General features: G+C 38.0%; 199 protein-coding genes, 2 tRNA genes, 2 pseudogenes, 1 riboswitch and 1 other annotated feature (1 of these 205 cut by a window edge). Of the genes and pseudogenes, 37 read left to right on the top strand and 166 right to left on the bottom strand.

Features of this window, described 5'->3' with window-relative positions:
- The 8 genes from LY28_RS02440 to LY28_RS02405 all read right to left on the bottom strand — a co-directional run.
- Nucleotides 1-389 carry the start of an FtsK/SpoIIIE family DNA translocase gene (locus LY28_RS02440; RefSeq protein ID WP_110460579.1) on the bottom strand. 2,209 nt of this gene lie to the left of the window's left edge, so the window shows 389 of its 2,598 coding nt (coding positions 1-389); its start codon is at nucleotides 387-389; its stop codon lies off the left edge, out of view.
- Between the two features lie 400 nt (nucleotides 390-789).
- Nucleotides 790-1,254: a DivIVA domain-containing protein gene (locus LY28_RS02435; protein ID WP_110460578.1), complete on the bottom strand. Its 465-nt coding sequence runs from the start codon at nucleotides 1,252-1,254 to the stop codon at nucleotides 790-792.
- Between the two features lie 136 nt (nucleotides 1,255-1,390).
- On the bottom strand, nucleotides 1,391-2,176 hold the full coding sequence (locus LY28_RS02430) for a YlmH family RNA-binding protein (protein WP_110460577.1): 786 nt from the start codon (nucleotides 2,174-2,176) through the stop codon (nucleotides 1,391-1,393).
- A 24-nt stretch (nucleotides 2,177-2,200) separates the two neighbouring features.
- Nucleotides 2,201-2,488, bottom strand: coding sequence for a YggT family protein (locus LY28_RS02425; RefSeq protein WP_110460576.1), 288 nt, complete (start codon nucleotides 2,486-2,488; stop codon nucleotides 2,201-2,203).
- A 30-nt stretch (nucleotides 2,489-2,518) separates the two neighbouring features.
- On the bottom strand, nucleotides 2,519-2,989 hold the full coding sequence (locus LY28_RS02420; protein WP_110460575.1) for a cell division protein SepF: 471 nt from the start codon (nucleotides 2,987-2,989) through the stop codon (nucleotides 2,519-2,521).
- Nucleotides 2,990-3,058: 69 nt separating this feature from the next.
- Nucleotides 3,059-3,766, bottom strand: coding sequence for a YggS family pyridoxal phosphate-dependent enzyme (locus tag LY28_RS02415; protein WP_110460574.1), 708 nt, complete (start codon nucleotides 3,764-3,766; stop codon nucleotides 3,059-3,061).
- Nucleotides 3,763-5,016: a biotin/lipoyl attachment domain-containing protein gene (locus LY28_RS02410; RefSeq protein WP_110460573.1), complete on the bottom strand. Its 1,254-nt coding sequence runs from the start codon at nucleotides 5,014-5,016 to the stop codon at nucleotides 3,763-3,765. The genes LY28_RS02415 and LY28_RS02410 overlap by 4 nt, the downstream gene beginning before the upstream one ends.
- A gap of 51 nt (nucleotides 5,017-5,067) precedes the next feature.
- Nucleotides 5,068-6,363: a methionine gamma-lyase family protein gene (locus tag LY28_RS02405; protein ID WP_110460572.1), complete on the bottom strand. Its 1,296-nt coding sequence runs from the start codon at nucleotides 6,361-6,363 to the stop codon at nucleotides 5,068-5,070.
- Nucleotides 6,364-6,596: 233 nt separating this feature from the next.
- Here LY28_RS02405 and LY28_RS02400 point away from each other — a divergent pair, with 233 nt between their 5' ends.
- Both LY28_RS02400 and LY28_RS02395 read left to right on the top strand, forming a co-directional pair.
- The gene (locus LY28_RS02400) at nucleotides 6,597-7,496 is read left to right on the top strand and encodes an RluA family pseudouridine synthase (protein WP_110460571.1); all 900 of its coding nucleotides are present in this window, start codon (nucleotides 6,597-6,599) and stop codon (nucleotides 7,494-7,496) included.
- Nucleotides 7,497-7,653: 157 nt separating this feature from the next.
- Nucleotides 7,654-8,244, top strand: a complete 591-nt coding sequence (locus LY28_RS02395) for a MerR family transcriptional regulator (RefSeq protein WP_110460570.1) — start codon at nucleotides 7,654-7,656, stop codon at nucleotides 8,242-8,244.
- On the opposite strand, the gene LY28_RS02390 is transcribed toward LY28_RS02395, so the two are convergent.
- From LY28_RS02390 to LY28_RS02340, 10 genes are all read right to left on the bottom strand, one after another.
- Nucleotides 8,245-9,282: an SIS domain-containing protein gene (locus tag LY28_RS02390; RefSeq protein WP_110460569.1), complete on the bottom strand. Its 1,038-nt coding sequence runs from the start codon at nucleotides 9,280-9,282 to the stop codon at nucleotides 8,245-8,247.
- Between the two features lie 96 nt (nucleotides 9,283-9,378).
- Nucleotides 9,379-10,890 (bottom strand): argininosuccinate lyase, encoded by a 1,512-nt coding sequence (gene argH, locus LY28_RS02385; protein ID WP_110460568.1) that lies wholly within the window; start codon nucleotides 10,888-10,890, stop codon nucleotides 9,379-9,381.
- A gap of 11 nt (nucleotides 10,891-10,901) precedes the next feature.
- Nucleotides 10,902-12,044, bottom strand: coding sequence for an ROK family protein (locus tag LY28_RS02380; RefSeq protein ID WP_110460567.1), 1,143 nt, complete (start codon nucleotides 12,042-12,044; stop codon nucleotides 10,902-10,904).
- 61 nt (nucleotides 12,045-12,105) lie between these two features.
- Nucleotides 12,106-13,365 (bottom strand): L-serine ammonia-lyase, iron-sulfur-dependent, subunit alpha, encoded by a 1,260-nt coding sequence (locus LY28_RS02375; protein WP_110460566.1) that lies wholly within the window; start codon nucleotides 13,363-13,365, stop codon nucleotides 12,106-12,108.
- Nucleotides 13,366-13,367: 2 nt separating this feature from the next.
- Nucleotides 13,368-14,303, bottom strand: a complete 936-nt coding sequence (locus tag LY28_RS02370) for an amidohydrolase family protein (protein WP_110460565.1) — start codon at nucleotides 14,301-14,303, stop codon at nucleotides 13,368-13,370.
- Nucleotides 14,304-14,315: 12 nt separating this feature from the next.
- Nucleotides 14,316-15,128, bottom strand: coding sequence for a carbohydrate ABC transporter permease (locus LY28_RS02365; RefSeq protein ID WP_110460564.1), 813 nt, complete (start codon nucleotides 15,126-15,128; stop codon nucleotides 14,316-14,318).
- A gap of 23 nt (nucleotides 15,129-15,151) precedes the next feature.
- Nucleotides 15,152-16,057 (bottom strand): carbohydrate ABC transporter permease, encoded by a 906-nt coding sequence (locus LY28_RS02360; protein ID WP_110460563.1) that lies wholly within the window; start codon nucleotides 16,055-16,057, stop codon nucleotides 15,152-15,154.
- A gap of 194 nt (nucleotides 16,058-16,251) precedes the next feature.
- Nucleotides 16,252-17,577, bottom strand: coding sequence for an extracellular solute-binding protein (locus LY28_RS02350; RefSeq protein ID WP_110460561.1), 1,326 nt, complete (start codon nucleotides 17,575-17,577; stop codon nucleotides 16,252-16,254).
- Nucleotides 17,578-17,790: 213 nt separating this feature from the next.
- Nucleotides 17,791-18,720 carry an ROK family protein gene (locus LY28_RS02345; RefSeq protein WP_110460560.1) on the bottom strand — a complete coding sequence of 310 codons (930 nt, stop codon included), beginning with the start codon at nucleotides 18,718-18,720 and terminating at the stop codon, nucleotides 17,791-17,793.
- Nucleotides 18,721-18,993: 273 nt separating this feature from the next.
- Nucleotides 18,994-20,094 (bottom strand): tetratricopeptide repeat-containing glycosyltransferase family 2 protein, encoded by a 1,101-nt coding sequence (locus tag LY28_RS02340; RefSeq protein WP_207658049.1) that lies wholly within the window; start codon nucleotides 20,092-20,094, stop codon nucleotides 18,994-18,996.
- Nucleotides 20,095-20,268: 174 nt separating this feature from the next.
- Between LY28_RS02340 and LY28_RS02335 the strand changes: the two genes are divergently transcribed.
- The 6 genes from LY28_RS02335 to LY28_RS02305 all read left to right on the top strand — a co-directional run bounded on the left by LY28_RS02335 (nucleotide 20,269) and on the right by LY28_RS02305 (nucleotide 26,508).
- Entirely contained in the window at nucleotides 20,269-21,393 is a 1,125-nt protein-coding gene (locus LY28_RS02335) for a glycosyltransferase (protein WP_207658046.1), read from the top strand.
- Nucleotides 21,394-21,624: 231 nt separating this feature from the next.
- Nucleotides 21,625-22,530, top strand: coding sequence for an alpha-helical endospore appendage domain-containing protein (locus LY28_RS19470; protein ID WP_242981124.1), 906 nt, complete (start codon nucleotides 21,625-21,627; stop codon nucleotides 22,528-22,530).
- 128 nt (nucleotides 22,531-22,658) lie between these two features.
- On the top strand, nucleotides 22,659-23,771 hold the full coding sequence (locus LY28_RS19650; protein ID WP_110460557.1) for a BclA C-terminal domain-containing protein: 1,113 nt from the start codon (nucleotides 22,659-22,661) through the stop codon (nucleotides 23,769-23,771).
- Between the two features lie 40 nt (nucleotides 23,772-23,811).
- Nucleotides 23,812-24,924: a BclA C-terminal domain-containing protein gene (locus tag LY28_RS02315; RefSeq protein ID WP_110460556.1), complete on the top strand. Its 1,113-nt coding sequence runs from the start codon at nucleotides 23,812-23,814 to the stop codon at nucleotides 24,922-24,924.
- Nucleotides 24,925-25,053: 129 nt separating this feature from the next.
- Nucleotides 25,054-25,899 carry an alpha-helical endospore appendage domain-containing protein gene (locus LY28_RS19335; protein WP_207658045.1) on the top strand — a complete coding sequence of 282 codons (846 nt, stop codon included), beginning with the start codon at nucleotides 25,054-25,056 and terminating at the stop codon, nucleotides 25,897-25,899.
- Between the two features lie 219 nt (nucleotides 25,900-26,118).
- Nucleotides 26,119-26,508, top strand: a complete 390-nt coding sequence (locus tag LY28_RS02305; protein ID WP_110460555.1) for a bacteriohemerythrin — start codon at nucleotides 26,119-26,121, stop codon at nucleotides 26,506-26,508.
- Nucleotides 26,509-26,741: 233 nt separating this feature from the next.
- Here the strand turns inward: LY28_RS02305 and LY28_RS02300 are convergent, their stop codons facing one another.
- From LY28_RS02300 to LY28_RS02290, 3 genes are all read right to left on the bottom strand, one after another.
- Entirely contained in the window at nucleotides 26,742-27,404 is a 663-nt protein-coding gene (locus LY28_RS02300) for a flavin reductase (protein WP_110460554.1), read from the bottom strand.
- 216 nt (nucleotides 27,405-27,620) lie between these two features.
- Nucleotides 27,621-28,004: a desulfoferrodoxin family protein gene (locus tag LY28_RS02295; protein WP_110460553.1), complete on the bottom strand. Its 384-nt coding sequence runs from the start codon at nucleotides 28,002-28,004 to the stop codon at nucleotides 27,621-27,623.
- 107 nt (nucleotides 28,005-28,111) lie between these two features.
- On the bottom strand, nucleotides 28,112-29,467 hold the full coding sequence (locus LY28_RS02290; RefSeq protein ID WP_110460552.1) for a citrate/2-methylcitrate synthase: 1,356 nt from the start codon (nucleotides 29,465-29,467) through the stop codon (nucleotides 28,112-28,114).
- Between the two features lie 383 nt (nucleotides 29,468-29,850).
- Here LY28_RS02290 and LY28_RS02285 point away from each other — a divergent pair, with 383 nt between their 5' ends.
- Nucleotides 29,851-30,291, top strand: a complete 441-nt coding sequence (locus tag LY28_RS02285; protein ID WP_110460551.1) for a MarR family winged helix-turn-helix transcriptional regulator — start codon at nucleotides 29,851-29,853, stop codon at nucleotides 30,289-30,291.
- A gap of 22 nt (nucleotides 30,292-30,313) precedes the next feature.
- Here LY28_RS02285 and ligA read toward each other — a convergent pair whose 3' ends face one another.
- The 4 genes from ligA to LY28_RS02265 all read right to left on the bottom strand — a co-directional run bounded on the left by ligA (nucleotide 30,314) and on the right by LY28_RS02265 (nucleotide 35,932).
- A complete protein-coding gene (gene ligA, locus LY28_RS02280) occupies nucleotides 30,314-32,284 on the bottom strand; it encodes an NAD-dependent DNA ligase LigA (protein WP_110460550.1) in 1,971 nt (656 codons plus the stop codon).
- A 67-nt stretch (nucleotides 32,285-32,351) separates the two neighbouring features.
- The gene (locus LY28_RS02275; protein WP_110460549.1) at nucleotides 32,352-33,062 is read right to left on the bottom strand and encodes a M50 family metallopeptidase; all 711 of its coding nucleotides are present in this window, start codon (nucleotides 33,060-33,062) and stop codon (nucleotides 32,352-32,354) included.
- Nucleotides 33,063-33,275: 213 nt separating this feature from the next.
- Nucleotides 33,276-34,283 (bottom strand): GPR endopeptidase, encoded by a 1,008-nt coding sequence (gpr, locus tag LY28_RS02270; protein WP_110460548.1) that lies wholly within the window; start codon nucleotides 34,281-34,283, stop codon nucleotides 33,276-33,278.
- A 185-nt stretch (nucleotides 34,284-34,468) separates the two neighbouring features.
- Nucleotides 34,469-35,932, bottom strand: a complete 1,464-nt coding sequence (locus tag LY28_RS02265) for a methyl-accepting chemotaxis protein (protein WP_165835467.1) — start codon at nucleotides 35,930-35,932, stop codon at nucleotides 34,469-34,471.
- A gap of 387 nt (nucleotides 35,933-36,319) precedes the next feature.
- On the opposite strand from LY28_RS02265, the gene rpsT reads away from it, so the two are divergent.
- Nucleotides 36,320-36,580 (top strand): 30S ribosomal protein S20, encoded by a 261-nt coding sequence (gene rpsT / locus LY28_RS02260; RefSeq protein ID WP_110460546.1) that lies wholly within the window; start codon nucleotides 36,320-36,322, stop codon nucleotides 36,578-36,580.
- Between the two features lie 64 nt (nucleotides 36,581-36,644).
- Here the strand turns inward: rpsT and hemW are convergent, their stop codons facing one another.
- The gene (gene hemW / locus LY28_RS02255) at nucleotides 36,645-37,787 is read right to left on the bottom strand and encodes a radical SAM family heme chaperone HemW (RefSeq protein WP_110460545.1); all 1,143 of its coding nucleotides are present in this window, start codon (nucleotides 37,785-37,787) and stop codon (nucleotides 36,645-36,647) included.
- A gap of 147 nt (nucleotides 37,788-37,934) precedes the next feature.
- On the opposite strand from hemW, the gene LY28_RS02250 reads away from it, so the two are divergent.
- The 4 genes from LY28_RS02250 (at nucleotide 37,935) to hydG (ending at nucleotide 42,731) form a co-directional block, all read left to right on the top strand.
- A complete protein-coding gene (locus tag LY28_RS02250; RefSeq protein ID WP_110460544.1) occupies nucleotides 37,935-39,302 on the top strand; it encodes an MATE family efflux transporter in 1,368 nt (455 codons plus the stop codon).
- A gap of 417 nt (nucleotides 39,303-39,719) precedes the next feature.
- Entirely contained in the window at nucleotides 39,720-40,010 is a 291-nt protein-coding gene (locus LY28_RS02245; protein WP_110460543.1) for a TM1266 family iron-only hydrogenase system putative regulator, read from the top strand.
- 72 nt (nucleotides 40,011-40,082) lie between these two features.
- Complete coding sequence (gene hydF, locus LY28_RS02240; RefSeq protein ID WP_110460542.1) at nucleotides 40,083-41,279, top strand: [FeFe] hydrogenase H-cluster maturation GTPase HydF; 1,197 nt, start codon at nucleotides 40,083-40,085, stop codon at nucleotides 41,277-41,279.
- Between the two features lie 24 nt (nucleotides 41,280-41,303).
- On the top strand, nucleotides 41,304-42,731 hold the full coding sequence (gene hydG, locus LY28_RS02235) for a [FeFe] hydrogenase H-cluster radical SAM maturase HydG (protein WP_110460541.1): 1,428 nt from the start codon (nucleotides 41,304-41,306) through the stop codon (nucleotides 42,729-42,731).
- Nucleotides 42,732-42,855: 124 nt separating this feature from the next.
- Here hydG and thiC read toward each other — a convergent pair whose 3' ends face one another.
- From thiC to LY28_RS02185, 10 genes are all read right to left on the bottom strand, one after another.
- The gene (gene thiC / locus LY28_RS02230) at nucleotides 42,856-44,172 is read right to left on the bottom strand and encodes a phosphomethylpyrimidine synthase ThiC (protein WP_110460540.1); all 1,317 of its coding nucleotides are present in this window, start codon (nucleotides 44,170-44,172) and stop codon (nucleotides 42,856-42,858) included.
- Between the two features lie 619 nt (nucleotides 44,173-44,791).
- On the bottom strand, nucleotides 44,792-45,178 hold the full coding sequence (locus LY28_RS02225; protein WP_110460539.1) for a hypothetical protein: 387 nt from the start codon (nucleotides 45,176-45,178) through the stop codon (nucleotides 44,792-44,794).
- Between the two features lie 83 nt (nucleotides 45,179-45,261).
- Nucleotides 45,262-45,450 carry an MBL fold metallo-hydrolase gene (locus LY28_RS02220; protein WP_110460538.1) on the bottom strand — a complete coding sequence of 63 codons (189 nt, stop codon included), beginning with the start codon at nucleotides 45,448-45,450 and terminating at the stop codon, nucleotides 45,262-45,264.
- 73 nt (nucleotides 45,451-45,523) lie between these two features.
- A complete protein-coding gene (locus tag LY28_RS02215; RefSeq protein ID WP_110460537.1) occupies nucleotides 45,524-45,898 on the bottom strand; it encodes a DUF1667 domain-containing protein in 375 nt (124 codons plus the stop codon).
- A complete protein-coding gene (locus LY28_RS02210) occupies nucleotides 45,891-47,129 on the bottom strand; it encodes an NAD(P)/FAD-dependent oxidoreductase (RefSeq protein ID WP_110460536.1) in 1,239 nt (412 codons plus the stop codon). Before LY28_RS02210 ends, LY28_RS02215 begins: the two co-directional genes overlap by 8 nt.
- A gap of 29 nt (nucleotides 47,130-47,158) precedes the next feature.
- Complete coding sequence (locus LY28_RS02205) at nucleotides 47,159-48,625, bottom strand: NAD(P)/FAD-dependent oxidoreductase (protein WP_110460535.1); 1,467 nt, start codon at nucleotides 48,623-48,625, stop codon at nucleotides 47,159-47,161.
- Nucleotides 48,626-48,745: 120 nt separating this feature from the next.
- Nucleotides 48,746-49,066 (bottom strand): hypothetical protein, encoded by a 321-nt coding sequence (locus tag LY28_RS02200; protein ID WP_110460534.1) that lies wholly within the window; start codon nucleotides 49,064-49,066, stop codon nucleotides 48,746-48,748.
- A gap of 282 nt (nucleotides 49,067-49,348) precedes the next feature.
- Nucleotides 49,349-49,435, bottom strand: a tRNA-Leu gene (locus LY28_RS02195).
- Between the two features lie 178 nt (nucleotides 49,436-49,613).
- On the bottom strand, nucleotides 49,614-51,026 hold the full coding sequence (locus LY28_RS02190; RefSeq protein ID WP_110460533.1) for a PH domain-containing protein: 1,413 nt from the start codon (nucleotides 51,024-51,026) through the stop codon (nucleotides 49,614-49,616).
- Nucleotides 51,027-51,188: 162 nt separating this feature from the next.
- On the bottom strand, nucleotides 51,189-51,674 hold the full coding sequence (locus LY28_RS02185) for a PH domain-containing protein (protein WP_110460532.1): 486 nt from the start codon (nucleotides 51,672-51,674) through the stop codon (nucleotides 51,189-51,191).
- Nucleotides 51,675-51,984: 310 nt separating this feature from the next.
- On the opposite strand from LY28_RS02185, the gene LY28_RS02180 reads away from it, so the two are divergent.
- Complete coding sequence (locus LY28_RS02180) at nucleotides 51,985-53,346, top strand: MATE family efflux transporter (RefSeq protein WP_110460531.1); 1,362 nt, start codon at nucleotides 51,985-51,987, stop codon at nucleotides 53,344-53,346.
- 9 nt (nucleotides 53,347-53,355) lie between these two features.
- On the opposite strand, the gene LY28_RS02175 is transcribed toward LY28_RS02180, so the two are convergent.
- From LY28_RS02175 to murA, 51 genes and pseudogenes are all read right to left on the bottom strand, one after another.
- Complete coding sequence (locus LY28_RS02175) at nucleotides 53,356-53,904, bottom strand: ABC transporter substrate-binding protein (RefSeq protein ID WP_110460530.1); 549 nt, start codon at nucleotides 53,902-53,904, stop codon at nucleotides 53,356-53,358.
- Between the two features lie 199 nt (nucleotides 53,905-54,103).
- On the bottom strand, nucleotides 54,104-54,886 hold the full coding sequence (locus LY28_RS02170; RefSeq protein ID WP_110460529.1) for a DUF6115 domain-containing protein: 783 nt from the start codon (nucleotides 54,884-54,886) through the stop codon (nucleotides 54,104-54,106).
- A 15-nt stretch (nucleotides 54,887-54,901) separates the two neighbouring features.
- Nucleotides 54,902-55,189 carry a hypothetical protein gene (locus tag LY28_RS02165; RefSeq protein ID WP_110460528.1) on the bottom strand — a complete coding sequence of 96 codons (288 nt, stop codon included), beginning with the start codon at nucleotides 55,187-55,189 and terminating at the stop codon, nucleotides 54,902-54,904.
- 30 nt (nucleotides 55,190-55,219) lie between these two features.
- On the bottom strand, nucleotides 55,220-56,611 hold the full coding sequence (locus LY28_RS02160; protein WP_110460527.1) for a DUF342 domain-containing protein: 1,392 nt from the start codon (nucleotides 56,609-56,611) through the stop codon (nucleotides 55,220-55,222).
- Nucleotides 56,612-56,738: 127 nt separating this feature from the next.
- Nucleotides 56,739-57,503: a FliA/WhiG family RNA polymerase sigma factor gene (locus tag LY28_RS02155; RefSeq protein WP_110460526.1), complete on the bottom strand. Its 765-nt coding sequence runs from the start codon at nucleotides 57,501-57,503 to the stop codon at nucleotides 56,739-56,741.
- A gap of 34 nt (nucleotides 57,504-57,537) precedes the next feature.
- The gene (locus LY28_RS02150; protein ID WP_110460525.1) at nucleotides 57,538-57,915 is read right to left on the bottom strand and encodes a hypothetical protein; all 378 of its coding nucleotides are present in this window, start codon (nucleotides 57,913-57,915) and stop codon (nucleotides 57,538-57,540) included.
- 262 nt (nucleotides 57,916-58,177) lie between these two features.
- Nucleotides 58,178-58,666 (bottom strand): chemotaxis protein CheD, encoded by a 489-nt coding sequence (locus LY28_RS02145; protein ID WP_110460524.1) that lies wholly within the window; start codon nucleotides 58,664-58,666, stop codon nucleotides 58,178-58,180.
- Nucleotides 58,666-59,286 (bottom strand): chemotaxis protein CheC, encoded by a 621-nt coding sequence (locus LY28_RS02140; RefSeq protein WP_110460523.1) that lies wholly within the window; start codon nucleotides 59,284-59,286, stop codon nucleotides 58,666-58,668. Before LY28_RS02140 ends, LY28_RS02145 begins: the two co-directional genes overlap by 1 nt.
- Before the next feature lie 27 nt (nucleotides 59,287-59,313).
- On the bottom strand, nucleotides 59,314-59,760 hold the full coding sequence (locus tag LY28_RS02135) for a chemotaxis protein CheW (RefSeq protein WP_110460522.1): 447 nt from the start codon (nucleotides 59,758-59,760) through the stop codon (nucleotides 59,314-59,316).
- A gap of 338 nt (nucleotides 59,761-60,098) precedes the next feature.
- Nucleotides 60,099-62,168, bottom strand: a complete 2,070-nt coding sequence (locus LY28_RS02130; RefSeq protein WP_110460521.1) for a chemotaxis protein CheA — start codon at nucleotides 62,166-62,168, stop codon at nucleotides 60,099-60,101.
- A gap of 1 nt (nucleotide 62,169) precedes the next feature.
- On the bottom strand, nucleotides 62,170-63,237 hold the full coding sequence (locus LY28_RS02125) for a protein-glutamate methylesterase/protein-glutamine glutaminase (RefSeq protein WP_110460520.1): 1,068 nt from the start codon (nucleotides 63,235-63,237) through the stop codon (nucleotides 62,170-62,172).
- A 98-nt stretch (nucleotides 63,238-63,335) separates the two neighbouring features.
- Nucleotides 63,336-64,259, bottom strand: a complete 924-nt coding sequence (locus tag LY28_RS02120) for a MinD/ParA family protein (protein ID WP_110460519.1) — start codon at nucleotides 64,257-64,259, stop codon at nucleotides 63,336-63,338.
- 225 nt (nucleotides 64,260-64,484) lie between these two features.
- The gene (gene flhF / locus LY28_RS02115; RefSeq protein ID WP_110460518.1) at nucleotides 64,485-65,651 is read right to left on the bottom strand and encodes a flagellar biosynthesis GTPase FlhF; all 1,167 of its coding nucleotides are present in this window, start codon (nucleotides 65,649-65,651) and stop codon (nucleotides 64,485-64,487) included.
- Nucleotides 65,652-65,891: 240 nt separating this feature from the next.
- A complete protein-coding gene (gene flhA / locus LY28_RS02110; RefSeq protein WP_110460517.1) occupies nucleotides 65,892-67,916 on the bottom strand; it encodes a flagellar biosynthesis protein FlhA in 2,025 nt (674 codons plus the stop codon).
- A gap of 228 nt (nucleotides 67,917-68,144) precedes the next feature.
- The gene (flhB, locus tag LY28_RS02105) at nucleotides 68,145-69,281 is read right to left on the bottom strand and encodes a flagellar biosynthesis protein FlhB (protein ID WP_110460516.1); all 1,137 of its coding nucleotides are present in this window, start codon (nucleotides 69,279-69,281) and stop codon (nucleotides 68,145-68,147) included.
- Between the two features lie 44 nt (nucleotides 69,282-69,325).
- A complete protein-coding gene (gene fliR / locus LY28_RS02100; RefSeq protein WP_110460515.1) occupies nucleotides 69,326-70,114 on the bottom strand; it encodes a flagellar biosynthetic protein FliR in 789 nt (262 codons plus the stop codon).
- Between the two features lie 88 nt (nucleotides 70,115-70,202).
- Complete coding sequence (gene fliQ, locus LY28_RS02095; protein WP_110460514.1) at nucleotides 70,203-70,472, bottom strand: flagellar biosynthesis protein FliQ; 270 nt, start codon at nucleotides 70,470-70,472, stop codon at nucleotides 70,203-70,205.
- Nucleotides 70,473-70,603: 131 nt separating this feature from the next.
- Nucleotides 70,604-71,410, bottom strand: a complete 807-nt coding sequence (gene fliP / locus LY28_RS02090) for a flagellar type III secretion system pore protein FliP (RefSeq protein WP_110460513.1) — start codon at nucleotides 71,408-71,410, stop codon at nucleotides 70,604-70,606.
- The gene (locus tag LY28_RS02085) at nucleotides 71,388-71,900 is read right to left on the bottom strand and encodes a flagellar biosynthetic protein FliO (RefSeq protein WP_110460512.1); all 513 of its coding nucleotides are present in this window, start codon (nucleotides 71,898-71,900) and stop codon (nucleotides 71,388-71,390) included. The genes fliP and LY28_RS02085 overlap by 23 nt, the downstream gene beginning before the upstream one ends.
- Nucleotides 71,901-72,344: 444 nt before the next feature.
- Complete coding sequence (locus LY28_RS02080) at nucleotides 72,345-72,707, bottom strand: response regulator (RefSeq protein WP_004621994.1); 363 nt, start codon at nucleotides 72,705-72,707, stop codon at nucleotides 72,345-72,347.
- A gap of 38 nt (nucleotides 72,708-72,745) precedes the next feature.
- Complete coding sequence (gene fliY / locus LY28_RS02075) at nucleotides 72,746-73,978, bottom strand: flagellar motor switch phosphatase FliY (RefSeq protein WP_110460511.1); 1,233 nt, start codon at nucleotides 73,976-73,978, stop codon at nucleotides 72,746-72,748.
- Between the two features lie 2 nt (nucleotides 73,979-73,980).
- A complete protein-coding gene (fliM, locus tag LY28_RS02070) occupies nucleotides 73,981-74,967 on the bottom strand; it encodes a flagellar motor switch protein FliM (protein ID WP_110460510.1) in 987 nt (328 codons plus the stop codon).
- 11 nt (nucleotides 74,968-74,978) lie between these two features.
- Nucleotides 74,979-75,485 carry a flagellar basal body-associated FliL family protein gene (locus LY28_RS02065; protein ID WP_110460509.1) on the bottom strand — a complete coding sequence of 169 codons (507 nt, stop codon included), beginning with the start codon at nucleotides 75,483-75,485 and terminating at the stop codon, nucleotides 74,979-74,981.
- A 93-nt stretch (nucleotides 75,486-75,578) separates the two neighbouring features.
- Complete coding sequence (locus LY28_RS02060) at nucleotides 75,579-75,800, bottom strand: flagellar FlbD family protein (protein WP_110460508.1); 222 nt, start codon at nucleotides 75,798-75,800, stop codon at nucleotides 75,579-75,581.
- A gap of 127 nt (nucleotides 75,801-75,927) precedes the next feature.
- Nucleotides 75,928-77,235 carry a flagellar hook protein FlgE gene (locus LY28_RS02055; protein ID WP_110460507.1) on the bottom strand — a complete coding sequence of 436 codons (1,308 nt, stop codon included), beginning with the start codon at nucleotides 77,233-77,235 and terminating at the stop codon, nucleotides 75,928-75,930.
- A 101-nt stretch (nucleotides 77,236-77,336) separates the two neighbouring features.
- Nucleotides 77,337-77,735 carry a TIGR02530 family flagellar biosynthesis protein gene (locus LY28_RS02050; protein WP_110460506.1) on the bottom strand — a complete coding sequence of 133 codons (399 nt, stop codon included), beginning with the start codon at nucleotides 77,733-77,735 and terminating at the stop codon, nucleotides 77,337-77,339.
- 19 nt (nucleotides 77,736-77,754) lie between these two features.
- Entirely contained in the window at nucleotides 77,755-78,636 is an 882-nt protein-coding gene (locus LY28_RS02045; protein WP_110460505.1) for a flagellar hook capping FlgD N-terminal domain-containing protein, read from the bottom strand.
- A gap of 19 nt (nucleotides 78,637-78,655) precedes the next feature.
- Nucleotides 78,656-80,236, bottom strand: a complete 1,581-nt coding sequence (locus tag LY28_RS02040; RefSeq protein ID WP_110460504.1) for a flagellar hook-length control protein FliK — start codon at nucleotides 80,234-80,236, stop codon at nucleotides 78,656-78,658.
- Between the two features lie 90 nt (nucleotides 80,237-80,326).
- Nucleotides 80,327-81,229 carry a MotE family protein gene (locus LY28_RS02035; protein WP_242981123.1) on the bottom strand — a complete coding sequence of 301 codons (903 nt, stop codon included), beginning with the start codon at nucleotides 81,227-81,229 and terminating at the stop codon, nucleotides 80,327-80,329.
- Between the two features lie 18 nt (nucleotides 81,230-81,247).
- Nucleotides 81,248-81,688: a flagellar export protein FliJ gene (gene fliJ, locus LY28_RS02030; protein WP_110460503.1), complete on the bottom strand. Its 441-nt coding sequence runs from the start codon at nucleotides 81,686-81,688 to the stop codon at nucleotides 81,248-81,250.
- Nucleotides 81,689-81,709: 21 nt separating this feature from the next.
- Entirely contained in the window at nucleotides 81,710-83,014 is a 1,305-nt protein-coding gene (fliI, locus tag LY28_RS02025; RefSeq protein ID WP_340162526.1) for a flagellar protein export ATPase FliI, read from the bottom strand.
- A 71-nt stretch (nucleotides 83,015-83,085) separates the two neighbouring features.
- The gene (locus tag LY28_RS02020) at nucleotides 83,086-83,856 is read right to left on the bottom strand and encodes a FliH/SctL family protein (protein WP_242981121.1); all 771 of its coding nucleotides are present in this window, start codon (nucleotides 83,854-83,856) and stop codon (nucleotides 83,086-83,088) included.
- Nucleotides 83,849-84,877 (bottom strand): flagellar motor switch protein FliG, encoded by a 1,029-nt coding sequence (gene fliG, locus LY28_RS02015; protein WP_110460501.1) that lies wholly within the window; start codon nucleotides 84,875-84,877, stop codon nucleotides 83,849-83,851. Before fliG ends, LY28_RS02020 begins: the two co-directional genes overlap by 8 nt.
- 59 nt (nucleotides 84,878-84,936) lie before the next feature.
- Nucleotides 84,937-86,529, bottom strand: coding sequence for a flagellar basal-body MS-ring/collar protein FliF (gene fliF / locus LY28_RS02010; protein WP_242981120.1), 1,593 nt, complete (start codon nucleotides 86,527-86,529; stop codon nucleotides 84,937-84,939).
- Between the two features lie 96 nt (nucleotides 86,530-86,625).
- Complete coding sequence (fliE, locus tag LY28_RS02005) at nucleotides 86,626-86,934, bottom strand: flagellar hook-basal body complex protein FliE (protein WP_110460499.1); 309 nt, start codon at nucleotides 86,932-86,934, stop codon at nucleotides 86,626-86,628.
- Between the two features lie 132 nt (nucleotides 86,935-87,066).
- On the bottom strand, nucleotides 87,067-87,510 hold the full coding sequence (flgC, locus tag LY28_RS02000) for a flagellar basal body rod protein FlgC (RefSeq protein WP_110460498.1): 444 nt from the start codon (nucleotides 87,508-87,510) through the stop codon (nucleotides 87,067-87,069).
- 6 nt (nucleotides 87,511-87,516) lie between these two features.
- The gene (flgB, locus tag LY28_RS01995) at nucleotides 87,517-87,888 is read right to left on the bottom strand and encodes a flagellar basal body rod protein FlgB (RefSeq protein ID WP_110460497.1); all 372 of its coding nucleotides are present in this window, start codon (nucleotides 87,886-87,888) and stop codon (nucleotides 87,517-87,519) included.
- Between the two features lie 128 nt (nucleotides 87,889-88,016).
- Nucleotides 88,017-89,324: a methylenetetrahydrofolate--tRNA-(uracil(54)-C(5))-methyltransferase (FADH(2)-oxidizing) TrmFO gene (gene trmFO, locus LY28_RS01990; RefSeq protein WP_110460496.1), complete on the bottom strand. Its 1,308-nt coding sequence runs from the start codon at nucleotides 89,322-89,324 to the stop codon at nucleotides 88,017-88,019.
- A 143-nt stretch (nucleotides 89,325-89,467) separates the two neighbouring features.
- Nucleotides 89,468-91,741: a type I DNA topoisomerase gene (gene topA / locus LY28_RS01985; protein ID WP_110460495.1), complete on the bottom strand. Its 2,274-nt coding sequence runs from the start codon at nucleotides 91,739-91,741 to the stop codon at nucleotides 89,468-89,470.
- A gap of 199 nt (nucleotides 91,742-91,940) precedes the next feature.
- Complete coding sequence (locus LY28_RS01980) at nucleotides 91,941-92,930, bottom strand: CBASS cGAMP-activated phospholipase (RefSeq protein WP_110460494.1); 990 nt, start codon at nucleotides 92,928-92,930, stop codon at nucleotides 91,941-91,943.
- Nucleotides 92,931-93,147: 217 nt separating this feature from the next.
- The gene (dprA, locus tag LY28_RS01975; protein ID WP_110460493.1) at nucleotides 93,148-94,284 is read right to left on the bottom strand and encodes a DNA-processing protein DprA; all 1,137 of its coding nucleotides are present in this window, start codon (nucleotides 94,282-94,284) and stop codon (nucleotides 93,148-93,150) included.
- 45 nt (nucleotides 94,285-94,329) lie between these two features.
- The gene (locus LY28_RS01970) at nucleotides 94,330-95,865 is read right to left on the bottom strand and encodes a YifB family Mg chelatase-like AAA ATPase (RefSeq protein WP_278302478.1); all 1,536 of its coding nucleotides are present in this window, start codon (nucleotides 95,863-95,865) and stop codon (nucleotides 94,330-94,332) included.
- A 455-nt stretch (nucleotides 95,866-96,320) separates the two neighbouring features.
- A complete protein-coding gene (gene nrdR, locus LY28_RS01965) occupies nucleotides 96,321-96,791 on the bottom strand; it encodes a transcriptional regulator NrdR (RefSeq protein ID WP_110460491.1) in 471 nt (156 codons plus the stop codon).
- 205 nt (nucleotides 96,792-96,996) lie between these two features.
- A complete protein-coding gene (gene sigG, locus LY28_RS01960) occupies nucleotides 96,997-97,770 on the bottom strand; it encodes an RNA polymerase sporulation sigma factor SigG (protein ID WP_110460490.1) in 774 nt (257 codons plus the stop codon).
- A gap of 135 nt (nucleotides 97,771-97,905) precedes the next feature.
- A complete protein-coding gene (gene sigE / locus LY28_RS01955) occupies nucleotides 97,906-98,637 on the bottom strand; it encodes an RNA polymerase sporulation sigma factor SigE (protein ID WP_110460489.1) in 732 nt (243 codons plus the stop codon).
- Nucleotides 98,638-98,677: 40 nt separating this feature from the next.
- Nucleotides 98,678-99,577 carry a sigma-E processing peptidase SpoIIGA gene (spoIIGA, locus tag LY28_RS01950; protein ID WP_110460488.1) on the bottom strand — a complete coding sequence of 300 codons (900 nt, stop codon included), beginning with the start codon at nucleotides 99,575-99,577 and terminating at the stop codon, nucleotides 98,678-98,680.
- 721 nt (nucleotides 99,578-100,298) lie between these two features.
- A complete protein-coding gene (gene ftsZ, locus LY28_RS01945) occupies nucleotides 100,299-101,426 on the bottom strand; it encodes a cell division protein FtsZ (RefSeq protein ID WP_110460487.1) in 1,128 nt (375 codons plus the stop codon).
- A gap of 145 nt (nucleotides 101,427-101,571) precedes the next feature.
- Nucleotides 101,572-102,807: a cell division protein FtsA gene (gene ftsA, locus LY28_RS01940; protein ID WP_110460486.1), complete on the bottom strand. Its 1,236-nt coding sequence runs from the start codon at nucleotides 102,805-102,807 to the stop codon at nucleotides 101,572-101,574.
- A 45-nt stretch (nucleotides 102,808-102,852) separates the two neighbouring features.
- Entirely contained in the window at nucleotides 102,853-103,215 is a 363-nt protein-coding gene (locus LY28_RS01935; RefSeq protein WP_110460485.1) for a small basic family protein, read from the bottom strand.
- A gap of 121 nt (nucleotides 103,216-103,336) precedes the next feature.
- Entirely contained in the window at nucleotides 103,337-104,173 is an 837-nt protein-coding gene (locus LY28_RS01930) for a cell division protein FtsQ/DivIB (RefSeq protein WP_110460484.1), read from the bottom strand.
- An 8-nt stretch (nucleotides 104,174-104,181) separates the two neighbouring features.
- Nucleotides 104,182-105,105: pseudogene (murA, locus tag LY28_RS01925) on the bottom strand (UDP-N-acetylglucosamine 1-carboxyvinyltransferase); the annotation flags it as partial.
- 348 nt (nucleotides 105,106-105,453) lie between these two features.
- Between murA and LY28_RS01920 the strand changes: the two are divergent.
- From LY28_RS01920 to aroF, 3 genes are all read left to right on the top strand, one after another.
- Nucleotides 105,454-106,857 carry a Mur ligase family protein gene (locus tag LY28_RS01920; protein WP_110460640.1) on the top strand — a complete coding sequence of 468 codons (1,404 nt, stop codon included), beginning with the start codon at nucleotides 105,454-105,456 and terminating at the stop codon, nucleotides 106,855-106,857.
- Complete coding sequence (locus LY28_RS01915; protein WP_110460482.1) at nucleotides 106,857-107,603, top strand: type 1 glutamine amidotransferase; 747 nt, start codon at nucleotides 106,857-106,859, stop codon at nucleotides 107,601-107,603. Before LY28_RS01920 ends, LY28_RS01915 begins: the two co-directional genes overlap by 1 nt.
- A gap of 77 nt (nucleotides 107,604-107,680) precedes the next feature.
- Nucleotides 107,681-107,932: a binding site (T-box leader), on the top strand.
- Nucleotides 107,933-108,058: 126 nt separating this feature from the next.
- On the top strand, nucleotides 108,059-109,072 hold the full coding sequence (aroF, locus tag LY28_RS01910; RefSeq protein ID WP_110460481.1) for a 3-deoxy-7-phosphoheptulonate synthase: 1,014 nt from the start codon (nucleotides 108,059-108,061) through the stop codon (nucleotides 109,070-109,072).
- Between the two features lie 116 nt (nucleotides 109,073-109,188).
- Here the strand turns inward: aroF and LY28_RS01905 are convergent, their stop codons facing one another.
- The 6 genes from LY28_RS01905 to LY28_RS01880 are packed head-to-tail and all read right to left on the bottom strand — an operon-like array spanning nucleotide 109,189 to nucleotide 115,433.
- Nucleotides 109,189-109,530 carry a hypothetical protein gene (locus LY28_RS01905; RefSeq protein WP_110460480.1) on the bottom strand — a complete coding sequence of 114 codons (342 nt, stop codon included), beginning with the start codon at nucleotides 109,528-109,530 and terminating at the stop codon, nucleotides 109,189-109,191.
- Nucleotides 109,531-109,581: 51 nt separating this feature from the next.
- Nucleotides 109,582-110,160: a lytic transglycosylase domain-containing protein gene (locus LY28_RS01900; protein ID WP_110460479.1), complete on the bottom strand. Its 579-nt coding sequence runs from the start codon at nucleotides 110,158-110,160 to the stop codon at nucleotides 109,582-109,584.
- Between the two features lie 35 nt (nucleotides 110,161-110,195).
- Complete coding sequence (gene coaE, locus LY28_RS01895) at nucleotides 110,196-110,840, bottom strand: dephospho-CoA kinase (RefSeq protein ID WP_110460478.1); 645 nt, start codon at nucleotides 110,838-110,840, stop codon at nucleotides 110,196-110,198.
- A complete protein-coding gene (polA, locus tag LY28_RS01890; RefSeq protein ID WP_110460639.1) occupies nucleotides 110,827-113,499 on the bottom strand; it encodes a DNA polymerase I in 2,673 nt (890 codons plus the stop codon). The genes coaE and polA overlap by 14 nt, the downstream gene beginning before the upstream one ends.
- A gap of 57 nt (nucleotides 113,500-113,556) precedes the next feature.
- Nucleotides 113,557-114,816, bottom strand: coding sequence for an anti-sigma factor family protein (locus LY28_RS01885; RefSeq protein WP_165835465.1), 1,260 nt, complete (start codon nucleotides 114,814-114,816; stop codon nucleotides 113,557-113,559).
- 20 nt (nucleotides 114,817-114,836) lie between these two features.
- On the bottom strand, nucleotides 114,837-115,433 hold the full coding sequence (locus LY28_RS01880) for an RNA polymerase sigma factor (RefSeq protein WP_110460476.1): 597 nt from the start codon (nucleotides 115,431-115,433) through the stop codon (nucleotides 114,837-114,839).
- 728 nt (nucleotides 115,434-116,161) lie between these two features.
- Here LY28_RS01880 and LY28_RS01875 point away from each other — a divergent pair.
- Nucleotides 116,162-116,575, top strand: a complete 414-nt coding sequence (locus LY28_RS01875) for a response regulator (RefSeq protein WP_110460475.1) — start codon at nucleotides 116,162-116,164, stop codon at nucleotides 116,573-116,575.
- 8 nt (nucleotides 116,576-116,583) lie between these two features.
- On the opposite strand, the gene LY28_RS01870 is transcribed toward LY28_RS01875, so the two are convergent.
- The 6 genes from LY28_RS01870 to LY28_RS01845 all read right to left on the bottom strand — a co-directional run bounded on the left by LY28_RS01870 (nucleotide 116,584) and on the right by LY28_RS01845 (nucleotide 121,137).
- The gene (locus LY28_RS01870; protein ID WP_110460474.1) at nucleotides 116,584-116,943 is read right to left on the bottom strand and encodes a UDP-N-acetylglucosamine 1-carboxyvinyltransferase; all 360 of its coding nucleotides are present in this window, start codon (nucleotides 116,941-116,943) and stop codon (nucleotides 116,584-116,586) included.
- A gap of 416 nt (nucleotides 116,944-117,359) precedes the next feature.
- The gene (locus LY28_RS01865) at nucleotides 117,360-117,626 is read right to left on the bottom strand and encodes a spore coat protein (protein WP_110460473.1); all 267 of its coding nucleotides are present in this window, start codon (nucleotides 117,624-117,626) and stop codon (nucleotides 117,360-117,362) included.
- Between the two features lie 18 nt (nucleotides 117,627-117,644).
- A complete protein-coding gene (locus LY28_RS01860; protein WP_110460472.1) occupies nucleotides 117,645-117,839 on the bottom strand; it encodes a hypothetical protein in 195 nt (64 codons plus the stop codon).
- Nucleotides 117,840-118,118: 279 nt separating this feature from the next.
- Nucleotides 118,119-119,348, bottom strand: coding sequence for a tyrosine--tRNA ligase (tyrS, locus tag LY28_RS01855; RefSeq protein WP_110460471.1), 1,230 nt, complete (start codon nucleotides 119,346-119,348; stop codon nucleotides 118,119-118,121).
- Nucleotides 119,349-119,816: 468 nt separating this feature from the next.
- On the bottom strand, nucleotides 119,817-120,473 hold the full coding sequence (locus tag LY28_RS01850) for a potassium channel family protein (RefSeq protein WP_110460470.1): 657 nt from the start codon (nucleotides 120,471-120,473) through the stop codon (nucleotides 119,817-119,819).
- A 46-nt stretch (nucleotides 120,474-120,519) separates the two neighbouring features.
- Entirely contained in the window at nucleotides 120,520-121,137 is a 618-nt protein-coding gene (locus LY28_RS01845) for a potassium channel family protein (RefSeq protein ID WP_110460469.1), read from the bottom strand.
- Between the two features lie 252 nt (nucleotides 121,138-121,389).
- On the opposite strand from LY28_RS01845, the gene LY28_RS01840 reads away from it, so the two are divergent.
- Nucleotides 121,390-122,073 carry a DUF421 domain-containing protein gene (locus LY28_RS01840; RefSeq protein ID WP_110460468.1) on the top strand — a complete coding sequence of 228 codons (684 nt, stop codon included), beginning with the start codon at nucleotides 121,390-121,392 and terminating at the stop codon, nucleotides 122,071-122,073.
- Entirely contained in the window at nucleotides 122,073-122,474 is a 402-nt protein-coding gene (locus LY28_RS01835) for a DUF4363 family protein (RefSeq protein ID WP_242981118.1), read from the top strand. The genes LY28_RS01840 and LY28_RS01835 overlap by 1 nt, the downstream gene beginning before the upstream one ends.
- A gap of 17 nt (nucleotides 122,475-122,491) precedes the next feature.
- Here the strand turns inward: LY28_RS01835 and LY28_RS01830 are convergent, their stop codons facing one another.
- The 11 genes from LY28_RS01830 to LY28_RS01780 all read right to left on the bottom strand — a co-directional run bounded on the left by LY28_RS01830 (nucleotide 122,492) and on the right by LY28_RS01780 (nucleotide 129,735).
- Nucleotides 122,492-123,499, bottom strand: coding sequence for a sodium:calcium antiporter (locus tag LY28_RS01830; protein ID WP_110460467.1), 1,008 nt, complete (start codon nucleotides 123,497-123,499; stop codon nucleotides 122,492-122,494).
- Nucleotides 123,500-123,857: 358 nt separating this feature from the next.
- Nucleotides 123,858-123,933: transfer RNA gene (locus tag LY28_RS01825), tRNA-Val, on the bottom strand.
- A gap of 148 nt (nucleotides 123,934-124,081) precedes the next feature.
- Nucleotides 124,082-124,861, bottom strand: a complete 780-nt coding sequence (locus tag LY28_RS01820; protein ID WP_110460466.1) for a YciC family protein — start codon at nucleotides 124,859-124,861, stop codon at nucleotides 124,082-124,084.
- A gap of 19 nt (nucleotides 124,862-124,880) precedes the next feature.
- The gene (locus LY28_RS01815) at nucleotides 124,881-125,864 is read right to left on the bottom strand and encodes a magnesium transporter CorA family protein (RefSeq protein ID WP_110460465.1); all 984 of its coding nucleotides are present in this window, start codon (nucleotides 125,862-125,864) and stop codon (nucleotides 124,881-124,883) included.
- A gap of 237 nt (nucleotides 125,865-126,101) precedes the next feature.
- Nucleotides 126,102-126,845 carry an elongation factor P 5-aminopentanone reductase gene (ymfI, locus tag LY28_RS01810; protein ID WP_422784976.1) on the bottom strand — a complete coding sequence of 248 codons (744 nt, stop codon included), beginning with the start codon at nucleotides 126,843-126,845 and terminating at the stop codon, nucleotides 126,102-126,104.
- Nucleotides 126,846-126,956: 111 nt separating this feature from the next.
- Nucleotides 126,957-127,538, bottom strand: a complete 582-nt coding sequence (locus LY28_RS01805) for a DJ-1/PfpI family protein (RefSeq protein ID WP_110460464.1) — start codon at nucleotides 127,536-127,538, stop codon at nucleotides 126,957-126,959.
- Between the two features lie 118 nt (nucleotides 127,539-127,656).
- Entirely contained in the window at nucleotides 127,657-127,908 is a 252-nt protein-coding gene (locus LY28_RS01800; RefSeq protein ID WP_110460463.1) for a YkgJ family cysteine cluster protein, read from the bottom strand.
- A 38-nt stretch (nucleotides 127,909-127,946) separates the two neighbouring features.
- On the bottom strand, nucleotides 127,947-128,411 hold the full coding sequence (locus LY28_RS01795) for a CYTH domain-containing protein (protein ID WP_110460462.1): 465 nt from the start codon (nucleotides 128,409-128,411) through the stop codon (nucleotides 127,947-127,949).
- Between the two features lie 107 nt (nucleotides 128,412-128,518).
- A complete protein-coding gene (locus LY28_RS01790; protein WP_110460461.1) occupies nucleotides 128,519-128,962 on the bottom strand; it encodes a GatB/YqeY domain-containing protein in 444 nt (147 codons plus the stop codon).
- 36 nt (nucleotides 128,963-128,998) lie between these two features.
- Nucleotides 128,999-129,175 carry a 30S ribosomal protein S21 gene (gene rpsU / locus LY28_RS01785; RefSeq protein ID WP_004622093.1) on the bottom strand — a complete coding sequence of 59 codons (177 nt, stop codon included), beginning with the start codon at nucleotides 129,173-129,175 and terminating at the stop codon, nucleotides 128,999-129,001.
- Between the two features lie 188 nt (nucleotides 129,176-129,363).
- Nucleotides 129,364-129,735 carry a histidine triad nucleotide-binding protein gene (locus tag LY28_RS01780; RefSeq protein WP_278302476.1) on the bottom strand — a complete coding sequence of 124 codons (372 nt, stop codon included), beginning with the start codon at nucleotides 129,733-129,735 and terminating at the stop codon, nucleotides 129,364-129,366.
- A gap of 405 nt (nucleotides 129,736-130,140) precedes the next feature.
- Between LY28_RS01780 and argJ the strand changes: the two genes are divergently transcribed.
- Both argJ and LY28_RS01770 read left to right on the top strand, forming a co-directional pair.
- Nucleotides 130,141-131,343 carry a bifunctional glutamate N-acetyltransferase/amino-acid acetyltransferase ArgJ gene (gene argJ, locus LY28_RS01775; RefSeq protein WP_110460459.1) on the top strand — a complete coding sequence of 401 codons (1,203 nt, stop codon included), beginning with the start codon at nucleotides 130,141-130,143 and terminating at the stop codon, nucleotides 131,341-131,343.
- Nucleotides 131,344-131,480: 137 nt separating this feature from the next.
- Entirely contained in the window at nucleotides 131,481-131,897 is a 417-nt protein-coding gene (locus LY28_RS01770; RefSeq protein WP_110460458.1) for a chemotaxis protein CheW, read from the top strand.
- Nucleotides 131,898-132,064: 167 nt separating this feature from the next.
- Here LY28_RS01770 and pstA read toward each other — a convergent pair whose 3' ends face one another.
- The gene (pstA, locus tag LY28_RS01765; RefSeq protein WP_110460457.1) at nucleotides 132,065-132,919 is read right to left on the bottom strand and encodes a phosphate ABC transporter permease PstA; all 855 of its coding nucleotides are present in this window, start codon (nucleotides 132,917-132,919) and stop codon (nucleotides 132,065-132,067) included.
- 24 nt (nucleotides 132,920-132,943) lie between these two features.
- Nucleotides 132,944-133,879, bottom strand: coding sequence for a phosphate ABC transporter permease subunit PstC (pstC, locus tag LY28_RS01760; RefSeq protein WP_110460456.1), 936 nt, complete (start codon nucleotides 133,877-133,879; stop codon nucleotides 132,944-132,946).
- A 523-nt stretch (nucleotides 133,880-134,402) separates the two neighbouring features.
- Between pstC and pstB the strand changes: the two genes are divergently transcribed.
- The 4 genes from pstB (at nucleotide 134,403) to pnpS (ending at nucleotide 138,504) form a co-directional block, all read left to right on the top strand.
- Entirely contained in the window at nucleotides 134,403-135,161 is a 759-nt protein-coding gene (pstB, locus tag LY28_RS01755; protein WP_110460455.1) for a phosphate ABC transporter ATP-binding protein PstB, read from the top strand.
- A 14-nt stretch (nucleotides 135,162-135,175) separates the two neighbouring features.
- On the top strand, nucleotides 135,176-135,874 hold the full coding sequence (gene phoU, locus LY28_RS01750) for a phosphate signaling complex protein PhoU (protein ID WP_110460454.1): 699 nt from the start codon (nucleotides 135,176-135,178) through the stop codon (nucleotides 135,872-135,874).
- Nucleotides 135,867-136,577 carry a winged helix-turn-helix domain-containing protein gene (locus LY28_RS01745; RefSeq protein WP_110460453.1) on the top strand — a complete coding sequence of 237 codons (711 nt, stop codon included), beginning with the start codon at nucleotides 135,867-135,869 and terminating at the stop codon, nucleotides 136,575-136,577. Before phoU ends, LY28_RS01745 begins: the two co-directional genes overlap by 8 nt.
- Nucleotides 136,578-136,713: 136 nt before the next feature.
- Nucleotides 136,714-138,504, top strand: coding sequence for a two-component system histidine kinase PnpS (gene pnpS / locus LY28_RS01740; protein ID WP_110460452.1), 1,791 nt, complete (start codon nucleotides 136,714-136,716; stop codon nucleotides 138,502-138,504).
- Between the two features lie 257 nt (nucleotides 138,505-138,761).
- Here the strand turns inward: pnpS and LY28_RS01735 are convergent, their stop codons facing one another.
- From LY28_RS01735 to uvrA, 14 genes are all read right to left on the bottom strand, one after another.
- Entirely contained in the window at nucleotides 138,762-141,197 is a 2,436-nt protein-coding gene (locus LY28_RS01735; RefSeq protein ID WP_110460451.1) for a glycoside hydrolase family 94 protein, read from the bottom strand.
- 54 nt (nucleotides 141,198-141,251) lie between these two features.
- The gene (locus LY28_RS01730; protein ID WP_110460450.1) at nucleotides 141,252-142,298 is read right to left on the bottom strand and encodes a LacI family DNA-binding transcriptional regulator; all 1,047 of its coding nucleotides are present in this window, start codon (nucleotides 142,296-142,298) and stop codon (nucleotides 141,252-141,254) included.
- 168 nt (nucleotides 142,299-142,466) lie between these two features.
- Entirely contained in the window at nucleotides 142,467-144,002 is a 1,536-nt protein-coding gene (locus LY28_RS01725; RefSeq protein ID WP_110460449.1) for an ABC transporter substrate-binding protein, read from the bottom strand.
- A 57-nt stretch (nucleotides 144,003-144,059) separates the two neighbouring features.
- Nucleotides 144,060-144,986 carry a carbohydrate ABC transporter permease gene (locus tag LY28_RS01720; protein WP_110460448.1) on the bottom strand — a complete coding sequence of 309 codons (927 nt, stop codon included), beginning with the start codon at nucleotides 144,984-144,986 and terminating at the stop codon, nucleotides 144,060-144,062.
- 14 nt (nucleotides 144,987-145,000) lie between these two features.
- Entirely contained in the window at nucleotides 145,001-145,990 is a 990-nt protein-coding gene (locus LY28_RS01715; RefSeq protein WP_207658044.1) for an ABC transporter permease, read from the bottom strand.
- 250 nt (nucleotides 145,991-146,240) lie between these two features.
- Nucleotides 146,241-147,863, bottom strand: a complete 1,623-nt coding sequence (locus LY28_RS01710) for a response regulator (protein ID WP_110460447.1) — start codon at nucleotides 147,861-147,863, stop codon at nucleotides 146,241-146,243.
- Entirely contained in the window at nucleotides 147,841-149,685 is a 1,845-nt protein-coding gene (locus tag LY28_RS01705) for a sensor histidine kinase (RefSeq protein WP_110460446.1), read from the bottom strand. The genes LY28_RS01710 and LY28_RS01705 overlap by 23 nt, the downstream gene beginning before the upstream one ends.
- 18 nt (nucleotides 149,686-149,703) lie before the next feature.
- Complete coding sequence (locus LY28_RS01700; protein ID WP_110460445.1) at nucleotides 149,704-151,011, bottom strand: ABC transporter substrate-binding protein; 1,308 nt, start codon at nucleotides 151,009-151,011, stop codon at nucleotides 149,704-149,706.
- A 466-nt stretch (nucleotides 151,012-151,477) separates the two neighbouring features.
- Nucleotides 151,478-153,829, bottom strand: coding sequence for an ATP-dependent Clp protease ATP-binding subunit (locus LY28_RS01695; protein ID WP_110460444.1), 2,352 nt, complete (start codon nucleotides 153,827-153,829; stop codon nucleotides 151,478-151,480).
- 767 nt (nucleotides 153,830-154,596) lie between these two features.
- A complete protein-coding gene (locus tag LY28_RS01690) occupies nucleotides 154,597-155,595 on the bottom strand; it encodes an inorganic phosphate transporter (protein ID WP_110460443.1) in 999 nt (332 codons plus the stop codon).
- Nucleotides 155,588-156,211, bottom strand: a complete 624-nt coding sequence (locus tag LY28_RS01685; protein WP_110460442.1) for a DUF47 domain-containing protein — start codon at nucleotides 156,209-156,211, stop codon at nucleotides 155,588-155,590. Before LY28_RS01685 ends, LY28_RS01690 begins: the two co-directional genes overlap by 8 nt.
- A 227-nt stretch (nucleotides 156,212-156,438) precedes the next feature.
- The gene (locus LY28_RS01680; RefSeq protein WP_110460441.1) at nucleotides 156,439-157,437 is read right to left on the bottom strand and encodes an inorganic phosphate transporter; all 999 of its coding nucleotides are present in this window, start codon (nucleotides 157,435-157,437) and stop codon (nucleotides 156,439-156,441) included.
- The gene (locus tag LY28_RS01675; RefSeq protein WP_110460440.1) at nucleotides 157,430-158,053 is read right to left on the bottom strand and encodes a DUF47 domain-containing protein; all 624 of its coding nucleotides are present in this window, start codon (nucleotides 158,051-158,053) and stop codon (nucleotides 157,430-157,432) included. The genes LY28_RS01680 and LY28_RS01675 overlap by 8 nt, the downstream gene beginning before the upstream one ends.
- A 260-nt stretch (nucleotides 158,054-158,313) precedes the next feature.
- Entirely contained in the window at nucleotides 158,314-161,172 is a 2,859-nt protein-coding gene (gene uvrA, locus LY28_RS01670; RefSeq protein WP_110460439.1) for an excinuclease ABC subunit UvrA, read from the bottom strand.
- Between the two features lie 428 nt (nucleotides 161,173-161,600).
- Nucleotides 161,601-161,711, top strand: a riboswitch (TPP riboswitch).
- 210 nt (nucleotides 161,712-161,921) lie between these two features.
- On the opposite strand from uvrA, the gene thiT reads away from it, so the two are divergent.
- Nucleotides 161,922-162,470 carry an energy-coupled thiamine transporter ThiT gene (thiT, locus tag LY28_RS01665; RefSeq protein WP_110460438.1) on the top strand — a complete coding sequence of 183 codons (549 nt, stop codon included), beginning with the start codon at nucleotides 161,922-161,924 and terminating at the stop codon, nucleotides 162,468-162,470.
- Nucleotides 162,471-162,642: 172 nt separating this feature from the next.
- Here thiT and LY28_RS01660 read toward each other — a convergent pair.
- From LY28_RS01660 to LY28_RS01620, 10 genes and pseudogenes are all read right to left on the bottom strand, one after another.
- Nucleotides 162,643-162,927: pseudogene (locus LY28_RS01660) on the bottom strand (sporulation stage IV protein A); the annotation flags it as partial.
- On the bottom strand, nucleotides 162,915-164,558 hold the full coding sequence (locus LY28_RS01655) for a recombinase family protein (protein ID WP_110460436.1): 1,644 nt from the start codon (nucleotides 164,556-164,558) through the stop codon (nucleotides 162,915-162,917). The gene LY28_RS01655 and the pseudogene LY28_RS01660, both read right to left, overlap by 13 nt.
- Before the next feature lie 218 nt (nucleotides 164,559-164,776).
- Nucleotides 164,777-164,926 carry a hypothetical protein gene (locus LY28_RS19005; RefSeq protein ID WP_165835464.1) on the bottom strand — a complete coding sequence of 50 codons (150 nt, stop codon included), beginning with the start codon at nucleotides 164,924-164,926 and terminating at the stop codon, nucleotides 164,777-164,779.
- A gap of 372 nt (nucleotides 164,927-165,298) precedes the next feature.
- Nucleotides 165,299-165,784: a C40 family peptidase gene (locus LY28_RS01650; protein ID WP_110460435.1), complete on the bottom strand. Its 486-nt coding sequence runs from the start codon at nucleotides 165,782-165,784 to the stop codon at nucleotides 165,299-165,301.
- 284 nt (nucleotides 165,785-166,068) lie between these two features.
- On the bottom strand, nucleotides 166,069-166,512 hold the full coding sequence (locus LY28_RS01645) for a GNAT family N-acetyltransferase (RefSeq protein WP_110460434.1): 444 nt from the start codon (nucleotides 166,510-166,512) through the stop codon (nucleotides 166,069-166,071).
- A gap of 245 nt (nucleotides 166,513-166,757) precedes the next feature.
- Nucleotides 166,758-168,500 (bottom strand): ABC transporter ATP-binding protein, encoded by a 1,743-nt coding sequence (locus LY28_RS01640; RefSeq protein ID WP_110460433.1) that lies wholly within the window; start codon nucleotides 168,498-168,500, stop codon nucleotides 166,758-166,760.
- Nucleotides 168,493-170,310 carry an ABC transporter ATP-binding protein gene (locus LY28_RS01635; RefSeq protein WP_110460432.1) on the bottom strand — a complete coding sequence of 606 codons (1,818 nt, stop codon included), beginning with the start codon at nucleotides 170,308-170,310 and terminating at the stop codon, nucleotides 168,493-168,495. The genes LY28_RS01640 and LY28_RS01635 overlap by 8 nt, the downstream gene beginning before the upstream one ends.
- Nucleotides 170,311-170,916, bottom strand: a complete 606-nt coding sequence (locus LY28_RS01630; RefSeq protein ID WP_110460431.1) for an MptD family putative ECF transporter S component — start codon at nucleotides 170,914-170,916, stop codon at nucleotides 170,311-170,313.
- Nucleotides 170,917-170,933: 17 nt separating this feature from the next.
- Nucleotides 170,934-172,340 carry an ABC transporter ATP-binding protein gene (locus tag LY28_RS01625; RefSeq protein WP_110460430.1) on the bottom strand — a complete coding sequence of 469 codons (1,407 nt, stop codon included), beginning with the start codon at nucleotides 172,338-172,340 and terminating at the stop codon, nucleotides 170,934-170,936.
- 12 nt (nucleotides 172,341-172,352) lie between these two features.
- On the bottom strand, nucleotides 172,353-173,042 hold the full coding sequence (locus tag LY28_RS01620) for an energy-coupling factor transporter transmembrane component T family protein (protein WP_110460429.1): 690 nt from the start codon (nucleotides 173,040-173,042) through the stop codon (nucleotides 172,353-172,355).
- A gap of 170 nt (nucleotides 173,043-173,212) precedes the next feature.
- Between LY28_RS01620 and LY28_RS01615 the strand changes: the two genes are divergently transcribed.
- The 3 genes from LY28_RS01615 (at nucleotide 173,213) to LY28_RS01605 (ending at nucleotide 176,577) form a co-directional block, all read left to right on the top strand.
- On the top strand, nucleotides 173,213-174,187 hold the full coding sequence (locus LY28_RS01615) for an AraC family transcriptional regulator (protein ID WP_242981117.1): 975 nt from the start codon (nucleotides 173,213-173,215) through the stop codon (nucleotides 174,185-174,187).
- Nucleotides 174,188-174,638: 451 nt separating this feature from the next.
- Entirely contained in the window at nucleotides 174,639-175,976 is a 1,338-nt protein-coding gene (locus tag LY28_RS01610) for a hemolysin family protein (protein WP_110460428.1), read from the top strand.
- 190 nt (nucleotides 175,977-176,166) lie between these two features.
- Complete coding sequence (locus LY28_RS01605) at nucleotides 176,167-176,577, top strand: hypothetical protein (RefSeq protein ID WP_110460427.1); 411 nt, start codon at nucleotides 176,167-176,169, stop codon at nucleotides 176,575-176,577.
- 240 nt (nucleotides 176,578-176,817) lie between these two features.
- Here LY28_RS01605 and LY28_RS01600 read toward each other — a convergent pair whose 3' ends face one another.
- The 23 genes from LY28_RS01600 to pta form a co-directional block, all read right to left on the bottom strand.
- The gene (locus LY28_RS01600) at nucleotides 176,818-177,240 is read right to left on the bottom strand and encodes a hypothetical protein (RefSeq protein ID WP_110460426.1); all 423 of its coding nucleotides are present in this window, start codon (nucleotides 177,238-177,240) and stop codon (nucleotides 176,818-176,820) included.
- Between the two features lie 510 nt (nucleotides 177,241-177,750).
- Nucleotides 177,751-178,941 (bottom strand): L-lactate MFS transporter, encoded by a 1,191-nt coding sequence (locus LY28_RS01595; protein WP_110460425.1) that lies wholly within the window; start codon nucleotides 178,939-178,941, stop codon nucleotides 177,751-177,753.
- 219 nt (nucleotides 178,942-179,160) lie between these two features.
- Nucleotides 179,161-179,772 (bottom strand): S-layer homology domain-containing protein, encoded by a 612-nt coding sequence (locus tag LY28_RS01590; protein ID WP_110460424.1) that lies wholly within the window; start codon nucleotides 179,770-179,772, stop codon nucleotides 179,161-179,163.
- 53 nt (nucleotides 179,773-179,825) lie between these two features.
- Nucleotides 179,826-180,191, bottom strand: coding sequence for a hypothetical protein (locus tag LY28_RS01585; protein WP_110460423.1), 366 nt, complete (start codon nucleotides 180,189-180,191; stop codon nucleotides 179,826-179,828).
- 579 nt (nucleotides 180,192-180,770) lie between these two features.
- A complete protein-coding gene (locus tag LY28_RS01580; protein WP_110460422.1) occupies nucleotides 180,771-181,202 on the bottom strand; it encodes a hypothetical protein in 432 nt (143 codons plus the stop codon).
- A 38-nt stretch (nucleotides 181,203-181,240) separates the two neighbouring features.
- Entirely contained in the window at nucleotides 181,241-186,844 is a 5,604-nt protein-coding gene (locus LY28_RS01575; protein WP_110460421.1) for an RHS repeat domain-containing protein, read from the bottom strand.
- A complete protein-coding gene (locus LY28_RS01570; protein ID WP_110460420.1) occupies nucleotides 186,844-187,716 on the bottom strand; it encodes a hypothetical protein in 873 nt (290 codons plus the stop codon). The genes LY28_RS01575 and LY28_RS01570 overlap by 1 nt, the downstream gene beginning before the upstream one ends.
- 69 nt (nucleotides 187,717-187,785) lie before the next feature.
- Entirely contained in the window at nucleotides 187,786-194,475 is a 6,690-nt protein-coding gene (locus LY28_RS01565; protein WP_110460419.1) for an RCC1 domain-containing protein, read from the bottom strand.
- A gap of 861 nt (nucleotides 194,476-195,336) precedes the next feature.
- Nucleotides 195,337-195,627 (bottom strand): peptide maturation system acyl carrier-related protein, encoded by a 291-nt coding sequence (locus tag LY28_RS01560; protein ID WP_110460418.1) that lies wholly within the window; start codon nucleotides 195,625-195,627, stop codon nucleotides 195,337-195,339.
- Nucleotides 195,628-195,781: 154 nt separating this feature from the next.
- A complete protein-coding gene (locus LY28_RS01555) occupies nucleotides 195,782-196,909 on the bottom strand; it encodes a TIGR04066 family peptide maturation system protein (protein WP_110460417.1) in 1,128 nt (375 codons plus the stop codon).
- 117 nt (nucleotides 196,910-197,026) lie between these two features.
- A complete protein-coding gene (gene ccpM, locus LY28_RS01550; RefSeq protein WP_278302474.1) occupies nucleotides 197,027-198,457 on the bottom strand; it encodes a Cys-rich peptide radical SAM maturase CcpM in 1,431 nt (476 codons plus the stop codon).
- A gap of 105 nt (nucleotides 198,458-198,562) precedes the next feature.
- The gene (locus tag LY28_RS01545) at nucleotides 198,563-198,724 is read right to left on the bottom strand and encodes a CLI_3235 family bacteriocin precursor (RefSeq protein ID WP_110460415.1); all 162 of its coding nucleotides are present in this window, start codon (nucleotides 198,722-198,724) and stop codon (nucleotides 198,563-198,565) included.
- A gap of 101 nt (nucleotides 198,725-198,825) precedes the next feature.
- The gene (locus LY28_RS01540; RefSeq protein ID WP_242981115.1) at nucleotides 198,826-199,611 is read right to left on the bottom strand and encodes an ATP-binding cassette domain-containing protein; all 786 of its coding nucleotides are present in this window, start codon (nucleotides 199,609-199,611) and stop codon (nucleotides 198,826-198,828) included.
- Nucleotides 199,572-199,898: an ABC transporter transmembrane domain-containing protein gene (locus tag LY28_RS19455; protein WP_242981114.1), complete on the bottom strand. Its 327-nt coding sequence runs from the start codon at nucleotides 199,896-199,898 to the stop codon at nucleotides 199,572-199,574. The genes LY28_RS01540 and LY28_RS19455 overlap by 40 nt, the downstream gene beginning before the upstream one ends.
- 688 nt (nucleotides 199,899-200,586) lie before the next feature.
- Nucleotides 200,587-201,975, bottom strand: coding sequence for an AAA family ATPase (locus LY28_RS01535; protein WP_110460414.1), 1,389 nt, complete (start codon nucleotides 201,973-201,975; stop codon nucleotides 200,587-200,589).
- A 301-nt stretch (nucleotides 201,976-202,276) separates the two neighbouring features.
- Nucleotides 202,277-203,545, bottom strand: a complete 1,269-nt coding sequence (spoIVA, locus tag LY28_RS01530; RefSeq protein WP_110460413.1) for a stage IV sporulation protein A — start codon at nucleotides 203,543-203,545, stop codon at nucleotides 202,277-202,279.
- 234 nt (nucleotides 203,546-203,779) lie between these two features.
- Nucleotides 203,780-204,778 (bottom strand): NAD(P)H-dependent glycerol-3-phosphate dehydrogenase, encoded by a 999-nt coding sequence (locus LY28_RS01525; RefSeq protein WP_110460412.1) that lies wholly within the window; start codon nucleotides 204,776-204,778, stop codon nucleotides 203,780-203,782.
- 234 nt (nucleotides 204,779-205,012) lie between these two features.
- Complete coding sequence (gene plsY, locus LY28_RS01520; RefSeq protein ID WP_110460411.1) at nucleotides 205,013-205,675, bottom strand: glycerol-3-phosphate 1-O-acyltransferase PlsY; 663 nt, start codon at nucleotides 205,673-205,675, stop codon at nucleotides 205,013-205,015.
- 38 nt (nucleotides 205,676-205,713) lie between these two features.
- Nucleotides 205,714-207,036 (bottom strand): ribosome biogenesis GTPase Der, encoded by a 1,323-nt coding sequence (gene der / locus LY28_RS01515; RefSeq protein WP_110460410.1) that lies wholly within the window; start codon nucleotides 207,034-207,036, stop codon nucleotides 205,714-205,716.
- Between the two features lie 503 nt (nucleotides 207,037-207,539).
- A complete protein-coding gene (gene rpmF, locus LY28_RS01510) occupies nucleotides 207,540-207,722 on the bottom strand; it encodes a 50S ribosomal protein L32 (RefSeq protein WP_110460409.1) in 183 nt (60 codons plus the stop codon).
- Between the two features lie 42 nt (nucleotides 207,723-207,764).
- Nucleotides 207,765-208,262, bottom strand: coding sequence for a YceD family protein (locus LY28_RS01505; RefSeq protein ID WP_110460408.1), 498 nt, complete (start codon nucleotides 208,260-208,262; stop codon nucleotides 207,765-207,767).
- A gap of 236 nt (nucleotides 208,263-208,498) precedes the next feature.
- Nucleotides 208,499-209,692 carry an acetate/propionate family kinase gene (locus tag LY28_RS01500; RefSeq protein WP_110460407.1) on the bottom strand — a complete coding sequence of 398 codons (1,194 nt, stop codon included), beginning with the start codon at nucleotides 209,690-209,692 and terminating at the stop codon, nucleotides 208,499-208,501.
- Between the two features lie 132 nt (nucleotides 209,693-209,824).
- The gene (pta, locus tag LY28_RS01495) at nucleotides 209,825-210,820 is read right to left on the bottom strand and encodes a phosphate acetyltransferase (protein WP_110460406.1); all 996 of its coding nucleotides are present in this window, start codon (nucleotides 210,818-210,820) and stop codon (nucleotides 209,825-209,827) included.
- Nucleotides 210,821-211,213: 393 nt separating this feature from the next.
- Between pta and LY28_RS01490 the strand changes: the two genes are divergently transcribed.
- The 5 genes from LY28_RS01490 (at nucleotide 211,214) to LY28_RS01470 (ending at nucleotide 218,451) form a co-directional block, all read left to right on the top strand.
- Nucleotides 211,214-211,411, top strand: coding sequence for a hypothetical protein (locus LY28_RS01490; protein WP_110460405.1), 198 nt, complete (start codon nucleotides 211,214-211,216; stop codon nucleotides 211,409-211,411).
- A 499-nt stretch (nucleotides 211,412-211,910) separates the two neighbouring features.
- A complete protein-coding gene (locus LY28_RS01485) occupies nucleotides 211,911-213,512 on the top strand; it encodes a spermidine synthase (protein ID WP_110460404.1) in 1,602 nt (533 codons plus the stop codon).
- Between the two features lie 480 nt (nucleotides 213,513-213,992).
- Complete coding sequence (gene gltX / locus LY28_RS01480) at nucleotides 213,993-215,465, top strand: glutamate--tRNA ligase (protein WP_207658048.1); 1,473 nt, start codon at nucleotides 213,993-213,995, stop codon at nucleotides 215,463-215,465.
- Nucleotides 215,466-215,467: 2 nt separating this feature from the next.
- Nucleotides 215,468-217,189, top strand: a complete 1,722-nt coding sequence (locus tag LY28_RS01475) for a glutamine--tRNA ligase/YqeY domain fusion protein (RefSeq protein ID WP_110460402.1) — start codon at nucleotides 215,468-215,470, stop codon at nucleotides 217,187-217,189.
- Nucleotides 217,190-217,233: 44 nt separating this feature from the next.
- The gene (locus LY28_RS01470; protein WP_110460401.1) at nucleotides 217,234-218,451 is read left to right on the top strand and encodes a cofactor-independent phosphoglycerate mutase; all 1,218 of its coding nucleotides are present in this window, start codon (nucleotides 217,234-217,236) and stop codon (nucleotides 218,449-218,451) included.
- Between the two features lie 182 nt (nucleotides 218,452-218,633).
- Here the strand turns inward: LY28_RS01470 and LY28_RS19330 are convergent, their stop codons facing one another.
- The 6 genes from LY28_RS19330 to LY28_RS19000 all read right to left on the bottom strand — a co-directional run bounded on the left by LY28_RS19330 (nucleotide 218,634) and on the right by LY28_RS19000 (nucleotide 229,177).
- On the bottom strand, nucleotides 218,634-222,644 hold the full coding sequence (locus tag LY28_RS19330) for a hypothetical protein (protein WP_207658043.1): 4,011 nt from the start codon (nucleotides 222,642-222,644) through the stop codon (nucleotides 218,634-218,636).
- Complete coding sequence (locus LY28_RS01460) at nucleotides 222,641-224,929, bottom strand: PKD domain-containing protein (RefSeq protein ID WP_110460400.1); 2,289 nt, start codon at nucleotides 224,927-224,929, stop codon at nucleotides 222,641-222,643. The genes LY28_RS19330 and LY28_RS01460 overlap by 4 nt, the downstream gene beginning before the upstream one ends.
- Before the next feature lie 12 nt (nucleotides 224,930-224,941).
- Complete coding sequence (locus LY28_RS01455; RefSeq protein WP_110460399.1) at nucleotides 224,942-226,225, bottom strand: S-layer homology domain-containing protein; 1,284 nt, start codon at nucleotides 226,223-226,225, stop codon at nucleotides 224,942-224,944.
- Between the two features lie 90 nt (nucleotides 226,226-226,315).
- Nucleotides 226,316-226,798, bottom strand: a complete 483-nt coding sequence (locus LY28_RS01450) for a copper amine oxidase N-terminal domain-containing protein (protein WP_110460398.1) — start codon at nucleotides 226,796-226,798, stop codon at nucleotides 226,316-226,318.
- 531 nt (nucleotides 226,799-227,329) lie between these two features.
- Nucleotides 227,330-228,505 (bottom strand): recombinase family protein, encoded by a 1,176-nt coding sequence (locus LY28_RS01445; RefSeq protein ID WP_242981113.1) that lies wholly within the window; start codon nucleotides 228,503-228,505, stop codon nucleotides 227,330-227,332.
- Between the two features lie 504 nt (nucleotides 228,506-229,009).
- A complete protein-coding gene (locus tag LY28_RS19000; protein WP_165835463.1) occupies nucleotides 229,010-229,177 on the bottom strand; it encodes a hypothetical protein in 168 nt (55 codons plus the stop codon).
- A gap of 186 nt (nucleotides 229,178-229,363) precedes the next feature.
- On the opposite strand from LY28_RS19000, the gene LY28_RS01440 reads away from it, so the two are divergent.
- A complete protein-coding gene (locus tag LY28_RS01440) occupies nucleotides 229,364-230,083 on the top strand; it encodes a class I SAM-dependent methyltransferase (RefSeq protein ID WP_110460396.1) in 720 nt (239 codons plus the stop codon).
- 46 nt (nucleotides 230,084-230,129) lie between these two features.
- On the opposite strand, the gene LY28_RS01435 is transcribed toward LY28_RS01440, so the two are convergent.
- Nucleotides 230,130-230,462, bottom strand: coding sequence for a hypothetical protein (locus LY28_RS01435; RefSeq protein ID WP_133250169.1), 333 nt, complete (start codon nucleotides 230,460-230,462; stop codon nucleotides 230,130-230,132).
- Between the last annotated feature and the right edge of the window lie 224 nt (nucleotides 230,463-230,686).

Raw genomic sequence — 230,686 nt, 5'->3', positions numbered from 1 at the left:
AAATTTGAAAGGCTGCTGAAAAATGCTCTGCCTGCATATTCCTCGTAGTCAAATACAGCAACCTGTAAAAATGCGGAAAGCAAAACTACTAATATACCGGAATAAATTATACGCAGCTCAAATATATGCGAATTCTTTTTAAATATCATTGACACCCCGTATACAATAAGTATCAAAGGGCATATGTATGCCGGCAGTCCTAAAAAACCCAGCAGCAAATTTGTAATTCCTTTTCCGAAAACTCCCATGGAATTAGAAAAAACAAAACTAAACAGCGAAATAATCCCAAATGCAAACAGAATCAACCCGAATATTTCATTTCTATATTTTGAAAAGCCGCTTTCAACTCTTTTATATTTTTTTTTCTTTTGTGTTTTTTTGACCTGCATTTTTGCACCTCACAATTTTTTATGCAAATTAAGCTTTTTAAGCCGGCTTGGGTTTAAATGTGCTGTCTTTAAAAAGACTTCAACACCACCCCCGAACTATCGGCTGGTGACATCGGTTTTCAACCGATAGCAATTGACTTTAAGAATTATACCACATTTTTCTTAATTTAGCCAGATTGTGTTTGCGGAGTATTATGTTAACATCAGATTTTTGCATTTTAATGGGAGAAACAGAAGTACAATGTGAAGCATTGTATAAGATAAAAACATGAAAATGACAGCTAAAAAGAGCTTATAAATCAGCCCGCCATAAATAGCCTCCATGCCCGGTATCAGTAAATCAAGACTCCGTTATTATACCGGCATGGATTTGCCGCTTGATATAAAGGTTTCCAGAGGCTTATTCCAAATCAGTATCATCACTGAATAACTGCTTTGACAGCTCAAGCTGGGATAGTATCAAGGTCTCCGACTTAGTCTTATAAAGGTGAAGTCTTTTCCTTAATTCTTCATACTCAAACCTGATTTTAATAACCTCCTGATTTGCATCATTTATTATCTTCTGAGCCCTTATTTCAGCCTCCTTAATGATATTATCAGCCTTTTCATATGAGTTCTTCTTAATCTCCTCACCTGTCTGCTGTGCGACAATCAAGGTATTTTGAAGGGATTCTTCGATATTTTTGTAATGCTGGATTCCCTCGTTTAAAACAGAAATCCTGTCTTTAAGCTCAATATTTTCCTTTATATAAAGCTCATAATCCTGTATTACATTATCCAGAACGCCATTTACCTGATCCTCATCATAGCCTCTGAAATTCTTTTTAAACTTCATATTATCAAGATCATTCGGAGTATAATTCATAGCCGCCATCCTCTCTTTAATTCAATATTTTTGGGGAAATATCTTAATCAAGCAATACAGTACTGCTTGTACCAATCAAAATATATTTCTCAGCAGCTCCGCCGTTCAAAACCTACATACCTTATTCGGAATAGCTCTACTCAAACCGCTTTATTATTATATTTACCCTGTCCTTTTTAGTAGTTCCCGCAACCTTATCCAACACAATCCTGCCCTTGCCCCGAATGGAGATTGTATCTCCTTCAGACAGCAGTTTAGAAGGATTCTGAACCAATTCCCAATTAACATTCACTCTCTGTGCTTTGAAATAATCCGTTATCTTTGTTCTGGAAACCCCGAATCCGCAGGCCGAAACTGAATCTGCCCTAAGAGAAGCTACTGTGGTATTTATGAGCTTTTCCTTCTTCTGCGGAGCTGTATATTCGTACATATTCAGCGTTTCACAGCTAACCCTTACATTACCGATTTTATCCAAATTATATAAAACGTATTCTGCAATTTTGTCAATTATAAAAACATCTGCAAAGGATTCACAAACAAGAATGTCACCTATTTTTTCTCTTTTTATTCCAAGCCCCAGTAAAGAGCCTAAATAATCCCGGTGAGACAGCTGCTTATCTGACGTATGCTTTATCCTCAGAAAGCTTAAAGGCATCTTCAGATAAGCATCCTCTTCATCTGTAAAATCAGTGCTGATAAAAGCTATAACCCTCTCCGCACCTTCATATCCTCCTATGAATATGTAAGAAACATTGCTCACCTTGCCTAAAATCCTTTTTGCAATAGCAGCTTCATATGGAGAAAGAAAATCCGAATACACAAAAGAGGAATAACGGCATTGTTCAACCTTATCTAGAAGTCTTGAAACAAGTACCTTATCCTCAAGCTTTGATACCATTTTTATTAAAGTATTTTTATCCATAATTATATATTAAATCTTAACAGATTATATAAACATTCTTAAAATCATTACAACAACATTTCTTACCACATCACAAAGCAAAAAAGCAACTATGGGAGAAAAATCAATCATTGAAAGGGCAGAGTTATTTAAAAAGCTGGACCTGTTCAACATATTACGGATTGGTGCCAGTACAGGCTCCGTAATTGTATACAGCAATTCCACAAACTTATTGTTTCTGGATATAGGCAGCCATGATAACAATACTCTTGCAATAAGAGCAAACTCAAAAATCTTTAATACTATATCTATAGCTCTGTAAACTGAATACATCAATTATCCTCCAATAATTATGTTAAATACCTACTTAGCCCACGGAAAAACAGTCTTATTTCTGATTTCATCGTCCAAATCACCGCTTACATCTACACTGTTTGGAGCTATAACAAATATATCACAGGAGACCTTTTGAATAGAACCATCCAGAGCATAGATAGCTCCGCTTAAAAAGTCGATAATCCTCTGCGCATCATGCTTTTCAATTCCCTCAAGATTTATAACAACAGGCTTATTGCCTTTCAAGTGATCACAAATATCTTTTGCATCATCAAAAGTATCGGGCTGAGCCACAACCATCTTGAATTGATTTCCGTTATGGATGTTTACGACCTTTCCGGATTGCTGCTTCTTTGAATTGTTGAAAAAGTGTGTTTGAATAGGTTCGCTTTTCAGATTTTCATTATACGCTCCATCCTGGAGTTCTAATTCCTCTTCATCCTCATCTACAGCTTCCCACCCAACAAAATTAAACACTTTATTAAGAAGTTTTGACATTTCAAATACCTCCTGCGTCTTTAGTAAATTATTTTTTTTATCTCTCGAACGTAAAAAATATTTTAAAAATTATACGTTAGCATAATCTCTCTTTCCAAAAATATCAGTACCGATTCTAACTATATTTGCGCCTTCTTCTATAGCCACTTCAAAATCGTTGCTCATACCCATGGAAAGATAATCCATAGTAACATTATCTAATTTTTTCTGCTTTATGTCAATATATTTATCATAAAGTTTTTTAAAAACATCCCTCACAGCCTCTGCATTATCAGCATATGGCGCTATTGTCATCATACCTCTCAAGGAAATATTACCAAATTCAGAAATTATTTTAACAAATTCATCTACCTCCCTTGTATCTATCCCAAATTTGCTCTCCTCACCGGACACATTAACCTGCAGGAGAATATTCATTTTCCTTCCAAGCCTTGCCGCGCGAGCATCAATCTCCTTGGCCAGCTGTATACTGTCTACAGAATGTATCATATCTACCTTGTCTATAATATATTTAACCTTATTTGTCTGCAAATGCCCTATCAAATGCCACCTGCACGACCTGTCAAGCTTATCATGCTTCTCAAGCAGCTCCTGTACCCTGTTTTCTCCCATGTCAAGAATTCCATATTCATAGGCACTCTTTATTCTATCAACATCAACAGTTTTGGTTACGGCAATCAGCTTAACGTCTTCCGCATTTCTGCCGCTTTTTTCAGCGGCAGCCTTGATTCTTGACAATATGTTATCTAAATTTGCCTTAATATTCAAATCAATCAATTTATTATCTGCCCCTCCCGTATATTTATTGGATTTAATATATATGTTTTATATAATAGGACTGCAGTCTGCCCGTCAAGGTCATCAATAATCACCGCATCGTTATTCATACCTGCAATCCGGACTTTTACTATTGCGGCACTCATCCCCTTTACCAACGCAATTTCCGCAGTCTTGTTTTTGTTATCTATATTCATCAGACAGCTGTGAGGAACCTTTAATCCGCTTGAACCGGATAAAACTATATCAGCATTAATCCTTCTCAGCCCAACAGTTTCATTCAGGCCTGTGTCAAACCTGAGGGCAATGATTCTCTTACCGTCTATAACGTCAGAGCTGTATACAATTTCGGCATCCATACTGTAACCGGTATCGTTTATTCTTATTTTAACCTTTCTGTCTAGATTTAAAAGCTTACTGTCACTTTCATTAACTGCTGTAACAAAATAACTTTCCAAGCCGCTTACAAGCTTTGCAACAGGCTTTCCTTTCTGTGCATCTATTACATTAAAATCTCGGTTTGTTTCCTTTACGGTTATGTTTTCAAGGGTCTTTGGTGTGGCATTCCTTATGGAATCAGGAGTCAATATACTTTCATATCCATCTACCGCAAAGGATAAAAGACCTGCGGATTTTGTCCTTATTTCGGTGATATTATTACTCAATTTACTTTCTATGGTTGCCTTTTCATTTTTTAATTTATTTATATAAGCTGCTGATTTACTGCTGTCTCCAAAAATATCAGACTTTTTGTAAACAATAGCATCTATTTTTGTAATAGTATCATTGCTGTCAACCAAGCTTCCTCTGATTGACTGCTGAGCCAAATCCTTTACTTTGTCAATAATTTCGTTATCCAATTTGTTTATATCTCCGGAAAAGGCTGACACATTTTCTTTTTGTGCCTCCTGTGCCTTGGCTATTTCCATTTCCTTTTTCTTCAGCTCTTCATATGCTGAAACAGGAACATTTTTTACTACTGAAGCAATTCTGTAAAATGCAGGTACCTTTTCACCCTCCGCAGCATCCATAACACAGCTGCCGGTATCCGGAGAATTAATAATCTCCTCCTTTCGGATAAATACCCCGTCAACATTTTGTATTTCCTCAATCGTTCCCAATCTCAGCAAATCTGTCTTTATCCCGTTGCTATTAACAAGATACAGCAATGACGGCAGGTATATTAATAAAAATACTATTAGTATCAGTGTACCTATTCTGAAGCTCTGCCTTTTGAATATACCCTTCATTGTATTTGCCTCCGCTAAAAATCTTATAGTATAAAATCTGACAAAGCAGCCTTATTCATGCTGTCCCATGCCTTTTGCAAACAGCTTCTGAAGCGCTATCATATTCCCGAGCTTGACATGCTCATACACCAGACCTCCCTGCATATATGCAACATAAGGCTCTTTAAGCGGTGCATCAGCACTCAGCTCTATTGACGAGCCCTGAACAAAAGCTCCGGCTGCCATAATAACCGGAGAATCATATCCCGGCATATCCCATGGCTGCGGCGTTACATAAGAATCCACAGGAGAACCCTTCTGAATTCCCTGACAAAAGGCAATTAAGCAATCTGCATTATTAAACCTGACTGCCTGGATAATGTCGCTTCTCCTGGAGTCCACAGCAGGTAAGGTTTCAAAACCGGCGCGCTTCATAAGTGCCGCACAGAAAACTGCTCCCTTGAGGCTCTCAGATACTACATGAGGTGCCATAAACAGCCCCTGAAACATCAATCTGTTATTTCCAAGGGAGGCCCCCACCTCTTTTCCCAATCCCGGTGAAGTCAGCCTGTATGCACACTGCTCAACCAGCTTGCGTTTCCCTGCAATGTACCCTCCCGTAACAGCCAGTCCTCCTCCCGGATTCTTTATAAGAGAACCTGCTATTATATCTGCTCCTGCCTCTATCGGCTCAACCTCTTCCACAAATTCACCGTAACAGTTGTCTACCATGATAATAATATCGTTATTCACAGCTTTTACAGTTTTTACAATACTTCTGATATCCTCTATACAAAGCGCATCTCTCCATGAATATCCTCTTGAGCGCTGAATCATTGCCATTTTGGTCTTAGAAGATACGGCCTTCTTAATGCTGTCCAAATCAGGCTTCCCGTCCTGTTTCAAATCCACCTGCCTGTAGGTTACCCCAAATTCCTTCAGTGAGCCGCAATTTTCACCTCTGATGCCTATTACTTCTTCAAGGGTATCATATGGCTTTCCGGTAACAGCTGCCAGCTCGTCACCGGGCCTGAGATTACCAAAGAGGCACAGCGAAAGTGCTTGTGTTCCTGATACAATATGATGCCTGACAAGTGCATCCTCTGCTTTAAAAACCTCTGCATAGACACTGTCCAGCACGTCTCTTCCCCTGTCATCATAGCCGTACCCGGTTGTGCCGTTAAAATGCGAATCACTCAGCTTGTTGTCCTGCATTGCCTTAATTACCTTCAGCTGGTTTATCTGCTTTATCTCATCTATTCGGTCAAATACCTGCTTTGCATCCTTTTCAGCCTGCTCCGCCAGCTCAATAACTCTATCTTCTATTTCAAAATTATTCTTTAAATATTCTCTTGTGCATAAATTCATTTTGTATTTAATCCTCTTTCGTATATTTTTACCCTTCCCGATTCTCAAGCTTTCCTAAAAGCATTATATACCATTGCCGCAGATATAACCATATTTAATCTTGCAAAATATTTACCGGTAGCCTTTTAGTTTTTAGTATCAAACACTTTGCAAGGCTTTGTTAAAACTGTATAATAAATATACTTTTATGAATATTAAAGCCACTTATTATAAAGAAATTATTGGAGGCAAATATGATTTTAGAGCATACAATTGACAAGGATGATGCCGGCAAGTCTGTAAGAGCTGTCCTAAAAAGCAGACTGCAGCTCTCGACAAGATTTTTAAACAAGCTAAAATTGCAAAACAAGATATTAATAAATGATGTGCCCGTAAAGGTTAATTATATTGTGAAAGAAAGGGATGTACTTAAAGCCGAGCTTGAACTTGACGAGAACTGTGAAAATATCGAGCCTCAGGATATACCTATAGATATCATATTTGAAGATGAGTGCCTTATTGTTCTTAATAAGCAGTCTGGAATTGTTGTGCATCCTACATTTAACCATCCCGACCATACTATTGCAAACGGAATTGTCTATTATCTAAAGCAGAAAGGCATTTCAAAAAAAGTCAGGCCGGTCAGCAGACTAGACAGAGAAACCTCGGGCATAATTATTTTTGCAAAGAATCAATTTGCCCAGGATATGCTGATCAAGCAAATGCAGGAGAAAGTATTTGAAAAGGAGTATTCAGGGATCGTTCAAGGTATTCCCGGCAGAAGCTCCGGTACTATAGACCTGCCTATCGGCAGAAAGCCCGAAAGTATTATGCTCAGATGGATTTCAGAAAGCGGAGCACCATCAATTACTCACTATGAGGTTGCGGAGAGTTTTCCCGCATACAACACCGCTCTGCTTAAATTTAAGTTAGAGACAGGCAGAACACATCAAATCAGAGTCCACTGTCAGGCAATGGGCTTCCCTATCTATGGAGATACCCTGTATTCAGAGAATTCTGATTTTATGCTTTCGAGGCAGGCTCTGCATTCTCACACTACAAAAATTCTTCATCCCGAGACAAAAAAACAGCTTATTTTTAATGCGGAGCTGCCTGAGGATATGAAAAGGCTGTTGGAAATAATGAGGCATTAATATGGTAATATTTTACATGTAATACTTCCTGTGTTATACTGGGTTTCATAAAACTGCAGAATCCGTTTAAATGAATCGGTATTTAACCGAACTGCCGGAATATGCAAATACAAATGAGAAACCAATCATGCTACAGTGATTCAGGAGGTATGTAAATATGGATGTTTTAAAGGAAAGATACTCGATAACAGAGCTAAGTGAATATTTAAATATTACAGACCATGCTTTGAGATTTTATGAAAAGGAGTTTGGTCTGAATATTCCTAAGGATTCAAGAGGAAGACGGTATTATACCACCAATCATGCAAACTTAATGTATCAGATTAAAACAATGCGTGATCAGGGACTTGAACTTAAAGCAATCAGAAAAATTCTTGAAGACGAAAACATTATAAGGTCCGAGGAAAAATTTACTCAATGCAATGAAGAAACCCTGCCGGCAGTCATAGGCTCTCAAACTAAACAAATAAGAACGCCTGAGTTCAATCTGATAATGGAAGCCCTGAATAGCATAAAAAGCGATCTTCTGGACAGTGTCTCAACAGAGATTATGTCCTCCAGAGAATACCTGTCCAAGGATATCTTTAAATCAAAGCTAGAGCTCGGAGCCTGCATAGAAAACAGCAATCGCAAGCTGGAGCTTAAGATGGACAGGCACTTTCAGGAGATAGACAGATCTATTACCGAATGGCGTGAGCGAAAAAGCTCTTCGTTTACCGGAAAACTGAGGAAGCTAATCGGTAAATAGCTACCTTGTAATAGTAACCTTGTTTAATCCTCTAGGGCTGTCGGGATTTAATCCCTTCAGCAAGGAAAGCTTGCATGCAAACATCTGAGCAGCTACCGCATTAAACAGCGGAGATATATAGTCACTGCAGTTTTCAGGTATTTTAATACGGCTATTGCCCAGCTCCAACAAGCCTTGATTGTTAGATACTATTAATATATCGGCCTCATTGTCCTTTAATTTATTGACCATTTCCAGAACATCCTTACTTGAGGGGCCCTCAGGTGCATATACTATGACAGGCATATCTCTTTCAATCATCGCAAAAGGCCCATGATGAAAATCTGACGTTGCAAATGCTTTTGCACGAACATAAGCTGTTTCCTGAATTTTCAGAGCAGCTTCCAAAGCAATTGAGTAGTTGATGCCTCTTGCGAGCACAAAGCATTCCTTCATAAATCTGTACTTCTGTACCGTTTCTTTAATATTATCTTCCTGTGCAAATAAATCCTTCATTATATCAGGTGTCTTTTCAAGTTCCTTCAATAGCTCTTCCTTTTGCGCCCACCTTGCAATAAAGTTTATCAAAAGAAATACTGTGGAAGTAAATGTCTTTGTAGCAGCCACACTTTTTTCAATGCCGGCATCACAAAAAAGATGATATTGTGATGCTGCTGCCATAGGTGAATCAACAAAATTAGTCACGCTCATGGTTACAGCCCCCTGTCCGGCAGCAGCCTTTACTACCTCTATTGCGTCAGCAGCCTTGCCCGACTGGGAAATACCAATTACAAGACAATTCTTCATATTTATTTTTTTATTATACATTGTAAACACTGACGGCGCCGCCAAGGAAACAGGTATCCCTGTAAGTGTTTCAATAGCATATTTTGCGTAAACTGCAGCATGGTCTGAGGTACCTCTCGCAGCAATAATAACCGTTGAAATATCCCTGACCTTCAAGTCTGCCGTCAAGCCTTCAATAACTGCCGCATTGGTTTCAGCGGTTTTCTTTAAAACTTCCGGCTGTTCTAATATTTCTTTCCACATATTAACCATAAAACTCACCTCTTCTTTTTTTTGCCTGAACTGTAAATACACCAAGAAGTCTTAAGTACCGGCAGCTGATTTTATTTCCGGGCTATGGCATAAACATTATTCAGCCTTTCTTATATTCGCTGCTGCTTCCAATTTTTTATCGGATGCTTCTAAGCCTTCAATATATTCCTTGAATAACTGCTGATTTTTTTCAAGTGTTTTTAATCTGTTTTCCAGCATTCTTTCTGTTTCAACCGGAGCAGGACCGCCTGTTACAGTTCTGATGCCGACAAAATTCACAGGATCAAGTGCCCTTTCTATTTCGGCAACCTCCAAATCAATAGCTCTTCCCAGTATTTCCTCCGAAATATCCGCAATAAGCTGAGGAGTAATGTCTTTTGCCTTTTTGCCGTTTTTAACCAAATGCTTCACAATTAAGCTGGTAATCTTATGGCTGTGGCGGAAGGACAAGCCCTTATCTCTTACCAGAATGTCGGCCAGCTCTGTAGCCGTAATAAAGCCCTCGTGCGCCCGTTCAAACAGTATCTCCTTATTTACCTGCAGGGTTGTAAAAACAGAGCTCAGCATTTTAAATGCCCTGACAGTATATTTTACTGAATCATACAAATGCGGCTGCAGCTGCTCTTCCGTGTCAACAATATCTCCAAAGGGAGTATTGTGAAGTATGTCAAATACACATTTAGCCTCGGCAATCGCTTTGCTTACAGCAGGCCTTGTCTGCTCAAGAGAGGACGGATTCCTTTTCTGAGGCATTATACTGCTTACCTGAACATAAGGATCCGATAGATAGAATACATTAAACTCCTTTGTGCAAAAATCTAATGTATCCTTCATAAATCTTGACAGGCTGGTGTTCATAATCATTAATGCGGAAGCACATTCCGTAAGATAATCACACCCTGCGATGCCGTCATAGGAATTTTCCACAAGCCCGGCAAAGCCCAATAATTCCGCTGTCCTCTGCCTGTTAATAGGAAAGCCGGTGGTTGTAATAGCTGCCGCGCCAAGGGGACTCAGATTAATAGTATTATACAGGTGTACAAATCTGTCAAAATCCCTTTCCAAGGAATCCTGATATGCAAGAATATAATGTGCTAAGGTGGTCGGCTGTGCAGGCTGAGTATGTGTATAGGCAGGCATAACGGTCGTTATATTTTCTTTTGCAAGAGAAAGCAGCACCTGCCTGAAGGTATTCAAAGCCTGTATAACTTCAAGGACCTTTTCTCTGAGCACCATACGGAATTCACATATGTCTATGTCATTTCTGCTTCTGGCTATATGCAATCTTCCTGCTTTATCCCTGCCTATTAAATTTTCAAGTTCATGCTCTATCATAAAAAACATATCCTCATAGGAAGGATCATATTTTCGGTCACCCATATCTATTGAATCTATTTTATTAAGTCCTGACAATATTTCATTGGCTTCATCTGATGTAATTATCTTTTGCTCATACAGCATTACGGCATGAGCCTTGCTGATTTTAATAAAAGGCTTTGCATAATAATTTTTCTGGGTATCGAATATCGGGGCCAGAACACAGTCCTGAAATGTTTTGCCCGGAAAATTGATACCGTCAATTTCTTCAACATATTCTTTTGTGTACATAGAATTCCTCCCTAATAAAAGCTGATTCCATATTTATTTGCAAGCACTGAGCCCACACACCCCATAACACCGGCATTTTCTTCGAGCTCAGAAAGAACTATTTCTGTTTTGACAGGCGTAAGTCTGGATACTTCCTTTCTGATTGACAATAACAAGCCCAATCCGGCCTTTGAAACACCGCCGCCTATAATCACTGCCTGAGGGCTGAGCACACTGACTATATTTGCAATTCCCATACCCAGATATTCCGTCATTTCATTGACTGCTTCAATACACTCTATATCGTTGTGGGAGGCTTTTTCAAAAACCTCCTTGCAGCTTATTCCAAATTTTCTCTCAATGGCACTTCCGGAAGCAACAGATTCAAAATATCCGTAAGCATCGGGAGTATACCTTTCGGTTTCAAGCGCATCCTTTGACAGCACAAGGTATCCGATTTCTCCGCCTGTATAATTGTGTCCTCTGTAAATTTTGTTATCTATAATAATTCCGCTTCCGATACCATCTCCTATGGAAATAAATACAAAATTATTATATTCCTTTCCCACACCAAGCCATTTCTCTCCATAAACAGCCATATTGACATCATTATCAATAAAGACATCTAAACCAAACTCTATTCTAAGTACATCACGGATTGGATAGTCCACCCAATCAAGCTTCGGAACAAACAGAGCTATACCGTTTTCAATGTCAACCGTACCTGGAATACCCACTCCGATTCCGATAAGCTTATCCTCTGTATTCAGCCTTGCAGCCATTTCCTTAACTGTTTGCATAATCTGATATAAATAATTATTGTTATCGTAATTTTTTTTCTGTATTATCTCTTTTAATAATATTTTACCTGACAAGTCACATATTACACAGATGCTTTTCGAGGCACCTATGTCAATGCCGATAATATATCCGGCCGATGGATTAAACACAAGTTCTATTGGTTTCCTTCCGCCAAGCTTTGTTGAAATACCTTCTCCTTTTTCTCTGATAATATTTTCACCCAGTAATTCCTCAACGATAGATGAAACAGTTGACTTACTCAAATTAGTAAGATTCGAAATCGCGGCTCTGGATATTGATTTTTCTTTAACAATCAGCGAAAGAACAGTATTTCTATTCATCACCTTCATATATTCCGGCGTTCCCTTTATCATTCTCTGACACTCCTTCTTAAATTCACATGTCTACTATTTTATAACAACTTCTATAGAATTTCTACTTCTTCTGTGTGCTGAGAATCTCTAACATTATGTTGTCCGCTTCCTTCATCCCCAAATTATTTATGAGTCCGATGTTTCTAATATTTTCATCTATGTTATCTGTGATAATACCGCTGCCTGTTCGTATCCCGGTTTTATTCACAGCCATATTTCCGCTTATAACTGCACATTCCGCCGCAAAGCCTACCTTCAAGGCACAGCTTTCCTTTGCGCCGTCGCAAAGCATACCTCCGATACTTCCTATAACAGTATTTATTGCGTTTTCAGCTTCCTCCAGCCCTCCTCCAAGCAAATATGCCGTCGCAGCTGCCGCTCCTGCTGCTCCTGCTACCGCAGTTCCGCACATTACCGTCAGCCGGTTCATGTTGCTTTTCAAATAAATTGCAGTTAATACTGACAGGCATATTGCCGTCTGCCTTTCCTTAGCAGTCTTTTTAAGTGCGTCACATACCGCAGATACTGCAAGTATGCTCAAGATTCCGAGATTTCCGCTTCCGGCAACACTGACTATGGGAAACCTTTCACCTGACATTCTCATGCGTGAAGCATTTAATACATAGAGCCTTGCCACATTTGCCAGATCATTTACGGAAACGGAAGCAAGACGTGACAGCCCTTGGAGATAAATTTCGTTTTCCTCTGACATCGCAGCCATTGCCGCTTTTTTATTAACAGCTTCATATCTGATTATGTTCTCATCATCAATTTGACCCTTTGCCGCACTATAAAAAAGATTCCTGAAATTCCAGCCCTCATAAGAATACTTTTCAGATATTTTTTTTGGTTCACTATGGTATAATATCTCATTATCCTTTTCAATATGACATATCCAATCGTAGTCTCCCTTTATTACAACATTGACACAGGATATATCACTGCTGCAGGTGACACTTATATAAAGAGGCTCATCTATATCGGAATAAGCCACCTTTACAGGAATACACTCCAAATAACCCGAGACCTCATTTTGCATATCCAGAGTAACTTCACTTAATACAGCCAGTTTTAACTCGGGCTTCTTAATAACGGCGCCTAAAATCGCGGCATATTCAATACCAATTTTTTTTATAACCGGGATACCTACGTACACAGCATTTTTGTATATATTTTTACTGAGAATTATATCTATGCCTTTTAAAGCTCCATCAAGCAGCACTGCTGCCTGAGAAGCCGCAAAAGCTATTGCACCCGGGTCAGTACAGCCCATTGTCATCTTTATCTCGTTTTCTAAAATACTGCGTATTTTTTCATCCATAATTATTCCTCCAGCCTTAACAGTCTGGCAATATTGCCTCTGAATATCAGCTTTAATTCCTCCTGATTCATGCCTGCTTCAATACAATCCTTACGCTGTTCGTCATAATACTGCCTTACAAAGCCTCGCGGAAACCATTCCGAGTCGGTACCGAATATTATCCTCTCAGGACCTATAGTTTCATAATACTTTTTAAAAAGCTCCTTGATAGTAAGAGGATATGGCATCCAACGAACCCATTGGTTGCTGCCGGAGGTATCAACATAAATATTAGGGCACACCCATGCCAGCTGCAGCAGCTCTTGAGGATAGCCGCAGCCGAAATGCGGTATTATAAAGGATATATCCGGATGAGCCCTTGCTACGTCGTGTATCATCATAGGATTAATATTAGCATGAGAGGCAAGCCCTCCTGCCGCACCCAATATGCCGAAATGAATCAAAACAGGGATTTGGTGCTTTTCAGCTGTTTTCCACACCGGTTCAAGAGAAATATCATTTATTCTTCCCGGTAAATCAGGTGCTATGATTTTATACCCCTTTAATCCCTGTTCGGCTATTGCAAGCTCTAATTTTTCCGCCGCAGCCCTTTCAAAAGGATTATGATGTGCGTATCCAATAAAATGTTCAGGATAGCTTGCGATTATCCTGCTTAAAATTTCATTGCTTCCGCCTGTCACAAATATCAGCTTTTCAATATTATGCTTCTTCATTTCTTCCAGCCATCGGACACAGGTTGTTTTTACATCATCGTCTGCAGGCTCCCTTTGGGGAAAGCCCCATGCCTGTGCCCATTTTTTGCTTTGATACTCATTTTTAGCTTGAAGCTTAAGCCATTTTTCCTTGCCGTATTCCTCTATATAGCGTTTTTCAATTTCTACAATAGCAAAGCCCTTTACATCAAAATGGACATGGGAATCAATCAATTTAAATTCCATTCTTCTCACCTCTTACGCTTTTAATCCTGTCATGTGTATTCCTTCAATTATCTGCTTCTGGAAGAAGAAAAATACTATCAGTACAGGTATTGTTGCCAAGCTGGCTGCCGACATTACAAGATCCCATTGATTGTAGGATTCACCTGAAAACAGTGCCAAGCCAACCGGCAGAGTATATATATCGGGCTTGTCAACAGCAATTACAGGCCATAGAAAGGCATTCCAGTTTCCTAAGAATGTGAATATCCCCAATGCCGACATAGCAGGCTTTACCATTGGCATTGCAGTTCTTAAAAATATACCGAATTCAGAAAGACCGTCTATTCTGCCTGCTTCAAGGATATCATCAGGAACACCGAGGAAGAACTGCCTCATCATAAATATTCCGAAGGCAGAGGTCAGCCCCGGAAAAAGCAAGGACCAATAGGTGTTTAACCAGCCTAAGCTTGTACTCATCATATACCACGGAATAATCAACATTTCGGTAGGAATCATAAGTGTTGATAAAATCAGTATAAACAAAGGGCCCTTGCCTTTAAACGGCAGCTTTGCAAACGAATATCCTACAAGAGTATCAAAGCACAGAACCGAAATTGTTGTGATCGCCGCAATTATAAAGCTGTTTTTAAACCATACCAGAAAACTTGAATTTTCAATTACCCTTAAATAATTGTCGAAGGTTACCTTTTCCGGTATAATTGACGGACTGTAAATATCGACCCCTGTCTTTAAGGAAGTGGATATCATCCATAAGAACGGGAATATCATTATAAAACCTATTATAGTAAGAAATATATAAGTTAACGCTTTGTAATACTTACGCATTTTCCCCCTCCTTTTCCGATAAATTAATAATCATATTTTTTGTCCAATACTTTCATTTGGAATAGAGATATACATAGTATAATAACGAACAGAACTACTGTTGCAGCACTGGCATAGCCCATTTTGTAATTAATAAACGCCAGCTGGTAAATATAAAGAACAACACTTACGGTGGAGTTCAGAGGGCCTCCTGCAATACCCTGTCCGCCGGAGGTAATATTGAATACCTGTGTGAATACCTGCAAGGTCTGAATTGAAGCCATTACTGTCAGATAAACAATAGTCGGATTCAGCATAGGAATTGTAATATTCCTAAATCTCTGCCAGGGTGAAGCTCCATCAATTTTTGCCGCTTCATAATATGTCTGTGGTATTTGCTTGACTCCCGCCAGAAATATAATTGTGTAGAATCCCAATGCCTGCCATATTACATTTGAAATTACGACAAATATCGCCTGTGATGTGCTGTCAAGAAACGGCTGGTTTCCAATTCCAAACAAACCGATAATATTATTTACCACACCGCCCTGCTTCATGAACATCCATCTCCATACCCATGATACGGCAACAACAGATGTCACGTAAGGTATAAATACAACCATCCTGTATATTGATGCGCCCTTGGTGACAGTATTCAGCAAAAGTGCTATACATAGGCTGAGAACAAGTCCTATCGGTACTGCAAACAATATATACTTTCCCGTATTAATTAATGCGGCTAAAAAAACTTCATCATGGAATAATTCTTTAAAATTATCCAGAAATACAAAGGGTTTTTCTTTTGAAAGCAAATCCCATTTGTGCAGGCTGACGTTAAACGCATATAATGTGGGTACTATCCTTATACATATGAAGAACAATATAGGTACCGATATGAATATATAAGCCCACATGGATTGTCTTCCCTTAATTGAAAGCTTCAGCTTCATAGAGCCCTCCTTTTTTAAGCTTAAGGCTAAAGGTTTTTATACTTTTTACGGATATATTGCCCGATGTGCCAATTTTCAGGCCCACCCCGCCTTTAAAGTAATCTCGAGGGCTTCCGGCCATGATTGACCGTGGCAGCACACCGGGCAATACCATAATATAAAAGCTAAACAATAAACCTTAAAAGCTTGATTTTCTACTTTTTCCAGTATTCATCCAATAAGCCCTGTACCTTTTCGACTGCCTGATCAAGTGCCTTTTTAGGATCCATATTATTCAAGAGAACCTGGTCTATGGCATCCATTAACGCTTTTCTGTCCGCATCCTCATCAACATAGAAGTATGAATCGGCAACAGGCAGCTGCTTAATAAACGGAGCCAGCTTCTCATCCTTTAACAGCTCAGGATCCTCTGCAATTTCATTCTTTGCTCCGATTTCACCAATTTTTTCAGTCCAGGCCTTCATGGTTTCAATTGATGTTAAGTGTTCAAGGAACTTAACTGACGCATCAAGCTTTGCTCCTGTGGCATTAGTAGTTATACCATTTGTCCAGAAAGAACCGAAGGAGGTTTCAACACCATTATATGAAGGAAGAACAGTAACACCGTAGTTCAGATCCTTAGCCTGGCTCTTTAATGAACCCAAACGGTAGGAACCATCAATATGAAGAGCTGCTTTGCCGCTTATAAAGGCTGTCGAGTCATCAGTAAAGAAATCTTTTTCTCCGACCTTCTCAACCTTTGCAAGATTTACTAAAAATTCAAAGGCCTTATATCCGCCCTCCGATGCATTCCACTGAACGGTCTTCTTGTCCTCGCTTATAGGCTCCTGCCCGAACTGCTTGAGAAGAACAGGACGGAACCATGCATGTAATTGTCCTGACGGCTGGAAGGTAAGCCCTTCCACTTCAAGCTTTCCATTTACAACCTTTGTACATTTCTTGGCCATTTCAACCAATTCTTCAATGGTTTTAGGCGGCTTTTCAGGATCCAAGCCGTTTTCCTTGAAAATATCCTTATTCCAGAAGAGACCTAAGGTACGAACTGCCGTTGGTACAGTATAATATTTTCCGTCAATTTTATTAACCGTAACCATTGGAGCGAATGTACTCTCTATTTTTTCTGCCGAGAAGGAAGCTTCGGGAAGCTCCTGCAAGGTTCCTGATTTAACGTACTTCGGCACCCATCCATAGTATAAGTTTATGATATCCGGTCCCGTTCCGGACGAAATGGCTGCTGCGACCTTCTGCTGGTATGAATCATAAGGGAAGTGCTTCTGAACAACTGTTATATTGGGATTTTTATCCTGGAAGTCTGCTATCAATTCATCCATAAGATTTACCTTTGTTTCATAAAAATATTGCCAGTATTCAATTGTAACCGGCTCCGCTTTTGTCAATGATGAATTTGAAGCATTAGTGCCTTTTGATGAATCCTCAGTAACCTTCTCACTTACGCATCCTGCTAAAAGTGAAACGGTCATGCAACCTGCCAAAATCATAGATAAAATTTTTCTAATCATAGTATCCTCCTTATTTTCTATAAATACATTCCAACTGCTACCAATTCCCAATCAACTGATTAAATTATGTCAGATTAGAAAATATATAAAAAAGCAACTCATTCCCTCCTTTCACTAGCTTTTTGCATTATATGCATTTTATACATTTTCCTGTATCTTAACTGGTATTTTGAGTACTTAACCTGCCGATGATATTTAATAAATCATCTCATATCAAATAAATTGCAAGTTAGTTTGTTTAGTTTCCTTACTATCCTTGCCATAAAAAAAACTCAAAGCACTTCCTACAGCTCCGCCATATTTTTTTGTTTGTGTCAAACTAAGCTTTACGTCCAAAGGTATCAACCTTTTTATGTTCCTTGTCAATTCATTCAGAAAATCTATGCCCTCTTCGGCCATCCCGCCGCCAACTACAACAATTTGAGGATTAAGTATGCAAAAAATAGAGCTTAGCCCCAAGCCTAAATACCTGTAAACATCCCGCACCACTTTTTCAGCAATTTTGTCACCCTGCTTTGCCTGTAAAAAAATTTCCTTGCAATCGATATTTCTATTTGTAAGCTCTCTGTATATCCGGCTTGCTGCAGATGCAGAGGCTTTACTTTCAAAGAAACCGAATTTATTCTCACTGAAGGTTTCCTTGTATGCTTCAATTGATAAAGGCAAATACCCTATTTCGCCTGCCTCAAAGCTATGCCCCCTGTACAGCTTACCCCCAAGGTATAATCCGCAGCCGATACCTGTTCCTATAGTGAGCATTACAAAATCATCATACTCTTTTGCCACTCCCAGATACTTTTCTGCTAAAGTCCATACATTTACGTCATTATCAACAAATGTGCCTATGCCGAATTTTTGTTCTATAAAAGCCCTTAATTGAACATTTTTCCAATTAAATGCCGGACAAACTATAACATTACCTGTATTATAATCAACGGTACCCGGTACTCCGATACCAATGCCGCATATATCAGCGTTACTCTCTCTTATAATATTTTCTATGATTTCCTCAATATTTTTCAGGTATTGATCTCCATAATAGTCACTCTTTCTTGTGCAGGAGTAAATAATGTTACCATTGTCATCGCAAATTACAGCAGAGATATTCGTACCCCCAATGTCTAAACCAATACTTGTCGGCATATTTCATTTCCTTTCATTAGTTCGTTTTGCATACTAACTATCGTTTTGAAAAAAAACTAATCTATAGCTTTTATAATTAGTTTTTTTATATGTCTTTATTTTAATTCAGATTTCCTTCCACGTCAAGACAAAAATCGATATTATTTTATGTTTTTTTCAGCATTTTAGCAACACATTATATTTGCAGCCCGGCCTCAGTCCTTAACAAGCCTTGATAAACCGCCTTCTGCACAAATATAACACCGGGCAGCTCCTAACTGCGCATAAATATATTTATTCCGGTGTATCATCTTTACCCTCGGTATTATTAATCCCTGGAACCTCCGGTCCTAAAATTTCCTCTAAAAACTTCTGATTTTGAAGCATTCTTTGGTCATTAGGACGATATTGCAGAGCAACCTCATTATGAAGATAGGCCATTTTATATTCGCCAAGCTGACTGTAGCATAAGCATAGCTGCAAATACGGAAGCCATGTGTAAAAGGATTGGTTTTGAAAACCTGCCTGCTCCCTTGTCGGTTTGAGCATTGTAGCCAGCTTATACCAAAATATTGCAGAAGAAAGGTCTTTGTCTTGCAGAAAGTGGTAGCCTAAACGGCAGCTGAATTCAGCTCTGGCTCCTCCGTATCTGAAAGATTTCAGTACAGCGTCCAATTCATTGTCATAATCCCCCAAATAATGATAGCAATCTGCCAGCTTACTGCAGCTGGAGATATTATCCTCCACCCATCCTTTGCCTGTACCGAGAAACTGTTTGTAATACTGAGTAGCTCGCTTATATTTTTTGTGATCCATCAGCTCATTCGCAAAATAATACATATCTCTCGGAGAAAACTTTTCGCCCTTGGACAAACGTTTTTCATATATCCTCAGATTCCTGTCGCTGTCATGGTGCAGGCTTTTATGCGCGATGGAAACATCGCTGTTATATATTTTCCCTCCGACCTCAAGATATTCATGTACCGGACCTATCCAGCGAAATTTATTGGCTCTTTTTACAAGACGGTTACGGCGTAAGCTAAAGATTACATTTCCATACTCATCAAAGGAAAGCTGGTATTCCATTGTCACTGAATCCACATCAGTCTCCAGACTTTCTTTTAACGCTGAAAATCTGTTCCGGTTTATATCATCCATAACATCATCCGCATCCAGCCACAAAATGTAATCCATCGTTGCTTTGTCAAAAGCTGAATTGCGGGCTGCCGCAAAATCATCTATCCACTGGAAGTCATAGATATTATCTGTAAACTTACTTATAATAGCTTTCGTTTTGTCAGCAGAGCCCGTATCCAGAATAATAATTTCATCAACTAAATCAGATACAGACGAAAGACAGCGTTCAATAACCTCTTCCTCATTTTTGACAATCATACAAAGGCTGACTGTAATCACGTCATTTCTCCTATCATCTATATTATATTTATATGTATATTCTTTAATTTACCGAGTAGAGCTTTTCCAGAAAAAAAATCCTTTTTAACAAATATTCCCATACTTGATCATATAATAAAATAGTATGCAAATTTACACACAGGAAAGGCTTCCATGAATAAAAATATTTTTTTATCGCTGTGCATGATTGTAAAGAATGAAGAAGCGTGGCTTGATAATTGCCTGCAAAGTGCCGGTAATATAGCTGATGAAATAATTATTGTGGATACCGGATCTACAGATGGCACAAAAGAAATATGCCGCAAATACAATGCTTGTATATATACTTTCCTTTGGAATGAAAATTTTTCCGAAGCAAGAAATTTCGGGCTGGAAAAGGCTTCCGGCAAATGGATACTTTGGCTCGATGCTGATGAAGAGCTGGAAATAGATGATACGGCAAGCTTTTTAAATATGCTTGAGAAAAGCGATACAGATTTTCAGATGATTTCCCTTATTAATTATTTCGGTTCTCCTCCCCCCGATCCAAATAAATCATATCTTTTTTCAAGCTACAGGCTTTTCCGGAATAACAGGGGCATCCGCTTTACCGGCAGTATACACGAACATCTGGATATACAAATCAGTTCCGCTTCTGCCAATTATGAGGTTATCCCCAATGCACGCATATATCATTACGGTTATATGGAGCATGTAGTTGAAATCAAAGAAAAGCATAAAAGAAATCTATACTTACTACAGAAGGAAAAACAGGGTTCTGATTACAGCCCATGGATAGATTACCATATTGCAAGTGAATATTACAGGGTGAAAAAGTATATTGAAGCCTTTAATAATATTAATTTATCCCTTAAACGCTTTCTTGAAAAAAAAACAATCCCGCCCTCTCTGCTATACAAACTTAAATATGACATATTGCTTGCTCTTGGAAGCTTTGAAGGGGCATGGCCAGGCATAAACAATGCTATCGCCTTATATCCGGAATACGTAGACCTCCACTTTTACAAAGGTCTTATCCTCTTTGAAAAACAAAAGCCGGAAGAAGCAATCTCAGCCTTTCAGCAATGCGTCAAGCTGGGGGATAATAATCCCCGGTATCTTACTATGACAGGCTGCGGAGGCTTTCGTGCATGGTATTTTATCGGAAGATGTTCAGAAGCTATGGGGAATCCCTCCGAAGCAATTAACGCTTATTCCCGGGCAATTTCCTTATATCCTGATTGTCAGGAAGCATCGGACAGACTTTTTTATTTAAAGTCAATTACTATCGGCCAATAGCTTGGGTAGTAAAGCTCAAAGAACAAAATTCAAATCCAAGCTGGATAGCAGCTTAAAAGCTTAATTCTCCTAAAAAACGATATTATAAATATCGTCCCGAAGGCTTGACCATAATTGACTTTAGTCAAAGCATAAAAAAATAGTGTATTATGTATGCATACTGTGGGAATCGGACATATATCCAAAGGCATATAATATAAACATACTAACAATATTATTTAGGAGGTTCTTATGTCTCAGCCTACTTTCCCGACCATAAGCCCCGCTATTACAAGGGAAAATGCAATTAATCTGATTCTTTCTTCAATAGCTATGGAAGAGCTCGGATTAAGTCATGTGATAAATGCCGAAGGCGAAAAGCTCCAGTATGTACTTGGCACAATTCCCGGATTGAGCGGTCCCGGTGCGACAATCAATGATATTCTGGCAGTGAATGAAAGTGTACAAGGAGTACTCAACAGTGCTTTACAAAACCAGCTCTTTTTAAACGCTAAAATGCAAAACGCCCTTAATTCATCAGTGACACAAGGCTTAACAGGGCCTACGGGAGCTACAGGAGCAGCCGGACCTGCCGGGGCAACAGGTGCCACCGGAGCCACAGGGGCTGCGGCTGGTTCTTGCGGAGACCCTACAATCATGACAACAGATATAGGTACAATTAACACTGTTATCTCCTTTAATGAAGGAGGAGGAAGCAATCAAGCCTTTGGCGCTCTGGTATTTAACAGCGGTATCGAACGCACTGCCGAAAGTATCGCTGCTTACATAGTCCAAGTAGGGTGCTCTTCGGGAGAATTTCAAATGGCAATATTGGAGCCTCAGTCCAATATCAGTGCTGTTGTAGTAGCCGTAACTCCGCTGATTAATTCAATTTCGGCAGGTATATTCTCATTGCCTCTGGTTAACAGCTATACAATGCTCGCCAATAAGCCCTACTTTCTTGCTGTACTCAACAAGGTCAATGGCTGTGAAATAGGTGCGATTTCCGCAGGCCTTGGCACTACTCTTAATGCACCTCCCATAAATTTCAGGATACAAAATATATCCGGGTTTTCTATAGGGGATATAATATCAACTTGTGATGTAAGCGTACATAAAACAGGCTGGCTCGTTACTCTTTCCAATATATGCGCGTGAGAATAGCAGATTTGATTGCCGAGCAGCTTTAAGCTTATAACAAGGAACTTAAAGTAAATTCAAATCATATATTAAAAGCATAATGTACTGATATGTACTTTATGTATACTTTATAAGGAGGTTTTTTTATGTCACAGCCAAGTTTTCCAACTATAAGTCCTCCAATTACACGAGATGATGCAATTAACATGATTCTGTCTTCAATAGCCATGGAAGAATTAGGATTAAGTCATGTCCTTAATGCAGAAGGGGAGAAGCTTCAGTATGTGCTTGGAACTATACCGGGAATAAGCAGTCCCGGAGCAACTATAAGTGATGTTCTTGCAGTAAATGACAGTGTACAGGACATACTTAAAAGCGCTGTCCAAAATCAGCTTTTTTTGAATGCAAAAATGCAAAACGCACTTGACTCATCAGTAATGCAAGGGCCTACAGGCGCCACAGGCGCCACAGGTGCCACAGGCCCTTCCGGTGGTCCGACCGGGGCTACCGGTGCCACTGGGGCTACAGGTGCCGTTGGAGCCGCCGGAGCTGCCGGAGCTACTGGTGCTACAGGGGCTACAGGAGCTGCCGGACCAACCGGTGCTACAGGACCAGCCGGAGCTACTGGCTCCACCGGACCTACTGGAGCTACCGGTATAACAGGTGCCACCGGAGCTACAGGAGCCGCCGGGCCAACAGGCGACACCGGGGCCACTGGTTCTGTGGGGCCTACCGGCTTGGCAGGATCTACCGGTGCAACGGGACCTGCCGGAGCTGCCGGAGCTACCGGGGCTACCGGAGCTACAGGGGCTACGGGGGCTACCGGACCTACCGGGCCTACCGGTACCAATGTAACTGCAACAACAGCCTTTGCAGCCAATACCAGCGGTTCTTCCATTTCCGTTATAGCCGTGGGCACACCAGTTCCGCTTCCGAATAACCAGATTATCCCGGCAGATATAACCGTAGACGGTACGAATACGATTTTTACAGTTAATACCGCGGGACGATACCGCCTTTCGTACCATGTTAATACAACGGCGGCATTAGCATTAAGTACACGTTTAATTATAAATGGATCTCCAAATACAGCATCTACAATAGCACCCTTATTGAGTCTTTCCAGCTTTTCAAATGAAATTCTGATTGCTCTGACAGTAGGGACTACAATTACACTTCAGTTGTTTGGTCTCTTGGGTACAGCTGTTTTGCTGGGAAGTTCTGCAGGTGCTTCCCTTATGATTGTACGTCTAAGCTGAAACAAGTTTTGAAATCAGTATTGAAAGGAGGTCCTTTTGCATGTCACAACCTAGTTTTCCAACGATAAGCCCTTCTCTTACACGTGATGAGGTAATCAATTATATTATAACCTCTATTGCCATGGAAGAGCTAAGTTTAAGCCATATTACCAATACAGAAGGAGAAAAGCTGCAATTTATACTGGGTACACTTCCCGGTCTGAGCGGCAGTCCTGCAACTCTCAGTGATATACTCACAGCTAATACAAGCATTCGAGATGTACTTGAAAGCACAGTACAAAATCAATTATTTCTGCGTGAAAAGTTTGAAGCCGCAATATCAGCTCCTATATTACAAGGAGCCACAGGCCCCACAGGGGCAACAGGGGCTACGGGACCGGCTACAGGCGCTACAGGAGCTACCGGGGCGACAGGTGCTACCGGCGCTACAGGGGCTACCGGCGTTACAGGGGCCACTGGGGCTGTCGGAGCAGCGGGCGTTACAGGTATTACCGGTATTACCGGAGCTACCGGCTCTATCGGCGCTACCGGTGCCAACGGAGCATCCGGCGCTACCGGTGCAACAGGCATTACAGGTATAACAGGAGCTACCGGGGACGCAGGAGCCATAGGAGCTACCGGTCCCACCGGAGATACCGGCTCAACCGGTGCTGCCGGAGTAACAGGAGTAACAGGTCCTACCGGAGGCGCAGGAAGCACCGGCCCTATCGGAGATACCGGCGCTACCGGTGCTTTAGGTCCAAACCCAACTGCAACAGCAGGATTTGCCGCCAATACCAGCGGAGCTTCCATCGGCGTACTTTTGGGAGGGTCAGTTGTTCCGCTTCCCAACGCACAGCTGCTATCAGCAGATATCACCGTAAATGGAGCAAATACAATTTTTACTATTAATACGGCAGGACGATACCGGATTTCGTATTACGTAAATACAACCGGGACCTTATTGCTGGGAAGCAGACTCATAATCAACGGATCTGCCAATACAGCCTCAACAATAGCACCTGCGCTGTCAGTCTCCAGCTATTCAAATGAGATTACCATAGATCTGGCCGTAGGAGCAACAGTAACCTTGCAATTATACGGGCTTATAGGCTCCGCCATACTGTTAAACAATTCTGCCGGGGCATCTCTTATGATGATACGCCTCAGTTGAGATTTCAATAATTTGTGGGAGGAACTTTTTAACCCTCTCACAAATTATTTTGGGTTCAAAAAGCAAGTTGCCGTGATTACAAACATATATTTAATTATATAATATACAATACTGAAAGGAGACTTCCCCATGTCCATGCCCAATATCCCAAACCTAACTCCCATTATTGACATAGATCGTGAGGATGCATTTAATATGCTGCTGGCATCCATCGCTATGGAGGAAATGGGTCTGGCTCATATTATAAATGCAGAGGGAGAAAAACTCCAATATTTATTCAAATCAGAAGCACACAAGCCGTTTTCTATTGCTGATATAAAAGATGTCAACTACGGAGTCGAAAAGGTTATAAGGGAAACCATGAAGCTGCAGATGCTCTTGCAGGAAAAGCTGGATACCGTAATAACTCACATCCCGAATGTCTGCAGCACTCCATATAGTCCCTGCCCTCCCCCAAAGCCAAAATGCATACCAGAATGCATTCTAACCGGCTACGGCGAAGGCTACATAAGCGACGAAGCCAATGCCTTTAAATGCGGAACAGCTACTATCGAATCAAGTCTGTGCAATCTATATGAAAACTGCACCACGTTTTCCATAAAATATACCTTGTTCAAAGAAACCGAAGGCTCAATACGGTCTGCAATCTTGCTTTCCCTTCCGCAAAGCATAGAAGTGCATTGCAATGGCAATGCAAAATCCTGCCAGCCTGTTCAAGATGCAAATACCATAGTCGTTCAGGGTCAGGGAGTAATGGCTATAAAAAATTCAGAACAGAGGCTGACACAGTGTGCGGTTTCTTTCACACTAACCGTATGGGATTACGGCTGCAATAAAAAATTTCAAATGATAATATGCTCTTTAAATTCTGAGTTCAATAATGACAGCGGAATAGTGACCTTGACCGCAGGCAATTTGGAAATTGAAAACTGTGCAAAAACAAACAGAAGCCCGGAAAATTTGAGTGCTTACTAGCAGCAATTCTGGGATACCTTATATATTGCATTATACCCCTGACCAAATATACAGGTTGGTGAAGGCAGGAAACTATACCGCATTTTGATAAAAAAGTTCTCAGCTTGTATTTTTTCTTGTCATAATTGTCGTATCTTGTCGCTTTACAAGCTTAACGTTTATAGTGTAAAATACTAGTAACAATATTAATAAAAATACTGACATGGCAGGTGAAACGAAATGTACGAAATGAAACCTGAATATTACACCGGAATTGCTTCCATTGATGAAGAGCATACAAAACTATTTGCAATTGCAAATGAGTGCTATGATTTGTTGACAAACCAATTCATAGAAGATAAATACGACTATATATTAAATGTAATTAAGGACTTGAAGGAATATACAAAGTATCATTTTAAAAATGAAGAGGAGTATATGAGCAGCATCGGCTACAAGAAGCTGCTTTCCCAGAAGGTTGCTCACAACGACTTTATAGAAAAAATAAACAGTATCAACTATAATACTATTGATGCCAATCAAAAAGACTCCTTATTGGAGCTGCTGGACTTTTTAACTACCTGGCTGGTGGAACACATTTTGAAGCAAGATACCTTAATAGGAAAATAACCGGGCGAATTTTTGCTTTATCAGAAGCATAGGCCTCCTTTACATAGCCTAAAAAAGGCTTGTTGAAATCGACAGGGTAAATTACGGTTCAAAAGCCTTCGCCTGAAAGGTTTCCGTAACACTGCATATCCAAGGACGGGCACTGTTTTTAGATATCCTTTAAGCTTGGCTTTGAACATAGTAATTGACTTTTTGCCTATAAAAATAATATTTCAGCAAACCTTTTATTTGTACTAAACCTGTTTTTTAAATACTGCTTTGGGCTGTCCGCAAATGGGACATTTATAATCCTCAGGCAGTTCCTCAAAAGGAATATCTCCTGAATATTGATACTTGCATATGCTGCAAACGTACCCTTCGGAAGCTTCAGAATCTATTTCGCTGTTAACTTTTATGTTGTCGGCAATATAAGTAGGTGCGTTTTTCGGGCTTTTTCCTTTTAAAACCTTATGATAATAAGAATAAGTAATAGGCTCTTTATCTGAAAGAATATCAGCATCAAAAACCCTTCCCAAGAAAACAGTATGTGTGTCTGTCTCCATCTTATTAATGACTTCACAAGCTATATAAGCACATGCATCCTTTACTACAGGCATTCCTGCAAGCTTTTCAAAACTTACAGAAGCAAATTTATCTATTTCTTTTCCTGTTTTAAAACCAAATGTTCCGATTATGGACGGATCCGAATTATATCCCAATATCGAAATTGCAAACTTCCCTGTTTTTTCAATGCATTGATTAGTATAATTATCATGATTTATACTGATAGCGATAGTAGGAGGTTCAGCTGTAATCTGCATGGCGCAGTTGGCAGTACAGCCGGTCGGGCGTTCGCCATCCCACACAGAAATAATATAGACACCATAAGACAGATTCCAAAATGCATTATTATTCATAATGTTTCCCCTTTTAATTGTGGATTGATGTAGTTAATTTCAGCTGAAAGCCTGAAGCAGCAAATACCTGCGGCTTATATCAACTGATTAAGGGCAATTATGGTTTCAGGCATTAATATGTATTAAACTTATACTAATGCTTATAAAAAGCAGAATAAAATTTTTTGCTTAATAATCAGATATCCGCAACATTTTATTCTGCCTTTAAAGCTGCTTTTATATTTCTTTTTTCCATAAGCCGTGAAGATTACAATATTCATAAGCTGCAACAGCTTTTTCATCGTTTAATAAAAATGTTGCCTCTGGTTTCTCCTCAGGCTTTAAATATTTAATCTGATATCCCTTATCTGTCTCCAAATAAATCCATTGTATAAAATGCTCCGGTATCATAGGATGCTCCACACTTCCCACTTTGACCGTCACCTTATTGCCATCGGAAGTTACAACAGGAACATGCTTTTCAACAGCAGCATCCACAGTATTCGGTGAAATTTCAGACATTAATTCACCGCAGCATGTAAGAGGTGCGCCGGACTCCTTTATAAAGGTAACCAAGTTACCGCAATGCTTACAGACAAAAAATCTAGGTTTGTTTTTCATACAATTATTGCCTCCTTAGAATTTGATTATTATATTTTTACCCCAAAAAACCGTAAATAAACACTATTACAAAATCTACGAAGCATAAAATTTAAAAACTTGAGTCTTTATCTTTTTGGAATATATTCCCTTTCAGGCATAACTGCCTTATAGGCCGGCCTTATAATTTTATCAACATTAATCAATTCCTCTATACGGTGAGCACTCCAGCCAACTATTCTTGCCATTGCAAATATAGGTGTGAATAATTCCAGCGGAATGTCCAGCATACTGTAAACAAATCCACTGTAAAAGTCAACATTGGCACTCACACCCTTATAAATTTTCCTGCCCTTTGCGATTACCTGAGGAGCAAGCCTTTCAACAGTGGAGTAAAGCTCGAAATCTTCGTTTCTCTCTTTCTGCTCAGCCAATTCTTCCACAAAGCCTTTAAATATTGTTGCTCTTGGATCTGATAAAGAATAAACCGCATGTCCCATACCATATATCAGACCCTTTTTATCGAAAGCCTCTTTATTAAGAATTTTCTCCAAATATTGTATTACCTTTTGTTCATCTCTGATATCCGAAACATTTTCCCTCAAATCATTCATCATCTCAACTACTTTTATATTTGCACCGCCGTGCTTCGGCCCCTTCAGCGAAGACAGCGCCGCTGCAACAACCGCATATGTGTCAGAACCTGAGGATGTGACAACATGAGTTGTAAATGTTGAATTGTTACCGCCTCCATGCTCCATATGCAGGACTAACGCAATATCCAAAACTCTTGCTTCCAGTTCGGTATATTTCATGTCCGGCCTAAGCATAAGCAAAATATTCTCCGCTGCGGACAGGCTTTTATCCGGTCTGTGAATATAGAAGCTTCCGTGACGGACATAATGATTATAAGCATGATACCCATATACCGCCAGCATTGGAAAAGTACTGATGAGCATCATACATTGTCTCAGAACATTGGGTAAAGATAAATCCCCTGCCCTGTCATCATAGGATGCCAGAGTAAGTATGCTTTTGCTTAATGAATTCATAATGTCTTTACTGGGGGCTTTCATGACCACATCCCTGACAAAATTCGTAGGAAGCGTCTGACACTTTGACATATTCAATTTAAATTCCTCAAGCTGGCTGTCATCCGGAATATTTCCAAACAAAAGTAAATATGCCGTTTCCTCAAAGCCAAAACGTTTATTTGATACAAAGTCTTTTACTATATCCGTAATACTATATCCACGGTACAGAAGCTTTCCTTCGCACGGAACCTTGCTGCCTTCAACCTCTTTATATGCCTGAATATCAGAAATTGTTGTCAGACCTGCCAGTACTCCTGTTCCATCTTTATCCCTCAAGCCCTTTTTCACACCATATTCATTATATAAGCCACTGTCTATATTACAACTTTTTCTGCAAATTTCCGCCTTTTCCTCAACATATGTATCAAGAACATTTCTTGTATTTGTCATATTTATCTCCTCCTTTTGTTTAATATTCCCCGATTAATTTATACCCTTAAATATACTTTATTATTTGATAAATGTCAACATTTGATTATTTTATACATTTGACATATGTCAAGTAATTGTATATAATAGATAGCTGAACAAGTCAATTACTACAGGCTGAAATCATATTGTTGCGAAGGCTTGAACCGTAATTGACTTTAATTACGATAAGCTGAAAAACCGGTATAAATATCGCCGTAAAAGCCTTCAACCGTAATTGCTTTTTGTAATATAGTATTATTGTAAGTAAAACTTTAAATTTTATGAGTACTATCATACTCTATCGTCTGTAATTTATAAGCAAAACTGCTTTAAAGATACTAAAATGGCTATCGGAGGAACGCATGAACAACTTAGGAACTGAAAAGGCTATTATTTCACTGTTTGAAATATTTCCCATGTGTCAGAAAATAATATTAAACTCAATTGATATTAAGCACTTAAATTTTACAAAAACCCAATTATTTATATTATTTGCACTAATGGGTAAGCCTTGTCTGAACATGTCCCAAATTGCCGCCTATATTGCTTCTTCCCATGAGCAAGCCACAAGGGCTGTCGCACCGCTGGTAAAATCCGGCTGTGTCGAACGGTTTTGCGATGAAAGCAACAGAAAGCTGGTATTAATTCGTTTAACCGACACAGGGAGAAATTTTATATCCTTTGAAAAAGAACAGCTCAAAAAAAACCTTGTCAGTCTTTTGAATACTCTTACCAATGAAGAAAAGGAAGAGTTCAATAACGCTACATGTACAACTCTTAAAATTTTAAAAAAACTGGAGTAGCTTTTTCATTATGACGTATTCCTTATGGTTTTAGACCATTATTCAGCCATTCAACAAACTGGCCTTCAGTAATTATGCTTATCCCAAGCTCTTTTGCTTTCTTATTTTTTGAGGAGCCCGACAAATTATCGTTATTGATCAAGTAGTTTGTCTTTGAAGTTACAGAGCCTGTTACCTTACCGCCCCTCTCTTCTATTAAGTTCTTCAACTCATCCCTGTTTTTAAATTGCTCAACCGAGCCTGTTATAACGAAATTAATATTTTCAAAAATCGTTTCCGTATCTGATGCCGGTATAGCTTCAAATTCTATCTCCTTCAGTATATCATTTACTATGACCTGCTTCTTTTCATCTCTGAAAAAGCTCACATAGGCTTCTGCCATAATTTCGCCTATACCTCCGATTTCAATCAATTCCTCAAAGTCAGCGCCCGCAATTTTGCTCCAGTCATATTTAAAGTTCCTGCAAATCAGCTTTGCATTTGACAGGCCTACATTTGAAATTCCCAAGCTGTATAGCAGTCTTACGGTACTTGTATTCCTTGCTTTATTAACCGAAGCAATTAATTTATTAAAGGATTTTTCGCCAAGTCCTTCCATATTCACTATTTCATCCTTATAGCTTTCAAGCTGGAATATATCCGCAAGCTCCTTAACCAAGCCCTTTGCAATAAGCTTCTCAATTGTTGCTTCCGATAAGCCTTCAATATTCATTGCATCCCTGCTTACAAAATGTGTAAAAGCTTTAATTTGCTTTGCAAGGCATTCCTCATTGGGACAATATAAAAATTTCACGCCGCTTTCCTGCTTTATTTCAATTTCGCCGCCGCAAACCGGACAAGCCTCCGGAGGCTCGGTCATACCGCTTCTGGTAAGGTTTTCTGAAATCTGAGGTATAATCATGTTAGCCTTGTATACACATATCGTATCACCGATTCCAAGCTCCAAGCCCTCCATTATACTGATATTGTGTATACTGGCTCTGCCAACGGTGGTTCCCTCAAGCTCCACCGGCTCAAATACCGCTATAGGATTTATCAGTCCTGTTCTTGATGCACTCCACTCTATTTTAAGAAGCTTTGTTTCCTTAATTTCATCACGCCACTTGAAGGCTATTGAATCTCTGGGAAACTTTGCGGTTGTCCCCAGACCTTCTCCGTATGCAATATCATCATACATCAGGACCAAGCCATCAGAAGGAAAATCATTCCCCGTAATTTTCTGTTCAAACCAAAAAACCGCATCCTCAATATTAAACGAATTAACCTCCTTGAATTCAACCACATCAAACCCTTGAGCCTTCAGCCAATTCATCTGAGCCATCCTTGAGTTCTCAAATTCAAGCTCATCTGCTTTAACCAAGGAAAACGCAAAGAAATGGACATTCCTCTCCGAGGTAATCTTATTATTCAGCTGTCTTACAGAGCCGCTGCAAAGATTCCTCGGATTTTTATATTTAGCGTTTACATCTTCTATCTGACTGTTTATTCTTTCGAAATCAGAATATTTTATTATAGCTTCTCCTCTCAGGATCAGATTTCCCTTATATGAAATATTAAGGGGAATGTTTGTAAACACCTTAACATTATTTGTTATTACCTCCCCCACTTCACCGGTTCCTCTGGTTACAGCCTTTACAAGCCTGCCCTCTTCATAGGTTAAAACAATGGTAAGTCCGTCCAGCTTCCATGAAAGCACTCCGGTCTGCTGACCAATCCATTCCTTCAGGGTACTGACCTCCTTTGTTTTATCCAAAGACAGCATTGCCTTTTCATGCCTTTCTTTCGGCAAATTACTGAGTAATTCATATCCGACATTTATTGAAGGACTGTTTGAAAGAACAACACCGGTCTCCTTTTCAAGCTCCAGCAGCTCATCATACAGCCTGTCATATTCTATATTTGGCATTATTTCGGTATTTTCCTGATAATATGCCTTAGCTGCTCTGTTTAATATCTCTATCTTTTCTTTCATGGATTGAAGTTTGTTGCTCATGCTTTTCCCTCCGGTAATTTCCCTGATTGATTTATCCACAGTTCAAACAAATAAATTGCTGTATATATTAATAAGTTTTTCTTCCTCTTGACCGTGTATTTCTTTTTCTGAACAAGGTACTGTATATTGCAAAGGCAGATATTGCAAGCCAGACAACACCCCATACCGCAGAAGGAATATGCGTCAGCTCAGCTAACCGTACAGCATCGGTTTTTGGCATCCCGCCTAATCTGAACAAATCAAACTGATAATTTATCTGCATTAAAATTGTATCTACAAAAGTATCATAAATTGCGTATGTCACACTTCCTATTCCGATAATCTCTATTACCCACTCATTTAATTTTTCATTATGAATCATATATATAATAATTGCAAACCCGGCGAAAATCACAGAATACAGCATCGTAAAGGAAAAAATTCCTGAGTAGCTAAATGTCACAGCTAAAAAAACAACCGCTATTACTCCGATTATGTAATTTTTCAATCTGGTATTTTTAAGCAGCAATATACAGATAGCAAAAAGAACACTTCCCAAATAGCCGCCGTTTGCAATAAGAAAAGCTGAAAGCCAGTCCTTCGGAAGTGAGGTCACATAACCGCTTTCATTGAAATATATTTTTATCCCCGTTATACTGCTTCCTGTAACCAAAGCCATAAATACATGCCCCAGCTCATGCAGAAAAACCGTGAAGAGCTTGATAGGCTTGATAAAAATAGTATTCCATAAGACCATAAGTGCAATAAATATGATAAAAAACCTTCCTGTCTGCTTCATAAATTCCCCCTAAAGCTTTATGCTGTTTGACCAAATCTTCCTTATAAATTATAACCTGTGTTCAAGGAAAAATAAAGACATCAATTGACGGGATATAAAATACACAGTGCTTTGCCGTAAACGCAGCTTATGCTGCACGACGGCAAAGCACTGTGCTTATCCTGTTTGTGAGCTTTTTAAATATATATTATTTTATAGCTGTTGACATAATCCTCAGTTCACATAATTTCCCACATCCTTGAGGGTTATACCTTGGTGCAATGCCATATTCAGACCATTTGCCACCACCTTTGACACTCTGCTGATTATGTCATCTATTTCCTTTGGCGTAACTATCAGCTGACCCACAAATGGATTCAGGGACTCCTTCAACAGCTCATATTTCTGATCTCTGTCCATATCCCTGAGCATATTGTAAAAATCAGTACCTTCAGGAGCTTCTTTTATCATGCTGTCAATCACCAAATCAATAGCATCATTTGTTAAAGTGGCGGCATCAACCACTGTCGGCACTCCGATAGCTATAACAGGCATTCCTACGGTATTCCTGCTTATCTCCATTCTTTTATTCCCCACTCCTCCTCCCGGGGCTATTCCGGTATCGGCAATTTGGATAGTAGTACTGACACGCTCCATACTTCTTGCAGCTAATGCATCTATCGCTATCAGAACATCCGGCTTTACACGCTCAACAATTCCTTTTACTATCTCTCCTGTCTCAATACCCGTTATTCCAAGAACGCCGGGAGATACCGCACATACAGGCCTTACTCCTTTGTCCACATGCTCCGGCACATATTCCAGAAGGTGCTTGGTTACCATAAGGCTTGAAACTACCTTAGGTCCAAGCGCATCGGGAGTAACATTCCAATTTCCCAAGCCAATAACCAAAATTGTGGAATCGTCCTTTAACTCCAATAATGAGATTAATTCCTTTGACATCATATCAATTGTTTTTTCGTTGATTCCGGTATCATCCTCCCTCAAGCGAGGAATTTCCAGTGTAATATAGTTCCCCATGGGCTTCCCTATTGCAGCTTCACCGGTAGGCGAGGTTATACGTACTCTGGTGATTTTAACCTCCTCATCTCCTGCATCTTCAAGGATAACACCCGGCGGCGTTTTATTCTCCTGTGCCTGCTGCTTTGCCTCACTGCTGTTCATAAAGATTTCATGTGCTTCAATAGCTAAGTCTGTAATCCTGTTAGAATTGTTTATCATGACTGTCATTTCCTTTCAGTAGCTTCTGACTATTTTTCAATGCTTTAATAGTATTATTTAATATTATTTCTAAATAAAATTATTTTAGTATGAATTAGTCATCTTTTTATCATATACCTTGCAAAAAAATTACCGCTGTTTTCATAAAATGAAAAAATGCGGTAAAATCCCTAAATTGTCAGCCTTTAAACCTTCAAGTCAGCTCCAATTACTCCGATAATTTGTCCCGCCTTTGATTTTATTGGAACTGAAATAGTGATACAGGGATTCTTACTTATTGCAGATACATAAACCTGTGAAATAAAATCCTCTCCCTGAAGGCTTTTTTTGAACCATTCCCTGACATTTGCATTTGCAATACCTGCTTCCGGTATTGAACATATAAATCTGCCCTTAGCATCATTACTCCAGATTGCCTCCATAAATTCAGAACCGCCCAATAATTGTTTCATCTTTTCTCTATGTACATTCTTATCAATCTCCTGAATTCCCGGAATAAGTGTCAATTCTCTGATGACCTTGAACATCTCCCCAATTTTCTTTTCTTTTTCCCCGTTGTCCGTAAACAAAGCTGTCAGCTCAGTTGAATCAAATAATCCGGTCAGGTTTTGAGAGGCTTCATTCAGGCGTATACTCATTTCTGCTATTTCCTGTACGTTATCCTTCTGCTTGAATACAGATGCTGTAACCTCGTCTACCCTAGTTGCATTGGTCCCTACCAGTTTTTCCACCTTACTCATTTCACCTGCTATTTGATTTGCGTATTCCGACTCACTCTCAGATAAGCTGATAATTTTCATAGACATATCAAGTACCTCGCGAAAAGAACTGCTTATGTTTTCCAGATTTTCTCCGATACCCTTAGAAACCTGCACCCCTCTTTGAACCTTTGCTGCGCTTTCATCCACTACGTCATTTACATTGGTTATCTCTTCTTGTATGGTACTAATCAAAACATTAATTTCTTTTACGGCATTCTCACTTTCAGCAGCCAGTTTCCTTATTTCTTCCGCCACAACCGCAAACCCTCTTCCGGCTTCTCCTGCCCTGCTTGATTCAATTGACGCATTTAACGCCAATAAGTGAGTTTGCTTCGAAATGCTGTTTACTGTTTCCAAAATTTTAATAATTTCCCTTGAGCTGCTTGACAGCAAGTCCATATACTTAATCGTCATATTTGAAGAAGCCTGTATTTCCCCGATTGTATTTACAATCTTGTATATTTCCTCCCTGCTTGTATTTATTACTGTTCCCGCACAAGTATTAATGGATTGAAGCTGATTGGATATTCCTTTTGTGTCCTCAATGAGATTGATTACATTTTTTACCTCTTTTAAAATATTATTTATATTGCTATTGACCTTTTCATTTAAGTCTGCCATTTCAACTGTCTCTGCATAAACCTGCTGTGAAAAGCTATTATTTTCGTCAATATTTACACATAATTGCTCTGAAACAGAAGCCACCTGACTTGAGGATACATACAATTCAATGTTTAACTTTTCCAAGTCCTTTTTCAATCTTTTTACTTCTGCTTCTTTTTTTTCAAACACCTTTCTGTTGTGCCGTATTAATACTGCGATTATTATCAAAGCCGCAATTAAAGCTGCAACTAAAGCTATAAAAAGAACAAGCACCACACCATACATTATTTTAACCCTCCCTGGAAATGCATGCCGGCAAGCCGGCATTGCCCATAATAGAAAAAAGCGTAACAGGTTCACCCTAATACGCCTTTGTACTTAGTTTAATATGTTCAATTATATTTTTTTACGTAGATGCATTGTACCATATTAAATTTTCCTTTTCAAGTACACTTTACCGCAGTAAGGCTTGAAACGCAATCGACCTTAATCAGAACTCGATATGATTATTCATAAAAATTAGAAAATTCTAGGTTAATGCTTGCTTTTTGAATTTTTTCATGGTAAAATATCATCTGTTACGGGCAAGAAGCGGTTTTTTAACCGATTAAATATTATGTGTAATTTTTGCTCATGCAGTAAGCAAATTTAGGCTTGCAGGAGGTGAATACTTTGCCAAATATTAAATCAGCAATAAAGAGAGTTAAGGTAACTCAAACTAAGACATTGCAAAACACTATTAAAAAGACAGCTCTCAGAACTTCTATCAAGAAATGTAAAGAGGCTATCGCAACAAGTTCCGATACAGCTTCCGATTCCTACAAAGCAACTACTAAGGCTTTAGATAAGGCTGTAGCTAAGAATTTACTTCATAAAAACACTGCTGCGAGAAAGAAATCCAGATTAGCAAAGGCTTTGAATGCAGCAAAATAATTTTAAAATTACAAAAACAAAAACTCAGGTTTCCCTGAGTTTTTATTTTTATTGTACAAGCCTTTCATACAAATTTTACAAACACCTGATTTGCCAAATCCAGCCCCAGACCTGTCAATCTTACATTCTGGCCCTGTATTTCTATCAGCTTGTTTTTTTGAAGCTCTTCAAAGCTTTCCTTATATAAAAAAAACATATCCTTTTTAAATAATTCTTTAAATTCAGTATTATTTACGCCTTGATTTAATCTTAGCCCAAGAAACATATATTCGGACATTCTATCGGAATATTCAAGCCGGTATCTCTCTTCAACAGGCTTTACTCCCCTTTCCAAGTCACCGGTATAGCTTTCAATTGAGCATTTGTTTGAAAATCTTTCGCCATCCAGCAAGGAATGCGCCCCGGCTCCCAAGCCCAAATAGTCGGCACATTTCCAATATATCAGATTGTGCCTGCATATATAGCCTTCTTTGGAAAAATTAGATATTTCATATTGTTTAAACCCATTTTTTTTAAAATAGTTAACAGCATAATGATACATTTCCCTGTCAAGCTCATCCTCAACCGGAATAAGCTCTCCATTTTCAAGCATATCTCCGAATTTTGTCCCTTCTTCAATTTTAAGGCTGTATGCCGAGATATGCTTTACGCCCAATTCAACCAACACCCTTAAGGTTTCCGTCCAATCCTCAAAAGTCTGACCCGGAATCCCGAATATAATATCTGCATTTATATTGCAAAAACCTGCTTTTTTCGCAAGCTCAACACTTGAAATAAAATCCTCGGCTGAGTGCCTTCTTCCCAAATATTTCAGCAAACTGCGGCGGTAAGCCTGAAGTCCGATGCTTATCCTGTTGATTCCGCTGCTTCTGTATGCAGTCAGCTTTTCGATATCAAGGGTACCAGGATTACTTTCTATGCTTATTTCACAATCCTCGGCAATATTAAAATTAATCCTGCACATATCTAATATTTCACAGATATACTTATGCTTTATACAGGAGGGAGTTCCTCCTCCTATATATATAGAATCAATTAAATTGTATTTCATTGTATTATAATAAAGCTGAATCTCCTTTTGCACTGCGCTGAAATATTTTTCAGCTAAATGGAGCTTTCCCGCATAGGAATTAAAATCGCAATAATTACATTTTGAACTGCAAAATGGAACATGAATATATAAGCCTGTTCTAGTCATCGGTGACATAAATACATCTTCCTAACTCTATTGTCTGAAATTATACTCCTATTCTTTGCAACAGAATCAGACATTATTTATTATTTTATGTTACTTATATTAACACATTATGTTATGATATATTAGTATATTATATCACTTAATTTGGAGCATACAATGGAAAATAAAATTTCAGAAAATAAATACTCTTTTTATAAAATGGCATTTGCCCTTATATTTCCAATGGCCCTTCAAAACTTAATAGTTGTGGGCATAAATTCAATAGATGTTCTCATGCTTGGAAGTGTCAGTGAAACAGTGCTTTCTGCCGCATCCCTGGCCGGACAGGTTCAGTTTATAATGACATTGATTTTCTTTGGCTTAACCTCAGGTGCTGCCGTTCTTACGGCACAATACTGGGGAAAGGGGGATAAAGCTACTATTGAAAAGATTATGGGAATTTGCATGAGATTTTCCCTTTCAGTTGCAATTTTTTTTACGGCAGCGGTATTGCTGTTTCCTGCTCAGATCATGCATATATTCACAGATGAAGCGCCTGTTATTGCTGAAGGTGTAAAATATTTGAGAATTATTTCGCTTTCATATATTTTTATGTCTGTGACCATGATTTATTTAAATGTAATGAGAAGTGTTGAGCGTGTACTGGTTTCAACAGTTATATATCTTATTTCCCTCTTTGTAAATGTAATTATTGCCTCGCTTTTTATTTTAGGAGCCTTCGGCTGTCCGAAGCTGGGAATTCAAGGTGCTGCCGTTGCTGCCCTGTCAGCCAGAGCTGTTGAGCTTATCAGTGTTTTTATATATGCAAAAAGGATTAACAAGGTTATACTTTTCAGATTTAAAACCCTGTTTGTCCGCGATAGTATTCTGTTTCAAGATTTTATCAGATACTCCATACCTGTTACTATAAATGAGCTTATGTGGGGTACAGGCGTCGCCATGAATGCAGTTGTCATCGGACATTTGGGAAGCTCCGTTGTATCGGCCAATTCCGTTGCACAGATTACAAGACAGCTGGCCACTGTTATCGCCTTTGGAATTGCAAATGCAGCCGCTATAACAATAGGCAAGACTATAGGTGAAAATAATATCGAAGCTGCAAGGATTTACGCAAAACGCTTTGTTAAGCTGAGTATACTGGCGGGCTTAATCGGAGGAATAGTAATTCTTATTGTCCGGCCGGTTTTAATGACCTCTCTCAGCCTTAGTGATGTTACGCAGGGGTATCTATCAACGATGATGTTTATTATGTCCTATTTTGTTGTTGCACAAGCCGTTAATACAACTCTGGTTGTGGGAATTTTCAGGGGAGGCGGAGATATCAAATTCGGTCTTTATCTTGATGTTTCCACAATGTGGGGAGGCTCAATTCTGATTGGTGCTCTGGCAGCCTTTGTTTTCCACTGGAGCGTGCCTGTTGTGTACATGATATTGATGAGTGATGAAATCATCAAAATACCTCTCATCCTTTGGAGATACAAAAGTAAAAAGTGGCTGAACAACGTAACCAGAGATTTGCTTTAGCCAATCCTTCATGAGCTGTCTGGCAAAAAATATATGCTTTTTATATAATAACCGGCAAATACATAAAATAAGCATCTTGAAATATTTCCGAACTTATTTTACAATAGTAAGATACAGATACAACATAGTGTGGCAAGCTGCGAGATTTTTCTTTCAGCAAGGTGCCTTGGAGTATACAAAAATTATATTAAAAAAGTAATTGTACTGATTCATGAGGGTTCGTCCCGACTGTGAAGGCAACGAATAAATAAGCATATCGGATTAAGCTCTCTAAGAGCTTAATTTATCAGCTATATTATCCTTGTGCCTTAACACAAGGATTTTTTATTTGTGTTTAAAGCTTTTACAAGAGTCTCACCCTCTTTCCAAGAATCGTATGAGTAAATTTTAAGGCCTGTATAAGGCAAGGAGGTTAACTTGAATAAAAACTTTCAAACAAGAATTGCTGCCGTAAGCATTATAATCGAAAATCCCGAATCTGTTGAAAAATTAAACACTGTTCTTCATGAATACAGTCAATATATTATCGGACGGATGGGTATTCCGTATCAAAAACGCAATATATCTATTATTTGTATTGTAATGGATGCCCCAAATGATGTAATAAGCGCATTGTCCGGAAAATTGGGCATGCTTCCGAATATAACTGCCAAAACCGCTTATTCAAAGCTTTTTGATTTAACGGCTGATATCGGAGGTAATAACTAAGAGTTAATTAAAAAACAAACGGTTACAGGCTGCCTTAATAAAACCTGAATCTATTTAAAAGGAGTATTATTTATGAGCTTAAATGAAACACCTCGGGCTAATCGTCTGCACATAGGGATTTTTGGGAAAAGAAACAGCGGTAAATCATCTCTTATAAATGCTGTTACAGGACATGATACTGCATTGGTATCCGAGTTTGCCGGTACTACAACTGATCCGGTGTATAAATCTATGGAAATATACCCTATCGGCCCCTGCGTTTTAATAGACACAGCAGGCTTTGATGATGAAGGGGCCATAGGTCAGCTGAGAGTGGAAAAAACCAGAGAGGCTGCCGCGAAAACAGACATAGCACTGATTGTAATTGGAGGAGACACTGTAATTGACATTGAAAAGGAGTGGCTTGAGGAATTTCGAAAAAGAAACATTCCGGCTATTGCAGTTCTGAACAAATCCGATTTGCTAACCGATACTGACGCTGTCTGTAAATATATTGAAAACAGTACCGGATTAAAACCCGTTGTTGCCAGCAGCAGCAATAAGACCGGCATTGACCGGATTCGTACGGCTATTCTGAGGCATCTTCCGGAGGATTATGATGTAAAGACAATTACAGGCAATATTGTTAAGGATGGGGATGTTGTCCTTCTGGTAATGCCTCAGGATATTCAGGCACCAAAAGGCAGATTGATTCTTCCGCAGGTGCAGACACTGAGGGAGCTGCTGGACAGAAAATGCTTAGTATTGAGTGCCACAACCGACAAGCTTGATGCTGCACTTAAATCATTATCCTCCCCCCCTGATGTCATAATTACCGACTCACAGGTTTTTAAAACTGTTTACGATAAAAAGCCTGAAAAAAGCAAGCTGACATCTTTTTCAGTTCTCTTTGCAGGCTACAAAGGAGATATTGAATATTTTACCGAAAGTGCGGCAGCTATAGACAACTTGACCGAGGACTCAAGGGTGCTTATTGCCGAAGCCTGCACACATGCCCCTCTTGCTGAGGATATAGGGCGCGAAAAGCTCCCTAACCTTTTACGTAAAAAAGTCGGTCAGGGGCTTGCAATTGATATAGTCAGCGGGAACGATTTCCCTGATGACCTTACCGGATATGCTCTGGTTATCCAGTGCGGAGCTTGTATGTTCAACCGCAAATATGTTATTTCAAGAATCGAAAGGGCACGTGAGCAGGAAATCCCCATGTCCAACTACGGAGTGGTAATTGCATATCTGTCAGGTATACTTGACAAGATAAGTTTAAAATAGAAACCATTTGAAAGGAGCAGTAAAATGTATAATATAAAATCTATGGATTCAAATGAGTTCATTGATAATGAGGAAATTTTGGAATCAATTAATGAAGCAAAAAAGCTTTCACAAAGCAGGGAGGAAATCACCCGGATATTATCCAAGGCAAGACAGTACAAAGGACTTACCCATAGAGAAGCCGCAGTTTTGCTTGAAATAGATGATGATGAAACTCTTGAGCAAATGTATAGAACCGCAAAAAATATTAAAGAAGAAATTTACGGCAAGAGAATTGTTATTTTTGCGCCTCTGTATTTATCAAATTTTTGTGTTAATAATTGTAAATATTGCGGCTACAAGTGTGTCAATAAAATCGGAAGACACAAGCTAGCACAGGATGATCTGCGCGAGGAAGTAAAGGCGCTCGAAGCCATGGGACATAAAAGGCTTCTTCTTGAAGCAGGTGAAGACGATGAAAACTGCCCTATAGAATATATTCTTGAATGTATTAAGACTATATACAATGAAAAATTTGAAAACGGGGCAATCCGCAGGGTTAATGTTGATATTGCCGCAACAACGGCAGAAAACTATAAAAAGCTCAAGGATGCCAAAATTGGAACCTACATACTGTTTCAGGAGACATATCATAAGCCCACTTATCTGGATATGCACCGAGGGCCGAAGCATAATTATGAGTGGCATACAGAAGCTATGGACAGAGCAATGCTGGGCGGTGGAATTGATGACGTAGGCATAGGTGCTTTGTATGGCTTGTATGACTATCATTACGAAACAATTGCCCTGCTTATGCATGCTGAGCATTTGGAAGCCGTTGCCGGAGTGGGTCCTCACACAATTTCCATTCCGAGACTCCTTCCGGCTGAAGGTGTCAGCTATGACTCCTTCCCATACTTAGTAAATAACAGGGATTTTAAAAAGCTGGTTGCAATAATACGTCTTGCAGTTCCTTATACGGGAATGATTCTGACAACCAGAGAGGGTGTTGACTTACGTAACGAGCTTCTCGAGGTGGGTATTTCCCAAATGAGCGCAGGCTCCTGCGTTGGGGTCGGTGGATATGCAAACAGGCAGCCCGTTGGTGAGGACGGTTTTGAAGAGAAGCCTCAATTCAATCTTGCCGATCATCGAAAGCCTATTGATATAATTAAAGCCCTTGTTAAGGACGGTTACATTCCCAGCTATTGCACAGCCTGCTACAGAGAAGGCAGAACAGGCGACCGCTTTATGCCTCTGGCAAAATCAGGACAGATTAAAAACTGCTGTCATCCCAATGCCCTGCTGACCTTTGAGGAATACTTGAGCGACTATGCCGATAATGAATTAAAAGAAATTGGACAAAAAATGATTGACAGTGAAATAACAAATGTCCCAAATGAAAGACAAAGGGCAAGGGCCTTTGATTACCTGAAACGGATTCGCGGCGGTGAAAGGGATTTGAGATTTTAATGGTATATTTTTACATAACCAATCAACAGGCAAGCCCAAAATAGGGTATAAAAACTCCTTCCTGATAAAAACTATTACAGCATCAGGAAGGAGTTTTTATATTTATATAACTTAATTGTATTATTTATTGCTTATTTTCAGAACAAAATTCGACCTTTTCGCCGGCCAGAATCTTATTTGTAGTCCTCATGGCACACATTTTCCCGCACATTGAGCATGTATGCCTCTCAGCAGGAGGAGCACTCTCAAAATAAGCCCGTGCCTTTTCTCCGTCAATGGCATAGGAAAACATTTCCTCCCAGTCAATACGGCGTCTGGCATCACTCATTTTATTGTCAATCTCCCGGGCGCCCGGGATGCCTTTGGCAATGTCTGCCGCATGCGCGGCTATTTTAGAGGCAACTATTCCCTCCTTTACATCCTCTAAATCCGGAAGACGCAAATGCTCAGCGGGAGTTACATAGCACAGGAAATCTGCGCCGCTGCTTGCCGCAATTGCACCTCCTATGGCTGATGTAATGTGGTCATAGCCGGGTGCTATATCTGTTACAAGCGGTCCCAGAACATAGAAAGGCGCACCGTGGCAGAGTCTTTTCTGAATAGTCATATTTGCCGCAATTTCATTTATTGCCATATGTCCGGGCCCTTCCACCATAACCTGAACATCCCTTTCCCAAGCCCGTTCAGTCAGATTTCCAAGCTCTATAAGCTCACTTAACTGTCCCGCATCAGAGCTGTCATTTATGCTGCCCGGACGAAGTGCGTCTCCAAGGCTTATAGTCACGTCATATTCTCTAAGTATTTCAAGGAACTCATCATAATACTCATAAAACGGATTTTCGTTACCCGTCATTTCCATCCATGCAAAAAGCAGGGAACCTCCCCTTGAAACAATATTAGTCAGTCTTTTGGAACGCTTAAAGCACTCAACTGCACGTCTGTTTATTCCTGCGTGGATAGTCATAAAATCAACGCCTTCTTCGGCATGGGCTTCAACCACCTTTAAAAAATCCGCAGCCTTGATGTCCATTAAATCCTTTTCCAGATACCCTATTGCGTCATACATAGGAACAGTTCCGATCATTGCGGGAGACCGACTTATTAGCTGAGTACGAAAAGTATTTGTTTTTCCGTAATTACTCAAATCCATGATTGCCTCAACTCCGAATTTTATTGCAAGATCCACCTTTTCCATTTCTCTGGTGTAATCTATGGAGTCCCCTGAAATACCCAAGTTTACATTGATTTTTGTTCTAAGTCCTTCTCCTATTCCCTCAGGACTCAGTGATTTATGCTTTATGTTTGCAGGAATTGCAACCCTGCCGCAAGCAACCGATTCTCTTATTTTCTCTTCCTTTATATGCTCTTTTGCTGCTACTGACAGCATCTCCTTTGTAATTATTCCTTTTTTTGCTGCTTCCATCTGTGTTCTATAATTCATTTAAAATCCTTCCTTTCATAAGCGGCAATAGCTTTCCGCTTAAAGTCTGCCGTATTAATCTCCACATTTCTTTCAAGCTAATCCTTTGCTTGTCCCGTTAATAATTTTTATGCACTTTCTCTGCGCACTTCCTATTCCTGCTGCTTCTTTCTGCCTGTCCCGCTTAATCCCTGCCGTACAAACCTTTCGCATACCCTATAATAAAGATTTAAAAAGTGCCTACCCGGATGGGTAAGCACTATATCAACAAAATTAATCCTTTTGCTTCCCTACTACGGTATTAACCGACAGGTTCAAAGGGTCAGGTTTTAACCTTCTCAACCGTAAAGAATTACAATAACTAATCTTTTATAAATAAAAAATCACTTATCGGCTTCCTTAATTGGTCCCCCCACAAGTAAATATTAAATTATAATTATGTTTCTTAAACTTCAAGCAACATCTTGAATTTTAACATATTGCCTCAGTTTAGTAAAGCTATTTTTCAAACCGGAATTTCGAAAAAAGCATTAATAAAATATTATCTCCATGTGAAAATACAGGCTTATTTGCCTAAAAAGCGATATAAATACCGTCCCTATAGTCTTGGTAAAGCCCCTATATTTATAGCTATAGTATATTAAATTGCATTGTGAACGAAGGATGCTATGCTGTTAATAGGAATATCAGTTACTGATCCGACATTGTAAACAGGAGTTCCGCTATTCTGTCCATATTGATTGAACTGGCAGTTATATCCGTATCCCTGCATATGATCACAGCCGCTCATGCTGTTGTCGTTCATATTCATATTACCGCAGCCGTTTCCTAATGCACATCCCGGTGCAGGACCGATACTGGTAATTAATCTGCAGTAGCACTCATTCACGCCTAATATTACGCCAGTAAAACCGCAGCCTGACTGACCTCCGCTTTTAGTAAATATTGTAACTGTCTGACCGATATATTTTGCCAGCAGATGGCAGATATTATCATTACAGCCACATGTATTACAACAACCGTCCATATATTAATCCCCTTTCATTAGATGTATTTCCTCTTAATAGTAATTTATGTTAACTCTAATGAAAGTGTTACTAAACATTTTACTTATTTTAGTTTAGCATTCTGATTTTTTTCCGCATAGCCCTGACATGTCTGCCCTGATGATTGATAAACCACCACAGATGGGAAAAGTCTGGTTTTAAAGCCGAACGCCTTACATCCATGCGGCATTCTGGCATCCCATGTTATATAATAGTATTTACATTTCCGGCAGTTTATCCTTTCTGCTATCATTTCATTACTCCCCGAATAATTAATAATTTGGGCAACCGGCTATCGATATGTCTGAGTACCGATAGGCATATATCTATCTTTTTGATACTTCTTTGGTTGCAATAATATTCGCACCTGTTCCCAATAAGTTGCTCACAATAACCTGATGATATATTATAGGGGCCTGAAGTTCTATCTTTCTCAATTCAACTGCCGCCTCCCTTATTTTCTCTTTTGGCAGCGGCTTATCACTTCTGACACTAACAAGCGGCAGTACTCCGTCAATAACCTTGACTGTTGATGTAAGACTCCTTTTGGGACATTGTATCTCGTCCCGGGCATAAGCTTTTCCCTTCTCGCATAATGCATTTTCAACCATTTCAACCTTATTATTGTCATGATTAATAACCACGTTCATTCTGCAGCCGTTAGGGCAAACTATACATACAATTTCTCTGCTATCATCCATCAATAAATACCTCCATATTAAGAACCCCTCTCAATTCTCCGGCCTTTAAATCTATCCTTACCATTTCAGCCGGATTCAAAGCCTTGAAGGTCCTTTTCTTCAATACGGTATCGCCGTCCTTGAATATTATGGTCTTATTTTTGCAAGGATTAGTTACCCTCATCGAAAAGGTTATATCCCTGCCTGATGAAATACTCTGCGGCAGTACATACCTGATTCCGCTGCCTGCCCTGACCGTTATATCCGATGCTGCTTCACCTCTGCCTTTAATAAATTCAACAGCCGCTTTTGCTGCCTGCTCACCCTCCGCAGACACATAGTCCACCAAATCATGAACCTGCAATACATTTCCGCATGCAAATATTCCGGGTACGCTGGTTTGCAGATTTTCATCCACTCTGGCTCCGCCGGTGGTTTCATCAATAACTATGCCCGCATTCAGGGATACTTCATTTTCAGGTATCAGGCCTACAGACAATATTAACGTATCACATTCAAATTTTCTGGAGGTACCGCGGATTGAATTGCCTTTTTCATCAACCCTTGCTATGGTAACACCTTTAACTCTTTCGTGCCCTTCTATTTTTGTAACCGTATGGCTTAAAAGCAGCGGTATTTCAAAATCATCAAGACATTGAGTTATATTTCTCTGGAGGCCGCTGGAATACGGCAGCTTTTCCACTACCGCCAGTACCTTTGCCCCCTCAAGAGTCAGACGTCTGGCCATTATCAGACCAATGTCACCCGAACCCAGAATAACTATTCTTTTACCCACCATAATATTTTTAAGATTTACAAGATTTTGTGCAACTCCTGCCGTAAAAACACCTGAGGGGCGTGTCCCCGGAATACATATAGCGCCTCTTGTCCTCTCACGGCATCCCATTGCAAGTATCACAGCCTCCGCCTTATAGGTTTTAATACCGTCAGGACTGACAGCGGTAACTGTTTTATCCCTGCTTATATCCTGAACCATTACATTTGTGACAATTTCTATACCCAAGGCCTTTGCTTCATCAATATATCTTCTGGCATACTCAGGGCCTGTCAAGGCTTCATTAAACCTTATAAGCCCAAATCCGTCGTGTATGCATTGATTCAATATGCCTCCGGCGCTTAACTCTCTTTCTAAAACCAGAATGCCGTCCCTGCCTCTTTTTTTAGCCTCTATCGCAGCAGCCAGTCCTGCCGGTCCTGCTCCCACTATAATTATGTCTTTTTTTATCAACATATATTTCACCCTAAATATTATTTTTGGTTCTACTTTACCTTTCCTGTAAAAAGCTTTGATTCCTTGCCTCGCAAGGTTATTTCCTCAGGTGGCAGTCCCTTTTCATTATTCAAAATATCCACGATTCTGGTCAGGCAATAACCGCCCTGACACCTCCCCATCATTGGCCTCGCACGATATTTTATTCCTGAGAGCGTAGCTACTCCGAGAGGATTATTGATTGCATCCAGCACTTCTTTTTTTGTTATTCCTTCACACCTGCATACTACCTCACCATAATCAGGGTATTCCTTAATCAGCTCTTCCTTTTGTTCAATTGTCAGCTCCCTGAACGGAACTATTCCCTTCCTCACGGAAATAAAGCTGCTCTTCGGCGTAATGTCCTCCCTGTTTGCAATAATATCTCTCACCATTCTGCTTATGGGAACAGAAGAGGTAAGTCCGGGGGATTCAATACCGACAAGATTTATCAGTCCCGGAACTGCTTCTGACTCTTCAATAACGAAATCCCCGAAGCCTCCGGTTTTAGGCCCTACCAGCTTTGATCTGATGCCTGTATAGCTTCTGATAATATGTCTCATACTAAGAGGAGGAAGAAGCTCCCTTGCTTCCTTGAACAGCCGATCCATTACTTTTTTGGTTGAGCTGTAGTCGCATTTTGTTTTTATATATTCCGCACTTGGCCCGATTAGTATATTGCCTTCAACAGTAGGTGTCAAATGTACTCCGAGACCTCCGAGACCGGGTCTCGGAACAGGATATACAGGCATATTGAGATATTGGCTTGTTCGCTTGTCAAGGATAAAATACTCCCCTCTGCAAGGGTATACTTTGTAGCCTTTCTCGCCCGCCATTGACGAAATCCTGTCCGAATAAAGCCCTGCACTGTTAACTATGTATCTGCCGCGGAAAAAGGTATCGCCTGCTCTTACTCTGAAAAGCCTGTCCTGCCTTGAAATGCCTCTGACCTCTGTATTAAAATAAAACACTGCTCCGTTTACGGCAGCATTTTCCGCAAGAGCAACCGTATATATAAAAGGATTTGTTATTGCCGTATTAGGTGAAAGCATTGCACCAATTCCGCCCACATGGGGCTCCAGCCTTTTGACCACCCCGGCATCAACAAACTCCAGTCCCTTTACACCGTTTTTTCTGCCATTCTCAATCAATCTGTCAATACCCGCAAAATCGCTCTCCTCAAAAGCTACTATAAGCTTTCCTGTCTTTTTATAAGGCACATCCAGCTCCCTGCATATACTTTCAAAGCCTTCATTACCTTCAACGCAGAGCTTTGCCATAAGACTTCCCGGCTTGTTATTAAAGCCTGCATGGACAACAGCACTGTTTCTGCCGCTTGTCCCGGCAGCTACATCGCTTTCCTTTTCCAGCACAGCTATTTTCAAATTGTATCTGGAAAGCTCCCTTGCAACGGCACACCCCACCGCTCCCGCACCAACTATTATTATATCAAATAAATTATCAATATCAGATGTCATAAATTCCTCCATATAACTTAAAATGCTCCCTTGATTATAGCATAACGGTATTAATAATAAAATGTCTTTGCTATAAATCAGAAGCAGGATAACGCCAATTGAACCAAAGCCCAATCCGGGCTATAATCCCAGTTCCTCCGCATAATGATTATTTACGGCTTCCTGCACCAATTCCTCCCATGAATCAAAGTCAGAATTATTTCTGATAAACAAATCCAGTTCATAATCGGAAATTTTTTCAAAGTCTTCCTCGGTTTCAATTTTCAGCCCGCTTTTTTCAAGCATCTCTTTGAATGAATTGAATACTGTGTATTTTCTCATAAATTTATCACTGAATATTATATAAAATGAAACATTATAAGCATCATCCTTTTTCTGGATTTTATCAGTCTCTTCATTGGTGTCATCCGGTTGTCCAAAACCATCATTTTTATAATCCATATAAAAGTTCCTCCCATAATTTTTAATGTTCTACTTAATTATAACATATAAATGCGAGCATCAAACGTATGTTCGAAAACAATTTTATAAAAAGGCTTCCTGCAAACTGCGTTCAAAATCAGCTTAAAAGTTTAATTCTGCCTTGAAAAGACGATATAAATATCGTCGCGATATTCCATAGTCGCTAAGGCTTGAACCGTAATTGACTTTAGTAAAGCCTTGAAGAGATATATTAAACACAAATAAGGGTTCCAGCTATTAGCTGAAACCCTTATTTGTGTTTGGTGCCGAAGGCCGGACTTGAACCGGCACGGGTTTAACCCCGCTGGATTTTGAGTCCAGTGCGTCTGCCAATTTCACCACTTCGGCGTATTTATTTCCTGTTGCTTGAATATAATAACACAGAAACAAATACAAATCAATACTGATTTTAAAAAATATATAATAATTTTGCCCGCAACTGCCCTCAGCCATATTTACTGTCAATTAAATAATCTTATCAGCCTTATATTAAGCGTTAATTTTCAAGTAATTATAATCCATGAACTCAATATTTCAGCACCTTTTCAAGCAAGCCAAACTGCTCTGCGGGAAGATTCATTGAAGAAATGTTTGCCACGCGCAGAGGAGCTACAAAGCCAAGCCTTATTGATACAAATCCCTTTTTTCTCTTAAGTACACTACCGGTGGCTGTAATGCTTTCAATGCTTTTAGTCCTTACCACAGCAACCTTCTTGCTGAATGCTCCCGCCGAAAGAACCACCTTTCCCTTTCCAACGCTTATACCTGAATTTATGTACTTCTGTATGGAATAAATAGCAGAAATCGTTAAAAAAGCAAAGGCAACCGCCAATATTATGTATCCATCAATTATTACCGCTACAATTGCTGCAGCTGTGAGGAAGGCTACAGCGGCTATAAACACAGGATTATAAAAGAAATACCTTACAGCCCTTTTCCCAGATTTACAAAGCTTGTAGTCCAGTGAATATTCAGGCAGTACAATATTAATAAGCTCTTTTAGCCTATCTCTTGAAGCAATAGGATAAACAATCGCCTGCTCAGTTCCGCCCTCCTCGGAAGTATCTCCGTAGCCGATTACTATTACTTCTGCGGTGTAAAGCTTAAAAATCCTCATAAGTATGCTTTGCTTAAGAATAATGCCATTTATTTTGCTTTTCTGAAGAGAGAAGCTTTTTTTATTAAACAGCCCATACTGTATTTTTAAAGTATCTTCTCCTTTCCAGACCTTGAAATCATAATATTTTACAATCGACTTTACTATGGACACAGCCGCAGCCGTCAAATATACTATAAATAAAACAGCTGCCGTCAGAGCAGCAATAAATGTATCTGCATCCATGCCTTCTAAAACAGGTGCAATTATTCCCGATAACGATCCTATTACTGCAAAGATGCTAATTACATAAGCAGCCTTGGACTGTAAGAGTCCCAGCAAAAAAAAGTCTCTTAACTCTGCTCTTATAAAATCCTTCTCATCATCTTTTTCTGTTAAGGTGTTTCCGGTACCTGTTATAATCTGTTTAAATTTAATTGCCTCCTCCAGCTTGAGAGTCAGATTAATTTTTGATTTGTTTGCAGTCTCATTCGTCTGGCTTGCATTGTCCACTTTTATTTTATAAACGCCTAACGTCTGGTATAAAATATTTTGAGAAAGATCCACAGTTGTAATAGTCGAAAATGGAATTTCGGTGCGTTTTTTATTAAAAACTCCCGACTCAACAATTAAATGCTCTTGTGTCAATGTATAATATGTAAAAAAATAATTAATCATTTTTGACACAGGGCTTAGTAAAATAGCTGCTATAGGTATTAATGCCTGCGTATCAAAATTTTTCAGAAGAAAGGCACTAAAAACAATACCTATTAAAAGTAATGGTATTTCCGATAACTTTTCAAAGATAATTAAAATATTTCCCCGTCTATGTTTAAAATCCACCTTGCCCTCCTAATTCCCTAATGCACAAGAAAGTCAATTACTGTAAGCCAGAGAACCGATTATACCGGCCGATAATTTTGGTTTGAGGCTAAAGCCTCAAAATCAGCTTAAAAGCTTCATTCCCAATTTCAGTTTCCCCAACATTTCATATAATAAACGCAGCTATCCTTCTTTAAATTCAAGCCTGCTATACAGCTTCGCTTTTAACATTTCTGCCATTGCGTTTGCAGCCTCCCCTGATATACCTTCTATACCGAATACCCCGCTTGCAGTATGCACATTTATTGTTGAGATTCCCAGTCTACGGTTTATAGGGCCTTGAGATATCGTTATATGCTGTATTCTTACTATTGGTATAATTGTAATTTTTATAAGAAATATACCATGCCTGATCTCTATTCTGTCATCGGAAATAATGTAGCCCCATTGTCTGTATTCTATTACAGGATACAAAAAAAAAGTCATAAGCAAATAGCCTAAGATTACTCCGGCAGCTGCATAGCCATAAACCATATACGGCTTGAAAAACAGCTGTCCGGATAGTACAAACAAGCAAACAGCTAATATAATCCCAATTATCAGGACAGCCATTAACCTTACAATCCTCCATGAAATCAAAATCCTTTTGTCCAGTTTATTATACTCCATCCTTACCTCCAAGCCTGTTTTTATCTCTACATTATATATAACATATAACTCTGAGAAAATATACTATTGATTTACCTTCAAATTCTTCACTTCACTCATATACCGTTACAGCTCTTAAAATATCTGAAATTTGCTTTTAAATTTGACATGTATATACGAAATTTGATAAAATGTTTTTTCGTATACAATCTATATTGCATTGCAAATTTTACTGCAGCTGATAATAGATTAATAAACCAATTCTTCCCAGTTGCTTTTTATTGGGGAAATTGAGTTAATAAATTTTATTTTTTTGTCATCCGGAGGTCATATGAAAAAGGATATTTTAAGTTCAGAAAAAATGGGAGTAATGCCTATTGGAAAGCTGCTGGCAAGCATGTCAGCTCCTGCAATGTTGTCCATGTTTGTGCAATCCCTTTATAATATTGTTGACAGCTACTTTGTATCAAAGCTAAGCAGCGAAGCCTTTCAAGCCGTATCAATTGCTTTTCCGATGCAGCTTTTGGTTTTTGCTTTTGCAATCGGCGTAGGAATAGGAACAAACTCTCTTGTAGCCAGAAAGCTAGGCGAAGGAAAGGCTGACGAGGCTTCTGCCACAGCATCAACCGGTTTATTTCTGGCAATAATAAACGCCGTTATATTTGCCTTAATAGGCCTGATATTTTCAGGGCCTTTTGTTACTTTGTTTTCCGATAACCCTGAGGTCATATCCTTAGGTACAACGTATCTTACCATCGTGACCTCCTGCTCTGCCGGAATGTTCGTTGAAATACTTTGTTCAAAAACCCTTCAGTCCACAGGAAATATGACAATACCAATGATTTCCCAGCTAATAGGAGCTATTCTGAATATAGTTTTAAATCCACTGCTTATCTTTGGTTATCTGTTTTTCCCGGCACTTGGTATAGCCGGCTCAGCAGTTGCAACAGTAATCAGTCAGCTTACTGCAATGACATTTGTAATTGTAATGCTTACCGTAAAAAAGCATGATGTCCATCTCACACTGCGGGGCTTGAAAATAGTGAAACAAAACATAATAAGCATTTATGAGGTAGGTGCTCCTACTATTGTTATGAATGCTATTGCTTCTGTTACTACAACCAGTCTAAACTTCATACTGATGTCCTTTTCCGAGGCCGCAATTTCCATACTGGGTATTTACTTTAAGCTGCAATCCTTTGTATTTATGCCGGTATTTGGTTTAATCCAAGGTGCTATGCCCATAATGGGTTACAATTTTGGTGCAAATAAAGAAAAACGCTTCAAGTATACCTTCTATTTGACTTTGTCAGTTGCTTCCGTCATCCTTGTAATAGGCTTAATTATATTTCAGGCATTCCCTGATAAACTATTGTCAGTGTTTGACCAGAATTCAGATATGGGTATTTATGCTCTCAGAGTCATAAGCATCAGCTTTATTCCCGCGGCATTTGGTATTGTTATATCCTCAATGTTCCAGTCAATAGGACATGGCTTTAAATCTCTCATAATGTCATTGCTCAGACAAATGGCGATTTTGCTGCCCTCCGCATTTATTTTCGGAAAGCTGTTTAAGTTAAACGGTGTTTGGTTTTGCTACCCGGTCGCAGAAATAGTATGTGCCTTGATATTTATTCCCATTGCCTTCAAGGTAATTAAGGACGAATTTAACAGAAAGAAATCCTTTATTTGATAGGTTTTGTTATTTAAATTTACAAATGGTTTTTACAATATAATGCAAATCATCATTTTCTTTAAAAAAATAAGTTCCGGTACGTATTTTTTGTGAAGCATTGTAAGAAGCCAAAACGGAATTAAACTCTTTTTCGCTGGCAATAACACCTTTTTCAAGCAATTCCTTTGCCACCTCTTTTGACCCGAATCCGCTTTGAACCGCAACGCTTATGCTTCTTTCCTCTAAAGTGCTCTTATCCTGAACCTGCTCGTCTGTCGAATCAGCTGCTTTACCCTTATTGCTTTCGGCTGATTTGGCAGTATTGACAGCTGTGTTTGAAGATGCATCTGTACTTGCAGCTGCCTTTGTATCAAATGCGGTTTTTTCATCAGATGAATTTTTACTTATTAATAAATCAGACGGTTCTACCAGTCCATAGCCTTTAGCCATACTGATTATTTCCTGCCTGCTTAACTCTTTTTGAGTTCCCGAAGAATAAATCATTCCTGCAATTGAAGTTATTATCATTCCTATTCCGATTCCTAAAAAAATACTTTTCTCATGTAGTTTTCTCATTATATTCTCCATTGTCCCGTCTGTCAAAAAGTTAAATCAAAAAGCAAATTCAGTCCTAAACTGCGTAAAAAAGCCAGCTTAAAAGCTTATTTCACCTGAAAAGGCGATATATCATCCCAATATCTATCGCTGCAAATGCTTAAACCGTAATTGACTTTAATCAATTACAACAGGCTAAAAAGCAGAATCTGCCTGTCAATTATTTGCTTAGCCCTCTTATAAGGCTAATCTCACCTTTTCCTATCCTCAATTTTTCAGATATTTCTTCATCACTCAAGCCTCGCTCAATCAGCTCCAGCACTTTACTTCTTTTTCCGCTTAAAGCCAGCTTCGGTTTTTTCAAGTCTATATTGTCTTGATTTTCAGCATCCTTTTCAGCACCATCGGCATCAGGCTCTGTAGCTTCATTTTGAGACACTATGCCTTTTGTATCAATAACCATGCTTTTATTTTGAAGCCACGCCTCATTATATTGCAGTATCAAACCCTTGTTTTGATATACTGAATTATCCTTTTGCTGCACAGAATCCTTGGGTTCATATATCACACCTCTGTTTTTAAGTGCAGTATCCTTTCTTTGAGCGACCTCATCAAGAATAGGAGGTTTTTTGTCATCTGGCAATTTGCCCTGTTCTGCTGCTTCCTGAGTATCCTGCAAAATTTTTTCCTCTTGCGCCTCAGCCGGCAATTTTTTTTGTTCCTGTTCATTTCCCATTGGAAGTTCTTTACTATTAGGGCTGGTATTTTTATTAAAAAATTCCTGATTCTTTTCAGATATCATTGTTACCACATAGTCGGACATCTTGTTAAGCTCCTGAACCATCTCTTCAGAATCCTGAATCAAGTTAAACATTTCATCCTTTTTTCGATCAAATTCCTTAAAAAAATCTTTGCCGCTTACCCTGTCCATAATTATTAAAAATATGGAGCCAACTACAAGTATTATTCCCAGAAATATTATACATACATAAAATGCTTCCATATTCACCTCAAGTTGTTATATCTTTATATCGATAGTTGGAACAATTTCTGTGCTCTTTTTCTGCTGCTTTTTTTTGTCCTTTTGTTCTTTTGATTTATCTCTTTCCTGCTTTTCTTCTACCTTGCCGCCATGAACATTTTCCCTGGCAACTACCTGCTTCAGGTTATTGTCCGCCCGGTCCCTGTTTTGCTCGGCTAGCTGCTGATTTACTGCCTGATGTTTATTTGCCTCATCACTATATGTTTTTGATAATTCAGATGTTTTTGTATACATTACTTGAAAATCCACAGGTCTGATAGACATCCGACCGCCTCCTAACCAATAGCTTACCGCTTACTTGTCAATGGCTCCTACACGAATATCTGCGCCATCTCTATACAAAGTACAATATTGGAGATTTTCTTTAACGTACATAACACATGTACCTATGGTTACCTTTACCCCCGGATATATAAAGCTTGTTCCGCGGATCTTTCCGTCGCCATCCTGCTTGAGCTTCTCATCCAGAACATCTATTTCTCTTTTTACCTCCTCCAAGCGAGAAGATAAAAATATTTTTGTTCTGACACTCTTCGTTAATATCTCCTGTTTATCTGGAGTAAGTGCACCTGCAGCTTCCAGCTTTTTCAACAGGGTTATTGCCTGATCCGCCTTTTTTATATCACTTTCCATTGAAACCAATTCATCTTTTGCTTTTTTGTAATCTTCTCTTACCGTAGGGTCAATCCCCACTTCAAGGTCTGTAGGAGTAGCCATATGAGAACCTATTACCTTGGCTATTATAATTTTACCTACCTTACATGAACCACCGACCAATAAGCCCTTTCTTCCGGTCAATTCAAGCTTATTTCCACATTTAATATTACTATGAAGTACGGCTTCAGACTGAATATTATTTTTCGCCTCAACATTGCAGTATTCTATATATCTGGCAACTATATCACCGCCGGCAACAAGGGTTCCCTTTCCCATGCCCTGCATACCTCTTCTGAGAATAATATTTCCGCCGGCTTTTATTGTGGCACCCTCAACAACGCCATAAACCTCAACATTACCGCCTGCCTCAACTGTAAATCCGGATAAAACATTTCCTTTAATGATAACACTTCCTACAAAGCTTATATTTCCTGTAGAATTATCTACATCCGCCGGAACTTCATGATTGGTATAAACACTGACCTTTGTGGCATCCAGATATTCTACCTCTCCCTCTGTGGCAGCATATAAAGCCTGTCCGTCCTTTGATACGGCAACATTTTTACCTCTTGGCAGAACAGCGGGTTTGCCGTTAACCGCATTGAGAGTCCTTCCTTTTACTGTCATTCCGTTAGTTCCCATTAAGGCAGGTTCAAGTGTACAGAGAATCTGTCCCTCCTTAACCGACTGTATCAGGTTTAATTCCCTGTAGTTGATTCTTCCGTCATCTAATATGGTTGGAATATTTGCAACTGTAGTATTAAAATGATACTTTACCTCACCGTTTTTACCATTTTGCGCCGCTACTCCTTCAGCCACACAAATTTGCTGATTATATACCGGCTTCTCGGCATATTGCTTTAAAACATCTTCCTTAATACCGTATATAATTCTTTGGATTGCAAGAGCCCTGAGCATATCTTCTTTTGTGACGTTATTGTTTGCGTCACCCTTGTACAAAGTTATATACGCTTTCAATTCATCCGGTGAAACACTTACTAATATTTTCAAGTCATCCTGTTCCGCCATGTTAACCTCCCACGCCCCATCTGGACATAAAAATATATTAAAAAACTTCAACATAAAACTTCAATGTATAGAAATGTCGGTCCCTCTCAGCTTAAAAATTACAGGCTGAGAACTCCTGTCTATGTTCTCACGATTCGAGCATTATTCTATGTCTGAATAACTTTCCTCTCATTCTGAGCAATGCTTTAGTATGGAGCTGTGAAATTCTGGATTCGGTTACATTCATAATAGCACTTATTTCTTTCAAAGTCAGTTCTTCAAAATAGTAAAATGTTATAACAGCCTTCTCTTTTTCAGGTAATTTATCAATAGCTTCAATAAGAATTTCCTTTATTTCTATGTTTTCCAATGCCGCCTCAGGCTTGTCATCAGCACTGTCACTTACTATTTCCAGACCTCTTTCATAATTCTGTTCCATAAATTCTTCAAGAGACATCATCGACGATACATTAACATCATTTAACAGCTTGTAAAATTCCTCCATGCTAATGCCCATTTTTTCAGCGACTTCCTTATCTGTAGCAGAATGACCAACCTCATTTTCTATTTCGGCATAAACCTTCTCCAATTCCTTGTTTTTTTGCCGTAAGGATCTGGGTACCCAGTCCAAATCTCGAATACTATCTATAATAGAGCCTCTTATTCTAAAAGAAGCATATGTTTCAAATTTTACACCTTTCGTAACGTCAAATTTTTCAATAGCATCAATAAGCCCAAATGCACCATAGCCGACTAAATCATCAAATTCAACATTGGCTCCGAAGTATATGCTTAATCTGCCTGCAACATATTTTATCAAATATGCATACTTAACTATAAGCTCATCCTTTAATACAGGATCTCTAGTTTCTGTATATTTTTTCCATAGCTGATTATTGTTTACCCCCGGCATGTATATCCTCCAAAAATAAATACCTTATGTATCCTTATTCGTTCATTTTTGCTTTAACTGCTTGTGACAAATCAAATGGAGTAAATCCATCGTCAATTTCATCTTCTGTTACTAAATCAAGATTCTTTCCTAAATGCTCCGCTTTCTTTGACTTTAAGGCTGCCTTTGCCTTTTCCAGCATTTCTTCTTCCCTAAGCTTCTTTTCAGCTTCAAGCTTCTGATTATTTTGTTCTTCTATTATATTTGATAATGTATTTCTAATTAAAATTCCTACAATATAGAAAATAATCATAGCCATAATCATACTAATACATGTTTTATTTGTATCAGCATTATTAACTATGCTGATAGCACCCGTTATAATAGATGCAATCAATGCAAGCAGAAAAGGAATTTTCATTATTGTCTCCATTCTTACCTCTTTCGTTGTTAAACTATCATGCAAAAAATAGCTGCTTTTTCAGGTCACCGGCTAATATCTTAAGTTTGAGGCTAAACCTATCTAAAAGCCGAAAAATAAAGCCAAACCAAAACTGTGTTCAATACCGGCTTAAAAAGCACAATCGCTATAAAAAGACGGTATGCAGCATCTCCATATTGGGAAAAGGCTCCCTGAACTATAAATAACTGGCCTCAGGGCAAGCAACAAGTTCTCAAAACCAGATTATTGTTTATCACAATTGCTTAACACCAAATCCAATAGTCTTTATCATTAGTCTGCCATCTTCGGAATAAAGTTCAATAGTCCTTCCATAATTGCCGCCGGTATCCTCAGAAATTATAGGGATATTCAATTCTGCCAGCTTCTCCTTTGAAGCAACCACATTTCTGTGTCCAATCCTCATCAAATCTGATCCTCCGTTAAATACGAACATCTGTGCTCCGCCGGCAATCTTTGCCACTATTCTCTCTCTCTTTGCTCCCAGCTTTACCATATCTTCTACAAGTTTTACAATAGCTGTATCGGCAAACTTTGCAATATTACTGTTGTTTTTGGCTTGTTCACTGCAAGGTAACATGACATGGGCTAAACCGCTTACTTTGGTTTTGGAATCATACAATGCAACTCCAACACATGAACCAAGTCCAAGTGTCGTAATCATACAAGGATGAAGTGCTGAATTTAAGTCAGCCATACCAACCTTCACTATTTCAATATCCATTATCCTATAACTCCCAATGCTTTTAATAATACCTCGTATGAATCAACATCCGGTATTAAAAGAAAGTCCCCGAATACTTTTGTAATCCCCTCGCTGAATTCTGTTTCTATGTATAAAACAGAATCTCCTACCTTACCAAATTCAATAGCAGGCACACTTAAAATAGCCCCTGCCATATCAATAGCCAACTCAGGTACGGAAGGCAGTATTTTGAGATTTGTTAATCCTGCCAATGCTGACAAATACGAAGCTGTTAAAATATTTCCGATCTCTTTAAGAGCTGACAATTCAAGCTCATCAAATTCTAAGCTTGATGAATCTTTATTCCCAAAAAGTATATTAACCAGCTGCCTGGCGGCATTTATATCCATTGTAAACATTATACTGCCGGTTATGTCACCGGTTACATTGAGTAATATGCCAACAACCAGCATTTCTTCCCCGCCCAATATTTGGGTTACCTTGTCAAATCCCAATATTCTGGCCTTTGGAACTGCCATATCAACTCTTTTATCCAGCATCTTTGCCAAAGATGTAACCGCATTGCCCGCACCAATGTTTCCGATTTCTTTAAGTACATCCAGCTGCAAATTATTTAACTCCTCAAAACTAATTGTCATTGCTTATACCTCATATAAATATTTTAATCAAAGTTTAACTAATTTTTCAAAATTCAAAAGTGTAACTATTTCTCCGTCAACCTTTCCAATGCCAAGTATATAGTCAGAATCAGCATTGTTTATCAAGCTTGAAGCGCTCTCTATAGAATCGCTTGTAAGCTGAATTGTTTGAAGCACCTGATCAACAACTACTCCTATCGATACTTCCTCAAGCTTAAGAATAATAATTCTTGTTTCCTCCGTTTCTTCTGTCGGTGGAAGATTGAATTTAGCTCTTAAATCCATTACGGGAATAATATCGCCTCTTAAGTTAATTACGCCCTTAACAAAATCAGGTGTTTTTGGAACTCTTGTTATGGTTTTCATTCTGTCAATTGTTGTAATTTTAAGTGAATCAATTCCAAATTGTTCATCGCCTAAGCTGAATACAATAAATTGTTTTGTTTCAAATTCATAAACCTGTTCATCTGTCATAATAACCTCCACGCCCAGTTTGGGCACAAAAATTTAGTAAAGCCTTGTGGCAGGCCTCTGTCTCACAGCGGCTTGCTATTTATTTCTTGCCGCCGTTTCTTATTTCCTTCAAGCTAACCTCCACGCCCAGTTTGGGCACAAAAATTTAGTAAAGCCTCGTGGAGGTACGCCAGCGTTTTCATAACTCATCCTTCACTGATAAAAAGTCATTTATGGCTTTTTATCGCTCGAAAATGCACTATGTTTGTACAAACTTTGTTTCCAAGCTTTTAAGTCTAAGCCTCATACCTCGAATTATGTATTTTAACAAATTTTACTTAACAATTTTTATTTAACAATTAAGTTATTGAATTTACATCAATTATCAGTGCAACGCTTCCATCACCGAGAATTGTAGCCCCTGCAAAATATTTGATTCCGGATAAAAGCTTTCCAAGTGATTTTATAACTATTTCCTGTTGTCCAATAACGCTATCTACTACCAAGCCTGTAAGCTTCTCACCTTTTCTGACAATTACTATCTTCAGCTGCTTTTTATCCTTAGCTTCTTCCTCCTCAATATCTAATGTATCAGCAACTCTTGTTATCGGAACAACCATATTTCTTAGTAAGATTATTTCCTGTCCCTGAACTGTCTTAACCTCATCTGCAGGCCAATTGTATATCTGATAAATCGCACCTAAAGGAATAAAATACTTTTCATTTCCTACATTTACAAGCAATGCCTGATAAATCGCAAGGGTAAGGGGTAATTTTATTATAAAGCTACTGCCTTTATTCTTCTGAGTCTCAACCTCAACGGTTCCTCCAACTTGTTCAATCTTGGTCTTAACAACATCCAGTCCTACCCCTCTTCCCGAAAGTCCTGTAACCTTATCGGCTGTGCTGAAGCTTGGTCTGAATAATAGCTCTATTGCTTCCTGCTGAGTCATAGCCGCTGCTTCTTCTCTTGTAATTATACCTTTTTCAACTGCCTTCGCCTTTGTCTTTTCTGTATTTATACCCTGTCCGTCATCTGAAACCTCAATAATTACATTATTTCCGGATTGATAAGCAGTAAGATTTATTGTGCCTACTTCCGGTTTTCCCAGCTCTTTTCTTCTCTCTGTAGATTCAAGTCCATGATCACAAGAGTTCCTGAGCATGTGAATCAATGGATCTCCAATTTCATCTATTACTGTTCTGTCAAGTTCTGTTTCCTCACCTGACATAATCAATTGGATATCCTTGCCTAAATCCTTCGCAATATCTCTGACCATTCTTGGGAATCTGTTAAATACTGTTTCGACAGGAACCATTCTAACCTTCATAACAGCATCATTTAAGTTAGTAGTAATCCTTTCAAGATACTCAATTGTTTCACGGTATTCCTGTGCATTCGAAGTAATATCCGATTCTTCCAACCGGGTTTTAGTTATTATAAGCTCTCCGACAAGATTCATCAGTACATCCAGTCTGTCTATGTCAACTCTTACAGTTCTTTGAGCCTTTTTAGGAGCATTGCTCTGCTTATGTGCATCATGCACATTATCCTCTTTTGCCGCTGTTTTTTCAGCCTGCTCAGCCTTTTCTTCAACTTGAGCCTCAACCTTCTTAACTGTATCGGAAACTGCGGAATCAACTTTAAATTTACTCAAGGCAGTGACTAAAACTTCTTCAACTTCGGCAATCGAATTAATTTCTTTAGAGAAGAGATTTTCATTTTCTTTTGACAAAACAACCACCGTAAATTCAGAATCAAACTTTTCATCTTCTATATCTTGAACGTTAGGCTGTGCCTTTACAATCTCTCCAAACTTTTCCAGTGTCTGAAAAATTACAAAAGCTCTTGCTGCTTTTAATAAACAGCCTTTGTTGAGTGCCACCGTTATTTTAACAGCATACATTCCCATATCAATTGCCTTGTTTACGGCATTCTTTTCAAATTCATCAAATTCAAGATTTCCGGTTATGTATTTAGAATTGTCATTCGACTCATTATTAACACTAGTCTTTTCATTCACAGGAGCACTGCTTACCATACCTTTATTCTCCAAAATGGACTTCAGTGCTGAAATAATATCCGTGCATTCCTTATCGCCTTCTCCGCTGGTTGCCACAACATTACTTACATAGTTTTCAAGTGCATCAAGGCATTTAAACAAAATATCAACCAGCTCTGACGTTACTGTAATTTCATTATTTCTTATAGCCTGCAATACATTTTCCATGTCATGGGTTAACTTTGTCATCTTTGTAAAACCCATCGTTCCCGCCATTCCTTTAATTGTATGTGCTACTCTGAATATTTCATTCAGAACGTCCTTGTCCTCAGGATCCTTTTCAAGCTGTAAAAGGGATTGATTTAAGCTTTGCACATGTTCATTTGATTCTTCGATAAATATTTGTAAATACTGAGACATATCCATACTAACGCACCTCCAAGAATTGAATAATTTCATCTGTAATCTTATTAAGCGATACTATCTTGTCTACTGCTCCTGTCTGAAATGCCATCTTCGGCATACCGTATACTACGCTTGATTCTTCATCCTGCGCTATAATAAAGCCTTTATTTATATCCTTTAATTTCCTTACTCCTATACTCCCGTCAGATCCCATACCTGTTAAAATAACACCGATAATATTTTTAAATCCTGTATCGGAAAGCGAACTCATCATAACATCAACTGATGGCCTATGTCCGCTTACCGGAGGAGATTTGTCCAGATTTATCAAGATATCTCCGTTTGCACCGGTTTCTAACAGCATATGATAATCCCCCGGTGCAATATATACATGTCCTGCTAACAGCCTCTCCTTATCCGAAGCTTCCTTGACTGCAACCTTGCTTTTGGCATCAAGCCTCTCAGCCAAAGTATTTGTAAAGCCGGGAGGCATGTGCTGCACTATCAATACAGCTGCAGGCAAATTGTCAGGCAAGTACGGTATCACACTTTGCAGCGCTTTAGGACCTCCGGTAGAACATCCTATAGCTATAATATATTTTAAGGCGCCACCGCTCTTAACCGGTTTATCAATATTAGTTTTAGTGCTATTCTTGGAGTTTTTCAATCCAATATTGCTGGCAACAATAATCTTTTCAATTATTTCGTTACGCGCTTTTTCGTTCTTTATATCAAATATATTTTTAGGCTTTGCAATAAAATCAATTGCGCCTTCATCCAGGGCCTTAATTGTGAGTTCTGCCCCATAGCTTGTACCACTGCTGATCATAATTACAGGCTTCGGAGATATTTTCATAATCTCCTTCAGGCAATTTATACCATCCATAACCGGCATCTCAATATCCAGAGTTATAACATCAGGATTCAGAAGACTAATCTTGCTAAGTGCATCTCTTCCGTCAGCAGCAGTTCCAATGACGGTAAGAGAAATATCCTCCTCTATTATATCTGACAGCACTTTTCTCATAAATGCAGAGTCATCAACCACTAACACTCTTATTGCATTACTTTTCTTTGTTTTTAAATCCATGGGTTACCTCAACTTTTTTTAAAAGTAATGTTTGTTATATAATCTGACATTTTTTATGTATTTTCGCGTATTTTCACTAATTATAGTATATCACTATGTCAATTAGTAAACAAGCCGACAAATCTATTTATAAAACCTTTTATACCAAGCTGTTCAACACTTGTCTGCTCCAAATTGTTCTTTATAAATATATCAGCAATATCCTTTATTAATTTGCTGGTATTGCTCTTAGGATAATTCAGTATGTATGGCTTTTGCAATTTCACAGACTTGGTAAATGAGTGATCATACGGTAAATATCCTATTGCATTCAGCTTCATAGATAAAAATCTTTCTGCTACAGCAGAAAAATTATTATACACATTTTTAGCCTCATTTTCACTGTCTGCCCTGTTTATCAGCACATTTATATTGCAGTCTTTCTTTATACGGGATACGGTTTTAACAACAGCATACGCATCTGTAATTGAGGTTGGCTCCGGTGTAACAACCAAAATCACCTCTTCAGCCGATATGACAAAATCCATGACAGTGTCCGAAAGCCCGGCACCTGTATCTACCAGTATATAATCTGCTATATGATCAAGCAATGACATATTTGCAATAAAGCTTTCCAAAGAATTTTTATCGAGGTTAATTAATTCCTGTACACCTGATCCTCCCGAAATAAACTTTATATTATTTGGTCCTTCACATAATATATCTAATATACCCTTATTGCAGTTTATCAAATCAAGCAATGAATACTTAGGAACTATTCCAAAAACCACATCTATATTTGACAATCCTAAATCAGCATCTATAATAACAACTCTATATCCCTTCTGGCTTAATGCAATAGCAAGATTAACCGTAACGCTGGTCTTGCCTACGCCGCCTTTTCCGCTGGTAATAGTAATTACCTTCGCATGCCTTCTCCCAATATTTTCTGTAGTATGATTGATGTTCTGAGAAGATATGTCATTAGCTTCTTTTTTTATATTATTTACAATATTTCTTAGCTTCTCAGCCTGATCTATCATAATAACCTCCACGCCGAATTACGGCAATAAAATTTAGGATGCTGCTCGTGGCGGTACGCAAGCTTTTTCACTGCTGCTTTATCTACACTTGTAAAAAGCTGTTTATTACTTTTTTTACTGCTCGAAAATGTACAAAGCTTTACAAACTTATTTTCCGAACTGCTAGGCTAACCTCCACGCCGAATTACGGCAATACGATTTGTAAAGTACCGGTATAATTCATTGTCATGTATTATGTCCCAACAAATTTTTTGACAGCTTATCAACATTTGCAATTTCAATATCATCAGGTACATTCTGCCCATTTGTTATATACGAGAGGTTTTTATTTGAGAAGCACTTGGTATTCAATATACTGCCGTATACCGAGGTTTCATCCACCTTCGTAAATATAAGCTTGTAATTTGGTATAAAGCTGTAGTTAGATATTATATCCTTACAATTTCTTGAACTGACTGTTGTGCTTAATACCAAAAAAACATCATCAGCCTTACAAATTTCAACCAGCATTTTCAACTCCTCAAACTTCAGCTTATCTTTATAGCTGCATCCTGCCGTATCAATTAAAATAACATCCTTATCGCTGTATTTATCTATCTCATTTTGAATTTCCAATACTGAATATGCAACTGTTATTGGAATCCCTAATATCTCAGCATATGTTTTCAGCTGATCAACAGCAGATATTCTGTAAGTATCTGCCGTAATCAGACCAATTTTCTTATTGTCTGTAAGCATAAACGAAGCAGCCAGCTTTGCCAATGTTGTAGTTTTTCCTACTCCTGTGGGTCCTACAAAAAGAATTACTGTAGGCTTGCCGTCTGTCCTGAAATTAATCGGCTCCGACTTTCCCAGCAATGAGGAAATAACCGAATGCATCACAATAGTGGCATCATTAATGTCCCTTGGATTACTTCTTTTTTCAACCTGCTTTATAATATCTTTTGCAATATCCTGCTCAACCTCATTCTTTATAAGGTTATTGTATAACAATTGAAAAATTTGAGGCAGCTGCTTCTCATCCTCTTTATTATTATTGTTATTTTTATTATCCGGATTGACAGCATCCATTATTTTATCCAGTATATTTTCAATATTATTTACTTTATTCTCTAAGTCTGTAAATTTTCCCTCTTTTTGTGACGAATTTGTTTTATAAGAATTTAAATTTTCAGAAACAGGTGCTATTTTTGTCAGCTCACGTTCCCTGATTTTGCCTGATTCATCGTCAATAGCTGCCATTACTTCAATCATTGGGCTGGTAAAATATTTTTTTATACCCTTTTGCCTTACCTTCTTTGTATTTAATATTATAGCATTATTTCCAAGATCCATTTTAACTTTTAATAAAGCCTCTTGAGTATCCTTACCCATATAACGCTTAATCTTCATATATTAACCTCCACGCCCGGTTCCGGGCACAAAAATTTGGAAAAGCATATGTGGAGAACCTCTGCTTTACAGAGGTACACTATCTGATTTTTCAACTTTTCAGCCAACCTCCATTTCGCCACCGCCTGCGGCACAAACAGTAAAGAAAAAGTGTCCGGTCATTGCCTGCTTTCCTAAAATGCAAAGAGAACGATGAATACACGAATGCAAACCTCGCATTTCAAATATAACTAATTTATATTAAACATTCACAGTCCCGACAGATTTCACCTCAATTGAGGGATCAATTTCATTATATGACAAAACTACCAATCCAGGTATGACATTTTCGGTAAGCTTCTTTACATATAATCTTACAACCGGCGAAGCCAATACTATTGGCTGGCTTCCAAGCTTCAGCAATCTTTGGACATTTTTTGATAAATTATTTATTATGGTATTTGAAACAGCAGGATCAAGTGCCAGATACGAACCAAATTCTGTTTTTTGTATCGAATCTAATATCATTTGCTCCACCTTCGGGTCTATAGTTATTACATTAGAGCCTTCAGTAAAGAATTTCTGCGAAATTGATCTTCCAAGAGCTTGCCTTACATACTCTGTAAGCATATCCACATCATGAGTCATAGGAGAATAATCAGCCAAGGTCTCCATTATAGTTACCATATCTCTGATTGACACACCTTCCTTTAAAAGGTTGGCAAGAACCTTTTGTATTTCACCTACACTCATTAATTTAGGAACCAGCTCTTCAACAATAGCCGGATAGCTTTGCTTCAAATTGTCAACAAGGGTTTGAACTTCCTGTCTGCCCAATAATTCATGCGAATATTTCTTTATAACTTCGGTCAGGTGAGTTGCAATTATAGATGGCGGGTCAACAACAGTATATCCCAGCATTTCTGCTTTATCTCTCTGACCCTCCTGTATCCATATAGCCGGAAGTCCAAACGCAGGCTCGGTAGTTTTAATACCCTCAAGCTCCTCTTCTGCTTCGCCCGAATTCATAGCCATAAAGTAATCAAACAGAAGCTCCCCTTTTGCTACTTCCGTTCCTTTTATTTTTATAATATATTCGCTCGGCCCAATCTGTATATTATCACGAAGCCTTATAACAGGAACAAGCATACCCAGTTCAAGGGCCAGCTGTCTCCTGATAAGCACAACTCTGTCCAATAAATCTCCTCCCTGATTTGCATCAGCCAGAGGTATTATTCCATATCCGAATTCTAATTCTATAGGGTCTACCTGTAAAAGAGTCACAACATTCTCAGGCTTCCTTATTTCATCGACTTCACTTTCCTGAATCTGAACCTCTTCCTCCTTAACAGCTTCCTTCTGAAGCTGCTTGAGCTTTGTAGCTATAAAAAGCAGCGAAACGGACAGCAAAAGAAATGGTATCGGTGTGAAAAACGGTGACATTACCAAACTGATTACCGCTGCAATATACAAAACCTTGGGATTATAAAATAATTGCTTTATAAAATCACCGCTAAGCTCAGAATCCGCTCCGGCTCTTGTTACAATAAAGCTTGTTGCAACTGACAGCATAAGTGCAGGTATCTGGCTTACCAAACCGTCACCGATTGTTAAAATGGTATAGTTCGAAAGAGCCTCCCCTATAGGTTCTCCTCTCATTACTACACCAATTATAAGGCCTCCCGCTATATTAATAATAGTTATTATAATACCTGCAATAGCATCATTTTTAACGAACTTACTGGCACCATCCATAGAGCCGTAAAAATCAGCTTCTCTTTGAACTCTTTTTCTGCGTTCCTTTGCCTCGCTCTCGGAAATTAAGCCGGTATTCAAATCTGCGTCAATGGCCATTTGCTTACCAGGCATTGCATCCAAGGTAAATCTTGCCGCAACCTCCGCAACTCTTTCCGAACCCTTCGTTATTACAAGGAAATTAACAAGCATGATTATAATATATACAATAAAACCGACTACAAGATTGTTTCTTCCTACCATATAGCCAAACCCTCTGATAACATCACCTGCATGTCCTTCAGCTAAAATGAGCTTAGAAGCTGTTACATTCAAAGAAAGTCTGTATATTGTAGTTATTACAAGTAAAGTCGGAAAAATCGACAAATCAAGAGCTGTTTTCAGATAAATGGTATTCAGTAATATAACAGCTGCAAGAACTATATTGATTGCCAGCAATAAGTCTAGCAAAAATGCCGGAATTGGCAAAATAAGATTTAAAATAGAAACAATAACAACAAGCGGTATAAAAAAGCTGTTAATCTTCGCCATTTTTCGGCCCCCTCTTTAAAAGTCAATTACTATCGGCTAAATATCCTATGGTATCGGACCATAGTTTGGGTCTGAGGCTAAAGCCTCACCTGAAGTCAAAAACAAATTCAAACCGTAGCTGCGTAAAGCAGCCTGCTTAAAAGCTTAATTCGCCTAAAAACGGCATTTTTGCAGCAAGGGCTTTGAACTGCAATTGACTTTAGTAATAATTCAACGTGCATACCGACATTATCCGCCGTTTTTAATTTTATATACAAATGCCAGTATTTCGGCAACAGCCTGATATAATTCAGGTGGTATGGCTTCCCCTATATCAACCGTACTGAAAAGTGTTCTGGCTAAAGGCTTGTTTTCAACAACCTGCACCTTATTTTCCGCTGCAATCTGCTTTATTCTAAGTGCTATATAGTCTTGTCCCTTTGCAACAATATACGGAGCACTTGCCTTTTGTAAATCATACTTAATGGCTACCGCAAAATGTGTAGGATTTGTAATAACTACATCTGCCTTAGGTACATCCTGCATCATTCGTCTCATTGACATCTGGCGCTGCTTTTGCTTAATTTTTCCTTTTATCTCAGGATTACCTTCAGTCTGCTTGTATTCATCCTTCACTTCCTGCTTTGTCATCCTCAGGTTCTTTTCATAATCAAATCTCTGATACATATAATCCGCAAAGCCTAAAATAACCAATGCAAAGGATATTTTTATTGCCACATTAAAAGTAGCATCTCCTATAAAAGATAAAATACTAGGTAAATCTGCATCCATTAGAGCCAAAACTTCATTTGTCTTTGATTTTAAGTAAGAATAAGCAACCCAGGCTACTATAACTATTTTTATAATAGATTTCAACAGCTCAACAAGTGAACGCATTGAAAATATTCTTTTAAAACCACTTAATGGATTTATTCTGTTGCCCTTAATCTTTAAAGTCTCAAATGTAAATAATACACCAACCTGTGCATATCCTACAATTACAGCTGCTAATGCAGCTATCAAAAGCAAAGGCAGCACTGTCTTTGCCAAAACCAGAATTGCATCAATATAAAGCTTTAAAACCAAATTAATATCAAAAGCATCCTTTACCTTAACATATTCAGTAAAAGTATTTTTCATATAAACAGTAAGCTGACCGTATAAATTTGAACCTAATGCCTTTATTGAAACAATCATAATAATTAATATTATTGATGCAGACATTTCTCTGCTTTGAAATATCTGTCCCTTTTTCCGGGCATCATTCTTTTTTTTGGGGGTTGCTTTTTCAGTCTTATCGCCTCCACCAGCCGCAAAAAGCTGATAATTCAGGTTTATACCATGATAATCCTTTTTTGATAGACTCTCATCAATGGTCCTTATCATTCCGACCTCCAAACACAGCATATCATTTATCCATTGAATCTCCTCTAAGTATTGCTCCCCATATCCTTAAGAAATTTAAATATTTCAATATTAATGCTATCTGATATCATAGTAACAATATATATAAAAGCCGGTATAGTTATCATAATTATTATTAATCCGACTAATATTTTCAATGGCATTCCCAAAACAAATACATTCATCTGAGGTATGGTCTTTGATATTATTCCAAGTACTACATCTGCTATTAAAATAGCAGCCAAAATTGGTGCGGCTATTTTAAAACCTATCGAAAACATCTTCCGAAATACTTCTATTATGTTTTCAGTCATATCCGGACCAACTCCGGCACTTCCTATAGGTACAAGCGTAAAGCTCTGATACAGTGCCTTTATTAACAGATGATGACCGTTGGTTGCAAGAAATATCAGCATAGCCATCATATAATAAAGATTTGCAGTAATAGGAACCTGAATATTGCTGATTGGATCAAAAACATTAACCATACCGAAACCAATCTGCATATCAATTATCTGTCCCGCAATATAAATACTTGTAAAAAGAGCATATGCAACAAAACCTATCACAACACCGACCAAAAATTCTTTTATAACGTAAAAAGCATAAAGTAAATAGCTGTCTGTTGCTATAATATTATCCACCTTTATAACACTAGTCATTAAAACGGCTGTAGTAAATGCAATACCTATCTTCAAATAAGCAGGCATATTGCGGCCAAAAATAGGAGCAATAACAAACAAACCGGTCATTCTCACAAATACAAGCAGAAAAAGCTCCAGACTATTCAGCAACATGCCTAGTGGTATCTGCACATTCTCAACTCCTAAATTATACTAAAATCAAAATCTTACTGTATGCAATCAAGCTTATAAATTTATTTTCCTGAACAGTATATAAAAATCACTTTATAAACTGATTAATATTTATAAGTATGTTTTGCATATATTCCATCAATGTCCTTAGCATCCAAGAGCCAAATAAAGCAATAGCTGCAACAACAGCCAGAATCTTTGGCACAAAAGACAGAGTCTGCTCCTGAATCTGAGTAGTTGCTTGAAAAATGCTTACTATCAAACCAACAACCATACTAATGACCAATATTGGCGCTGCTACATATATTAAAACCTTCAATGCATCTTGTGCAATATAAATAATACCGCTTTCATCCATTAAATGCTTACCTCCAAACAGTAAAACCCGCCTAAAATACAGCTGTTATGATATTGCAGTGATTCTTACTTTAATTTCAATTATAATTGTAATAGTGGTTTAACCCCACTGCATACCCAATATTTTTACTTTCATCGCGCAAAGCTGAGTATAATGGATTGCGTCAGCATCCCCCAGCCATCAATTAAAACAAATAATAAAATTTTAAACGGCAGCGAAATCATCGACGGAGGAAGCATCATCATACCCATTGACATCAATGTGCTTGATACAATCATATCAATAATTAAAAATGGCAGAAATATTAAAAACCCAAATTTAAATGCAACAGTTAGCTCACTGATTAAAAAAGCAGGAACAACAATTGTAAGTGAAAGGGTTGCTGCATCCTCTGCTTTTATTCGTTCTGTCTGTCCGGAGAGTGTCATAAACAATGCTAAATCCTTTTCTCGTCCGTTACTGAATATCTGCTTTACCATCCATGTCTTAATTGTTTGAGAGCTGCTTTCAATAGCTTGCTTTTGAGTTATAGTCCCATTCGTATATGGCTGAAATGCATTTTTATTTATATCGGTTATAACAGGATTCATAACAAAGAATGTCAGAAAGAGAGCCAAACCAATCAAGACTTGATTAGGCGGCATTTGCTGCGTTCCAAGCGCATTTCTTAGAAATGACAAAATAATAATTATTCTTGTAAATCCTGTCATCATTATCAAAATTGAAGGTGCAATAGCCAGAACCGTTAATAATATCAAGAGCTGAATACTTGACGACACATCCTTAGGGTCATCTGAATTACCTATATTTATTCCGTCGGTGGTTACAGATATGTTTGGATTGGCCGCTAATACACTTTTTGCTCCTAAAAAGCAGAAAACCAGAATCAAAATGCTTGTTATTAATATTATTCTCTTAATATTCTTTTTTCTGTTCATTTTCACTCCGTTGTCCATTTATAGTATTAGTTATTTTCTTCAATTTTTCCAAATTATCTTTAAAGGTTACATCACTGTTCTGGATTTCATCATTACTTTTATAGCCTTGCTTAGAAATATCATTCAGATCCTTTTCAGTACCATTTTTAGCTTGGCTGCCAAAGCTTGAAACATACTTTTTCAACACAGCCTTAAAATCAATAACCTCTGAAATTGGATTTTTTACTCCTTCATCCTTATAGTCATTTAAATTAACCTTAGTTAAAAATTCGATATTTTTATTTGTAGCCGAAATGAGAAAAAATTCGTCACCAATTTTTACAAGGTGAATCCTATTTGTCACACCAAGGCTTACTGTTTCCACAATTTGCATGTAGTTGCCCTTTAGTATCTTTTTTGACTTATACGATAAAATTCTTGTTGTAAGTATTAATAATCCGAAAACAAGTATAGATGCAAAAATTGCAAACAAATAATCTCCAATACCCATCTTATAACCTCAATGTCCTGTAAAATATCTAAGAAGTCAATTATCCATTTGATATGCCAAAAAAGGCTTGAACCGTAATCGTCTATAAAGTCAATTACTATCGGCTAAATAAAAGATATACTCGTCAACGATTCCATCTGCCGATAGTTTGGTTTTGAAGCTGAAGCCCACTAAGCCAAAACAAATTCAAACCCAAACTGCGTTAAAAATTAACTTAAAAGCTTAATTCGGCTGAAAAAGACGAAATAAATATCGTCCTTGAAATAAATATCATCGCGAAGGCTTGAACCATAATTGACTTTAGTCACTAAATACAAAATGACTCCTTAAAAAAACTACTACAAAATATCCTGCTGTTATCTAGCCAAATTAATATGATGCTCTAAAAAGAACCATACAAATTTTTAGCAATCAGCAGGATATCACAGTGCCAGATAATTCTTATTATCCAATAACCTTTTTTACTGCCTCGACTACACGGTCTGCCTGAAATGGCTTTACAATAAAATCTCTGGCTCCTGCCTGAATTGATTCAATAACCATAGCCTGTTGACCCATAGCAGAACACATAATTATCTTAGCATCACTATGTATTTTCTTAATTTCTCTTACAGCTGTTACTCCATCCATTTCTGGCATTGTAATATCCATTATAACCAAGTCAGGAGTAAGTTCCTTATATTTTTCAATTGCCTTTAACCCATTGTCAACATCAGCTGCTATTTCATAACCATTCTTAGATAATATATCCTTTATCATCATTCTCATAAATGCTGCATCATCAACAATTAAAATACTTTTACCCATAACTTTGTCTCTCCTTAATTATTCGTTGATTTTTATAATTATAATCGTTTTGATGGATGAATTATGTCAGTAATCCTTACACCAAAGCTTTCATCAATAACAACAACTTCTCCCTTTGCAATAGCTTTTCCATTTACCAATATATCAACAGGCTCTCCTGCAAGCTTATCGAGTTCTATAACTGAACCGGATCCAAATTCTAAAATATCCTTAATCAGCTTTTGAGTTCTTCCCAATTCCACAGTTACTTGCAGGGGTAAATCCATTATAAGTCCAATATTTTTTTTCTCAGAAGCAGACAAGCCATCATCAAAAGCCTGAAACTGCGCTGGTTGAACGCTAACTGAGCTTCTTTGCCTTTGTGGCTCCTGATATCCGCCATACCCAAATCCTTGCATCATTTGCTGCTGCATTACAGGCTGCTGCATAACTGGCTGTTGTATTACAGGCTGCTGCATAACTGGCTGTTGCATCACGGGCTGCTGTATTACAGGCTGTTCCACAATAGGCTGCTGCATATGCGGTTCAGAGACTTCCTTAATATTTTTTTGGTTTGCATCTGAAGAATTCAGAAGCTGAGCCACTAACTCCTTAGCAAATTTCATAGGCAAAAGCTGCATTATCTCGCTATCAATCAAATCACCAACCACCATTTTAAAGGCAACCTTTACCAGCCTTTCACCAACTTCAAAATCACCATATGGATCTCCATCCTCAAAGCTTACCATATACGCCTTTGGCGGGGATATATCAATTCTTTTTGCAAACATTGATGACATAGAAGTCGCTGAAGAACCAATCATTTGGTTCATTGCCTCACTTATTGCACTTAAATGAAGGTCGCTTAATTCCCCTTCAACTATTACACCCTCTCCACCCATCATTAAATCCGTAATAATTTTGACATCATCCTGTTTTAGAATCAACAGGTTACTGCCGATAAGTCCATCCGTATATTCTACCTTAACAGCTACATATTGTGAAGAATAACTTTTTGACAAATCTTCCCATGTCGTAATTGTAACGTTTGGAGTAGTAATTGTAACCTTCTGTGATAAAAGAGTAAACAGTGTAGTTGCAGAAGTACCCATGCTTATATTTCCAATTTCACCTAAGGCGTCAATTTCCTGAGTTGATAAACCATCACCAGAGCTTGACATACTGGCTGTATCATCAGCTGCCGTATTATTGACATCATCATAGTTATCCTCCTCCGAAGGAGAGCCGTTCAGTAACGCATCAATCTCTGCCTGTGTAAGCATATCTCCCATTCCTATTCTTCCTCCCTTCTTATCACATCTGTTATTTTTACTGCTATTTTATTTTTCTTTACACCGGGCTTGGCGTGGAACTTGGATATATCACCGACCATTACTTCCAAGTCAGCATTAACATGCGTTTCAAGCGGTAAAACATCTCCAACCTGCAAGTCAAGAAACTCACTGATATTAATTGATGTATTCCCCAATACAGCCCTTACGGGCACATAAGTATTCTCAATACGCAGTTCTATATCCTGTTGATTATTTTCAACTTTCTCCGATTCATTGCTGGTGAACCAGAGCTTTGTACTCAATTTTGGCATTATAGGTTCAACTACCATGTGAGGTATACATATATTAATCATACCCTTCACTTCACCAACTACAACATTCAAAGTTATCAGTGCAACCATTTCATTCGGGTGAATAAGCTGTGCAAACTGAGCATTTGTTTCTATCTTTTCCAGCCTTGGTTTTATAGATATGATACTCTCCCATGGCTCACGCATCAGGTTAAGTATTTGTACTATAATTCTTTCCAGTATTGCCAGCTCAATCTCAGTAAACGACCTGACTCTATCCATTGCAGATCCTCTTCCGCCAAGAATTCGGTCAATTAGAGAATATGCTATGCTTGGATCCATTTCAAATATTATTGATCCGTTTAGCGGACTAAAATCAACAACTGCAAGCACTACAGGATTAGCTAATGAATTACTGAACTCACTGTATTGCAGAGCATCTACCGACAAAACATCAACTTGCACCAATGTCCGCAAATACCCGGACAAAAAAGACTGAATTAATCTGGCATAGTTTTCATAAATAAACTGAAGAGTACGTTTATGGTCATTTGCAAATTTAGGCGGCTTCTTAAAATCATGAAGCTTTACTTTCTTTTCGGTTTTAGTAGTTTGAATCTGCTGTACATCAATATCCCCTGTAGTAAGGGCCTTTAGCAGTTCATCAATCTCATTCTGAGATAATATATCTCCCACAAGCCCACCTCCTATTGATAAAACCAATCCAAAGTTACAGAATAAACAAGCGGACTTGCCTTTTTATCATTTTTAGTCAATATCTCATTTATTTCATCCTTCAAATCTTCTTCTGCTTTAGTTCGGGTATCTTTTTTAGCGACATCATCCAATGTCAGTTCCTGAAAATATGTACCTATAGCAGAATTTATTTCTGTACTGTAAAAATCAATCTTAGCCGTAACATCTTCCTCTTCCATGTCATCAACCGTCTTAAAATGCTTCATGCTTGCACTGAGTGAAATAACTGCAACCTGTTTGGGGTCAGTTTTTTTCAGGTTAAAATTCTTAGCCTCACAAATAATTTTGTTTGAAAGTTCATCGTCTCCCGGAATTTTCTGTTCCACCACGACAACCTCTTTTTCGGAGCCTGAACTTCCACTCGCAAAAAAGAAATAGCCTATCGCAAGGAAAGCAAGAGTTATTGATAAACATGCCACTATAACAAGTAAGACAAAATAGCTGCTTTTTCCCTCCAAAGCCTTTTCCTCCTTAAAGTTAAATATCTAGTAAATAAACCTCCAGCAAAAGCATCACTATCTAATAACAACAACTTTATACTATTTATTATATTACTCTTCGCATAAAATCTTTGTTGGAATTTCATATTTATTGTCAAAAATATTTTTTTTATATCGTATTACTTTACTAACAACTTCATCGATACTCTCTGTAACAACATACCTTTTACCGTTGTTCAATGTTATAACCGTATCAGGAGTACTCTCTATTGTCTCAATCAAATCACAATTTATTACAAATGTTGCAGCATTTAATTTAGTCAATCTAATCATAATATTAATACTCCAAAAAAACAATAGATAAATTCAAAACAAATTTACAAAATAAGGTTATTTTCGAGGTTTTACTACCAAAGACATTGAAATATTATGTCTTTGGCAGTATTATTTCCTCTATATTCTATCTTTTCAAGTTTACCAGCTCCTGAAGCATTTCATCTGATGTAGTAATGATTCGGCTGTTAGCCTGAAAGCCTCTTTGAGTAATTATCATATTGGTGAATTCACTTGAAAGATCTACATTTGACATCTCAAGCGTTCCCGGAGTCAAAGTACCTGTTCCTCCTGTTCCCGCAGCCAATCCCTTTGTAAAATTACCTGAATTTGTTGTGGGAATAAATAAATTGTCTCCAACCTTTTCAAGTCCGGCAGGATTTGAAAAGCTGGCCAGAGCAATACAGCCCAATGATTGCTGTTCACCATTACTGTAAATTCCCGTAATGATTCCATCCGAACCTATGCTGAAGGTTGTAAGAGTACCAGTCGAATATCCGTTAACATCTGACGGAACCACGGAGCTGTCTGCAGCAAACATAGTTAAATTGTTAAAGTTCAGATTTATATCAAAATCAGCGGCACCTGTCGCCGGATCCAAATCAACCTTACATGTATTGGCAGAGCCTTCTATGATCTTTCCTTTTGTATCAAATTTAACCTGCCCCGCTTCACCTAACGCATAAGTGTCAGGGGTATCCGTACCGTTGTCATGTGTAACAGTATACTCCCAAGTTGTCCCTGTATCATCTGCGGAAACCTTTTTAAAATTAACCGACAATTCATAGCTGTTTCCTAATGCATCATATACCGAAAAAGGAACGGCAAACTGAGTGTCAGTCGCTCCTGCTCCCAAAGCTTCATTAGAAGCATTTAAATTGCCGGAGAAAGCAGCTCTGGTAGTTACATTTGCAGCGATTATCCTTTTATTCCCATTACTGCTGTCAGCATACAGGTTAATAGGCTCAACCGGGCTTTCAGTGTCAAAGGAACCATCCTCATTCTTCTTCTGCCAGCCATATACACAATATCCGCTTCCGGATACAAGATTACCAAGCTTGTCCAATCCAAAATTACCGGCTCTTGTAAATTTATAAGTATCAGCACTTGAACCTCTGACTATAAAAAAGCCGGCACCTGAAATTGACAAGTCTGTTGCATTATCAGTTCTCTCAGGACTGCCTGTGCTCATCATAGTGTCTACAGAGCCAACACTGGTGCCAAGACCAACCTGTATTGGATTTGTACCTCCCCTGCTTGTGGAAGAATCAGGAGCCGAAGCCCCGCTAAGTGTCTGGTTAAATACCTCCTGAAAGGTTACTCTGCTTGATTTAAAACCGACTGTATTTACATTCGCAACATTATTACCAATAACATCCATTCTTTGCTGGTGTGCCCTTAAACCTGAAACACCAGAAAACATTGATTTCATCATATCTTTTTTAACCCCCCTCATTTAATCTAAGGTTTTCGCCGTTCCGTCCGTCATTCGGGAACGTTATTCAGCCTCCCAAAAGGGTCCGGCTGATTTTTGCGTTAAGCAAATATTGCACCGTCAATGTTTGTAAAAACATTGTCCTTTAGTTCACTTTTGTTTACAGCTGTAATAACAGTTTTACTGTTTACATTTACAACAAAAGCCATATTATCCAGAATAACCAATGAATCTCTAACACCTTTTTTCTGAGCCATTGAAACAGCATTATCAATTTTATCCTTCTGAGCCTTGGTTAAATCAATATTGCGTGCCTGCATTCTTAACTCGGCATGTTTTGAAAACTTCACTCCCTCGTTCTTATCAATTGCTTGCTGAAGAAAATTTTCAAATCCGTTTCCTGCCTCAGGTATATTGCTTCTTACATTATTGGTTTGAACCTTCCCAGTCGTTAAAGGCGAATTTATTATCCTGTTTGAATAATTATTGCTGATAACCATAACAACTCACCTTCTCTCATTATTCATCCGCTGTTTCCTCTTGTTCCGTTGTATCACCTGCTGTATCATCTACAGCCTGTGCAGCAACCTTCTGAATATTTGATACACTATAAACTGATACATATACATCATCCAGTACTCCGGTTATATTTCCGGCATCATCAATGCTGTAGCTCTTCAGCTTAGCAGTGACAGGAACCTTGTTGCCGTCTTTATCTTTAATTGTTATAGAAACCTGTTTGCCTATATTGTCCTTTAAGTACTTATTAGTATAATCAGGATCTGTGGATTTTGACCCGGTAATCTCTGCAATATTTACATTTACATTATTCATTACTGCATAATCCTCGGTAAGGCCTTTTTGAATCTGTGTTACATCACCGCTCAAATATATCAAATCTCCGCTTGATGAATCATATACAGCACCCTTTACCTGGAATCCGATTAAATTTGAATAGTTGGATATATCTGAATTTGCGTAATTCATATCAACAACTTCTGATAAGCTATCAATGTCAACATCCTGATCATTCACAACCAGATAAACCTTCCCATTCGACATCTTTACAGTAGACACTTGTCCCTGAACAGTTTTTACTTCCAGAGTATCCTCATCGGTGGTATTTGCAGTAATATACTTGCCAATCAAGCTGAAAGCCTGAGAATTTGTCAGTACACCGTTCATGTTCTGCATCTGCTCCAAAGAGCTGAACTGTGCCATTTGAGCGATAAATTCCTTGTCATCGGTAGGTTCCAATGGATCCTGATATCTGAGCTGAGTTACCAGCAAATTCAAGAAATCATCCTTACCCAAACTACTGCCGGTCTTCCTTGAATTAGCACTGCTTTCAGTCTTTGCAATTATTTCATCAATGTATCCTGATATGCCGCTTGTAGCCAAACCTTTCACCTCCTGTAATTTAAGCCGTCAAATTAATAGTATTTGTCTCATTTGAATATTGTGCAAGCCTTTCGGGCAGTACATCAAATGCATCATAGCCTGCTTTTCCTATGCCGGTTTCATTTCTGTCATAACTGGTGTGATTGCCTGAATTTTTGCCACTGCTGTCAAACAAATTCTGCTGTCTGTATTCACTTTGCTTCTCTTGTCCGACTTGAACACTGACATTATCAATTGACAATCCCTGCTTTTCCAAAGAATCCTTCAGCAGTTGCATATTGGTTTCTATTATCTCTTTAACCTGCTGACTTTCTGCAATAAACTTTGCCGCAACTATTCCCTGCTCGGTAACAACCTTTAATTCAAGTTTCCCCAAGTGATCCGGCTTCAAATGAATAATCATCTCTGATTTATCCTGACCTATAATCACCTTTGCCTGCTCTGCAACCTGATTTATTACCTCTGCTGTCCTGACAGTCTGCGGTGTTGAATATTCCGCCTTAGTTGCAGGCGTTTGGTTATTAAGCATATTAACCTTCATATCAGCTGCCTGAGCATTTTGCTGATTCAACTGCTGATTAAAGTCATCTCCCGTATTTACCTGAGTACTGATTTCTTCAGCATTTGATTGTACATTGGCACTGATATTCCCTGCTTTGCCCGAGTTTTCCTCAGATTTAGAGTCATCTTTTTTTGCTGATTCCTTATTGTCTTTATTAACAGCAATTTCTTGTGTTTTTTGTTCTGCTTCTGAGCCTTCCGAAGCTTCTGGAACAGCCTCTGACTCTGAATCTGTCTGCACTGTTTTTACCTCAGTACTTGTTTTAATCTGGGCTCTCATTGCTTCAACAACCTTCGAAATCTCTGAACTAACAGATTCGTGAGTTACCTCGGCATTTCTAAGCATTTGATTGAGCCTTGCCTTAATGTCACCAGAAATTTCTGAAATACTAATACTCTCTTCTTTACCTGCATTCAAACCATTTACACCTTCATCAGCTACAGAGCTATTCAGCTTTGCTTCTGCTTCTGCACCGGTCTCAGTACTAACCTGCTTCGGAATTTCCACAGCTAAAATATTCATCAAAGCCTTTTGTGAATCATTGAGCTGTAACACATCAGCAAGCTTACCCATAAAAGCATTAAGGGTGTCTGCATTTTTTAAATCTTCCGCGCTGAAGCCCAGCTCATCTGCAAGCTTTACCAGCTCATTCGGCTGAATTCCAAGCATCTGTGCCAATACATTTATTGTGTCATCATATTTCTTTGAATCCTTAGCTCCTGAATCCTGTATGTCTTGTACTGAAGCATTGTCAACAGTTTTTGCCGCTGATTTTTCTTGTGTATTAACTGAATTCTCCCTCTCCACTTCTCTGTAAGACTGATACCTGATCTTTGATTTGGTATCACAAGACACGTCATTCTCTTTTGCGGTTATTTTCTTATCCCTTGAGTATCTGCTAGTATTGTTCACAGTATTTTCAAAAACCGAACTGAATGCTGTATCCCCAGAAGCCTGAGAAGCCTTTGCCCTAATATTGATTGTACTTTCCTTTCCTTGAGAAAAAAGCACCTTAGAGGTATTGCTGTAAGTTATCATTTTTTCGCCTCCCTTCACAGTAATATTTTTATTGTAATGCAGCTCATTTTGTGATACTGCTTATTACCATTAATCAAAAAACATACTCTTCTACTTACTTGCAGCTGCAGAACCAACATTATAAATCTTTGCAAGCTGCTCTGATACCTTCGCAGCAAATGAGGGTGTCATCTCTGCCAAAATTTCTCCGGATGTTTTTTTATTCAGGTTTTTAAGTATTTCAACAATCAATGTCATCTTGCCTGAACCCATCTGCTCCATAATAGAAGCCACAGCGCCGGCATCCATTTCTTCATATATTGAACAGTACTTTTTAACATCGTCACTTATCTTTTCATCCTGTAAAATCTCTTTATATAGCTTAGCCGCAGTCTCAGAGTCAATTTTTTCATAGTATGTCTTAAAAGCAGCTGTATCTCCTTTTGCAATAGCGTCAGAAATATTTTCAAAGTCCTTCCTCAAGCTTTCATTATCAGCTGTAAGCTTCAGGTTTTCTTTTTCCATCTCATCATTTTGCTGCTGAAGAAGTCCCGAGCCTGAATCTTTCGCTGTTAATTGTTTATTTAACTGTTCAACCTGATTTGTTAAATCAGAAACCTGTTTATCTAATTCTTCCTTATCATTTCTAAGGCCTGAATACTTTGCTCTTACCTCTTCTTCAGTCATGTTCTTTTCATCTTCAATATCCGGCCTTTCCGGCAGAGCAAGCCTCAAAACCGGTATCCCTGCCAAGGTATCTCCCATACTGTCGGCTATGCCGTTTACATTGCTCTTTATGGCAAAGAAAAATACACTTCCAATGATTAATACAACCAATAAAAGTGCCGTAAAAATTGAAATAATATAAAACGGCAAGCTACTTTTAACATCATTCTTATCTGACGCTTTATTTTTGCTGCCTTTATTAAGGTTCTGGCTTTTACTCAATTCTCTGAGAGCTTCGTTTATCCCTGTACCGGAGCTTTCTGCATTTTCATTTTTAGTCTCGGCCATTTTATTCTCCTTAACCCTTTAGCTGTCTTTAAACTTAAAACTGTTCAGTTCATCTATTATAATTTGTTCTGACTTATTCTGCTCTTTTATGTAATCCTCAAATTTTCTCTCTTTTAGCTTTTCAATAACCTTTCTCTCTTGCATGGCTTTGATCAAGCCCTCCCTATTTGTATCGACATTGTCTTGTGCAACATTTACATTTTCTTTTTGATTAATAATTTTTTCTTTCATTAACGATAAATAATTATTGTATAATCGAACCCTGTAGACAGGAATCCCCTCATCAACCTCGCCTGACAAGCTGCTTACTGATGCATTTTTTACATTATTCAATTCTTCCAGATAAGCCTTCTGTCTTTCAAGCTCCTTTGTGGAACGAGCAAGATTATTCTTGGCGTTATCCTCCATCTGTACCTTTAGTTTTAGAACAGATTCAAGTCTGAATGCAAATTTCTGCATTGCTCACTGCCTCCCAGCATTTTATTTAAGCAAGTTTAAAACATTATCCCTGACATCCTCAAAAGACACCTTCTGTCCTGTTTCCTGCTGAAGAAAAGCAGTTATTGCATCATTATATCTAATAGCATAGTCAATTTTCTCACTGCTGCCCTTCGAGTATGCACCAATATTTATCATGTCCTCAGATTCTTTGTATATTGCCATGGCTTTTTTGATATCAGAGGCACATTTTTTTTGTTCTTTATCTATAATATCGCCCATTACCCTACTTACACTTGCCAGCACATCTATTGCCGGATAATGATTCTTATTAGCCAGCGCTCTGGATAATACTATATGTCCGTCCAATATACCTCTGGCCGTATCTGTTACAGGTTCAGTCATGTCATCTCCGTCAACCAGAACTGTATATAATCCGGTAATTGAACCCTTCTCAGCTGTACCTGCTCTTTCCAACAGCTTTGGAAAAACTGAAAACACCGAGGGAGTATATCCACGAGAGACAGGAGGTTCACCAATGGAAAGACCAACCTCTCTTTGTGCCATAGCATATCTGGTCAGAGAATCCATCAATAGCAAAACATCTTTTCCCTTATCTCTGAAATACTCAGCAATAGCTGTCGCAACCAAGGCTCCCTTAAGTCTTACCAGAGCAGGCTGATCTGATGTAGCAACCACTACTACTGATCTGGACAACCCTTCCTCTGATAAATCCTTTTCTATAAACTCCCTAACCTCTCTTCCGCGCTCTCCTATAAGTGCAATTACATTTATATCAGCCTTTGTATTTCTGGCTATCATTCCCATCAAAGTGCTTTTGCCTACACCACTGCCTGCAAATATACCGACTCTCTGACCTTTACCCACAGTAAGCAATCCATCAATTGCTTTAATTCCTAGTGGAAGGGGCTCGAAAATCCTTTTTCTTGTCATGGGATTAGGCGGTTTATTCATTGTTGGATAATTGATTTTAGTATTGATAGGGCCTTTCCCATCCATAGGTCTTCCCAAGCCATCCAGTACCCTTCCAATCAATTCATGCCCCACAGAAACAGAGAGGATTTCACCATTGGCCGAAACCAAGCTTCCGGGAGAAATACCTGTCATTTCACCCAAGGGCATAAGTAAAACCTTGTCATCCTTAAAGCCTACAACTTCGGCTTTAACATATCCGCCTCTCAAAACCCTGATATTGCATAAATCACCAATGCTGGCTTGAGGTCCGTCAGATTCTATGGTAAGTCCTACAACCTTTGACACCTTTCCTATGTACTCTATATAATCCTTTGATTGTAATTTATCCTGATATTTTTTAAGGTCTATCACCAAAACTTGACCCCCTACCTTATTGATGCAATTATTTCTATACAAAACACAAGGTTCGCAGCAAAGCATATTTAAGCAAGCCTTTCGCCCAAAACAGCCCTAAAATCACTTTCAAGCTTGTCAAGCTTGGTATCAACGCCTGCATCAATACTTCCCAAGGAAGTATCAATCACGCAGCCTCCTTCTTTTAAAGACAAATCCTTTTTGATTTCCGTTTCCTCTGATCTTTGAAGCATTGAAAAAAGCTCATCCTTATTTTCGTTTATATAATCATAATCCTGCTCGCTAATTCTCAAGATTGCCTTACTGTCTTTCGAACACTTCTCAAAAGCCTCTCTGACTAAAAGCAAAATGTTCTGTTTGCATTTAACTTCCTGACTTATAACCTTTCTGGCAATTTCTAAAATAGTATTTACAGCATCTGTTTCCAGAGAATTCAAAACCTTTTGATACTCGACACCTGCCTGTTCTTTAATTCCCTGAGCTTCTTCAATTAAATGTTCATATTCCTGCTTTGCCTGAGCGATTCCTTCTGCGTACCCTTCTTCTTTTGCTTCAAATATCACCTTGTTTTTCAGTTCCTCAATCTCAATACTTGACTTGGAAATAATTTCTTTAGCCTCCAGAAGTGCTTCCCTCACAATAAAATCAGCTTCTTCTTTCGCCTTATTAACTATTTCCTCTCCAATTGCTTTATAATCAACATTTTCTAATTCTTCTGGCTGTTTCTCATCTGCATTTTTTATTCTGACAACAGGTGGTTGATATGTCATTGGATTTAAAACCTGAAATGGCATACCGACATTTATCTGGTGATTTTTAAAAACCTTGTTATTAGACAATTATTTCATCTCCTCCGCCTCTGGAAATAACTATCTCTCCTGCATCTTCCAGCTTACGTATAATGTTGACAATCTTCTGCTGTGCTTCTTCTACGTCTTTGAGCCTTACAGGCCCCATAAATTCGAGGTCCTCTTTAATCATTTCACTCAGACGCTTAGACATATTCGAGAAAATAAGTCTTTGAACATCATCCGTTGCACCTTTAAGCGCAACCGCAAGCTGATTATTATCAACTTCTCTAAGAAATCTTTGAATTGATCTTCCGTCAAGAGTAAGGATATCTTCAAATACAAACATACGTCTCTTTATTTCTTCCGCTAAATCTGTATCTTCAATTTCTAAGGTTTCCATAATAAACTTTTCTGTTCCCCTGTCAACAGAGTTAAGGATATCTACTATCGACTGAACACCACCAGCCGCAGTATAGTCCTCTGTAACCAGTGAAGACAGTTTTTTTTCAAGAATACGCTCAACTTCCTTAATTACGTCTGGTGAGGTTCTGTCCATTGTCGCTATTCTTCTGGCAACATCAGCCTGTTTGTCCTGCGGAAGTGCAGATAGCACAATAGAGGCTTGATGCGGTTTTAAATATGCTAATATTAATGCGATTGTCTGTGGGTGTTCTCCCTGAATAAAGTTCAACAGTTGCGTGGGATCTGTCTTTCTAACAAAATCGAAAGGCCTGACCTGTAATGATACAGTCAGCTTATTTATAATATCAACAGCCTTCTGAGAACCTAACGCTTTTTCCAGAATGTCCTTTGCGTAACCAATACCGCCTTCTGCTATGTATTCCTGTGCAAGACAAATTTGATAAAATTCATCAAGAACTCTTTCCTTTTCCTCAGGACTAACTGACCTTATATTCGCTATTTCAAGAGTTAACTGTTCTATTTCCTCTTCTTTTAAGTGCTTAAAAATCTCAGCAGACTTATCGGGCCCCAAAGAAATAAGCAACATTGCCGCTTTTTCTCTTCCGCTGTATTCAGTCTTTGAACTAGCTCTAGTCAAACTCTTCACCCCACAAAATAAATTATGTCTACTTTTTTCAGATAACTTTATATAAATTACAAAACATATTATTCATAATCATCTGTAAGCCAATTACGAAGCAACTGAGCAACAGCATCCGGCTTTTGCTTTACAAACTTCTCCAATTGCTTCTTAACTTCCGACCTTTCTTCGGTGTCTATTTCAGGTACCGGCTCTTGTCTTAAATCATTTAAATTATATTTGGGCTGAAGCAGTTCATCGGCAGCAGCAGCAAATACCGGCTCCTGAGATTGCTGTTTGCTCTTTCTTGGAATTGCAACTATTACCAATGCGATAAGCATTAACAGCAGCAACGCCAACAAGCCATACTCTGACAGCAAGCCTTTTATCATTTCAGCTGTTGTAGGTACCTCTTCAACCTTCGGCTGCACCTTTAACTTTGTAACAGCAATATTTTCTACAGGAATACCAGTTGCCTTGCTGGCTAAATCCTGAACCTGAGCTATTAATTCATCAGTCAATTTAGTATCATCAGCTACTCTGTTACCATACAGCAGAGTAATGGCAGCAGTAGTCTTCTCAGGTATTACCTCTCCCAAAGATTTTTCGCTCTGCTTTTCTGATTGATTATAAGCATAGGTTTCTTTAAGGCTTGACTTTTTATAAGATTCCGCATTAGTTGAGCCATTTGGATATGACGGAGTTGTTGTTCCGGGATTTGCATCCATGCCGACAGTTTCTCCCTCAGTTCCGTTTGTCAGTTCCTCTTTTGACTCCTCTTTAGCCGTTACTGCTCCGGAATCCATATCATTCGGATTTGAAATTTCTTTTGACGATTGAGTTAATGTGTCAAAATCAAGTATAGGATTTACAACAACTTTGGCTGAATCAAAGCTGTCAAATTGCTGACCATTGAGCACATTTTTAAGATTTTCTTCAAGATCTGTTTTTACTTTTATTTTCATTTCATATTTTGTCGAGGTCTTGCTCATTTCGTTGTCTGTATCGGAATTTAAAGCATTACCTTCTTCATCAATAACCGTAACATTTGAAGGATCCAATCCCTCAACGCTGCTTGCAACTACCTTGACGATATTCTGAGCCTGCTCCGGCGTAATCTCTCCATCACGGGTAATTACAACAGAGGCTTTCGCATCTTTATTATTAGTAGAATCAATAAAAAGCGTACTTTCAGGTACGGATATCGTTACACTTGCATCCTTAACATTCTGAATAAGCTTAAGCTGCCTTGCAATATCCGACTCATCAAGCTCTTGCCATATGTGCTTCTTATCACTCTCGGTTGTATTAATTTTAATATTGCTGAGAGCATCAGCAAAAGTCAGGCCATTTTTGGGATAACCCGCAGTAGCTAATTCTAAATGGGCATTATCACTGTCTTTCACATCCACAATAATGCCTGCCTTATTGTCAGTCAGCTTGTATGAAATTCCTTTTTCTGTTAACACCTTCTGCATTGCTGCTATATCCGTAGAACTGGCATTTTCAATTACCGTAGTATATGTAGGCTTTGTAAGTAAGTATAGACCTAATCCAACAGCAACAGTAACAATACCCGCCGTTATATATATCCTAATTTTTTGGGATTTTTCTAATCCCTTCCAAAAATCAACAATCGGCTTAAGTATCTTTGATAAAAATTCTGGCAAAACTACCACCCCAATATTGTATTAATTTATCTTTAGTACAGTATTTTCCCCCAAATTATCACATAACACTGTATTAAACCGTTTCGCATTTAATTTGCTATTTGCCTATATCTGCATTCTCATAATCTCAGAATATGCATCAACTACCTTGTTTCTTATAGACATAGTAAACTGCAAAGCTATATTAGCTTTTTCACCAGCAATTAATACCTCAGGAATATTATCTGTCTTGCCTAAAGCAAAATCTTCCTTTAATTGATCTGAATGATTCTCCAAATCAGTAACCTTCATAAGAGCAGAGTTAAGATATTCACCAAAACTCACCCCGGATGCCTTACCCTGATCATCAATACCACTAATTCTGAAGTTGTCTGGTATTAACTGTTTTACCTGCGAAATCCCATCAATTGCCATAATACCCTCCACGCCGAATTTTCGGCACAAAATATAGTAAAGAAACCTGTGGAGAACCTCTGCTGCGCAGAGATTGCTATCATTTTTCAACCTCAGTTAAACTCTTTCAAAATACTATTGAAACTAAAGCATTTATTTTCCTATTTCCAAAGCTTTCATAGCCATAGACTTTGTTGCATTTATAGATGTAACATTTGCTTCAAATGACCTTGTAGCTGAAATCATATTTACCATTTCTGTGACTACATCCACATTTGGCATACTTACATAGCCATCCTCATCAGCATCCGGATGTCCGGGATCATATACCTTTTTAAATTCTGAAGAATCTTCAATGATTTTTGTAACTCGTACACCTTGTCCATCAGATAATTTATCACTGGCAGCTGACAAAGCATCAGAAAAACTTCCCGTACCTGAGCGTTCTTCAAACAATACTTCTTTTCTCCTATAAGGAGTACCGTTCTCTGTCCTGGTTGTATTTGCATTTGCTATATTTTGAGAAATTATATCCATTCTGACTCTTTGAGCAGTTAAACCAGAAGCGCCAACATCAAGCGAACTAAAGAAACCCATAAATCATCATTTCCCTTCTCTTATAACATTTTTTATCTTACTGAAATTACCGTTTATCAGCTGAACTAAAGCGTTATATCTAATTGTATTTTTGGCCAAATAAGACATTTCGCTGTCAATGTCGACATTGTTGCCGTCAATACGCATGCTGGAATCTGAATTATCCTCTATAACAGCAGGCTGGAACTTGTCAACCTCTTCGTTAATATTCCCTTTATTAAGTGAATCTGCAAAATACTGTTCGAATGCAACATCTTTCCTCTTATAATCAGGGGTGTCTACATTTGCTATATTCTGTGAAATAGTGTCATTTCTGGCTTGAGCTACATCAAGGGCTTTCTCCATAATGCTATTCTTCCCGTATAATCCCTGTATCAAAATCAATCACTCTCCTATAAGATGTAAATATGAACATATATTATTAGATAAATTTTAGCATATTAAACTTAAAAAAACAACAAATTAAGCTCACATTCACTGATAATAGGACTAATTACTCACTATTTTTAGAACATTTTGTTAATATTTACCACGATTTCTATAGATTTTTGTGCTATTAGAGAGTTTCTTTTCCTTTTATCTCTAATACTGGTATCCACATTGCTAAACAATCCGAAATTGACATTCATTGGCTGAAAGTTTTTCACGCCGGCATCCGAAATATAATTACTCAGCGCGCCAATGGAAGTATTGGCAGGAAAAACTATACCTTCCCTGTCAAGACTCCTTGCGGCAGCATTTATTCCTGCCACAAAGCCTGAAGCTGTTGACTCAATATACCCTTCCACACCTGTAATCTGTCCGGCAAAATAAATATTATCACTGGATTTTAGTTTATATGTGCAATCCAATAGTTTAGGAGAATTTATATAAGTATTTCTATGCATAACTCCATACCTGACAAATTCGGCATTTTCCAGTCCCGGAATCAAGCTGAACACTCTTTTCTGCTCCGGCCATTTCAGATGTGTTTGAAAACCTACTATATTATATAGTGTGGCATTTTTATTATCCTGTCTGAGTTGAACAACCGCATATGGTTTAGCCTCTTTCCTGGGGTCCATCAAGCCTACAGGTTTCAGAGGGCCATATCTCATTGTGTCTTTACCTCTTTGTGCCATACTCTCTATGGGCATACAGCCCTCAAATACCATGTTCTTTTCAAAGCTTTTAACCTCTGCCAATTCTGCGCTTACCAATTCATTATAAAAAATTTCGTATTCTTCTCTGTTCATCGGACAATTTATATAATCCTCAGACCCTTTTCCATATCTGGCTGCTTTAAATGCCTTGTCCATATTTATAGACTCATAAGAAACAATTGGTGCAGCCGCATCAAAAAAATAGAGGTAATCATCCCCGATAATCTTCCTGATATACGTAAACATCGACTCCGATGTAAGCGGACCTGTCGCTATAACAGTAATATTATCATCCGGTATACTGTCCTGCTCCCCGTAAATTATTTCAATATTTTCATTATCCCTTACAGCCTTTGTAACATACTCCGAAAAGCCTTCTCTGTCAACAGCAAGAGCTCCGCCTGCCGGAACTCTTGTTGCATCTGCTGCTCTTAAAATTAACGAATCCATTATCCGCAGTTCCTCTTTCAGAAGTCCCACCGCATTTTCCAATTGATCCGACCTAAGTGAATTGCTGCATACCAGCTCTGCAAAATTTTCAGAGTGATGTGCAGGAGAATACTTCTGAGGCTTCATCTCATATAGCCTGACCTTTATCCCTCTCTTGGCAATCTGATATGCCGCCTCACATCCGGCTAATCCTGCTCCAATAACATTTATTGTTTTATTCATTCTATAACCTCCACGCCCGGTATCAGCACAAAATAAACCGAAAGGGCATTGCGCGCTTTCGGTTCAAAATAATTTTTTTAATTGCTTCTAAGCTGCTTACCTTTTTTGTATCTCATATTATACTGACTGTTCCTTATTTTGAGCTAACTTTTTTCAGCTGCCGCTTTCTTCTTAGCTTCAGCTTTCTTCTTCCCGGCAGGCTTTTTCCTTGCTGCCGAATCCTTTTCCTGCTTCTTCCTTCCAGCCGCTGTTTTTACTTTGGCAGAAGCTTTACTTACAGCCGCAGATGTTTTTGAGTTTGTTTTATTTTTCGTCTCCTTTAATTCGGCCTTTTCCTTTAATTCGGCATTGCTGCTGCATTTTTCATTACTGCAGTACAGCGAAATCTTCTTGCCTGAAGCCTTTTGCAGCATAAAAGACCCGCAAATCGAACATGCCTCATTAGCCGCCGGCATATCCCAGCTCATAAATGAGCATTCCGGATTCTTTTCACAGCCGATATATTTTCTTCCTTTTCTTGTCTTTTTTATAAGTACCCTGCTCTGACAAATCGGACATAAAACACCTGCATCTTCCACGATAGCTTTTGTGTTTCTGCAATCAGGAAATCCCGGACATGCTAAAAACTTGCCAAATCTTCCTTGCTTGACAACCATATACCTGCCGCACTTTTCACACTGCACATCAGATACCTCTACAGGAATCTCAACATTTCCGATACTTTCCTCAGCCTCCTTTAATACATCTTTAAAAGGAGCATAGAATTCTTTAAGGACTTCCTTCCATTCCTTTTCTCCCTCGGCAACATCATCTAGCTCGGCTTCCATCTGTGCAGTAAATTCAGCATTGACTATATCCTTAAAATGCTTTTTCATTATTTCATTTACTATATTGCCTAATTCAGTGGGCAGCAGACATTTTTTGTCCTTTATTACATATCCTCTTGATAAAATAGTAGATATTGTAGGCGCATACGTGCTTGGTCTTCCAATTGCTTTCTCCTCAAGTGCCTTAACCAAGGTTGCTTCAGTATATCTGGGAGGAGGCTGAGTAAAATGCTGCTTGGGCAAATTGTTTTTCAGCTCAAGCTCATCACCCTCAAAGAGCTGTGGCAGGCTATTAACCTCTTCCTCTGAGTCCTCATCCTTACCCTCAATATATAAAACCATAAATCCCGGAAACTTGATTTTTGAACCGCTTGCTTTAAAGAGGTATTCGCCTGCAGAAATATCGGCGTTAACCGTATCATAAACTGCGGATGCCATTTGACTTGCAATAAATCTGCTCCAAATAAGCCTGTAAACTTTATATTGCTCAGGTGTTAACGAATCCTTTATCTCATCCGGTGTCAAATCTACATAAGATGGGCGAATCGCTTCATGAGCATCCTGAGAAGCAGATTTATTTTTATATATTCTGGGAGTATCCGGAACATATTCGGCTCCGTATTTTTTATTTATATAATCTCCTGCCTCTGCCTGAGCCTCTGCTGATATTCTTGTGGAGTCTGTTCTCATATAGGTTATCAGACCAACTGAGCCTCGGCCTTTTATTTCAACACCTTCATACAGCTTCTGAGCAACCATCATTGTTCTTTTGGTACTGAAGCTGAGCTTTCTTGATGCTTCCTGCTGCAAGGTGCTGGTAATAAAAGGAGCTGCCGCAAACCTTTTCTTTTCCTGCTCCTTGACCTTTTGTACAATATATTTATTTTTTCCTATTTCGCTCAGAATAAGATTGACCTGTTCCTCATTCGCCAGCTCAATCTTTTCTTTTTTTGTCCCATAAAACTTTGCCTCAAACAATGGCTTGGTTTTTGGTTTTTCCAAGGTTGAAATAATTGACCAGTATTCCTCCGGGACAAAATCTCCGATTTCTCTCTCTCTGTCACAAATCATTTTAGTTGCAACAGACTGAACTCTTCCTGCACTGAGGCCTTTCTTTACCTTTTTCCAAAGCAAAGGGCTTATTTTATAGCCTACTATTCTGTCTAAAACCCTTCTCGCCTGCTGTGCATCAACAAGTCCCATATCTATCTCTCTGGGCTGCTTTAATGCATTTTTTACTGCATTTTGCGTAATTTCATTGAAAGAAACCCTGCACTTTTGTCCGTTATCGATATTTAAAATATGAGCCAAATGCCAGGATATTGCCTCTCCCTCACGGTCAGGGTCAGTTGCAAGATAGATTTTTTTTGCAGACTTAGCTTCCTTCTTAAGTTTTGAAATCACATCACCTTTTCCCCTTATAGTGATGTATTTAGGCTCAAAATTATTATCAATATCCACACCCATCTGACTTTTCGGTAAATCTCTCACATGCCCGACAGATGCTTCCACCTTATACCCCTTGCCCAAAAACTTTCCAATTGATTTTACCTTACCGGGAGACTCCACAATAACCAGGTTATCAGCCATTTTTTTCCTCCGTATATAATTTCTTTTAATTAATAATATTTAATAATGTAAGTAAATATTTAAGAAAATATTTATTAATTAATCTGTGCCAAACAATATTAATGTAAACTGGATTTTAAATTCTGTCAACCTTACATTAATAATTCTATATAAAAACAAGCAAATTATTCTCATAAGTTACAGCCGTCAATTAATATTTTCATATTACAACAAGCCTGCTGCATAATCTATCCAATTTTCCGCTTGCATGCCACTCTTCAATTAAGCTTTGCCCCAACAGCTTCAATTCGTGGATATTCTCATCATCGGCATCATCCATCTCATCCTTTCCCAATTGTGCAAGACTGGCTTGAATACGATAGTAATCATTTTTTTTCAGCAGATGCTTAAGCTGGTAATCAACGGTATCACTTTCTCCGTCAAATATTGTATCAAGAATCGGCTTTGCCCATCTGGCCAATCCCCAGTCCTTCGCCTTGTCATATGGGATACATTTAGTCAGCTGACCCGTACCTAAGGATACCATCATTATATCATCATTATCGTTAAATAATACCTTGGCATCTGCAAATGCACACATAGCGGGGTTATTTGCAAAAACTCCCCCGTCAATAAGGCTGTAATAGTTAACCTTATCCCTGATATCAGTTTTCAGCTTAAATGGCTCAAAATATGTGGGTGCCGCAGATGTCGCTCTCGCCACCTGCCACATAAAAAAATCATAGTTTCTTTTGTCAGGATTTTTTGCATTCCAGCTTTTGAAAAAAAACGGCTTTCTGAGGCCTAATTCATATGAAGGAATCAGTACATGGGTTAAGCAATCCGAAAGCTTACTGCTGCCTAAATACTCCCTTAGCACTGTCTCAATCCCCGCCGAGCAATATTTTTCATCCAGCAGTCCATTCAGAGAAGTAATTTTGTGCAAGATATTTGAAGAAAATATTTTTTTTCCATTTTGGATATACATATTTACGATATCATTGGCACTGTATTCCGGCATATCCTTCTTTTGAGCTGATGGCTTCGTTAAGGAAAGCGCTAATATTCCGCCTGTAGATGTGCCGGAAATAAAGTCAAATAATTTGCATATGGGCTTTGATGTAATTTGCTCTATTTTAGCAAGTACCATTGCAGGAATTATTCCTCTGATGCCTCCACCATCAATTGATAAAATTTTTACTTTTCCCATAATCACCTCTCAAAATAATATAAATTTATCATTTATTTTACCATAAATGACAATAATATGAAAGATATTTTTTTCAAAATAATGATTAAATTACAAAATAATTCAATTAAATCATTCTATAATTATCATCATTCAAAATTAAATATACAAATCAGCTATATTTTTAATATATGATGCTGTATATACAATGTTGTCATTAATTAAGTCTCACAAGCCCCTAAAGACATAATTCAAATATTTTACCGGGAAGCTGTGAAATTACTCCTTTCATTTCCAGCATAAAAAGAAAATTATTAGCTTCCTTTGCAGAAATATTACTCTTTTCAATTATCTCATCAATATGATGAACTCCATTTGAAATAATTTTTACCATTCTTATTTCCTCGGTACTTAAGCCTCTGAATATACTGAAATTAGATTTACTGTTTTGTTTTATAAAATTATTGCTCAGATCTTCTTTCAGAATATCAGCAATAATTTTTTCACCCCATGGAAATTCTTCTAAAATATCATTTACCTCCAAAACCATTTTTGCCCCGTCCTTTATAAGCTGATTGGCACCGCCGCTATATGCCGAATCTATATTTCCGGGTACGGCAAAAACCTCTCTTCCTTGCTCCAGGGCATAACCGGCAGTAATTAATGATCCGCTCCTTCCTGCTGCTTCTACTACTAAAACTCCTGAAGAAATACCGCTGATTATCCTGTTCCTTGCGGGAAAATTACGTTGAAGCGGGGGCATACCCGGCGGATATTCCGATAGTATCAAACCATCTGAATTAACTATTCTATCAAAAAGTCCAATATTATCAGGAGGGTATATATTATCAAGTCCGCAGCCTAAGACGGCTATCGTTTTACCGCCTGCATCCAGACATCCTTCATGTGCAATCCTGTCTATTCCACGTGCCAGACCGCTGACAATCCGGGTCCCCCTTGCGGCCAGCTCGTAAGATAATTTTTTCGCAGAACGTGCCCCATAGCTTGTAGTCTTTCTTGAGCCTACAATTGCTATGATGAAAGCATTAATTTCAAACTTTCCTATGTAGTATAAGGCAACAGGAGGATCATAAATCTGCCTAAGATTATCTGGATATATTTCGTCAAATATGCTTATAATTTTTATATTGTGCTTCACCATTGAGCTATAAATCTCACTTATTCTTTCTCTTTTATTACAATTCAAAAGCTCCTGAATATTTTTATCTGTCAGAAGCCTTGTTTTAACGAGCTCCTGACTTGACATATGATATATAATTTCCGGATGCTTGTATATTTTAAGCAGTGTCCTTGCCTTTACGGCACCTAATCCCTCCAATGAGGTTATCCATATCCAATATTCTATCTCTTTCATTATTTTCCTCCCGGCAGTAAGCTTGATTTTAGTTGATTTTCTCTGTCACACCCTTATCCTGTCCAGACTTCTGTACTGTATTGCCTCGGCAATATGGTCCGATTTTATTCCTTCTGATTTCTCCATATCGGCAATTGTCCTTGCAACCTTCAGTATTCTGTCATGCGCTCTGGCACTTAGACCAAGCTTTTCAAAGGCCCTTTTCAGCAAGGCTGATGTATATCTGTCCAATTCACAGTATTTTTTTATCAACGAAGCAGAAAGCTCGGAATTTGAGTATATTCCCATTCCTCTGTACCTTTCAAGCTGAACTCTTCTGGCTTTATTTACTCTTTCCCTTATATCGGCAGAGGACTCTTCTGACTCTCGTGCTGCGAGCTCATCATACCCTAAGGAATGTATCTCTGTATGAATATCAATTCTGTCCAAAAGAGGCTGACTAAGCTTGCCTAAGTACTGCCGGACCATTCTGGGAGTACATTTGCATTTATCGGAGGGTTCTAAATAAAATCCACATTTACACGGATTAGCCGCACAAATCAATGTTGCTTTAGCGGGATATACTACGCTGCTGTTGGCTCTGGAAATACAGATTTCTCCATCCTCCAAAGGCTGCCGCAATACCTCGGCAGCAGCTTTTCCGAACTCGGGAAATTCATCAAGGAACAGAACCCCGTAATGAGCAAGACTGACTTCACCGGGCTTAATGTGCTTGCCGCCTCCTGCCAAGGAAACATCAGATATTGTATGATGAGGGCTTCTAAAGGGTCTGGCTGTAATTAACGAAGCCTTTTGAGGCAAGAGTCCCGAAACACTGTATATTTTTGTAACTTCAATAGCCTCTTCAAAAGTCATATTCGGTAATATTGTAGGAAGTCTCTTTGCAAGCATGGTTTTTCCGCTTCCCGGAGAGCCTATCATCAGTAAATTATGAGCTCCGCAGGCTGCAACCTCCATCGCCCTCTTGGCACTGGCCTGACCCTTTACATCGCTGAAGTCCGCCGAAGCCCTTGCGTTACTAATCAGCAGGCTGTCAATATCTATCATATACGGTACTATAGTCTTCTTGCCGTTCAAATGCTCGATTATTGACATAAGTGTTTTCACAGGTAAAATATTAATACCTTTAATTACGGCTGCCTCATCCGCATTAGCCTCCGGAACAAATATGTTTTTTATCCCGTTTTCATACGCACAGCTGACCATAGGAAGAATTCCTGTTACCGGTTTAACTTCCCCGTCTAAGGATAACTCTCCCAGAAACATGTAGGAATTCAGTTCGTTATCGTTCACTGCTCCTTTTGCGCTCAAAATTCCTATAGCAATTGAAACGTCATAGACAGACCCCTCCTTTCTGAGATTTGCCGGGGCAAGATTTATTGTTATCCGCCTTACAGGAAATTCCTCACCGCTGTTTTTTATGGCTGCCCGAACTCTCTCTCTGGATTCTCTTACCGCAGTATCTCCTAATCCTACAATATCAAAAGCAGGAATACCGTTGCTTATATCTGTCTCAACCTCGACAATGCGCCCGTTAATGCCTGTCAGTGCGCAGCTGTTTATTTTTGATACCATTGAAATCCTCTTTTCTTTATACTGAACCGTATGCCGAATAGTTCAAATAATTTAATAATTGAAGCACTGATTGATTTATATTACCGATATTATATTGTTTTTAGCAGAATTATTTTTTCAGTCTGGCTTTAAACATGATTAAGCTTTTAAGCTAATTTTGAACGCAGCTTGGGTTTGAATTTGTTTTGACTTTAGGGGACTTTAGCGGATAAGCCGGAATATTTAATAAAAAATGGTCCTCCTGCTTATAATAAATCATTATTAATAAATTTTACACTTTTGAATAGAAATTATAGAAATGTTACATTAGAATTTAAGACCATTTAAATTATAACATACAGCCAATCAAAAAGCATCACTTTTTTAATGTAAAAACAGGGCAGTAAATTAATACGCAAAAAAGCCCGTCTGACTTATACAATCAGGAAGGCTTTAAAACCATACGTATTTAGCTTAAATAATTAATCCTTGTCTTTTTTATCATCTCTTAATAAATTTTTCAGTTCATCCATAAAGGTATTTATATCTTTAAACTGCCTGTAAACAGAAGCAAATCTGACATAAGCAACTTCGTCCATATTCTTCAGCTTCGTCATTACCATTTCACCGATATATTCCGTGGTTATTTCTCTTTGGAGAGAATTATGCAGCTGCGTTTCAATGCTTTCCACCACTTTTTCGAGGTCATTTATGGATATAGGCCTTTTTTCACATGCCCTCAGCAGTCCATTCATAATCTTTTCCCTGTCAAAAGGCTGTCTCGACCTATCCTTTTTTATTACCATCAACGGCAGGCTTTCAACCTTTTCATATGTAGTAAATCTTTTCAAGCACTTTGTACACTCTCTCCTTCTTCTGATAGCAGAGCCCTCATCCGTCGGTCTGGAATCTATAACCTTGTCCTCGATAAAACCGCAAAATGGACACTTCATTGTAACCTCCACACTTTCCTGAAGCCATTGAATTATAGACACAGGATAAATTTTATTATGTTCATTTTACCTTATATAATAAATTTTGTATACAATATTAAAAATATTCACTAAAAATAATGCTCCTGCTCAGCAGATAGTTGCATTACTGTCTGTTGAACAAAGGAGCATACTGGTTTAAATATTTTTTATTCCTTGAAGTCCGCTATATATATTTTTTCATGTGCATAAGTGCGGTTTTTTCCAGTCTTGAAACCTGAGCCTGTGAAATTCCTATTTCATCGGCAACCTCCATCTGTGTTCGTCCGTCAAAAAACCTTAGATTGAGAATAAGTTTCTCCCTGTCATTTAATTTCCTCATAGCTTCTTTTAAAGTTATTGTCTCAAGCCAGTTTTCATCAATGTTCTTTTCATCCTTAACCTGATCCATTACAAAAATAGCATCACCGCCATCGTGATACACTGATTCAAAAAGAGAGATAGGATCCTGAATGGCATCTAAAGCAAAAACCACATCCTCCTTGGGCAGCTGCAGCTCCTCTGCCAATTGGGCAATTGTAGGCTCTTTTGAATTTTTTGTAGTCAGTCTTTCTTTTGCCTGTAATGCTTTATATGCAATATCTCTCAAGGAACGGCTGACTCTTATGGAATTATTGTCTCTAAGATATCTTCTGATTTCACCGATTATCATCGGTACCGCATAGGTAGAAAATTTTACATTGTGGGATACGTCAAAATTATCTATCGCTTTAATTAATCCAATGCATCCTACCTGAAACAAATCATCTACATATTCTCCTCTATTATTAAATCTCTGAATAACGCTCAGCACAAGACGAAGATTACCCTTTATAAATTCATCCCTTGCAGAATTATCTCCCTTGTGCATTCTTTCAAACAAGACTTTTTTCTGTTCATTTGTCAAAACAGGAAGTTTTGAAGTATTAACACCACAAATTTCAACTTTATTTATAAGCATATAAAAACCTCCCGAGCTATAATAAGTATGTCAATATCATTATTGCCCTGAAGGTTTATTTTATACGGTTAAATCAATCAAAATATTTTTGCCTGGTACCTTGACAAACCTTTATTTTAAGCACATGCAGGAAATTCAGGTCATTCTGCTGATTTCCTTTTTCAGCCTGCTTATTATTCTTTTTTCCAATCTTGATATGTATGATTGTGATATCCCCAGCATGTCTGCAACCTCCTTCTGAGTTTTTTCAACCTCGTTAGAAAGGCCAAAACGCAGCTCCATTATTCTTTTTTCTCTTGAAGACAGTTTTTTCATTGCTATATTCAGTAATTCCTTATCCACTTCTTCTTCAAGGCTTCTGTGAATGAGATCGTTTTCGGTACCTAATATATCAGATAAAAGTAATTCGTTTCCGTCCCAGTCGATATTCAAAGGCTCATCAATTGAAATTTCAGCCTTTACTCTGTTATTTCTCCTTAAATACATTAGTATTTCATTTTCAATGCATCTTGATGCATATGTGGCAAGCTTGATATTTTTTGAGGGATTAAAGGTATTTATGGCCTTAATCAGACCAATCGTTCCTATTGAGACCAAGTCTTCAACCCCTATGCCGGTATTTTCAAATTTTCTTGCGATATAAACCACCAATCTTAGATTTCTCTCAATCAGAATGCTTTTAACAGCATAATCACTCTGCTCAAGCTTGTGCAGCAAATAGGCCTCTTCATCCAGTGTCAATGGCGGTGGCAATGCTTCACTGCCTCCTATGTAGTGAACCGGAAAAAAACCTCCTAGTTTGTATTTCCTCAAAAAATTCTCATACTTGATAAGTATAAACATCTTTATCTTAACTAAAATTTTCATTTTTCCTGTTCTCCCTTCGAGTATCGATGTAATTTAATTGCTAAGCTACAAGCTCCGGACCAAGCAGAGCCTTGTACTCCTCATTGCTTGACAGGGATCTGTTATATATTCCCACGATTACATTTTTTATATCCCTTCTGTCCTCTACTTCTCCGATTTCAATAAAATCAGGTTTGAAGCCTATCAGCATGCCATTCTCCTTTCCCAATGAGCAAAATGGTATCAATCTGAACCTAGAAAACCATTTGGACTTTGATATTATAGTTGTAACATAGTTCAAATCGTTTTCCTGAGCACCGGCAAATATACCTTTAATCTCCTGAGGCAGCAGCTCCTGCAACGCATTAAATTCAACCACCATTACAGGTATATTTGTAAGAGGATCCTTTAAGGAATTTCCGGTATCTATTAATGCAGACAAATCAATCACCCTGTTGTCAAAGGATATCTTAACAGGTACCAGCAGCTTTTCCTTTATAAGTCTGCTCTGTATAACCTCCCAGAATATCTTTATAATAATTCCGACTGTTATTAAGGAAAAAACCATCATCCGCCATTGAGATTGTCCATAAACATATGCAATGCCATTTCTTACAAAGCCACCCTGCTCGTTGAAAAACAAAAAGGCAAACGCAGCCCCTGCAAAAATAAAGGTTGATATATAGAATATAGCTAATGTTCTGATAAATTGTATAATTCTACGAGGAGAAAACGTTATGGCAATTATAAAAATTGATAACAATATTTTAGCTATAGTTGTATAATAAACTCTTAAATCAGGCTGCAATATAATAAATCCAACATAAAGCGCTCCGACAATTGCTCCGGTCAACAGCCTTAAGGTGCTCACCCTTAAACGCATAAATTTTGCTGTTACAAGCAGTATAAGATAGTTGATTACAAAATTTTCCAGAACTAAAACATCCCAATAAACTTCCACTGTACATACCCCGCAAATAGTCAATTCCTATCGGCTGGAAAACCGATTATACCGGCCGATAGTTTGGTTTTAGGCTAACCTCCACATCCAGTTACAGCATAATATAATAATTTTACCCTTGTGGAGGTACGCATCTTTTTTATAGCTGCATTTTTTGATTTCTTGGCTGAAGCCACCTAAAGTCAAAGAACAAATTAAAACCCACGCCTGGCAAAAGCAGCCAGCTAGAAAGCTTAATTCACCTGAAAAACGATATAGATATCACCCCTAAGTCTTGAACCGTAATTGCTTCAGTAAAAATAGATTGTACACAGCTCTGATTGCTATACATTACTATTATTCAGGCTTTAGTAATTTTATGCTTGGTAATAGCATTCTTTTTGCATTGCCTTAATTAAGCCTGCTGTGCTATACCTAGATTATACTCATGGAGCTGACAGAAGTTTGTCAAAATGAAATGTAGAAAAAGAAATATCGAATGACAAAATAGCTTTGCATATGACTAAACCGCTTAAACTTATAGCTTCAAGCACAAGCTTTTTAAAATCAATATCTTTTTTCGCACTTATAGCCTTTTAAAAGGGTATATTTTGTACTAATAAAAAAGGGACTAAATAAAGCTTTTAAAAGTCTTCATTAGTCCCTGCCTGTTTTTATGTTTTTTATCCTGCTATAAAATAAAACGCTGTCTTGTCAATATTGCAAAGGTACTATAAAATACCTATTTGAACCTGTTACGCCTTAAAAAAGTGGGGATATCCAGTTCATTATCAGAAGAAACAACATTTGAATTACTTCTCTCAGTAACCTCTGCCGCATACTTCCTTTCCTCAACTGCAGAAGCCGGAACCTGTTTGGGTTTTTCAGCAGGTTTGTCAAACTTCTTCAATATAGGCCCGCTTTCAAAACCGGTAGCTATAACAGTTATCATCAGCTCATCCTTCATTGTATCATCAATAACTGCACCAAATATAATATTTGCCTCAGGATCAGCTGATTTCTGCACCAATTCCGCAGCAGTATTCACCTCAAACAATCCCATATCCGGTCCGCCGGTAATATTAACCAAAACCCTTCTGGCACCTTCAATTGAAGTTTCCAAAAGAGGACTGGAAATTGCAAGCTTTGCCGCATCCTCAGCTCTGTTTTCTCCTGATGCTCTGCCTACACCCATATGTGCCAGACCTGAGCTCAGCATTATTGTTTTAACATCAGCAAAGTCCAGATTTACCAAGCCGGGAACAGCTATCAAATCAGATATACCCTGAACACCTTGGCGCAATACATCATCCGCCATCTTAAAGGCTTCAACCATAGTGGTGCGTTTTTCTACCACCTGCAGCAATCTGTCATTTGGAATGGTAACAAGTGAATCCACAGTATTTTTCAGGTTCTCAATACCTCTTTCCGCATGCTGCATACGTGTTCTGCTCTCAAATATAAAAGGCTTGGTTACAACAGCAACTGTCAGAATTCCCATCTCTCTGGCAATCTGAGCAACAACCGGAGCCGCTCCGGTTCCTGTTCCACCGCCCATGCCCGCAGTTACAAAGACCATATCAGCACCTTTTATAGCCTGAGTGATTTCATCCTTACTTTCATTAGCAGCCTTCTCCCCGATTTCAGGATTTGCCCCTGCACCAAGACCCTTTGTAAGCTTATCGCCTATTTGAATCTTTGTATTGGCTTTTGACAAAAATAAAGCCTGTTTATCTGTATTTATAGCAATGAAATCAACACCTCTTAGTCCAGCATCTATCATTCGGTTAACCGCATTGTTTCCTCCGCCGCCGCAGCCGACAACCTTTATCTGGGCAAAATGATCCATATCAATTTCAAAATCTAGCAAAGTAAATCCCCCTTTAGCTTTGGTAATTAGACTTTATTGTAAACATTGTAATATTATCGCTTTAAATAATCTTCAAAAGATTACAAAAATACATACTAATAATATATATTATAAATTTAAATTAGGCAAGTTTAGATTTTATTGCCTAAAAAAATAAATCCCTAAGAGAATTAAACAGTTTTTTTAAAAAGCCCTTTTCTTTAACCTTTTTCTCAGTGCCCGGAATACTTTTTTTACTTATTGTACTGGCATCCTTCTCCTGCTTGACTATATATTTAACTATCCCTGCGGCAGTACAATATTCAAGAGCTGCTATATCCTTATTTTTTGGTGCGGCAAATCTGACAGGCAGCTGAAAAATTTCAGCGGCCAGCTGAGCAGCTCCGTCCAATAATGAAATACCGTTACCGGACAGCACAACACCGGCACCATAGTTTCCGGGACACCTTTCGTCAACCATATCACAGCAAAGGCTGAATATCTCACATACTCTTGCCTCTATAACCTCAATCGCATCAGATACCATTATGGTTTTTTTGAAGCTTTCGCTTATATCATTTACGGCTATTTCCTGATCATTTTTAATCAAGCTTGTAGCTGCAAGCTGATACTGCTTCTTTATTCTTTCAGATTCAGCATAAGACATCTTCAGGGCGATGGACAAGTCATTAGAAATATGATCTCCCCCCACCGGAATACATTGATTCATTATCAGCCTTTCATTTTTAAATACACTTACCTCTGTCGTGCCTCCGCCGATATCAACAAAAATAACACCAATATCCTTTTCATCAGGCATAAGAATACATTCTCCGGCTGCAAAGCCTTCTGCTACAAGCCCATCAACCTTTATGCCTGCTTTTTCCACACTTCTTATTATATTTTGCACTGATATTATTTTCCCGACTACCACATCAAAATCGCCTTCAAGAACAGAACCCTTCATACCCACAGGATCAAGTATTCCATCGTAGCCGTCAACAATAAACTGACTGGGTACAACATCAATAATCTCACTATCATCCGGTATGGCTATCGTTCCGGCAGAATAAATAAGCTTCTGTACATCGGTTTTTGCAATTTCCTTATTATCATTAGATATGCTGGTAAAGTTTTTATGATTAATGATATTAACATGTAACCCGGAAATGCTTACATATGCCGAAATAACCTTGATATCAGACTGAGCTTCCGCACTCCTGACAGAACTTCGTATAGAAGCCGAAGTGGCATCAATATCTATAATTATTCCCTTCTTAATACCGGTACAAGTAGCTATGCCCTTACCCAAAACCTGAACTTCGCCTTCACTGTCAACCATACCTATCACAGTACTTACTTTTGAAGTACCTATATCAATTCCTACTATGATATCAGACACAAAACTGCCCCCTTAATTTTCTAACCAAATCCCCTTCAAAAGCACTTATATTTCTTCCTTAACTATATTATCTTTTTTAAAGAACTTATTCAATACAAATCTTCTAATTAATGCAAAGTTTAAGAACAATCTGTTGCCGAAAGCAAAAATAGCAGCAAGATAAATCTGAAGCCCCAGTTTATCTCCTATATAAGCCAATATTGCAGCCAAAAGAGCATTGCCGAAAAATCCGGAAAGAAAAATTCTCATTTCAAACTTCTTGTTGATTGTAGCAACCAAACCTCCGAACACAGAATCAAGAGCGGCAAGAATTGCAACCGCGACGTATGTAAAATACTCCGACGGAATAGTAATCGGAATAAACATACCTATCAAAATTCCTGCAATCAAACCTAAAATGGGTATCATAAAAAACATTCCTTTCTTATCAAAATAAGCTCCGCAGCCGTACCAAAAAAGTCAACTAATATCGTACAAGGGCTTGAACCGTAATTGACTTTATGCCGATGCGGAAAGCTTTTATCAAACGCTAATCTTCCGGCTCAAAATATGCATCACTGCCTGCTTTAAAAAAGAACGTGCCCTTTTGCTGCTTAGTAATATTATCCGTATACAGCTTTCTGAAAAAGTTAATGTTGTAATCAAGGTTTTCATAATCTCCAAATTCAACATTAATTCTGTCTTCGAATCTGGCAGTGATACAATTGATATCGGTTACCTTAACCGATGTAATCTTCTCATATAATTTTAATTTTGAATTTTTATCACTTTTTAAAAGTTTGTCACAAAAATCTGTTAATATACTTAAAGGAGATTCACCTTTAAATTTTACCGCTTGTCCCAAATTAAAGCTATCCACCGATGTACCTATTATTTTAAAATATTTCTTTTTTAATTCGGAATTCTTTACAGCCTCCAGAGCATAACCCTCGCTGTCAATAAGCATGCTTGTCCCCTGAGCTTCAAGAATTGCGAAAGGAGTTCTTTCCTGAATTCTAATTTTTATAGCTTTAGGCAAGGAAGGTCTGACACTTACTGATTTGACATATGGCATGGACTGATAAACACTTTGTTCCCTGTCAATAAATCGAAAGGAAAATAAATTCCTTGGTTTTTCCCCTAACATTTTAAATATATTTTGCCCTGTTACAAGTCCTGTACCGGCAATTATATCCTTTGGCGAATATTTTGCACTGCCGGATACCTTAATCTCATCTACTATGAAAAAAGATGAGCGCGCAAAAATAACAGCAACAACTATAAGAACAATTAAAGAAATTAATTTTCTAATTCTTCTGACTACGGCCCTCCGCTTTTTACCATCTTTTGTTTTCCTGTAAACTGTCTTTTTTGAAGTTTTTGTCATTTGTATACTCAGTTCCTTATAATATCTGCCCCTATTTCAGACAGCTTTTCTTCCACCTTATAGTAACCCCTGTCAATATGCTCTATACCGGTAATAACAGTTTCACCATGAGCAGCCAGCCCTGCCAGAATCAAAGCAGCACCTCCGCGTAAATCCCTTGCAACAACCTGTGCACCGTTTAAGCGGTTTACACCTTTAATAACAGCCATACGCCCGTCTATTCTTATATTGGCTCCCATTTTTAGAAGCTCGTCAACATGCTTGTATCTGCTTTCAAAGATTGTCTCGATAATAATGCTTGTGCCCTTGCACAAGGTCAGCAATGCCATCATCTGAGCCTGCATATCAGTCGGGAAGCCCGGATACGGCAAAGTTCTGATAACTTCAATTGCATCCATCTTTGTTCCCGCAATCACTTGAATATCATTACGCTTTATATTTATCTGACATCCCGCATCTCTTAAAACCGATGCAATTGAAATAATGTGCTCCGGAGTAATGTCTTTGAGGATAACATTACCGCCTGTTATTGCCGCGGCCACCATATAGGTTCCCGTTATTATCCTGTCAGAAATGACTGTGTGCTCAACTTTTGTAAGCTTTTTGTCATATCCCTTTATTCTGATAACACTTGAGCCTGCCCCCGTAACCTTCGCACCTATTTTTTGCAAAAAATTCTGCAAATCTATTATTTCAGGTTCCTTTGCCGCATTTCTTATAATGGTATCACCTTGAGCATATACCGCAGCTATCATAGCGTTTTCAGTCGCTCCGACGCTCGGATAGTCAAGATATATCTCACTCCCCTTTAGCCCTTCAGTCTCACAGCTTATGTACCCGCCATTGGTGTCATTTATTTTTGCGCCAAGGCTTCTAAGTGCTTTCAAATGTAAATCTATCGGTCTTGGGCCTATTTCACAGCCCCCCGGATGTGTTACGTTACTGGCGCTTTTACAATATTAATATCAGCTTTAAAGCTAACCCTAATAATTATATCACAAGATTATATTGCCCATCAATTGTGATATTTGGTTTTATTAATGTCAATAATTATTAAATATAGTATTTTATACAGCCGGAGCCAAAGCACAAAAAAGTAGTATAAAATTAAGAATAAACCGTATTTTTGAAAATTTTATGTGATATAATGTTTTAATATAATTAATTCAACTTTTACAGTTGTAAATCCGTCATCGCTTATGTTTATATAAAAGGAGGAGCAGATTCATGCCGTACTGAAATAAAATTTGGTACCACAAAAGCAGAGCATGGACATAATTATGAAATTACGAAAAGCTATATCTATTATTATATCAAAATTTACTATTTTTACATTGCACCTTTTAAGAAGAGGAGGCACTACCCTTCCCGGCAAAATAGCATTAAAAATATATCCGGGTATTCTTGAATCAATTGCAAAAGACTTTGAGATTATAATGGTTACCGGTACAAACGGAAAGACCACAACAACCAGAATTATCGAAGAAATCCTGAAAAATAACAATATAAACTACATAACCAATAAGTCAGGCGCCAATCTGCTGAGCGGAATAACGACCTTATTTATTCAGGCAGTTTCCCCCGGCGGTAAGCCAAGACATAAGGTTGCACTGATTGAGAGTGATGAAGCTGCCTTCAATCAGGTGACAAAGCATATTACACCAAAAGCGGTAGTTGTTACAAACTTTTTCAGGGATCAGCTGGACAGATACGGCGAACTTTATTCCACGCTGAATGCGGTAAAATCCGGTCTTGAGCATACAGCTGAAAATACGGCTTTAATACTGAATGCAGATGATTCAATGTGCGCTTCTCTGGGTGAAGGCACTTCAAAACCGGTTTTTTATTACGGCATAAGCTGCGAGGCATATCAGGGAAATTCTGAAAATGTTAATTCCGATGCTATGTTCTGTATTTTCTGCAAAAGCAAATATGAATATTCAAATCATATATATGGTCATCTTGGAAGCTTTTACTGCACAGGCTGCGGCTATAAGAGACCGGCTGCCGATTTGGAATGTACAGAAATACAGGAAGCCGGAAGCAGCTTTACAACTGTTAAGTGGACATGCACTTCCTCTTTATTGCAGGAGAAAAAAGAGTTTGTTACAAGGATAAACCTCCCCGGCTTGTACAATGTCTATAATGCAATGGCAGCAGCAGCATTAGGTCTTACATTGAAATACAGTGCCGATACCATATCTGAAGCCCTTCAATCCTTTGAATCCGGTTTTGGAAGAATGGAATCAATAAATGTCGGGGACAAAACCGTCAAGCTGATACTGGTTAAAAATCCTACCGGTTTCAATCAGGTTCTCAGCTTTTTAGCACTTGACAAGCAGCCGTTAAATATTTCCTTTATAATTAATGACAACTTAGCTGACGGCACTGATATTTCATGGCTGTGGGATGTTGATTTTGAACAGCTGAATAGTGTTGCGGACAATATTGACAGACTGGTTACCTCCGGCATAAGAGGGGAAGATATGGCTGTGCGTCTTAAATACAGCGGTCTTGATACCTCTAAAATCAAAATCATAAAGGATTACAATATGCTTATTGACGAGGGCTTGAAAGGAACCCGGTCAGGAGGCTGTTACTATATACTTCCCACATATACCGCAATGCTTGAAATCCGTGGTATTTTGAAGAAAAAATTCAATCTGAAGGAGTTCTGGAAATAATGCTTGATTTGAATATTTGTCATCTATACCCTGATCTCTTGAATACTTACGGAGACAGAGGCAATATGTTAGCCTTGCAAAGACGTGCCCAGTGGCACGGCATAAATGTAGCCATACAAAATATAACCATTGGTGACAGCTTTGATGCATCTGCCTTTGATATTGTATTTTTGGGCGGCGGGCAGGATTACGAGCAGGAAATTATTCAAAAGGATGTTCTTGAGCAAAAAGGCTCTGAAATTAAAAATGCAATCAATAACATGAAGGTTTTTTTGTGTATTTGCGGCGGTTTCCAGCTCATGGGGAAATACTATAAGACTTGGGACGGCAAAGAAATTGAGTTTCTGGATGCTCTCGACTTATGGACTGTGGGCGGCAAGGAAAGAATGATTGGAAATATAGTCTTTGAGAGCGATATAATAAGTGATGAAGGAAAACCTCTCAAAATAGCGGGCTTTGAAAATCACTCCGGCAGAACCTATCTGGGAAGTGATATCCGTCCCCTTGGCAAGGTTCTGTACGGCAATGGCAATAATGGAACTGACGGCTATGAAGGCGCCGTATATAACAATGTCTACTGTTCATATTCCCACGGAAGCCTTCTTCCAAAAAACCCCTTGCTGACAGACCATCTGCTCACTCTTGCATTGAAGCAAAAATACGATACTTTCAGTGCTTTGAATATACTTGACGATACATTTGAAAATGCGGCAAGAGCTAGTGTTATACAAAGAATTTTAAAATAAATGATTTCTGTTATAAAAAAAGTATTGACTTATTTTGTAATAACATGTTAGTATACTAAGTAATATAATATTTATTTAAAAATGTGATGAATGGGAAAAGTAAATTATATGAGTCTTCACAGCGAGCAATGAAATGATGGAAGCATTGCAGGATAGTATACTTGAAGTTCTCCCACGAACAGTTGGCTGAAACTTTTTTTGTAGGTCGTACCGGGGCTTTCCCGTTATAGAAAGAGTGTATCGGATTATTTATATGATTCCTGTACATGCATGAGTGGGTTTTAACCAATTTGGGTGGTAACGCGTGGATACAAGTCTTCGTCCCTAGTTTTTAGGGATGAGGACTTTTTTGTACCATAAAAAGGATATTTATCCGTATATTTTCCTTCACAGAGGCTCGCTCAATAGAAATCAGGCAGAAGAAACCAAGCATAAATTTGAGGAGGTAATAAAATATGATTATAGTAATGAAACAAGCTGCAACAAAGCAAGATATTCAAAGTGTTGAAAATAAGTTAATCGAACTCGGATTTAAGACTCATCCCATATATGGGGATGTAAAAACTGTAATAGGCGCAATAGGTGATAAACGGCTTCTGAATATTCATGCCGTTTCACAAATGCAGGGTGTCGAAACCTTAGTACCAATTATGAAGCCATATAAGCTGGCAAGCAACGAGCTGCAGCAGGCACCAACAATAATTGATTTAGGGGATGTCAAAATCGGAGGGAAAGAAATTGTTGTAATGGCAGGGCCTTGCGCTATTGAGAATGAAAAGGATTTCATCTCAACAGCCGAAAGTGTTAAGCGCAGCGGAGCGAAGATACTTCGAGGAGGTGCGTTCAAGCCTCGAAGCTCACCGTATGCCTTTCAGGGACTTGAAGAAGACGGCCTTAAAATAATGGTTGCCGGACGTGAAGCCACAGGACTTAAGCTAGTTACAGAAGTAGTCGACACAAGAGATGTTGAGCTTGTAAACAAGTATACGGATATATTCCAGATAGGTGCAAGAAATATGCAGAATTTCCGGCTTCTGAGCGAGGTAGGCATGACAAATAAGCCTGTTCTTCTGAAAAGGGGTTTGTCGGCAACAATCGAAGAATGGCTTATGGCAGCTGAGTATATAATCGCTGAGGGAAACCAGAATGTTATACTCTGTGAAAGAGGTATACGTACCTTTGAAACAATGACAAGAAATACTCTTGATTTAAGTGCCGTTCCCGTAATAAAAGAAGTTTCCCATCTTCCTGTTATTGTTGATCCAAGTCATGCAACAGGTAATTGGAAATATGTTCCTGCGCTTGCAAAGGGTGCTGTGGCAACAGGCGCTGACGGCTTGATAATTGAAGTTCATCTTAACCCTCCCACCGCTTTGTGCGATGGTCCCCAATCACTAAGGCCCGAAAGATTCGGTACATTAATGGATGAATTAAGGCTGGTCGCTCAATCTGTTCAAAGAACTATTTAAGTTTTGCTAAAGCTCACGAAACAGAGTATCAAAAAAACACCTTACTTCATAAGTGAAAATATCACGAAGTAGGGTGTTTATGTATCTAAGCCAAGGCATCAGAACTACAAGGCATTCTACAGTCCCTCATCAAAAGGCTCCAGCGAAAAATCCTGTACACCGTTGAAAACAACCTTAATATATTTTACATCTCCGTATTTAGCCTTATCCAAGGCATTTAGAAGAATGTACACCGAGGTATTATCATATATTTTAATATTAATCCTGTCAAAAATATCCTTTTGCAGTACGTCTAAAACTGCATTTACGTTTTCAACAGCCGAATGATTTGACTTTGTCTCAACAACTACAGGCATTTTAAGGTTGTCCGGATTTAATATCTTTACATGTATAATTCCAGGCTCAATTACATTGTCTGTAGGATACAGCAAATCCCTTTCGAAAAGCACTGAACTCATTTCTTCTCCTCCTCGTAAAAAAGTGAAATAATCCACATTTATAAAATATCACTATTTTTGTCCATCGTAAAGCTTTTTATATACATAATTATATCTTTTAATCTTTTTCACATAATTCTCAGTTTCTTCAAAGGGTATCCTGTCCAAGGTTTTCCCATTACTGCTGATATCAGTATTTTTCAGCCACTTTGATACGTTTCCGCTGCCCGCATTGTATGCGGTAAGCGCAAGCTCAACATTGCTGTCATATTGGTTAAGCAGCCTTGCAATATACCAGCAGCCTATTCTTATATTAGTCTCCGGCTCCAGCAGCATACCGCTTTCAAAATTTTCAATATTCATTTTTTCTGCCGCCCACTCTCCCGTACTGTCCATTATCTGCATCAAGCCTTTTGCATTTCTTACAGACACCGCATTGGGATTAAACCCACTCTCTGCCTTAATAATCGAATATACAAGATTTCTATCCAGTCCGTATTCATCAGAATACCTTTCAACATACTGTGAATACTTTATAGGATACATATATTTCAGAATATATCCTATTGAATTAACTGCAAAAACAACTGCCAATATAAAAACTAAAAAAATCAATAGTCCTTTGTACCTGCTCCTGCTCTTTCTCTTCAAAAAATCACCTCTGGCCCAATAATTTCAGATTTTGCCTAAAGCTGCGGAAATTCCTGTTCACAATTATATTCTTGCAAAATACTGTTAAATTGGTATTTAACCATTTCTTTCAAATGTAAATAATCCTTGTCATTATAAATTACGATATTTGCTATAGCCATATACTCTTCTTCCCGGATTTGAGAATTGATTCTGGAAACTGCTTCATCATATGTCATACCGCTTCTTTTAATAATTCTGTCTATTCGCAGTTCCTTTGATGCCGTCACTGTCCATACCTGATCGCACAAATCAAGGAAGCCTTTCCCTACAGGTATAGGAGCATCAATAACAATAACCCTTGTCTTAGCTGCAAGCAGTTCCTCCACCTTTTCCTGTATTCTCTGAGCGACATGCTTGTGCATAATGCCATTGAGCCTTTGAAGCTTATCCTTATCCCGGAAAACCTCCTCCGCCAGCTTCTTTCTTTGCAGCTGTCCGCCGTTATCAGCCATATCCCTGCCAAACACAGCAAGCAGCTCCTCAAGTGCCTTCTCACCCGGCATAACAATCTGCCTGCTGATAACATCCGCATCAATAACCATGGCTCCAAGCTCTTGAAGTATTCCGCTGACAGTACTTTTCCCGCTTCCTATTCCTCCGGTCACACCCAGTACTATTGAATCCTTATTTTGTTTCATACCAGGTATCTCCATGCTTAACATCTACAGTAAGAGGAACCGTCAGAGACACTGCATTTTCCATGCAATCCTTCAGAAGCCTTGAAACCTCTTCCAGCTCTGATTTTTCAGTCTCTATTATAAGTTCGTCATGCACCTGCAGTATTAATCTTGATTTTAATTTTCTTTTTTTAAGTTCATTATAGCCTTTTACCATTGAAATCTTAATAATATCGGCCGCCGAGCCCTGAATCGGCGTATTCATTGCTACACGCTCTCCAAAAGAACGCATATGAAAATTACTTGACTTCAGCTCGGGAAGATATCTTCTTCTGTTAAAAATAGTGGTCACATACCCAAACTCTTTGCCCTTTTCAACCGTTTCACTCATATATTGCTTTACACCTGAATACTTGTCAAGATATTCATCTATATACCTTTTAGCTTCCTTTCGGGTAACTCCAATATCCTGAGCAAGGCTGAAATCACCTATCCCGTATACAATGCCGAAGTTCACAGCCTTTGCTCTGGATCTCATAATGGGAGAAACCTCCTCCACAGGAATTCCAAATACCTTTGAGGCAGTTGTTGAATGAATGTCCTCATTGCTGTTAAAAGCCTCTGACATATTTTTATCACCGGTAATATGAGCCAGAACCCTAAGCTCAATCTGTGAATAGTCCGCATCCAGCAAAACATAATTTTTGTCTGACGGAATGAAAACCTTCCTGATTTTACGTCCAAGCTCCAGTTTTATCGGTATATTCTGGAGATTAGGCTCTGTACTGCTGATTCTTCCGGTAGCAGTAACAGTCTGATTAAAGCTGGAATGTATTTTATCTGTGCTCTTGTCTATAACCGCCAACAGTCCGTCTGCATAGGTTGATTTCAATTTCATTAATTGCCTGTATTCCAGTATTCTGTGTACAATCTCATGCTTGTGAGAAAGCTTTTCCAATACCTCCGCGCCGGTTGAATATCCTGTTTTTGTCTTTTTAGCCGCAGGCAGTCCCAGCTTCTCAAACAAGATAACTCCCAATTGCTTAGGTGAATTGATGTTAAAATCCTCACCGGCAAGCATATATATTTCATTTTCCAAAACAGAAATTTTTCCGTCAAGCTCTTTTGAGAAAATCTGAAGTCCTGCCACATCTATCTTGAAGCCCCAAAGCTCCATATCCGCAAGCACCTCGACAAGGGGCAGCTCAATATCATAAAATAACTCTTCCTGTCCGTTCTCCTTGATAATCGGGGTAAAGCGCTGCACTAATTCAAAAATAACCTTGGCACAGGTGGCACATATTGCGGAAGAATCCGCTTCCAACTCCTGCACCTGCTTTTTCCCATGTTTGTCATACAGATTTTCTGCGGGAATTATAGCCTTATTCAAAATATCCTCGGAAAGCTCCGAAATCCTGTAGCTGCTTCTGGTAGGCTCAAGTATATATGCCGCAATCATTGTATCAAAGGCAATACCGTCTATTTCTATACCGGCTGCTTTTAAATGCCTGATAAACAGCTTAAGGTCATGACCATATTTACTTATATTCTTATTTTCAAATACTTCCTTTAAAGCCTGTATGGCCATACCGCTTGTGAAGTCACTTGAAAATATCAATACCCCGGGGACAGAGCCTTCTTCACATGCATATATGCAAAGATCATCAATAAAGCTGCCTGACAAATCCATATGGTAATGGATAGTAACAGCCCTGCTCTTTTTTATTAAATCAGTATAGTCTGCCAATTCAGCTACAGAACTGATTTCCTTATACTCAACGGACATGTTGGCTAAAGCCTGAGAGCCTGAATCGTCTTTCAATCCAAATTTTTCTATAAATAATTTAAACTCCAGCTTTTTAAAAACTTCATAGAGCTTTTGCCTATCAAATTCCATTCTCAGGTATTGACTCATGCCACAGATATCCGGTATCCTTCTGTCAATTGCAGCAAGCCTTTTACAAAGGAAAGCCAACTCCTTGTTTGCCTCCAGCTTTTCACGAACGCCTTTTTTCTCAACCGAATCAATATTTTCATACAGTTCCTCAATGCTGTTAAATTTTTTAATCAGCTCAAGTGCTGTCTTTTCACCTATTCCGGGCACACCAGGTATATTGTCCGAAGCATCTCCCATCAGCCCCTTTACATCAATAAGCTGATTTGGAATAACTCCATACTTCTCCACTACCTTTTTGTAATCATATTCATCCGTCTCAGTTTTATTTCCTCTGGTCACAGGCAGTTTAATCCTTGTAGTGCCTGATGCAAGCTGCAATGAATCTCTGTCACCTGTTAACAATATGGCTTCAATTTCATTTTCCTGTGCACACAGCGAAATCGTACCAAGTATGTCATCTGCCTCAAAGCCTTCAACTTCAACTCTACTTATGTTCATTGCATCCAATACCTGCTTAATTATTGGAACCTGCTCGGCTAATTCAGCAGGCATTCCCTTTCTCTGAGCTTTATATTGGTCATACTCCTTATGCCTGAAGGTCGGTGCTTTCAAATCAAACGCCACGCATAGATATTTCGGCTCTTCCTCTGCCAGATATTTAGAAAGGATATTAATAAAACCAAATACGGCATTTGTGTGAACACCCTCCGAGGTTGTAAGTGACGCTGTTTTACTAAGCCCGTAAAAAGCTCTGTTCAAAATGCTATTACCATCAACAATCATTATCTTATCCAAAAAATCAAGCCTCCCTGGGCATCGTGCAAGTTTAGAAAACTGATACTATGAAAGTCCAAAATACATTCTGACAACAACTATTTCTTTTCTATCGGATATTTTTTCCATTGCTTCATTAAGTCCTGCCTCTTCAGTCTCATATGCAGATGTATCCTCACCGTTTTCCGATGCTTCCGTAATTTTATTATTAATCTCAATTTTTCTGTTATTCAAATTATTATAAATATCACTGATGTCCTTTTCTATTATATCAGTTTTATAACCAAATTCCAGATTATATTTTGATGCCTGATTTTTAAGCCTGCTGTATTGACTCAGTGTCATATAGCAGTCAATATATTCCGGTTGAGCCTTTTCCTCACTGCTCCCGGAATTATTTAATCTGTCTGCGCCCTCAATCTGATTAACGGCTGCACTGTTACTACCGGCATTATTTAATTCAACAGCGCCTATTTCTTTAATCAGCCTTCTATAAGCTTCCAATTCTTTTCCCTGCTGTGATAATTTGACTTTCAATTCGGCAAAATTTGAAATATGAGTACCGGAATCGGCAGCCATACCTGCTGTCAACGAAAATGCTCCTGCTTCATCCTCCGGCTCGGAGCTGTTCACAGCTGTATCTGCTCCTGCATCTGCCTTTTCCTGATATTTTCTGGTTTTCAGATTGGCTTCTTCATCATTACTTTGTTTTTTCTCCGGCGGCAAGATTTCACCAAAAGCTCTTTTTGTACTATTGCTATCAGGTGCTGCCCCCGAGCTCTGCTGCACAGACTCCTTATCCTGCATCAAGGTGCTTCCGCTGTCCTTATTCTGCTTTATGCCGCTTTCCACTTCACTGCTGTTAGAATTATTCCCGATATTACCGGTATCCTCTGACTTTTTTGTTTCAACACTTTGTGCGGCTTCAGCATCTGAAGCGGTACTTGCCGTATTGTAGGCTTTCTTCATAATACCCAAATCAGGAAGCAGGTTATATGCCAACAGGGATATAACGAGAACAGCTGCAGCCGAAAATCCGGCAATAATTTTTTGGTTTTTTATAAAAAATAAATGCTTTCTCTTGCTTATATCCCTATTATCATTTAATTTTTCCAGCCTGTTATGAAGAGCTTCAGAGAAATCCCCGGGCAGAGGTACTTCTTCCTCTTCTCTGCAAAGCCCGGCAAAATACAAAGCTGCTTTAAGCTTAGCAGAGCATTGGCTGCATTGTTCGGCATGATTCAAAAATTCCTCTGCCGTTTTCTCATCTAATAATTCATCTATATATAATGATATATATTCATCGCATTCCTTGCAAAAATTCATAGCTGCCCCTCCCTTCATATTTATTTGACGTAATCTGTAAATAAATGTTCCTTATCTTCGCACAATAAATCTCTTAGCTCTGCTCTTGCTCTGCTGATTCTTGATTTGACAGTTCCAACAGGCGCCTGTGTAATTTCAGCTATTTCATCATAACTGAAACCGTTAAAATCCCTGAGGATAATTATCAGCCTGCTTTTTTCACCCATAGCTGACAGCGCATCATTAATGGCCTTTCTCTGAGCATTAAGCTCTGCCAGCTTTTCAGGCCCCGGACTGCTTGAAATCAGCATATCTTTTACCTTTATATCATCATAAACATTTTGCTCAAGAGAAATATCTTTTCTGTTTTTATTTTTTCTCAAATAGTCAAGGCAAACATTAGTTGCAATACGATACAGCCAAGTTGAAACAGAACAATTGCCTTTAAAAGCCTTTATATATCTGAAGGCTTTTATAAACACCTCCTGAGCCTGCTCACCGGCATCCTCGGGATTATTCAGCATTCTGCAGCAAATATTATAAACCCTTGAATAAAAGCTGCCGGTAAGCTCCTCAAACGCCTGAATATTTCCGTCTCGTGCTTTTGTTAACAAAATATTTTCGTTTTCAAGTCTCATACCCTTTTTATCCTGCTTTCTTTTAAAGGTGAACCCCTTTAATTTTAACTAAAGGTCAATTTCTATCGGCTGATAACAAGTTAATAATTTGGTATATACAGCTGATTCAAAAAATCACCCTGACGATGCTCGTTTTTCAGCTGATAATGCATGACTAAAGTCAATTATGCTTAAAGCCTTAGCACAACAAAACCGGAACGATATGTATCATTTTTTAGGCGGATTATGCTTTTAAGCTGTACGTTCCGCGCAGCCTAGGTCCTGAATTCATTTTCAGCTTAGGAGGCCTGGCCTCAAACCTAACCTATCGGCTTTAGCCGATAGTAATTGACTTTAGTAATATATTATATCATAATATATTACTTGTGTATTACTATAACGAAATTTAAAATTTTGTATACTATATACATATTTACTTAAAAATCTGCGAAAATTTTTTCTGATTTTGCAGGAGGTTTATACCCGCCTTATAGAGAATTATTTATATATAAAGATTATTTTAAGAAATTTAGTCAGAAAAAGCTGCAATATGTTCCTAAAGTATTTTGCGCCTGCAACTGCTTGAAAAATTACAAGCAGTTTCCATATTTATGACTAGGCTTCATTTTTAAGCCGATTATCCGGCGTGGAGGTTAGCTTGAAAAGGCTCGAAGACGACATATAAACATTGTGCATTTCGAGCTGGTCTTTACCAAATTTTTGTGCCCAAATTGGGCGTGGAGGTTATTATGATTAGTACTGTTCTTGTAACTGATGATAATGCTTTAGATAATGCTATTCTCAGGAATTATCTCTATAGGGAACGTCTTAATTTTATATCTGCACTTAACGGAAGAGAAGCCCTTGACATGATAGAAAGCAGAAATGTGGACATTATAGTTTTAGATTTAGAAATGCCTGTAATGGATGGATTTGTTTTTTTAGAAATGTTTTCTAAAACCGACCTGTACAGGAATATTCCGATAATTGTGGCTTCAAGTGCCGAAACGGATGCTTTAAACAAAGCCTTTGCTTATGATATTTTTGATTATATCCCGAAACCTCTTACTAATACCAATAAGCTTATATTTGTTAATAAAATCCGAAAAGCATTGGAATTCAGGAAAATGAAATTAGAACTCAACAAGCTGAAAATAAAGTAAATAAGTATTCATATTGTAACACACACACCCGGATAGCTTATAGTTACTTTTCCCTCTCTTGCCAGAAGCGGTCCCATAAGAATAATCGAAGATCTCATTTCTGTTGCAAGGTTTTCAGGTACAATAGTGGAAGATATCGTTGATGAATCTATTATCGCAGTGTTATCTTCTACTTTTATTTTACATCCTATTTTTCTTAAAATATCTAAAATAACTTCCACATCCCTGAACATTGGGCAATTCTTTATAATATTTTCTCCTCCGTTTAAAATTGTTGCAGCCAGTATAGGCAAAACTGAATTTTTTGCCCCTTCAATCCTGAGCTCTCCCTTTAATTTTTTACCTCCCGTGACTATTATTTTGCTCATAATAAAAATACACCTCCGTCACATTGGGACATTATTAATATCATTGCTTCCACGTGATTCCCTCCTTAAGATACTGATTTCAGTATGATTTTCATATATGAAGCTGTTAACAGTCATTATAGAATTCTTAAGCTTGCATATCTGCAATGCAATATTGTTTAATGTAATAAAAAGGCATCAGGTACAAATCTCTGCAATATTATTTTATGCTTTTGAGAATAAAGTGTTACTCACCTTTATTTGTTAAAAAAGTTAATAACTATCGGCGTAATACACAATACTGCCATCGATTAGCTTGAGTCTGAAATTGTATGTATGTTAAAAGGGCAGTATTCAGCTCTTACATGATACAACAGTATTATTGACAGTCGTATCAAAATGCTTATTTCTGCCCTTGAAACTATTATTTTTAACTATTACATTTGTGACTGTATATTTTTTACCTTTTGCTGTGCCATTGAAATTTCTTGCTGATTAGCATTTTGAACAGGATACCAGCCTTTTTGGGACATGATATCAAAAACCTGCTTCTGCCCATTAAAGGTCTTTGTCAAAATACTCTCAGCATCACTCCTGAGCATTGGGCAAGCGCTCTCCAGTACCAGGTTTGTCAGTGAGGATGCAGACAGCTTGTGTTCATTTAAAATTGATGACATTATTTCCTTATCAGTTAAATTTGCCAAAATATTCCCTCCTATCTATTATTGTGCGGCAGTATTTATATGCTTCATCAGAATTTGCAAGTCATTTTTTTCATCGCTCGCCAATTGGTTGCAAAGATTCTTTACCTGACTGTCTGCTGCAATCTGGGCACATCCCTGCAAATATTTGATATTGTTCTCACACATACTGATATTATCCTGTATCAGCATAAGTTCTTTGCTTGTAAGTGGCATGTTAATCCTCCTTATTTATTTATACTCTGATTTTCAAGTCATTACTTTTCAGTGGTATTCATTCCTGTCTGCTAACAACCCGAATTCTATATTATTTTTTTCAAAAAAGCAGGTAATATTCCGGAAATTTTTGGATAAGGCTATATTTTCAGAAATTTAAAAGCTGCTGCAGATATTTATTAAAACCCCTGAAATACAGCGGGGAGAATTTATTCTGCAACAGCTCAACAATATTGAATTAATGCTTAAATTTTCGATTTCCTTCGACACTTTAAATACCTAGCCGTTAACCTTTACTTTTACAAAATTCTTTTTACCTCTTTGCAGCATCATTTGATCATCAACAAGATCATTTTTCCCTACAAGGTAATCAAAGCTACTCACTTTGTTTTCATTCAGCGAAACTCCTCCCTGCTGAACAGCTCTTCGTGCTTCGCTCTTTGAAGGTGTAAGTCCTGCAAGTACCAGCAGATCAGTAATTTTTATTCCGGCTTCAAGCTCGGATAGGCTGATATCAACAGCCGGGATATTATCAGACTTTCCTTTGCCTCCAAAAATAGCCTCTGCCGCCTCTTTTGCCTTCAAGGCTTCAGCTTCGCCATGAACAATTTTAGTCACCTCATAAGCAAGCACCGATTTAGCTTCATTTATCCGTGCATCCTCAAGAGAGCCCAGTCTCCTGACATCCTCCATCGGTAAGAATGTCAGCAATGCCAGACACCTTTCTACATCATTGTCACTTACATTTCTCCAGTACTGGTAAAATTCATATGGGCTTGTTTTCTGAGGGTCAAGCCATAAAGCACCATTCTCGGTTTTTCCCATCTTTTTGCCTTCACTTGTAGTCAGAAGAGTAAAGGTCATACCGTAAACACTTTTCCCCTCGCATTTTCTGACCAATTCAAGCCCTCCGAGAATATTCGACCATTGATCATCACCGCCCAGCTGCATTTGGCAGTCATATTTTCTGTTAAGCACCAAAAAGTCATAACCCTGCATTAACATATAATTAAATTCCAGAAAGGTTAAGCCCTTTTCCATACGGCTTTTGAAACATTCGGCAGTAAGCATTCTGTTAACAGAGAAATGTACTCCAACCTCTCTTAAAAATTCAACATAGTTTAAATCCAGAAGCCAATCGGAATTATCAACCATAATGGCCTTATCCTCCGAGAAATCAATAAATTTTGATATTTGAGTTTTAAAGCAGCTGGAATTATGGGAGATAAGCTCCTTTGTCATCATTCTTCTCATATCATTCTTACCTGTAGGGTCTCCAACCATCGCTGTTCCCCCTCCGATAAGCGCAATCGGTCTGTGCCCGTGCTGCTGCATATGAGCCATAACCATTAATTGCAGAAAATGTCCGACATGCAAGCTGTCTGCAGTAGGATCAAAGCCAATATAAAAAGTCACATTTTTTTCACTTAATAATTTTCTCACTTCATCTTCATGTGTAATCTGAGCAATAAAGCCTCTTTCCTGTAAAACATCAAATACATTTTTCATTTCAACTCTCTCCTGACATTCTAAATTATTTGAATTTTATATCTGCATATTGGCTTTTATACGGATAAGTACGAGCAGCAGCCCATACTGCCTATAAAAAAATAAAAGCCCCTTGTCCTTGTATAAGGACGAAGAGCTCGTGGTACCACCTTAATTCGTACTTAAAGAATATACCTGTATACTTAGTTAATTTACCTGTTTATATAAAATTCCGGAATAAATTAAATAAAAAATACACTTATTATCTTTAAATACCTTAAAATGCTATAACGGGCAAACCCGGCAAAAGCAGCTCATAATCTGTAATTCACCATCCTGCGCATTTCAATCTTTTCACCAACCAGATTGCTCTCTGAAAATAACTGCAGGCAGCTAATGGAATTATTCATCACTTTAAATATTCTTTGAATAATTTTATCATACACAACAATAGTTTTGCAACTAAATTTATATTTTAACAAATCAAGCCTATCCCAGAAAGAAGTCCTTTAATTCCTGCTGGTCATGCAGCGAGGAAGCAGTAATAATAATGTCACCGTCCGCTAAAATAGTATCTCCTTTAGGAATTATCACTAAGTCTTCCCTGATTACGGAAATTAATACGCAGTCCTTAGGTATTGAGATTTCCCTTAAGGATTTATTTACAACAGGGGATGAATTGGTGATATTTATTTCGTTTAATGCTACCTTTCCGCCTCTTAGCTTCATAAGTGTTTTCATGCCCATAAAGTCAACTTCCTGCTCAATTAAATCTGCAATTACTGAAGTACTGCTCAATGCAATATCTACACCCAGCTTTTCAAATACAACTATGTTTTTAGGATTGTTTACCCGGGCAATTGTTCTCTTTATCCCAAAGTTTCTTTTTGCAAGCTGGCATGCAATCAGATTGTCCTCATCCTTGCCTGTGACAGCAATAAAGGTATCCGGCTTTTCAGCAATACACTCCGTTAAATGGTCTATATTTGTTCCATCTCCGTTAACTACACATATTTTAAGCTCATTTGCTATTTTCTCGCACAATTCTCTCTTTCTTTCTATGATAGCTATTTTATGCTTATATTGTTGAAGAGTCTTAGCCAGATAATAGCCAACTTTTCCGCCACCAACAATTACAATGTTCATACTAACCTCCACGCCTTCTTTTGCTATCCTCCACGGATACCATTCATTATCTTCTATAGGCAGTTTCTGCAATTACAACAACATCATCCTTTATCAGCTTTGCAACCTTATTGGCAAAAATAAATTCTCCCGAGCGGACTATTCCCAAAATCATGCCTTCCTTAATTTTAATTTGTCCGATTTTTCTGCCAACATAGCTGTTTTCAAGCTTGATATGCCTGAACACAATTGATGTATTGCCGATTATATGAGTACTGATATCATTTCCGGATTGCATTGATGCTCTCATAACATTTACAGTTATATCCGTAGGGCAAATAGTTTCAAGCCCGAACTCATGAAAAACCCGTTCCCGGTCAGGATTATAAATCCTTGCAACCACCTTCGGCACTTTAAAAATCTCTTTTGCAACCTGACAAACCATTATATTGACGTTATCATCCTCTGTTACCGCAACAAGTACATCTGCCGTTTCAATGCCTGCCAATTTCAATACGTCCTGATCAATAGGAACTCCTGTTATAGTCACTCCGTCAAAATCATGAGGAAGATTTTTAAATGAATTGGCATCATTAGAAACCAAGGCCACATCATTTCCCTCTTTTGACAATACCTGTGCAAATTTTGACCCTACCTTGCCGCATCCTATAATAACAACCTGCATGACTTTTTCCTCCCGAAAAGTTCCCTCAAAGGCTTGAACCGTAATTGACTTTAGTCTATATATTCCTAAAGGTAAAATTATATGTTAAACGTAAAAATAAGTCAATATTCTCTAATTAATTTAACTGCTTATGCAGGTTAAATTTACATTTATACTCAATTTATTTTAATGATACTTTTTCCAAGTATTTTTTCCCTTATAGTACTGGATACTAACACATATATTGCTTTTTAATAGAAAGAGGTAGATATCTTGCTGGTAGTTTTTATAAGAACAATAATTTTATATACTATTGTTATAGTCGCCATGAGAATTATGGGAAAAAGGCAAATCGGCGAATTACAGCCATTTGAGCTTGCCATTGCAATTATGATTTCCGATCTGGCATCTGTCCCTATGCAAAATACAGGTGTTCCTTTATTGCATGGTGTCATACCCATACTTACAATGCTGGCAATTCAGATAATAATATCGTTTGTATCCTTAAAAAGCACACGGGCAAGAAATATAATCTGCGGCAAACCAAGTGTATTAATATCCGCAGGAAAAATAAATGAAAATGTTTTTCAAAACGAGCTTTACACTTTAAATGATTTTCTTGAGCAGTTGAGAAGCAAGGATATATATAACATAGCAGATGTCGAGTATGCCATTTTGGAGTCTAACGGACAGCTCAGTGTAGTTCCTAAAGCAGGTAAAAGAAATGTTACACCCGAAGACCTTAATTTAAACGTAAAATATGAAGCCCCTGCACTTGAACTGATTATCGACGGCGACTTAATAAAGGAAAACCTGAAAAATGCCAATTTAGATAAGCATATGCTGGAGGCAGAGCTAAATAAGATAGGAATCAAACAAATAAAGGATGTTCTTTTTGCAAGCATTGACTGTGACAGGAAGCTGTTTTGCCAAGCTAAAGAAAAAAGGAGTAAATAATGAGAAAAATAAATATAAATACAAAAACAATATTACTTGTAGCATGCTTACTTTTAAGTGTAATTATCCCCGGCCTGTTATCACAGCGTTATCTGAATTGTTCAGCCGAAAAATTAGACTCAAGCCTGAAAAACGCATCCGGCTTTGTAGATAATAAGCAATGGAATAATGCTGAAGAACAGCTTTATTTGTTTGAAGCAGAGTGGGAGAATACTAAATTTGGCTGGACGATGCTTTTAGATCATTCGGAAATAGACAATATAGATAATTCCTATGCAAAGTCAAAAAAATATATCGAAATACAAGACTTTTCATCAGCCTCGGCTGAACTGCAGTCATTAAGGCACTTGGTTCTGCATATACCCCAGAGGGAAAAATTTTCGATTAACAATATTTTTTAAAACCATGCAGCTATATTTTATTTAAATCCTCTCGCAGCCAGAAAGCAAATGAAAAAAATATAGAATATGCCTCCTGACAGCAGAGGTACAGGATTCAAGCATCTGAACCTCCTTATCCATATAAAGGTGATCAGAGATGAGGCTAATGCCATAAAGGCACTGACTAAGGTAATAGTGTCCAGCTTCCATGCGGTGGTTAGAATGCCTATAGAGACAGGAATACAGCTTTGAAAAACCATCGCCCCGGTTATATTTCCGAGAGCCAGTGTATCCTTGCCCTTACTTATCCAAATTATGCTATTAAATTTTTCAGGCAATTCTGTGGCTATAGGAGTGATTATTATTGACAATACCAAGGCAGAAATATTCATGGCATCAGAAACAACCTCAATATTTTTTATAAATAACTCTGCTCCGGCAATTATGGCAATAAGTGCGGCTATAATCTGTATAATTATAATTGCAATGCCCGTTCGGGTATTGAACACCCCGTCAAAAATCAACCGGTCAAGCTCTTCATTGCTTGCCTTATCATTGCTTACAGTTTTTATGACATAGCTTACATAGCAAATTACCAGCAAAACAGCCACTATATATTTAAAAACAGCTGAAGCAGTCAATGAAACCAATATTGCACTTGTGTATACTATCACGAAAAAGGAGATATCCCTGCTCAGAACATCTAAATTTACATTTAAATTATATTTGGTTTTTCGTCTGCCTGAAAAAATTATTGCACTTAGACCTGTTATAAAAAATGCAAGTGTGGACAGCATAAATGGTGCTCCTGCAATTGCACCTATTCCAATATTGACAGAATTCAAATCATTCCTTGAAAACAGCAGAGCTATTGCAGGTATCAAGGTCTCAGGCAGGCAAGTTCCCACAGCTGAAAAAATGCTTCCTACCACCCCATCTCCCAGCTCGAACCTTTTCCCAAGCCACTCTATTCCATTTGTAAATAATTCGCAGCCAATAAGTATGATACCTAAACTCAATATAAGTATTATTATGTTTTGCAGCATTATTCTATCTCTTTTCTAAATATGTTTTTTAAAAAATCAGATAAGGCTAATGCAGTTAATAGCTGAAATAAACAGCAGAAAATATATCAATCCTTATCACTATAAATAATATGATTTAAAAATAAAATTTAGTTATAAATTTAAATTGAATTGAAACAGGCAAGGAACAGATTGCTTTCAAAGCAGGCATATTCCGCCGGAAAAGAGATGGAATACAAGCAGTATAAGCCCTGTAACGGCTTGGAGCTGTGCTTGACTACAGCAGGCTTGATTCAAAAAAACTGCTGCAAATTATTCTTCACGAAGTCAGAATTATTTGTGCAGCAGCACTTGTGCAGCAGCTTCTTTTTGATAAATCTGGTGGGCAATAAGGGACTCAAACCCCTGACTTCTTCCACGTCAAGGAAGCACTCTATCAGCTGAGTTAATTGCCCGTTATTAAATTATTTAAAACCACTTTATTATAATAAACATTAAACCTATATCTTGTCAATACTGTTTCAAATCTTTATGCCTGAAAATTTATATCCTGTCCGGTAAAGGGTTAATTTATCAAAGCCGGTTAAGGTGAAAGCCACAAGCCTATTTTTCCTTTTTCTTGTATTCCAGATCCAAGTATATCTGAGTTATCAATCTTTGTAAAATCAAGCTCACAATAGTATTAAAAAATGAAGCTAAACATGCAGTTCCAAAGGAACTCCCTGAAAACAGCAAAAGCATCGGTAATTCAAACATCAGAAAGAAACCAATAAATACACTGACTATTTGCGTTTTTTTCCCTTTAGTTACCTCTGCACATGCTGTCATGGCATCCGCTACGGTCAACTTAATATCCAGTATATAACAATATCCAAACACAAAAATTATATATGCAATAATTCCGGGTATAATGAAAAACATAGTGCCGATTGATACCAGCAAGCCAAATATAATATTATAGCCAATAAGCCTCCCAAGGTGCTTAAAAGCACCTTTAAAGCTGCCAGCCGAAGCTGCTGTGTTTTTACCTCTTGCTTCACAAATATATGTATACATATAAACAGAGAGCAACAAATTTGAAATTAATTTAACTAAAAATAATGTTGCCAATACGGCCAGCAAGATATAAACTGCCTGATAAGAAGGAAGCATTGCCTCCTTTTCAGCCGGCATCATTCCGGTCATCAAAAAAGAAGATATCACATCTATGTCATCTAATGATAATAAATTCAGCAGCTTGTACTCAACAAAATTACCGGCTATTTGAAAAATAAGAATCAGAAGAAAAATAGCTTTTACCAGTCTCTCATTCTTAAGCCTGTGGAACTTAATACATTCCGGAAGATATTCAAAAAAATTCTTAATTTTTGAAGTATCATGCATTGCGGCAGAACCTCCTTCATTAAAACCATTTATTGCGTTTAAAAATCATTAGCAAACCGATTATTGCCATCGGCACAAAAATCATGCCAAACACAATCCAGAACGCATTGCCGAAATCGGACATGGGAATTCCTTTAACATTCATTGAAAACAAACCGCTCACTAATGTCATTGGAAAAACAATAACCTGCAAAGTCGTAAAAGTACGCATCAAATTATTCATTCTATGTGAGGTTAATGATTCATAAGTGGCATCTATTGCCTCTACCACTTCTTTATAATTTTCAAGCATATCCCATATCTTTTCTGCCTTGTCTGTAATATCGTCAAAGTACATTTCCATATCCTCGGGAAGGTATTTCCTGATAGCCTTTTCCAGTATCAATATAACAGGTCTGAGCGGCTTAAGGATACGCCTGTAATTAATAATCTGCATCTTTGCTATTGATATCTCTTCGAGCATTGCTCTGGTTTGATATCTGAATATTTTTTTATTCAGAGCATCAAGCATGGTGCCTATTTTATCCAGCATTGGGAAGCAATAATCAAAAAGCCTCTTAATGATTTCATATAACAGCAGTGCCGAGCCCTCGGCCATAAAATTCTCTCTGGCCTCCTGCTTCGACTGGCATATATTGGAAAACGCAACCAAGGGCTTCAACTCACCCTCATGCAGAGTTATTAAATAATTGTGACCCAAAAAAATGTCTATCTCCTCAGAATCCAGCCTCATGGTATCCTTGCGATATCGCGGGAAGTGCATTACTATAAAGCAATAATCCTCATACTCATCAACCTTGGAACGCTGATGCTCCGCCAGACAATCCTCCAAAGGCAGCTCATGGAACTCATACTTCTTTTCCAGCATATCAATTTCACTTTTGGTAGGCTTAGTAATATCTATCCATGTAAGACCGTTAAAATTAATTTGCTTTATCCCTGCTACAGGTCTTTCTGTTTGTACAATTTGTTTTTTGTCTTGAAAAAAAGATAAAGATAGCATAAAAAGTCCTCCGTTTTTCAAGGAGGACACACTCTTACACTTGCATAAGTTCAGAATTCAAGCTTTGCATGGCCCTCCCAAAAGTAATATTTATTTTAAAGCAACTACAATGATACGGGTCTGTGCCCACCTGAATTCACCACCTGTATTTTTAATAATAACAGCACTAGCTTAGTATACTACTTATCATGTCTAAATTACAAGATATTTATTACTCAAATCCTGCATATGTACAAATTATATAAGGAAACCACCATTAGGACTTATCACTTGTCCGGTAATAAAGCCTGCCTTTTCAGAAGCCAGAAATGCAATTACCTCTGCCACATCAATACATTTTCCTATTGTTCCAAGAGGTGTTTGTTCCTTTAAGTCCTCAAATGCATTTTCATCTAAATCAGAATTCATATCTGTATCAATCACACCGGGAGCGACACAATTCACCTGTATGCCGGAAGGGCCCAGCTCCTTGGCTAATGCCTTGGTCATACCGATTACAGCCGCTTTCGTAGATGAATATAAAACTTCACAGGATGCCCCTGTCATTCCCCAGACAGATGAAATATTAATTATTTTACCCGACTTGTTTCTTATCATAGCAGGCAAAACACCCTGACAGCATAAGAACATGCCCTTAACATTAACATCAAACATTCTGTCCCATTCTTGCAATGAAATATCCGTAAATAGTGCTTGCTTAGCCATCCCGGCGTTATTCACCAAAACATCAATCTCTCCGAACCGCTTATTTACCGAGTCAATCATGCTTACAACCTGCTCCCTGCACGCTACATCAGCCTGTACAAGCATTGCCCTGTGACCGGCTTTTGCCAATTCATTCACCAATGCTTCAGTTGATTTTTTACTTTGGTTATAATTTAATGCTACGTTATAGCCACCTTTTGCAAACAGCTTTGCAGTTTCATAGCCTATTCCTCTTGAAGCCCCTGTAACCAAAACCGTTTTATTCACAAAGCCCATCCTCCGTCCCGGAAACCGTACCGCCCAAGAAATTTATCCGGCATTTATCATAGGCTTGATAATATGACGGAATATATCCTAAAACAGCTATCGGTCATAAATATCTTTCACCTAATTACCTTCAATAATAGTTTTAAAAAACTCCTGTTTATCTGAGTCATTTTTAAACATGCCAAAATAATCTGCAATTTCAATTGCAAAATCAACAAATGAAATTCCTTTTGATGTTATTATATTTTTATCCCTGACTACTCTTGTATTGACAAAGTTCTCCCTGGGGAAAGGATCCTCTTCATTTCCAAAGGCTTCACGTCTTGCCTGAGTCCATTCGACAATTGATGTGGTATATTTAACCTTTTTCAGAATTCCTGCTTTTGCAAAATATCTTGGCCCCGCACAAATAGCCGCAAGCAGCTTCCCTTTGTCAAAAAAATCATTTATTAATGCCAATATTTCATCCTTTACAACAGGATTCCAGCCTCCCGGTATAATAAAGCCGTCATAATCCTCGGAAGCCGCTTCCGATATAGCTATCTCAGGCATGTAAACCATACCGCCCTTACTTCTTACGGGCTTTTTCTCATAGGCACACGAAATTATTTGCTTTGACAGTTCGTGTCCTAGCAAATGCGTGGCATAGACTACTTCAAAATCAGCCATATCATCATACATAAATACTAAAATTTTACTCATATTAACCTCCACGCCGAGTATCGGCACAAACTTTATAGTAAAGCAAAGTGGCGGTACGCAAGATTATTTTTAAACCTCCACATTTCTTTCGAGCTAACCCTCGCCCCCAACCTTGAAATCATTTTGTCTGTTCTTCCAGCATTTCCAAATAATCCTTCGCAGCCTTCCGGGAAAGTCCGCACATTTCTTCTGATGGTCTAAGTCCCGAACAAACCTTTGGCCTTTCAGGCTTTCCAAACAGCTTGCATCTGTTTTGCTCACTCAATTGAATACATCTGACTCCTGCCGGCTTTCCATCAGGCATTCCGGGAATAGCTGAAGATATTGACGGTGATATGCAGCAAGCACCGCAATTTTCCCTGCACTCCATTTTACCTCACACCCTTCTTGTTAAGGCTATTCTCCGTACTACCAGCTCTTATACGGGTTTTCAACGAGATTAGAATTAAAATACCTTATGTCATATGTAATCTCATTTCCAACCCATTCGGGCTTTGCAAATATTTGGGCTTCATTTTCCAACTCTATCTCGGCTGTAATAAGTCCCTCGTTCACACCTAAAAATTCGTCTACTATCCATTTGCAGCCTTCATATGTCAGAAAGTATCTGATTTTCTCTATTATAGGCCGTACACACAGCTTGTCAAGCATTCTTTCAGCCTCATGAACAGGAATGTTATATTCAAATTCTTCTCTTGTGCAGGACCTGGTTTTTCCTTTAATAGTCAGAAAGCCCTGCCCATCATAACTCCTGACTCTGACTGTACGTTCAAAATCAATGCTTAAATATCCCTGCCTGAATAAAGCTTTGTTTTTAGTCCTTTTAAATTTATCACTTGTGACAAGAAATTTCTTTTCTATTTCCGTAGCCATTTTCTATCTCCTAAAATTACTATATATAATTATATCTCATATATCAATGTTTATACAATATAGTACCTAAGAGAAGGAGCCCGGTTATACAACCGGGCTCCTTCTTATCATCCTAATAATTTTCTAACTATTTTATTTACCAGCTTACCGTCAGCTTTACCTTTGGTTTCAAGCAACACAACCTGCATAACTTTTCCGATATCTTTAGCAGAAGCAGCTCCTGTAGAAGAAACAGCCTTTTTTACAATTTCTTCTATCTCATTCTCACTTAACTGCTGCGGTAAATATTTCTTCAATACTTCAATTTCAGCTTTTAGATTATCTATAAGATCCTGTCTACCACTTCTTTCAAAGTCAGGTAAGGTATCAACTCTTTTTTTAACTTCTTTAGCAATAATCTCAACTATAGCATCATCGTCTAGGGTGACCTTCGTGTCTTTTTCAACCTGAAGCACTGCCGACCTCGCCACTTGAATAGCTGTTTTTGAAGCTGTATCACCATCCTTCATGGCTACTTTTAAATCCTGAACTAACTTAGCTTTTAATGACATAACAAATATCTCCTGTAAACTACAATTGTCACAGTTTTATTTGAATTTTCTCTTTCTTGCAGCTTCAGATTTCTTTTTTCTCTTAACACTCGGCTTCTCGTAATGCTCTCTCTTTCTAACCTCAGCTAAAACACCTGACTTAGCACAAGATCTTTTAAACCTTTTGAGAGCACTATCCAAAGACTCATTCTCTTTAACTCTTACTTCAGACACAAAACTTCCCTCCCTCCGATAATAGCAATTGTGCCGGGAAAATAGCTGTAGTATGTTTGACACACACTATAGGGAATTATGCTAATTACAGCACACAGTATATTATATATTAATTTTCAAAATTGTGTCAACCTTTATTTATAAATCATAGATAATAATGATTTTATTTAATATATAATGCGAAAAAATCAAAGGATTTTAGTTCCTAAAGACTTTCCTCCCACAAGATGGTAATGCAAATGAAAAACAGTCTGGCCGGAATCAGGTCCGCAGTTATTTATAAGCCTGTATCCGCTGTCAGATATACCCAGCTTCTTTACAATTTCATTAACAGCCAAATGTATATCCTTCATCACATCAACATTATCCTCAGTTAAAGCGTTATGAGATGAAATATGCTGCTTCGGTACTATTAAAACATGCACCGGCGCTTCAGGCTCAATATCTAAGAACGCATATACCTTATCAGTTTCATAAACCGGCGTTGAAGGTATCTCTCTGTTTACTATCCTGCAAAAAAGACAATCGCTCATTTCTTTGTCCTCCCTTTTTAAGAAAATTTAAAATATTTATATATACATATATGATAGCCAATTATTAAGCTGTTTTTACAATAATAACATTATTTAATTTGCTTTTCAATTACTGATGCAGCAGGTCAATTTAATTGCACATGACTAAACAGCTATATTTTTTTTCTGATTTGTCTTAAGGTAAATATTATTTATATATTGAGATAAAATAAATACAGCATAAGCCCTAAAGGAAATAATTATATATTTCCTTAAAATTACAGCATTTTTCGTGCTTATTATTAATTTTAGCGTTTTATGTATATTTATTCATATATATATGATAAATATAATTGATTCGTTTGACAAATTTATGTATAATCAACTTACAATTATAGCTTTTAATAACAATAAAAATAAATACAGGTTAACTATGACCTACGGAGGCTGAATATGAATATTATTGAAGGCGGAGTTACGGCTCCAAAGGGATTTACAGCTGCAGGCGCAGCTGGCGGAATTAAAAAAAACAATAAAAAAGATATAGCTATTGTGTGCTCAGAAGATACTGCAGTGGCATCGGGCGTATTTACGACAAACCTTGTTAAGGGTCACTCTCTTCAGGTTTCTATGGAACATATAAAAAACGGATTTGCAAGAGCTATAGTTATTAACAGCGGCAATGCCAATGCATGTGTCGGAGAAAGCGGATATAAAGATGCAAAAGATATGACTGCATTAGCTGCCGAGCTTTTACACTGCGATTCTGAAGACATTCTGGTAAATTCAACAGGTGTTATCGGTTCAAAGCTGAACATGCCAAACGTCCGTTCAGGAATCAGATCCGCGGTAAATGCGTTAAGTATTGACGGAAGTGCCGATGCTGTGGAAGCCATTATGACAACCGACCTGTTATCTAAAGAAATTGCCGTTGAAATTGAAATACAGGGCGGAAAGGTTCGTATAGGGGGCATTGCAAAAGGCTCCGGAATGATTCATCCAAATATGGCTACAATGATTGGTATAATCACTACCGATGCAAATATATCACGAAGCTTGCTTGATAAAGCTTTAAAGCATTGTGTAAAAACAACCTTTAACAGGGTTTCTGTGGACGGCGACACAAGTGTCTGTGATTCGGTTTTTGTTCTTGCAAACGGCTTCGCTGACAATGATGCCATAGTAAAAAATGATTATGAATATTCTGTTTTTGTTGATGCTCTTATGTATGTCTGTACGTATCTGGCAAAGTTAATAGCAAAGGATGGCGAAGGTGCCACAAAACTGATCGAAGTTATTTGTGACGGTGCACAGGATGAAGCAGATGCATACAAGGTAGTAAGCTCCATTGCCAAATCACCTCTGGTTAAAACCACAATCTTCGGAGAGGATGCAAACTGGGGCAGAATTATCACCGCTGCCGGATATTCAGGTGCAACCTTTGATCCAAATCTTATCGACATCCATATAGGCGAGCTTCTCGTATGCAGAAACGGAGCTGCAGTTAATTTTGATGAAAATACCGCCAAAGAAATACTCAAGAAAAAAGAAATCACCGTAAGAATTAATCTGAAAAAAGGCAACGTTTCAGACAGGATTTGGACTTGTGACCTATCATATGATTATGTGAAAATAAACGGAAGCTACAGAAGCTAAAAAAGGTATCGCACAAAAACAGACAGATATCCGCATATAATGCATCAAATAAAAATAATTTGCCGTTTTTTTCTTATACTGGTATAATGTCATAAAGAGCATATTTTATCTTTTAGTATTACTTAGGGGGTTTGCTTATGTCCGCGCAATTAGTTCTGTTTAAAGTAAATGATGAGGTATTTGCCATTAATATCAATAGTGTAAATATTATTGAAAAAATCACTGATATTTATAAAGTACCTGATACTCCTGTATATATTGAGGGACTAATTAATCTTAGAGGCAAGGTTCATACGGTTTTCAATGTCAGGAAAAAGTTTGGCTACCCGCAGATTGAGTTTGATGAAAGCACTCGTATTATTATTTTAAATCATGAATCTGTTGTTGGTCTGCTTGTTGATGAAGTCTGTGAAATCATCAGTGTTGAGGATACTGGCATAAAACCTGCTCCAGAGCTTATTTCCGGTTTGTCAGGCAAGTTTTTCAGCGGGATTGCTGAGAAAGACGGCAAAATAATACTTATCTTTGATTTAGATAAATTACTTGAGAAATAAATATACATTATTCTGCCGGAAAATGACAGGACAGCCTCCAATGCTTTTGGCTTTAGCTCCTTTTATACGGGTTATCGTATCATTATTCCGGCAGCGGATTCCTTTAAAAGCTGTGATTATACCTTCACAGCTTTAGCTTTATAAAAACAGTCTCATATACAATCATATTATTCAATTGATTTCTGGAATTTATTTCTCAATCCTATTGTCAGTGCATTTGTAGTAAGCAATATTGCCAGCAGCACTATTATTCCTGCTGCTGCAAGATCCCTAAATTCCTGCTTGGGAAGTCCCATCCAATAATAAATCTGAAGGGGCAAGGCAGTAAATACAGAGGAAACACCGTCAGGAAGCTTTGAAATATATGTTGCCGCACCGACAATAAGCAAAGGCGCACTCTCACCTAAAGCTCTTGATACAGACAGTATCACACCTGTAAATATTCCCGGCAAGGCAGTCGGCACTACTATTTTTCTGATTGTCTGCCATTTTGTTGCTCCAAGTGCATACGAACCATGTCTCAAATACTGCGGAACAGCCTTAATTGCTTCCTGCGACGATACAATAACTATAGGCAGTACTACCAGTGTCATTGTTAAGGCTCCTGAAAGAATGCTCTTGCCAAGCCCCAACGTTCTTACAAAAACAGCCAGGCCCAGCAACCCATATACAATTGACGGAGTACCTGACAAATTTGATACATTTATCTTGATAAACTTTGTAATCCAATTATTTTTAGCGTACTCCTCAAGATATACAGCTGTTCCCAAGCCGATAGGCACCGCAAATACTACAGTTAATCCAATAATCCAGACACTTCCCACTATACCCGGCAATATTCCTGCCTTATTCGGAAATCTCGAAGGAAAGTTTGTAAAGAACTTTCCTGTAAGATACGGAATACCCCTGATAACTATATCGATAAGCAATACCGCTAATACAATTATCCCGATTAATGTTACACAAAATATTACTCCATGGAAAATAGAATTTTTCATTTTTCTATATTTTATATTATTCATAAGCACACCTTCTCTTTTCTTTTTCTAATATTCCTTTCTGTATTTTTCAACTATAAAATTTGATAAAATATTAAGTCCCAGAGTAATTAAAAAAAGCAGCAAGCCTACCGCAAACAGGGAATAATATCCGACTGTTCCGTGAGGATTATCTCCCTGACTGGCCTGAACAATAAATGAAGTCATTGTCTGAACACTCTGCAAAGGATTCAATGTCAGGTTCGGCCTTGCACCTGCAGCAATTGTAACTATCATAGTCTCGCCTATAGCTCTGGAAACAGCAAGAACGAAGGATGCGGCTATACCTGATATAGCCGCGGGCACTACTACTTTCATTGAGGTTTCCATCTTCGTTGACCCTAATGCCAACGCACCTTGCCTCAGGCTGTCGGGAACTGCTCTTAATGCATCCTCGCTTAAAGATGAAACAAGGGGTATTGTCATTATTCCAACAGCTATCCCTGCACTAAGCACATTAAACACCTCTGTTTGCGGTATTAAAAACTGCAAAACGGGAGTTATTGTAGTCAATGCGAAATATCCGAAGACTATCGAAGGAATTCCCGCAAGCACCTCTAATATTGGTTTAATAATCTTCCTGACCCTTCTGTTTGCATATTCACTTAAATATATAGCCGTAAATAATCCAACAGGTATTGCAATTAATGCTGCAATAAAGGTTATTAATAAGGTTCCGCAAATCAGTGGCAAAACGCCAAAGCTGGGCTCGCTGAACAAAGGAGTCCATTCCGTTCCAAAAAGAAATTCCGTTATGGAAATTTCAGAAAAAAATCCGATAGAATCCTTAAGCAAGGATATAACTATACCTATTGTTGTTAAAATTGTTATAACAGCAAATAAAAACAATATATTTTTAGCTATAATATTTGACACTTTCATTCTCTTAATCCTGTTTTTATTTGCGGCTTTTTTATTTGATTCAGTACCGGCAGTATCGCTCATATCTTTCCCTCCCTTTTGGAAAATCAATTACTATCTGCTGAAAACCGATGCTATAAAATACCGTTTTAATGCTTTATCAGATAATGGCTTCATCTGTAATTGACTCTAGTAATAGTATCATTATTATGCAGAAGCTAAAAGCAAACTGCTGTTAATCATTTGTTAATATAATGTTAATTAAGCACCGTATACAAAATTAATACTTATTTGTGATTACTCTGGTTCATTCTTGAAAATTATCATAAATAATTATTTCCTATTAATTTGTTATTTTCCATATATTCTATTATATTTTGCTATTATTCCGGTCTGTATTCAAAAATAATTTCCAAAGGGTATATACTAAAAAATGTAATTGTGTAAATAATATCATATATATTTATTGTTCCGGATTGCGGCAGCTGATACAGATTAAATTTTATATCCCTGTTAACAATAACTTAACATTGACTTAAACCTGCATTAAAAGAATACTGATATCATTTAATTAAATTAAAAATTCATTTGATAAAGGAATAAATATATGACAAATGATTATACAATAATAACAAGGAATCTAGATCTTTTTTACGGAGATTTTCAAGCTCTTAAAAGTGTTTCAATTGAAATTCCCAACAGACAGGTAACAGCCTTTATAGGGCCATCCGGCTGCGGAAAATCAACATTTTTAAAAACCCTCAACAGAATGAATGATCTTGTTTCAAATGTGAAAATAACAGGAGATGTATTTTTTGACGGTTTGAATGTATATAAAGAATATGATATAGTTGAATTGCGGAAAAATATAGGTATGGTATTTCAAAAGCCTAACCCTTTCCCCATGAGTATATATGATAATATTGCTTATGGCCCGCGCATTCATGGGATAAAATCCAAAGCAAAGCTCGATGATATAGTAGAGAAAAGCCTTAGAAACAGTGCCCTCTGGGAAGAGGTAAAGGATAGGCTGAAGCAGAATGCATTGGGATTATCCGGCGGTCAGCAGCAAAGGTTGTGCATAGCAAGAGTTCTTGCTGTGGAACCCGAAGTGGTTTTGATGGATGAGCCGACCTCTGCATTAGATCCTATATCTACTCTAAAAATAGAGGATTTGATTGAAGAGCTGAAAAAGGATTATACAATAGCTATAGTTACCCATAATATGCAGCAGGCAGCCAGAATATCTGACATGACCGCTTTTTTCCTTCATGGAGAAATAATTGAATTTGGAAATACAAATCAATTGTTCAGCAATCCTAAAGATAAAAAAACAGAAGATTATATTACCGGAAGATTCGGTTAAGAGGTGAAAATATAATGGTTAGAAATTCATTTGACAAACAACTTGAGCACTTGCAGGATTTAATGATTAATATGTCCGGTCTCGTTGAGGAGTCCATTGAAAACTCAATAATTGCATTAAAAAATCAAGACCTTGAGCTGGCAAAGCAGGTATTTGAAAATGACAATGTTATAGATGATTTGGAAAACAGAATCGAAAAAATCTGTCTGAATTTAATAGCAAGGCAGCAGCCTTTAGCAAAGGACCTGCGCACAATAAGCACATCCCTGAAAATCATTACCGATTTGGAACGTATAGCGGATCAGGCCGCAGATATTTCCGAAATAACCATAAGAATGGCTGGTATGAAATATTTCTCAGAATTGATTGATATTCCCGTAATGGCTGATTTGGCGAAAAACATGGTAAAAAGAGCCATAGAATGCTATATCAAGCAGGATATAAATCTTGCAAAAACAGTATGTGACAGTGATGATGAAGTTGATGACATGTTTTCAAAGATTGTAATGGAATTGATAAATGTAATTAAAAACAGCCCTGAAACAACAGAGCAAGCCACTGACTTTATGTTTGTCGTAAAGTATCTGGAGCGCATCGGTGATCACGCGACAAATATTGCCGAATGGGTTGTTTACAATGTAACAGGCTCACACGAGCATTTGGCACGTACCAATGAACATAATCCTTTTGAATTTGGGGGACAGAATGTCTAAACATACTATCTTTGTCGTAGAAGACGAAACACATATTCAGCAGTTAATTAAATACAATCTTGAGGCAAACGGCTTTAAGGTTATTGTCTTTGATAACGGTGAAGACTTGTTATCCCACTGTGCCGCCGAAAACATTCCTGATTTATTTATTCTGGATATTATGCTTCCCGGAATCGACGGCTTGGAGGTTTGCAGGAAATTGAGGCAGAACAGCGCCACAAACAATGTTCCTATAATTATGCTTACAGCTAAAAGCGAAGAATTTGATAAGGTTTTAGGCTTAGAACTGGGAGCTGATGACTATATTACCAAGCCCTTCAGTGTCAGAGAGCTGTTAGCCAGAATCAAGGCTTTGTTCAGAAGAATAAATACGGCTAACGAGCCAAAAACCGATAATATTATTTCACAGGCTGATATAACCATCAATTGTACAAGAAGAGAGGTTTACAAAGGCAACAGGCTTATCGAAATGCCTCTTAAAGAGTTTGAGCTTCTAAAAATGCTTATGAGCAACAAGGGCAAAGTCTTGTCAAGGGAGCATCTTCTTGATAAGGTTTGGGGTTTTGATTATTACGGAGAAACAAGAACCGTTGATGTACATATACGGTATTTGAGACAGAAAATTGAAGAAAATGACGAAAACCCTACGCTTATTGAAACCGTCAGAGGCATAGGCTACCGCTTTAATGACAAACAGAGTTAACTTATAAGCAAGAACGTGAAGATAATTTATTTATGTAGAGGTCTGTATATTTAAAACAGTATAATAAAAATATAAAGGGGGCTTCAAATCCAATGCCGCCTCGAAAGTATCCTGATTGTAAGGCATGGACAAATAAATGAAAAATAAAATTGTCAAATATACAATTTTGCTTGTAATAATCGCAATAACTATAGCAGGTATCTTTACTTTTGCAGTATCCCGCTATTTTTATATAACCGAAGTTAAAAACAGCTGCGAAAATATAGCCGTATTACTGGCGTATCAGATTGAACAGCAGGCAGCAGGCTCATCGATAGAGTATGACAATCTTGCTAAAAGCTATGCCAAAATAGTAAGCAGTAAAGATTCCTCTTTGGGAAGCTTTTCCTTTGCCACCAGAATAACAATTATTGATGATGATGGCAAGGTTTTGGGAGATTCTGATTCAAATGCAATTGAAATGGAAAATCACATAAGCAGAAAAGAAATAAAAGCTGCGCTTGATGGTAAATTAGGCTTTGATGAACGCCTGAGCAAAACGCTTAATCTTGATTATATATATATTGCATATCCTGTAAAAAGCAAGAGCATTATTGTGAGGGTTTCTGTTCCTCTTAATCAGATAAACTCAATTAACAAATCCTTTTATCTATATACTATTATCGGAGTACTTGTAGGTCTTTTACTTACTGTCCTTATCGCTGTCAAGGTGTCCGGAATTATCACAGCCCCTCTGAATAAGCTTATAAGCACAACTAAAGAAATTGCCAACGGCAACTACAAAAAAAGAGCAGCTACATCTTCTGACGATGAAATTAAGGAGCTGGCTTGTACTTTTAATGAAATGGCAGATAAGCTTGATAATACTCTATGTGGAATATTAGATAAAAACGTTCGGATAGACACAATAATTAATAGTATGAGAGACGGAATTATAGCAATTGACAAAAATTACAAAATACTTATTATAAACACAAGTGCCTGCGACATTTTCGGGGTAGGCTACGGGCCTGGAATTATCGGCAAAAGCTTACTGGATATTACTAAGAACCCAAAAATCAATTCATTTTTAAAAGATACTATCGAAAATAACGTAGCACTTACAGACGAAATCACTATATTTTCTCCAAGAATGGTAAGTAACTTTATTTATAAGGTTTATACAAATCCCATTAAAAGTGCTGACATCAAGGTGCAAAATGCCGGCGGGGTAATAACCCTGCACAACGTAACCTCTGTTAAGAAGCTGGAACAAATCCGTACTGAATTTGTTTCAAATGTCACCCACGAGCTTAAAACCCCGTTAACCTCTATAAGGGGCTTTGTGGAAACACTTAAAGACGGTGCTATAGAAGATACCGCAGTAGCCATTAAATTTCTGGATATAATTGATATTGAGGCCGAACGGCTATATCATTTAATTAATGATATTCTTCAATTATCTGAAATCGAAATAATGCGCAATGATGAGCATGTATCCCCAAACAGCCTTAATCTTATTGTTGATGATGTTGTTCAATTATTGGAGGCATCAGCAAATAAAAAAAATATTAAGCTTGAAGTTAACATAGAAACAGATATATTAATTTGTATAAACAAGTACAGAATTAAACAGATGCTAATCAATCTTATCGATAATGCAATAAAGTACAATGTTGAAAACGGTGCTGTTTTTATAACAGCAAGTAAGTCAAAAGGGACAACCACTATTTCAGTTAAGGATACCGGCATCGGTATTCCTCAAATACATCATTCCAGAATCTTTGAAAGGTTTTACAGAGTAGATAAAGGACGCTCCAGAAATATGGGAGGAACAGGCTTGGGACTCTCAATAGTAAAACACATTATTAACCTCTATAACGGTGATATCAGTGTAATCAGTGAACCCGGCAAGGGTACTGAATTTATTATACGGCTGCCGTTGTAATTATTTTATATAAAAGCGGTCTTCAATGCTGCTTGCAAAAAATCAAAAACTACCAACCCATTCTATCGGTCGATAGTTTTGTTTTCAAGCTTAAAAAACAATCCGCAGATGCTCATTTGTCTATGTGTAAATTACTATATAATTTTATACAAATTCCCAATTATACATCAAATAAAAGCAGGAGAATTCTCTCCGGCTTTTATTTGGAAGTTTTGCGAAACATGTATATTAAGCAGCTATATCAAGCAAGACTGTTATTACCCCATTACAACCTCAACATTGTGTACCTTGCCATCATCAAAAACAGGAATGATATTTCCTTCAATTTCTTTACCATCAACAGCAAGCTTCTTAACACCCTTTGATACATGATCCGGATTTGCTACAGAAATCTCAAATACAGCATTTCTGAACTTTCTGCTGACCTTATACCCATCCCAATCCTTTGGTATGCAAGGGTCAATCATGAGACCGTTATAATCAGGCTTTATACCCAGTATACTTTGTGATATTACAATAAAATTCCATGCAGCAGTACCTGTAAGCCATGAGTTCTTTGCTTCACCAGGTTTGGCAGCGTCCTTTCCCGCAATCATCTGTGAGTAAACGTAAGGCTCTGTCTTATGAATTTCACTGATTTCCTCTGTATATGCAGGAGCTATCTTTTTATAGTATTCAAAAGCCTTGTCTCCTCTTCCGATTACAGTTTCACCAGCAATAATCCAGGGATTGTTGTGACAGAAAATACCTGCATTTTCTTTGTATCCTGCGGGATATGTTGATATTTCGCCCATATTTATGTAGTATTTAGTAAAGGCAGGATTATTCAAAACCAAACCATAGGGGGTATCCAGATATTTCTTTGCAGAGTCAAGAGCCTTTTCAACATAACCCTTGTCAACACCTATTCCGGCCATTGAACAGAAGCCCTGTGACTCTATAAATATCTTGCCTTCTTCATTTTCATGGCTGCCTATCTTTTGTCCGTAGTCATCGTAAGCACGAATAAACCATTCTCCATCCCAGCCATATTTAAGAACAACCTCATTCATCCTGTCAACTTCTTGTTGTGCCTTTTCAGCTTCATCTGCTTTACCTGTCAATTCGCACAGCTTAACATATTCCGGTCCGTAGAATACAAACATTCCCGCAATAAAAACAGATTCAGCAACCTTTCCGTCCTTGCTGGTTGTTGTCTGGAAGGATTCACCCGGAGTATTTGAGAAGCAGTTCAGATTCAAGCAGTCATTCCAGTCTGCTCTTCCTATTAACGGCAATCCATGGGGTCCTAAATTATTGACAACATGATAGAAGGAACGCTTTAAGTGCTCAAATAATGTTGCCATATTATTTTCATCATTGTCAAAAGGCACCAATTCATTGAGTATGCCCATATCACCGGTTTCCTTAATATAAGCGGCAACGCCGGCTATTAACCATAGAGGATCATCATTGAAGTTTCCTCCTATTTCATCATTTCCTTTTTTGGTCAAAGGCTGATACTGGTGGTAAGCTCCTCCTGTTTCAAACTGAGTTGCAGCAATGTCAAGTATCCTCTCTCTTGCTCTGTCAGGTATCTGATGAACAAATCCCAATAAATCCTGATTGGAATCTCTGAATCCCATCCCTCTGCCTATACCTGTTTCAAAATATGACGCACTTCTTGACATATTGAAGGTAACCATACACTGATACTGGTTCCATATATTAACCATTCTGCAGAGCTTTTCATCCTTGTGCTCAAGCTTGTACTGAGTAAACAGGTTATTCCATGAATTCTGCATTTCATCAAAAGCCGCCTGAACTGCAGCCGGATTTCCTTTGGCTTCAATCATTGCATAAGCTTTCTTTTTGTTTATTACTCCCTTGCTTTCCCACTTGTCATCTTCTTCATTCTCAACATATCCAAGTATAAAATCATATTCTTTCTCTTCACCCGGCTTCAGCTCAACAGTAATACAGTGAGATGCCATTGGTCCCCATCCGTGGGCAATTGTATTTGCCGGTTCTCCGCTTACCGGCACCTGAGGATTCTCAAATCCGTTATACAATCCTACAAACGTGTCTCTGTCTGTATCAAATCCGGTTAAATCAGCATTTACCGAATAGAACGCAAAATGATTTCTTCTCTCTTTATATTCCGTTTTGTGGTAAATAACAGACTTTTCTACTTCAACCTCACCTGTGCTGAGATTTCTTTGATAGTTTGTCTGGTCATCCTGCGCATTCCACAAGCAAAACTCAATACACGAAAACAGCTTCAAGCTCTTATTTTCACCTGTTGTATTCTTTATTCTCACTCTATGAAGTTCCCCGTTGAAATTCAACGGTACAAAGAACAGCACCTCAGAGCTTATACCATTCTTACTTCCTGTTATTTTAGTATACCCCATGCCATGCCTGCACTCATAACTGTCCAAATCAGCTTTAACAGGTGACCAGCCCGGTGACCATAAGGTTCCGTTGTCATTGATATAGAAGTATCTTCCGCCCATATCAATTGGTACATTGTTATACCTGTATCTGGTTATTCTGCGTAAACGCGCGTCTTTATAAAAGCAATATCCCCCCGCAGTATTTGAAATTAATGAGAAGAACTCTTGAGTACCTAAATAATTTATCCAAGGATATGGCGTTTTGGGAGTAGTAATTACATATTCTTTGTTTTGATCATCAAAAAATCCGTATTTCATGTTTTTAGCTCCTCTTTAATATTTATTTAATAATTTATAATGTCAACAAAGAATTTACTTCTTTGCACATGTCTCTCTAATAACCATTTTTGTATTATAACTATAGCTTTTAAAACCCTTTCCGGTCTTTTGTATATTTGAAATCAGTTCCTTAACCGTTTTTTCGGCAATATCGAATATAGGCGTTTCCACTGTTGTAAGTGAAGGCTTTACCAAGGATGCAAGTGTAATATTGTCGAAACCTATTATCGATATATCTTCTGGAACCCTGATGTTGTTTTCTTTAAATAATTCTATTGCCGTTATAGCCATATCATCATTTGATGAAAATATAGCGGATGGCAATCTCCCCTTGCTTATTAGTGCATGTACCTCATTGGAGGTTTTAGATTTGATAAAGTCACCATGAAGTACAAACTGATCATTAATTTCTAAATTATGCTTTTTCATTGTATCAAAAAAAGCTTTATACCTCTGTCTGCCTGAATATGTAGTCATTCTGCCTGCTAACAGACCAATATCCGTATGCCCCAATTCAATCAGATATTCAACAGCCGCAGCAGCTCCCTCATAATCTCTTGAGCCTACCAATATTAAATTCTCATTTTCAGCTTTATTCTTGCGTATTTCTTCGGCGTCATAATCTATTAATGCTATAGGACAGCCCTTTTTTGAAATTTTGATTAATGTCTCTGCTTCCTTTTCTGTTCCCAGAACTATTCCGCCGTCTATTCTTTTTTGTAAAAATATCTCATTAACCCGACTATAATCACTTTCACAGTAGATAATATTAATTAAGACATAATAGCCTCTTGAATTGGCACAATCCACAATTGCATTTGTGAATTGATTAAAATAATCATTTTTATAAAGCCTGTTTGGATTTTCTGCATCTGCAATACTCACAACAAATAACCCGATGGTATCACTCTTTTTACCGGCAAGAACCCTTGCACATGTATTAGGCTGATAATTATACTTTTCTATTACCTCAAGAACCTTTTTCTTTGTCTCATCCGGTACATTCGTATAGTTATTTATTACTCTGGAAACAGTGCTTCTTGACACTCCTGCAATTTTTGCAATCTCTTCACTTTTCATATTAATAAAACCTTTTATCCTCTATAAACATTAACATAATTATACCATTAGTTATATTTATTTAAAATGGGGCTAACGCTATTCTTAGCGGCTAGCCCCATTTTTTTGTTCAGCTGCTATCTGTCAAAATGTCGACCGGATAAAAAGCTGTTCATTTTTAATTAAATCTTACTTGTTTGCTGCAACAAATTCATCAACCTGCTTCTGCATTTCATCAATAGCTGCTTTCAAACCAGCTGCTTCCAATTTAGCAGTAAACTTAGGAACAACTGTTGCAGGATCAACCTTACCAGTTTCAAGACCAGGCATGAACTGCTTCTTAACAGCTGTTAATGCAGCAATCTGAGTCTTAACATTTTCAGTATTGAATGTGAAGCCAAGTATTGGTGATGCTACAGAACTAGCATTGTACTCTTTAAACTTAGTCCACTTCTGTGGGTCTTCAGTTGTAAATAAGTAAGTGTTGAACTGGTTAGCAAACAACCACTGCAAGCTGTTATTGTAGTTATCCTTACCAGCTTGAGTCTGTTCGATTGTAGTATCGTTAACCTTTGTATAGTGAGTTCCTTCGATACCATAGTTAACTAAGTTACAGAGGAAAGCATCATTGTTCATTAATTCAAGGAACATAAGAGCTCTTTCTGGATTTGGTGAAGTCTTTGAAATAGCCTGCATTGAACCAGTCATTTCACGAGTAGTTGCTCTTGGAGGAGTTATATCAATCTGTGTCCAGTTAACTCCGTCAGAAATTGACTGTTCTGCATCCTTACCAGGCTTCAAGGAAGCTGTAGTTGCAAATACCTTACCTGCTTTTCTAGCTGGTGCATAGTCTGTGATAGTATCAGCATCTTTTCTGATATATCCGGCTTTGTACCATTTGTTAAGTGTCTGGAACAATGACATAGCTTCAGCAGTAGCAAAGTCATTAACAACCTTTGTATCTCTTCCGTCGCCATATATAGCGCCTGGAACGTTATCATCAACTAACTTTTCAAAGTCAAGAACTCTGTAAGCTGATTCTCCAGTAAGAGTCTGGAATGCTTCAACTCCGTTTGCTCCTTCTTTTTCTTTGATAATCTTAAGTGCTGGCTCTAAATCTTCGAATTTCTTTATTGTTGACAAGTCGATTCCGTATTTATCTGCCATATCCTTGTTAATCAAGAAGCCCCAGTTGTGAGCCATTTCCTTGTTAGTAGGAATAGCGTACAATTTACCGTTGATTGAAGCACCCTTTATAACTTTTTCTCCGAGTAATTCCTTTGTCTTTGGAGCATATTTGTCCATAAGCGGAGTAAGATCTACAAATGCGCCTTTAGGTGCATTCTGCTGATAGTTACAAGCCCAGTTTGAAGTGAATGTGATATCAAACTTTTCACCTGACTGAATTTTAGCACTCATCTTGTTTTCGAAATCGTCACCCCAAGTAAAGATGTTAAGCTTTAGAGTAGCGTTAATTTTGGGCTGCAAATACTTATTAACTTCTGCTAAAACTTTGTCCATGTCATTAGGCTGACCATTACCTACAACGTACCATTGTAATTCTACTGGATCAAGTGTTTCTGTTCCAGTTGATGCAGATGTGTCAACAGCTGAGTTAGTTGCTGTTGATGGAGAAGCCTCTTCTGTCTTTCCACATCCAGCTATCATCGAGATAGCCATACAAGTAACCAAAGCTAAACCTATTAGTCTCTTTGCCTTTTGCATTGTGAACCTCCTTAAATTATAAATATATTTATTGCTATCCATACTTAATGTATGGTATTAGCCTTTAACAGCACCAACAGTCAAACCTTTTACAAAATACTTCTGGAAGAACGGATACGCTATTATAATAGGACCTATTGCCAGAGTACACATTGCCATACGGGCTGTCTCTGACGGCAGATTTGCAAGTGCCTGTGAGCCCTGCGGCAGGTTTGCTGCCTGTGACAAGTACTGAATAGCGGCGAGAGTCTTATATAACAAGTACTGCAAGTTAAATAAGTTTGCATCGTCAACGAACATAAGCGGTAAATACCAGTCATTCCAGTATTGCAGACATTGAAACAATCCAACTGTTGCAAGTCCTGCTTTTGCCAGAGGTAAAACTATCTGTATAAAAATTCTGAACTCTCCTGCACCGTCAATCTTTGCTGATTCAATGAGTGAATCCGGAACATTTGTCTGATAGAAAGTTCTCATTATCATTACATACCATGCATTGGCAAGGCTGGGAACAATCAATGCAAATATTGTATTGTTCATATGAAGTATATTTACATATACCATATACCATGGAACCAAACCGCCGTTAAATATCATTGTAAAAAACACTATAAAAGCGAACTTATTTCTGTGCTTGAAATCTTTTCTCGATATTACATATGAGAACATGGCAATTATTGCAAGACTGACCAATGTTCCGACTATTGTTACAAAAATAGAAATCCCATAGGCTCTGAATATTGCCTCACCGGTTTTTACAACCCATTTATAAGCTTCTAAGCTGAAAACCTTCGGAATAAAATTGTAACCATGTACTGTAATAGTCTTTTCATCCGTAAAGGATATGCCTATTATCAAAACAAGCGGCACAATACAGCATAGTGCATATATTATAAAAATTAAATTAAAAGCTCCATTCCAAAAAGGCTTAATATCATTTAATTTATTTACCGTAGTTATTTGTACATCATCTTTATGCTTCATGTCTCTTCCCCCCCTTAGAATAATGCCTGTTCCGGATCAATTTTTCTAACAATAAGGTTAGAAATCATTACCAGAACAAATCCGCATACAGACTGATATAAACCTGACGCTGATGCCATTCCGACATCATTCAAATTACGCAACGCATTGTACACGTATGTGTCAATAGTCTGTGTTGTATCATATAACGCACCTGTATTCCTTGGTACCTGGAAGAACAATCCAAAATCTGAATAAAATACTTTACCTACCGCTAAAAGAGTAAGTATTATCATTAATGTCTTAAGCAACGGAATTGTAATACTTCTGATTTGCTGCCATTTTGATGCGCCGTCAACAATTGCGGCCTCATAAAATTCCTGATCAATGCCGGCTATAGCAGCTATATATATAACCGTGTTATATCCGGTTAACTTCCATATATTAACGAATGTTAATATGAACGGCCACTTCATAGGATCTGCATACCAGCTTACCTCCTGCATGCCAAGAGCCGGAAGCAGTGACTTGTTGACAAAACCTTTTTCCTCGCCAAATAGTGCAAATACTATGTAGCTGACTACTATCCAAGACATGAAATATGGTAACAACATGCTTGCCTGATAAAACTTAGATAAGAATTTGTTCTTAATCTCATTTAAAAGAATTGCAAAAAATACTGATACTACCAAGCCAAGAAATATAAATATAAAATTATACCCTAAAGTGTTTCTTGTAATAGTAAAAGCATCCGGTGTTGCCGTGAAAAATTCAAAGTTCCTGAAGCCAACCCAATCACTTAAAAAAAAGTTCTCAAAGAAATTGTTTCCGTGATATTGGTAATTCTTGAATGCAATTAACACGCCCGCCATCGGTAAATAGTTATTAAAAAACAAAACAACCAACAGAGGGAGCATCATAACATAAAGCACCTTGTTTTTTACTATATCTCTCAAAAAGCCGGTCTTTTTCTTGGCTTTTAAGGGAACAGCTGCTTCTTTTACTTCAGTTCGAGTTACTCCCATAGCTACTATGCCACCCTTCATTATATGTAATATGTGATATATCAAAAACAGGCGTTCACAAAGAATATTACGACTATGCCCGCTTTGCTATATATATATATTAATAAATTGAAGCCAATCGCAAAATAGACCAACTTGCTTTAATGTGCAATATCTTGTCAACAACTCCGAACAATATTGAACAACAAAATATTACACCAGCCTTACATTTAGTTCACAATTTATTTTCAAAATATTGATAATTTCTTTTTCAGCTAATAAATAAAGTCTCCTTGTACTCCGATGGTGTCATCCCGGAATATTTTTTAAATATTTTTGAAAAGTAATGAGGATCAGGTATACCAACCATTTCGGCTACTTCATATGTCTTGTATTTAACATCCTTTAATAACTCCTTTGCCTTTTCAATGCGGACATCGTTAAGATAATCAACAAAGCTTATCCCCAGTTCTTTTTTAAACATCCGGCTGATGTAAAATGTACTGACATAAATATTTTCCGCAACTTCATTAAGTGTAACCTGCTCATTATAATGCTCATGAATATAATCAATAGCTTTTCTGAGTATAAGCTTCAAGCTCTTATTATTAAAGCTATTAACTCTTGATGAGATTCTCATTGATACTTCTTCCAATAGTGAATTCAGCTCATCCACACTGTCACATTTGTCTATCAGCTTTAACAGGCTTGCTATGTCTCTGCCCTCTTCGTGTTTTTTATCCGCATCAATGGCAAGAACAGAAATCCTGATATTATTTATTGAGGACAAGGTACTGTAGTAATAGTTTTTCAGATAGCTTAGATTTATATTGTTTGTATTAACATACTTAGATATGTTTTGTGTAATGACCTTGACTAATTCATTATTTCCCGATTTGATACTTTCAAGCAATTGCTTTTGGTATTTTTCCAGTGCAGAATAATCATCATATCTGAAAAAAGAATTCAAATCACTGTACTGTATAATTGAGTTATTTCCGATATAGCTTTTATATTCAAGGGAACCCAAGCATTCTCTCAGCTTATCCGTCAGCTCCATTGCAGAAGTACCATTTGAGCTTACAGCAATAGTAACTGTAAACCCGAATCCATTGTTTATAACTTCCTGAAGGTATCCGCATTTTTCACTCACCTCGGCAATATCTATGGGAGACTTATTGGGCTGCTGGATAATAAAGCCAACTCGGCTTGTGTTGAGCATAATGCTTATTACCTCATATTTTTCTGCAAATATCTCTTCGAAGGAGTTTACTATACCAAATTGGCACAAATGTTTGTCGTATTGGGAGCCTTCCGGCTTTTCCTCAAAGTCATTCTCCATAATTACAAGAACAAAATTATTTATTTTCAAGTCAAAAAGCTTCATTTTTTCTTCGATTTCATCTTCATTGGTATTAATGCCATAAATAATATCATATAATAACTTTTCTCTCAGCACCGGTATGCTTTGTTCATACAACCGTTTGAACTTGTCTACTTCCAAATGCTTAAGCTTCTGTTCGTTAAACTCTTTTACCGCTTTGGATAAAACATTTGTAAGCTCCTCTATCTTTGTAGGCTTTAATAAAAAATCGAAAGCCCCGCACTTTATTGCTTCATGTACATAATCAAAATCCCTGAAGCCTGTTAAAATTATTATTTTTGCGTTAGGTACTACTATTTTTACCTGCTTAATCATACTTATTCCGTCTAAACCGGGCATACGAATATCAGTAATAATAATATCAGGACGATGCTGCTTTATGAGCTCCAAGCCCTCAATGCCGTCGCAGGCATCAGCGCACACCTCGCAATCAAGATGCTTCCAGTTAATTATATTTTTTATTCCCTTTCTCATAATTGATTCATCGTCAATTATTAGAACCTTGTACATAATAGCCCTCCTTGGTATTGTGAATCTGAACAGGCAAAGTTACAGACACCTTTGTGTAGATGTATACTTTACTCTCTATCTTTAGTCCGTAATTTTCTCCATAAAAAAGCTTTATCCTTCTATTGACATTCTCAATTCCAATGCTCTTGTTTTTTTTGCTGCTGAGGGATTTAAAGTAAGTATTGTTATCCAAGTTCATTTCATTATTAAGCTTTGCCAATTCCTCAGATGAAATTCCTGTGCCATTATCAATTACCTCAATTGTTATCAAACCATCCTTTATATTTGCAACAAGTGTTATAATTCCTTTTCCTCTGTTGTTCTCCACTCCATGATAAACAGCGTTTTCAATCAGCGGTTGAATAAGCAGCCTCGGGATTTTAACATACAGAACCTGTGGATCAACCTCTTTAATAAGGGTAATTTTATCTTCAAATCTCCTTTTTAGCAATGAAATATATTTGTCTATATATATAAATTCTTCTTCAATTGTAATGAGCCTGTCATCACGTCCTATACTTATGTCTAACAAAGTTGACAGATCGGAGACCGTATCACTTATTTCCGGTACATTGTTCAATTGAGCCATCCAGTTGATAGACTCCAGTGTATTAAACAGAAAATGAGGATTTATCTGAGACTGCAATGCTTTTATTTCAGCCTCTTTTCGGGTTAGCTGCTCTCTGTATATCCAATTAACCAGATGGTCCATTTCCTTTGTCATAGTGTTAAAGGTTTTTTGCAAAAAGCCAAGCTCATCATTTCTGTCAATTTCAATATAGCTGCTGGAAATCTTGTCTATGTTCATTCCCTTCATAGCATTAACCAATTGGTTTATAGGCTTAATCATATCAAATGATACAAAAAAGCTGACAATTGAAAGCAGCAAAATAGCTACAAGGCATATCAGTATCATACTGGTTCTAAGACCTTCAACATCCACATACAGCTGCTTTAACGGTATGTATGTGGCTATTCTCCATCTTAAATCATTTAAGGTTCTTGAAGCAATAAATATCTTGTCCTTGCCATTAATACCATTGGGTGTTTCTTGTATTGCTTCGGCATACTTGTTAAAGGAATCATAATTCCTGCAGTATATAATAGTGCCCTCAGGCGAAATAATTGTCAGGTTCATCATAAGCTCAGACTCCGGTCCTCCAAGAGCAGCTTCAAAACATGCTTTGTCAATTTGAGCAACTGATAGTCCCATCTCTTTGTAGTTGTCCTTATTATAAATCATTTTTACCAGATATGCATTTTCATCAGCATCAAAAAACCAAACCGTACTGCCTCCTGCCTTTCTGGCCAGCTGCTGTATCTCAGTATAATTTTGCAGAACTACAGATTTTATATCCGATTCCAAACTGCTCCTGTCATATTCGATAACTCTTACTGTATTTGTGACAATACACATGGCAGACACTTCGGTTCTTGTTGGAATTATCTGCTGAAATGCATTAATTATGTGACTTCTGACTTCATAATCCTGCAGCTTATTTATGCCGTTACCGTCATAATTAAGTAATGCTGAATATATTCCCTCATCATTGCTTAAGTCCTGAGATATTATATTCAGATTATTTATTGTATCTTGAAGTCTGAGCTCCACAAGACTCAGCAATTCATTTGAATAGGACTTTGATTTTTCAACTATTAAATTTTCAGAGGTTTTAAAGCTAAAATATCCAATAAAAATAAGTGGTATAAGAATTTGTATATATAGAATCAAAAACATCTTTTTCTTTATAGAAATATTCCTATAAAAACGAATAACGCTTAATATTTTCCATGTCAGTCCGGATGTAACCTTATTTATCATATTTACCTCAGATATTTATTAATCATTTATCTTTTGTACAGCTTGATCCCATATTTCCTCAGCGGAGGTATTTCCCAATAAAAACTTAGGGAAATTTTTGATAACTACATCCTCCCATGCAGCCCGTTCAATTATAAGATCCGGAATAGGCGTCTTGTTTTTATCGGGAATCCTCTTAAAAACGCCTGCACTTTGCTCAGCTAACGAACTATAAGCTTTTTGCAAATCCATTTCCATATTTAAATTAGTAATCAACCCAGTCTTTTCATAAAAATATACGGCTGTTTCTTTAGAAGTTAAGTATTTCAAAAAAGCAATAGAGGTATCTTTCTTATTTAATGAATCCCAAGCGGACTTGCTTATATAAAAGGTACCTCCGCCCAATCCGGTCGGCATCTTGGGCTCCTCTTCCGTCATTGAAGGAAAAGGAATCATCTTAACGCTGGTATCATCCTTATCAAAATAAGGTATGAACCAAGAGCCTTGAACTATCATTGCTGCCTGCTTCGAAAAAAACAGATTGTTTCTCTCGTCACTGTATATCATAATGGAATCTTCAGAAAATGCACCCATATCATTTAATTCCTTCATATATTTCATTGCAGCAATATAGTAACTGTTTATTCTTCCGTCAACTAAGTACTCTTCAACTCCTTTAGAGCCTCCCAGACTTGCGATTATATTTTGATATATATATGAGCCCTCAGCAGTGGAATTATATGCTATAGGGATAATTCCGTTTTTCCTGAATACGATAACAGCCTCTTTCAGTTCTTTATAATTTACAGGTTCCTTTACTCCATACTTATCAAACAAATCCTTATTTATAAAAAGTCCTTCAAATGCCACTTCGAAAGGGATTCCATAAATACGGTTGTTATAAGTTGTCGAACTGAAGCTTGACTGCTTAAAGCTATCCATCCATGTCCTGTCTTGTTTGAGTGTGTCAGTAATATCTGCTATTTTACCTGCTTTAATAAGGTACTTGATATCAGAACCAGGCCATAAGCCAAAAACATCCGGTCCGCTTCCCGAAGCAAATTTTGTCTTAAGAGTCGGTAAATAATCATCGCCGAATATAGATTGGTTTACTATTTTTATATTTGGATTTTCGTCTTCAAACTTTGCTATAATTTCCTTCAGTATTCCGGCTTTACTATCCACACCACCCCAGCTGGTCATTAAATTTATTGTTTCAGCTTTAATAGGTGTATCGTTCTTTTTAACAAGCTCCGGGTTCTGTGAATTTATGCCTGAACACGAAGCAAGCATTATATTCAGTAATGTAATAGAAACTATAGTTAATAATTTTTTTGAACATCTCATTATTTAACTCCAATCAATAATACTTAATTTTTCAGTTTGCCTATGAGAACTGTATAATTAATATATTATCGCAGACAATATATTACCGCAGAATTACCTAGAGTTGAATTACTACTATTTCTATTATAGCTATTTTTTGTATAATCTACAACAAACAAATTTTGACTAAAGTCAATTACGGTTCAAGCCTTCGCGATGATATTTGTATCAAGACGATATTTATATCGTCTTTTCAGGCGAATTAAGCTTTTAAGCTAATTTTGAACACAGCTTGGGTTTGAATTTGTTTTAACTTTAGGAGGCTTCAGCCTCAAACCCAAACTATCGGACGATTATATAGTTTATTTAACCGACAGTAATTGACTTTTATGCGGCAAACCGCAAAGCTTCTGCCGTACATATAAAAATAAGCTATAATGAATATTTTTCATTATAGCTTACTAATAATTATATTATATAACATTTTTTATATAATTGATAGCTTTATTTTTCTATTTTCATCCAGATCAATTCCAACCAAAGACCCTTCCTTGACGGCACCCTTTAGATACTCCTCTGAAAGAACATCTTCAATATAGTTTTGTATAGCGCGCCTTAACGGTCTTGCACCGAATTTGACATCATAACCCTTTTCGAGAATAAATTCTTTCACCCTGTCAGATACATTTAATTTTATATTTTTTTCTCCCGCTTCTTCATAGACCTCTTCAAGCATCAAGTCTATAATCTGCTTGAGTTCTTCCTTCCCAAGCTCGGTAAACACTATTATTTCATCAATTCTATTCAGAAACTCAGGTCTGAACGTTTCTTTAATAACATCCTTTACCCTGCTTTCCAATGCATTGTATGAATTGTTGGAAAAGCCTATGCCGGTTGATTTCAGATTGGTTCCTGCATTTGATGTCATTATGATAACTGTGTTTTCAAAGCTTACAGTTCTGCCGTGACTGTCCGTCAATCTTCCATCTTCAAGTATCTGCAGCAGCATATTAAACACATCCGGATGAGCCTTTTCCATTTCATCCATCAAAATAACCGAATAAGGCTTTCTTCTCACCTTTTCTGTCAATTGGCCTGCGTCATCATATCCAACATATCCCGGAGGAGAACCTATCAATTTAGACACTGTATGTTTTTCCATATATTCAGACATATCAAGTCTGATTAATGCTTCTTCGCTTGAGAATAGTTCAATAGCCAAAGCTCTGACAAGCTCTGTTTTTCCAACTCCTGTAGGTCCCACAAATATAAATGATGCCGGCTTTTTCTTTTTCTTGAAGCCCGACCTGCTTCTGCGTATAGCCTTAGCCACACCCTCCACCGCCTTGTTTTGTCCTATCACGCGCCTGTGTATTCTTGCTTCAAGGTTAATCAGCTTTTCAGATTCTTCTTCGCTCAACTGCTGAATTGGTATTTTTGTCCATGCCTCTATTACTCCCGCAATATCCTCTGTAGTTATCCACACATCATTAGTTGTGTCTTCAATTTCCTTTATAAGCCCTATAAGCTTACACTCGTGCACTTTCAAGTCGGCAGCTTTCTGATAATCCTCAATTGAGTCTGCTGATATGGCCGTATCCTTAGCCTCCTGAACCTTCACCAGCTCATCCTTGTATGACTGCAGCTCTACAAGCTTTATATTTCTCAGATTAGCTCTGGAACCGGCTTCATCTATAACATCAATAGCCTTGTCAGGCAAAAACCTGTCAGTTATATATCTCTCGGAATAATTAACAGCTGCTCTCACAACCTCTTCGCTTATCTTTACGCAATGATACTCTTCGTAATAGTGCTTAATTCCTAAAAGAATCTCAACAGATTCTTCAATTGACGGTTCATCAACTACAATCGGTTGAAATCTCCTTTCTAAAGCAGAATCCTTCTCAATATTCTTTCTGTACTCATTTAAGGTTGTTGCCCCGATTACCTGAATTTCTCCTCTTGACAAGGCAGGCTTGAGTATATTTGCAGCATTCATAGCGCCTTCGGCTTCTCCGGCACCCATTATATTGTGAAGTTCGTCTATAACAAGAATAATATTTCCATAGGCCTTGGCTTCATCAATTATGCCTTTCATTCTGCTCTCAAACTGGCCTCTGAACTGTGTACCTGCCACCACGCTTGTCATATCAAGCAAATAAACTTCTGAGTTATGCAGCTTTATCGGCACCTCTTTCTGAGCTATCCTAACTGCCAGACCTTCAGCTATAGCTGTTTTTCCAACACCCGGCTCACCAATCAGCACAGGATTATTCTTGGTCCTTCTGTTTAAAATCTGTATAACCCTGTCTATTTCCCTGTTTCTTCCTATTACCTTGTCAATTCCTCCATCTCTTGCCTTATCAATAAGATTAGTTCCATACATATCCAAATATTTTTTCTTTTTATTTACTTTTTTATCCTGCACCTTTGTTTTGGAATAATTTTTATTGTCTTTATCCTCTCCGCCATTTGAATCCTGATTATTAGTTGAAGGCACATCACTTTTGGCAGTGCTGCCTTCAGTATTGTTTACCTTGGGAAAAGCCTTATTCAGCATACCAAAAAAAGGATTATTTTCATTAATATTACTTGACTCCTGCAATGCTTCCATCATATCGTTACCGTCAATTCCCTCCAGCATATCCCCAACCTGTTTGCTTATATTGTCAAGTTCATCCTCCGTCATACCTGTTTGAGACAGCAGCTGATCTATGGGCTGGAGGTTCTGCTTTCTTGCACAGCTTATGCAAAGCCCCTCCTGAATTTGTTTCCCCTCAACAAGTTTTGTTACAAATACAACTGCTATATTTTTATGACAGACCGAACATTTTATCATATTAACCTCCACGCCCAATTGGGCACAAAAATTTGGTAAAAACCAGCTTGAAAGACACCTTGTTTGTAATAAACCTTGTTTACGAAGTCAATTACTATCGGCTAAATAAACGATATAATCGTCCGATAGCTTGGATTTGAGGCTGAAGCCTCCTAAAGAACAAATTCAAATTGCGTTAAAAATCAGCCTAAGGCTTAATTCGACTGAAAATACGATATAAATATCGTATTGATATAAATATCGTCTTGATACAAATATCATCGCAAAGGCTTGAACCGTAATTGACTTTAGTCAAACATCTTATAGCTTAAAACTTGAAAATGCACCATGTTTATATAATCCCTGCTTGTAAACTTGCCGGTTTCCAGCATAAAGCTGCAGCTATTATGCCGGCCTCCATATTCCTGACAGCCTCAGTGAATCAAATTCACAGCATAAAGCAATTAAATATACTCACATATATAATATATTATTTCCAATAATGGCTAAAATAAAATATAGTTTTCATTATATAATACTACTGATTTTTTATTAGTATAACACAAGAAAAATTTCAGGTCTAACCCATTTATATCAATTTTCAGTGCTAAGCACCTATTTTAATGGTTTAAGGCAAAAAAAATAAAAAAAACTGGACTATAGTCTTTTTAGCTAAGCTATACGATTATAACCCAGATTTTTTTAATTATTGTGTAAAACAGCAAATACCCTATAATAACAAAATGTAAAAACAATAAATAACCATATAACCTATAATACTAAATATTTCACATAAACATTTTAAAAATGGTTGTTACAAATGCGCCAAGAAGTGCTGTTACCGGAATAGTAAAAACCCATGCAAAAACAATATTTCTTGCAAGTGCCCATCTTACCGCCGATAATCTTTTTGATGCACCGACACCCATTATGGAAGTGGAAATAACCTGAGTAGTACTAACAGGTGCACCTATCGCAGACATTGCCTGTATAACAATCGCCGCACCGGTTTCTGCCGCAAAGCCTCCAATTGGCTGAAGCCTTATCATATTTACTCCCATCGTTTTAATAATCTTCCACCCTCCCACAGACGTACCCAAAGCCATTACAAACGCACATGCAAAAACAACCCATAAAGGTACACCGCTTCCGGGGCTGACATATTTTGCACCTACTAAAGCCAATGTTATTATACCCATTGATATCTGGGCATCATTTTTACCATGTGAAAAGGCCATAAATGCCGCTGACAATATTTGAAGCTTTGAGAAATATTTATTGACAAACCGCTGTGAATAAGGACTTAATAGCTTAAATAAAAGCTTCATAAATATAAAGCCCATGCCAAAGCCAAGAAATGGAGAAGAAAATAAGGGTATTATTACCTTGTGAAGTACTCCAGACCATTTTACTATACTCAGCCCGCCAGAATAAGCAATTGATGAACCGATAAGCGCTCCGATCAATGCATGGGAGGAGCTGCTTGGAATTGCGATATACCATGTAATCAAGTCCCATGAGATTGCTGCAATTAAGGTAGCCATAACAACATATTCTACTGTAATCATTTGACTGTCAACTAAACCTTCTGCTATAGTCTCTGCTACCTTATTGCTGATTAATGCTCCGACTAAATTTAATGAAGCCGACATGAAAATAGCCTGTCTGGGTGATAATACTCTTGTGGAAACAGACGTGGCAATGGAATTTGCAGTATCATGAAAACCATTTATCAAACCAAATCCCAGTGCTAATAAAATAACAGCTATTAAAGAAATACTAGGCATGCTTCATAACAACCCCTTCAATTATATTTGCTACATCTTCACATGCATCAATAGTATTTTCAAAGAAATCAATAATTTCTTTCCATTTTATCACTTCAATAGCATCCTTTTCAGTTAAAAACAGCTTTGCCATTGCATCCATGAAAACAGAATCCGCTTCATCCTCAATATTATTTACCTCAATTATTTTGTCTTCAAGCTTTTTGCTCTTCTTCATGTTTTTCATTTCAAATATCACATTTTTAAGTTCCTTAGTTGCATTTACTATTAATTTGGAAAGCACAATAGCCTCAGGCCTTACTTCCTTGACATTGTACATACTGAATCTTTGAGCTGCCGCCTCAATATCATCCGTAATATTGTCAAGCTCCCTCGCAATCAAATGAATATCCTCTCTGTCAATAGGAGTAATAAAGGATTTGTTAAGCTCATTTAAAATTTTGTGTACAATAGAATCACAGGCATGCTCCGCATCCTCAATGCTTTTAATCTTTTCATTAACATTAACATAATTATTGGTTAAGTCATCCAAAAGTTCTGCTGCCTTGCAAATAATCTCACTTGTTTCAATAAAATAATCAAAAAAACGTTCTTCTTTAGATGTTGGTCTAAACATTAAACAATACCTTCTTTCTGTAAATGTAAAACAATTTACTTCCTCATCATAAATCAATGTTAATTTTTTTACAACAAAGTTAACATAGAATTAACAATTTATAAGGTATAAATTTTGCAAAATAATTTCATTTTAAAATAAAAAGCCTCGAATATATATAGCTGTGCCATATACTATACTCAAGGCTTTACATTATTTATTAACTTTTTACAAAAACGCACTATTTTTTATGCAAAAATCTTAAATATTGTTGTAATAAAAGCGCCAATAAGTGCCGTAACGGGTATTGTAAATATCCACGCATAAACGATATTCCTGCACAGTGCCCATCTTACGGCAGATAATCTTTTAGATGCACCCACTCCCATTATGGATGTTGATATAACATGTGTGGTACTTACAGGTGCACCGATTGCAGACATCGACTCAATAACTATGGCGGCACCGGTTTCAGCTGCAAACCCGCCAATAGGCTGTAGCCTTATCATATTAACTCCTACTGTTTTAATAATTTTCCAGCCGCCGAGAGAGGTTCCCAATGCCATTGACATGGCACAAGCAAACATTACCCAGAACGGTACACCGCTTTCAGGACTGATAAGATTCGCACCCACCAAGGCTAAGGTAATAATTCCCATTGATTTCTGAGCATCGTTTTTACCGTGGGAATAAGCCATAAATGCTGCCGACAATATTTGAAGCTTAGAAAAATACTTGTTAACGAACCTCTGTGAATATGGGCGGAGCAGCTTAAATAAAAGCCTCATAAATAAAAAACCCATTACAAAGCCAAGTACCGGAGATGAAAACAGGGGAATTATAACTTTGTCAAGCACACCATCCCATTTTACAATACTGAATCCTCCCGAATATGCAACAGACGAACCTATAAGCGCTCCTATAAGCGCATGGGAGGAGCTGCTTGGAATAGCTATATACCATGTAATTAAGTCCCAAACAATTGCTGCAATCAAGGTTGCTATAATTACATATTGCACCTTAATCATTGAGCTGTCTACCAATCCCTTTGCAATAGTCTCAGCCACCTTGCTGCTCATCAAGGCTCCGATAAGATTTAAGGAGGCTGACATAAATATGGCCTGTCTTGGTGACAATACTCTTGTAGAAACAGATGTAGCAATGGAATTGGCAGTATCATGAAAACCATTTATAAAGTCAAATCCAAGTGCCAAAACAATAACAACTATTAAGGAAACACTAAGCATGCTTCATAACAACCCCTTCTATTATATTTGCAACATCTTCACATGCATCAATGGTATTTTCAAAAAATTCAATTATTTCCTTCCATTTAATTACCTCAATTGCATCCTTTTCGGATAAAAACAGGTTTGTCATAGCATCTCTGAAAACTGAATCCGCTTCGTCTTCAATATTATTTACCTCAATAATTTTCTCTTCAAGGCTCTTGCTCTTTTTCATGTTTTTCATTTCAAGTATTACGTTCTTCAGTTCATTTGTCGCATTTACAACTAATTTGGAAAGTACAGTCGCCTCAGGTCTCAATTTCTGTACGTTGTACATACTGAACCTCTGGGCCGCCGCTTCAATATCGTCTGTAATATTGTCAAGCTCTCTTGCAATCAAGTAAATATCTTCTCTGTCAATAGGGGTAATGAATGCTTTGTTTAATTCATTTAAAATTTTGTGAACGATATTATCGCAAGCATGCTCTGCATCTTCGATGGTTTTAATCTTTTCATTAACATTGACATAATTATTTGTTAAGTCGTCTAAAAGCCCTGCTGCCTTGCAAATAATCTCACTTGTTTCAATAAAATAATCAAAAAAACGTTCTTCTTTAGATGTTGGTCTAAACATTAGCAATACCTTCTTTCCATAATAATGAACAAATTACTTCATCATCATAAAGCATTGTTAGTTTTTTTACAACATACTTAACATATAATTAAATATACTTAACATATAATTAACAAAAGTCAATTATTGTCGTCTAAAGCCAAAGACCAAATTCAAACCCAGACTGCGTTAAACATCAGTCTGAAAGCTTAATCCGGCTAAGGCGCTACAAATATCGTCCGGATATTCTACCACAGCAAAGGCTTGAACCCTAATTGACCTTAGTCAACTACTATAGGCTGCGAAATCTTTTGCCTATCAAACATTTTTTTCAGATATTGTCCCGTATATGATTCCCGGACCTTTGCTATTTCTTCGGGAGTTCCTTCCGCAACAACAGTTCCTCCCTTATCTCCTCCTTCCGGTCCCAAGTCTATGACATAATCTGAAGTCTTTATAACATCTAGATTGTGCTCAATGACAATAATGGAGTTTCCTGAATCTGCAAGTCTCTGCAAAATATCTATCAATCTGTGTACATCGGCAACATGCAGACCCGTTGTCGGCTCATCCAATATATAAAGCGTTTTTCCGGTGCTTCTCTTTGAGAGCTCAGTCGCAAGCTTCACTCTTTGCGCTTCTCCTCCCGAAAGAGTATTTGAGGGTTGTCCGACCTTTACATATCCAAGTCCCACATCAAACAGTGTCTGCAGTTTTCTTTGGATTTTGGGTATGTTTTTAAAGAACTCCAATGCATCCTCTATCGTCATGTCCAATACATCAGATATACTTTTACCTTTATATTTAACCTCGAGTGTTTCCCTATTATACCGCTTGCCCTTGCAAACCTCACACGGAACATATATATCCGGCAGAAAATGCATTTCTATTTTTATTATACCGTCTCCGCTGCAAGCCTCGCATCTTCCTCCCTTAACATTAAAGCTGAATCTTCCTGCTTTATATCCTTTCATTTTTGCTTCATTTGTCGAAGCATAAACCTCCCTTATCAGATCATAAACTCCTGTGTAAGTTGCAGGATTCGATCTGGGAGTTTTTCCGATAGGAGACTGGTCAATATTTATAACCTTGTCCAAATAATTGACGCCATTTATGGCATCGTGCTCTGCCGGCTTGGTTTTTGCTCTGTTTAGCTGATTTGCCAGACTCTTTTGCAAAATTTCATTTATCAGAGTACTCTTGCCTGAACCTGACACTCCTGTAATAGCCGTCATAACACCCAAGGGAATTTTGACCGTAATGTTTTTTAAATTATTAGCTCTAGCTCCTATCACTTCCAGCCATTTGCCATTGGGCTTTCTTCTTTCTTCAGGAATCTGTATTTTCTTTTTACCGCTAAGGTACTGGCCGGTAACAGAAGCTTCGCATTTAAGTATTTTATCCAACGATCCCTCAGCCACCACATATCCGCCATGAACTCCGGCACCGGGTCCCATGTCAATGATATGATCAGCTGCATGCATAGTATCCTCATCATGTTCAACAACAACCAAGGTGTTTCCCAAGTCTCTTAAACGTGTAAGCGTACTCAGCAGCTTGTCATTGTCTCTCTGATGCAACCCTATACTTGGCTCATCAAGGATATATAAAACACCCATCAAGCCTGACCCTATCTGAGTAGCAAGCCTGATTCTCTGAGCCTCTCCTCCTGAAAGTGTTCCCGCAGCTCTGGATAATGTAAGGTAATTTAAGCCCACATCTAAAAGAAAACCTATTCTGGCATTTATTTCTTTTAGTATCTGCCTTCCAATCATTTTTTTCCTGTCAGTTAAAATCAATTTTATAAAAAAATCCTTTATATCAGATATTGACATAACAGACAGCTCATGAATATTTTTATCTCCCACGGTAACCGCAAGGCTTTCCGGCTTGAGCCTTGCACCCATACAGTCCGGGCATGGATTATTGCTCATGAATTGTTCATAATATTGCTTTGAACTATCAGAGCTTGTCTCTCTGTACCGTCTTTCTATTACATTTATTACCCCTTCGAAAGCAGCCATATATGAACCGCTGCCATATTCCCTCTCATACTCAACCTTTATTTTCTCACCCTTTGTTCCATATAAAATAATATCAATAATTTCTGCAGGCAGCTTGTGAAAGGGCGTATTCAATTTAAATTTATAATGCTTGGCAAGAGCGTTAAACATCATTCTGGTATATGCATCCTCACTCTCTATGTTCCAGCCCGAAGTCACTATAGCTCCCTCTACAAGCGATAAGGCTCTGTCAGATATAACCAGATCAGGGTCAATTTTCAGCAAATTCCCAAGTCCTGTACATGTGGGACATGCACCAAATGGATTGTTAAACGAAAACATTCTGGGAGTAAGCTCTTCTATGCTTATACCGCAATCACTGCAAGCAAAATTCTGGCTTAAAAGTATTTCTTCCTTTCCGATAACATCAACAATTACTATGCCTCCGCTCAGATGTGAAACTGTTTCCAGAGAATCTGTCAATCGCTTCTGTATATCCTTGTGAATAATAAGTCTGTCAACAACAATCTCTATGTTATGCTTTTTATTTTTGTCCAGAACTATATCCTCATTAATATCTACCACCTGACCGTCAATTCTTAGTCTGACAAAGCCGCCTTTTTTCGCATCCTCAATCAATTTATGGAATTCGCCCTTACGCCCTCTAACGACCGGTGCAAGCAGCTGTATCCTTGCATCCTCTTCTAAACCCATTATCTGGTCAACCATCTGGTCAATAGTTTGCTGAGTTATCTCTTTTCCGCATTTGGGACAATGAGGTATGCCTATTCTGGCATACAGCAGCCTGAGGTAATCATGTATCTCTGTTACAGTTCCTACCGTTGAACGGGGATTTCTGCTTGTGGTTTTCTGGTCTATAGCTATTGCCGGCGATAAGCCGTCAATATAATCAATATCCGGCTTTTCCATCTGTCCCAAGAACTGTCTGGCATATGATGACAATGACTCAACATATCTTCTCTGACCTTCTGCATATATGGTATCAAATGCCAGGGAGGACTTTCCTGATCCGCTTAATCCTGTTATTACAATAAACTTGTCTCTGGGTATCTCAATGTCTACATTCTTTAGATTGTGCTCACGAGCACCCTTAATAAAAATATTATCTCTAATCATTTATGCACCTTTCTGTTTTTAACCCTGCACCGTTCAGTAAATTACAACTGCCATGTATTTCCATAATAACCTCCGCGCACATATTGGGCACAAAATTTTAGTAAAGCCTCTGTGGCAAACCTCTGCTTCGCGGAGATACATTAATTGTTTTAATATACCATACATTTTCTTTCCAGCTATCTCTGTATTCTATGTCAGCCGCATGCTTAGAAAGCTCAAACCGATAAGAGCGAAATAACAAAGCAAGGTTATTAATTTTATTATTGTTAAGCTTTTATATATATGCATTTGTATATATTATATCAAATATATACGTCAATGCAAACGTTTGTTCGATTATTTTTGTTAATTTTAATTGATATTTTTTTATCTAACTGTTATAATAGCCATGAACAATAAACAAATCTGCTGCACTTTAGCAAAAACCGAATAAAACCTAGGGGAGCTGAAAATAATTCGGCTGAGATAAGTATGTTTTACTTAAAACCCATATACCTGATCTGGATAATGCCAGCGTAGGAATACTGCGTTCTAAGCCAGCTTAATGCATATTTGCCAAAACAAAGGGATATCGGCTTGATATCTTATAATGCAAAGGCTTGAAACTGCAGTTGACTTTAGTCATACATAATTTCCAAACAGGTATGGCTTTTTTTGTTGCTTAAAAAAGTCAAAACTATCAGCTAAAAAACCGATGATATCGGTCAATAGTTTTGTTTTGAGGCTGAAAAATTATGGAGGAATTTTTTATGAAAACAATGTCTACCAAAATGTTAGTAGAAGCAGGAGTAATGATTGCTCTCGCACAAATTCTAAGCTATGTTAAGCTTTATGAATCTTACAACGGAGGCTCTGTGACTTTGGGAAGTATGCTTCCCATTATTATTTTTGCAATCAGATGGGGAAGCAAGCCGGGAATATTTGCAGGCTTGGTATTCGGATTTCTTCAATTTGCACTTGGGACAAAATTCTCATACCACCCGATAGGTATTTTTATTGACTACCTATTTGCATTTGGAGTTCTGGGCCTTGCCGGCTTATTCAGGAAAAATATATTTACTATAGTAGGAAGTGTGTTTATTGCTATGGCTGGAAGATTTACCTTTCACTTTATTTCAGGAGTTTTTTTATGGTACATGTATACTCCGGAAGGAATGAACCTATATTTATACTCTCTTATTTACAACGGAAGCTATATGCTGCCGGAATTTCTAATTTCTGCAGTACTGGTATGTGCTTTATATAAGCCTTTGAAAAGGTTTATCGAAAATAGGGATACGGCTGCCTCGAGAATTTGATATTAATAACAAGTTTGAGCACCCATAGACTTTTTGCTGTAAAGTTGAGTTTATCCTTTAAGCTTTAACTAAAGAATGCGAAAATGGCGCTTGAGCGTCATTCCCGCATTCTTTAGTTTTCCATTTTCAGGTATTGCTCTAATTGGAGTAAAGCATATCATACTGCCCTTTACTATAGAATTATACAAATTAATCCGCCGCTTCCCTCATTAATTATCTTCTGCAGCGTTTCCTGCAATTTCATCTGCGCATCCTCAGGCATTCTGAACAGCTTGTTCTGCAAGCCTTCTTGCACCAGCTCATGCAGTGATTTACCGAATATATTGGATTCCCACAGCTTTGCAGTATCATTTTCAAACTCTTTTAACAAATATGTAACCAGCTCCTCAGATTGCTTTTCGGTACCTACCATTGGAGCTATTTCCGTTTCTATGTCCGCACGAATCATATGTATTGATTGCAGCAAACAGAAGTATCTGTCCTGCTACGTAACACCTTGTAATTGGCGGGTTTCTCCATTACCTTAAAATATATTTTAAGGTCTATTTCATTTTTATTGTCTGTTTTATAAACTTCTATTCTATCTAATAAGCTTTCTATTATTTCATTATTAAAGCCCTCATCAAAATCAAGTTCCTTTGCAATTAATTTCCTTAAGGTTTCAACAGAACAACCGATTTCTTTATTTTTTATTTCCTCCAGCTTAAGCTCCTTTAGTCTTATGTTGAGACTATCAATGCTATTGTTGAATTTATTATTTCTTATTTCAAACTCATCATCGGAAATTCTTCCGTTTATGCTTAACTCCAACAGCTTATCCTTCATTTTAAGAAGCTGGTTAATCTCAACCTGTACTTTAGCAATATCTTCTTTTATTTTCGACTGTAATCCAATGCCTGAATACATGTTTATCATATCATGTATAATCTCAGAACGGTTTATGATAATTTCGTCATAGGCCTTTTTTATAATCATATTCAGCTCCGTTGTATATATTGACGGTGAACCGCAGCCTTCCTTACCCTTTTCAGCATACCTTTTGCATTGCCAAACTTCCTTGTTTCCGGAGCTATATCTATACAGTGATCTGTAATAAGGAACCTTATGCTCGGAGCATATTATTTTACCACTATATACATATTTGTTCTGGTAGCTTGTCCTGTCATCAGAGGACTGTTTTTCACTGCGCTTTTTTAAGATATAATTAGCTTTTTGCCATATTTCTTCCGAAACTATAGGAGGAACATTTTCCTCATCCTTATACATCACCCATTCAGTCTGGTTCAAGTATTTTCTGTCACTCAGCTTGTAATCGTACTTATGAGATTTATTTCCGCAGTAATACCCCATATATTTAGGATTTGTAATTATATTTTTGATAGTTGAAAATGAAAATGGATTTCCATTACTATTTGTAAATCCCATTTCCTCCAGCCTTGAACTTATTCCTCTTATACCTATATTTTCTGTTGCATACATGTCAAATATCTTTCTTACTGCTTCTGATTCTTTTTCATCAATTATAAGCTTTCCGTTTTCTTTAGTATATCCCCATATTTTACTGTTTCCCAGAACAACACCATTCTCGACGGCCCTTTTGAATCCGAATTTTACTCTCTCCGATATTTTTCTAACCTCATCCTGAGCAATACTGGACATGATGGTCAGCCTGAGCTCTGCATCTGGCATTAATGTATTTATATTATCCGATTGAAAAAGAACTCCAACTCCATAGGATAGCAACTCCTGTGTATATTTTATGCTGTCTAACGTATTCCTTGAAAACCTTGATATTTCTTTTGTAACAATAAAGTCAAACTTTCTAAGCTTTGCATCTGAAATCATTCTCAAAAATGATTCACGCTTATTAACACTGCAGCCACTGATGCCTTCATCAATATAGCCTTCTGTATAAACCCAATTGGGATTATTTTTTATAAAATCCGAATAATATTTAATTTGATTTTGCAGGGAATGGGCTTGCTCATCCTTCTCGGTAGACACTCTAGCATAATAAGTAACCCTGAGCTTTAAGTCATATATTGTTTTACCGCTATTAAGGTCATTTCGTATGGTATATAAGTCCATTTCAACACCTCTTTAGATTTCTGTATGTTACTTATTATTATATGATTTAGAACATATCTGTCAACAGTTTAAATTCAGGCTATAAATATAGTACTATATTCCCATAGCCTTTTTACAAAAAAATAAAAACCTTATAACAGAATAGTTTCTATATAAAAGGCTTTTTATTAAATCTAATATTTTTAAAATTTAACTCTTAACTAAATTTCATATATGCATTAGCTCTTATTTAATATTATTTCCTTTGCTTTTATGTACATTTCTTCTGTTATATACCCCTGTTCAAACAGACGCCGGTTAATATGGATCTTAATCTCTATAATAACATTCTTAATTGCTTCTTTATTTAGAACTCTGACATCACCCATGTAATCACCTCTGTATATTTTATTCAAATATTGCAAATAATATGAACTTTAAAATTTATAAATTTAGCGTTCACAGTACATCCATATCCCTGAGCTGAATAATAAAGGAAAAGCTGGTTAATCAATATAACTAATGAAGTTATATCGATTAACCAGCTTTCCCTTTATTACAAAATCCGCTCTGTTCAAACATTATTTGCGACAGAACCTTAAAAGGGAGTGCGTAAACTATTATTATACCTTACGGCACTCCCTAATATAATTACTAAGGCAAGCCTTAAACAAAGTCATAAAGCTTTTCTTTTCACAGTACATTCCTCTTCCAATTTAGTTAATTATAAAAATACCCTTTGTATTCATTTATAATTGATATTATTTGTAGCGGTAATATCCTACAATTTTTCTTGTTCCTCCCCAGTAACTACCAAAAGTTGCATAGTCTACTCCACTGCTTTGAGCTCCAATAAATTTTGTACTACTAATATAAATACCTGCATGTCCATAACTTGTATCTGATCCACTAGCAAAAACTACTATGTCACCCTTTTGTGGTGTAGACACCTTTTTTAATTGACTAGGCGGATTACTTGGATCTTGAGACCACGATGTTGCTGTCATATATGTATAGGATAAACCAGCTTCACTGTATATCGTATTTACAAAATGAGAACAGTCTATACCAGATTTACTGTTTCCACCCATTGAGTAAGGTGTACCTATCCATGCTTCTGCCTTCGCTACAATAGTACTTCCACTAACTGCAGCAGCGTTTACTGTAGCAACACTTCCGACTGACAAACTACTCACGATGAATAAAGCAGCCATGATAAGGGACAGCATTTTTTTTAATCTTTTCATATGTAACCTCTTTTCTATTGGTATATTTTTCTATATTTTAACATAATATTCCAATAGATGCAATAGTTAAACTTTAATCTGCTATTTACCAGCACTTACGCAATTGCCGTAAATAATTTGCAAAAAGCATTCGTCCTTTTTTCCTAACTCTCTGTTAAGTTTTTCAGCGTAATTCGAGAAGGTTTTATAAATAAAATACTGGGTACGGACATGAAGCTGGACAATATTGGTTCTCTGAAAGGACGATAATGCATTTCTGCATTATCGTAAGAAGGTTGAGTATGTCATAGATTTTTACTCAAATAAATCATGTCCATTAATTGAATACCGTTATCAAACATTGGGTGGTCATAATTGTCTGTAAAAAAGTCCTTGACCCTATGTGAAATCCTAAAACCGTTTTTTTCATAAAACTGTAATATCCATGGGCTGTCACCGGTTCCCACAAGCATAGTTTTGTACTTGCCTTTGTAATGCGAAAAAATGTGATGCAAAAGCTTGCTGCCATACCCATTACCATGCCATTTTTCATATGTAGCTATGTTTTTCAGCTCACATACATCATCACTTTCCCGTGTAACCACGCACACGCTTTTCAAGTCGCTATCATATAAGGCAAAAAAATCCCCTCGCTCTAAATATTTGTCTATCATGGATTCTTGTTCATCAGCTAACAAAAGTAAATCCATGAACTGCTTTTTGTTTTCATAAATACTCTTTATCTCCAAAATACACCCTCCTATCTTTTTCCTTTAATAATTTATATACATAGGATTTCGTACTCACTCTACCAATTGAACTAAACAGCTGACACGGTATCTGCCGAATTCCAAACTTGTACGTTATCTTTACAATGAAAGTGTACCGCAAGGTGCAAAACCTTGTAAAGGAATTTGTGTATAAACAAAGAAGAAATCCTAGCTAAATTGACCGAAGGCATCCAGCCTAATCTGTCTGGGGTCAGGTCCTTTTTCTAGGGGGAAACACTCCACGCCCCACTTTCCTGCTGCAAATCCCACAGTCTTTTATATAGGCTGCAGCTGTCTAGCAAATGATGATGTGTGCCTTGCTCGATTATTTCTCCTCCGCTTAAAACGACAATCTTGTCCGCATCGGAAACTGTTCGCAAACGATGTGCTATAACAAGCACAGTGCGCCCTTTAATTAAGCGTCCAAGAGCTTTTTGTACCAGCACTTCATTTTCAGGGTCAAGAGAAGAAGTGGCTTCGTCCAAAAGTATGATGGGTGCATCTTTTAACAACGCTCGTGCAATTGATATTCGTTGCCGTTCACCGCCGGATATGGTGGTGCCGTTTTCTCCCAATACGGTTTGATATGCATCTGGCAGCTTCTCAATAAATTCATCACAGCAGGCCAGCCTTGCCGCCTTTTTAACTTCCTCATCGCTGGCAGCGGGCTTGCCAAGGCGGATATTTTCAGCAATGGTGTCGTTAAAAAGTGTGACCTCCTGAAAAACAAAAGAGATGTGCTTCATCAAGTGCTCGGGGTCAACTTCCTTAATATTGATGCCGCCGACCAGAATCTCTCCGCATTGTGCATCCCAAAACCGCGCCGCAAGTCTGGCTATGGTACTTTTACCGCTTCCCGAAGGGCCAACAAGTGCGGTTACCTGTCCTTCGCGAGCAATCATGCTCACATTGGTCAGAACATTTCTGTCGTTGTAAGCAAAGGAAACCTTGCGGAGTTCAATCTCGTAATTCTCAACAGGCTTTTCTCTGCTTCCTTCCATAGGTGCAGAACCCATCAATGTGCGAAGCCGCTGTGTGGAAATCTGCAAATACAACATGTCCGGCAGGAGTGTTAAAACCGTTAAAATTGGCGCATAAACCCTCGTTGCTATCAGCAAAAACATTAACAACGGAATAAAGCCAATCACACCGCCTGAAAGCAGGTTGACGCCGACAAAGGCCACTATTCCCACACCGGCGCGAAGGACAATAGACGACACGGACATTGCGACTCCGGATACCAACTCTACCTGCAAAGAAATTCTTTTCAAATCCAGAAAAGCATCATCAAGCTTTTTAAACTTGCTCCCGCCCAAGCCGCAGGAGCGAATAACCTTGATACCATCCAGATATTCCTGCGACTGCTTTATAGCGCTTAGCTTCGCTTGAACATGACCTGCGAACATTTTGCTTTGAAGTTTGCGGCTAAGCCAAAATATCAGCGCCGCCACAGGCAGCGAAATGAAAACCGCAAGCGCCATTCGCCAATCAAAAAACATCAGAAGAAGGCACACCAATGCGGAGGATATTATATTTGCAGCCAGTTGAGGGATGGCACTGCTCAGCATCTGTTCAATATTGGAGCAATCGGACATGATGTTTGAGGACAACTCAGATAAATCCTTTGCGTTAAAGAAGCTCATGGGCAGCTTACGCATATAATCTGCAATCTGAAGCCTCGTGGCTTCAGATTGCCCGTATGCATTCACATATGTGCTTTTGTATTCCCTTTTTGAGAAAAGAAATATAACAACAAAGGCCCCAAAACCCATGCTGAAAATCAGCCACATTTTACTCCAAGAAATTTCTCCTCCCTCCAAAGGCTTCAGAATTTCTATAAAAGCCTGTATGGTAAGAAAAAATGGAATCATCAGGGACAGGCTGGTTATCGTGCAGGCAATAATGGCGCGGCGAAGTCCTTTTTCACCTTTCTCATCAAGCATTAATATATTTTTAAATTTACCCATTTACTGTAATCTCCTCTCCACCGCCAAGCCTCCAATGGATTGCTTCCGTATAGTTTTTCCACATTTTATAATACAAGCCATTTCTATGCATTAGTATGTCATGAGTGCCGTATTCTGAAACCATTCCATTTTCCATTACGATGATTTTATTCGCATTGAGTACTGTTCCCAAGCGGTGAGCAATCATAATAACGGTTTTATTCCTTATCAGTTCTGAAAGCGCCTGTTGAATAAGACGCTCGTTTTCAGGGTCAGCAAAGGATGTTGCCTCGTCTAATACCAACACAGGTGCGTTTTGAATAATGGCACGGGCAATTGCTATGCGTTGCCGTTCGCCGCCGGATAGATGAACGCCGTCCTCACCGACAACCGTTTCATAGCCTTTGGGTAACCGCATAACAAAATCGTCGCACTGCGCCGCTTTTGAAGCCTTTATAACGTCCTCGTCCGTTGCATCCGGTGAGCCCATGCGAATGTTTTCTTTAATGCTTTGTCCAAACAAATACACGTCTTGAAAAACAAAACTGACCCGTTTCATCAATTCTTCTTCACTAAGTGCTCGAATATTAACCCCTCCGAGATAAACCGCACCGTCACTGACATCCCAGAATCGTGGAATTAAATGCGCAATGGTACTCTTGCCGCTGCCGGAAGGCCCTACAATAGCCGTTACTTCTCCCGCTTTCGCAGTAAAGCTTACCTTTGTCAGTGCCGCTGCACCATTTTCATCATATGAAAATGATACTGAATCAAATACGACATCATTTGTCTCAGGCAGCTCGCCGCCACTGTCTGCAGACAACTCCTGCAAAGACATCATGTTGTCAAAATTTGCAACGCCCCCGGATATTCTCATGCTTGACGAAGCAACATACATCAGCTTATTCAAAACCGAAGCCATTGAAGGAGCAAATAACAGATAGAAGATAAATGTCATGGCAAAGGTAAGGTAATCCTGTGAGCTACGCCCAATCAATATCCCGACCGGCAAAATAAAGAGATAGGCATTATTGGCTACAGTTTGAAAAGCTGCCGTGTAATTTTCCCATTTCAATGTATAGGTCAGCATAAATTGAGTGTACGTATTGATTGCGTTCCTTAGCTGATGAAACGAACTTGCCGTACGGCCAAAAGCTTTCAGAACAGGCATTCCCCTCACATACTCTACCGAAGCACCCGTCATATCCGCCATGGATTTCTGCATAGAGGTCATTAAGTCGAGCCCTGCCGCACCAAATGTCAGCATCTGCATAGCGAATGCAACGATTACAGCCAATAGTGCGGCCAATCCAAAACGCCAGTCAAATACGAACATCAAAACCAGCATAATAACCGGTGCTGTAAAAGACGCAACAATATCGGGAAAGGAATGTGCAAGAAAGCTTTCTATTTTGTCTATGTCCTCGTCTATAACCTTGCGAAGCCGCCCGCTGCCGAATTTCAAATGATAGCCCAAGGGGATGCGGGCCAGATGACTTGTGAAATTGCTTTTCAATTCGTATTGTGTTCCAAACGCAACGATATGAGCGCAGACCGAGGAAGCCAAATAGCACAGGACATCTGCCGCTATTCCTGCCAAAGCTAAAAGCCCGTATTGTGTCATAGCCGATCGATTTAATAATTCAAAGGAAGGATAAACGAGGATGATTTCCCGAATCATCAGATATATTGCAATATACGGAACAAAAGAAGCAATGGCGGCAGTAGCCGACAGTATTCCTGAAAGAGTTAACAGTCCCTTCCGCTCGGCGGCAAGTTCAAATATTCGAGCCATTCCGCCTTTCTTTTTCGGTGATTTTGATTTAGTCATTTAGTTCACCTCTTTAATAATTCCTGCTTTGATGAAGTGCTTTTTGAACATGCCCTTTGCAATTACGGCACCAAGGACAGCGCATACTGCCGTTGCCGCCAAAGCACACGCCAGATACGGCACACTTATAAATTCCACAATTTGTGTCATCAAGTCATTTTCAACACCATTTCCTGCCGCAAGCTCGAGATAATATTCTTTCATTGTCAGCAACGGTATGTAGCTTCCCGCCGCAACCGCAACCATCATCACGGCATAGCCAATTGTATTAAGTTTGAAGTTACGATATTTTCCGGCGCAGGATATCAGCTCCGCCGCAATTGCACCTGCAACAGCAGCCACAGGTATAGCCCAGCCGCCGCCTGTTCCAAACATTACAAGAGCATATACTGCACCGAATAACATGATGCCGCCCGGCTTTGCAACCTTAGCCCGCATAATCATATATACCGGCCCCGCAACCAGCGCGGTCAGTGCCAGCCCAAAAGGCTGGGTGTACGGGATAAAGCTCATACACATCACGCATACAAAGAAAATCATAATAAACAGTATTGAAAAAATGCCTGTGGTAACAAAATCTCGCGCCTTTAATTTCTTGTTGTTCATTGGTAGATTCCTCACTTTCAATATTTTGAATTATTTGAGAGCCTAATCGCTCTTGTACACACATTGGAAATCAGTTCATTGTCGTGGGTTATAATCAAAAGGGTTTTTCCTGCGGCAGACAACGACTTGAGAATACTTGCCACACTCATCATATTTGCATAGTCCAATCCGCTTGTCGGCTCATCAAAAATAAGTATTTTTGCTGGGCTTAATGCCGCAAGCGCAATACAAAGACGTTGTTTTTGCCCTCCTGACAAAGCAAGCGGATGATGGTCACGAACACCTTCCAAATCTAAGGCTTGTAATAGGCCTTTAACGGCAGCCTCATCGCATTTTTCATTCGCCGCATTAAATTTCAATTCAGCATCTACACTTTCACAAAAAAGCTGATAATTTGGATCTTGCATAACAAGGTAAGCAAAACGATGCCTTTTCGCAGGCTTAACCGGTTTACCGTCAAACAATATCTGTCCGTTTTTTTCGCGGTGCAGTCCGCATATCGTCCTTGCAAGTGTGCTTTTCCCAAATCCATTAGCACCGACAATTCCAACGATTTCACCAGTGCCAACCGAAAAGCTCAAATTGGATAAAACCGTACCGGCACCCTTGTATGCAACAGAGATATTGTTTACTTCGAGTGCAGGACCGTAGCAACCCTGCACAGATTTTGAAACAACCAGCGGTGATTCGGAAAAGGAACGCATTCCATAAGCGGCAAGCACATCGTTTGACATAGCCGAAAGTTCATCACCTGTCCACTCATTTGTTATACCGCCGTTTTCCATACGAATAATGCGGTCGGCAATTCCGTTAAGATAGTGCAGCCGGTGTTCTGCAATAAGAATAGTTTTTCCCTGTTTTTTCAGGGTAACAAGAACCTCCCTTAGCTTCTCAACCATTGCTGCATCTAAGTTGGCGGATGGCTCGTCCAACACATAAATCTCAGGAGAGAGCGCATGAATGCTTCCGAACGCTATCCGCTGCTTTTCTCCGCCGGAAAGCGCAAATATATCTCTTCTGCATAGGGCAGATAGCCCTAAAGCTTTAACGGTGCCGCAATACCTGCGGTGCATTTCTTCATATTCAATGCCGCAGTTTTCCATACCGAAAACCAGTTCACTGTCCGTATCGGTGTTAAAGAACTGCGTTCGTGGATTTTGAAAAACCGATCCTACGGTCTGAGAAAGCGTATGAGGCTCACAGTCTGAGGTATCATGCCCGGCAATCCTTACAAATCCGCTTAATTTTCCGGAATAAAAGTCAGGTATCAATCTGTTTACAAGTCTTGTTACCGTTGTCTTTCCGCAACCGGATTTCCCCGTCAGCACCGCACATTCTCCTGCCCTTATATCAATCGTGATATTGTTAAGGCTGCCGCAGCCCGCACCATCATAGCCAAACGAAACATTTTTCAATTCAATCATGCTGCACCTCCTTTACAGACAATTTCGGATTCCTACAACAATACATAAAGCAACAGCAAATATTGAGGTTATCGCGACGTCTGCAAAAGTCAGCCTCAATTTATTAAATGCTGTCCGAGGGTTTGGATTTTCAAGCCCCCGCGTAATAGAGGCTGCTGATAATTCCTCTGAAATTGTAGAAGAGCGCATAATCAATGGGGTAAAAAATCCATCAAACAAAAAAGCAGGATGTCTGAGAAAACTCAAAAAGGAAAATCCTAATCCCCGCAGCCGCATAGCATCCTTTATGTTTCTTATTTCTTCTATTACCGTTGGGAAGAAACGCATTGCCACCGCAAATGTAATCACAAGTGCTCTCGGAAGGTGCATGGCATACAGCCCGGTAATCAGTTCGCTTACCGTTGTGGTTGCCGCAAATGCTTTCGCGTAAAGAATCAGCGGCATAAACATCCGTATACATAACGTAGTCATAAGTATCAGGCTTCTTAATAAAGCAGGCAAAAAGGCGCTCAATTCAATCACTGCGATAACAAACAGATAAGCTATAATGTATTTTGCAGCAATCTTCATCTGTCCTAAAGAAAATATAAACAAGCAAACTATCAAAAAGACAGCACTTCCATAGTGGATGTCTTTTGCCAGAAAGGAGGTGATACTAATGATAATAAAAAGAAAAATTTTGCATCGAACATCAAGTCTCAAAACATCCCCCCTTTGATTGATTTGTGTGTGATATCATGATATAATTACGCAAAGGTTAGCGTTAACTAACCAAAAGTTATTATACTCGTAAACGGGACATTCGTATATTGGTTTACACGCAATATGTCCTTTGCGAAAAGGAAAATGTCTATCTGAAAAGGTGTTGAATAATGGGACTAAATATGTTAAGTGATATGTTAAAGAACATGGGTGAACAGATGGGTATGTCACCATTAGTATATGCGGCTCAGACCTGCGGTGTCCATTTGGAAGGCAATGGAAAGAAAACCAAAGGGTACTTGTGGTACTATATCCACGAGGAATACCTGTCGGTAGTTCACTGCGATTTTGTTTTTTGTGAGGATTGCAAATTAGCCATGCCGCCCAATGCCCTATATATTGCATTGCGGCTTGATGAGTTTAATCATCTGCCGCCCGGAAGAATTGTATCTTTTATGGAAGAAAAGGGCAGGGATATAACTGCAAATATGAAAAAGGGTATGCGGATTGCATACACCGAAGTCATTTATTCTCCCGCCTTCTATAGAAAACATTTGGTCGATTGCTTCTCGGTGCTAAATGATAATCCCGTAGAAATACTTAAAAACATGGGTGGTGAGCATAACTGGCCATCCGAGATGGTGAAGATATTATATGAAATACGGCAATGCAGCTTGGATGGCATGGCGGCCGAACTTTTTTATGTTGCTAAATCCTACGAGCTTATGTCTATGCTTATCAGAATGGGAAATAACCGCTCCCCTAAAAACGCAGCAGATTATGAAAGGATATTAACTGTTGTAAAGTACATCGATGAGCATTATATGCAAGAGGTTCGTCAAGAAACACTTGTAAAACTATCTCAGATGAGTTCGACAAAATTGAAAAATCTTTTTAAGAGATTTACCGGAAGAAATATAACCGGATACATTTTGGAAAAGAGAGCAGATTCCGCGGTGCATTTGCTTTTGGACACGGGGTTGTCTGTTGAAGAAATTTCCGCAAAAATAGGCTTTGAAACAGCAACCGGTTTTTCAACCTCGTTCAAAAAGCATACGGGGATTTCTCCGTCTGCTTACCGTAAACGTATGCAATTCAACTGCTTTAAGGACCCTTCACAAAAGAAGGAGTTTGCTGTGAGATAGTAAAATAATCTTCATAATTATAACCCCTTTATGTCTGGTTTCACCTGTATTTTACCCTCCGAAAAGGAGACAGCAATATTGCCGTATCTTTGAAAATCTTGTCCTTTATAATCCAGTGCATTGCAATGATTTTGAAAAACTTGACAAAAATCTCAAGGTACTTTATACTATATTTTTGAAAGGATAGGTGTACTTACAGTGAGTGATTCTTCTGATTCTGATTCAGAACCGCCTAGTCCACAAAGTGCTGAATTAGGTTTACTTAAAGGACAAAAACAAATTTATTTTATACACATAGCAGAGGGCAATTATATGTTGTCCTTTTTGTTGTGTGTTTTTTTATTGCTGTAAGTGTTAAATTATACTACATCTGCCCTGTTTAAGCTCTTATCAGATTAAATCTGTAGAAACATGATGACCCACGTTAAATGTATTTTAGGAGGTAATAATTTTGAACGACGATCCTTTGTTATGGTTACTTTTACTTCAACTTGTATTTATATGTCTTAATGCAATTTTTGCCTGTGCGGAAATTGCCGTTATCACAATGAATGATAACAAACTTGCAAAACTTACTGCTGCCGGAGATAAGCGCGCATTGCGTCTTACTAAACTTACCGAACAGCCCGCAGGTTTTCTTGCAACCATTCAGGTTGGTATTACTTTGGTTAACCTTTTAAGCAGTGCTGTTGCTACGGAAAACTTTTCTGACCGATTGGTAGCTTGGTTTGTTCATATGGGAATTAACATTCCCGCATCGGTAATTAATATCTTATCCGTGGCTATTATTACAGTTTTATTGACTTACTTCACCGTACTCTTAGGTGAACTTATTCCAAAACGGCTTGCTATGAAAAAAGCTGAACAAATTGCACTTGGAATGTCTGGACTTATTTACGCAGTTTCAAAAATATTTACACCGGCTGTCTGGCTTTTCACTGTGTCCACTAATGGCTTGTTGCGGCTGCTTGGTGTCGATCCAAACAGTAAGGAAGATGAAAACGCGGAAGAAGAAATTCGCATGATTTTGGATGCTGGTAAGCAAAAAGGCACTATACAGCCTGACGAACAAAGCATGATTCAAAATATTTTTGAATTTGATGACATTTCTGCCGGAGAGATTATGACCCATAGAACGGAAGTTTCTCTGTTATGGCTTGACGAAACGGATGAAGAATGGGAGCAGACCATTAATGAGAGCAGACATTCCATCTACCCTGTTTGTTCGGAAAGTCCAGATCATATCATTGGGGTTTTATATATGAAGGATTATCTTAGGCTCAAGAATAAAAACCGTGATAATGCAATGAAAAGAGCAGTTCAATCTGCTTATTTTATTCCGGAATCCGTCCGAGCAGATGTTTTGTTCCGTAACATGAAGAAATCCAGAAATCATTTTGCTGTTGTTGTGGATGAATATGGTGGAATGAGCGGTATTGTCACCATGAATGACCTGCTGGAGCAATTAGTCGGCGATCTTGACGATGATATTACCGAACCACCGGAAAAACCTTTGATTGAGCGGATTGATTCAAAAACATGGCGAATTCAGGGTATGGCACCACTAGACGAGGTATCCACCCAACTGGGTGTCATGCTTCCCGACGAGGAGCATGACACCTTCGGGGGTCTTGTCTTTGGTCTTATAGGCTCAGTTCCAAGTGATGGCAGCACACCGGAGCTTGAAGAATATGGATTGACTATAAAAGTTACAAAGATTAAAGACCGCAGACTGGAAAGTGCGGTGGTTTGCCAATCTGATGCAGAGCCAAGTTCTACAAACAAATAAAAAAGTCAACTACTATCGGCTAAAGAACCGATTCCCACCGACCGATATGTAAGTGATTCTAGCTTTTATTAAATGAAGATTAAAATTACAAAATATTCGCAGTAATTACTTGACATTATTTTGTAATTATTGTAAAATCATCCTATTCAAGCAAAATGAAATTTATATTAATAAAAGGGATGGTATAAAAATGAAAAGAACAAAAAAAGCTATTTCAATATTGTTATTAGTTGTGATTATATTTACAGCGTTTACTCCAGCATATGCAGAAAAAAGTGATTGTTATATATATGATATAAATGCAAATATAAGCTCTACATCACCTTATATAAGTGCAACCTTTGTTCCAACAAACGATAGACTTTGCTATAATATTTTAAGTTTTGGTAACTACAATACATTATACTCTGTTTCTATACAAAAATACGCAAATTCTAAATGGATTACTGTTAATACACATGTTTTGTCAGAGATGGAATCAATAAATGTATCAGGGCTGTTGGTTGATACAAATACAAAATATCGTGTAAAAATAACTTCAAATACCACAGGTACAACTAAATTATGGTGTATCGTTTATCCAAGCGGTACTTCATGGTAATTTGCAACAGCTATAATTAATATTATTCCTAATCTAGGGAAAAGTAATGTAAGTAATTTTTTATGATAATATTTGGGAGATGAAGGCTTTAATTTAGCCTTCATCTCTTTTACAATATAACAAATCTAAATTTATGTCGGAAAGGGAGTGCACTTCATAATTTGCTAAATTAGAAAATCATCTCCTCGGCTTTTTTTATCAGCCGTATGGCACTTAATCTTCATTTATTGTTTTTAGTTGCTATCTCTCCCAGCCTTTTGAGCATGTTCTTCCCACCAGCCAATCTTTTGATATTTCGGGATCATCAAAAAGTTTTATTTGTCCTGCTAAATTGCAATCCATATCATAAAGTTGTTTGATGATCTTATTGAATACTTTTTTGGAGCATCCAACAAGAGCCATTTTTGAAACTTTAGGACTAATATTGACGATATGCTGTGATAATTTAATTATCATGCTATCCGTAAAATTGTTTTCGTACAAATCTATCCAAACATGCCGCCCGCCTGGAGAGGAAGTAGACAAGATAAATACTTCTTCTGCATCTATTACTCTAGATAACTTGTCCATATCATCATGGTAGCTGCCATAATGCAACGGATGTAATTCGCCACCTCTGTAATAATATGGACACAAGCTCCCACTTGGAGATTTTTTTAGCATAATTTCCCTCCTATTAATACGTGCAATTGCTTAGTATATTAAGTGTTAAAGATACATTTACAAATCTCTCACAGGTTCAGTTTGGTTCTCCATCTTCCTTTAACAATGCCGTATGATGACTTCCAATATATCATAACCGCTTAATCTTGGGGCGCATAGCAGGCTATCCGTCCGTATTAGATGACCCTTTCAAATAGTCTTTAGAGTTTTTCGACCTTGTCTATAAAGTCTGATTCTAAAACTGAATAACTCAGAATCCGCTACCTGACATTTAAAAATGGATATCTTGAGCTTCAAAGCAAAAAGCAGCTTTTCAGAAGAAGTTGTTTATTCTAACGATAGAGTAAACCAAAGGGTATGGAAGCCTCAAAATCACTGTACAGCTTTTGTGATATCAACAGACAGCTGTACAGTCCAGCCTATGCATATTTCTTTAAACACCTAAGCTGCTTCAACTCTTGATAGCATTGCCAATATGGTCATAAGAAAAAACCGTAATAAAGCAGTTTTTTATTCTGGATTTTTTTGCAGCAGCACAAGCACAAATGCGATTACACAGGTAGCAGCAGCTACAAGAAACGATAGGGTATATACGCCGCTTTTGACCAGCATACTGGAAACAATAGGGAATACCAGCGCAGAAATACCAAAACCCACCATTACACATCCATAGTTAAGTCCCATATGCTTTGTCCCGAAATTGTCGGCGGTTATAGCCGGATATACACCGGCAGCTCCGCCGAAGCTGAAGGCAATAGCCGCAATACACACAAGGAACATTACTCCATGGGCAATAATCATGGCTAAAATCGACACCATTGTGATAATAATTATTCCAAATACCGCGCACTTGCGCCCTATCAAATCAGAAACCCAAGATGTAACCAATCTTCCCGCAGCACTTGCTATTCCTGTGATCATAACTCCCAAAACAGCAAGTTCCTTTGACAGGCCCCTCTCTCCGCCAAGAGTTATAAAAAGAGGGTTTAGTATGAAATAAGCCGGAAGAATACAAAGCAGTGACAGCGTTATGAGATAAAACTGACGTGTTCTGAGCATTTCAGAAGTGGTGTACTGTTTTTTTGAAGCATGGTTTTTTGACGTAACAAACCCTGCTGGCGCGTAATCTGCAGTGGGATTGTCAATATTAAGTGAACAAAGGACACATACAACAAGAAATATGATACCAAAGATAATAAAGGTTGACGGAACACTGGTTTCAGACAACAAAGAATTTGTAACCGGTGCAAAAATCACAAGGGAAAACCCGAAAGCTGCAACCATAAACCCTGTTGCAAATCCCCGCTTATCAGGAAACCATTTTTGGATTACCGAAACTGTAGCCGTATAAACTGTTCCCACTCCCAAGCCACCTATGATGCCATATGTAATATATACCAACCATGGAGCCTGTTTTGTAATAAAGGCCGTAAGAATCATTCCAAGGCTGATAAGTATACTTCCGGCAACTGTTACAAGTTTGGGGCCGATTTTATCCTGAGCTCTTCCTCCTGCAATGATACCAAAAACAAATACTGCCAACATAATTGATGAAGTGAGGGCGGCCTGCGCCGGGTCCCACTCAAGGTACTGCGCCACAGGGCCTTTAAAAACGCTCCACATATAGATGATACCTGCGCAAAGCTGAATCATCATACCGGATATCAGTACTCCATAGCGGTTTTTAACCTTCGTATCCATTTTAACCTCTTTTCTCGCAATAGCTGCATAAAATATTTTTTTACTAATTACCCTTACGGGAAAATCTTACACATTATTATATATTACACAGACAAATAAGAAAAGAACTTGTTAGCCTAAGAGCCAATCACTTTTTAAAGCGATTGGCTCTTCGATATATCCGGTGTTGCAAGGACACCCTCTTGCTTCCATACATATGATTGGTTTTCAGGCCAGAAACTACTCAGCAATCAGGTTGTACAATACCTGTGCCATTTCGGCACGGGTTGCAGCGCCGGCAGGAGAGAGTTTACCTGCATTCCCTGAAATCTTCCCTGTTTCCAGCAGCAGCTTAACTGAATCTTCTGCCCAACCGGCAATTTCGCCGCTGTCTGTGAAATCGGAAAGCTTTTTCTCTGAAGCACCCTTCGGCTGCATATTAATCTGTTTTAAGGTTTTACACAGCAGTGTATACATCTCCTGGCGGGAGATTGCCTTTCCGGGCTCAAACCTGTTATCCCCGACCCCTCCTGAGATACCAAGCTTTTTCGCTGCTGCTAGGTATTCCGTGTAGTAGGTATTGCCCGCATCCTTAAAATTGTCCGAAGGATTTGCATCGAGCGAAATTTCATAGGCTTTCAGCAGCAGGGTTATAAACTGTCCCCTGGTAAGAGTATCAGCCGGGCCAAAAGTTCCGGTGCCTGTTCCCGATGTTATTTCACGCGCTGCTATAAAGCTCACGGCATCGGCATATGAGTCATTGAAGCCGACATCTTTAAATTCCACCTTATTATACCCCACTGCGTAGCTGGAAAAATGGTTTGTTACAAATGTCACTGTTCCCGTTTCCATATCATAGCACCCATTTATTATAATTTTAAAATCTTCTTGGGCATTTATATAGCCTATAATAACAGCATTAGGGTCTTCGCCAAGGTAAAAATCACATCCTCGGATACCTTGCCGGAAATAGTACCAAGTGAACCTGCATCAAAAGTAATGGTGGCAACAGGACTGGAAAGCTTTAAATTAGACTTCCCTTCCGATGCGATTTCTCTGATTGCCGCATGTGGAATTCTGATTTCTACTATACTTGTGCCATCCGGAACAGATACCTTTATTTCTACAGCCGGTATTTTCCCTGTATTACCTGCAGCATTTTCCGCCTTCTCCATAGCATCCTTTATCTGGGCCAGTGTTACCGAAGCTGAGGCCTTCCCTCCTGCCGAACCGACTGCCGTCACTGCTGCAGAGGCAGTCGTACCCGACAAAGTAGTTGACTGTGATGGAACTGAAGTATCTCCCGTTCCTCCTCCGGATGTTTCCGGAATCAGTGTCCGGATGCGGCCGAAATATGCATGCTACATAGTATAAAGTTACTGCAACAAATAAAGACGTGGTAGAAAGCGTTTTAAAACATTTGTGCTGTGCCGGTTTCGTTTTGTAAATTTTATGTCTGCTCATTGGATAACAGAAAGAAAGACGGTCATCATATCAGACTGTGTCAAAACCCTTGCTTATCATATTTACAAATTGAATTTTTTTACTTAAAGCTTTCAAAGCCCCCATGATTTTAAAAAAATGGGGGCTTTAATCCTCTAACTCAGTATGTGCTTCAAAACATGGAGGATAAAAAAGGAATTCCGGTAGGGGCTAATTGTAGCACACTGGAATTCTTTTTTTCATTCCGTATTCAAAAGCTTATTTGAATTTTGATTATGAAACTAATACATATTGAATTCCAAATTCATTGCCAATAGTTTATGCTCAACATGCATATATGTTGAATCACGTACATATTTGGAAAAGGATACCCTATAAGATATTGCTTAATGGGTATCCTTTTTCTTCTAATTTTCCTTATTTAAATCAGTTTGTACTCTGTCTTGACAGTCCACTTCAGTTGATATTGCTAGTTTCCATTCAATAAAAGCTAGAATCGTTGCATTTATTATTATAATAGCAAAAACCCATAAAAAATACTCTGTTATACGTACTAATAAGGTTAAAATTCCATTAAGATCTATACCAAATTGTACTAGAATTAATTCAATAAATCGAATATACTTATGCCCAAAAATGTAAGCAATTATTAATGCGATTATTCCAATAATATTATACAAAATAGATATTTTCTTTTTTGTTATTGGATAATCAAATTTATAAATTCTTTTACATTGACTACATGCAATAAGTACATCTTTTGTATTTTTATTTAATTGAGTATTGTTTTTCAGGTAATCAACAAAACCCACTTTTCGATCGTTACATTTTGAACACATACGAACTCCCCCCCTCACAAAATCTAAATTCTAGAAAACTAATTGATTTTTATCACCGTAGAATTTGGCATAGAATTCCTTAACTCACCTACCCTTTGATTCCAAGGTATACCCCAGCTTACAGGTGATACTGAGCTTGTACTAATTGAACTTTCTACTGCATCATTCTCATTTAACTGCGTAATAACTCCAATTGAATGAATAAGTCCATTTCCATATCGCACCATAAAATGTTCTTCCACATAGGTACCAGCCTCAACTTCAATTGATGGCATTACCTCTATGGCAAATAAACCTCCAGCTACCGAACCAAGTTTCTTTACTTTAGAGGCAGCACTTTTTATAATTTCAGCATATTGTGATGCCGAAACATAAGCTATTACTGCAGGAGAAACTTCTGCACCTATGTATACTCCTGCAACAAATACAGGAGCATTAGCAAGAGCCGTTCGTAAATGAGCATTCGTACTGGAAATCTCATACTTACCACTAGAAGTTGCAATAGCATCAACTCCCATCATCCTTAAAAATTCAGCTCTATCCATATACATAGTTCCATTAACATTTGCCATTTTATATTCGTTTTTACTCGTATCATATTTAATATCTACTGATTTTCCGTATGCATTAACTGTTACATAACCTTTATGTGTCTCAAATGACCCACCTTCACTGGTATTTATCAATTGTTTCAGTGTGGTATACTCATGTCCGGTAGAATCAACATACATAATCGGATTATTTCCACAATACGTATACAAATTCAAACTCAGCGGGTCGCTATCCTTACCCCAATAACTATCCTCTGTTATAAACCTCCCAATAGTTGGGTCGTAATATCTAGCCCTTAGATAAATAGTCCCTGTTTCCTTGTCAAAGTACTCCCCGCAATACCTGAATACATTGGTATCGTTGGCATCCGGATTTTTCTCATTTCCAAAGGCATCGTAATCGTATCTTTTTGTTAAGACTCCATCTGCTCCTGTTAATTGTACCACATCGCCGTGACCGTTGAACATATAATATTGCTTTGCGCCTGCTGCGTTTTCTGCGTACAGCAGATTAATTCCTCTTACATATTTGTTGGTTACATTTCCCGAGCCATCGGTTTCAAGGGCTATCTGGTTGCCGTCCCATACGTGGTTTGTTTTTATTCCGTTTACGGTTTTTGAAGTGCGTAGCCCATCTGCGTTGTAGGCATATTTTGCTGTTGTTTCGCCTGTTTCGGTTTTTATCAGTTGGTTGAAGCCGTTGTATTCATTAAAGGACATCTCGGTGCTGCCTGTCCTTTCGCCCGCTGAAGCCTCAAGGCTTGCTGCCTCTCCTCCCGCTGCCGGCTTTAATGTACCAGTTGTTTTTGACATCTGATTTCCGTTGCTGTCATACCTGTAGGTTGTTATTGCCGTATCACTGCCGGTAACTTTTGTTTCCTCCAGCAGCCTGTTGTTTTTGTCATATTCATATAAGGTAGTGGTATTATCACCCTCCGTCATGGTTTCACGGTTGCTGCTGTCATCATATGTATATTTTATTGCAGGCTCACTGCTTGAGCTTTCAGAGGTTATTCTGCCAAGGCCGTCATAGGTGTATGCGGTAACCTTACCTCTGTTATCAGTTTTTGATGCCTGATTTCCGTTAAGGTAATAGGTGTAGGTATAGCCGGCAAATACAGTGCTGCCGTTTTCATTCGGAAGTGTCAGCAGCTTATTAGCCAAATTATAGGTATACTTTGTAAGATTACCGTTTGAACAGGTCAGGGCCTTCCTGTTTCCGTTCTCATCATACGTATAGGTGGCTGTAAGCGCTCCGTTTTCCAGTACCGTACCTAGCCTGTTCAAATTGTCATAGGTGTATGCGGTATTTGTTTTTACCGCGCCGTTCTGGCTAAGCTTTAAGGACTTACGGTTGTTTGCCGTATCATAGGTGTATTCCTTCCGGCTTCCGTCCGATACCTCCTCCGTTATCAGGCGTCCCAAATCATCATAATTATATGCTGTATTTGTGCCTCCGCCGCTCATTGTCTTTTTGCTTCCGGTCAAGGTATATGTATATGAGTACCCGGCATTCAAGGATGGATTCTCAGTGCTTAAAACATTGTTTGTAAGCATTCTTCCCATTCCGTCATAGGTCATGCTTATGGTGCTTCCGTTTTTATCTGTTTTTTGCAGCATATTGCCGTTTAAATCGTATGTATAGTTCTCATTCATATTTATGGGATCTGTCAGCTTTATGAGCCTGTTGAACCGGTCATACTCATATTTTGTCACCGAATAATCGGCATCCGCTGTAGGGGTAACATTGTCCGTTCCGGCTATTTGCAGCGGAGCCGAGAGCCCTGTATACATTCTGATTTTGTTTCCGGCGGCATCATAGTAGTACTGAGTATAGTTCTCGGCCGCTTCCTCGTCATAGGTTACAACCTTGGTCAGCATGTTTCGGGTGTTATATTCATAGCCTGTGGTATTATAGCTTTCCGCCTCCCCGGGCTTGTTGCTTAAGGTCCTTTCCTTGATTCTGTTGCCGTTGCTGTCATAGTAATATTTTTTAACGCTGTTTACAATTGTTCCGGAGCTGTTATCAAAAGGTACTGTTTCCTTAATTAATCTTCCTAAATTGTCATATTCATAGGTAGTTGAATATGGTACAGCTGCCTTGTTTCCTTTTATATCCGTTACAGCCTTCAATCTTCCCAGTGTATCATAAGTGCTGGTTGTATAATCACCGTTTATGTTATATTGCTTTACCACATTGCCCTGATAATTATAGTCATACTTTGCTGTATAAGCCTGGCTCCAGCCCTCGTCATATGCTCTTGCCGACTTTTCCTCTGTTTTGTTTCCAAGGTAATCATATTTGAAGGTGCTTAAATATTCTGTTCCGTTATGCAGGGTACCTGACTTTTCTACCTGTCCCAGCTTATTTGTGTACTCAACGGCAGTTATTGACGGTGAGCCTGTTTCTCCGAGGATTGTTTTTGTAACTTTGTTATATAGTCCATTGTCACATGCATCATCATAAGAATAACTCTCTTTGGCAATAACTGTATCCTGTTGATTTTTCGTAATCTTTTCCAATAGTCTGCCAATACTGTCATAATTGTATGTATTTGTTCCGTATGAGAGGCTGGTGTTCTGATTACTTTCAGTTTTCAACCGCATTTGACTGTCATATGTATACTGATTAAGATTTTGACCTGATGCCACATCAACCTGACACATAATATTTCCAAATTGATCATACAAATTCTTTATTTTACTTTTATTTTCATCAGAAATAACAACACTATTCTCTAAGCTGTCAGTTGTGTATTGCCATGTTTTATATGTACCATCCTGATGTGTCTCTTTTTTCGCTCTTCCCAGCTTATCAAATTCATATGCGGTTGTATTACCGTTACCGTCCTTCTTTTCAATAATATTGCCGAACCAATCATATTTAAATGTTTCCTCAACAGTAATTCCAGGCAAATTGTTCTCAAGCTCATCAATATTTTTTACATTATTGTTCCACTTCCTTGTCAGGTATGCTCCGTTAAACTTTCCGTTTCTGGCACTGTTGTTGTCATTATAGCTGTAATATGTTGATATTGAATTTACACCATCATCCAAATATTTCTTTTCCTCAATGATATTTCCGTAGCTATCGTAATTATATTGAGTCTTACCTTTTAATACAGAGTTTTCGTATATTTTTATCTGTTGTATTGCTTTTAAGTCACTGGCTGGTGTATATTCCTCTTTTACAGTGGTTGATGCATCTCTATTATATACTTTAGTCAGCGGATAATGGTATGTAGATTGATATGTATATGTTACCTTATGCTCATTGTTCGTTGGCATATTACTGCTATCTCTCGCGGCCTGACTATCCCAATATTCCAACAAATCCCTGTAGCCCGTGGTGTCATATGTATAGTTCTGTACACTTTGCATTAAAGCACCGGTAGCTTTATTAAATGTTTTATTTACAGTTTTCAGAAGCAGCCTTGTGACTGAGTCATATTCATTTATTGTTTCATATTTATGGTTTGTACCTTCTTGTATTATGTTTATTGGTAACATTTTCTTGTTATATGTGTAGATTTCACTGTTATTAAGGCCGTCCACAACCTGTGTCTTAATTATGTAAGAATCCGGTATGGAAGCATCACTGGAATAGTTGGGATAACCGTCATATTCTCCTGTTTCCCCATACAAATAATTAAATTTCTTATAATTATAATTTACACCGTCATTTTTAGATTCATATCTTTCATTGAGCTTATATACCTCCATTATACCGTCGGTACCGCAATTCTTGGTACTTTTTGTATAGCTGTAGCAAGTCTCTCCTTTTGTCGGCATTATTATTTTTGTAAGACATGCATATACATTTAAAACTCCTTCACTTAAATCCTTTTCAACTAAATTTATATTTGCTGAATTTATTGAATATTGGTATTTTGTCTGCCTGTTTTCAGCATCTATAACATATTCAAGGACATAATTAGCCGGCACTTCCGGAACAGTAGCTTTATTATATTTAATCGTTCTGTTATTGTCTGGGTTCGTTTCATCATTAATAGTAATTAATACTTTGGATCCGGAATATGTAATATTTATCTCTCTTCCAACACTGTCAATGATTTTATTTAATAAAGGATATTCCGGTTCTGAAGTATCATGCTGGAATCTTATTTCATTATCGAATCTGTCTTTTATACCCAGCAGTCTTCCGTCACTTCCAAAATAAGTTTTCTTTCCATCCTTTTGCTCCAGAACATATGCAGAATACATTTGTCCGTTATAATACGACCAACTGTCATTATTCAGCTTTATATCCTTTAAAGGATAATCCTTTAAGTGAGAGTCCCCGCTGGTTTTGAAATCTATCTGCCATGTACCGGCACTCCCGTAATGTAAATATTTATACCCTTCTATATCTTCTATATACGGAAGATCAAATTGCCAGCCTGCACCCAGATCTGAAAATTTATGATTATCTGTATTAACTATTAGTTTATTTACATAATCTATATCTGATAAATAGTAATAAGTAGGTCTAGTTACAACGACTGAATAGTAATCATATAAATAAACAAAACATTTTCCAGTCTCCTTGTCATAATAGACATCACTATATTCATCTTCTATATCATTAATTTCATCTATCACAGGTTGAGCATAAGAAGTATTTAAATAAGGTCCTAGTTCATCTAATATTGTAACCGTAGAGTCACCAATACTATTTCCAGAATTCAAGTCAATTTTAGTTCTCTTCACTTTTACTTGAACATAATAAAGGTCTATGGGTTCTGGCAATAAAGTATATGTATAGCCTGGATAAACATAAGGTTCATATAGTGCACTATTATTCTGTGTGTAATATCTGGATAAAGAAAAATCCAATCCATTTCTGCCTTTTAAGCTTATATCATTTACCTTTATATTAATTGCTCCTGTTACCGGGTCAATAGTTTCTTCTGAATTGCCGTTTAGTGAATATGGAGGTTCAATCCCTTTATTAAATACAGCTCCAGGATATCCTAACCCATTGTAGTAAGGGCTTTTGTCAACTAAATCTTCTGCACTTACCAAATTGGAGCTTAATAACAGAACAAATACTGAGGTTATTGTTAAAAGCCATGTTAATTTGAATCTCATTATTTCACCTCCTCTAGTGTGCTTATAACATCACTCCAGTTAGTTTTTTCTTTTTTAAGTTTAAAAATTTCTTCAAGCCTTATATTATACTTTTGAGAAAGGTTTTTTGCATATCCGATAACAGTTATGTGGGTAATACCATATTTCTCAGCCAATTGAATTTCATCCTGACTAATTTTGCCGTTTTCTTTTATATGCTTTTCTAGATCCTCTTGATTAATTACTTGACTCTCCACTTTATTTAGTTTTTTGTTATATTGCTCTTCCCAGTACTGTTTATCTAGCTGGTCATAATTTTTGCCTGATTCAATATCCTTTACTATCTGGTCATAATCCTTGCCATAGTTAAGCGAAAGGACTTCAATTTCAACAATTTGCTTATCTGAGAATTTTTTGCTTTTCAAGGTGTCAGAGGTACTTTTTGACATTCTTTGATTACTCAAAAGATTATTGTTTTTGACTGCTAACTCTGCTTCTATTTCTTCCCATGACTTGTCTGTATTCACGAGAGTTTTGCCCTTCATGCTGTATTTCAAGCCCAGTATTTCATCGATAGTCTTTCCGCTTGCTATAGCCAGCTTTTCCGCCTTATCAATATCAGACAGGCTATATCCGCTTTCATAAAGTTCATCTATTTTTTCTTTTGTTATAACATTTGTACTTTTTTTAGATTTCAAGCTTTCTAATGCTTCTTTCCATTCTTCATAAGTAGTGGCTTTCACTTTATAGTTTAATTTATCTGCCGTTATTTGCTCAGCCTTTGCTTTTTCACTTTTATCCTGAGTATTTGAAACAGCAAAAACGGTTGCTGTACAAATTATTAATAATACTGCTAGGCATATACCTGCTTTTATAATATTTTTATTTTTCATATGGATTACCTCCGCTTAAATTAGTTCACTCTTTAAATTACTTAATAAAATTGGCAATACTTTTACTCCCTATTCCATATTGCAGTTTATAGTAACCTGTCCGCTTACTGCCGGCTTAAATACTATAACATTAATTATACCGGACCATAATTTATCTTCCGGAATATATTCATTAACAGAGAATTTTATAATTCCCGGCTCGTTTTGAAGAATTTTTATGTTTGTGTCCTCAATATCTCCTAATAATATATCCTTTTTGTATGTCATTTTACACAGGTCGGTTACACTGTCTATATCCCCTGTATCATATGTAATTGTGAAGGTACGTCCGAAAATACTGTCAATATTATTTACCTTTAAAATGAGGTTGAAGGGTTCCCCGGCAGTGCTTTCGGTTGTACAAGCGGCAGTTACAGGCTCAAATTCTGAGGAGGGTATTCCGAATGCATATCCGGGATATTCACGAAGGCCCTTTTCCCCGTTACACAGCTGTCCGAACTGATTGCTTCCCCATGTATAAACCGTTCCGTCATTTTTCAGGGCCATGCTGTACCTTACTCCTGCAAGTACTGCTGTAATATCAATCATACCGACTGCCTGCACCGCTGTAAGCTTATTTATCCTCGAGCCGTCTCCCAGCTGACAGGAATCGTTATTCCCCCATGCCCATACTGTTCCGTCATTTTTCAGTGCCAGATTATGATAATTCCTTCCTGAAACAGCAGTTATTCCGCTTAGGCCGATAACCTGCACCGGAGTTGATTTGTTTACACCTGTTCCGTCTCCCAGCTGGCCATACGCATTATTCCCCCATGTCCATACCGTTCCGTCACTTTTCAGTGCAATACTGTGATAAATCCCTCCTCCGACAGCAGTTATCCCGCTCAAACCGCTTACCTGTAAGGGCATTGTCTTGTTTGACGTTGTTCCGTCTCCCAACTCTCCGCAAATATTTCCTCCCCAGGTCCACACTGTTCCGTCATTTTTTATTGCCAGACTATGGAGATAACCTGCTTCTATTTCTGTTATTCCGGTTAAGCCGCTTACCTGTACAGGTATTGTCCTGCTTGCTGTCGTTCCGTCCCCCAGCTGGCCATAAGCATTATACCCCCAGGTCCACACTGTTCCGTCAGCTTTCAATGCCATACTGTTAAAGCCTCCGCAGGCAATTGCTGTAATACCGCTAAGGCCGCTTACCTGTACTGGCGTTGTTTTATCTGCTGTTGTTCCGTCTCCCAGCTCTCCATGCTGGTTGTTTCCCCATGCCCAGACTGTTCCGTCAGCTCGTAATGCAAGGCTGTGGTAATAGCCTCCTGCTACAGCAGTTACTCCGCTAAGTCCGCTCACCTGTACCGCCGTTGTTCTGCTTGTCTTTGTTCCGTCTCCCAGCTGGCCGGAATTGTTATAGCCGCATGACCATACTGTTCCGTTATCCTTTAAAAGTAAGCTGTGCATATATCCTCCGGATATTGCATTTATTTCGCCAAGACTCCTTACCTTTACCGCCGTCATGCTTGTTGCCGCCGTACCGCCGCCTAATTGTCCGTAATCATTGTTTCCCCACGTCCATACTGTCCCGTCATTTTTTATTGTCAGGCTGAGGCTTTCACCTGCGGCAATAACTGCAGCACCGTTAAGACCGCTTACCTGCACCGCTGTCCCTTTGTTTGTTATTGTACCGTCCCCCAGCTGTCCGGCTTCGTTATCTCCCCATGCCCACACTGTTCCGTCATTTTTAAGTGCAATACTGTGAGTTTGTCCTCCGGCAATAGCCGTAATACTGCCAAGGCTGCTTACCTGCACCGCCGTTGATTTATTTGCCGCAGTTCCATCACCCAATTGGCCATAATTGTTATAGCCCCATGCCCAGACTGTTCCGTTATTTTTCAGTGCAATACTGTGAGATCCGCCCGCCTCTATTGCTTTTACTCCGCCCAGGTCCTCTACCCGCACCGGTGTGGTTTTGTTTATCACGGTTCCGTCCCCCAGCTGGCCGAAGCTGTTATAGCCCCATGTCCATACTGTTCCGTCATTCTTTAATGCCATGCTGTGATGGGAGCCTGCCGAAACAGCTGCTATCCCGCCAAGGCCGTTTACCTGCACCGCTGTTGTCTTGTATGCCGTTGTTCCGTCTCCCAGCTGGCCATTTATATTATAGCCCCAGCTCCAGACTGTTCCGTCCTCCTTCAGTGCAAGACTATGCTCGCCTCCTGCAGCTATTTCTTTAACTCCGCTTAAGCCGCTTACCTGTACTGCTGTTGTTCTGATTGATGTCGTTCCGTCTCCCAGACGGCCATATCCGTTGTAGCCCCATGCCCAGACTGTTCCGTCCTCCTTTAGTGCAAGACTGTGAATGTAGCCCGCTGAAATATCCTTTATCCCGCTCAAGCCGTTTACCTGCACTGCCGTTGACCTGTTTGTCACGGTTCCATCCCCTAGCTGGCCGAAACCATTATATCCGCATGCCCATACCGTTCCGTCACTCTTCAGTGCAAGACTGTGACTGCGGCCCGCTGCTATTTTAATGAACTGTCCTTCCTCCAGCTGTGTTCCAAATGCATATTTAATATATTCAGAATATCCCTTTTCCCCGTTAAATAGCTGTCCATACTGGTTGCTTCCCCATGTAAAAATTGTTCCGCCACTTTTTAACGCTATACTGCACCTCACTCCTGCATTTATTGCTGCAATATCCGTTGTTCCGTTTACCTGTACAGCTGACAGCTTGTTTATCCTTGTTCCGTCTCCCAACTGTCCGCAATCATTATTTCCCCATGCAAAAACCGTGCCATCACTCTTCAGTGCAAGATTATGATAATCCCATCCTGATATGGCGGTTATCCCATTAAGTCCGCTTGTCTTTACCGCTGTTGTCTTACTTACATTTGTTCCGTCACCCAACTGGCCATATCCGTTAAATCCCCATGCCCATACTGTTCCGTCACTTTTTAGTGCAATACTGTGATAAAGACCTCCTCCGACAGCTGTTATTCCGTTTAAGCCACTAATCTGTGCAGGGATTGACTTATTTGCCGTTGTTCCGTCCCCCAGCTGGCCATAGGCATTATATCCCCAGGTCCACACTATTCCGTCTTCCTCTAATGCAAGGCTGTGGAAGTAGCCTCCTTCAATTGCAGTTACTCCGCTAAGACCGCTTACCTGTACGGCTATTGACTTATTTGCCGTTGTTCCGTCCCCCAACTGGCCGTAATTGTTATAGCCCCAAGTCCACACTGTTCCGTCATTTTTCAGTGCAAGATTGTGGTATCCGCCGCAGTCTATAGCCGTTATACCGCTCAAGCCGTTTACCTGAACAGGAACCGTCTTTTCCTCCGTTGTTCCGTCTCCCAGCTCTCCGTATAGGTTTCTTCCCCACGCCCACACTGTTCCGTCATTCTTCAGTGCAATACTGTGATAATAGCCTGCCGCAACTGCCGTTATCCCGCTAAGACCGCTTACCTGTACTGCCGTTGCTCTGTTTGTTTTTGTTCCGTCTCCCAGCTGGCCGTAATTGTTAAACCCGCATGCTACAACTGTCCCGTTGTCCCTCAGCGCAAGACTGTGTGTAAAGCCTCCGGAGATTGCCGTTATTCCGCTTAAACTGCTTACCTTTTCCGCCATAATGCCCGTTGCCGATGTACCGTTTCCCAACTGTCCGTAATCACTGTTCCCCAGTGTCCACACCGTTCCGTCACTCTTTAGTGCCAAGCTGTGGCTTTCCCCTGCCGCGATATCCTTTGCATCGCTTAAACCGATTATTTGTACCGCTGTTGTTTTGTTTGTTGTCGTCCCGTCTCCAAGCTGTCCAAATTCATTATATCCCCATGTCCATACCGAGCCGTTATTTTTCAACGCCAGGCTGTGATTCTGGCCTGCCGCAATTTTCGTTATGACGCCCAAGCCGCTTACCTGTACCGCCGTTGACTTGTTTGCCGTTGTTCCGTCCCCCAGCTGTCCGCAATTGTTATAGCCCCATGTCCATACTGTTCCGTCCTCTTTTAATGCGAGATTATGATAGCCTCCCGCAAAAATAGCCTTAACGCCTAAAAGTCCGGTTACCTGCACCGCTGCTGTTTTACTTACTGTTGTTCCGTCTCCCAGCTGGCCAAAATTGTTATAGCCCCATGTCCATACTGTTCCGTCCTCCTTTAATGCCATACTGTGATGATAGCCTGCCGAAATAGCCGTTATCCCGCTAAGACCGCTTACCTGCACCGCTGTTGTCTTATACTCAGTCGTTCCGTCTCCCAGCTGACCATACCCGTTATATCCCCAGCTCCATACTGTTCCGTCCTCCTTCAGTGCAAGGCTGTGATTTCCTCCTGCGGCTATTGCTTTAACGCCGCTTAAGCCGCTTACCTGTACCGCTGTTTTCCTGACTGCTGTTGTTCCGTCTCCCAGCCTGCCGTAACCGTTATATCCCCAGCTCCATACTGTTCCGTCACTCTTTAATGCCATACTGTGATAGACGCCTGCCGAAATTTCCTTTATTCCGCTAAGCCCAAGTACCTGTACTATTGCCGATTTATCAACCGCAGTTCCGTCCCCTAACTGCCCGAACCCGTTATAGCCGCATGACCAGACTGTTCCATCCTTCCTCAAGGCAATACTGTGACTGCGTCCTGCCGCAAGCCTCTGGAACTGCCCCTCTGCCGTACCTGCTGAAAACAGGCTGAAATCCCCTGTATTTTCTGTCATATCAGTACCGGCTTCCCCAATACTTGATATATTTATAATTTCATCGGTTGCAATGTTGTTAAGAGCATTTATGCAGCTTATCTTGGAGCTGCCGCAGACCCTTCCCGTCAAGCTCGACAAATGCTCCGAGCACTGTATTATTCTTTCTTTCACTTCCGCCGCGCTCATATCTGTAAAACTGCTTAATAACAGTGAGGCCTCACCCGAAACAAATGCCGCTGCCATTGAGGTTCCGCTGTCTTCACCGTACGTATTACCTGCGGTGGTGCTTATAATAGCTTCTCCCGGTGCCGCCACAGCAACACTTCTTTCACCGTAATTTGAAAAAACAGACAAGCCTCCGTTTTTATTTACCGATGCCGCTGTTATTATATTTGGGCAGTCAAAAGCTGCCGGGTATACAGGAGCACTGTCTATATCCAAGCCATTGTTGCCTGCCGCGCATACAAAAAGCATATCTGAATTTTGTATTGCTTCTTTAAGTGCTGTATTTTCGTCAGTGCTTCCCCAGCTGCAGTTTACTATTTTAGCCCCCATGCTTTCGGCATATTGTATGGCATTTATTATGTCACCTGTATATGCGGTTCCGTCCTTAAATACCTTGAGGGGCATTATCTTTGCTGACGGAGCCACACCGGCTGTTCCCTTTCCGTTATCCTTCACAGCCCCGATTATTCCCGCGATATGCGTTCCGTGATTTTCACCGGCTATATTCTGATAATCGTACACTGTATTATTATCATCACTGAAATTCCAGCCGTTTGTGTCATCAATTTTTCCGTTTCCGTCATCATCTGTTCCGTTTCCGGGTATCTCCGCCGGATTTGCCCATATATTTTCTAACAGGTCCTCATGTGTGATATCTATTCCTGTATCAATAACTGCAACCGTAACATTTTCTTCCTCTGATTTGCTCCATGCTTCCGGTACACCAGCATCACACAAATATTGGGGCCTGTTCTGTTCTTCAGTCTGCATTAAGGACGTATCCATAAAAACAGGCTCATTTACAACTTCTGTTAGTATATTCAAATCAATATTTCCGCCTATATCTCCTGCCGAAAGCTTATTTTTTATTTCCCCCGCCGGAGTACTCATGAGAAGTTCCATAAACTCAGGATTGTCATTTATAGCAGCTCTAAGGTGATAGGGCAGTAATTCTATTTTTTTTGAAGGTGTAAAAGCATTTGAACTGCTTTCAGCCTCGCCGGTATTGTTTTCCAAGCCCCACTGGCTGCCGTACAGGGTATCGTTTGAAGATAAGCTGAGCTTATAGTCAGGCTGTATGTACTCAATATCACCGGCAAGGTTATTCTTTTGCAGGTCTGAAGCAATATCACCCAGCCTTTCCTCCTTATCCATATATATAATATCGATAATGCTCTCATTGCCGATTTTGTTCGAGTCCGCCATATAGACTTTATTGTTCCTGCTGATTCCGTTGCCCTGCAAATGCCTGTTCAGCTTCATGTCTATTTTATCTATCTTATCTGTTTTTTCAAAAACCCTTCTGGCCCTTTCCCTGCCGCTTTCATTTTTGTATTTTATTATAAACCTGTCTGCCAGTGAATCAGGATTTCCTTTTTCTGACATTTTAGCTTTCGGTATATCTTCAAGCTCTATTGCAGAGCCGGTTAAATCTTCAGGATAGGCACCGTCAGCTCCTATAGCTGTATTGTCTTCCTTTGCAGCCGTTTTAATATCCATGCTGTTGCTGTTTGCAATAACGTTACCGTCTGCATCCTTCGCTATTATCAAATAACTGTAATTTGTCTCAGGAGTGAGCTTTGAGTCAGTAAAGGTAAAGCTTTCCGTTTGCTTAATGAGCTTATCATCTCTGTATACTTCATAAGCCGAAGCCTTAATGCTGTTATTCCTGCTTGTCCACACCAGCTCAACCGAATCGGATGTTTTACCGAAATTCATAAGAGACAGCTGCGGTACTGATATTTCCATTACTGCATCATTTGCACCTGCGGCATATATCGCAGGATTTATGGTACCTTGAAGCATAAAAACCGCTGCCAGCAAAATAGAAATACTTTTCATTTTTTTCAGCATAAATTTTCTCCTTTAAATAGTGTGTAATATTGATAATTCAACTTCCGCAGTTAAAATGAAGCTTGCAAAGCAGTGATATCGGGCATAGACCCAGAATTACTCATACTGCTTGTAAAAAATTAAAAAGATATTTTTGCTGTCGTAACATATTTCAATATGTACCCCTCAAAAATATCTTTTCATCTTAATTATACAAGCACCAGCAAGTAATTCCTGACTGTCCTTGCTTTATATTACTGTTTTCCATATCTTATGAAACTGCTGGCAGTATAAATATTGTGTTCCTTATGCTGCTAAATAATATAAATTTATACTGCCATAATATACATTTTATATTTTTAGTGTATTATTGTAAATAGACTTGTAAAATTTTTAGCGGTTTTTATCATTTTTAGAGCAGTTTAAAATTTTAAATTTCAAGCGATATCGTGGCAAAGGTTTCAACAATAATTGACTTTAGTCATGAATACCCATAAAATCGATGTTATAAGCTTAACATGTAAAAATATTATTTGTAATCGATGGAACACATACCGTACCCTAAAAATAACAGCTTCACATCAAATCCGTGAAGCTGTTATTTACCAGAACCCTTCTCATGCAATTTTCTTTACGCAGTTATATTGTTTATATGAGTTTTTGAATTCCGCGTCTGATAGGTCATTGTACAGTGCTACTCCTTCTTCGTACAGACACACTCATATATCAGGTCTCAGTAATCATCATCCTCGCGGTTCATTTTCCTATACCTTTTGTCAAGCTCAATTAATTTTCATTTATTCCGTCATCAATTACGGCAACCCTAATTGGCTTATTCATTAGTACAATACAACCCTTGTCAAATATTATAAGCCCTACCAGCTAACATGCTGACATTTCCTTTTGCTTCATTTGCCTTAGTATGATTTCAAATATACCGTCAAATGTTGAGAATTTCCCTTGCACGATATCCTCTTGTGGAATAGAAATATTAAAATCATTCATAGCATCAAAATAAATATAGAGTAAATCTCTTGCATATAGCTTCAGTTCTTTTCCTAAAAGATTTTTAGAATAATAATCCTCTCCTAATTCATTGAAGTCGATATCAAATCTGTTATTAAAAATCTTTATAAGGTCTTCCTTTATTCTAATTGATAATAAATCTTCCATTGTAAATCCCCCCGTTTAGAGTCCCAGAAGTTAATTACTATCGGCTAAATCCTCCTAAAGTCAAGAGATATTCTATCACTGCGAAGGCTCTGGCCATAATTGACTGTTTTTTTTCGGCGGAATACGGCTTTCCCCGCAATATAAAATATATTTCCTATACTATTTGTACATCAGCATACCCAACAAGCTTTTTAATAGCTTGGTCTGCCATAAAGTTGGAATCGCTTTTATTCAGTATATTAAGTACCGGTATATTATTACTGCTGTATTTCATTTTCTTCTCATCAATAAACCTGTAATCTAACGAAGTATAAGACCTCACATGTTCCTGATTTGCTCTTTTCCAATCGAATTGCATATTTGCAATGTTGAAGAAATCGACCTCAAATCCAAGCCTATATTTAATCAAATTCGTATACGTATCAAATCCCTCAGGCTTATAATCTTCATACAACATGCTGGCTATTACAACATCCGGAACTACGGCCTGTGAGATTTCAAAGGCAAACAAGCCGAAATTGTTTGTAAACTTCCTGTTAAGCGGCATTATACCCCCTGGTACTCCGATACTAATAATATCGGGCTCTTCGGTCTTTTCAATTTTCTTTATGAATCTATTGAACATCAATACTTTATTGACATCAGAAATAGCATTTCCATACATAAATGAAGGAAAGGAATGGAACCCTATCATCTCACAGTATGACCTTGTACCTATCTGACTTATTTTATATCCTAATTTTTGAATTTTTTCCCTTAGTGCAAGCTGGATTTCAAATTTATTTGTTTTTTCAGATATTCCAACCGTTAAAATAACCGGTGTGTCTATTTCTTCAATACTTTCGTTATCAATAACTATCTCTTCCGGCAGTACATTCTGAGTTCCATCAAAGTACTTGAAATACACTCCCTCACAATTACACATAGACGATATTTCTTTAATAGCCTCTCTGTCCAATTTTAATGAGCATATTATATTTTTTTTCAATTTTACTGCCAATTTAATTTTATTAAATATATATTTATCAAAATCAAACGGTAGATGTGATTTAATAATCATTACGGTATCGCACAAGTCCAGTGATTTTTCAAAATCCGCAGCTACCGAAATACCTATATCCGGTCCACGATCTGCAATACCCGCATCTTTTCCTGTGAAACCCCATCCATTTGGAGCTACGAGGCAGGATATTTCGTATCCCATAAGCAAAGACCTGTGCCTTAATACCGGAGTAAATTCCATATTGTACGGATAAATCAAAAGCCTCTCATTTTTTCTCATATTAACCTCCAAACCGAGTTTTCGGCATAAAATATTATGAAAGCAGCGTCGGTACGCTATTTATTTAGCGACTGCATTTTGTTTCTTTCAAGCTAACTCCCTCCATTATTACAGCTTTCACTCCGTCATATCGAAAGAATAAATTTCTTCACCTAATTCAGCCCCAAATTCCCTTAAAGTACAAATATCCTTTAATAAACTATCAACTGAGTATTTTGTAGAGCTGCATTTTGAAACCTTTTTTTCCATTGACAGTCCATCGTTTTCATCTGCTGCTACTGCACATAAATTGCAAAACGTAAGTGCCCAACAGTTTATGCATTTATTTTCACTTATTTTTCCTACATTAAGCAAAATTCTTATTTTATCAATATCAAAACCATAATCTATATTTCCTATTTTCATTTGCGGCGACGCTTCACTAACCCTTTCACAAGGGTAGAAATTACCGTCAACATCCATAAACAACTTTTGAGCCCCAGGTACGCACGGTCCACCATGATGAATTTTATCAGGTATTTCCTGTCTCATTTGCAATAGCCTGTACCTAGTCTTTCTTTCGTTGTATTGCATCGATAGTAGTTTCGCTGTATATTTCTCGTTCAGATAACCAAGCTTTGATAAAAATATCTTAAAATTTTCATATTCAATCTCAGAAATATATTTTTCAGATGTTTTTACAGTATCTTTTCTGTATAAATCCGTTATTTCTGAAGCCATAATGCTTGCTTCTTTTGCTAATTCAAAATCAGCAAAAAAAGTATTTACGCAGCTAAACTCATTCTGAGGATCTAACACAGCATTAAAAGCAATATTATTACTTAAAAAATCAGGAAATTTAGTTTTAATCATCCCCAAGTTTTCCATTACTTTTTCAAAAGTCCCTTTATTACCATCTCTATATACCCTATTTCTGTTATGTACCTCAGAAGAGCCATCAAGACTTATCAGCAAATGTACATCATGCTTTTGAAAATAATCTACAATCTCTTCAGTTAAAAGAGTTGCATTTGTTGTCAGGTTTAAATGAATATTTTTCCCCTCTGCTCTTTCTTCAAAGTACTCAATACAATTTTTTATGAATTCAAATTCAAGCAGCGGCTCACCCCCATAGAATGCCAAGAAGCCATATTCATTATCTTTTGAATGCTCAATATAAAAATCTATTCCCTTTCTAGCTGTATCAAGAGCCATTTTCTCATTTGAATGAACCCTATTTTCATAATCTCCCGAATAAACGCAGTATTTGCACCTGAGATTACATTGCTTTGTTATCTGCAGTGTAATCATATTAACTTTATTATTGAGGTGGCTTAAAATTGTATCATTTAAAGGATGGTACATTTCCTTCGGCCTTTTTTCCGATAAGAAACCTAAATCACGCAAATGTTCAATTGACTCTATAGCTTGTGAACTGAATTCCGAGGTGCATTTACAGGTATCATCATTATTTTTATAATCAAGTATCTTATATTGATCTTCAGATAAGCGGAGAATCACATTTTTATTGACATCATACAAGTAATGCCCTCCAGGAGTTTTAAACATATGTATGAAAGAATTCAAAACTATCACTTCCTCCTTATTAATTAAAATTAACCGGAATATAGACTGTATTCCGGTTATTTTTAGCAAAAATCACAAACAAATTGGTTACATATTATTATTTACAAAGTTTCTTACATTTGCCATAAGATTTACCATAGCACTAGTATTACCACAGGCATTATAATCACAGTGACAATAGCTATAACAGTCTGCGTATGCCTCTATAGTTCCTTGACAGCTATGTAGTTTTTTACCTAATTTTTTCATTTTTCCCACCTCCCTTTTGTATATTCATATTGAAAAATGGCTCACCTTATTTAAACTCATTGAGCTTTACCGCGGATAAACCTTATGAGTTCAAATCCAATTTAAACTATATCCTTCACAACAAGTAAATCTTCATTCTCCTTATAGCCTTTTTTGAAATCTCTATAATTTTCAAGTTGTTGTATACTACCATTATTCATGAACCAAATCTTATCTACCTTTGATAAAATATCCGGCTTATGGCTTATAACCAGAACAGTTTTATCGTTAAAATCACTGGTCATAAACTGGTTTAAATATGCTTCTGATTCAACATCATAATTTGCGGTTGCCTCATCAAGGACAAGTATTTTTGATTCCCTTGCAAAAGCCCTTGCTACAGCAACTTTCTGTCTTTGCCCTCCGGACAGGTTTGAACCGTTCCTGCCCACCTTACTTTTATACTTCAAAGGCATATCCATAATAAATTCATATGCGCCACTTTCCTTTGCCACCTTATTTATTTTCCCTTCTTCCTTTTTTAATCCTATAGATATATTTTCCTCAATAGATGTGTCGAAAAGGTACAAATCCTGACTTACTACTGAAATCAAGCCTCTATAGTCTTTAAGATTAATGCTGTTTATATCAGTTCCGTCAATTTCAATTTTTCCGCTGCACGGTTTATAAAACCTCAGCAGGAGATTAATAAGCGTACTCTTTCCAGAGCCGTTTGCTCCTACAATGGCTATCTTTTCTCCCGGCTTTATATCAAGATTGACATTCTTCAAAGTTTGTTCACCGTCTCTATATGAAAAGCTCACATCATCAAACCTGATCTTCCCTTTTACCTCTCTGCCGGTTAACCTTACCAGAGTTTTACCCTTCTCTTCGGTTTCTGTTTCCATATCAATATATTTCCAACATCCATTCCGATGTTACTCATGATTTCAGAAAAATTTGTATTATTAAAGAATTGCAGCTTAAGCTTCAAAAGATGCTTAAAGGCTGCCTTTTGCAAGGAATATTGAAACATGGAATTTACATATGAAAAATACTTTGTTTCAAGTAATCCGATTGCCTGATCAATAAAAACCAGAACTAAAGTAAAAAGAGAAATTTTAACTACCATTCCAAAATCACTTTTGAGCAATCCGCTGTCCATAAGCTGCTTACTAAGTAATGGAAAGAGCATACTGATTCCTGCGGAAGCAAAAATACATATAAAAACAATACCGATTTTTTTTATATAAGGCTTTAAAAGTATAAAGATTTTTTTTAATAAACTTTTGTTTTCTTTATAAAATAACATTTCAACCTCGCCATTTCATTATTTAATATATCGAAATTTTTGTAATTATTTAACTTTATACCCTTAATATACCTTTATAAGAATAATATGTCAATTGTATATGCATAAATTATAAAAATTATCTATTTTTAGTGAAGCAAATCAATTTGCTTTCAAATCCCAATTTTTCAGAATATTCTTTCTTAAATTATACAGTACAATTACAGAAACTTGTGTTTTCTGACCTTTCATAAAATTCATATCTGAGGTGCAAGATACAATGATGCTTCTTTTACCTTTTGTCATTCCGATTTTTTATTATCCATAAAAAATCCAGCCTCCTATGATTTTTAATTTTATCATAGAAAACTGGATTTACAGACTTTATGTCCGCACCCCTCTCTTAAAAATGCTTGCCTAGGAATAAATGAATACTTTTATTTTGGAAACTAAATTATTACCGGCTAGAAGCCGGTGGGTTAGGTTCCAATAGGTTGACCTAAAGGCTTCGCATGGAAGGAGTGGAGTTAACCCCATTATACAGACACTAAAGCTTCTAATTAAATTATTGTAAAATATTGGATTAAATTGTTCACTCCCTCAGAACAACATTGTTTCTTGTCTTAACCAGTTCAACCAGCTCCTCTGTAAATCCATTAATACTAAAAAGGATGAAATGCTCTCTGCGGAGATCCTTTTTCCACCCAACCGCCTTTGCCTTTTCTTCAAGTGCAGAGAGAACATTGACTCCAACCTTGCCTTCCCAATATTTGCACTCTCCAAATATGATATCTGTTCCGGTGCTGTCAAAAGCAACTATATCAATTTCCTTGTTGTTATTCCACCATCTGCCTGCCCTATCAAAAGTAAAGTCCCATTTCCCCTCAGCATTAAGCTTCCACATTTCCTCTATGCATATATCTTCGTATACGTACCCTATATGCCCATCCGTCAGATTCGCCCGTATCTTTTTCATGGCAAGCTCTTTATTTCCTGACTCAATAAAGCTTAAATTCGGATAGATAAACTTGAACCAGAAAAGAATAAAATTATCTTTTATTTTATATAGTCCCATCTTGCTTTTTTCAGGATTTAATTCTGTAATAGGAACTTCCCGTTCCAAAATATCAAGGTCTATTAAAGTCTTCAGATATTTAGTTAATCCAGTTTGCTTTAATTCCAAGGTTCCGGCTATTTTAGCCAGCTTTTGATTACCTGCCGCAATTGCTTTTATAACGGAAAAATAGCTTCCCACCTCTGTGACCTCACGCTGCAATAAGAAATTCGGCTCATCGTAAAGAAAGCTTTGTTTTGATAATACATTTTTATCAATTGCAGAATAGAGATCCTCACTATCATAAAAAAGCTCTATATATTTGGGTACGCCACCTGTAACCGCATAATGCCCGATTAGATCCTTTCGTTTCTTGTTCGGGAAGAACTCCTGATAATATGCAAAAGGAATCTGCTTCAGCTTAATCTGTCCTGTTCGTCTGCCGTATAATGGACTGTTATAATTCAGGGTCTGACTCTCCATCATAGATATCAACGATCCGCAGAGTATTACCATGATATTTTGATCCTTCAGCATAGTGTCCCATATCTTTTGAAAAATTGATGGAAATGCCGGATTTGATTTTCCAATATACTGAAATTCATCGATTACTAAAATAAGCTTTTCTCCTAAAGCTTCTGAAAGAAGTGTCTTAAATAAAATTTCCCAGCTGTCCACCTTTGCATGTCTTAATAGGTCATTATCGCAGAAGTCCGCTATTGCCTCCTTAAATGCATTGCGGTTTTGCAGCTCACTTTCCTCGGTAACAAGAAAATACATTGCATTTTTGTTTCGCATAAACGCAGCTGACAGCTCTGTTTTGCCTACCCTTCGCCTACCATAAAGAACCACCAGAGAAGAACCCTTTCGATTATATTCGTTATTTAAAAATTGCATTTCTTGTTCTCTGTCAATAAAACTTTTCATTTGATTCACTCCTCTCGAAATAATTATACTATATATTATTATAATTTCAAGTATAACTATTATTAACTATTCTATTTATGTCTATACTAATATATGAATAAATATACAATTTCCCTTTTCAGTATCCAAAGCTAATTGGATAATTTTATGGAGGGTCAGATACCGACTGCGAAATAGCTTCTGAATTTTTCTCATAATATTGTTCTCCTCGTTTTAGTTATACAAAAAAACAACTGATAAAATCAGTTGCCTAAGTTAAATATATTAAACTGTTAAATACACATAAATATTATAAATAAAATCATGCTGTTTTTTCGTTCCTGGAACACCTCGAACATTTTTTACACTTCTGTTTGTTCCAATCAATATGTATAGACGGAGCACTTGCATGGAGCTTAACGCCGTATCTGTTGCCCTGCTTGATTATTTCAGGTTCTTCCAGAGTAAGCTCATCCATTTGCGGAGAAACCATTCCGTAGCCCTTTATCTTTACTTCATGAAGTGCATATTCTACCCTATCATACTCTTTTTTTACTTTCGCCAGTTCCTTAATCAAGCTTATAAGCCTGTGCTCGCCCTCAATCTCCATTCCGGACTCCTCGCTCAGAATTCTGTACAGCAAGCCGTCTGCCGTTGTCAAATCAATGAGTATTGTACCCTCACCCAAGCTTACCTTATCGATAGATATTTTCTTAATGAAATCGTAATTTTCAAATGAACTCACAGCAGCCTTTATTTCTCTTATCCTGCTTGAAGCTTTAAATGTGCTTCTGATTGAATCAATGATTTCACTTTTAAGCCAGTGAGAGTCATCCAGAGCTTCAACCCATTTCGGAATATTAATGCCAATTTCCGAGATTGGAAATTCCTGAAGAATTCTTTCCATTATTGAATCAACATCATCGATCCTAAGCTGCAGACAATCCATTGCCAGTACTGCCACGCCATATTTTTGCTCAAGCTCATCACACAGCCTCAAGGTTTCATCATTTCTTGGTCTGGTTGAGTTTATTATAATTACAAATGGCTTATTTATAGCTTTCAGCTCATTTATTACCCTCTTTTCAGCTTCCACATAATCTTCTCTTTCGATATCTGCGATGCTGCCATCTGTAGTTATAACTATTCCGATCGTTGAATGCTCGTTAATCACTTTTCTTGTTCCTATTTCAGCTGCTTCCTCAAAAGGAATCTGGTAATCATACCATGGAGTTGAAACCATCCTCGGAGCCTCATTTTCCAAGTGTCCCATAGCACCTTTCACCATATATCCTACACAATCAATCATTCTTACCTTCAGCTGCACGTTGTCATCAATAGATATTTCAACTGCCTCATTGGGGATGAATTTAGGTTCGGTAGTCATTATAGTCCTTCCAGATGCACTTTGCGGAAGTTCGTCTATAGCTCTTTCCTTTTGATATGTGTTCTCTATATTCGGAATAACCAACAAATCCATAAACCTTTTTATAAAAGTTGATTTTCCAGTTCTAACAGGTCCCACAATACCTATATAAATATCCCCCTGAGTTCTTTCAGCTATTTGCTGGTATATGTTGAATTTTTCCACCCTAGAACCCTCCCCTATATTGCTACATGCCCATCAGGCTATGCATTTTGTCTTGTTCAATATTAAATATATGTCTTAAAAAAGTTATTATTACAAAAAAATAAAAACTCAAGATAATTATTTCTTGAGTTTTTTATAAAATCAATATAGGCCTTTTAACTGCATAAAAAAGTCAATCACTATCGTCCTAAGGCTTTTAGCCGTAATTGTCCTTGGTAAAATTATACGCTTTTATTATTGCATCTCAGTCTTTTTGTCTCTGGTCATCAAGTCTCCCACCGCAAATCTGGGGTTCTTGCCTTCATATAAAATACTGTAGGCTTCGTTAGTTATCGGCATTGATACCTCCAGCTTTTTTGCCAATTCATATGCAGGCTTTGTAGTTGCAACTCCCTCAACTACCATATTCACCTCTTCCAGAGCTTGCTGAACACTCTTTCCCTGTCCTATCAGTATCCCGGCTCTTCTGTTTCTGCTGTGCATGCTTGTGCAGGTAACAATCAGGTCACCTACACCTGTCAGCCCTGAAAATGTATCTGCATTTCCGCCCATCGCAACACCAAGTCTGGATATCTCAGCTATCCCTCTTGTCATCAGTGCGGCCTTGGTATTATCTCCATATCCCAGTCCATCAGATATCCCCGCACACAGTGCTATAATATTTTTTAAAGCTCCTCCCAGTTCAACACCAACCACATCCGTATTAGTGTATACTCTGAAATTAGGGGTCATAAATAAATCCTGCAGAAACTGTGCTACCTGAATTTTATCAGATGCCGCAACCACTGTTGTCGGAATATCCCTTGCTATTTCCTCGGCATGGCTTGGACCTGATAAAACTGCAATGCTGTTATTGGGAAGTTCCTCCTGCATAATTTCAGAAAGCAGCTTACAGCTGCTATCCTCAATCCCCTTTGAACAAGTTACTACAATAGTATCTGCCGAAATAAGCTTTGAAAGTGCTCTGCAATTTTGCCTTGTTGTCTGTGATGGAACAGCCAGTACCACAACCTCACTGTCCTTAGCTGCGATTTCAATATCTGAAGTAAATTCAACACTATCAGGTATTTTCGCTCCAGGCAATCTGGTGACATGTTCTCTGTTTGCTTTAAGCATGCTTATTTCATCATTCATAGGCGACCATACCGCAACATTATTACCGTTTTTTGACAGTAAAATCGCCATGGCTACTCCCATACTTCCTGCACCAATAACCGCTACATTTCTGTTCATGTCTGCCTCCTAAATAATAACTTATCTATTTAAAAAATATGTTTTTTCCTAAAAGTCAATTACTATCGGCTAAAGCCTGATTCCATCAGCCGATAGCTTGGGTTTGAGGCTGAAGCCTCCTAAAGTCAAAACAAATTCAAGCCCAAACTGCGTTTGAAATTAGCTTAAAAGCTTAATTAGCCTAAAAAGACAATATCGTCCTTGATATTTACCTCAAAGGCTTATAAACATAATTTACTTCGAGTTATCCTTATTTTTCTTCCCTATTTTCGGTTCTGTTCCATTAATCAACCGCTTAATATTGGCATGATGTCTGGATATTGCAAGTAATGCCACTATTAATGCAAAGACTGTAAATACTGTTCCATTCCCCTTTATATACGCCGCCGCTGGAAATACTGCACATGCTATTATAGAGCTTAACGAAACATATCTTGAAATAATAACAACAATCAGAAACAAGCCCAAAAGCATAATACCCAGCTGCCAATCCATCATCATTACAACAGAAAAAGATGTCAAAATACCCTTTCCACCTTTAAAGCCAAAATACAGCGGCCAATTATGGCCTGCAATTGCAGCAATTCCGCCAAACATTCCTCCCACACCGGCTGCTGCCGGCAAATGACTTCCCAAAATACTTACCATAGCTCCGGAATCTACAATTAAGTTCCCTATTATAAATGACAGTACTCCCTTTAATATATCACCAAGAACCACAAGAGCAGCCGCTGTCTTTCCAAGGTTTCTCAAGGTATTGGTCATTCCCGCATTTCCGCTTCCATGCTTGCGAATATCCACTCCATAGCATTTGCCCACAATTATCGAGGTATTTAAACTGCCTAAAAGATATCCCGTAATCAAAACTAATGTTATTCTAATTATTAAAAGCCCCATTTCAACCTCCGCAAATCATAAAGTGTCTTTAAATAAGCTTACTCCTTCTCACGCTGCCTGTGAATAAAACGCAGAGGAGTACCTTCAAAGCCGAAGTTCTTTCTTAGCTGATTTTCAAGATACCTTTCATATGAATAATGAAACAGCTTTGTTTCGTTAACAAATATAACGAATGACGGAGGCTTTATACCAACCTGAGTCATATAGTATATCTTTAATTTTTTTCCTTTGTCGGATGGAGGCTGAACCATAGCAACGGCTTCATTTACTATGTCATTAAGCATCCCTGTGGATATTCTGAATGAAGATTGATTTGCCACATATTTTATAAGCTCATAAATCTTGTTTACTCTTTGTCCTGTTTTAGCAGAAATAAACAATACCGGAGCATACGTCATAAAACCTAGGCTCTCATTGACTTGTCTCCTGTATTCCTCCAAAGTTCCCGTTTCCTTTACAACTAAATCCCATTTATTAATTACAATAATTGATGCCTTTCCCTGATCATGCGCATAACCTGCGATTTTAGTGTCCTGCTCTGTAACTCCATCCTCCGCATCAATCAATATCAAACATACATCTGCACGTTCAATAGCAGTCCATGACCTTATAGCACTGTATTTTTCAATATTTTCATTAATCTTGCTTCTTTTTCTGATGCCGGCAGTATCTATAAATGTATACTTCTGCCCTTCAATCTCAACATGAGTATCAATTGCATCCCTCGTCGTCCCCGGAATATTGCTGACTATAACACGTTCTTCTCCAAGTATTGCATTAATAAGCGAAGATTTCCCCGCATTCGGCTTGCCTACAACAGCAACCTTAATAACATCTTCATCTTCGTCATTGCCCGCATCTTCCGGAAAATGCTCAAAAACAGCATCCAGCAAGTCGCCCATACCCAAACCGTGTACTGAAGATATAACAATCATTTCACCTATAGCCAAATTGTAAAATTCATATACTTCCGGCGGTGGGTCTCCAACCTTATCCACCTTATTTACCGTAAGAATAACCGGCTTCTGAGATTTGCGCAGCATTGTTGCAACTTCCTTGTCTGTCGCTGTCATTCCTTCTTTTGCGTCAACCATAAAAATAATAACATCGGCAGTCTCAATGGCAATCTCCGCCTGACGCTTCATCTGCTGCATTATTATGTCCTCAGAATACGGCTCTATTCCACCTGTATCTATCAATGTAAACTTCTTGCTTCTCCATTCAATTTCCGTATATATTCTATCTCTTGTAACACCGGGAGTATCCTCTACAATAGAAATTCTGCTGCCGGCTAAATAATTAAAAAATGTTGATTTTCCAACATTAGGCCTTCCTACCACTGCCACAATAGGCTTACTCAAAATTTACACCTCCGAATTTTGTAAAAAACAAATACCTCTGCTTATAATAATTACTGCCACAAGTCCTTGTATTTCAGCTGTTCAACAATATCCTTGCCTGTCGGCAGCCAGCAGACATTAACATGAGGCCTGAAAATTTATTTTCTATATCAATACATTTATTTCTATGTCCTTAAATATCTTGATTATTTCATCTACCAATTGTAATATATTTTAATAAACAAGTCTACCTGCAGCAACACTTCTCTTTCTTTTTCATAACTAATAATTGTAATTTTGTTTGTTTTTATTACCGCACATTTTATACACCATAATATAAAAAGCTGTCCGAACATAGTCCTATGGGTTAAGCCTATTAGCTTACCAATATTATCATCAACAATTGAGCAAAAAATACAAGGCGGTTTTACCCGCTTGCGAAACTAAGCCTTTGCAATTCAATTTTTTAATCAACAAATCAAAAAGCAGCAAGAATAATTCCTGCTGCTTTAATGACAATATTATTATTTAGCTTCTACTTTAACAACCTGTTTGCCATCATAATAACCACATTCACCACATACCCTGTGAGGCAGCTTATAAGTATGACACTGCGGGCAGCTTACTAAGGTTGGAGACGCCAGTTTCCACTGGGATCTTCTTTTACCTGTCCTAGCTTTGGAAAATCTATTCCTTGGGTTTGCCATCAATAACACCTCCCTACATAATGCAACCATCTAAGTAGAAACCTATTTGAAAAAGTCCTTAAGAATTTCCATTCTTGAATCTACTATTTTGCTTTCATCACAATTACAATTTTTAAAATTTAAATTAGCACCGCAATGCTTACATAAACCCTTACAGTCATCACTGCAAATAATTTTTGTAGGCATAGCAAGTAATATGTTGTCAATAAGTGGCTTTTCAATGTCAACAACATTACCTTCATATATATATGCATCGGCCTCATCAGAATCAATAACCTCAACAAAGACCTCCTTCACCTCTATATCCATCACTGTTTCAATGCGTTCAAGACATCTGAGGCAATCTGCAACAAATTCAAAATGAAGTTCACCACTCAGCTTTAACAGTCCGCCTAAATTGACTATACGGCCTGTAAACTTAAAAGAAGGCTTAAAATCTACTGAATTATCAAACTCCCGCAATCCAGACAAATCACCATAATAATTGACATCTATGCCTGCACCTTCAGTTTTAACAATATCAGATACGTTTACTCTCATCAGTAACCTCTTAAAAACCGACAATTGATATTATACTAACTAATACAGCATTTGTCAATAATTCAATTTCGGATAATTTTATATTAATTAATCTAACCTATTTTACAAACCCCAGCCTGTATTCAAAAACTGCTTAAAAGCCTAATCCGCCTAAAAGAAGATATCACTCCCGATATTCTACCGTTGTAAAGGCTTGAACCATAATTGACCTTAGTAAAAATCCAAGTTGTCATAAATTATTTCAATAATCTTAATGCTTCTCTTGCTATGGCAAGCTCTTCATTTGTGGGAATAACAAGTGTGCTTACTTTTGCATCGGCAGCACTGATATTTACTTCCTTACCGCTTACACAGTTCTTATCCTCATCAATTTTAATCCCGAAGAAATCCATATCGTCAACAATACGTTTTCTGATATCATAGTCATTCTCTCCGACACCGGCAGTAAATACAATTGCATCCACACCATTCATTGCGCTTATATATGCGCCAATGAACTTTTTACAATCATAGCAGAAAATATCAAGCGCAAGCTTTGCTCTTTTATTATTTTCTCTGGCAGCTGCCTGTATATCCCTGAAATCACTGCTTATTCCGGATACGCCCAAAACTCCGGACTTCTTATTTAAAAGAGTGCTTACACCTTTAATATCAAGCTTTTCCTTATCCATTAAAAAAGTTACAACCTCAGGGTCAATATTACCGCATCTCGTTCCCATTGCCAAACCGGGAAGCGGAGTAAAGCCCATTGAAGTGTCAACAGACTTGCCTTTGTTAACAGCACAAATACTTGAACCATTTCCAAGGTGGCAGGTAATTATTTTCAATTCACTAAGAGGCTTTCCTAACATTTCTGCTGCTCTCTCTGCAACAAATTTGTGGGAGGTTCCGTGAAAACCATATTTTCTTATGCCGTACTTCTCATATAATTCATAAGGCAAAGCATACAGATATGCATATTCCGGCATTGCACTGTGGAAGGTAGTATCAAAAACAGCTACCATAGGAACCTCGGGCATTATTGCCTGACAGGCCTCTATACCGATAATATTTGGCGGATTGTGAAGCGGTGCTATATCAATGCACTCTCTTACAGCCTCCATAACCTTTTCATCAATTATTGCAGAGCTGTTGAATTTCTCACCGCCGTGAACAATTCTATGTCCTACTGCTGATATTTCAGACATATTCTTAATTACACCTATACTCTCATCGGTAAGAGCACTGATAACTGCCTCAATGGCATCCTTATGATTTTTCAATATTTTATTAAGTACAACAGCCTTTTCAGAACCTCTTGTTTGCTTAATAAATGAGTTATCAATACCTATTCTGTCGCATAGACCCTTTGCAAGAACTGATTCATTTGCCATATCAATAAGCTGATATTTTAATGAAGAACTGCCTGCATTAATAACTAAAATTTTCATTTATAAAACATCTCCTCTATATATTATATTTCTCTGTCTTTATTTATTTGACACTAATAAATCAATATCATCTGAAAACGCCTCTGCTCGCCATGCACATTTTCAGCCCTCTCCGCCTCGTTTTCCGTAAGCCTAAATATTCTGAGCCTGAACACATGTTATGGCAACAACACCAACTATATCCTCAGCGCTGCATCCTCTGGAGAGATCATTAACAGGCTTTGCTACGCCCTGAATTATAGGCCCGTAGGCTTCTGCCTTAGCAAGTCTTTGAGTAAGCTTGTATGAAATATTGCCACAATTGAGATCAGGAAAAATAAGTACATTTGCTTTTCCTGCTATATCACTTCCCGGTGCTTTTGACTTTCCTATTTCAGGAACAATAGCAGCATCAGCCTGAAGCTCCCCATCCAGCTTGAGAGCAGGCGCTTTTTCCTTTGCAAGCTTTGTAGCCTGAATTACCTTCTCGGTCAATTCGCTCTTTGCACTGCCGTATGTTGAATATGAAAGCATTGCAACAACCGGTTCAGCCTGCACGAGAGTATTAAAGGATTTTGCGGAGGTAATGGCAATTTCAGACAGCTCATCTGCATTCGGATTTTCAACAAGTCCGCTGTCTCCGTATACAAAAACACCATTTTCACCGTACTCACAGTCCGGAACAACCATAACAAAAAATGCAGAAACCAGCTTTGCCCCGGGAGCTGTTTTTAATATCTGAAGAGCGGGTCTTAATGTGTTTGCAGTGGAATTTACAGCTCCGGCGACCATTCCGTCTGCATCACCGACCTTAACCATCATGATTCCGAAATATAACGGATTTTCCAACAATATAGACCTTGCCTGTTCAACAGTCATGCCCTTGGCTTTTCTTAACTCATACAAGGTATTTACATACTCATCCATTTTTTCAAAGCTGGTCTGATCGACAATTTTTGCCTTTGATATATCAAGTTCTCCGCCAAGCTTTTTTATTTCTGCCTCTTTGCCAACCAGAATGACATTTGCTATACCTTGCTCCTGAATCATCGCAGCAGCTTTCAGGGTTCTGATATCATTACTTTCAGGAAGCACAATGGTTTTAATATCCTTCTTTGCCCTGTCTACAATTTGTTCTAAGAATTTCATAATTATAAAGTCCCCTTTCTTTATTTAAGGCAATATCAATAAATTAAATTATAAAAGTTTATATATTGCTTTAAGACATAATTTTATTATTAGATACATTTATGTATTTTATTATTATCACCTGATCATATAACCTGTAATCAAGTAAATTCCACCTTTTATTATATACAAATTGTTCATTGTATACAATACAAAATTACAATTTATAAAATTGATTCTTTTCAGCTCTTTTAAATTCTATCAGCGCCAAGCCTGTTTATCTTTAGTTTAAAGCATTTTCTCCTGTCTAATTTATTCCAAAGAAATATTTATTAAAATTTATTTTTTCTGTTGAAATACATCGAATTTAGTATTATAATGTAAAAAGTTTAATATGAAAGGAGCGCAATTTAGTTGAAATTCTATACTATACCTAAATGGACTAAATACATAGCGCAAGATAGTAACGGCAACTGGTGGGCATATGATGCAAAACCGAAATATGATTTAAGGCTTGATTGGTCAGCAAGCGGACAGCGTCAGCAAATATATCCTGTAGTTGCTTCGACACTATCACAATATAAAGGTATATATCAATATCTAGATGCATAAAATTATTTTATTTTAAAAAATAATCAGATGCAAATTACTTAATATTATTTTAGATGTAAACTATATTACGTCAATCGGCTGAAAGCTGCGACTCCAAATTGCGTTGAAAGCCAGCTAAAAAGCAATATCTGCTGTGGAAAAGCGATAATTTAATAGCGAAAAGCTTTTAAGCTGGGGGCTTTATCCGATAGTAATTGACTTTGGTAATTTAAATTGGAAAGTTAGATTCCATATTTGATTATTCAATAATATTCACATGTGAATTTAATTTTTCAATAATTATTTTTTATTATTTATTTCAGCCTAATCAAATTAAAACCCATAAAAATAACTTTTCAACAATTGTAGCTGTCTACCTGTATTTTTTATTTTCACAGAATGCAGGCCCAAATTATAATTCACAAACCTGACAAATTGTTATAAACTATACTGGTACGGCAAACAATACTTTTCTGCACCACACTGCAGCAAACAATTGAAAGGATACGGTAAACTACTTATGAAAAAAAGGCTTCTTTTATATGCCACTTCATTTTTTTGCGGAATGTCTGTCATGGCAGTTGAACTCAGCATTTCAAGACTTCTGGCGCCTTATTTCGGTACATCTCAGATAATATGGACGGTAATTATAGGGCTGATAATGATTTCACTCAGTATCGGAAATGTTATTGGAGGTATTTCTGCCGATAAGCATAACAGTATGAACAGATTATACACAATTATTTGGGCGGCTGCCATATGGATTGCAGTAATACCATTTATAGGCAAGTACATTATTGTTGGTGTTATGGGTGTATTGGCCCTGTTCTTTCCTTCAAATTTGCTTATTTCAGGTTCTGCCCTATCCTGCTTGATTTTATTTTCAATACCCATGATAGGTTTAGGTATGGTTTCACCCTATCTGGTCAAGCTTGGTGTTAATGATATCGAAAATACCGGTAAAACTGCTGGAAAAATATATGCAATGAACACAATAGGCAGTATAATAGGTACATTTTTACCCACCTTTGTAACCATTCCATATATTGGTACACATAAAACCTTTTTGATTTTTTCACTGGTATTAAACTTTATTTGCCTTACTTACTTTGTATTTGTCAAATCCAAAATAATCAGGGCTTCAGGCACTACAATCATTGTCTTTGCCATACTTTTGCTGCCTGTATCAAACTCATATGCATTTTGGACAGAATGCGTGGTTGAAGACGAATCCTTATACAACTATTTACAGGTAACTGAAGACAAGGACTCTGTATATCTTTCAACAAATGTGGCTTTTGGTGTTCAGTCAATATATAAAAAGGATAACAAATTATCGGGGCTTTACTATGATTATGCACTGATGGCACCTCAATTTATAAGAAACTTTGATTCGGAGAATAAGCTTGATCTGTTGATTTTAGGAAACGGCACAGGCACATATGCAAAGCAGTCAAAAATGTATTACCCCAATATAAATACCGATGCTGTTGAAATTGATTCTAAAATAGTTGATTTATCCAAAAAATATTTCAGCTTGAGGGAGGATGAAGCAAATATCTACGAAACCGACGGAAGAACTTTTCTGTCTGATAAAAAATGCGGATTATATGATGTAATTATGATAGATGCTTATCATGATATTACCGTCCCCTTTCATATGGCCACAAAAGAATTTTTCACAGAAGTATCTCAGCACCTTAAGCCTGAAGGGGTTATAATATTGAATATTAACATGAAATCCACGGGTGACAATCCTATAAACCAATACCTCTCTCAGACGGTAAAAAGTGTAATGGAGAAGGTATATACCTGCAATCTGAATAACAGTACCAATGTTCTGCTTTTTGCTTCAAATGACAACAATATGCAAAGCAGCTTCGAACAGAATATTAAAAAGCTTGCCTCAGACAACCCATTATCCGAGGTATCGAAGTATGTTCAGGCAAATATAAAGGAGGTTACGGAAGCCAAACTGATTTTTACTGATGATTTAGCTCCTGTTGATGTATTGGGACAAAGCCTTCTGAATGAGATTGTCAAGGATGAATTAAAGAATTTTAAGGATATGGTGGATTTTGAGCATAAGGGCTTTGACGGAATTTTTGAATTATTAAATTGAAAAGCAAATTTTAACCTATTACAGCCTTGACAGGAAATCAAATAAAATAATATAATATAAAAAATATACTGCATATCATAATATTACAAACTATCTTTATCGGCAATGACGATAATAAGTACATCCTTAAGTTCATAAGTCAAAGATGACTGAAGTCAGATAATGACTAAAGTCAAAAGACTCGGACATAAACGGACATTACCGTTTTGTCTGTCAGAGAGCCGGCGGTGGTGAGAAGCCGGCATGGGCACTGATGGAAACAGGTATCTGAGCTTTAGGCTGAAGAAACGGATTGAATCTGGAGCAGGGTTTATTCACTGTTATGTATAATCCGAAGTAAGCCTGACGGGTGCTCCCGTTACAGAGAGACTAAGAGGGCTTTGCCAAGCACGGTGGTACCGCGGAAGATTAACCTTTCGTCCTGCATATGGACGGAAGGTTTTTTATTTTTATTACTTTTAAAGTATGGAAGGAGATTGAATAATGTCAAATACCAGAACCAGATATGCACCCAGTCCTACAGGATACATGCATATCGGAAATTTAAGGACTGCATTGTATGAATACTTAATTGCAAAGAAGGATAACGGTAAATTTATTTTAAGAATAGAAGATACTGACCAGGAACGCTACGTTGAAGGTGCTGTTGATGTTATTTATAAAACCTTGAGGCTTGCAGGAATTGTTCACGATGAAGGTCCTGATGTGGGCGGAGGTTACGGCCCTTATATTCAGAGCGAAAGAAGAGGCATGTATCTGGAATATGCTAAAAAGCTGGTTGATCAGGACAGTGCATACTACTGCTTCTGTACAAAAGAAAGATTAGCCTGCTTAAAGGATGAACAGGATGCGGCAGGTCATGGGCACCGATATGACCGCCATTGCTTAAAGCTTTCAAAAGAAGAAATTGCCCGGAAGCTGGCTGATAATGAACCTTATGTTATCAGGCAAAAAATGCCTGATACAGGCTCCACAAGCTTCGAGGATGCCGTTTACGGAACTATAACAGTTGAAAACAGTGAGCTTGATGATCAGATTCTGATTAAAACCGACGGATTGCCTACCTATAATTTTGCAAATGTTATTGACGACCATCAAATGGCTATAACTCATGTGGTAAGAGGTAATGAATATCTCTCTTCCACTCCTAAATATAACCTATTATATCAAGCCTTTGGATGGGATATACCAACATATGTGCATGTCCCCTTAATTCTTAAGGCCTCAGGTCAAAAGCTCAGCAAAAGAGCCGGTGATCCGTCATTTGAGGACTTGGTTTCAATGGGGTATCTTGTAGAAGCAATAGTAAACTATGTTGTTCTGCTCGGCTGGAGTCCCTGTACAAATCAGGAAATATTCTCTCTCAGAGAGCTGGAGGAAGCTTTTGATATATCCGGCATAAGCAAGGCACCTGCTATTTTTGATATAAACAAGCTAACCTGGATGAATGGCGAATACATCAGAAATATGCCCGTTGAGGAGTTTGACAAGCTGGCTGAGCCTTATTATGAAAAAACATTTGCAGATAAAAATGTTGATACCCTAAAAATAAGCAAATTACTGCAGATAAGAACAGAGATTTTAACAGCAATTCCTGAAAGCATTGATTTTATTAATGAGCTTCCTGATTATGATGTTAACATGTATGTTCATAAAAAGAGTAAAACTACCTTGGAGAATTCACTGGAAAGCCTGATATCTGCATATCCTGTTTTAGAAGCAATTAACCAATGGAATGAAGAAACAATTCACGCCGCGTTATTTGCCCATATTGAAGCATTAGGCATAAAAAACAGTCTGCTACTCTGGCCTGTAAGAACAGCGATATCCGGAAAAGCCGTAACACCCGGCGGTGCCATAGAAATAGCTGATATTTTAGGAAAAGACGAAACCCTCAGGCGAATTAAAATAGGTACAGAAAAGCTCAAAACCGCTACGAATAGGAGTGTATGAATATGGCAGACGAAATAAAAAATGCTATAAAGGACAATGAAGAATTTACACCGTCAAATTTTATATATGATTTCATTGATGAGGACTTAGCAGCAGGCAAGGTTCCAAATAATGTCATATATACAAGATTTCCGCCGGAGCCCAATGGATATCTCCATATCGGTCATGCGAAAGCCATTTGCATTGATTTTGGGACTGCACTAAAATATGGAGGAAAGTGTAATCTTCGTTTTGATGATACAAATCCAAGCAAGGAAGATGTTGAATATGTTGAGTCAATACAGGAGGATGTTAAGTGGCTTGGATTTAATTGGGACAACATATTTTATGCATCCGATTACTTTGAAACCATGTACGAATGTGCTGTCAAGCTTATAAAAAAAGGTCTGGCCTTTGTATGTGATTTAACTGCGGAGGAAATGAGGGAATACAGAGGGACCTTGACTTCCTCGGGAAAAAACAGTCCTTACAGAAACAGAACCGTTGAAGAAAACCTTAACATTTTTGAAAAAATGAAAAGCGGTGAATTTGCAGACGGTTCAAAAGTATTACGGGCTAAAATAGATATGTCTTCTCCTAATATAAATATGAGAGACCCTGTTATATATAGAATTGCCAGAGCAAATCACCATAGGACAGCCGATAAATGGTGTATTTATCCTATGTATGACTACGCCCATCCAATAGAGGATGTTGTTGAGGGCATCACCCATTCATTATGTTCATTGGAATTTGAGGATCACAGGCCTTTATACGACTGGGTAAAAGAAAATATCGACTTGCCTGCCAAGCCGAGACAAATCGAATTCGCCCGTTTAAACCTTGCATACACTCAGATGAGTAAGCGCAAGCTTTTACAGCTGGTTAAGGAGAATTATGTCAGCGGCTGGGATGACCCTAGAATGCCAACTATTTCTGGTCTAAGGAGACGCGGATACACTCCGTCATCTATAAGAACCTTCTGTGAAAAAATAGGTGTGGCAAAAAACACCAGCATGGTTGATTATGCCCTGCTTGAACATTGTATAAGGGAAGATTTAAATGCAAATGCATCAAGGGTCATGGCTGTATTAAACCCGCTTAAGGTTGTTATTGACAATTATCCCGAGGGTCAGGTCGAATGGTTTGATATTGAAAACAATCCCGAGAATCCGGATATGGGAACCAGAAAAATTCCTTTTTCAAAGGAAATATATATTGAACAGGAGGATTTTATGGAAGATCCCCCAAAGAAATTTTTCCGTTTATCCCCCGGTACCGAAGTTCGCTTGAAGAACACCTATTTTATAAAATGTGAAAGAGTAATAAAGGATGAGGCAACCGGCAGAATAATTGAGCTAAGGTGTACCTATGATCCGGACTCAAAGGGCGGAAACTCTCCTGACGGAAGAAAGGTTAAAGGAACCTTGCATTGGGTTTCTGCAGCACATGCCGTAAAAGCGGAAATTCGCGTATACGACCACTTATTTACAAAAACTGATCCCGAGGATGTTGAAGAAGGAAAAGACTTCAGATCCAATATTAACCCTGATTCCTTGCAAATCCTTGAAAACTGCATGGTGGAACCAGACCTGGTCAGCGCAAAACCGGGAAACCGATTCCAGTTTTTAAGAATGGGTTATTATTGTGCAGATACGGAATCAAGTAAAGATAAGCTTATATTTAACCGTACAGTAAGCCTGAAGGATACTTGGGCAAAGGTTGCTGTAAAAGCTAATCTCTGATACCGGATATTTATTTTAAATTTAAATGTAAAGGACTTGATTTGATGAAATATATTGTGATTTTAGGAGACGGTATGGCAGATTATCCTGTACCGGAGCTTGACAATAAGACTCCCCTTCAATACGCCAAAAAGCCAAATATAGATATGCTGGCAAAAAAAGGTACTGTTGGTATGGTAAAGACTATTCCTGAAGGAATAGCACCCGGAAGTGATGCCGCAAATCTTTCCGTTATGGGTTACAATCCAGAGGTTTATTATACCGGACGTTCTCCGCTGGAAGCTGTAAGTATGGGCATCAAATTATCGGCTGCTGATGTGGCTCTCAGATGTAATCTGGTTTACCTGTCTGAAGAGGAAGAGGAATACTCAGATAAAACAATGATAGATTACAGCTCTGATGAGATTTCCACTGATGAGGCAAGAATACTGATAGCTGCGGTAAATAAAGTACTAAAGAAGGAGGATATCACTTTTCATGCCGGAATAAGCTATAGACATTGTATGGTTTGGAATAACGGCAAGACAGGTCTTGGCTGTACTCCTCCTCATGATATCCTTGAGAAAAAAATAACCGGTTACTTGCCAAAAGAAGAATCCGGTCTATTGCTAAGTATGATGAAAAAGAGCTATGATATCTTAAAAAATCATCCTGTAAATCTGTCCAGAAAAGAACGGGGACTCAGGCCGGCAAATTCCATCTGGCTGTGGGGTGAAGGCAAAAAGCCTGCTTTATCCTCCTTCCCGGAGAAATACGGCAAAACAGGTGCAATGATATCTGCCGTGGACCTTTTAAAGGGCATCGGCATATGTGCGGGACTTGAATCTATCAATGTTGAAGGGGCCACAGGCAATGTGGACACCAATTTTATCGGTAAGGCAAATGCCGCCATTGACGCTATAAACAAAGGCAAGGACTTTGTTTACGTGCATGTTGAGGCACCGGATGAGAGCGGACACAGATATGAGATAGATAATAAGGTTAAATCTATAGAGCTGATAGATTCTCAAGTGGTTGGTCCTATTTGGGAGGCAATGAAAAAATATGATGATTATAAGATACTGGTGCTTCCGGATCACCCCACTCCGTTAAGCCTGAGAACACACACGTCAGAACCTGTTCCGTTCATAATATATGACAGTGCAAAGGAAATTGCTTCTCCTGCTTCTTCCTATGATGAATTTGAAGCTAAAAAAACAAATATATTTGTAGATAACGGTTATAAATTAATGGATCTGTTTATAAAGGGAGCTCTGGATTAATAATGGAGTTGAGGAGCTTTTATATTTGTCTGTAAGCTTTGCCGCAGCCGTTTTTTCCTCTTGCTTGTGACCGGAAAATCAACGGCTGCGGTTTTATTTTTTGAAGGCATAATACCATTCAATTGGATTTGAGTCAATTACTGCCGTCTGAAGGCTCTTGACTGCAATTGACTTTGGCAAGCCTACTGGCTTTGAACATAAATCAGGTCATCTGCTGCCTTGCCTTTAACATAAAAAATTAATCGTGATTCATTTCTTATATCCCATGTATCCAGCCATTTCTCATTTCCGTAAGTTTTATCATATTTTTTGGTTATCAGGTCAAAACTGACAAAGGTTTTGCTGTCGGTTTCCAATGGAATAATCCATTCAAAGGTGTACGTATCTCCTTCAGCCTTTGATAATAAAACAGTGTCTGTGTACTTTTTCCCTTTTTTTATATAGTTTATATTAAAGCCGGCATAATCAGGATTACCAGAAATTTCTATTTTGCCTTTAATCTTATAGCCCGCCTTAATATATGTTCTTTCATATCCTACCAAGCTATAATAGTTTATAGGCATTTTTATCGTACCGATATCTGTATTTGAACGTCTTATATATCTATCGTTGATTCCGTCGTGATTATCGTCTATGCCGTTATTCAAGTCAAAATAATAAGCCCTCCAGCCTGCATCCAGCATCATTGTGATAAAAAAGCCTCCGGCTTTGATTTTTTCAACAGTATAAGGGCCGAATCTGTCGTAATTTTCATTATTTCTATTTCCCGCATAATCTTCAGCCACTACATACAAATACCATATCCCTTCTTTAGCTTGGGAGGCTGTAAAGCTCTCTTCATATACTCCTTCCCTTTGAATGCTTATTGCCTGCACAAAGTCACTGCTTTGAGGCTCCAACGCATTTTTTGACCATATATAAGTAATTGCTTTCAGTCCTCTGTTATATGCCTTGTTCAAAGCTGAATCAAAGCCTGTGACTAAAACCACTGCTCCTTCTTCCCCTCCGAAGGCTCCCTTAGCCTGACTGACTGTAACAGCTGGATTAATATTATCTATTACGTTTATTGTTTTGCTGCAGGGCTTAGATACCTTTCCATAGCTGTCAGTCACAGATAGTGTTATTATAAATTGTCCAAAGCCTAAGCCTGTGAATTTCTTATAATAACTGCCATCTGCCGTATCAGTTCTGTCAAAGGTCAAAACTTGAGTCAGCCCTGAACTTGTTTTTTTAATTATCCAGTTTGACTTTATTTCCGCCTCATAGTTTGGGCTGTAAGACTGGTCTGATATTTTCAGTTCCTTCTGCATAGGCAGTGGATTCGGAGCGGCAAGAAATACTGCCTCTGGAATTGACAGGCACCCGTCTGTGCTTACAACCTTAGGCTTGCTCCACCCTCCCTCTCCGTTTATTCCGTCACTGTCCTGTACCATGTACCAAATAAGTACTCTCGTTCCCGCTAAAAATGTTCTTTCTTCGGGCACTTTCCCATTATGCCATTCTGTATCTCCGTCTGCACTTATTTCAGCCCAGCGCCACATATTATTGATTATTCCCTTATTGAATTTATCAGTATGGTCAGGGTCATATGAAAGCTGTTCATCTGCCAGCTTCTTAATTTTGAATACTCCGGCAGCATTTTCTATCTTATAGGTAAACTCCGCTCTGGGCAACCTATGTGCATAAATTATTTTAGCAGCCGGAATCGAGGTCTTCCTGTACTTGTCAAAAAGTGTGTCCGGAAGCATCCTGACTAACGTAATATTGTCAGCAAATAAATAAGCTTTATTTGCAATAGGACTGCTGTATACAGCTTCATCAGACGAAGTATTCCCCGTTCCATTATCTGTAATATTTTGGAATTCAGGCTCTATGCCTAATACTGTATGATATTTTACAATATGCACCCTTAGCTTAGTTGTCCCATATCCTGTTGTAAAAAATACGGAACTTGGTTTGAGCCCGTCGTATTCAGTATTGTCTATATAGCTTGTTATTTTATCTGCACTTACTAATTCAACTCCATTTTCAGCTTTGTATATATTTTCGCTATCAGTAATTTTATCAGAGCTATGGCTTTTTATTATGTTATAATTGTTGTCTATCTCATATATAACAAAATTACCCGAGCATTTCAGTGTGTACAATAATCCGCTTAATTTGTAGCTTGTATTTGGAGACGCAGCAATATCAATGTAAAAGCATGCAGAATCACTCTGAAAATCTCCTGTTGTTTCATTCTGACTCTGTATCTGCGAGGATATTTCAAAGGAGCCCTTTCCTGATAAAATATACGGCTGAATAGTTCTTCTTGCTAAAGAGGTTGTACCCGGATTTTCCGCCCAGACAGCCCAGCCCTCCAAACCACCGGATATGTCTGCAGCTTCAGCATTACCGTTTATTAATAAATTTTCAGTATCCGCTGTCTGCTTTGGCATGTCCTTTGCAAGCATTGATATTACATATGTTCCCGGCTTGCTGAAGCTTTCTGCGGGAGCTGAAAGCTCAATACCGCTGAAAATCATTTTTTCAGTTTGATTGGTAATGGCATTTCCTGCAATATTCCTGTTATCATGCGAAAACTTGAATATTATATCAGCAGAGTCATTTTCATTGTCGGATACCTTTGGGTTATAATCCAATATGTCTCCATTTTCCAAACAATTTTCAACAATTGTCATTTTGCTTGCCCTTGCTGTATCCGCTCCAACACAAGTCAATTTTATAAAGCATATGTTCAGGGGAATCTCAAATCTGTTATTTGTTGCAACCTTTATAGGAACCGAAGCCTCCAGATTAAAATCATAGAAATATACATTTACATAATCTATCTTCGAATTATTTTCTTTTATTATATAGCTGCCTCCGTTGTCTACCTCTATATATTCTTTAGTTCTTAAGGCAGATTGTTCGGCAATCTGAGAGCCCTTATTATCTATTCCTCCAGCTTCAAAAGCCAAAGGCATTTCATTCTCCGACACAACTATATAGCTGCCGTCTTCCAGCTTTTCAGCATTAGCCTGTCTGCCTGAGGATATTATATATTCTGCCAATTCATTAACCGCTGAATATAACTCCTCATTATTAATAAACAGTCCTTTGTTATCATTATCTCTCAGTAAAATACGTGCATCTTCTTTTGTTGAGTTATTGCCTATTTTTATCAGGCTTATATTTTTATCAAATAAATATAAAAGCGATGCTGCTTTTCCTTCACCGTATTTGTTTTCAGAATACTTTCTGTTGCTGAAGTCTACATAATATTTTTCCGCATTCTGTCTCCATGTAAGTACCGACGCATTTTCACATATGAATGCTTTTCTTTTTATATTTTCACTGTATACAGATAAATTTTGCAGCCATTGCAATTGATTTTTTCCATCCTGCATTAATGAATATGAGAAGTAGCCTCCATAATTCGAGGATATGGTAAAATATCCCGAAACTAAAATATCAAAGCACTTAGCATCATCACTGAACAGGAGCTCAAGATTATTTCCGGCTGAATTATCGGAATCATCAGGATTATTCTTCGCTCTGCCTATTTTAGACCATGTAATTTTTTTCTCAGAAATCAGGTTTTGCTTTTCATAGTCCGAATAAAATTTTACGCATAAATACCTGTCATTGGCGCAATTAATATTATCATTCCATGCCTCATTATCAAGAATATAGCTGCTTACAGTTAATTTGCCGGGTTCAACGGTATAAGCTACTGTCCCTTTTATACCTCCGCTTATTCTGCTATAGTCAGCTCCAAAGGGTCCTATTTTATTCCGGGGATAATAAAGCTTTCCTGTATCAAAATTTACTGTTTCCAGATTGGATTTGACTGAATTGATGTTTTTGTCATAAGCATCAATAACATTTACCTTATAATCGATTCCCTCTGCCGCAAACCTCGTTTTAAGCCTTTCGTTCAATTTACTGTTTAAAGCTGCTGTACTGTATCCTGTTGTACCGTCATTAGCTATATTTATGTCTATCACTCTTCTTTTGCTTATTTCCAGTGATGCTAACGGCGGAAGATTTTCTCCTTCTGCATCAATATATGCGTATACAGAGGTATGCGGTATGAAAAGAAGCAAAAGCAGCAGTATATTTATTAATATCGGTCCAGCTATTTTTATTTTATAACGTTGATTTTTATAAATATTCTTTGAAATTTTCAGCTTGTATCTAATTTTTATCACCACCCCGTTATAACCGAGCTTCGTATATCTGAAGGCAACAATAGCTCTTTTATTGTATCTTCGAAAGGTATGACTTCCTCTGCAATCAAATCAATTCTGTATAATCCCACATCATACCACCAAAGCTCCGCAGTTTCAGAATTATCGTCTTTAACTAACAGACGTGACCCTTCTTCCGGCAGAAACGGCTCGGACAAAGCACCTGTATACCTGTATTTTGTAATATCATCGGTAAAAATATCCTTCCCCATGCTGTCCGTATTGTTACTGCTGTTATACCTGTAGCTCCAGATTCTTTTGCCGATTGTATCCCCATCTGGAGAATATGATTTATCTGATATTGCGGTTATGCCAAATTTGCGTTTTGTGCCGTCTATTGGATTTTCATTTTCACGCAGATTTATATTTGGTGCTTCAAGAACCACTACAGGAGGTTTATCCTCTGTTACAGCTATTGTTCCTGTAATGGTATCGTTTGCAGGATAAGTATTTGTTAAGGATAGTTTTACCTTATAGATGCCGGAGTCCCTTGCCTGAAAGAAAAAATCAGATTGACCGTTTAAAAATCGCTGGTCTGTATTCTGTAGCAGCTTTATTACTGTTCCATCTCTAAGTTTCACTCCAAAGTCCCATGTTGCACCTGTACCGATATCCGGTTCTATATACCACTCAGTCTTGTCCCATCTCATAGGATAAAAATTCGGAGTATTACTCAGCTTTGCACTTATGACTATTTTCCTGTTTTCTTTTAGCTTGCCTGATATGTTGATATTTGCAGCCGGAGTGGGAGGTGTGACCTCTATTTCGTGTACTGTGCTGCCCTTTAATCCGTTACTGTCAGCTACAGTCAATTTTATTGAGTATGTACCGGGATTTTCAAAGCATACAGTGCCGCTTGCCTGTTTTAGTCCTGTCGACCAGTCATATGCGGTGATTACCGCACCTGCCTGCTTACAATACGAACGTGTTGCCGATACGGTAAATTCATTGCCTGCCTGAACTTTTTGCGGTGCATCGATTAATGCTACGGGACCTTTCACTTCTTCATACCAGAAATACAGATATGCATTTTGATCTGTATCTGAGAGTATTACAGATTGAGTTAAAACACCTGGCTGCATGTATAGTAAAGGCGGTATTAAAGAAGCTTTGCCTCCATATGTTAAATAGGAGCCTTTCGCACAATAGCTGTTTATTTCCGGACCGGAGATTATTTTAGATGTACCGTATGAAATGTTTGATATAGTACTGTCGGATATAATTTTATTGGTATTATAATCGAGACATTTTATATGGATATTCCCTTTGTCAGGCTCAGGTGCCACAACATGAACCGTATGTATTTCAGATACTGCAATTACCGAGTCAGCATCTTCCGCAAGTGCTGTATTTCTGCCTTTTATTTGAAAGGTATAATCCTTTGCCTGATTGAGTATCACAGTAACTTCATATGTCATTTCCTTGTTTAAGTCATCTTTTGGATTAACCTGTTCAGTACCGTAAATTTTACCGTCTACAAAGCCTCCTATATGGTGGCAGCCTGTACCATAGCCTCTGAAGGTTACAGCGGTTCCCAGTGGAACCGTTGAATTATTTTCCGGAAGCTCCAAAGCAACTTTGGGAAGCGGTATAGGTTCAGCCGCAAGTGTCAAGCTCAGCTCATAGTAATCACTTTTTGTATTTGTCTTGAATGTTTCCGAAAATTCGGTAAAGTTTCCACACCTATTTCCATTAACGTCTATGTACTCAATATCCTTCCACGTGTCCGCAAATACATTCGGAGGCGAATTTGCACCGTTTGAATATGTTCCCATCGGAGCAGGCTTTCCCTCGGTATACTTATATTTCAGTATTTTAGCGTTGGCATGTACAACACAGCCCTCCTTTATAATTTTGTCATAGACTGCTTTATTATCCACAAGATCGCGAATGGATTTACCTCCCTCAATCCCGGTAAATTCCCTTGTCCAGCCTGTGGTCAAAGGGAATGTATAGGTTCTGGTGCCACCTCCAGTATTTATACCTGATAATGGCACATAAACCGAAACAGGAGCTGAGGAAACCTCCTGATTAGTAAAGGTAAAATTCCAGCCTATGCAGAAGGCTTGAAGCGGAGAATTGGAAGGAATTGAATCAACGGTCATTGACAGGGCTTGGTGTTCTTTGGGAGAGGCGCCGTCAGTTTTAATTCTTAATATTCCACTTGGATCACTAGCTGAATATACTGTCTCAACAGTATAAAAAAGCACTATAATGCAAATTAATATATATATTGTTTTTTTCATATAGTTTCTCCATTAATCTGATATCCTAATTTCAGATATTCCTTGCAGTCGTTGAACCTTAAGTCCATCTTTTTCAGGATAGAAATCAATTTCAAAATCCTGTTCATACCATATTTCAAATTGAGATGCTTTAGCTGTAGAACCAACTAATTCAGCTTTAAGTATATTAGCATTTGTTGGTTTTGAATATTTATATTTAATTGTACCTCTAAGTATAGGATTTCCCCAGTCAGCAAATAAAATCAAGCCAATACTCGTAGTAAACCCACCTTCGGAAATTATTGAATTCTCTTTAACATAATCTATCTTTTTAATAAGATAATTATTTAATGTATTATAGTCTAAAATAGACTTTAAAGTAGATTCATATATCTCCAAATTTTTATAATTTGCATTTGCAACAAGGTCAGCATACTTACTCCCCACCCGTACCATCTCGTTTGCAAATTCTTCTTCCGTCATTCCATATTTAGCTCCCCAGTTTTTCAAATATTCTGTTTCTGTCCATAAATATTTATTACTCTCATAGACAGAACCCTTGTACAAGCCCTGTGTGTTATTTAAAAGCTCAGGCGGAATATTTTTCACACTTTCTTTCCATGCTGCATATCTTTCTGCTTCTTTCCTTGCTTCATCTGCCTGACGCTCTTGTTGTTCAATTTCGGCTTTTTTTACTGCTTTGTAGCTTTCGGTATCAGCCTTGTAGTCCACAAGATTAGAAATTACAGCTGCTGCTTCTGAGCGCTTTATGTTATTTGAAGGATAGAAATACCTTTTACCGTTAACAATAACACCCTGCATCAGGAATTCTTTATAAGCTCTGTTCGAAAAGCCATTATCTGCTTTGACATCTGTATATGGGGACATCCTTTCTGTATCTTCCTCAAGATTAATTGATCTGCACAGCATTTCCACTGCTTCCTGTCTTGTAACAGCCTTGTCGGGAGAGAAAGCATTTCCCCGGTCGATTATATCTGCTGTTACAGCTGCCGAAATCCAATTGCCAGCCCAGTGATTATCAGTGTCTGAATATGTATACCCTTCCTCCTGTACCAGCTTGTTTGCTTTACATATAAATATTACAAACTCCGCTCTTGTAACAGGGTTGTCCGGCCCATATTTATTGTTTCCTATTCCGGAGGTAATGCTCATGCTCATTAGCTTGTTCACATATACATAATACCAGGAACTGCTCTTAACATCTGAAAAACTCTGTGTTGCCGCTAAATCTGCAGTATTTATAGCTGTAAATGTTAAAAACAAAAAAACAAATATCAATCTTTTAGTAATTTTCACTTTTATGTCCTCCCGAATTTTAAACTGATCTTATTTATATTTTTTGCAATTTATTTTGTAAACTTATAGGACTTTAATGCCGCAGGCTTTCTAAAAATCCCAAGGCATAGGCAGGATAGGGGACTTTTCTTGTTCTGTACCCTCATATGTAATATTCACCGTTTTCATTGTGCCATTCCACTCAACTTTTGCTCCCATACTCTCAAAAATAAATCTAAGCGGTACAAATGCTCTTCCGTTAAAAATTTCCGGTGTTCCTTCCAATTCTTTTTCCGAGCCATTGACAAGAGCTCCGGGTTGTCCTATTTTTAAATAAATTGTTATACTTTTTACCGCATGTGTAATAACTAATGCTTTTGTATTGCCTACCCATTCTACAGCGATATCTGGCTCTTCCTTCAGAGCAGCAGCCGGTATTAATATCCTTCCGTCTACATTTATGGGACTTTCGGAATAGCTCAGCCTTTTTCCGTTAATGCTTACAATAATATTTTGAGTTGCGGAGGACGACGAAGACATACAGGTATATAAAACAGCAAAGCCCAGTATCATGCAAAATAAACTTTTTAACATGCAGACATGTACTCCTTTGGTTTTTATTAAATTTAGCACTAATTGAAAGGTTGAAAATAATTGACAATACAAATTAAAATATATTGCCTTAGTTAAGAAATATTAAATATATGCCGGCACTGTACCCAAATAGAAATAAATGTACAGAACAGACATAAAATGGCTGACCTTTTAATACTGAAACTTATTATACCACCTATTTTTGTAAATTAAAAGTACTTTTTATAATTTTTCCATTTTTTCTGACGTATGCTCTATAACACATCGGCACGAACATTAACGGTCAGACTTTTTCTGTACAAAATTCTTTGTCTTTTGTGCTTCACTGATATTAACAACAATTTTTCTTCGCAGATTCACATTTGTAACATAATTTATCCTCATTAGCTTAGTTAAGGATTTCTCACACAAGATATTATACCGTACGAAGGCTTGAACCATAACTTACTCTGGTATTTCCGGAGCTACGTTTAATATCACTGCTTACAGGCTTACGTTTTAAACCAGGAAGGTTTAAATAATAATTTATGCCTATATCTCCCTCCAGTTATTAAAATTATATTCAATAACAATTAATCCGTTAGTTAATTCATTATCTGAAGTATTCCCCATTGTTTCTATATTGTCATTGCAGTCGTATACTACAATTCGGTTAACCATTAAATCTATAATATTCTTGTTAATTCCCTGAACTTTTATTTTATTTATAAAATTATCAATAACGTGTACCTTATCAATTTGCTTGTTTTCCTCTTCCTTCAGCCCTTCCAGTTCCTGGCTCAGTGAGCTGATTCGAGACTCTATGATCTGATTCATTCTTACAAACAGCTGTTCGGATATTCTATCCTCAAGCCTGTCACTATATAGTACATCCTGCTGTTTTTGTTTTACAATGATTTGCTGCTCATTTTTCTGTATTCTTTCTCTTATTTGCTGTTCCCGCTCCTCATTATCTTCATTTCTAAAATATATACTGTCTATAAGTGCTCTGTTTGCCAGCATTTCAAGCAATTCCTTTGTAATGACATCAATTATAGCCTGTTCCGATACATAATGGCTCGAGCAGGCATTGCATCCGTTTTTTGCATATGAGCTGCAAATGTATCCTGCAGGCCGATCCTTTCGTGCCCTTACATACATTGCCTTGCCGCATTTCCCGCAAAATATGAGGTTACTCAGAAAATGTGTCGTGCTTCTGTTGTAGCCTTGACTTGAGCGCTTCTTTGCCCTTATTTTTTGTACCTCTTCAAAGTCAGCATTATTAACTATGGGCTCATGGGTATTTGTTGTTATTATCCACTTTTCAAATGGCAGTCTCCTTGTCTTTTTATTCTTAAAGCTTATTTTTTCACTGACACCTTGTACTGTATCTCCGATATATACGCGATTACATAGAATTCGCTGCACAGATACCTGATTCCAAGGAGTTATGGGAATATCCGAGTTTTTTGATGAGGGTGACGGATATCCTTTTTGGTTAAGAATATTTGCTATTGCCGCATAGCCATGGCCCTTTTTATAAAGGCTGAAAATTTCTTTAACTACCGGAGCTGTTCTTGTATCAACCACAAGCTTGTTTTTTTCATTTATGGATTTAATATAACCATATGGAGCATTGCCTATATATTCTCCCTGCTCTATCTTAAATCTGAGATTGGCTCTTATCTTTTTAGAAATGTCACGTATGTACCGTTCAAGGTATATCAAGCAATGGACATTATATTTAACAGATAAAAAATCCGAAGGTAACTTTGCATATTGCTTATGAAAAGCCCAAAATTTAAAATTAAATATATGATTTTTATTAGAATTAATTTAAACAAAAAATTAGCAAGCCCGAAAAATATACAGCATCGCATAATGTTCCTGTGATATTACCCATGAATTAAAGCAGAAAATATTTCTTCTTATCATTATTTAACTTTTTATATATAAGCTCCTGAATATCTTTTGCATTTTCAAAAAAATCCTTGCTATTTAGTAAAGCCTTTGTGACAGTACGCCGGCTTTCTATGCTCGAAAATGCACTATGTTTGTACAAACTTTGTTTTCGAGCTTTCCAAGCTATCAGTAATATATCATGCTTTTTAAAAATTTGAAATAGCTTTTAAGGTTATTTTTTATTTTTATGTCAATAAAAAAGGCAGGAGTTAATAGAGTAAAACTATCTCGCAGCCCACTCTTAATTAAATGCAGTCTAAGCATTCCCATCTATTTTTTGCCTATTGCTTTAGTTCTCTGCTCCTCCGGTAATTTATCGTTATCTATGTATTCATATTTAAACCCTGTAATACGAGTAAGTACATCTGCTATGTTATTGAGCCTCTTTAATCTCTCTTCAGGTGTAATATCAGGTTTAATAATCACTTTTTCAGGCATGCGTATCCCCCCTGCTATAAGTTTATTTGGTACGGCATGTCCTATATGATTTACACCTTGTTTTTATTTTTTTATCTTGCTAGATATTGTCTCCTTTACAGGATAATTTATTATTATCATTTATTTAATTATTACAATATAAATAACATAATTATTTTTCATTAATAACCATTGGGGAGTGATATTTTGGTTAATGAAAGTCCGGAAGAAATATACTCATCTCTTAAAAATGTATGGCCAGAAAATAATAACTGGTATGACTATACACATAGGTGTATTATAGACTTTGTTATGGAGTCTCTGACAAAAAGATTAAATAAAGATTCTATTTATCTCAACGCAGGATCTGGAGGAAGTGCATATAATCTGTTAGGAACATGCCATCATGTTGATATCGTAGAAAATTTGATAAAGAAATTTCCAAGGCACGCTGTTGCTTCAATAGAAAATTTGCCTTATCCCGATTCAAGTTTTGATGCATTAATTTGCGTAGGCAGTGTAATCAATTACTGTGATGTAGTAAAAAGTATAGGAGAACTGTCAAGAGTATTAAAGCCGGAAGGGGTTCTTATCCTTAAATATGAACGGAGCAATACAGGTGAGCTATGGTTTAATAAAGATTATGGCAAGGGAGCTTCTTTGCAGCAATATCAGTATCTTGGACATACCCATACCTTATGGCTATATTCCGAACAAATTGTGGATCAACTATTAAAGGAAAATTCTCTTATTACATTAAAACGCAAGCGTTTTCATTGCATGAGTGCTCTAGTTAACCGTATATTTAATAATGAGAAACTTTCTGGTCGTTTTGGATGTATTGATATTTTATTTCAGCCAATATCTTATTCAATTGCCCATAACATAATTTTACTTTCCCAAAAGTCAACAATTAATATCGGCTGAAGCCGATATTTTATCGTACTAAGGCTTGAACCGTAATTTGCTTTAGTCATATTTTTGATTTTGAAATTTTGTTAAAAACTAATGTGAATAACCCTGCACTAACTGCCGTAATTGCAGCAAAGATACCTGCAAATTTTTCTGGTTGAATCTGCATTTTACCTAAAATTATGTATATGACAAGGGCAATTCCAAAGGCACAAATAGTTATTGCCAGAATTCCTAACAGTAAAATTGGACTTTGTTTTATATTAGGACTTGATACAAAGCCAGCAGTGCTATCGTTAAAATGACAATCTGGTGCCTTATAATATGCACAAACAGATGCCTTATTAGAAAGATGGATATCTCCCTCAATTTTATCTGCCTGTTTTTTTATCAAGCTGTACTCAGATTCTAAGTGCTTACGATACTCTTCACTCCGCTCAGGATCTGATACTTCATACCATGGATAATAATGTTCAAAATAAATATCATATACAATCGAAAGATATGTTTGTTTCTTTATTGAAACGTAAGCGCTCAATAAAAGAGCGCATTACACATTAACCATTCATTTGAGATAATACTTCCAAAGAACCTTTAGACTTTTTCAAGTTTTTCGTC

Origin of the sequence: Ruminiclostridium sufflavum DSM 19573 (assembly GCF_003208175.1) — a bacterium.
In the GTDB taxonomy this organism is placed as follows: Bacteria; Bacillota; Clostridia; order Acetivibrionales; family DSM-1351; genus Ruminiclostridium; species Ruminiclostridium sufflavum.
Note: the sequence above shows the minus strand (reverse complement) of the source record. Positions and strands in the feature narration are given on the sequence as shown.

Bases quoted from the DNA above. Each gene is read 5' to 3' on its own strand.
- LY28_RS02435 (WP_110460578.1), bottom strand. From the start codon at position 1,254: ATGAATTATACTCCGAATGATCTTGATAATATGAAGTTTAAAAAGAAT.
- LY28_RS02430 (WP_110460577.1), bottom strand. From the start codon at position 2,176: ATGGATAAAAATACTTTAATAAAAATGGTATCAAAGCTTGAGGATAAG.
- LY28_RS02425 (WP_110460576.1), bottom strand. From the start codon at position 2,488: ATGTATTCAGTTTACAGAGCTATAGATATAGTATTAAAGATTTTTGAG.
- LY28_RS02420 (WP_110460575.1), bottom strand. From the start codon at position 2,989: ATGTCAAAACTTCTTAATAAAGTGTTTAATTTTGTTGGGTGGGAAGCT.
- LY28_RS02410 (WP_110460573.1), bottom strand. From the start codon at position 5,016: ATGAAGGGTATATTCAAAAGGCAGAGCTTCAGAATAGGTACACTGATA.
- LY28_RS02405 (WP_110460572.1), bottom strand. From the start codon at position 6,363: ATGAATTTATGCACAAGAGAATATTTAAAGAATAATTTTGAAATAGAA.
- LY28_RS02400 (WP_110460571.1), top strand. From the start codon at position 6,597: ATGATTTTAGAGCATACAATTGACAAGGATGATGCCGGCAAGTCTGTA.
- LY28_RS02395 (WP_110460570.1), top strand. From the start codon at position 7,654: ATGGATGTTTTAAAGGAAAGATACTCGATAACAGAGCTAAGTGAATAT.
- LY28_RS02390 (WP_110460569.1), bottom strand. From the start codon at position 9,282: ATGGTTAATATGTGGAAAGAAATATTAGAACAGCCGGAAGTTTTAAAG.
- argH (WP_110460568.1), bottom strand. From the start codon at position 10,890: ATGTACACAAAAGAATATGTTGAAGAAATTGACGGTATCAATTTTCCG.
- LY28_RS02380 (WP_110460567.1), bottom strand. From the start codon at position 12,044: ATGATAAAGGGAACGCCGGAATATATGAAGGTGATGAATAGAAATACT.
- LY28_RS02375 (WP_110460566.1), bottom strand. From the start codon at position 13,365: ATGGATGAAAAAATACGCAGTATTTTAGAAAACGAGATAAAGATGACA.
- LY28_RS02370 (WP_110460565.1), bottom strand. From the start codon at position 14,303: ATGGAATTTAAATTGATTGATTCCCATGTCCATTTTGATGTAAAGGGC.
- LY28_RS02365 (WP_110460564.1), bottom strand. From the start codon at position 15,128: ATGCGTAAGTATTACAAAGCGTTAACTTATATATTTCTTACTATAATA.
- LY28_RS02360 (WP_110460563.1), bottom strand. From the start codon at position 16,057: ATGAAGCTGAAGCTTTCAATTAAGGGAAGACAATCCATGTGGGCTTAT.
- LY28_RS02350 (WP_110460561.1), bottom strand. From the start codon at position 17,577: ATGATTAGAAAAATTTTATCTATGATTTTGGCAGGTTGCATGACCGTT.
- LY28_RS02345 (WP_110460560.1), bottom strand. From the start codon at position 18,720: ATGCCGACAAGTATTGGTTTAGACATTGGGGGTACGAATATCTCTGCT.
- LY28_RS02340 (WP_207658049.1), bottom strand. From the start codon at position 20,094: ATGATTGTCAAAAATGAGGAAGAGGTTATTGAACGCTGTCTTTCGTCT.
- LY28_RS02335 (WP_207658046.1), top strand. From the start codon at position 20,269: ATGAATAAAAATATTTTTTTATCGCTGTGCATGATTGTAAAGAATGAA.
- LY28_RS19470 (WP_242981124.1), top strand. From the start codon at position 21,625: ATGTCTCAGCCTACTTTCCCGACCATAAGCCCCGCTATTACAAGGGAA.
- LY28_RS19650 (WP_110460557.1), top strand. From the start codon at position 22,659: ATGTCACAGCCAAGTTTTCCAACTATAAGTCCTCCAATTACACGAGAT.
- LY28_RS02315 (WP_110460556.1), top strand. From the start codon at position 23,812: ATGTCACAACCTAGTTTTCCAACGATAAGCCCTTCTCTTACACGTGAT.
- LY28_RS19335 (WP_207658045.1), top strand. From the start codon at position 25,054: ATGTCCATGCCCAATATCCCAAACCTAACTCCCATTATTGACATAGAT.
- LY28_RS02305 (WP_110460555.1), top strand. From the start codon at position 26,119: ATGTACGAAATGAAACCTGAATATTACACCGGAATTGCTTCCATTGAT.
- LY28_RS02300 (WP_110460554.1), bottom strand. From the start codon at position 27,404: ATGAATAATAATGCATTTTGGAATCTGTCTTATGGTGTCTATATTATT.
- LY28_RS02295 (WP_110460553.1), bottom strand. From the start codon at position 28,004: ATGAAAAACAAACCTAGATTTTTTGTCTGTAAGCATTGCGGTAACTTG.
- LY28_RS02290 (WP_110460552.1), bottom strand. From the start codon at position 29,467: ATGACAAATACAAGAAATGTTCTTGATACATATGTTGAGGAAAAGGCG.
- LY28_RS02285 (WP_110460551.1), top strand. From the start codon at position 29,851: ATGAACAACTTAGGAACTGAAAAGGCTATTATTTCACTGTTTGAAATA.
- ligA (WP_110460550.1), bottom strand. From the start codon at position 32,284: ATGAGCAACAAACTTCAATCCATGAAAGAAAAGATAGAGATATTAAAC.
- LY28_RS02275 (WP_110460549.1), bottom strand. From the start codon at position 33,062: ATGAAGCAGACAGGAAGGTTTTTTATCATATTTATTGCACTTATGGTC.
- gpr (WP_110460548.1), bottom strand. From the start codon at position 34,283: ATGATAAACAATTCTAACAGGATTACAGACTTAGCTATTGAAGCACAT.
- LY28_RS02265 (WP_165835467.1), bottom strand. From the start codon at position 35,932: ATGTATGGTGTGGTGCTTGTTCTTTTTATAGCTTTAGTTGCAGCTTTA.
- hemW (WP_110460545.1), bottom strand. From the start codon at position 37,787: ATGTCACCGATGACTAGAACAGGCTTATATATTCATGTTCCATTTTGC.
- LY28_RS02250 (WP_110460544.1), top strand. From the start codon at position 37,935: ATGGAAAATAAAATTTCAGAAAATAAATACTCTTTTTATAAAATGGCA.
- hydF (WP_110460542.1), top strand. From the start codon at position 40,083: ATGAGCTTAAATGAAACACCTCGGGCTAATCGTCTGCACATAGGGATT.
- hydG (WP_110460541.1), top strand. From the start codon at position 41,304: ATGTATAATATAAAATCTATGGATTCAAATGAGTTCATTGATAATGAG.
- thiC (WP_110460540.1), bottom strand. From the start codon at position 44,172: ATGAATTATAGAACACAGATGGAAGCAGCAAAAAAAGGAATAATTACA.
- LY28_RS02225 (WP_110460539.1), bottom strand. From the start codon at position 45,178: ATGGACGGTTGTTGTAATACATGTGGCTGTAATGATAATATCTGCCAT.
- LY28_RS02220 (WP_110460538.1), bottom strand. From the start codon at position 45,450: ATGATAGCAGAAAGGATAAACTGCCGGAAATGTAAATACTATTATATA.
- LY28_RS02215 (WP_110460537.1), bottom strand. From the start codon at position 45,898: ATGGATGATAGCAGAGAAATTGTATGTATAGTTTGCCCTAACGGCTGC.
- LY28_RS02210 (WP_110460536.1), bottom strand. From the start codon at position 47,129: ATGTTGATAAAAAAAGACATAATTATAGTGGGAGCAGGACCGGCAGGA.
- LY28_RS02205 (WP_110460535.1), bottom strand. From the start codon at position 48,625: ATGACATCTGATATTGATAATTTATTTGATATAATAATAGTTGGTGCG.
- LY28_RS02200 (WP_110460534.1), bottom strand. From the start codon at position 49,066: ATGGATTATAAAAATGATGGTTTTGGACAACCGGATGACACCAATGAA.
- LY28_RS02185 (WP_110460532.1), bottom strand. From the start codon at position 51,674: ATGGAGTATAATAAACTGGACAAAAGGATTTTGATTTCATGGAGGATT.
- LY28_RS02180 (WP_110460531.1), top strand. From the start codon at position 51,985: ATGAAAAAGGATATTTTAAGTTCAGAAAAAATGGGAGTAATGCCTATT.
- LY28_RS02175 (WP_110460530.1), bottom strand. From the start codon at position 53,904: ATGAGAAAACTACATGAGAAAAGTATTTTTTTAGGAATCGGAATAGGA.
- LY28_RS02170 (WP_110460529.1), bottom strand. From the start codon at position 54,886: ATGGAAGCATTTTATGTATGTATAATATTTCTGGGAATAATACTTGTA.
- LY28_RS02165 (WP_110460528.1), bottom strand. From the start codon at position 55,189: ATGTCTATCAGACCTGTGGATTTTCAAGTAATGTATACAAAAACATCT.
- LY28_RS02160 (WP_110460527.1), bottom strand. From the start codon at position 56,611: ATGGCGGAACAGGATGACTTGAAAATATTAGTAAGTGTTTCACCGGAT.
- LY28_RS02155 (WP_110460526.1), bottom strand. From the start codon at position 57,503: ATGCCGGGGGTAAACAATAATCAGCTATGGAAAAAATATACAGAAACT.
- LY28_RS02150 (WP_110460525.1), bottom strand. From the start codon at position 57,915: ATGGAGACAATAATGAAAATTCCTTTTCTGCTTGCATTGATTGCATCT.
- LY28_RS02145 (WP_110460524.1), bottom strand. From the start codon at position 58,666: ATGGATATTGAAATAGTGAAGGTTGGTATGGCTGACTTAAATTCAGCA.
- LY28_RS02140 (WP_110460523.1), bottom strand. From the start codon at position 59,286: ATGACAATTAGTTTTGAGGAGTTAAATAATTTGCAGCTGGATGTACTT.
- LY28_RS02135 (WP_110460522.1), bottom strand. From the start codon at position 59,760: ATGACAGATGAACAGGTTTATGAATTTGAAACAAAACAATTTATTGTA.
- LY28_RS02130 (WP_110460521.1), bottom strand. From the start codon at position 62,168: ATGGATATGTCTCAGTATTTACAAATATTTATCGAAGAATCAAATGAA.
- LY28_RS02125 (WP_110460520.1), bottom strand. From the start codon at position 63,237: ATGGATTTAAAAACAAAGAAAAGTAATGCAATAAGAGTGTTAGTGGTT.
- LY28_RS02120 (WP_110460519.1), bottom strand. From the start codon at position 64,259: ATGATAGATCAGGCTGAGAAGCTAAGAAATATTGTAAATAATATAAAA.
- flhF (WP_110460518.1), bottom strand. From the start codon at position 65,651: ATGAAGATTAAGCGTTATATGGGTAAGGATACTCAAGAGGCTTTATTA.
- flhA (WP_110460517.1), bottom strand. From the start codon at position 67,916: ATGGCGAAGATTAACAGCTTTTTTATACCGCTTGTTGTTATTGTTTCT.
- flhB (WP_110460516.1), bottom strand. From the start codon at position 69,281: ATGATAAGGACCATTGATGAGAGTCTATCAAAAAAGGATTATCATGGT.
- fliQ (WP_110460514.1), bottom strand. From the start codon at position 70,472: ATGGATGAAAGCGGTATTATTTATATTGCACAAGATGCATTGAAGGTT.
- fliP (WP_110460513.1), bottom strand. From the start codon at position 71,410: ATGAACAGAAAAAAGAATATTAAGAGAATAATATTAATAACAAGCATT.
- LY28_RS02085 (WP_110460512.1), bottom strand. From the start codon at position 71,900: ATGGGTATTGGAGATTATTTGTTTGCAATTTTTGCATCTATACTTGTT.
- LY28_RS02080 (WP_004621994.1), bottom strand. From the start codon at position 72,707: ATGGGTAAAAGTATTTTAATTGTTGATGATGCAGCATTTATGAGAATG.
- fliY (WP_110460511.1), bottom strand. From the start codon at position 73,978: ATGGGAGATATGCTTACACAGGCAGAGATTGATGCGTTACTGAACGGC.
- LY28_RS02060 (WP_110460508.1), bottom strand. From the start codon at position 75,800: ATGATTAGATTGACTAAATTAAATGCTGCAACATTTGTAATAAATTGT.
- LY28_RS02055 (WP_110460507.1), bottom strand. From the start codon at position 77,235: ATGATGAAATCAATGTTTTCTGGTGTTTCAGGTTTAAGGGCACACCAG.
- LY28_RS02050 (WP_110460506.1), bottom strand. From the start codon at position 77,735: ATGGTTATCAGCAATAATTATTCAAACAGGATAATAAATTCGCCTTTA.
- LY28_RS02040 (WP_110460504.1), bottom strand. From the start codon at position 80,236: ATGATAACTTACAGCAATACCTCTAAGGTGCTTTTTTCTCAAGGAAAG.
- LY28_RS02035 (WP_242981123.1), bottom strand. From the start codon at position 81,229: ATGGCCGAGACTAAAAATGAAAATGCAGAAAGCTCCGGTACAGGGATA.
- fliJ (WP_110460503.1), bottom strand. From the start codon at position 81,688: ATGCAGAAATTTGCATTCAGACTTGAATCTGTTCTAAAACTAAAGGTA.
- fliE (WP_110460499.1), bottom strand. From the start codon at position 86,934: ATGGCAATTGATGGGATTTCGCAGGTAAAACAGTTAATACCAGACAAC.
- flgC (WP_110460498.1), bottom strand. From the start codon at position 87,510: ATGGGTTTCTTTAGTTCGCTTGATGTTGGCGCTTCTGGTTTAACTGCT.
- trmFO (WP_110460496.1), bottom strand. From the start codon at position 89,324: ATGAATAAAACAATAAATGTTATTGGAGCAGGATTAGCCGGATGTGAG.
- topA (WP_110460495.1), bottom strand. From the start codon at position 91,741: ATGGCTGATAACCTGGTTATTGTGGAGTCTCCCGGTAAGGTAAAATCA.
- LY28_RS01980 (WP_110460494.1), bottom strand. From the start codon at position 92,930: ATGGGAAAAGTAAAAATTTTATCAATTGATGGTGGAGGCATCAGAGGA.
- dprA (WP_110460493.1), bottom strand. From the start codon at position 94,284: ATGAAAGAGATAGAATATTGGATATGGATAACCTCATTGGAGGGATTA.
- nrdR (WP_110460491.1), bottom strand. From the start codon at position 96,791: ATGAAGTGTCCATTTTGCGGTTTTATCGAGGACAAGGTTATAGATTCC.
- sigG (WP_110460490.1), bottom strand. From the start codon at position 97,770: ATGCTTATAAATAAAGTTGAAATTTGTGGTGTTAATACTTCAAAACTT.
- sigE (WP_110460489.1), bottom strand. From the start codon at position 98,637: ATGAAAATTTTAGTTAAGATAAAGATGTTTATACTTATCAAGTATGAG.
- LY28_RS01935 (WP_110460485.1), bottom strand. From the start codon at position 103,215: ATGATACCCATTTTAGGTTTGATTGCAGGAATTTTGATAGGTATGTTT.
- LY28_RS01930 (WP_110460484.1), bottom strand. From the start codon at position 104,173: ATGACAAAAACTTCAAAAAAGACAGTTTACAGGAAAACAAAAGATGGT.
- LY28_RS01920 (WP_110460640.1), top strand. From the start codon at position 105,454: ATGAAATTACGAAAAGCTATATCTATTATTATATCAAAATTTACTATT.
- LY28_RS01915 (WP_110460482.1), top strand. From the start codon at position 106,857: ATGCTTGATTTGAATATTTGTCATCTATACCCTGATCTCTTGAATACT.
- aroF (WP_110460481.1), top strand. From the start codon at position 108,059: ATGATTATAGTAATGAAACAAGCTGCAACAAAGCAAGATATTCAAAGT.
- LY28_RS01905 (WP_110460480.1), bottom strand. From the start codon at position 109,530: ATGAGTTCAGTGCTTTTCGAAAGGGATTTGCTGTATCCTACAGACAAT.
- coaE (WP_110460478.1), bottom strand. From the start codon at position 110,840: ATGAAACAAAATAAGGATTCAATAGTACTGGGTGTGACCGGAGGAATA.
- polA (WP_110460639.1), bottom strand. From the start codon at position 113,499: ATGATTGTTGATGGTAATAGCATTTTGAACAGAGCTTTTTACGGGCTT.
- LY28_RS01885 (WP_165835465.1), bottom strand. From the start codon at position 114,816: ATGAATTTTTGCAAGGAATGCGATGAATATATATCATTATATATAGAT.
- LY28_RS01880 (WP_110460476.1), bottom strand. From the start codon at position 115,433: ATGAGACTTGAAAACGAAAATATTTTGTTAACAAAAGCACGAGACGGA.
- LY28_RS01875 (WP_110460475.1), top strand. From the start codon at position 116,162: ATGATTAGTACTGTTCTTGTAACTGATGATAATGCTTTAGATAATGCT.
- LY28_RS01870 (WP_110460474.1), bottom strand. From the start codon at position 116,943: ATGAGCAAAATAATAGTCACGGGAGGTAAAAAATTAAAGGGAGAGCTC.
- LY28_RS01860 (WP_110460472.1), bottom strand. From the start codon at position 117,839: ATGCCACTTACAAGCAAAGAACTTATGCTGATACAGGATAATATCAGT.
- tyrS (WP_110460471.1), bottom strand. From the start codon at position 119,348: ATGAAAAATGTATTTGATGTTTTACAGGAAAGAGGCTTTATTGCTCAG.
- LY28_RS01850 (WP_110460470.1), bottom strand. From the start codon at position 120,473: ATGAACATTGTAATTGTTGGTGGCGGAAAAGTTGGCTATTATCTGGCT.
- LY28_RS01845 (WP_110460469.1), bottom strand. From the start codon at position 121,137: ATGCAGGTTGTTATTATAGGATGCGGCAAGGTAGGGTCAAAATTTGCA.
- LY28_RS01835 (WP_242981118.1), top strand. From the start codon at position 122,073: ATGAGAAAAATAAATATAAATACAAAAACAATATTACTTGTAGCATGC.
- LY28_RS01830 (WP_110460467.1), bottom strand. From the start codon at position 123,499: ATGCTGCAAAACATAATAATACTTATATTGAGTTTAGGTATCATACTT.
- LY28_RS01820 (WP_110460466.1), bottom strand. From the start codon at position 124,861: ATGCATGATACTTCAAAAATTAAGAATTTTTTTGAATATCTTCCGGAA.
- LY28_RS01815 (WP_110460465.1), bottom strand. From the start codon at position 125,864: ATGCTATCTTTATCTTTTTTTCAAGACAAAAAACAAATTGTACAAACA.
- ymfI (WP_422784976.1), bottom strand. From the start codon at position 126,845: ATGGGCTTTGTGAATAAAACGGTTTTGGTTACAGGGGCTTCAAGAGGA.
- LY28_RS01805 (WP_110460464.1), bottom strand. From the start codon at position 127,538: ATGAGTAAAATTTTAGTATTTATGTATGATGATATGGCTGATTTTGAA.
- LY28_RS01800 (WP_110460463.1), bottom strand. From the start codon at position 127,908: ATGGAGTGCAGGGAAAATTGCGGTGCTTGCTGCATATCACCGTCAATA.
- LY28_RS01795 (WP_110460462.1), bottom strand. From the start codon at position 128,411: ATGGCTACGGAAATAGAAAAGAAATTTCTTGTCACAAGTGATAAATTT.
- LY28_RS01790 (WP_110460461.1), bottom strand. From the start codon at position 128,962: ATGTCATTAAAAGCTAAGTTAGTTCAGGATTTAAAAGTAGCCATGAAG.
- argJ (WP_110460459.1), top strand. From the start codon at position 130,141: ATGAATATTATTGAAGGCGGAGTTACGGCTCCAAAGGGATTTACAGCT.
- LY28_RS01770 (WP_110460458.1), top strand. From the start codon at position 131,481: ATGTCCGCGCAATTAGTTCTGTTTAAAGTAAATGATGAGGTATTTGCC.
- pstA (WP_110460457.1), bottom strand. From the start codon at position 132,919: ATGAATAATATAAAATATAGAAAAATGAAAAATTCTATTTTCCATGGA.
- pstC (WP_110460456.1), bottom strand. From the start codon at position 133,879: ATGAGCGATACTGCCGGTACTGAATCAAATAAAAAAGCCGCAAATAAA.
- pstB (WP_110460455.1), top strand. From the start codon at position 134,403: ATGACAAATGATTATACAATAATAACAAGGAATCTAGATCTTTTTTAC.
- phoU (WP_110460454.1), top strand. From the start codon at position 135,176: ATGGTTAGAAATTCATTTGACAAACAACTTGAGCACTTGCAGGATTTA.
- LY28_RS01745 (WP_110460453.1), top strand. From the start codon at position 135,867: ATGTCTAAACATACTATCTTTGTCGTAGAAGACGAAACACATATTCAG.
- pnpS (WP_110460452.1), top strand. From the start codon at position 136,714: ATGAAAAATAAAATTGTCAAATATACAATTTTGCTTGTAATAATCGCA.
- LY28_RS01735 (WP_110460451.1), bottom strand. From the start codon at position 141,197: ATGAAATACGGATTTTTTGATGATCAAAACAAAGAATATGTAATTACT.
- LY28_RS01730 (WP_110460450.1), bottom strand. From the start codon at position 142,298: ATGAAAAGTGAAGAGATTGCAAAAATTGCAGGAGTGTCAAGAAGCACT.
- LY28_RS01725 (WP_110460449.1), bottom strand. From the start codon at position 144,002: ATGCAAAAGGCAAAGAGACTAATAGGTTTAGCTTTGGTTACTTGTATG.
- LY28_RS01720 (WP_110460448.1), bottom strand. From the start codon at position 144,986: ATGAAGCATAAAGATGATGTACAAATAACTACGGTAAATAAATTAAAT.
- LY28_RS01715 (WP_207658044.1), bottom strand. From the start codon at position 145,990: ATGGGAGTAACTCGAACTGAAGTAAAAGAAGCAGCTGTTCCCTTAAAA.
- LY28_RS01710 (WP_110460447.1), bottom strand. From the start codon at position 147,863: ATGTACAAGGTTCTAATAATTGACGATGAATCAATTATGAGAAAGGGA.
- LY28_RS01705 (WP_110460446.1), bottom strand. From the start codon at position 149,685: ATGATAAATAAGGTTACATCCGGACTGACATGGAAAATATTAAGCGTT.
- LY28_RS01700 (WP_110460445.1), bottom strand. From the start codon at position 151,011: ATGAGATGTTCAAAAAAATTATTAACTATAGTTTCTATTACATTACTG.
- LY28_RS01695 (WP_110460444.1), bottom strand. From the start codon at position 153,829: ATGATAAAATGTTCGGTCTGTCATAAAAATATAGCAGTTGTATTTGTA.
- LY28_RS01690 (WP_110460443.1), bottom strand. From the start codon at position 155,595: ATGCCTAGTATTTCTTTAATAGCTGTTATTTTATTAGCACTGGGATTT.
- LY28_RS01685 (WP_110460442.1), bottom strand. From the start codon at position 156,211: ATGTTTAGACCAACATCTAAAGAAGAACGTTTTTTTGATTATTTTATT.
- LY28_RS01680 (WP_110460441.1), bottom strand. From the start codon at position 157,437: ATGCTTAGTGTTTCCTTAATAGTTGTTATTGTTTTGGCACTTGGATTT.
- LY28_RS01675 (WP_110460440.1), bottom strand. From the start codon at position 158,053: ATGTTTAGACCAACATCTAAAGAAGAACGTTTTTTTGATTATTTTATT.
- uvrA (WP_110460439.1), bottom strand. From the start codon at position 161,172: ATGATTAGAGATAATATTTTTATTAAGGGTGCTCGTGAGCACAATCTA.
- thiT (WP_110460438.1), top strand. From the start codon at position 161,922: ATGAAAACAATGTCTACCAAAATGTTAGTAGAAGCAGGAGTAATGATT.
- LY28_RS01655 (WP_110460436.1), bottom strand. From the start codon at position 164,558: ATGGACTTATATACCATACGAAATGACCTTAATAGCGGTAAAACAATA.
- LY28_RS19005 (WP_165835464.1), bottom strand. From the start codon at position 164,926: ATGGGTGATGTCAGAGTTCTAAATAAAGAAGCAATTAAGAATGTTATT.
- LY28_RS01650 (WP_110460435.1), bottom strand. From the start codon at position 165,784: ATGAAAAGATTAAAAAAAATGCTGTCCCTTATCATGGCTGCTTTATTC.
- LY28_RS01640 (WP_110460433.1), bottom strand. From the start codon at position 168,500: ATGGGTAAATTTAAAAATATATTAATGCTTGATGAGAAAGGTGAAAAA.
- LY28_RS01635 (WP_110460432.1), bottom strand. From the start codon at position 170,310: ATGACTAAATCAAAATCACCGAAAAAGAAAGGCGGAATGGCTCGAATA.
- LY28_RS01630 (WP_110460431.1), bottom strand. From the start codon at position 170,916: ATGAACAACAAGAAATTAAAGGCGCGAGATTTTGTTACCACAGGCATT.
- LY28_RS01625 (WP_110460430.1), bottom strand. From the start codon at position 172,340: ATGATTGAATTGAAAAATGTTTCGTTTGGCTATGATGGTGCGGGCTGC.
- LY28_RS01615 (WP_242981117.1), top strand. From the start codon at position 173,213: ATGGGACTAAATATGTTAAGTGATATGTTAAAGAACATGGGTGAACAG.
- LY28_RS01605 (WP_110460427.1), top strand. From the start codon at position 176,167: ATGAAAAGAACAAAAAAAGCTATTTCAATATTGTTATTAGTTGTGATT.
- LY28_RS01600 (WP_110460426.1), bottom strand. From the start codon at position 177,240: ATGCTAAAAAAATCTCCAAGTGGGAGCTTGTGTCCATATTATTACAGA.
- LY28_RS01595 (WP_110460425.1), bottom strand. From the start codon at position 178,941: ATGGATACGAAGGTTAAAAACCGCTATGGAGTACTGATATCCGGTATG.
- LY28_RS01590 (WP_110460424.1), bottom strand. From the start codon at position 179,772: ATGGAAACGGGAACAGTGACATTTGTAACAAACCATTTTTCCAGCTAC.
- LY28_RS01580 (WP_110460422.1), bottom strand. From the start codon at position 181,202: ATGTGTTCAAAATGTAACGATCGAAAAGTGGGTTTTGTTGATTACCTG.
- LY28_RS01575 (WP_110460421.1), bottom strand. From the start codon at position 186,844: ATGAGATTCAAATTAACATGGCTTTTAACAATAACCTCAGTATTTGTT.
- LY28_RS01570 (WP_110460420.1), bottom strand. From the start codon at position 187,716: ATGAAAAATAAAAATATTATAAAAGCAGGTATATGCCTAGCAGTATTA.
- LY28_RS01565 (WP_110460419.1), bottom strand. From the start codon at position 194,475: ATGCTGAAAAAAATGAAAAGTATTTCTATTTTGCTGGCAGCGGTTTTT.
- LY28_RS01560 (WP_110460418.1), bottom strand. From the start codon at position 195,627: ATGGAAGATTTATTATCAATTAGAATAAAGGAAGACCTTATAAAGATT.
- LY28_RS01555 (WP_110460417.1), bottom strand. From the start codon at position 196,909: ATGAGAAAAAATGAGAGGCTTTTGATTTATCCGTACAATATGGAATTT.
- ccpM (WP_278302474.1), bottom strand. From the start codon at position 198,457: ATGTTTAAAACTCCTGGAGGGCATTACTTGTATGATGTCAATAAAAAT.
- LY28_RS01545 (WP_110460415.1), bottom strand. From the start codon at position 198,724: ATGAAAAAATTAGGTAAAAAACTACATAGCTGTCAAGGAACTATAGAG.
- LY28_RS01540 (WP_242981115.1), bottom strand. From the start codon at position 199,611: ATGGAAACAGAAACCGAAGAGAAGGGTAAAACTCTGGTAAGGTTAACC.
- LY28_RS19455 (WP_242981114.1), bottom strand. From the start codon at position 199,898: ATGCTCTTTCCATTACTTAGTAAGCAGCTTATGGACAGCGGATTGCTC.
- LY28_RS01535 (WP_110460414.1), bottom strand. From the start codon at position 201,975: ATGAAAAGTTTTATTGACAGAGAACAAGAAATGCAATTTTTAAATAAC.
- LY28_RS01525 (WP_110460412.1), bottom strand. From the start codon at position 204,778: ATGAACAGAAATGTAGCGGTTATTGGTGCAGGAAGTATGGGAGTAGCC.
- plsY (WP_110460411.1), bottom strand. From the start codon at position 205,675: ATGGGGCTTTTAATAATTAGAATAACATTAGTTTTGATTACGGGATAT.
- rpmF (WP_110460409.1), bottom strand. From the start codon at position 207,722: ATGGCAAACCCAAGGAATAGATTTTCCAAAGCTAGGACAGGTAAAAGA.
- LY28_RS01505 (WP_110460408.1), bottom strand. From the start codon at position 208,262: ATGAGAGTAAACGTATCTGATATTGTTAAAACTGAAGGTGCAGGCATA.
- LY28_RS01500 (WP_110460407.1), bottom strand. From the start codon at position 209,692: ATGAAAATTTTAGTTATTAATGCAGGCAGTTCTTCATTAAAATATCAG.
- pta (WP_110460406.1), bottom strand. From the start codon at position 210,820: ATGAAATTCTTAGAACAAATTGTAGACAGGGCAAAGAAGGATATTAAA.
- LY28_RS01485 (WP_110460404.1), top strand. From the start codon at position 211,911: ATGAAAAAAAGGCTTCTTTTATATGCCACTTCATTTTTTTGCGGAATG.
- LY28_RS01475 (WP_110460402.1), top strand. From the start codon at position 215,468: ATGGCAGACGAAATAAAAAATGCTATAAAGGACAATGAAGAATTTACA.
- LY28_RS01470 (WP_110460401.1), top strand. From the start codon at position 217,234: ATGAAATATATTGTGATTTTAGGAGACGGTATGGCAGATTATCCTGTA.
- LY28_RS01460 (WP_110460400.1), bottom strand. From the start codon at position 224,929: ATGAAAAAAACAATATATATATTAATTTGCATTATAGTGCTTTTTTAT.
- LY28_RS01450 (WP_110460398.1), bottom strand. From the start codon at position 226,798: ATGTTAAAAAGTTTATTTTGCATGATACTGGGCTTTGCTGTTTTATAT.
- LY28_RS19000 (WP_165835463.1), bottom strand. From the start codon at position 229,177: ATGCCTGAAAAAGTGATTATTAAACCTGATATTACACCTGAAGAGAGA.